This window comes from Mesorhizobium sp. B2-4-2 (assembly GCF_006442845.1).
Lineage (GTDB): Bacteria > Pseudomonadota > Alphaproteobacteria > Rhizobiales > Rhizobiaceae > Mesorhizobium.
Genome location: NZ_VFVM01000009.1, coordinates 1 through 222,523, shown reverse-complemented (window position 1 = coordinate 222,523; position 222,523 = coordinate 1). Strand labels below are relative to the sequence as shown.

At 62.6% G+C, this 222,523-nt stretch carries 232 protein-coding genes, 2 tRNA genes and 3 pseudogenes (1 of these 237 cut by a window edge); 96 read left to right on the top strand and 141 right to left on the bottom strand.

Annotated elements, in window-relative coordinates; genetic code table 11:
* The 3 genes in view from FJ942_RS20995 to FJ942_RS20985 are tightly spaced (at most 52 nt apart) and all read left to right on the top strand, a layout consistent with a single transcriptional unit that may run on beyond the window.
* A protein-coding gene (locus FJ942_RS20995; RefSeq protein WP_140898816.1) for a trehalose-6-phosphate synthase crosses the window boundary here: on the top strand, positions 1–30 show its end. Its footprint begins 1,740 nt before the window's first position; only the last 30 of its 1,770 coding nucleotides appear in the window; its start codon lies beyond the left edge, outside the window; it ends in the stop codon at positions 28–30.
* Positions 30–833, top strand: a complete 804-nt coding sequence (gene otsB / locus FJ942_RS20990) for a trehalose-phosphatase (protein ID WP_140898814.1) — start codon at positions 30–32, stop codon at positions 831–833. Before FJ942_RS20995 ends, otsB begins: the two co-directional genes overlap by 1 nt.
* A 52-nt stretch (positions 834–885) precedes the next feature.
* Complete coding sequence (locus FJ942_RS20985) at positions 886–1,098, top strand: hypothetical protein (protein ID WP_140498769.1); 213 nt, start codon at positions 886–888, stop codon at positions 1,096–1,098.
* A gap of 9 nt (positions 1,099–1,107) precedes the next feature.
* Here FJ942_RS20985 and dprA read toward each other — a convergent pair whose 3' ends face one another.
* From dprA to FJ942_RS20965, 4 genes are read right to left on the bottom strand one after another with little or no spacing between them, the layout of a single operon-like run.
* A complete protein-coding gene (gene dprA, locus FJ942_RS20980; protein WP_140515330.1) occupies positions 1,108–2,244 on the bottom strand; it encodes a DNA-processing protein DprA in 1,137 nt (378 codons plus the stop codon).
* Positions 2,241–2,828, bottom strand: a complete 588-nt coding sequence (gene plsY / locus FJ942_RS20975) for a glycerol-3-phosphate 1-O-acyltransferase PlsY (protein ID WP_140515331.1) — start codon at positions 2,826–2,828, stop codon at positions 2,241–2,243. The genes dprA and plsY overlap by 4 nt, the downstream gene beginning before the upstream one ends.
* 58 nt (positions 2,829–2,886) lie before the next feature.
* Positions 2,887–4,173 (bottom strand): dihydroorotase, encoded by a 1,287-nt coding sequence (locus FJ942_RS20970; protein ID WP_140515332.1) that lies wholly within the window; start codon positions 4,171–4,173, stop codon positions 2,887–2,889.
* Positions 4,170–5,135 (bottom strand): aspartate carbamoyltransferase catalytic subunit, encoded by a 966-nt coding sequence (locus FJ942_RS20965; protein ID WP_140515333.1) that lies wholly within the window; start codon positions 5,133–5,135, stop codon positions 4,170–4,172. The genes FJ942_RS20970 and FJ942_RS20965 overlap by 4 nt, the downstream gene beginning before the upstream one ends.
* A gap of 149 nt (positions 5,136–5,284) precedes the next feature.
* Between FJ942_RS20965 and FJ942_RS20960 the strand changes: the two genes are divergently transcribed.
* The 3 genes from FJ942_RS20960 to FJ942_RS20950 all read left to right on the top strand — a co-directional run bounded on the left by FJ942_RS20960 (position 5,285) and on the right by FJ942_RS20950 (position 7,921).
* A complete protein-coding gene (locus tag FJ942_RS20960; protein WP_140515334.1) occupies positions 5,285–6,913 on the top strand; it encodes a DNA alkylation response protein in 1,629 nt (542 codons plus the stop codon).
* Between the two features lie 118 nt (positions 6,914–7,031).
* Entirely contained in the window at positions 7,032–7,580 is a 549-nt protein-coding gene (locus tag FJ942_RS20955; RefSeq protein ID WP_140625095.1) for a hypothetical protein, read from the top strand.
* Positions 7,580–7,921, top strand: a complete 342-nt coding sequence (locus FJ942_RS20950; RefSeq protein WP_140625096.1) for a DUF6105 family protein — start codon at positions 7,580–7,582, stop codon at positions 7,919–7,921. The genes FJ942_RS20955 and FJ942_RS20950 overlap by 1 nt, the downstream gene beginning before the upstream one ends.
* On the opposite strand, the gene ruvX is transcribed toward FJ942_RS20950, so the two are convergent.
* Entirely contained in the window at positions 7,839–8,345 is a 507-nt protein-coding gene (gene ruvX, locus FJ942_RS20945) for a Holliday junction resolvase RuvX (RefSeq protein WP_140625097.1), read from the bottom strand. The genes FJ942_RS20950 and ruvX overlap by 83 nt on opposite strands.
* A 123-nt stretch (positions 8,346–8,468) precedes the next feature.
* Between ruvX and FJ942_RS20940 the strand changes: the two genes are divergently transcribed.
* From FJ942_RS20940 to FJ942_RS20915, 6 genes are all read left to right on the top strand, one after another.
* Positions 8,469–9,164: a metal-dependent hydrolase gene (locus FJ942_RS20940; RefSeq protein ID WP_140625098.1), complete on the top strand. Its 696-nt coding sequence runs from the start codon at positions 8,469–8,471 to the stop codon at positions 9,162–9,164.
* 20 nt (positions 9,165–9,184) lie between these two features.
* Positions 9,185–9,601 carry a hypothetical protein gene (locus FJ942_RS20935; RefSeq protein ID WP_140498747.1) on the top strand — a complete coding sequence of 139 codons (417 nt, stop codon included), beginning with the start codon at positions 9,185–9,187 and terminating at the stop codon, positions 9,599–9,601.
* An 88-nt stretch (positions 9,602–9,689) separates the two neighbouring features.
* Entirely contained in the window at positions 9,690–9,977 is a 288-nt protein-coding gene (gene gatC / locus FJ942_RS20930) for an Asp-tRNA(Asn)/Glu-tRNA(Gln) amidotransferase subunit GatC (RefSeq protein ID WP_140498745.1), read from the top strand.
* A 7-nt stretch (positions 9,978–9,984) separates the two neighbouring features.
* Complete coding sequence (locus tag FJ942_RS20925; RefSeq protein ID WP_140648908.1) at positions 9,985–10,443, top strand: GNAT family N-acetyltransferase; 459 nt, start codon at positions 9,985–9,987, stop codon at positions 10,441–10,443.
* Complete coding sequence (locus tag FJ942_RS20920; protein ID WP_140625101.1) at positions 10,443–12,008, top strand: amidase family protein; 1,566 nt, start codon at positions 10,443–10,445, stop codon at positions 12,006–12,008. Before FJ942_RS20925 ends, FJ942_RS20920 begins: the two co-directional genes overlap by 1 nt.
* Positions 12,009–12,035: 27 nt before the next feature.
* Complete coding sequence (locus FJ942_RS20915; RefSeq protein ID WP_140669955.1) at positions 12,036–12,833, top strand: YdcF family protein; 798 nt, start codon at positions 12,036–12,038, stop codon at positions 12,831–12,833.
* Here FJ942_RS20915 and FJ942_RS20910 read toward each other — a convergent pair.
* Positions 12,806–13,525, bottom strand: a complete 720-nt coding sequence (locus FJ942_RS20910) for a DUF599 domain-containing protein (RefSeq protein ID WP_140898812.1) — start codon at positions 13,523–13,525, stop codon at positions 12,806–12,808. The genes FJ942_RS20915 and FJ942_RS20910 overlap by 28 nt on opposite strands.
* Before the next feature lie 175 nt (positions 13,526–13,700).
* Between FJ942_RS20910 and FJ942_RS20905 the strand changes: the two genes are divergently transcribed.
* The 3 genes from FJ942_RS20905 (at position 13,701) to FJ942_RS20895 (ending at position 16,686) form a co-directional block, all read left to right on the top strand.
* Positions 13,701–15,104, top strand: coding sequence for an L-serine ammonia-lyase (locus FJ942_RS20905; protein ID WP_140898810.1), 1,404 nt, complete (start codon positions 13,701–13,703; stop codon positions 15,102–15,104).
* 69 nt (positions 15,105–15,173) lie between these two features.
* A complete protein-coding gene (locus FJ942_RS20900) occupies positions 15,174–15,611 on the top strand; it encodes a DUF1489 family protein (protein ID WP_140498734.1) in 438 nt (145 codons plus the stop codon).
* 376 nt (positions 15,612–15,987) lie between these two features.
* Entirely contained in the window at positions 15,988–16,686 is a 699-nt protein-coding gene (locus FJ942_RS20895) for a DnaJ domain-containing protein (protein WP_181169991.1), read from the top strand.
* Positions 16,687–16,733: 47 nt separating this feature from the next.
* Here the strand turns inward: FJ942_RS20895 and FJ942_RS20890 are convergent, their stop codons facing one another.
* Positions 16,734–18,167 carry a D-alanyl-D-alanine carboxypeptidase family protein gene (locus FJ942_RS20890; RefSeq protein ID WP_140898808.1) on the bottom strand — a complete coding sequence of 478 codons (1,434 nt, stop codon included), beginning with the start codon at positions 18,165–18,167 and terminating at the stop codon, positions 16,734–16,736.
* A 283-nt stretch (positions 18,168–18,450) separates the two neighbouring features.
* Here FJ942_RS20890 and FJ942_RS20885 point away from each other — a divergent pair, with 283 nt between their 5' ends.
* The 3 genes from FJ942_RS20885 (at position 18,451) to clpA (ending at position 21,855) form a co-directional block, all read left to right on the top strand.
* On the top strand, positions 18,451–18,780 hold the full coding sequence (locus tag FJ942_RS20885; protein WP_140498728.1) for a phasin family protein: 330 nt from the start codon (positions 18,451–18,453) through the stop codon (positions 18,778–18,780).
* 270 nt (positions 18,781–19,050) lie between these two features.
* Complete coding sequence (clpS, locus tag FJ942_RS20880) at positions 19,051–19,380, top strand: ATP-dependent Clp protease adapter ClpS (RefSeq protein WP_027051901.1); 330 nt, start codon at positions 19,051–19,053, stop codon at positions 19,378–19,380.
* 6 nt (positions 19,381–19,386) lie between these two features.
* The gene (gene clpA, locus FJ942_RS20875) at positions 19,387–21,855 is read left to right on the top strand and encodes an ATP-dependent Clp protease ATP-binding subunit ClpA (RefSeq protein WP_140515345.1); all 2,469 of its coding nucleotides are present in this window, start codon (positions 19,387–19,389) and stop codon (positions 21,853–21,855) included.
* 59 nt (positions 21,856–21,914) lie between these two features.
* Here the strand turns inward: clpA and FJ942_RS28925 are convergent.
* Positions 21,915–22,295: pseudogene (locus FJ942_RS28925) on the bottom strand (DUF3313 domain-containing protein); the annotation flags it as partial.
* An 18-nt stretch (positions 22,296–22,313) separates the two neighbouring features.
* On the opposite strand from FJ942_RS28925, the gene FJ942_RS20865 reads away from it, so the two are divergent.
* Entirely contained in the window at positions 22,314–22,955 is a 642-nt protein-coding gene (locus FJ942_RS20865) for a chloramphenicol phosphotransferase (RefSeq protein ID WP_140564518.1), read from the top strand.
* 187 nt (positions 22,956–23,142) lie between these two features.
* Here the strand turns inward: FJ942_RS20865 and FJ942_RS20855 are convergent, their stop codons facing one another.
* The 4 genes from FJ942_RS20855 to FJ942_RS20840 form a co-directional block, all read right to left on the bottom strand.
* Entirely contained in the window at positions 23,143–23,577 is a 435-nt protein-coding gene (locus FJ942_RS20855; protein WP_140560942.1) for an HIT family protein, read from the bottom strand.
* Positions 23,578–23,735: 158 nt separating this feature from the next.
* The gene (locus tag FJ942_RS20850; RefSeq protein ID WP_140898806.1) at positions 23,736–24,950 is read right to left on the bottom strand and encodes a GNAT family N-acetyltransferase; all 1,215 of its coding nucleotides are present in this window, start codon (positions 24,948–24,950) and stop codon (positions 23,736–23,738) included.
* A gap of 55 nt (positions 24,951–25,005) precedes the next feature.
* Positions 25,006–25,734, bottom strand: coding sequence for a glycerophosphodiester phosphodiesterase (locus tag FJ942_RS20845; protein WP_140515351.1), 729 nt, complete (start codon positions 25,732–25,734; stop codon positions 25,006–25,008).
* An 11-nt stretch (positions 25,735–25,745) separates the two neighbouring features.
* The gene (locus FJ942_RS20840; RefSeq protein ID WP_140898804.1) at positions 25,746–26,210 is read right to left on the bottom strand and encodes a RidA family protein; all 465 of its coding nucleotides are present in this window, start codon (positions 26,208–26,210) and stop codon (positions 25,746–25,748) included.
* Between the two features lie 138 nt (positions 26,211–26,348).
* Between FJ942_RS20840 and FJ942_RS20835 the strand changes: the two genes are divergently transcribed.
* The 4 genes from FJ942_RS20835 to tsf all read left to right on the top strand — a co-directional run bounded on the left by FJ942_RS20835 (position 26,349) and on the right by tsf (position 29,634).
* On the top strand, positions 26,349–27,176 hold the full coding sequence (locus FJ942_RS20835) for a cell envelope integrity EipB family protein (protein ID WP_140898802.1): 828 nt from the start codon (positions 26,349–26,351) through the stop codon (positions 27,174–27,176).
* Between the two features lie 166 nt (positions 27,177–27,342).
* Positions 27,343–27,621 carry a DUF4031 domain-containing protein gene (locus tag FJ942_RS20830; RefSeq protein ID WP_140557707.1) on the top strand — a complete coding sequence of 93 codons (279 nt, stop codon included), beginning with the start codon at positions 27,343–27,345 and terminating at the stop codon, positions 27,619–27,621.
* 202 nt (positions 27,622–27,823) lie between these two features.
* Positions 27,824–28,606, top strand: coding sequence for a 30S ribosomal protein S2 (gene rpsB / locus FJ942_RS20825; protein WP_140498708.1), 783 nt, complete (start codon positions 27,824–27,826; stop codon positions 28,604–28,606).
* A 107-nt stretch (positions 28,607–28,713) separates the two neighbouring features.
* The gene (gene tsf / locus FJ942_RS20820) at positions 28,714–29,634 is read left to right on the top strand and encodes a translation elongation factor Ts (RefSeq protein ID WP_140498706.1); all 921 of its coding nucleotides are present in this window, start codon (positions 28,714–28,716) and stop codon (positions 29,632–29,634) included.
* Positions 29,635–29,661: 27 nt separating this feature from the next.
* Here tsf and FJ942_RS20815 read toward each other — a convergent pair whose 3' ends face one another.
* Positions 29,662–30,588, bottom strand: a complete 927-nt coding sequence (locus FJ942_RS20815; RefSeq protein ID WP_140898800.1) for a LysR family transcriptional regulator — start codon at positions 30,586–30,588, stop codon at positions 29,662–29,664.
* A 111-nt stretch (positions 30,589–30,699) separates the two neighbouring features.
* Here FJ942_RS20815 and FJ942_RS20810 point away from each other — a divergent pair, with 111 nt between their 5' ends.
* The 13 genes from FJ942_RS20810 (at position 30,700) to lpxB (ending at position 43,818) form a co-directional block, all read left to right on the top strand.
* Positions 30,700–31,227 (top strand): nuclear transport factor 2 family protein, encoded by a 528-nt coding sequence (locus FJ942_RS20810; RefSeq protein WP_140898799.1) that lies wholly within the window; start codon positions 30,700–30,702, stop codon positions 31,225–31,227.
* Between the two features lie 37 nt (positions 31,228–31,264).
* Positions 31,265–32,374 (top strand): aldo/keto reductase, encoded by a 1,110-nt coding sequence (locus FJ942_RS20805; RefSeq protein ID WP_140898798.1) that lies wholly within the window; start codon positions 31,265–31,267, stop codon positions 32,372–32,374.
* Positions 32,375–32,521: 147 nt separating this feature from the next.
* Complete coding sequence (gene pyrH, locus FJ942_RS20800; protein ID WP_140498986.1) at positions 32,522–33,244, top strand: UMP kinase; 723 nt, start codon at positions 32,522–32,524, stop codon at positions 33,242–33,244.
* A gap of 110 nt (positions 33,245–33,354) precedes the next feature.
* Entirely contained in the window at positions 33,355–33,909 is a 555-nt protein-coding gene (gene frr, locus FJ942_RS20795; RefSeq protein WP_140498698.1) for a ribosome recycling factor, read from the top strand.
* 33 nt (positions 33,910–33,942) lie between these two features.
* The gene (locus tag FJ942_RS20790; protein ID WP_140515355.1) at positions 33,943–34,677 is read left to right on the top strand and encodes an isoprenyl transferase; all 735 of its coding nucleotides are present in this window, start codon (positions 33,943–33,945) and stop codon (positions 34,675–34,677) included.
* Positions 34,674–35,489, top strand: coding sequence for a phosphatidate cytidylyltransferase (locus FJ942_RS20785; RefSeq protein ID WP_140898796.1), 816 nt, complete (start codon positions 34,674–34,676; stop codon positions 35,487–35,489). Before FJ942_RS20790 ends, FJ942_RS20785 begins: the two co-directional genes overlap by 4 nt.
* A 100-nt stretch (positions 35,490–35,589) precedes the next feature.
* Positions 35,590–36,732: an RIP metalloprotease RseP gene (rseP, locus tag FJ942_RS20780; RefSeq protein WP_140525236.1), complete on the top strand. Its 1,143-nt coding sequence runs from the start codon at positions 35,590–35,592 to the stop codon at positions 36,730–36,732.
* 217 nt (positions 36,733–36,949) lie between these two features.
* Positions 36,950–39,322, top strand: a complete 2,373-nt coding sequence (bamA, locus tag FJ942_RS20775) for an outer membrane protein assembly factor BamA (protein WP_140898794.1) — start codon at positions 36,950–36,952, stop codon at positions 39,320–39,322.
* Between the two features lie 76 nt (positions 39,323–39,398).
* The gene (gene lpxD / locus FJ942_RS20770; protein ID WP_140525234.1) at positions 39,399–40,457 is read left to right on the top strand and encodes a UDP-3-O-(3-hydroxymyristoyl)glucosamine N-acyltransferase; all 1,059 of its coding nucleotides are present in this window, start codon (positions 39,399–39,401) and stop codon (positions 40,455–40,457) included.
* Positions 40,450–40,914: a 3-hydroxyacyl-ACP dehydratase FabZ gene (gene fabZ / locus FJ942_RS20765; protein WP_140498686.1), complete on the top strand. Its 465-nt coding sequence runs from the start codon at positions 40,450–40,452 to the stop codon at positions 40,912–40,914. Before lpxD ends, fabZ begins: the two co-directional genes overlap by 8 nt.
* Before the next feature lie 13 nt (positions 40,915–40,927).
* A complete protein-coding gene (gene lpxA / locus FJ942_RS20760) occupies positions 40,928–41,761 on the top strand; it encodes an acyl-ACP--UDP-N-acetylglucosamine O-acyltransferase (RefSeq protein WP_140498684.1) in 834 nt (277 codons plus the stop codon).
* Entirely contained in the window at positions 41,733–42,647 is a 915-nt protein-coding gene (locus FJ942_RS20755) for an LpxI family protein (RefSeq protein ID WP_140898792.1), read from the top strand. The genes lpxA and FJ942_RS20755 overlap by 29 nt, the downstream gene beginning before the upstream one ends.
* Positions 42,640–43,818: a lipid-A-disaccharide synthase gene (gene lpxB, locus FJ942_RS20750; RefSeq protein WP_140898790.1), complete on the top strand. Its 1,179-nt coding sequence runs from the start codon at positions 42,640–42,642 to the stop codon at positions 43,816–43,818. Before FJ942_RS20755 ends, lpxB begins: the two co-directional genes overlap by 8 nt.
* A 77-nt stretch (positions 43,819–43,895) precedes the next feature.
* Here lpxB and gltA read toward each other — a convergent pair whose 3' ends face one another.
* A complete protein-coding gene (gene gltA, locus FJ942_RS20745) occupies positions 43,896–45,224 on the bottom strand; it encodes a citrate synthase (protein WP_140498678.1) in 1,329 nt (442 codons plus the stop codon).
* Between the two features lie 182 nt (positions 45,225–45,406).
* Positions 45,407–46,831, bottom strand: a complete 1,425-nt coding sequence (gltX, locus tag FJ942_RS20740; RefSeq protein WP_140584440.1) for a glutamate--tRNA ligase — start codon at positions 46,829–46,831, stop codon at positions 45,407–45,409.
* Positions 46,832–46,934: 103 nt separating this feature from the next.
* Here gltX and FJ942_RS20735 point away from each other — a divergent pair, with 103 nt between their 5' ends.
* On the top strand, positions 46,935–49,385 hold the full coding sequence (locus tag FJ942_RS20735; RefSeq protein ID WP_140898788.1) for a ComEC/Rec2 family competence protein: 2,451 nt from the start codon (positions 46,935–46,937) through the stop codon (positions 49,383–49,385).
* Here the strand turns inward: FJ942_RS20735 and lexA are convergent.
* Positions 49,379–50,122 carry a transcriptional repressor LexA gene (lexA, locus tag FJ942_RS20730; RefSeq protein WP_140498674.1) on the bottom strand — a complete coding sequence of 248 codons (744 nt, stop codon included), beginning with the start codon at positions 50,120–50,122 and terminating at the stop codon, positions 49,379–49,381. The two genes, FJ942_RS20735 and lexA, sit on opposite strands and share 7 nt — an antisense overlap.
* A 452-nt stretch (positions 50,123–50,574) precedes the next feature.
* Here lexA and FJ942_RS20725 point away from each other — a divergent pair, with 452 nt between their 5' ends.
* The gene (locus tag FJ942_RS20725; RefSeq protein WP_181167302.1) at positions 50,575–51,252 is read left to right on the top strand and encodes a TetR/AcrR family transcriptional regulator C-terminal domain-containing protein; all 678 of its coding nucleotides are present in this window, start codon (positions 50,575–50,577) and stop codon (positions 51,250–51,252) included.
* Entirely contained in the window at positions 51,249–52,496 is a 1,248-nt protein-coding gene (gene kynU, locus FJ942_RS20720; RefSeq protein ID WP_140564529.1) for a kynureninase, read from the top strand. The genes FJ942_RS20725 and kynU overlap by 4 nt, the downstream gene beginning before the upstream one ends.
* A gap of 63 nt (positions 52,497–52,559) precedes the next feature.
* Here kynU and kynA read toward each other — a convergent pair whose 3' ends face one another.
* Together kynA and FJ942_RS20710 are read right to left on the bottom strand one after the other, a co-directional pair.
* A complete protein-coding gene (gene kynA, locus FJ942_RS20715) occupies positions 52,560–53,396 on the bottom strand; it encodes a tryptophan 2,3-dioxygenase (RefSeq protein WP_140498668.1) in 837 nt (278 codons plus the stop codon).
* Complete coding sequence (locus tag FJ942_RS20710) at positions 53,393–55,018, bottom strand: AMP-binding protein (RefSeq protein WP_140515363.1); 1,626 nt, start codon at positions 55,016–55,018, stop codon at positions 53,393–53,395. Before FJ942_RS20710 ends, kynA begins: the two co-directional genes overlap by 4 nt.
* Positions 55,019–55,186: 168 nt before the next feature.
* Between FJ942_RS20710 and FJ942_RS20705 the strand changes: the two genes are divergently transcribed.
* The gene (locus FJ942_RS20705) at positions 55,187–56,017 is read left to right on the top strand and encodes an alpha/beta hydrolase (protein WP_140632812.1); all 831 of its coding nucleotides are present in this window, start codon (positions 55,187–55,189) and stop codon (positions 56,015–56,017) included.
* Between the two features lie 15 nt (positions 56,018–56,032).
* Here FJ942_RS20705 and glp read toward each other — a convergent pair whose 3' ends face one another.
* The 5 genes from glp to FJ942_RS20680 are packed head-to-tail and all read right to left on the bottom strand — an operon-like array spanning position 56,033 to position 61,457.
* Complete coding sequence (gene glp / locus FJ942_RS20700; protein WP_140498662.1) at positions 56,033–57,238, bottom strand: gephyrin-like molybdotransferase Glp; 1,206 nt, start codon at positions 57,236–57,238, stop codon at positions 56,033–56,035.
* Positions 57,238–57,738: a cyclic pyranopterin monophosphate synthase MoaC gene (gene moaC, locus FJ942_RS20695; protein ID WP_140557169.1), complete on the bottom strand. Its 501-nt coding sequence runs from the start codon at positions 57,736–57,738 to the stop codon at positions 57,238–57,240. Before moaC ends, glp begins: the two co-directional genes overlap by 1 nt.
* Positions 57,739–57,740: 2 nt before the next feature.
* Positions 57,741–58,553, bottom strand: coding sequence for an indole-3-glycerol phosphate synthase TrpC (gene trpC / locus FJ942_RS20690; RefSeq protein WP_140669935.1), 813 nt, complete (start codon positions 58,551–58,553; stop codon positions 57,741–57,743).
* Positions 58,554–58,557: 4 nt separating this feature from the next.
* Complete coding sequence (gene trpD / locus FJ942_RS20685) at positions 58,558–59,568, bottom strand: anthranilate phosphoribosyltransferase (protein WP_140515367.1); 1,011 nt, start codon at positions 59,566–59,568, stop codon at positions 58,558–58,560.
* A complete protein-coding gene (locus FJ942_RS20680) occupies positions 59,565–61,457 on the bottom strand; it encodes a SurA N-terminal domain-containing protein (RefSeq protein ID WP_140658182.1) in 1,893 nt (630 codons plus the stop codon). Before FJ942_RS20680 ends, trpD begins: the two co-directional genes overlap by 4 nt.
* A gap of 143 nt (positions 61,458–61,600) precedes the next feature.
* On the opposite strand from FJ942_RS20680, the gene tpiA reads away from it, so the two are divergent.
* From tpiA to FJ942_RS20655, 5 genes are all read left to right on the top strand, one after another.
* Positions 61,601–62,368 (top strand): triose-phosphate isomerase, encoded by a 768-nt coding sequence (tpiA, locus tag FJ942_RS20675; protein WP_140498652.1) that lies wholly within the window; start codon positions 61,601–61,603, stop codon positions 62,366–62,368.
* Positions 62,369–62,539: 171 nt separating this feature from the next.
* Positions 62,540–63,016: a preprotein translocase subunit SecG gene (secG, locus tag FJ942_RS20670; RefSeq protein WP_140658184.1), complete on the top strand. Its 477-nt coding sequence runs from the start codon at positions 62,540–62,542 to the stop codon at positions 63,014–63,016.
* A gap of 330 nt (positions 63,017–63,346) precedes the next feature.
* Positions 63,347–64,471: a L,D-transpeptidase gene (locus FJ942_RS20665; RefSeq protein WP_140560957.1), complete on the top strand. Its 1,125-nt coding sequence runs from the start codon at positions 63,347–63,349 to the stop codon at positions 64,469–64,471.
* Between the two features lie 212 nt (positions 64,472–64,683).
* Positions 64,684–66,321 carry a CTP synthase gene (locus FJ942_RS20660; protein WP_140898786.1) on the top strand — a complete coding sequence of 546 codons (1,638 nt, stop codon included), beginning with the start codon at positions 64,684–64,686 and terminating at the stop codon, positions 66,319–66,321.
* 26 nt (positions 66,322–66,347) lie between these two features.
* Complete coding sequence (locus FJ942_RS20655; RefSeq protein ID WP_140557176.1) at positions 66,348–66,899, top strand: DUF1697 domain-containing protein; 552 nt, start codon at positions 66,348–66,350, stop codon at positions 66,897–66,899.
* 67 nt (positions 66,900–66,966) lie between these two features.
* Here the strand turns inward: FJ942_RS20655 and FJ942_RS20650 are convergent, their stop codons facing one another.
* Positions 66,967–68,424 carry an NCS1 family nucleobase:cation symporter-1 gene (locus FJ942_RS20650; protein WP_140560958.1) on the bottom strand — a complete coding sequence of 486 codons (1,458 nt, stop codon included), beginning with the start codon at positions 68,422–68,424 and terminating at the stop codon, positions 66,967–66,969.
* Between the two features lie 328 nt (positions 68,425–68,752).
* On the opposite strand from FJ942_RS20650, the gene FJ942_RS20645 reads away from it, so the two are divergent.
* Both FJ942_RS20645 and dusA read left to right on the top strand, forming a co-directional pair.
* The gene (locus FJ942_RS20645; protein WP_140498645.1) at positions 68,753–69,055 is read left to right on the top strand and encodes a DUF982 domain-containing protein; all 303 of its coding nucleotides are present in this window, start codon (positions 68,753–68,755) and stop codon (positions 69,053–69,055) included.
* 455 nt (positions 69,056–69,510) lie between these two features.
* Positions 69,511–70,509, top strand: coding sequence for a tRNA dihydrouridine(20/20a) synthase DusA (gene dusA, locus FJ942_RS20640; protein ID WP_140898784.1), 999 nt, complete (start codon positions 69,511–69,513; stop codon positions 70,507–70,509).
* Positions 70,510–70,526: 17 nt separating this feature from the next.
* On the opposite strand, the gene FJ942_RS20635 is transcribed toward dusA, so the two are convergent.
* Positions 70,527–71,231 carry a TIGR02281 family clan AA aspartic protease gene (locus FJ942_RS20635; protein ID WP_140898782.1) on the bottom strand — a complete coding sequence of 235 codons (705 nt, stop codon included), beginning with the start codon at positions 71,229–71,231 and terminating at the stop codon, positions 70,527–70,529.
* Positions 71,232–71,244: 13 nt separating this feature from the next.
* Positions 71,245–71,478 carry a DUF1289 domain-containing protein gene (locus FJ942_RS20630; protein WP_140898780.1) on the bottom strand — a complete coding sequence of 78 codons (234 nt, stop codon included), beginning with the start codon at positions 71,476–71,478 and terminating at the stop codon, positions 71,245–71,247.
* A gap of 160 nt (positions 71,479–71,638) precedes the next feature.
* Here FJ942_RS20630 and FJ942_RS20625 point away from each other — a divergent pair, with 160 nt between their 5' ends.
* Complete coding sequence (locus tag FJ942_RS20625) at positions 71,639–72,637, top strand: nicotinate-nucleotide--dimethylbenzimidazole phosphoribosyltransferase (RefSeq protein ID WP_140686442.1); 999 nt, start codon at positions 71,639–71,641, stop codon at positions 72,635–72,637.
* 37 nt (positions 72,638–72,674) lie between these two features.
* On the opposite strand, the gene FJ942_RS20620 is transcribed toward FJ942_RS20625, so the two are convergent.
* Positions 72,675–74,195 carry a HAMP domain-containing sensor histidine kinase gene (locus tag FJ942_RS20620; protein WP_140898778.1) on the bottom strand — a complete coding sequence of 507 codons (1,521 nt, stop codon included), beginning with the start codon at positions 74,193–74,195 and terminating at the stop codon, positions 72,675–72,677.
* Positions 74,196–74,268: 73 nt separating this feature from the next.
* Here FJ942_RS20620 and FJ942_RS20615 point away from each other — a divergent pair, with 73 nt between their 5' ends.
* From FJ942_RS20615 to FJ942_RS20600, 4 genes are all read left to right on the top strand, one after another.
* Positions 74,269–74,892 (top strand): thermonuclease family protein, encoded by a 624-nt coding sequence (locus tag FJ942_RS20615; protein ID WP_140584432.1) that lies wholly within the window; start codon positions 74,269–74,271, stop codon positions 74,890–74,892.
* 49 nt (positions 74,893–74,941) lie between these two features.
* Complete coding sequence (locus FJ942_RS20610; protein WP_140498639.1) at positions 74,942–75,553, top strand: glutathione S-transferase; 612 nt, start codon at positions 74,942–74,944, stop codon at positions 75,551–75,553.
* Positions 75,493–76,173: a uracil-DNA glycosylase family protein gene (locus FJ942_RS20605; protein WP_140561231.1), complete on the top strand. Its 681-nt coding sequence runs from the start codon at positions 75,493–75,495 to the stop codon at positions 76,171–76,173. Before FJ942_RS20610 ends, FJ942_RS20605 begins: the two co-directional genes overlap by 61 nt.
* A gap of 108 nt (positions 76,174–76,281) precedes the next feature.
* Positions 76,282–76,773, top strand: coding sequence for an Lrp/AsnC family transcriptional regulator (locus FJ942_RS20600; RefSeq protein ID WP_006205209.1), 492 nt, complete (start codon positions 76,282–76,284; stop codon positions 76,771–76,773).
* 46 nt (positions 76,774–76,819) lie between these two features.
* Here FJ942_RS20600 and FJ942_RS20595 read toward each other — a convergent pair whose 3' ends face one another.
* The 13 genes and pseudogenes from FJ942_RS20595 to moaA form a co-directional block, all read right to left on the bottom strand.
* Positions 76,820–77,389 carry a DUF3299 domain-containing protein gene (locus FJ942_RS20595; protein ID WP_140498637.1) on the bottom strand — a complete coding sequence of 190 codons (570 nt, stop codon included), beginning with the start codon at positions 77,387–77,389 and terminating at the stop codon, positions 76,820–76,822.
* A gap of 47 nt (positions 77,390–77,436) precedes the next feature.
* A complete protein-coding gene (locus FJ942_RS20590; RefSeq protein WP_246679052.1) occupies positions 77,437–77,916 on the bottom strand; it encodes a GNAT family N-acetyltransferase in 480 nt (159 codons plus the stop codon).
* Between the two features lie 58 nt (positions 77,917–77,974).
* Entirely contained in the window at positions 77,975–78,679 is a 705-nt protein-coding gene (locus FJ942_RS20585) for a DNA alkylation repair protein (RefSeq protein ID WP_140584430.1), read from the bottom strand.
* 7 nt (positions 78,680–78,686) lie between these two features.
* Positions 78,687–79,556: an NAD(P)-dependent oxidoreductase gene (locus FJ942_RS20580; protein WP_140584429.1), complete on the bottom strand. Its 870-nt coding sequence runs from the start codon at positions 79,554–79,556 to the stop codon at positions 78,687–78,689.
* Positions 79,557–79,666: 110 nt separating this feature from the next.
* Positions 79,667–80,491 carry an ABC transporter permease gene (locus tag FJ942_RS20575; RefSeq protein ID WP_140584428.1) on the bottom strand — a complete coding sequence of 275 codons (825 nt, stop codon included), beginning with the start codon at positions 80,489–80,491 and terminating at the stop codon, positions 79,667–79,669.
* Entirely contained in the window at positions 80,488–81,204 is a 717-nt protein-coding gene (locus FJ942_RS20570) for an ABC transporter permease (protein ID WP_140525212.1), read from the bottom strand. Before FJ942_RS20570 ends, FJ942_RS20575 begins: the two co-directional genes overlap by 4 nt.
* 74 nt (positions 81,205–81,278) lie before the next feature.
* The gene (locus FJ942_RS20565) at positions 81,279–82,064 is read right to left on the bottom strand and encodes an ABC transporter substrate-binding protein (RefSeq protein WP_140498631.1); all 786 of its coding nucleotides are present in this window, start codon (positions 82,062–82,064) and stop codon (positions 81,279–81,281) included.
* A 159-nt stretch (positions 82,065–82,223) separates the two neighbouring features.
* Positions 82,224–82,733, bottom strand: coding sequence for a molybdopterin-guanine dinucleotide biosynthesis protein B (mobB, locus tag FJ942_RS20560; protein WP_140498630.1), 510 nt, complete (start codon positions 82,731–82,733; stop codon positions 82,224–82,226).
* A gap of 50 nt (positions 82,734–82,783) precedes the next feature.
* A pseudogene (locus tag FJ942_RS29110) lies at positions 82,784–82,873 on the bottom strand (molybdenum cofactor guanylyltransferase MobA); the annotation flags it as partial.
* Between the two features lie 42 nt (positions 82,874–82,915).
* Complete coding sequence (locus FJ942_RS20550; protein WP_140557186.1) at positions 82,916–83,836, bottom strand: DMT family transporter; 921 nt, start codon at positions 83,834–83,836, stop codon at positions 82,916–82,918.
* Positions 83,837–83,955: 119 nt separating this feature from the next.
* On the bottom strand, positions 83,956–84,315 hold the full coding sequence (locus FJ942_RS20545) for a hypothetical protein (protein ID WP_140898776.1): 360 nt from the start codon (positions 84,313–84,315) through the stop codon (positions 83,956–83,958).
* Between the two features lie 118 nt (positions 84,316–84,433).
* Positions 84,434–84,592: a hypothetical protein gene (locus FJ942_RS28915; protein ID WP_246679875.1), complete on the bottom strand. Its 159-nt coding sequence runs from the start codon at positions 84,590–84,592 to the stop codon at positions 84,434–84,436.
* A gap of 368 nt (positions 84,593–84,960) precedes the next feature.
* Entirely contained in the window at positions 84,961–85,956 is a 996-nt protein-coding gene (moaA, locus tag FJ942_RS20535) for a GTP 3',8-cyclase MoaA (RefSeq protein WP_140561224.1), read from the bottom strand.
* 197 nt (positions 85,957–86,153) lie between these two features.
* Here moaA and FJ942_RS20530 point away from each other — a divergent pair, with 197 nt between their 5' ends.
* Both FJ942_RS20530 and FJ942_RS20525 read left to right on the top strand, forming a co-directional pair.
* Positions 86,154–86,507 carry a DUF971 domain-containing protein gene (locus FJ942_RS20530; RefSeq protein ID WP_140561222.1) on the top strand — a complete coding sequence of 118 codons (354 nt, stop codon included), beginning with the start codon at positions 86,154–86,156 and terminating at the stop codon, positions 86,505–86,507.
* Between the two features lie 63 nt (positions 86,508–86,570).
* The gene (locus FJ942_RS20525; RefSeq protein WP_140564542.1) at positions 86,571–87,182 is read left to right on the top strand and encodes a pyridoxamine 5'-phosphate oxidase family protein; all 612 of its coding nucleotides are present in this window, start codon (positions 86,571–86,573) and stop codon (positions 87,180–87,182) included.
* A gap of 21 nt (positions 87,183–87,203) precedes the next feature.
* Here FJ942_RS20525 and FJ942_RS20520 read toward each other — a convergent pair whose 3' ends face one another.
* Positions 87,204–87,656: a MarR family transcriptional regulator gene (locus FJ942_RS20520; RefSeq protein WP_140548466.1), complete on the bottom strand. Its 453-nt coding sequence runs from the start codon at positions 87,654–87,656 to the stop codon at positions 87,204–87,206.
* A 47-nt stretch (positions 87,657–87,703) separates the two neighbouring features.
* Here FJ942_RS20520 and FJ942_RS20515 point away from each other — a divergent pair, with 47 nt between their 5' ends.
* Positions 87,704–88,615, top strand: a complete 912-nt coding sequence (locus FJ942_RS20515; RefSeq protein WP_140525205.1) for an alpha/beta fold hydrolase — start codon at positions 87,704–87,706, stop codon at positions 88,613–88,615.
* 7 nt (positions 88,616–88,622) lie between these two features.
* On the opposite strand, the gene FJ942_RS20510 is transcribed toward FJ942_RS20515, so the two are convergent.
* Both FJ942_RS20510 and FJ942_RS28910 read right to left on the bottom strand, forming a co-directional pair.
* Positions 88,623–89,024, bottom strand: coding sequence for a rhodanese-like domain-containing protein (locus FJ942_RS20510; protein WP_140498621.1), 402 nt, complete (start codon positions 89,022–89,024; stop codon positions 88,623–88,625).
* Positions 89,025–89,096: 72 nt separating this feature from the next.
* A pseudogene (locus tag FJ942_RS28910) lies at positions 89,097–89,276 on the bottom strand (TetR/AcrR family transcriptional regulator); the annotation flags it as partial.
* A 224-nt stretch (positions 89,277–89,500) separates the two neighbouring features.
* Between FJ942_RS28910 and FJ942_RS20500 the strand changes: the two are divergent.
* Positions 89,501–91,396 carry a murein L,D-transpeptidase gene (locus FJ942_RS20500; RefSeq protein WP_140818712.1) on the top strand — a complete coding sequence of 632 codons (1,896 nt, stop codon included), beginning with the start codon at positions 89,501–89,503 and terminating at the stop codon, positions 91,394–91,396.
* A 4-nt stretch (positions 91,397–91,400) separates the two neighbouring features.
* On the opposite strand, the gene FJ942_RS20495 is transcribed toward FJ942_RS20500, so the two are convergent.
* From FJ942_RS20495 to FJ942_RS20475, 5 genes are all read right to left on the bottom strand, one after another.
* On the bottom strand, positions 91,401–91,877 hold the full coding sequence (locus FJ942_RS20495; protein ID WP_140674673.1) for a hypothetical protein: 477 nt from the start codon (positions 91,875–91,877) through the stop codon (positions 91,401–91,403).
* A gap of 166 nt (positions 91,878–92,043) precedes the next feature.
* The gene (locus FJ942_RS20490; RefSeq protein ID WP_140818714.1) at positions 92,044–92,301 is read right to left on the bottom strand and encodes a PepSY domain-containing protein; all 258 of its coding nucleotides are present in this window, start codon (positions 92,299–92,301) and stop codon (positions 92,044–92,046) included.
* A 304-nt stretch (positions 92,302–92,605) separates the two neighbouring features.
* On the bottom strand, positions 92,606–92,779 hold the full coding sequence (locus tag FJ942_RS28580) for a hypothetical protein (protein WP_181165341.1): 174 nt from the start codon (positions 92,777–92,779) through the stop codon (positions 92,606–92,608).
* Positions 92,780–92,975: 196 nt separating this feature from the next.
* Positions 92,976–93,050 (bottom strand) — tRNA-Val (locus FJ942_RS20480).
* Positions 93,051–93,425: 375 nt separating this feature from the next.
* Complete coding sequence (locus FJ942_RS20475) at positions 93,426–94,109, bottom strand: phosphoglycolate phosphatase (RefSeq protein WP_140498617.1); 684 nt, start codon at positions 94,107–94,109, stop codon at positions 93,426–93,428.
* Between the two features lie 387 nt (positions 94,110–94,496).
* Between FJ942_RS20475 and rpiA the strand changes: the two genes are divergently transcribed.
* The 3 genes from rpiA to gor all read left to right on the top strand — a co-directional run bounded on the left by rpiA (position 94,497) and on the right by gor (position 97,321).
* On the top strand, positions 94,497–95,192 hold the full coding sequence (gene rpiA / locus FJ942_RS20470; protein WP_140515391.1) for a ribose-5-phosphate isomerase RpiA: 696 nt from the start codon (positions 94,497–94,499) through the stop codon (positions 95,190–95,192).
* A 22-nt stretch (positions 95,193–95,214) separates the two neighbouring features.
* Positions 95,215–95,811 (top strand): DUF2059 domain-containing protein, encoded by a 597-nt coding sequence (locus FJ942_RS20465; protein WP_140515392.1) that lies wholly within the window; start codon positions 95,215–95,217, stop codon positions 95,809–95,811.
* Positions 95,812–95,929: 118 nt separating this feature from the next.
* Positions 95,930–97,321, top strand: coding sequence for a glutathione-disulfide reductase (gene gor / locus FJ942_RS20460; RefSeq protein ID WP_140825205.1), 1,392 nt, complete (start codon positions 95,930–95,932; stop codon positions 97,319–97,321).
* A gap of 52 nt (positions 97,322–97,373) precedes the next feature.
* On the opposite strand, the gene mgtE is transcribed toward gor, so the two are convergent.
* The 5 genes from mgtE to FJ942_RS20435 form a co-directional block, all read right to left on the bottom strand.
* Positions 97,374–98,738: a magnesium transporter gene (gene mgtE, locus FJ942_RS20455; protein ID WP_140664443.1), complete on the bottom strand. Its 1,365-nt coding sequence runs from the start codon at positions 98,736–98,738 to the stop codon at positions 97,374–97,376.
* A gap of 290 nt (positions 98,739–99,028) precedes the next feature.
* Positions 99,029–100,933: an ABC transporter ATP-binding protein/permease gene (locus tag FJ942_RS20450; protein ID WP_181168624.1), complete on the bottom strand. Its 1,905-nt coding sequence runs from the start codon at positions 100,931–100,933 to the stop codon at positions 99,029–99,031.
* A gap of 372 nt (positions 100,934–101,305) precedes the next feature.
* Entirely contained in the window at positions 101,306–101,485 is a 180-nt protein-coding gene (locus FJ942_RS28695; RefSeq protein WP_140561208.1) for a hypothetical protein, read from the bottom strand.
* Positions 101,486–101,549: 64 nt separating this feature from the next.
* A complete protein-coding gene (locus tag FJ942_RS20440) occupies positions 101,550–102,230 on the bottom strand; it encodes a DsbA family protein (protein ID WP_140498610.1) in 681 nt (226 codons plus the stop codon).
* 61 nt (positions 102,231–102,291) lie between these two features.
* The gene (locus FJ942_RS20435; RefSeq protein ID WP_140515397.1) at positions 102,292–104,112 is read right to left on the bottom strand and encodes an extracellular solute-binding protein; all 1,821 of its coding nucleotides are present in this window, start codon (positions 104,110–104,112) and stop codon (positions 102,292–102,294) included.
* A 225-nt stretch (positions 104,113–104,337) separates the two neighbouring features.
* On the opposite strand from FJ942_RS20435, the gene FJ942_RS20430 reads away from it, so the two are divergent.
* Complete coding sequence (locus FJ942_RS20430; protein WP_140498608.1) at positions 104,338–104,967, top strand: invasion associated locus B family protein; 630 nt, start codon at positions 104,338–104,340, stop codon at positions 104,965–104,967.
* Between the two features lie 91 nt (positions 104,968–105,058).
* Here FJ942_RS20430 and hspQ read toward each other — a convergent pair whose 3' ends face one another.
* Both hspQ and FJ942_RS20420 read right to left on the bottom strand, forming a co-directional pair.
* A complete protein-coding gene (hspQ, locus tag FJ942_RS20425) occupies positions 105,059–105,382 on the bottom strand; it encodes a heat shock protein HspQ (protein ID WP_181165343.1) in 324 nt (107 codons plus the stop codon).
* A 159-nt stretch (positions 105,383–105,541) separates the two neighbouring features.
* Entirely contained in the window at positions 105,542–106,756 is a 1,215-nt protein-coding gene (locus tag FJ942_RS20420) for a UbiH/UbiF family hydroxylase (RefSeq protein ID WP_140564549.1), read from the bottom strand.
* Positions 106,757–106,868: 112 nt separating this feature from the next.
* On the opposite strand from FJ942_RS20420, the gene FJ942_RS20415 reads away from it, so the two are divergent.
* The 8 genes from FJ942_RS20415 (at position 106,869) to FJ942_RS20380 (ending at position 115,173) form a co-directional block, all read left to right on the top strand.
* A complete protein-coding gene (locus tag FJ942_RS20415; RefSeq protein ID WP_181168421.1) occupies positions 106,869–107,765 on the top strand; it encodes a DUF2182 domain-containing protein in 897 nt (298 codons plus the stop codon).
* Between the two features lie 14 nt (positions 107,766–107,779).
* A complete protein-coding gene (locus FJ942_RS20410) occupies positions 107,780–108,394 on the top strand; it encodes a DUF1326 domain-containing protein (protein WP_140515399.1) in 615 nt (204 codons plus the stop codon).
* Positions 108,391–109,209 carry a phosphatidylcholine synthase gene (pcsA, locus tag FJ942_RS20405; protein WP_140498605.1) on the top strand — a complete coding sequence of 273 codons (819 nt, stop codon included), beginning with the start codon at positions 108,391–108,393 and terminating at the stop codon, positions 109,207–109,209. Before FJ942_RS20410 ends, pcsA begins: the two co-directional genes overlap by 4 nt.
* Before the next feature lie 27 nt (positions 109,210–109,236).
* A complete protein-coding gene (locus FJ942_RS20400) occupies positions 109,237–110,214 on the top strand; it encodes a quinone oxidoreductase (protein WP_140557210.1) in 978 nt (325 codons plus the stop codon).
* 215 nt (positions 110,215–110,429) lie between these two features.
* Entirely contained in the window at positions 110,430–112,007 is a 1,578-nt protein-coding gene (locus tag FJ942_RS20395) for an ABC transporter ATP-binding protein (protein WP_181165345.1), read from the top strand.
* Positions 112,004–113,134, top strand: coding sequence for an ABC transporter permease (locus tag FJ942_RS20390; RefSeq protein WP_140498602.1), 1,131 nt, complete (start codon positions 112,004–112,006; stop codon positions 113,132–113,134). The genes FJ942_RS20395 and FJ942_RS20390 overlap by 4 nt, the downstream gene beginning before the upstream one ends.
* A complete protein-coding gene (locus tag FJ942_RS20385; RefSeq protein ID WP_140498601.1) occupies positions 113,134–114,054 on the top strand; it encodes an ABC transporter permease in 921 nt (306 codons plus the stop codon). Before FJ942_RS20390 ends, FJ942_RS20385 begins: the two co-directional genes overlap by 1 nt.
* A gap of 51 nt (positions 114,055–114,105) precedes the next feature.
* A complete protein-coding gene (locus FJ942_RS20380; RefSeq protein WP_140686426.1) occupies positions 114,106–115,173 on the top strand; it encodes a BMP family ABC transporter substrate-binding protein in 1,068 nt (355 codons plus the stop codon).
* 46 nt (positions 115,174–115,219) lie between these two features.
* On the opposite strand, the gene FJ942_RS20375 is transcribed toward FJ942_RS20380, so the two are convergent.
* Both FJ942_RS20375 and rimO read right to left on the bottom strand, forming a co-directional pair.
* Entirely contained in the window at positions 115,220–116,326 is a 1,107-nt protein-coding gene (locus FJ942_RS20375) for an acyltransferase (RefSeq protein ID WP_140818720.1), read from the bottom strand.
* Positions 116,327–116,425: 99 nt separating this feature from the next.
* Positions 116,426–117,739 carry a 30S ribosomal protein S12 methylthiotransferase RimO gene (gene rimO, locus FJ942_RS20370; protein ID WP_140498598.1) on the bottom strand — a complete coding sequence of 438 codons (1,314 nt, stop codon included), beginning with the start codon at positions 117,737–117,739 and terminating at the stop codon, positions 116,426–116,428.
* 311 nt (positions 117,740–118,050) lie between these two features.
* On the opposite strand from rimO, the gene FJ942_RS20365 reads away from it, so the two are divergent.
* Positions 118,051–118,476 (top strand): hypothetical protein, encoded by a 426-nt coding sequence (locus FJ942_RS20365; RefSeq protein ID WP_140498597.1) that lies wholly within the window; start codon positions 118,051–118,053, stop codon positions 118,474–118,476.
* 29 nt (positions 118,477–118,505) lie between these two features.
* Here the strand turns inward: FJ942_RS20365 and FJ942_RS20360 are convergent, their stop codons facing one another.
* From FJ942_RS20360 to FJ942_RS20345, 4 genes are all read right to left on the bottom strand, one after another.
* Positions 118,506–119,192, bottom strand: coding sequence for a TerC family protein (locus FJ942_RS20360; protein WP_140498596.1), 687 nt, complete (start codon positions 119,190–119,192; stop codon positions 118,506–118,508).
* A 185-nt stretch (positions 119,193–119,377) separates the two neighbouring features.
* Positions 119,378–119,785, bottom strand: coding sequence for a DUF930 domain-containing protein (locus FJ942_RS20355; protein ID WP_140498595.1), 408 nt, complete (start codon positions 119,783–119,785; stop codon positions 119,378–119,380).
* A gap of 45 nt (positions 119,786–119,830) precedes the next feature.
* Positions 119,831–120,529: a DUF2161 family putative PD-(D/E)XK-type phosphodiesterase gene (locus tag FJ942_RS20350; RefSeq protein WP_140557216.1), complete on the bottom strand. Its 699-nt coding sequence runs from the start codon at positions 120,527–120,529 to the stop codon at positions 119,831–119,833.
* A gap of 47 nt (positions 120,530–120,576) precedes the next feature.
* A complete protein-coding gene (locus FJ942_RS20345) occupies positions 120,577–122,133 on the bottom strand; it encodes an FAD-dependent monooxygenase (protein WP_140898772.1) in 1,557 nt (518 codons plus the stop codon).
* 794 nt (positions 122,134–122,927) lie between these two features.
* On the opposite strand from FJ942_RS20345, the gene FJ942_RS20340 reads away from it, so the two are divergent.
* The 5 genes from FJ942_RS20340 (at position 122,928) to FJ942_RS20325 (ending at position 128,712) form a co-directional block, all read left to right on the top strand.
* The gene (locus FJ942_RS20340; protein WP_140498592.1) at positions 122,928–124,163 is read left to right on the top strand and encodes a glycosyltransferase family 4 protein; all 1,236 of its coding nucleotides are present in this window, start codon (positions 122,928–122,930) and stop codon (positions 124,161–124,163) included.
* Positions 124,160–125,737, top strand: a complete 1,578-nt coding sequence (locus FJ942_RS20335; protein WP_140498591.1) for a glycosyltransferase — start codon at positions 124,160–124,162, stop codon at positions 125,735–125,737. The genes FJ942_RS20340 and FJ942_RS20335 overlap by 4 nt, the downstream gene beginning before the upstream one ends.
* Positions 125,738–125,825: 88 nt before the next feature.
* Positions 125,826–125,972, top strand: a complete 147-nt coding sequence (locus tag FJ942_RS28690) for a hypothetical protein (RefSeq protein ID WP_181170927.1) — start codon at positions 125,826–125,828, stop codon at positions 125,970–125,972.
* A gap of 169 nt (positions 125,973–126,141) precedes the next feature.
* Entirely contained in the window at positions 126,142–127,290 is a 1,149-nt protein-coding gene (locus tag FJ942_RS20330; RefSeq protein WP_140557220.1) for an acyltransferase, read from the top strand.
* A gap of 303 nt (positions 127,291–127,593) precedes the next feature.
* Positions 127,594–128,712, top strand: a complete 1,119-nt coding sequence (locus FJ942_RS20325) for an acyltransferase (protein WP_181169988.1) — start codon at positions 127,594–127,596, stop codon at positions 128,710–128,712.
* A gap of 332 nt (positions 128,713–129,044) precedes the next feature.
* On the opposite strand, the gene FJ942_RS20320 is transcribed toward FJ942_RS20325, so the two are convergent.
* Positions 129,045–130,829: an FkbM family methyltransferase gene (locus FJ942_RS20320; protein ID WP_140557223.1), complete on the bottom strand. Its 1,785-nt coding sequence runs from the start codon at positions 130,827–130,829 to the stop codon at positions 129,045–129,047.
* A gap of 457 nt (positions 130,830–131,286) precedes the next feature.
* A tRNA-Ser gene (locus FJ942_RS20315) sits at positions 131,287–131,376 on the bottom strand.
* 328 nt (positions 131,377–131,704) lie between these two features.
* On the opposite strand from FJ942_RS20315, the gene FJ942_RS20310 reads away from it, so the two are divergent.
* The 8 genes from FJ942_RS20310 to FJ942_RS20275 all read left to right on the top strand — a co-directional run bounded on the left by FJ942_RS20310 (position 131,705) and on the right by FJ942_RS20275 (position 140,103).
* The gene (locus FJ942_RS20310) at positions 131,705–132,922 is read left to right on the top strand and encodes a septal ring lytic transglycosylase RlpA family protein (RefSeq protein WP_140557224.1); all 1,218 of its coding nucleotides are present in this window, start codon (positions 131,705–131,707) and stop codon (positions 132,920–132,922) included.
* A gap of 83 nt (positions 132,923–133,005) precedes the next feature.
* Positions 133,006–134,172, top strand: coding sequence for a D-alanyl-D-alanine carboxypeptidase family protein (locus FJ942_RS20305; protein WP_140557226.1), 1,167 nt, complete (start codon positions 133,006–133,008; stop codon positions 134,170–134,172).
* A 183-nt stretch (positions 134,173–134,355) separates the two neighbouring features.
* The gene (tmk, locus tag FJ942_RS20300; protein ID WP_140898770.1) at positions 134,356–135,030 is read left to right on the top strand and encodes a dTMP kinase; all 675 of its coding nucleotides are present in this window, start codon (positions 134,356–134,358) and stop codon (positions 135,028–135,030) included.
* A complete protein-coding gene (locus FJ942_RS20295) occupies positions 135,027–136,082 on the top strand; it encodes a DNA polymerase III subunit delta' (protein ID WP_140898768.1) in 1,056 nt (351 codons plus the stop codon). The genes tmk and FJ942_RS20295 overlap by 4 nt, the downstream gene beginning before the upstream one ends.
* Positions 136,083–136,165: 83 nt before the next feature.
* Positions 136,166–137,719 carry a methionine--tRNA ligase gene (gene metG / locus FJ942_RS20290; protein WP_140898766.1) on the top strand — a complete coding sequence of 518 codons (1,554 nt, stop codon included), beginning with the start codon at positions 136,166–136,168 and terminating at the stop codon, positions 137,717–137,719.
* Positions 137,719–138,519, top strand: coding sequence for a TatD family hydrolase (locus FJ942_RS20285; RefSeq protein WP_140632740.1), 801 nt, complete (start codon positions 137,719–137,721; stop codon positions 138,517–138,519). Before metG ends, FJ942_RS20285 begins: the two co-directional genes overlap by 1 nt.
* Positions 138,516–139,337, top strand: a complete 822-nt coding sequence (locus FJ942_RS20280; RefSeq protein WP_140632737.1) for an MBL fold metallo-hydrolase — start codon at positions 138,516–138,518, stop codon at positions 139,335–139,337. The genes FJ942_RS20285 and FJ942_RS20280 overlap by 4 nt, the downstream gene beginning before the upstream one ends.
* 280 nt (positions 139,338–139,617) lie before the next feature.
* Positions 139,618–140,103: a heme-binding protein gene (locus FJ942_RS20275; protein ID WP_140898764.1), complete on the top strand. Its 486-nt coding sequence runs from the start codon at positions 139,618–139,620 to the stop codon at positions 140,101–140,103.
* A 385-nt stretch (positions 140,104–140,488) separates the two neighbouring features.
* On the opposite strand, the gene FJ942_RS20270 is transcribed toward FJ942_RS20275, so the two are convergent.
* Together FJ942_RS20270 and FJ942_RS20265 are read right to left on the bottom strand one after the other, a co-directional pair.
* Positions 140,489–141,256, bottom strand: a complete 768-nt coding sequence (locus FJ942_RS20270; protein ID WP_210239466.1) for a putative nucleotide-diphospho-sugar transferase — start codon at positions 141,254–141,256, stop codon at positions 140,489–140,491.
* A gap of 358 nt (positions 141,257–141,614) precedes the next feature.
* The gene (locus FJ942_RS20265) at positions 141,615–141,875 is read right to left on the bottom strand and encodes a DUF1127 domain-containing protein (protein ID WP_181167320.1); all 261 of its coding nucleotides are present in this window, start codon (positions 141,873–141,875) and stop codon (positions 141,615–141,617) included.
* Between the two features lie 135 nt (positions 141,876–142,010).
* On the opposite strand from FJ942_RS20265, the gene FJ942_RS20260 reads away from it, so the two are divergent.
* The gene (locus FJ942_RS20260; RefSeq protein WP_181169986.1) at positions 142,011–143,528 is read left to right on the top strand and encodes a winged helix-turn-helix domain-containing tetratricopeptide repeat protein; all 1,518 of its coding nucleotides are present in this window, start codon (positions 142,011–142,013) and stop codon (positions 143,526–143,528) included.
* 48 nt (positions 143,529–143,576) lie between these two features.
* On the opposite strand, the gene FJ942_RS20255 is transcribed toward FJ942_RS20260, so the two are convergent.
* The 5 genes from FJ942_RS20255 to FJ942_RS20235 all read right to left on the bottom strand — a co-directional run bounded on the left by FJ942_RS20255 (position 143,577) and on the right by FJ942_RS20235 (position 147,166).
* On the bottom strand, positions 143,577–143,969 hold the full coding sequence (locus FJ942_RS20255; protein WP_140498579.1) for a GFA family protein: 393 nt from the start codon (positions 143,967–143,969) through the stop codon (positions 143,577–143,579).
* 78 nt (positions 143,970–144,047) lie between these two features.
* Positions 144,048–144,932 carry an aldose 1-epimerase family protein gene (locus FJ942_RS20250; protein ID WP_140525180.1) on the bottom strand — a complete coding sequence of 295 codons (885 nt, stop codon included), beginning with the start codon at positions 144,930–144,932 and terminating at the stop codon, positions 144,048–144,050.
* Positions 144,933–145,137: 205 nt separating this feature from the next.
* Positions 145,138–145,854: a Bax inhibitor-1/YccA family protein gene (locus FJ942_RS20245; RefSeq protein WP_140498577.1), complete on the bottom strand. Its 717-nt coding sequence runs from the start codon at positions 145,852–145,854 to the stop codon at positions 145,138–145,140.
* 23 nt (positions 145,855–145,877) lie between these two features.
* Complete coding sequence (locus FJ942_RS20240) at positions 145,878–146,648, bottom strand: anti-sigma factor (RefSeq protein WP_140498576.1); 771 nt, start codon at positions 146,646–146,648, stop codon at positions 145,878–145,880.
* Positions 146,645–147,166, bottom strand: a complete 522-nt coding sequence (locus FJ942_RS20235) for a sigma-70 family RNA polymerase sigma factor (protein ID WP_246671044.1) — start codon at positions 147,164–147,166, stop codon at positions 146,645–146,647. Before FJ942_RS20235 ends, FJ942_RS20240 begins: the two co-directional genes overlap by 4 nt.
* A 205-nt stretch (positions 147,167–147,371) precedes the next feature.
* Between FJ942_RS20235 and FJ942_RS20230 the strand changes: the two genes are divergently transcribed.
* Positions 147,372–148,556 (top strand): amino acid aminotransferase, encoded by a 1,185-nt coding sequence (locus tag FJ942_RS20230; RefSeq protein WP_140898762.1) that lies wholly within the window; start codon positions 147,372–147,374, stop codon positions 148,554–148,556.
* A gap of 89 nt (positions 148,557–148,645) precedes the next feature.
* Entirely contained in the window at positions 148,646–149,470 is an 825-nt protein-coding gene (gene mazG, locus FJ942_RS20225) for a nucleoside triphosphate pyrophosphohydrolase (RefSeq protein ID WP_140898760.1), read from the top strand.
* Positions 149,471–149,476: 6 nt separating this feature from the next.
* Here the strand turns inward: mazG and hflX are convergent, their stop codons facing one another.
* The 8 genes from hflX to dusB all read right to left on the bottom strand — a co-directional run bounded on the left by hflX (position 149,477) and on the right by dusB (position 159,690).
* Positions 149,477–150,865, bottom strand: coding sequence for a GTPase HflX (gene hflX / locus FJ942_RS20220; protein ID WP_140498572.1), 1,389 nt, complete (start codon positions 150,863–150,865; stop codon positions 149,477–149,479).
* Positions 150,866–151,111 (bottom strand): RNA chaperone Hfq, encoded by a 246-nt coding sequence (gene hfq / locus FJ942_RS20215; protein ID WP_006202172.1) that lies wholly within the window; start codon positions 151,109–151,111, stop codon positions 150,866–150,868.
* A gap of 145 nt (positions 151,112–151,256) precedes the next feature.
* A complete protein-coding gene (locus FJ942_RS20210; RefSeq protein ID WP_140498570.1) occupies positions 151,257–152,120 on the bottom strand; it encodes a D-amino-acid transaminase in 864 nt (287 codons plus the stop codon).
* A gap of 184 nt (positions 152,121–152,304) precedes the next feature.
* Complete coding sequence (locus tag FJ942_RS20205) at positions 152,305–153,666, bottom strand: sigma-54 dependent transcriptional regulator (protein WP_140498569.1); 1,362 nt, start codon at positions 153,664–153,666, stop codon at positions 152,305–152,307.
* Positions 153,656–155,941: a PAS domain-containing sensor histidine kinase gene (locus FJ942_RS20200; RefSeq protein WP_181169983.1), complete on the bottom strand. Its 2,286-nt coding sequence runs from the start codon at positions 155,939–155,941 to the stop codon at positions 153,656–153,658. The genes FJ942_RS20205 and FJ942_RS20200 overlap by 11 nt, the downstream gene beginning before the upstream one ends.
* 130 nt (positions 155,942–156,071) lie before the next feature.
* Entirely contained in the window at positions 156,072–157,532 is a 1,461-nt protein-coding gene (gene ntrC, locus FJ942_RS20195; RefSeq protein WP_140498568.1) for a nitrogen regulation protein NR(I), read from the bottom strand.
* The gene (locus FJ942_RS20190) at positions 157,529–158,671 is read right to left on the bottom strand and encodes a nitrogen regulation protein NR(II) (RefSeq protein ID WP_140898758.1); all 1,143 of its coding nucleotides are present in this window, start codon (positions 158,669–158,671) and stop codon (positions 157,529–157,531) included. Before FJ942_RS20190 ends, ntrC begins: the two co-directional genes overlap by 4 nt.
* A complete protein-coding gene (dusB, locus tag FJ942_RS20185) occupies positions 158,668–159,690 on the bottom strand; it encodes a tRNA dihydrouridine synthase DusB (protein WP_140898756.1) in 1,023 nt (340 codons plus the stop codon). Before dusB ends, FJ942_RS20190 begins: the two co-directional genes overlap by 4 nt.
* Positions 159,691–159,929: 239 nt before the next feature.
* Here dusB and FJ942_RS20180 point away from each other — a divergent pair, with 239 nt between their 5' ends.
* Positions 159,930–161,159 (top strand): bifunctional 2-C-methyl-D-erythritol 4-phosphate cytidylyltransferase/2-C-methyl-D-erythritol 2,4-cyclodiphosphate synthase, encoded by a 1,230-nt coding sequence (locus FJ942_RS20180; protein WP_140557250.1) that lies wholly within the window; start codon positions 159,930–159,932, stop codon positions 161,157–161,159.
* Entirely contained in the window at positions 161,156–161,662 is a 507-nt protein-coding gene (locus FJ942_RS20175) for a CinA family protein (protein WP_140525170.1), read from the top strand. Before FJ942_RS20180 ends, FJ942_RS20175 begins: the two co-directional genes overlap by 4 nt.
* Here FJ942_RS20175 and FJ942_RS20170 read toward each other — a convergent pair.
* The 10 genes from FJ942_RS20170 to eno all read right to left on the bottom strand — a co-directional run bounded on the left by FJ942_RS20170 (position 161,641) and on the right by eno (position 171,716).
* Positions 161,641–162,096, bottom strand: coding sequence for a type II toxin-antitoxin system RatA family toxin (locus FJ942_RS20170; RefSeq protein WP_140498563.1), 456 nt, complete (start codon positions 162,094–162,096; stop codon positions 161,641–161,643). The genes FJ942_RS20175 and FJ942_RS20170 overlap by 22 nt on opposite strands.
* 114 nt (positions 162,097–162,210) lie before the next feature.
* Positions 162,211–163,176: a lipoyl synthase gene (gene lipA / locus FJ942_RS20165; protein WP_140584650.1), complete on the bottom strand. Its 966-nt coding sequence runs from the start codon at positions 163,174–163,176 to the stop codon at positions 162,211–162,213.
* A gap of 135 nt (positions 163,177–163,311) precedes the next feature.
* Positions 163,312–163,569 (bottom strand): GlsB/YeaQ/YmgE family stress response membrane protein, encoded by a 258-nt coding sequence (locus tag FJ942_RS20160; protein WP_140498561.1) that lies wholly within the window; start codon positions 163,567–163,569, stop codon positions 163,312–163,314.
* A gap of 99 nt (positions 163,570–163,668) precedes the next feature.
* Entirely contained in the window at positions 163,669–165,114 is a 1,446-nt protein-coding gene (gene lpdA / locus FJ942_RS20155) for a dihydrolipoyl dehydrogenase (protein WP_140525168.1), read from the bottom strand.
* Between the two features lie 15 nt (positions 165,115–165,129).
* A complete protein-coding gene (locus FJ942_RS20150) occupies positions 165,130–165,765 on the bottom strand; it encodes an SGNH/GDSL hydrolase family protein (protein WP_140898754.1) in 636 nt (211 codons plus the stop codon).
* Positions 165,766–165,888: 123 nt separating this feature from the next.
* Positions 165,889–167,283 carry a pyruvate dehydrogenase complex dihydrolipoamide acetyltransferase gene (locus tag FJ942_RS20145; RefSeq protein ID WP_140898752.1) on the bottom strand — a complete coding sequence of 465 codons (1,395 nt, stop codon included), beginning with the start codon at positions 167,281–167,283 and terminating at the stop codon, positions 165,889–165,891.
* 18 nt (positions 167,284–167,301) lie between these two features.
* Positions 167,302–168,693 (bottom strand): pyruvate dehydrogenase complex E1 component subunit beta, encoded by a 1,392-nt coding sequence (locus FJ942_RS20140; RefSeq protein ID WP_140671674.1) that lies wholly within the window; start codon positions 168,691–168,693, stop codon positions 167,302–167,304.
* 15 nt (positions 168,694–168,708) lie between these two features.
* Entirely contained in the window at positions 168,709–169,746 is a 1,038-nt protein-coding gene (pdhA, locus tag FJ942_RS20135) for a pyruvate dehydrogenase (acetyl-transferring) E1 component subunit alpha (RefSeq protein ID WP_140501346.1), read from the bottom strand.
* A 214-nt stretch (positions 169,747–169,960) separates the two neighbouring features.
* Positions 169,961–170,284: a septum formation initiator family protein gene (locus FJ942_RS20130; RefSeq protein WP_140501344.1), complete on the bottom strand. Its 324-nt coding sequence runs from the start codon at positions 170,282–170,284 to the stop codon at positions 169,961–169,963.
* Between the two features lie 157 nt (positions 170,285–170,441).
* Positions 170,442–171,716 (bottom strand): phosphopyruvate hydratase, encoded by a 1,275-nt coding sequence (eno, locus tag FJ942_RS20125; protein ID WP_140501342.1) that lies wholly within the window; start codon positions 171,714–171,716, stop codon positions 170,442–170,444.
* 199 nt (positions 171,717–171,915) lie between these two features.
* On the opposite strand from eno, the gene FJ942_RS29060 reads away from it, so the two are divergent.
* The gene (locus tag FJ942_RS29060; protein WP_263483006.1) at positions 171,916–172,038 is read left to right on the top strand and encodes a hypothetical protein; all 123 of its coding nucleotides are present in this window, start codon (positions 171,916–171,918) and stop codon (positions 172,036–172,038) included.
* A 68-nt stretch (positions 172,039–172,106) separates the two neighbouring features.
* On the opposite strand, the gene FJ942_RS20120 is transcribed toward FJ942_RS29060, so the two are convergent.
* The 7 genes from FJ942_RS20120 to FJ942_RS20095 all read right to left on the bottom strand — a co-directional run bounded on the left by FJ942_RS20120 (position 172,107) and on the right by FJ942_RS20095 (position 178,565).
* Positions 172,107–172,472 (bottom strand): PRC-barrel domain-containing protein, encoded by a 366-nt coding sequence (locus tag FJ942_RS20120; protein WP_140501340.1) that lies wholly within the window; start codon positions 172,470–172,472, stop codon positions 172,107–172,109.
* Positions 172,473–172,645: 173 nt separating this feature from the next.
* A complete protein-coding gene (gene kdsA / locus FJ942_RS20115; protein ID WP_140501337.1) occupies positions 172,646–173,491 on the bottom strand; it encodes a 3-deoxy-8-phosphooctulonate synthase in 846 nt (281 codons plus the stop codon).
* Positions 173,488–174,378 (bottom strand): VOC family protein, encoded by an 891-nt coding sequence (locus FJ942_RS20110; protein ID WP_140501350.1) that lies wholly within the window; start codon positions 174,376–174,378, stop codon positions 173,488–173,490. Before FJ942_RS20110 ends, kdsA begins: the two co-directional genes overlap by 4 nt.
* A 48-nt stretch (positions 174,379–174,426) precedes the next feature.
* The gene (locus FJ942_RS20105; protein WP_140501335.1) at positions 174,427–174,717 is read right to left on the bottom strand and encodes a Dabb family protein; all 291 of its coding nucleotides are present in this window, start codon (positions 174,715–174,717) and stop codon (positions 174,427–174,429) included.
* 117 nt (positions 174,718–174,834) lie between these two features.
* Positions 174,835–174,969, bottom strand: coding sequence for a hypothetical protein (locus tag FJ942_RS29055; protein WP_263483007.1), 135 nt, complete (start codon positions 174,967–174,969; stop codon positions 174,835–174,837).
* 199 nt (positions 174,970–175,168) lie between these two features.
* Complete coding sequence (locus tag FJ942_RS20100; RefSeq protein WP_140557265.1) at positions 175,169–177,148, bottom strand: bifunctional 2',3'-cyclic-nucleotide 2'-phosphodiesterase/3'-nucleotidase; 1,980 nt, start codon at positions 177,146–177,148, stop codon at positions 175,169–175,171.
* Positions 177,149–177,299: 151 nt separating this feature from the next.
* Positions 177,300–178,565, bottom strand: coding sequence for an NAD(P)/FAD-dependent oxidoreductase (locus tag FJ942_RS20095; RefSeq protein ID WP_140525508.1), 1,266 nt, complete (start codon positions 178,563–178,565; stop codon positions 177,300–177,302).
* A 164-nt stretch (positions 178,566–178,729) separates the two neighbouring features.
* Between FJ942_RS20095 and FJ942_RS20090 the strand changes: the two genes are divergently transcribed.
* Positions 178,730–179,389 carry a 5-formyltetrahydrofolate cyclo-ligase gene (locus FJ942_RS20090; RefSeq protein ID WP_140557267.1) on the top strand — a complete coding sequence of 220 codons (660 nt, stop codon included), beginning with the start codon at positions 178,730–178,732 and terminating at the stop codon, positions 179,387–179,389.
* Positions 179,390–179,419: 30 nt separating this feature from the next.
* Here the strand turns inward: FJ942_RS20090 and FJ942_RS20085 are convergent, their stop codons facing one another.
* Positions 179,420–179,893 (bottom strand): Lrp/AsnC family transcriptional regulator, encoded by a 474-nt coding sequence (locus FJ942_RS20085; protein WP_140557269.1) that lies wholly within the window; start codon positions 179,891–179,893, stop codon positions 179,420–179,422.
* A 158-nt stretch (positions 179,894–180,051) separates the two neighbouring features.
* On the opposite strand from FJ942_RS20085, the gene ald reads away from it, so the two are divergent.
* Positions 180,052–181,167, top strand: a complete 1,116-nt coding sequence (ald, locus tag FJ942_RS20080) for an alanine dehydrogenase (RefSeq protein WP_140501325.1) — start codon at positions 180,052–180,054, stop codon at positions 181,165–181,167.
* A 377-nt stretch (positions 181,168–181,544) separates the two neighbouring features.
* On the opposite strand, the gene FJ942_RS20075 is transcribed toward ald, so the two are convergent.
* From FJ942_RS20075 to FJ942_RS20050, 6 genes are all read right to left on the bottom strand, one after another.
* Positions 181,545–182,012, bottom strand: a complete 468-nt coding sequence (locus FJ942_RS20075; protein WP_140557270.1) for a DUF1203 domain-containing protein — start codon at positions 182,010–182,012, stop codon at positions 181,545–181,547.
* 143 nt (positions 182,013–182,155) lie between these two features.
* A complete protein-coding gene (locus FJ942_RS20070) occupies positions 182,156–182,713 on the bottom strand; it encodes an OmpA family protein (protein ID WP_140501321.1) in 558 nt (185 codons plus the stop codon).
* Between the two features lie 96 nt (positions 182,714–182,809).
* On the bottom strand, positions 182,810–183,373 hold the full coding sequence (locus tag FJ942_RS20065) for a GNAT family N-acetyltransferase (protein ID WP_140501320.1): 564 nt from the start codon (positions 183,371–183,373) through the stop codon (positions 182,810–182,812).
* Between the two features lie 2 nt (positions 183,374–183,375).
* On the bottom strand, positions 183,376–184,227 hold the full coding sequence (sseA, locus tag FJ942_RS20060) for a 3-mercaptopyruvate sulfurtransferase (RefSeq protein WP_140898750.1): 852 nt from the start codon (positions 184,225–184,227) through the stop codon (positions 183,376–183,378).
* 81 nt (positions 184,228–184,308) lie between these two features.
* On the bottom strand, positions 184,309–185,052 hold the full coding sequence (locus FJ942_RS20055) for an alanyl-tRNA editing protein (protein ID WP_140898748.1): 744 nt from the start codon (positions 185,050–185,052) through the stop codon (positions 184,309–184,311).
* On the bottom strand, positions 185,052–186,086 hold the full coding sequence (locus tag FJ942_RS20050) for a cysteine synthase A (RefSeq protein ID WP_140515437.1): 1,035 nt from the start codon (positions 186,084–186,086) through the stop codon (positions 185,052–185,054). Before FJ942_RS20050 ends, FJ942_RS20055 begins: the two co-directional genes overlap by 1 nt.
* Positions 186,087–186,316: 230 nt before the next feature.
* Here FJ942_RS20050 and FJ942_RS20045 point away from each other — a divergent pair, with 230 nt between their 5' ends.
* Both FJ942_RS20045 and FJ942_RS20040 read left to right on the top strand, forming a co-directional pair.
* Entirely contained in the window at positions 186,317–187,138 is an 822-nt protein-coding gene (locus tag FJ942_RS20045) for an SDR family oxidoreductase (RefSeq protein WP_140501312.1), read from the top strand.
* 93 nt (positions 187,139–187,231) lie between these two features.
* Entirely contained in the window at positions 187,232–188,206 is a 975-nt protein-coding gene (locus FJ942_RS20040; protein WP_140898746.1) for an alpha/beta fold hydrolase, read from the top strand.
* 106 nt (positions 188,207–188,312) lie between these two features.
* On the opposite strand, the gene FJ942_RS20035 is transcribed toward FJ942_RS20040, so the two are convergent.
* Positions 188,313–189,728, bottom strand: coding sequence for a DEAD/DEAH box helicase (locus FJ942_RS20035; protein WP_140729124.1), 1,416 nt, complete (start codon positions 189,726–189,728; stop codon positions 188,313–188,315).
* Between the two features lie 399 nt (positions 189,729–190,127).
* On the opposite strand from FJ942_RS20035, the gene FJ942_RS20030 reads away from it, so the two are divergent.
* Positions 190,128–191,660 carry an acyl-CoA carboxylase subunit beta gene (locus tag FJ942_RS20030; RefSeq protein WP_140898744.1) on the top strand — a complete coding sequence of 511 codons (1,533 nt, stop codon included), beginning with the start codon at positions 190,128–190,130 and terminating at the stop codon, positions 191,658–191,660.
* Positions 191,661–191,678: 18 nt separating this feature from the next.
* Here FJ942_RS20030 and FJ942_RS20025 read toward each other — a convergent pair whose 3' ends face one another.
* Positions 191,679–193,208, bottom strand: coding sequence for an NAD(P)H-hydrate dehydratase (locus tag FJ942_RS20025; protein ID WP_140898742.1), 1,530 nt, complete (start codon positions 193,206–193,208; stop codon positions 191,679–191,681).
* A gap of 332 nt (positions 193,209–193,540) precedes the next feature.
* Between FJ942_RS20025 and FJ942_RS20020 the strand changes: the two genes are divergently transcribed.
* Positions 193,541–193,879 carry a P-II family nitrogen regulator gene (locus FJ942_RS20020; RefSeq protein WP_006205430.1) on the top strand — a complete coding sequence of 113 codons (339 nt, stop codon included), beginning with the start codon at positions 193,541–193,543 and terminating at the stop codon, positions 193,877–193,879.
* A gap of 59 nt (positions 193,880–193,938) precedes the next feature.
* Positions 193,939–195,348 carry a type I glutamate--ammonia ligase gene (gene glnA / locus FJ942_RS20015; RefSeq protein WP_140527990.1) on the top strand — a complete coding sequence of 470 codons (1,410 nt, stop codon included), beginning with the start codon at positions 193,939–193,941 and terminating at the stop codon, positions 195,346–195,348.
* A gap of 850 nt (positions 195,349–196,198) precedes the next feature.
* Here the strand turns inward: glnA and FJ942_RS20010 are convergent.
* On the bottom strand, positions 196,199–197,239 hold the full coding sequence (locus tag FJ942_RS20010; protein ID WP_140501300.1) for a glutamine synthetase beta-grasp domain-containing protein: 1,041 nt from the start codon (positions 197,237–197,239) through the stop codon (positions 196,199–196,201).
* Positions 197,240–197,550: 311 nt separating this feature from the next.
* On the opposite strand from FJ942_RS20010, the gene FJ942_RS20005 reads away from it, so the two are divergent.
* On the top strand, positions 197,551–197,745 hold the full coding sequence (locus FJ942_RS20005; RefSeq protein ID WP_140501298.1) for a DUF2735 domain-containing protein: 195 nt from the start codon (positions 197,551–197,553) through the stop codon (positions 197,743–197,745).
* 77 nt (positions 197,746–197,822) lie between these two features.
* Here the strand turns inward: FJ942_RS20005 and FJ942_RS20000 are convergent, their stop codons facing one another.
* The 36 genes from FJ942_RS20000 to FJ942_RS19825 all read right to left on the bottom strand — a co-directional run.
* Complete coding sequence (locus FJ942_RS20000) at positions 197,823–199,712, bottom strand: MFS transporter (protein ID WP_140525514.1); 1,890 nt, start codon at positions 199,710–199,712, stop codon at positions 197,823–197,825.
* A 172-nt stretch (positions 199,713–199,884) separates the two neighbouring features.
* Complete coding sequence (locus FJ942_RS19995; protein WP_140561145.1) at positions 199,885–200,676, bottom strand: ATP12 family chaperone protein; 792 nt, start codon at positions 200,674–200,676, stop codon at positions 199,885–199,887.
* Between the two features lies 1 nt (position 200,677).
* Entirely contained in the window at positions 200,678–201,601 is a 924-nt protein-coding gene (locus tag FJ942_RS19990; protein WP_140561143.1) for a DMT family transporter, read from the bottom strand.
* A gap of 2 nt (positions 201,602–201,603) precedes the next feature.
* Entirely contained in the window at positions 201,604–202,584 is a 981-nt protein-coding gene (locus FJ942_RS19985) for an RluA family pseudouridine synthase (protein ID WP_140515445.1), read from the bottom strand.
* Between the two features lie 60 nt (positions 202,585–202,644).
* Positions 202,645–203,019, bottom strand: a complete 375-nt coding sequence (gene crcB, locus FJ942_RS19980) for a fluoride efflux transporter CrcB (protein ID WP_140561136.1) — start codon at positions 203,017–203,019, stop codon at positions 202,645–202,647.
* 67 nt (positions 203,020–203,086) lie between these two features.
* Positions 203,087–203,917, bottom strand: coding sequence for an aspartyl/asparaginyl beta-hydroxylase domain-containing protein (locus tag FJ942_RS19975; RefSeq protein ID WP_140501286.1), 831 nt, complete (start codon positions 203,915–203,917; stop codon positions 203,087–203,089).
* Positions 203,918–204,250: 333 nt separating this feature from the next.
* Positions 204,251–205,558, bottom strand: a complete 1,308-nt coding sequence (locus FJ942_RS19970; RefSeq protein ID WP_140674788.1) for a replication-associated recombination protein A — start codon at positions 205,556–205,558, stop codon at positions 204,251–204,253.
* A 45-nt stretch (positions 205,559–205,603) separates the two neighbouring features.
* The gene (locus FJ942_RS19965; protein ID WP_140525519.1) at positions 205,604–207,094 is read right to left on the bottom strand and encodes a DegQ family serine endoprotease; all 1,491 of its coding nucleotides are present in this window, start codon (positions 207,092–207,094) and stop codon (positions 205,604–205,606) included.
* Positions 207,095–207,255: 161 nt separating this feature from the next.
* A complete protein-coding gene (rplQ, locus tag FJ942_RS19960) occupies positions 207,256–207,687 on the bottom strand; it encodes a 50S ribosomal protein L17 (RefSeq protein ID WP_140501279.1) in 432 nt (143 codons plus the stop codon).
* A gap of 43 nt (positions 207,688–207,730) precedes the next feature.
* Positions 207,731–208,741, bottom strand: a complete 1,011-nt coding sequence (locus tag FJ942_RS19955) for a DNA-directed RNA polymerase subunit alpha (protein ID WP_023682599.1) — start codon at positions 208,739–208,741, stop codon at positions 207,731–207,733.
* Positions 208,742–208,842: 101 nt separating this feature from the next.
* Positions 208,843–209,232 carry a 30S ribosomal protein S11 gene (gene rpsK / locus FJ942_RS19950; RefSeq protein ID WP_006205444.1) on the bottom strand — a complete coding sequence of 130 codons (390 nt, stop codon included), beginning with the start codon at positions 209,230–209,232 and terminating at the stop codon, positions 208,843–208,845.
* Positions 209,233–209,388: 156 nt separating this feature from the next.
* Positions 209,389–209,757 carry a 30S ribosomal protein S13 gene (gene rpsM / locus FJ942_RS19945; protein ID WP_006205445.1) on the bottom strand — a complete coding sequence of 123 codons (369 nt, stop codon included), beginning with the start codon at positions 209,755–209,757 and terminating at the stop codon, positions 209,389–209,391.
* Positions 209,758–209,965: 208 nt separating this feature from the next.
* Positions 209,966–210,574 (bottom strand): adenylate kinase, encoded by a 609-nt coding sequence (locus FJ942_RS19940; RefSeq protein WP_140501277.1) that lies wholly within the window; start codon positions 210,572–210,574, stop codon positions 209,966–209,968.
* Positions 210,571–211,911, bottom strand: a complete 1,341-nt coding sequence (gene secY, locus FJ942_RS19935; RefSeq protein ID WP_140501275.1) for a preprotein translocase subunit SecY — start codon at positions 211,909–211,911, stop codon at positions 210,571–210,573. The genes FJ942_RS19940 and secY overlap by 4 nt, the downstream gene beginning before the upstream one ends.
* A 190-nt stretch (positions 211,912–212,101) precedes the next feature.
* Positions 212,102–212,575, bottom strand: a complete 474-nt coding sequence (gene rplO, locus FJ942_RS19930) for a 50S ribosomal protein L15 (protein ID WP_140501273.1) — start codon at positions 212,573–212,575, stop codon at positions 212,102–212,104.
* A gap of 22 nt (positions 212,576–212,597) precedes the next feature.
* Entirely contained in the window at positions 212,598–212,795 is a 198-nt protein-coding gene (rpmD, locus tag FJ942_RS19925) for a 50S ribosomal protein L30 (protein WP_006205449.1), read from the bottom strand.
* A gap of 24 nt (positions 212,796–212,819) precedes the next feature.
* Positions 212,820–213,383 (bottom strand): 30S ribosomal protein S5, encoded by a 564-nt coding sequence (rpsE, locus tag FJ942_RS19920; RefSeq protein WP_006333394.1) that lies wholly within the window; start codon positions 213,381–213,383, stop codon positions 212,820–212,822.
* A 147-nt stretch (positions 213,384–213,530) separates the two neighbouring features.
* Positions 213,531–213,890, bottom strand: coding sequence for a 50S ribosomal protein L18 (gene rplR / locus FJ942_RS19915; protein ID WP_140501271.1), 360 nt, complete (start codon positions 213,888–213,890; stop codon positions 213,531–213,533).
* A gap of 139 nt (positions 213,891–214,029) precedes the next feature.
* Positions 214,030–214,563 (bottom strand): 50S ribosomal protein L6, encoded by a 534-nt coding sequence (gene rplF, locus FJ942_RS19910; protein ID WP_140501269.1) that lies wholly within the window; start codon positions 214,561–214,563, stop codon positions 214,030–214,032.
* Positions 214,564–214,656: 93 nt separating this feature from the next.
* Positions 214,657–215,055 carry a 30S ribosomal protein S8 gene (gene rpsH, locus FJ942_RS19905; RefSeq protein WP_006205453.1) on the bottom strand — a complete coding sequence of 133 codons (399 nt, stop codon included), beginning with the start codon at positions 215,053–215,055 and terminating at the stop codon, positions 214,657–214,659.
* A 12-nt stretch (positions 215,056–215,067) separates the two neighbouring features.
* Positions 215,068–215,373 carry a 30S ribosomal protein S14 gene (gene rpsN, locus FJ942_RS19900; protein WP_013895695.1) on the bottom strand — a complete coding sequence of 102 codons (306 nt, stop codon included), beginning with the start codon at positions 215,371–215,373 and terminating at the stop codon, positions 215,068–215,070.
* Between the two features lie 27 nt (positions 215,374–215,400).
* Positions 215,401–215,979: a 50S ribosomal protein L5 gene (rplE, locus tag FJ942_RS19895; RefSeq protein WP_023717521.1), complete on the bottom strand. Its 579-nt coding sequence runs from the start codon at positions 215,977–215,979 to the stop codon at positions 215,401–215,403.
* Positions 215,972–216,286, bottom strand: coding sequence for a 50S ribosomal protein L24 (rplX, locus tag FJ942_RS19890; RefSeq protein WP_006205456.1), 315 nt, complete (start codon positions 216,284–216,286; stop codon positions 215,972–215,974). The genes rplE and rplX overlap by 8 nt, the downstream gene beginning before the upstream one ends.
* 12 nt (positions 216,287–216,298) lie before the next feature.
* Positions 216,299–216,667 (bottom strand): 50S ribosomal protein L14, encoded by a 369-nt coding sequence (rplN, locus tag FJ942_RS19885; RefSeq protein ID WP_006205457.1) that lies wholly within the window; start codon positions 216,665–216,667, stop codon positions 216,299–216,301.
* A gap of 85 nt (positions 216,668–216,752) precedes the next feature.
* Positions 216,753–216,992: a 30S ribosomal protein S17 gene (gene rpsQ / locus FJ942_RS19880; RefSeq protein WP_010909280.1), complete on the bottom strand. Its 240-nt coding sequence runs from the start codon at positions 216,990–216,992 to the stop codon at positions 216,753–216,755.
* A gap of 11 nt (positions 216,993–217,003) precedes the next feature.
* A complete protein-coding gene (gene rpmC / locus FJ942_RS19875; protein ID WP_006205459.1) occupies positions 217,004–217,204 on the bottom strand; it encodes a 50S ribosomal protein L29 in 201 nt (66 codons plus the stop codon).
* Positions 217,205–217,217: 13 nt separating this feature from the next.
* Positions 217,218–217,631 (bottom strand): 50S ribosomal protein L16, encoded by a 414-nt coding sequence (gene rplP, locus FJ942_RS19870; protein ID WP_027026963.1) that lies wholly within the window; start codon positions 217,629–217,631, stop codon positions 217,218–217,220.
* Between the two features lie 27 nt (positions 217,632–217,658).
* A complete protein-coding gene (gene rpsC / locus FJ942_RS19865; protein WP_140501263.1) occupies positions 217,659–218,387 on the bottom strand; it encodes a 30S ribosomal protein S3 in 729 nt (242 codons plus the stop codon).
* Positions 218,387–218,776, bottom strand: coding sequence for a 50S ribosomal protein L22 (gene rplV, locus FJ942_RS19860; protein WP_006205462.1), 390 nt, complete (start codon positions 218,774–218,776; stop codon positions 218,387–218,389). Before rplV ends, rpsC begins: the two co-directional genes overlap by 1 nt.
* A gap of 2 nt (positions 218,777–218,778) precedes the next feature.
* Positions 218,779–219,057, bottom strand: coding sequence for a 30S ribosomal protein S19 (rpsS, locus tag FJ942_RS19855; RefSeq protein WP_006205463.1), 279 nt, complete (start codon positions 219,055–219,057; stop codon positions 218,779–218,781).
* A 16-nt stretch (positions 219,058–219,073) separates the two neighbouring features.
* A complete protein-coding gene (rplB, locus tag FJ942_RS19850; RefSeq protein WP_140501261.1) occupies positions 219,074–219,907 on the bottom strand; it encodes a 50S ribosomal protein L2 in 834 nt (277 codons plus the stop codon).
* A 22-nt stretch (positions 219,908–219,929) separates the two neighbouring features.
* A complete protein-coding gene (locus tag FJ942_RS19845) occupies positions 219,930–220,223 on the bottom strand; it encodes a 50S ribosomal protein L23 (RefSeq protein WP_006205465.1) in 294 nt (97 codons plus the stop codon).
* Positions 220,220–220,840: a 50S ribosomal protein L4 gene (gene rplD, locus FJ942_RS19840; RefSeq protein WP_140501259.1), complete on the bottom strand. Its 621-nt coding sequence runs from the start codon at positions 220,838–220,840 to the stop codon at positions 220,220–220,222. Before rplD ends, FJ942_RS19845 begins: the two co-directional genes overlap by 4 nt.
* On the bottom strand, positions 220,840–221,568 hold the full coding sequence (gene rplC, locus FJ942_RS19835; RefSeq protein ID WP_140501257.1) for a 50S ribosomal protein L3: 729 nt from the start codon (positions 221,566–221,568) through the stop codon (positions 220,840–220,842). Before rplC ends, rplD begins: the two co-directional genes overlap by 1 nt.
* Before the next feature lie 61 nt (positions 221,569–221,629).
* Complete coding sequence (gene rpsJ, locus FJ942_RS19830) at positions 221,630–221,938, bottom strand: 30S ribosomal protein S10 (RefSeq protein WP_006205468.1); 309 nt, start codon at positions 221,936–221,938, stop codon at positions 221,630–221,632.
* 66 nt (positions 221,939–222,004) lie between these two features.
* Positions 222,005–222,523, bottom strand: a 519-nt coding sequence (locus FJ942_RS19825) for an EF-Tu/IF-2/RF-3 family GTPase (RefSeq protein WP_246675628.1), incomplete at its 5' end; no start/stop codon positions are given.

Genomic DNA, 222,523 nt, shown 5'->3' with positions numbered 1-222,523 from the left:
ATTGATCGCAAACGGGTCGCGGCGCTGTGATGTCGGGATCGGCAAGTCTGTCCGTGCCGACCGTCCCGCAAGGCCGATGGGCACTCTTCCTGGACATTGACGGTACGCTTCTGGAACATGCCGCGCATCCCGACGCGGTGGTCGTCGGTGATGCGTTGCGAAGCATGCTGACAAGGCTGGACGGGCGTCTGGCTGGCGCTCTGGCTTTCATTACAGGAAGATCCGTTTCCGCCGTCGACCGGCTCTTCCAGCCGTTGCGCCTCCCGGCTGCGGGTCTATACGGCCTGGAGCACCGGCTTGTCCGTGACGGGCCCGTCGAGGCGGCCGACGAGCCCGCCGACATTGCCGCGCTTGCCGAGGAAATCGAGGCGGAACTGGACAATGTGGATGTCTATATCGAGCGCAAGGGCCCGATCCTGGCCATTCATACGCGTGCGGCGCCGCAGTTGCTGCAACGGGCGACGCAACTGGTCGAACAGGCGCTGGAGCGGCTTCCACGAGGATATCGGGTTCTTGCGGGCAATGCCGGGGTGGAACTGATGCCGCTCGAGGCCGCCAAGGGAGCGGCAATCAGGCGTTTCTGCGAGTTGCCGGCTTTCCGGGGGCGGATTCCCGTATTCCTCGGAGACGATACGTCGGATGAGAACGGCTTCGAAGTCGTCAATGAAATGGATGGCATTTCGGTCCGCATCAAACCGCAAGGGAAAACCGTGGCGCGCCATGCGCTGGCCGATGTCGACGAGACCCTGGCCTGGCTTGAATCCCTATGTCACGACCGATCGGGCACGGGCCGGTTTGAGGAGGCGGTCCAGCCCACTGTCCGGCAGAGTTGAGGCCGCAAAACGCATTTTGCGCCTTTGAAGAACGGGTTTCAGGAGTTGATCAATGATCCAATTCACCAGCCTCATCCACGAGATCATGCCTGCGTGGCTCCGGCGGCGTTCGCGCCGGCGCATGCAAGACACCGAGACAACTTTCGATCCATCGCGTCCTGAAGACGCCGATGCCGTCTGGCGAAAGGCCGTCGAGAGGGACCTGTTCGGCGCAAACACGCCCGACTATACCGAGACCGAACAGAAGAAGCGCGATCACCACTGACGGAGGCTGTCAGCCTTCCGCGAAGACCAGCGAGACATTGCCGCCGGCATGCCGTTCGAGCCGGCCGGCGAGGTCGAGCTCCAGGAGCACCATGAACACCTGGGCCGGATGCAGGCCGGTGTGGCGGATGATCTCGTCGATCGCCACCGGCGTCGGGCCGAGCGCTTCGGTCACCCTGGCGCGGTCGTTTTCGCCGGGTGGTGGCGTGGCCGAGAAATCGGGGGGATCTTCAAAGGGCGGCAGTTCGGGGGCCCGCAAACCGGTCAGCGGCGCGATTGCCCTGTGAATGTCGGCGGCTTCGGTGACCAAGGTGGCACCGTCCTTGAGCAGGCCATTGGTGCCGGCGGCGCGTGGATCAAGCGGCGAGCCGGGTACGGCGAAGACCAGCCGGCCCATTTCGCCTGCGAGCCTGGCGCTGATCAGGGACCCGGAACGCTGCGCCGCCTCGACCACCACCAGACCGACTGCCGCGCCCGCGACGAGGCGGTTGCGGCGCGGAAAATCCTGGGCACGCGGCTGCCAGCCGAACGGCATCTCCGAAATGATGGCGCCGCCGCGCTCGACGATCTCGTCGCATAGGCCGGCATTCTCAGGCGGGTAGGGCAGATCGAGGCCTCCGGCCAGCACGCCGATCGTGCCGGTCGAGAGGCTGCCCTGATGTGCTGAAGTGTCGATGCCACGCGCGAGGCCGGAGATGATGGCGTAACCGTCGCGGCCAAGGTCGGTCGCCAGCATGCGCGCCATCTTGATGCCGGCGAGCGAGGCGTTGCGGGCGCCGACGATAGCTACCGCGGGCAGCCGGAACACCGCGCCTTCGCCTTTCACCGCCAGCAGCGGCGGCGGATGGTCCATGTTTTTCAACAGGGCGGGATAGTCCGGCTCGCCGATACCGACAAAACGGGCGCCTGCCCGCCTTGCGGCCTCCAGTTCCGCTTCAGCCTCGGCGATCGAGGGAATGCGGGCGATCCTGCTGGCGCCGCCCGAAATCATCAGCTCCGGCAGCATTTCCAGCGCGACCTCGGCCGAACCGAACCGGTTGATCAGGTCGCGAAAGGAGGCGGGACCTACATTCTGGCTGCGGATCAGCCGAAGCCAGCTCAACCGCTGCCGGTCGCTGAGGCGCGGTCCGGCGAGCGGCTTGCTCACTCCTTCGCCCCGATTTTGCCCTCGGTGCCGGCAAGCAGGCGTGAAATGTTGGCCCGGTGCTTGATGAAGACGATCAGGCTCATCACGACGAACAATGCGGCAATCTGCGGTGTGCTCAGGAAATAGAGGGCGATCGGCACGGCGACCGCGGCCGTCAGCGCTGCAAGCGAGGAGTAGCGGAACAGGAATGCCATGGCCAGCCAGACGATGGCGAAGATCAGCGCCACCTGCCAGGCAAGGCCGATCAGCACGCCGAGATAGGTGGCCACGCCCTTGCCTCCCTTGAATCCGAGCCAGATCGGGAAGAGATGGCCGAGGAAGGCGCCAAGGCCGGCCCAAGCGCCGAGTTCGGGCGCGAAATGGCCCGCGATCAGCACCGCGGCCGTGCCCTTCAGCGCGTCGAGCAGCAGCGTGGCCGCGGCAAGGCCCTTGTTGCCGGTGCGTAGCACATTTGTCGCGCCGATGTTGCCGGAGCCGATCTGGCGCACGTCGCCAAGCCCTGCCGCACGGGTCAGCAGAAGCCCGAACGGAATCGAGCCCAAGAAATAGCCGAGCACCAGCGCCGGGATCAGGTTGTAAGTCATTGTTCCCCCCGCATTTCCCCCTGACGGGCTGAATCCGGCGCGATGCGCCGCCGCCCGCTCAGACCGAGAACACTGTGCGGCCCGCCACCAGCGTTTGCAAGACCTTGCCTTGCAGGCGCGCGCCTTCGAAACAGGTGTTCTTCGAGCGCGAGCGGATGCCGCTTTCGCTGACGATCCAGGGTTCATCCAGATCAACAAGCGCAAGGTCCGCGAGAGCGCCGGGCTTGAGCGTGCCGCCAGGCAGGCCGAACAGCCGTGCCGGCGCCGTGGACAAGGTCTCGATCAGCCGCGGCAGCGACACGTCGCCATTGTGGTAGAGCCGCAAGGCGGCGCCCAGCAACGTTTCCAGCCCGATGGCGCCGGCTGCGGCGTCGGCGAAGGGCAGGCGCTTGGTATCGACGTCCTGCGGATCGTGCGAGGAGACGATGATGTCGATCGTGCCGTCCCTGATCGCTTCGATCATGGCCAGGCGGTCTTCCTCGGCACGCAGCGGCGGCGTCAGGCGGAAGAAGGTCCGGTATTCCCCGACATCGTTTTCGTTGAGTGACAGATTGTGGATCGATACGCCCGATGTGACGGTCGCGCCGTCGGCCTTCGCGCGCCCCACCGATGCCGCCGCCATCGCCGTCGATATCTTTGCCGCGTGGTAGGAACCTCGCGTCAGGCGCGCCAGGGCAAGGTCGCGCTCCAGCGGGATGGTTTCGGCTTCACGCGGAATGCCGGAAAGCCCCAGCCAGCTTGCGTAAAGTCCCTCGTTCATCACACCCGACGATGCGAGATCGGCATCCTGGGTTTCGTGCACGATGGTTGCGCCGAAATCGCGGGCATAAGTCAGGGCGCGGCGCATCACCAGCGCGCTTGATATGGTGTGGCGGCCGTCGGTGAAGGCGGCGGCGCCGGCCTCGCGCAGCAGGCCGAATTCGGTCATCTCGCGGCCGTCGAGGCCCTTGGTGATGGCGGCGGCCGGGAAAATATTCACGATGGCCGTGTCCTTGGCGGTGCGCAGCACGAATTCGACCAGGGCCACATTGTCGATGACCGGATCGGTATCGGGCATCATGACGATCGAGGTGACGCCGCCGGCAGCCGCGGCGACACTTGCCGACGCGATCGTTTCGCGATGTTCGCCGCCCGGTTCGCCGATGAAGACGCGGCCGTCGATCAGGCCGGGAATCACCGCCTTGCCGGCGCAGTCGACGATGGTGGCGCCCTCGGGCGCCCCCTGGTTCAGCGCAGCCTTGCCGGCGGCGGCTATCTTCTTCCCGTCGACGATGACCGTCCCGGTCTCGTCTACGCCGCGCGAGGGGTCGATGATGCGGGCGCGCTCGAACACCGTGATGGTCATGCGCCACGGCCCTCGTGGTTGCGGCGCGGATCGAGCAGCGCTTCCATCACCGCCATGCGCACGGCGACACCCATCTCGACCTGTTCCTGGATGACGCTCTGCGGGCCGTCGGCGATTTCCGAAGCGATCTCGACGCCACGGTTCATCGGGCCCGGATGCATCACCAGCGCATCGTCTTTCGCGGCCTTCAGCTTCTCGGCGTCGAGGCCGAAATAGCGGAAATATTCGCGCACCGAAGGCACGAAGGCCCCTTCCATCCGCTCGCGCTGCAGGCGCAGCATCATCACCACGTCGGCATCTTTCAGGCCCTCGGCCATTGAGCCGGTGACGATCACGCCCATCCTGTCGATTCCCGAGGGAAGCAATGTCGAGGGCGCGACGACGCGGACCTGCGCGCCGAGCGCGTTGAGCAGCATGATATTGGAGCGGGCGACACGCGAATGCAGGATGTCGCCGCAGATCGCCACGATGAGTTTCGACAGCGGACCCTTGGCGCGACGGATGGTCAGCGCGTCGAGCAGCGCCTGTGTGGGATGCTCGTGCGCGCCGTCCCCCGCATTGACCACGGAGCAGCCGACCTTCTGCGCCAGAAGGGCGGCCGCTCCCGCCGACTGGTGGCGGATGATCAATATGTCGGGCCGCATGGCGTTCAGCGTCATGGCCGTGTCGATGAGCGTCTCGCCCTTCTTCACCGAGGAACTCGCCACCGACATGTTCATGACGTCGGCGCCGAGACGCTTTCCGGCCAGTTCGAACGACGACTGCGTCCGCGTCGAGGCTTCGTAGAAAAGGTTGATCTGGGTGCGGCCGCGCAGTGTCGAGGTTTTCTTCTCGGATTGCCGCGAGATCGCGACAGCCCGGTCCGCCCTGTCGAGCAGAAGCTCGATGTCGGCGGGGGAAAGATCGCGGATGCCCAGAAGATGGCGGTGGGGATAGAGTGGCAGGGACGAAGCGTCGGTCATCTCAAGGGGCTGCTATAGGGTGGACGTTCCATGGCTGCAAGCGCCAGCTTTGGATTGCGGCTGTTCTCCCCGGTATTTTCGTCGCGCGCCTTGGGCTATATCTAGCCGATGGCTCCGGATTCGTAGCCGCCTGGCAGTAAGGATGAAGCGTGACCGACGACGTGACGAACCAGCCGCCGCCGCTGACAGGCGGCAACGCCTGGCGGGGCGATCCGTTGCTGATCCAGCTTGCCGAGCGCTTTTCCGATCCGGTGCGCAAGGATCTCGACGGGCTCGGCCGCTTCGTGCTGACGCAGGAGGCCCAGGAACTGGCCCGCCTCGCCAATGTCGAAACGCCGAGGCTCAGGACGTATGATCGCCAGGGCCGGCGCATCGATCTGGTCGAGTTTCACCCCGCCTATCACGCTTTGATGCGCCGTTCCGTCGCCAACGGGCTGCACTCCTCGGTCTGGGAGAACGGCGATGCCGAGATCGGCCGCCGCCATCAGGTGCGCGCGGCCCGGTTCTACCTGACGGCCGAACTCGAGACCGGACATCTGTGTCCCATCACCATGACCAGCGCTTCGCTGGCAGCGCTGATGGCGAGCCCGAAACTGTTCCGCGAGTGGGCGCCGCGCGTGACGACGCGCAAATACGATCAGAGCCAAAAGCCGCCGGTCGAGAAGACCGGGCTTACGCTTGGCATGGGCATGACAGAGAAACAGGGCGGCACGGACGTGCGCGCCAATGTAACGAGGGCCGAGCGCGTCGGCAGCGGCTTCTATCGCCTGACCGGCCATAAATGGTTCATGTCGGCGCCGATGTCGGATGCATTCCTGGTACTGGCGCAGGCGCCGGAGGGATTGTCGTGCTTCCTCGTGCCGCGCGTCCTTGGCGACGGCTCGGGCAACGGCTTCCGTTTCCAGCGCCTGAAGGACAAGCTCGGCAACCGGTCGAATGCGTCTTCCGAGGTGGAGTTCGTCAACGCGATCGGTGAGATGGTCGGCGAGCCGGGCGCCGGCGTGAAGACGATCATGGACATGGTGACCTTGACCCGGCTCGACTGCGCCGTGGCGTCTTCGGCGATCATGCGGGCGGGTCTGGCCGAAGCCGTTCATCACGCCCGCCATCGCCAGGTGTTCGGCACCAACCTGATCGAGCAGCCGCTGATGCAGCGCGTGCTGGCGGACATGGCGCTCGACGTCGCCGCTGCCACGGCGCTGTCGTTCCGTCTGGCGCGTTCCTTCGACGAGGCGGCGAGCGATCGCGGCGAGGCGGCCTTTGCCCGTGCCATGACGCCGGTCGTCAAATATTGGGTCTGCAAAATTGCGCCGCCGCTGCTCTACGAGGCGATGGAATGCCTCGGCGGCAACGGCTATGTCGAGGAGGCGCCGCTCGCTCGCTACTATCGCGAAGCTCCGGTCAACGCTATCTGGGAAGGATCGGGCAATGTCATGGCGCTGGATGTGCTGCGCGTGCTTGGCCGCGCGCCGGGCCTATTCGAGGAGGTGCTTGCCGGCATCGATCGCGACCTGGGCGCGGGCGGACGCGGCACCATCGGTGTGCTGAAGGCGGCGATGCAAGTCGCCGCGACCGACGAAGGCTCGGCCCGCCTGCTGACGGAGCAACTGGCGCTGTCGGCGGCGGCGGCGGAATTGCGCCGGTTGGGGGCAGGGCGGATCGCCGATGCCTTCGTCGAGACGCGGCTGGCGGGCCAGTGGCGCAACACCTACGGCATGCTCGATTCGCGCCATGATGCGCGCATGATCATCGACACGCTCTATCCGCCAACCACCTGAGCAGCAGCCATGGACCACGCCTTGGTCATTCCCCCGCGCCGTTAACCTTAACAAATGGTTTCCGTTGCGAGGGCTGGCGGCAAAGCCCACTGTCATTCCTGTCGAAGCAGGAATCACGATGCGACAGGTATTGACCTCTTTTCTCGCCTTGCACTGGACGATCGTTTTCGCCCTGCTGGCGATCATCTGCATCGATGGAAACCGCGGCGTGGCCGGGGCGCTTGGGGTGCTGGGCGTGACGATCGAGAGCGCCCGCTTCGTCGATCTCGAAAATGTCGTCGTGGTTGCGCCTCTGGCAACGGCCCTGCTTGTCGTGGCGGTGCTGTTCTTCTGGGCTTTTGTCGAGGCGCTGATCAACAATGCCAGCAATCCGGGCGCCGACAGCGTTGCCCGCATCGCCTTCATCAGCGCTTCCGGCGTGCTGTCGCTGATCTTGGTCGGAGGCGCGGCGCAAGGCATCAACGGGCTGTTCCTGGTCGTCGCCGTGCAATTGGCCGCACTTCTGGCCTCCTATGTCGCCATGCTTGCCGAGCGCCGCACCCTGGCCACATTGGATGAGGTCGAAATCCACGCCACGGCGCACAGCATGGCCAGGGCCGCAGCTCACAATTCGCTGCTTTCGCTGATATCGGGCCGACCCCAGCCGATCCGGAAGGGAGGCCGCTGATGCGTTACATCTTCGCATTGTGGGCGGCTCCGATGGCGCTTTTCTGGGGCTGGTTCTACCTGTCGCTCAACGACATGAATTTCGGCTACGTCATGCTGAGCCGGCAGTTGCATGATTTCGTCTTCCAACTCTACGGCCAGATGCTCGGCATCGACCCGGCAATCATTCCCGGCATGGTGGGAAGAGCCTGCATATTCGACGGCCTGCTGCTGCTGGCGATCTGGGCGTTTCGCCGCCGTCGTGAAATTATCGGCTGGATCAGGGGGCGGTCGGCGGTTCCGGTGCAGTTCGAGCGGCTGCACCGAGCGAGCGAAGCCGGTCCAAAACTCCCTGCAGAATAAAGGCGGCGGCGGCCGAATCGATCTTGCCGGCGCGCTTGGCGCGCGAAAAATCCATCTCGATCAGCGTCCGTTCGGCGGCTACCGTCGACAGCCTCTCGTCCCATAGCAGGAAGGGAAGGTCGCTCAAGGCGGCCATGTTGCGTACGAAGGCGCGCGATTTCTGCGCGCGCGGACCTTCCGAGCCGTCCATGTTGACCGGCAGTCCAATCACCACCGCGCCGGCATTCTCCTTTTGCAGCAGATCCAGCAGCACGGCCGCGTCGAGCGAGAATTTTCGTCGCATGATGACCGGGCGCGGATGCGCGAAGGAAAAGCCACGGTCCGAAACGGCGACGCCGATGGTCTTGTCGCCGAGATCGAGCCCGGCAAGCGTCCTGCCGCTGGCCAGCCGCGCCGGCAATTCCTCGATGGTAATGATAGCCAACGGTTTTCCTTTGACCCGACAGCGCCGTCGCGGCGTTTTGAACACGCGAGGACGCCGTAACACTTTGCTCTTGAGCTGACGCCGTTCTATCCTCCGACGGAGCAAAAATCGAGGAACTCGCTGATGAAACTCACTTGGTACGGACAATCCGCCTTCAAGATCGAGGTGGCGGGCGCAAGCATCCTGATGGACCCGTTCCTGAGCGGCAACCCGCTTTGGAGGAAAAGTTGGGAAGGCCCGGCCGAAGGTGTCACCCACGTGCTTTTGACGCATGGTCACGGAGACCATGTCGGCGATGCGCTCGAGATCCTCAAGAAGACCGGGGCGATGCTGGTCGCCAACCCCGAGGTCTGCGGCTATCTCGGCGGCCAGGGCGTCGACCAGAACAATATCAACCAGGGCAACACCGGTGGCACGGTGGACTGCGGCCCGTTCACGACGACTTTTGTCCAGGCATTGCATTCCTCGTCCTATGGGGACGGCATCTATATGGGCAATCCCTGCGGGCTGGTCCTGCATTTCCAGGCCGACAAGACGCTCTATCACATGGGCGATACCGACATCTTCTCGGATATGGCGCTGGTCAACGAGCTGCATGAGCCGAAGATCGGCCTGGTGCCGGTCGGCGACCGCTTTACCATGGGAGGCGCTGTCGCGGCTCTCGCCTGCCGCCGCTATTTCAAGTTCGATGTCGCCGTCCCATGCCACTATGCGACTTTCGGCCTGCTCGACCAGACCCCCGACAAATTCGTCGCCGGAATGGAGGGTTCGGGCGTGAATGTCGTCGTGCCTGGGATCGGCGAGGCGGTCACGCTATAAATTGAAAACGGAATTAGAACATGGGCTTGAGGAACTCTCTTTGCGTTTCGATTCTGTTTGCGGCGTCGCCGGCGTTTGCCGCGGACGATTTCATTGAAGGGGTCTACCTCAAGTCCGAGGAGCTCTGCGCACAGGCCGGGAAAGACACCCTGCAGACGCTGATCGATGCCGGCAACATCGTGCTGTCGGCCCATGGCCTGCAGGGGGTCGAATACAATTGCGAGTTCTTGCAGATCAGTAAGGCGACACGCTCGCCGAGCTGGGCGGTGACGGCCATTTGCCAGGAGCCGGGCTACGTCTTTCCCGACGTGCTCTCGGTGACGCAGATGAGCCCGACTGAGATCGATCTCGTCTCCGTCCGGCCCATCGAAGACGAGAGCGAGGCGAGCGGCAACAGCGGCAGCTACTATCTGTGCGAGGGCATGGCCCCGCCGTGAGGCCATTTGCCCGATTGTGGGCATGCACATGTTGCGCGCCGCGCGCGGCGCCGCTATAGGCCGGGGCTGGTTTTCCCGAGGCACAAACATGTCCGTTGACGTCAAGACAGTGAAGCGCGTCGCGCGTCTCGCCCGCATTGCGGTGAGCGAGGAAGATGCCGAACGCATGACCGGCGAGCTGAATGCCATACTGGGCTTCGTCGAACAGCTGAACGAGGTCGATGTTTCCGGGGTCGAGCCGATGACTTCGGTAACTCCGATGGGGATGAAGAAGCGCCAGGACGTCGTCACCGACGGCAACAAGGCTGCCGACATCGTCGCCAACGCGCCTGCCACGGAAGAGAACTTCTTCCTCGTGCCGAAGGTCGTGGAGTAACAGGCCGATGGCCATCGAAATCGCCATCGAGACGCCGCTGCAGGACGATGTGCGCGGCTTGGTCGCGGAGCTCAACGAGACGCTGCTCGAACTGACGCCGCCGGAACACTGCTATCACCTGACCGTCGAGCAGATGGCCGGCCCGGAGACCACGGTCTTCGTCGCCCGCGACGACGGTCTTGCAATCGGTTGCGGGGCGCTGAAGCGCCATGACGGTGCCATAGGCGAGGTCAAGCGCATGTACACGCGGCCCACGCATCGCGGCCAGAAAATCGGCGCCAGGATCGTGGAGCGTGTCGAAGCGCTGGCGCGCGAGGAAGGATTGAAGCGTCTGGTTCTGGAGACGGGCGATCGCCATCCTGCCGCCTGGGCTGTCTATGAACGTTCCGGCTTCTCGCGTTGCGGTCCGGTGCTGGATTATCCCGATTCCGAGTGGTCGGTGTTTTACGAAAAGAGCCTTGCCTGATGAGCGACCTGACCCGACTGACGATTTCGCAGGCCCGCGCCAAGCTGCGCGCCAAGGAAATCACCGCGACCGAGATCGCCGACGCCTATCTTGCTGCGATCGAGCGCGCCAATCCGGCGCTCAACGCCTACGTCGTGGTGACCGGCGACAAGGCGCGCGACATGGCCAAGGCCTCCGACGCCAGGCTGGTCAAAGGCGAGGGCGGTGCGCTGGAAGGCATTCCGCTCGGCATTAAGGACCTGTTCGGCACCGAGGGCGTGCACACCCAGGCCTGCAGCCATGTGCTCGACGGTTTCAAGCCGCATTACGAATCGACCGTCACCTCCAATCTGTGGGCTGACGGGGCGGTCATGCTGGGCAAGCTCAACATGGACGAGTTCGCCATGGGCTCGTCCAACGAGACGTCCTATTACGGGCCGGTGGTCAACCCGTGGCGGCGTTCGCGCGTCGATACGATGGTGATGCCGACCACGCATCAGGGCGATGGCGGCTTCGTTTCGGCCGGCGGCACCAGGACCGCGCGCACCCTGGACAATGCGCAGCTGGTGCCGGGTGGCTCGTCGGGCGGCTCGGCCTCCGCCGTCTCGGCTTTCCTGTGCGCGGGCGCCACGGCCACCGACACTGGCGGCTCGATCCGCCAGCCGGCCGCGTTCACCGGCACGGTCGGCATCAAGCCGACCTATGGCCGCTGCTCGCGCTGGGGTATCGTCGCCTTCGCCTCGTCGCTCGACCAGGCCGGGCCGATCGCCCGCGACGTGCGCGATGCCGCGATCCTGCTCAAATCGATGGCCTCCGTCGATCCGAAGGACACGACCTCGGTGGACCGGCCTGTGCCGGATTATGAGGCGGCGATCGGCAAGCCGATCAAGGGCATGAAGGTTGGGATTCCCCGGGAATACCGCGTCGACGGCATGCCGGAGGAGATCGAGGCCCTTTGGCAGAAGGGCATTGCCTGGCTCAGGGATGCCGGCGCCGAGATCGTCGACATCTCCTTGCCGCACACCAAATACGCGCTACCGGCCTATTACATCGTGGCGCCCGCCGAAGCCTCGTCCAACCTTGCGCGCTATGACGGCGTCCGCTACGGCCTTCGCGTGCCGGGCAAGGACATCGTCGAGATGTATGAGAAGACCCGCGCCGCCGGCTTTGGCCGCGAGGTCAAGCGCCGGATCATGATCGGCACCTATGTGCTGTCGGCGGGCTATTACGACGCCTACTATCTGCAGGCGCAGAAGGTGCGCAATCTGATCAAGCGGGACTTCGAGAACGTCTTTGCCGCCGGCGTTGATGTCATCCTGACACCGGCGACGCCATCTGCCGCCTTCGGCATTGCAGACGAGGACATGGCTTCCGATCCGGTGAAGATGTACCTGAACGACATCTTCACCGTCACCGTGAACATGGCGGGCCTGCCGGGCATTGCGGTGCCCGCCGGCCTAGACCCTAAGGGCTTGCCGCTCGGCCTGCAACTGATCGGCAGGCCGTTCGAGGAAGAGACGCTGTTCCAGACCGCTGCCGTCATCGAGCAGGCGGCCGGAACGTTCCAGCCGGAGAAGTGGTGGTAGGATCGTTTCTCATCTAAGGGGTGAGGGATGTTCTTTTATCTTTCGAAAATCTTCTGGTTCTTTATCCAGCCGCTCAACCTGACGATCTTCCTGCTGCTGGCGGGGCTGGTCGCGGCATTTTTCGGCCGCCGGCGGCTGGCAGCCACCGGCGGCGTGCTGGCGTTTTTGGTTCTGGCGCTTTCGGCCTGGACCTCACTCGGCGTATTGCTGCTCAACCCGCTGGAGGAACGCTTTCCGCGCCCGCCGCTGCCGCAAAAAGTCGATGGCATCGTCGTGCTCGGCGGCGGCTTCGAGGGCGGCATCAATCTGGTGCGCGGCGGTTATGAGCTGAACAGCGGCGGCGACCGGATGGTCGAGACGGCCGTGCTGGCGCGGCGCTTCCCCAACGCCAAGGTGGTCGTCTCCGGCGGCAATGGCGAATTGTTCCTCGACGGCGAGGGCGATGCCGCCACCGCGCCGCGCCTGCTTGGAGCGCTCGGCGTGGCGCCGGAGCGCCTGATTCTCGAGGGCAAATCGCGCAACACCTATGAAAATGCCGTCTTCACCAAGGCCTTGATAGCGCCGAAGCCGGGCGAAACCTGGCTGCTGGTCACCTCGGCCTACCATATGCCGCGCGCCAAGGCGCTGTTCGACAAGGTCGGCTTCGCGACCGTCCCGTGGCCGGTCGACTATCGAACGTCGGGAGACGAAGGCATCGGCCTGTTCCGCGACAATCCTGCCGATGCGCTGCAGGCGGCCACAATGGCGATCCGCGAATGGATAGGGCTGTTCGCCTATTGGCTGTCCGGCCGTATCGATCAGCCTTTTCCCGCACCTGGCGGCTGACCGATCACGGCGCGGCGCGCCGCCGAGAAGAACTGGCGCCGCACCAGAACGGCCAGGAGCAGAAGCGTCGACAGCACAAACACCACCGGATCGACGAACCAGCCGAGATAGCCGATCGAAAAGAACACGCCGCGCAGGCCGGAATTGAAATGCTTGCCTGCCAGCATGTTCATCTGGGCTGCCCTCCACACCGCCGTTTCGGTGACCGGGTTGCGCGAGGCTTCGCCATGCGGGATCGGCACAGCACCGATCAGGATCGAGCAATAGTTGAACAGACGGTAGGCCCAGCCGAACTTGAAGAACGAAAACGCCAGGATCAGCACCAGTCCCAGCACCTTGATCTGAAAAGCCGGGCGCGACGAGGCGCCGCCCAGAGGCAGGGTGCTCAACACCTCGAGGACGCGGTCGGAGGCACCGAGCAAGGCAAAGCAGCCGCCAAGCGCGATCAGGGAGCTGGAGGCGAAGAAGGCGGTGCCTTGCTGCAGGCCACCCATGATGGCTGTGTCGACGATGCGGATCTCACGCTCGGCCATCCGGTGCATCCAGGCTTGACGCTGCGCATTCATCGCCGTTGTCAGGGACATGCGGCTGACCAGCGCACCGTCCGAGGCGAGCGTATGCAAAACCCACGCAATGAGGAAGAACGCCAACGCCGCGAGATCGGCTGTCGAAAGATCGAGGGAATCGCCCATTGGCGGAACCTATCACATCCAGTGCGATTGCTTCGATCGTCCGCCGGCAGCGACGGTCATGTCGCTGCCGGAGCAAACAAGGTCGGCGGGCGCTGCGCCGCGCCGTTCAAAACAGCGGAAACATCGCGGGAGTTCCTATATGTAGTCCCAGAGCGGCTTCGGGAGATTGTGGCGCGTGTTCCTTTCGGTTTTCGACCTGTTCAAGATCGGCATCGGACCATCGAGTTCGCACACGATGGGACCGATGACGGCCGCCCGCCGTTTCCTCGACGAGATCGCCGGAGACGACTGGCCGCGTCCGGCCGGCGCCAAGGTCGCTCGCATCGGCGCCAGCCTGCACGGCTCGCTCGCCTATACCGGCATCGGCCATGGCAGTGACCGTGCCGTCATTCTCGGCCTTGCCGGGCAGACGCCGCAGACGGTCGACCCTGACCAGGCGGACGGCATTGTCGCTCGCATCACCGCCGACAAGCTGATTTCACCGCCTGGTCATCCTTCCTACCGTTTCGATCCGGCCGGCGACCTGGTGCTCGACCGCAAGACGCCGCTCACCGGCCACGCCAACGGCATGGCGTTTTATGCCCATGATGCCGGCGACCGCCTGCTGCTCAAGCGCATCTATTATTCGATCGGCGGCGGCTTCGTGGTTTCGGAAGAAGAGCTGCAGCGCATGAAAGCCAAGGGTTCGGTGACGACCGAAGGCAAAAAAGTCCCTTATCCCTTCAAGAACGCCCTCGAGATGCTGAAGATGGCTAGCAAGAGCGGCCTTTCCATTGCCGAGATGAAGCGGGTCAACGAGGAAACACAAATGTCGCGCGATGAGCTCGACGCCGGCCTCGACGCCATCTGGGGTGCCATGAAGAGTTGCATCGAGCGCGGCCTGTCGCAGGACGGCATCATGCCGGGCGGGCTGAAGGTGCGCCGCCGGGCCAGGCAATTGCACGACAAGCTGCAGGAGCAGTGGCAGCAGAACCGGCCCAATCCGCTGCTCGCCAATGACTGGCTGTCGATCTATGCCATGGCCGTCAACGAGGAGAATGCGGCCGGCGGGCGCGTCGTCACCGCGCCGACCAACGGCGCGGCCGGGACGCTGCCGGCGGTGCTGCGCTACTGGCTGCATTTCCATCCCGAGGCCGACCAGCCCAGCATTCGCGATTTCCTGCTCACGGCAGCCGCCGTTGGCGGCATCATCAAGTCCAATGCGTCCATCTCCGGCGCCGAGGTCGGCTGCCAGGGCGAGGTGGGCTCGGCTTCGGCCATGGCGGCGGCCGGCCTGTGCGCCGCCATGGGCGGCACGCCCGAACAGGTTGAGAACGCCGCCGAGATCGCGCTGGAGCACCATCTGGGCATGACATGCGATCCGGTCGGCGGGCTGGTGCAGGTGCCCTGCATCGAGCGCAATGCGCTGGGCGCGGTCAAGGCGGTGACGGCCGCCTCGCTTGCCATCAAGGGCGACGGCACCCATTTCGTGCCGCTGGACGCCGCGATCGAGACGATGCGCCAGACCGGCCTCGACATGAACGAGAAGTACAAGGAGACCAGCCTCGGCGGGCTGGCGGTCAATGTGGTGGAGTGTTGAGCCCGCTGGCACTGTGGAGAACTTGCTCAGGCCGTTGACGCATCCGTGCGACGGATTAAATCTTGGGCGATGGCTCTCAACCTCCTAAAGCTCTGCGTCGGCTGCGACAGCGTCGAGGATCTCGAAGAATGGATCGCGTTCCGCCTCGACGAGCGGCGCCGTGCCGGCGAACCGGCCGAGCATTGGCACACCACCCGCATGGTGCCGACGCGCGCCGATGAGGTTACCGACGGCGGCTCGCTCTACTGGGTGATCAAGGGAAGTGTGCAATGCCGGCAGTTGATCACCGAGATCCGGCCATTCACTGATGACGAGGGCATCGGCCGCTGCCATCTGATGCTGGATCCGCAAGTGGTGCGCACCGACTGGCAGCCGCGCCGCGCCTTTCAGGGCTGGCGCTATCTAAAGCCATCGGATGCACCTGCCGATCTCGGCAAGGGCAAGCCGGGGCAGGTCGAAATGCCGCCGAAACTCCGGCGCGAGCTCGCCGATCTCGGCCTGCTCTAAGTCACAATCGGCTTGTTCCGAGCCGCCCATTGGCTTTCTCCGAGCCGCCAGTTGGCTTGCTCCGGGGCAATCTGGCGGCATGGTCGGCCCGTATAGGCGGACTGCGGTTGCTGGCCCTCAATGTTGCTGTCCGTTGGACTTGCAAGCGTCGCGACAACGCCACATCTTGAAAATCATGAGCGATAGGAACCATCCGGTTTCGATATCTGACGCATTCGCGCCGACCACATCGCGCCGCGGCGTGGTGGGATGCGGACCATGTGTCGCGCAAGGTCATGATTTGCGGCTCAGAAATAACACCCGGTGGCGGCATGCTCGTGTTCAGGAATAGTCTGGAAAACCGGCCGATCGCCGGGCACTCACGGGGCAGTGGAATATGATAGGCGCGATCATCGCTGTCGTCGCATTGCTGCTGGTGCTGATGGGCCTGGCAACGGCTTTCGTGCAGGCCGACCCGAGCAGGCTGGCAGGCGACATGAGGAAGGTTGGGCCGGTTTTGCTGGCATTGGTCGGCGGCGCCGTGCTGCTGGTCGGGCGCGGAGGTCTCGGCGGCATCATCCTGCTCGCAGCGATCGCCTGGTACGGCTCGATGCGGCTGAACCGGCGAGCCGTGATGCCGGCGCGGAGACGCTCGACCGTACGCACGGCGGCGCTGGAAATGGACCTCGATCACGATACAGGAGGCCTTGAAGGCCTTGTCCTGGCAGGCCGCCATGAAGGCAAGATGCTTGGTGCGATGGGCAAAGCCGAATTGCTGCAGCTGTTTCGCGAACTCTCCGGTGACCCGGAGAGCCGGCAACTGCTAGAGACGTATCTTGACGGCAGATTTCCCGTCTGGCGCAAAAACGCTGAGGCGCACAGTGGCGAAGGGCTGGGTATTGCGCCAGGTCCGGGCGCCATGACTAAGGAGGAGGCCTACAAGGTCCTTGGTCTTGAAGCGGGGGCCGCCGCGGCGGATGTCCGCAAGGCGCACCGCCGCCTGATGCAACGCCTGCACCCCGATATCGGCGGCACGTCTTTCCTGGCGGCGCGGATCAACGAAGCCAAGGACGTCTTGCTCTCCAATCACAACTAGTCTCCTTCGACGCAGAAATTTTCCGGGAGATATCTTCTACGCCGTCCCTACTGCTGGACGGCGTAGCACTCGATTTTCTTCTTCTTGAGGGCGGTGCAGGCCTTCCAGGCCGCGGTCTTGGAACCGAAGCCGCCGAAGCGGGCGCGGTAGTACGTGACGCCGTCCTTGTCGAAGGCAACGGTGAAGCCGGAGGCATCTGCCAGCACCTTCGGCGCCTGCTTGGTGGCCTTGTCGAGGAAGGCCTGGGCTTCGGACTGTTTCGGCGACGAGGCGACCTGAATGGCCCAACCCGACGGCACCGACGCGGTGTTGACCGGGTCGACGGCCGGCGCGGGCTCGGCATAAGCGGACACCACCTGTGCCGTGGCGACCTTGGGGGCGGAGACGATGACCGTCTTCACCTTCTTTGCCGGAACAACCAGTTTGGGTTCTTCGGCTGCGGTATCGTCGGCGACATCGCTGTCGCCCTGGGCAACCGTCGCGTCGTCGGCAACGGCCTCGTCCGCGTCATCGGCGCTTGCCACCGCCACCGGCTTCTCGTCCGGAGTCGGTGCGTCGTGCTTGGGCAACAGCACCTTGGCCAATGCCGTCACCGGGTTGCCGCTATCGGCCTTGGCGACCAGATCGCCGCCGCCTCGGGTCGATGCCCGCGGCAGATAGGTGTTGATCAAGGCCGCCATCTGATTGTCGCGGCTGCTGCCCGAGGTGCCGCCCATGACCACGCCGACAATGCGACGGTTGCCGTCGGAAACCGACGAAACCAGGTTGAAGCCCGAAGCGCGGGTGTAGCCGGTCTTGATGCCGTCGACGCCCTTGATGCGTCCAAGCAGGCGGTTGTGGCCGTTGATGCGCTGGCGGCCATAGAGGAAGGAGCGCTGCGAGAAATAGCCGTAATATTGCGGGAAATGTTCGCGCAGCGCGATGCCGAGCGTTGCCATGTCGCGCGCAGTGGTGAACTGGCCGGGATCGGGCAAGCCGTTGGCGTTGCGGAACACGGTGCCGTTCATACCGAGCTGCCGCGCCTTGGCAGTCATCATGCGGGCGAAGTTGGTCTCGTTGCCGCCGAGCATTTCGCCGAGCGCGGTGGCCGAATCATTGGCCGATTTGGTCACCATCGACAGGATGGCGGTCTCGACCGCCACCGATCCGCCCGGCTTCACGCCGAGCTTCGTCGGCGGCTCTGCCGCGGCATGAGCCGAGAAGACGACCGGCGAGTTCCGGCTGATCTTGCCCTTGGCCAGAGCCTCGAAAGTCAAATAAAGCGTCATCATCTTGGTGAGCGAGGCGGGATAACGCCGGGCGTTGGCATCCGAGGAGTAGAGCACCTTGCCGGTCTTGGCGTCGACCACGATGGCCGCGGACTTCGCGGCGAGCGACGGGGCCGCACTTGCAACGACGATGGTCATCGCCACGGCGATGATCATGACCGTTTTGAAAGGGGACGCGGATTTGGAAACGATGCCCGACAACGCCTGACGCACTGATAGTTCCTTTGAATTTCTTGTTGCGCTGGAGGCGGCAAAGGGATCCTGCCTCACTTCCGGGCAAGCTATCGGGGCAGCGTTACCAATCCGTTTATGGTAACCGCCGCGTTCACCATTTTCTGGTGGTTTGAGCCTCTGTTTATTCGAATTTTAGCCATTGCCCACACCGGCTAGGACGGAAGCTGGCGATTTCTTGACTTTTGTGCGTCGCACAATATATTCGAGTGCATTGCACAAGGCGCTCGGGGCAGGGCGCATCAACCGTCCAGGGAGAATTGAAATGACGCAGACCTATGAGGACTTCAGCAAATACGGCAAAGAGTTCGCCGACACCGGCTTGAAGAGCTTCGCCTCTTTGTCCAAGGGCGCGCAGGCAATTGCGGCCGAGGCCGGCGAATACACCAAGAAGAGCTTCGAAGCCGGCAGCGCCGCTTTCGAGAAGATTGTTTCGGCCAAGTCGCTCGACAAGGCGATCGAGGTCCAGTCCGACTATGCCAAGCAGTCCTATGAGGCGTTCGTCGCCGAGGCCACCAAGATCGGCGACCTCTATGCCGAACTCGCCAAGGAAGCCTACAAGCCGTTCGAATCGATCGTTGCCAAGGCGAAGTAATTTCGTTCGGCAGTACGAGATCTGGGCCCATTGGGCCAAGACAGAGCCGGGCCGCGCCAGCGTGGCCGGGTTTTTTCATGTCAATTTCCGATCAGGGGCCTGGCTCGCCTTCACGATTGCGAAAATCCGCCAAGTTGGGCACCTAGCCATATTGTCAGCTAACCAGAAGGGCTTAAAATCGTCCATCGAACACCTACATGTCGAACTCGCATGAGGATTCGAAAGAGGCAGGATTACGTGACGATCGGTTTGACTGCCACCAGGGCACGGATGCAGAACGGCAGCGGCGACGGCAATGAGGCCGGCCGCGGCACGGCGGTCATCACGCGCACAAAGACCAAGACCAAGAAACCCAGCCTCTATCGGGTCCTCATCCTGAACGACGACTACACACCGATGGAGTTCGTGGTTCACGTGCTGGAACGTTTTTTCCAGAAGGACCGCGAAGCCGCCACACGCATCATGCTTCATGTTCACAATCATGGAGTGGGCGAGTGCGGGGTCTATACATTCGAGGTGGCCGAGACCAAAGTGTCCCAGGTCATGGATTTCGCCCGACAAAATCAGCATCCGCTGCAATGCGTGATGGAGAAGAAGTGAGGTAACATGCCGGCTTTCTCCCAAGGCCTGGAAAAGGCGCTTCACCAAGCGCTGACGCTCGCCAACGAGCGGCACCATGAATATGCAACCCTTGAACATCTGCTGCTCGCCCTGATCGACGACACCGAGGCGGCCGCCGTCATGCGCGCCTGCAATGTCGATCTCGACGAGTTGAAGCACACTGTTCTCACCTATATCGACACCGAGCTCGACAATCTGGTTACCGGCTATGACGAGGATTCCAAGCCGACCGCCGGCTTCCAGCGCGTCATTCAGCGTGCGGTGATCCATGTGCAGTCGTCCGGCCGCGAAGAGGTCTCCGGCGCCAACGTGCTCGTCGCCATCTTCGCCGAGCGCGAGAGCCATGCCGCCTATTTCCTGCAGGAACAGCAGATGACCCGTTACGACGCGGTCAACTACATCTCGCACGGCATCGCCAAACGTCCGGGCGCGTCGGAGACGCGTTCGCCGCGCGGCGCCGATGACGAGCAGGGTGGCGCGAACGGCGCCGAGCCGCAAGAGGAAGGCGGCAAGAAGAAGCAGCAGCAGGACGCGCTGACCGCTTATTGCGTCAATCTCAACAACAAGGCCAAGGCCGGCAAGATCGATCCGCTGATCGGGCGCGAGTCCGAGATCAACCGCACCATCCAGGTGCTGTGCCGCCGTTCCAAGAACAATCCGCTTTATGTCGGCGATCCCGGCGTCGGCAAGACGGCGATCGCCGAGGGCCTCGCCAAGCGCATCGTCGAGGGTGATGTTCCGGAAGTCTTGCACAACGCCACCATCTTCGCGCTCGACATGGGCACGCTTTTGGCCGGCACGCGCTATCGCGGCGATTTCGAGGAGCGACTGAAGCAGGTCGTCAAGGAGCTCGAGGATTATCCGGGCGCTGTGCTGTTCATCGACGAGATCCACACCGTCATTGGCGCCGGCGCGACGTCGGGCGGCGCCATGGATGCGTCGAACCTGTTGAAGCCGGCACTGTCTTCGGGTGCGATCCGCTGCATCGGTTCGACCACCTACAAGGAGTTCCGCCAGTTCTTCGAGAAGGACCGCGCGCTCGTACGTCGCTTCCAGAAGATCGACGTCAACGAGCCGACCATCGAGGACGCCATCGAGATCATGAAGGGCCTGAAGCCCTATTTCGAGGAGTTCCACAAGGTCCGCTACACGACGGAAGCCATCAAGGCTTCGGTTGAGCTGTCGGCGCGCTACATCAACGACCGCAAGCTGCCGGACAAGGCGATCGACGTGATCGACGAGACCGGCGCCTCGCAGATGCTGGTGCCGGAGGCCAAGCGCAAGAAGACCATCGGCATCAAGGAGATCGAAGCGACGATCGCCACCATGGCGCGGATCCCGCCGAAGACTGTTTCGGCCGATGACGAGAAGGTGCTGCAGGGTCTCGACATCGAGCTGAAGCGCGTCGTCTACGGCCAGGACACCGCGATCACCGCGCTGACCTCGGCGATCAAGCTGGCGCGTGCCGGCCTGCGCGAACCGGAGAAGCCGATCGGCTCCTATCTGTTCTCGGGTCCGACCGGCGTCGGCAAGACCGAAGTCGCCAAGCAATTGGCCGCTTCGCTCGGCGTCGAGCTGATCCGTTTCGACATGTCGGAATATATGGAACGCCACACGGTCTCTCGGTTGATCGGCGCGCCTCCCGGCTATGTCGGTTTCGATCAGGGCGGCCTTTTGACCGACGGCGTCGACCAGCATCCGCATTGCGTGCTGCTGCTGGACGAAGTCGAGAAGGCGCATCCGGACCTGTTCAACATCCTGTTGCAGGTGATGGACCATGGCAAGCTGACCGACCACAACGGCAAGCAGATCGACTTCCGCAATGTGATCCTGATCATGACCACCAATGCGGGCGCGTCGGATGCGCAGCGCGCGGCGATCGGTTTCGGGTCGACCAAGCGCGAAGGCGACGATGTCGAGGCGATCAACCGGCTGTTCACGCCGGAGTTCCGCAACCGTCTCGATGCGATCATCCCGTTCGGCTCGCTGCCGGTGCCGGTTATCCATCAGGTGGTGCAGAAGTTCGTCATGCAGCTGGAGGCCCAGCTCTCCGAGCGTGGCGTCACCTTCGACCTGTCGCCGGATGCGATCGCCTGGCTCGCCGACAAGGGCTATGACGAGCGCATGGGTGCGCGTCCGCTCGGCCGCGTCATCCAGGAGCACATCAAGAAGCCGCTGGCAGACGAAGTGCTGTTCGGCAAGCTCAAGAAGGGCGGCACGGTGCGCGTCAGCGTCGAGAAGAAGGAAACCGGCGAGACCGGCCTGAAGCTCGAATCGCTCGCCGACGAGGCACCGGTGAAGCCCAAGAAGGAAGAACCGGAAGACACCCCCAAGCAGCGCAAGGCAGTGGCCAAGAAGCCGGCGGTCAAGAAGGCCGTCGCGCAGAAGCCCGAGCCCAAGGGCAAGGACGGCGGCAAGCGCAGCCTGGTGCCGCAACTGCCGCGCAAGAGCTGATAGTCACTCCCTCGAAAAAGCCCCGGAGACGGGGCTTTTTCATTGGCACAAAGCGACGATCACTGAAGCGCTGCTGTCGGCCCCTGGACAGCAAGCGGCGTTGGGCGGGTTTTGGCTGATTTGTCCGTCCAGGACGGTGGTGCTCCCACGTTGGCGCCGACCATGCCGAACAGGCCGGGCGCGCGGCCAAAGACCTCGCAGGCCGCGTATTTCGGCTTGCCGCCGAGGAACGATTTTATGCGTTGGCCTGACGGTATCGAGATATGCAATCCCGACGGCGCCTTGCCGGTGACGAGCATGCGCGAAAAGTCGTTTCCGAAAGTAGCGCCCAGACTGTACGCATCTCCGATTTCTGAGACCATGGCCTCGTTGGTGAAGGAGTTCGCTCCACGGGACCAGACCATGGCAGCGCGTTGGATGCCGTTCCGGTCAAGTGCCTCCATGAGATGGGGAATTTTATGTCTGAACCAGGCCAGATCATCATCCTCAACGGCGCACCGCGATCGGGGAAATCGAGCATCGTCCAGGCAGTTCAGGAGAGCTTCGAGGGCCCATGGATGAACCTGGGGGTCGACACCTATGAGCAGGTCACGCCGCTGCGCTGTCGCCCGGGGATAGGTTTGCGGCCCGGCGGCGAGCGCCCGGATATCGAGGGTCTCGTGCCGAGGTTCTACGCCGCGCTCTACGAATCGATCGCCGCCCACAGCCGAGTGGGGTTGAATGTCGTGGCCGATCTCGGTCATCACGACAGCTATTCGCGACCCCTTGATTGCCTTGTCGATTGCGCCCAGCGCCTCGCAGGCCTGCCGGTTCTGTTTGTCGGTGTCCGCTGCCCGATCGAAATCATCATGCAGAGGCGCGCCGACAGTCCGGCGGGGAGGGGATATGTGACGGGATCGCCTGACGACCCTGTACCGTTGGCGGTGCGTCTGTGGCAGGAGGAGGTACACCGGCCTGGCGTGTATGATCTGGAAGTGGACACATCGCTGCTGACGCCGGCACAATGTGCGGATGCGATCCGCGGGCGGCTCAGGCAAAATGTAGAGCCTCCGACGGCGTTTGAGAGGCTTTTGGCGTTCTCCGCAAACAAGCTGTCCTGATCGCGCGCTCAGCGGCGATGAGAATGAATCTCAGCCGCGCGGCCCGCTCCTCATCTACGGCGGGCATAATCTGATTGATGTGCTCGGCGGAATGGCGATCACGCTGATATGCTGGCGGCTCGGGTTCATCGTTTTCGATGCGCAACTTCCCCAGACGGCCGCAATGGGGGCAGCTGAAAGCCAGGCGTCAGGATAGCGGCATGGCCGCCTTTATCCGGCCGGCATTCTCGGCCAGCACCTCGGGTTTCTCCATCTGGCCCGTATGCGGCTTCAGCGCGATGCCTTCGAAGCGCGGAATGACGTGGACGTGAAGGTGATAGACGGTCTGCCCGGAAGCCGGCTCGTTGAACTGCATCACGGTGACGCCATCGGCCTTGAATGCCTCGCGGACGGCGAGCGCCACCTTCTGCACGACTGTGAAAAGCGGGCCGAACGTTGCCGGATCGGCGTCGAGCAGATTGCGCGAAGGCGTCTTCGGCACCACCAGCGTATGGCCTGGCCCCTGTGGCATCACATCCATGAAGGCAACGACCGCTTCGTCCTCGTAGACGCGGTGCGAGGGAATTTCACCGCGCAGGATCTTGGCAAAGATGTTGTCGGTGTCATAGGCGGTTTCGGCCATGGCGAACGCTCCGGATTGTGCCTCGCTGATTGGTGTAGCGAAGCCTCTCGTGAGCGGCAAGACGATCAGGCGAGATCGATGAAGCCGATCTCGACAGGCGTGCACTGCCAACCCAAGGGATGCCGAACCTGACATATGCTCCTGCCCCGCGGGATGGCCTACTCCTCCAGATCCTTGCGGAATGGCGTGTGTTCTTCGAGATATTCGCTCATGCGTTCCACCTCGCGCCGTTCGCGCCTGAGATAGTCGGCGACGGCGTTGCGCAGGCCGGGATGGGCGATGTAATGCGCGGAATGCATGATCACCGGCCGGTAGCCTCGCGCCAGCTTGTGTTCGCCCTGTGCGCCCGCCTCGACCACCTTCAGCTTGCGTTCGATGGCGAAGTCGATGGCCTGGTGATAGCAGACCTCGAAATGCAGGAACGGATGATCCTCGATGCAGCCCCAGTTGCGGCCGTAGAGCGCATCGGAGCCGATGAAGTTGATAGCGCCGGCAATGTAGCGGCCGTTGCGCCTGGCCATCACCAGCAGGATGTCCTCGGCCATGCGCTCGCCGATCAGCGAGAAGAATTCCCGGTTCAGATAGGGCCGGCCCCATTTGCGGCTGCCGGTGTCCATGTAGAAGGCGAAGAAATCGTCCCAGGCCCGTTCTGTAAGGTCCTTGCCGGTAAGCCAGTCGATGGAGATGCCGTCGGCAAGCGCCTCGCGGCGCTCCTTCTTCATGGCCTTGCGCTTGCGGGAGGCCAGCGTGGCGAGGAAATCGTTATAGGTCGAGAAGCCCTCGTTGACGAAGTGGAACTGCTGGTCGGTGCGATGCAGGAAGCCCGCCGCCTCCAGCACGTCCACGTCGCTCTCCTGCGCGAAGGTGACATGCGCGGAAGAGACGCCGAGCTTTTCCGCCACTGCCTTCAATCCCGCGGCGAGCCCGGCCTTGACGGTGCCGGAATGCTGGCCCCTGCTCACCAGCAGGCGAGGGCCGGTGACCGGCGTGAACGGTACCGAGCATTGCAGCTTGGGATAATAACGGCCGCCGGCGCGCTCGAAGGCATCCGACCAGCCGTGATCGAACACATATTCGCCCTGGCTGTGTGACTTGAGATAGCAAGGGACCGCGCCGAGCAGCGTGCCTTGACCATTCTCCAGCCTGAGATGATGACCTTGCCAGCCAGTGCGCCGCACGGCGCAGCCGGAATCCTCGAGTGCGCTCAGGAAAGCATATGAAACGAGGGGGTTATAACCGTTTTCGGCATCACTGCGCGTGGTCCCGGCGAAACCGTCCCACTCTTCGCAGGTGAAGGCGCCGATGCCCGCCGCAATGCGGATCGCATACTCCGCATCAACCGTTTGCCCGTCGCCGTCGTCGCCCTGATCCATGAGGCTTATTTAAGCTCCATCCGGACCGCTACAAGTCACGTTCTAGGCACCCATATCAAGCGACCTTGACCAGATCGGGCTCGAACCCTTCGAACGTCATCTGGTCCGCATATTTGAATGTAAGATCGACCGCCGGCTGGTCATGCACCGTCCAGGTGATGACCGGCATTTTGAGCCGTTCACGGACAAAGCTGACGAATGGATTCGGCAGGTCGCCCGCTGCGTAGGAGGTGAAGGCGATCTGATGCGCCAGCATGGCGAAATGCGCTTCGATCAGCCTGTCGTCCTTGCCATAGGCGGTCAATCCAGCCGGGATGCCCGGCGCATCCCTGGCGAAATCGCGGATCAGCCAGTGGTCGAACGACATGATCGCCACCTTGCCTTTGTAGCGCTTGAGCAGCCTACCGACGCTCGCCACAAGGCCATTGTCGTATCCAGCCACGCCTTTCAGTTCGACCACCAGCGGCACCCGCCCGTCGATCAGATCGAGCGCCTCGCGCAGCGTCGGCACATGATCAGACGTGCCGCCGACCTTGAGCGCTGCCAGTTCGGCCGCCGTGCGCTGCCAGACGAAACCGTCGTGCCCAGTCAGCCGCTGCAAGTCGCCATCATGGATAATGACGGGAACTCCGTCCGACGACAGGTGCACGTCGCATTCGATGGCATAGCCGCGTTCGGCCGCGGCGGCAAAGGCGGAGAGGGTGTTTTCCCAGCGCGTCTTGTTCATGTCGTGAAAGCCGCGATGGGCGACAGGCCGGGCAATCAGCCAGGAAAGGTCGGTCATGTCAGGCTCGCTCACTCGACTTCGAAGATCGCTTCGATTTCCACCGCGGCATTAAGCGGCAGCGAAGCCGTGCCGACGGCGGAACGGGCATGCTTGCCGCGCTCGCCGAGCGCCGCCACCAGGAAATCGGAGGCGCCGTTTGCGACCAGATGCTGCTCGAGGAAATCCGGCGCCGAGGCGACGAAGACGGTGATCTTGACGAGCCGGCGTATCTTCTCGAGATCGCCAAGTGCCGCCTTGGCCTGCGCCAGAATGTTGATCGCGCAGTATTTTGCCGCTTCCTTGCCGGTTGCTGTGTCGACGTCCAGGCCAAGCAGTCCGCTCGCCTGCAGCTTGCCGTCCTTGAGCGGCAATTGTCCGGCGGTGAAAAGCAGGTTTCCGGTCCTGCAATGCGGCACGTAGTTGGCGGCAGGCGCCGCGGCCGCGGGAATGGTGACCCCGAGGTCGTTTAGCCGCTTTTCGATTGTTTCACTCATTGCTTTTCCCTATTGCTGGAAGGCGCCGCGTCAGCCGGGCCGAAATTGCTATTTTTGCCTCGCTTCCGCCACGACTTTTTTTAAGCTGGACCATCTTTCCCTGCGGCCTGCCATCAGCCGCGACGATCGGAGCCTCTCATGCGCGCAACGCGCCTTGTATTCCATGCCGTCCTGTTGTCGGCGGTCTTTTCGATAGGTCCCGCTTTCGCCGTGCCGGCGCTGCAGGCGCATCGCGCCGTTTACGACCTTACGCTCAAGAAGGCGGACGACCGCTCCGGGATCACCGGCATTACCGGCCGCATGGTCTATGAATTCAACGGCTCGGCCTGCGAAGGCTATACGGTGAAATTCCGCTTTGTCACCCAGATTGCCACCAGCGACAACACCAAGCTGACCGACCAGCAGACGACGACGTTCGAAGACGCCGAAGGCAAGACCTTCTCGTTCGTGACCAAATCCTTCGTCGACCAGAACCTCGACAAGGAGGTCAAGGGTGTCGCCACGAAGGAAACGCAAGGGCTGAAGGTCGACATCGACAAGCCCGAGAAGAGCAGCCTGGAACTTGCCGCCACCCAGTTTCCGACCCAGCATCTGGTCGAATTGATAGACAAGGCCGAGAAGGGTGAGAACTTCTATCAAACCAATCTGTTCGACGGTTCCGAGGACGCCAACAAGGTGATGTCCACCACCGTCGTTGTCGGCAAGAGGACCGAAGCCGACAAGGCCGATCCGGAAGCGCCGGCGCTGGCCAAGCTCGCCACCGACAAATACTGGCCGGTCGACATCGCCTATTTCGACGACAGTGCCAAGAACGGAGAAGAGACCCCGGAATACCGGATCAGCTTCAAGCTGCACGAGAACGGCATCACCCGCGATCTCACCATGGACTATGGCGATTTCTCCATGACCGGCAAGCTGGTCAATCTGTCGCTGTTCGACCAGACGAAGGCCTGCCCGACGAAATAAGCTTCGACTTGCCTCGACGCAGCGCCGTCGCGGTCCACGGCTTGAAAGCGCCGCGGCGGCTTCTCATCTTCTCGAGGCCGCCGGCCGCTTCATCTTCTGTGCGAATCCCTTCTATCATCGCTCGTCGCCGGTACCGGTCGGCGGAAGAAGGAATGCGGCGAGCCTCATGGCGGTCTATGTCGACGCGGCGATCTGGAAATGGGTTGGCCATCGCTGGTGCCATCTGATGGCCGACGACACCGATGAACTGCATCGTTTCGCCGCGCAACTCGGCATCAAGCGCTCATCCTACCAGGGGCCGCCGAAGACATCGGCGCCGCATTATGACATAACCGGTTTCGAGCGCGACCGCGCGGTGCGGCTCGGTGCCATCGAGTGCAATCGTGAAGAGATCGTCGCGATCTTCCGGCGGGTGAGGGTGCCAAAGGGTAAGATAAAGCGTTGAGGGCACGCGCGGATCGCCGCAGGCGCGCCGCAATGCGTCGTTGCGCTTGCGTTTGGAGCACTTCCCCTCTATATGCGCGCTCATTCCACACACGGACTTTGGTGTCTGCCCGGGAGAAATCCGGCTGAAACCTCCGGTGGCATCGAGGACTTCGTCCGAAAATGCCTGTGTCCGTGGAGGCTAACCGGAAAGGAAAATGAGAATGGCTCTGCCTGATTTCAGCATGCGCCAGCTTTTGGAAGCTGGCATTCACTTCGGCCACCAGACCCACCGCTGGAACCCGAAGATGGCGCCCTATATCTACGGCGCCCGCAACAACATCCACATCATCGACCTCAGCCAAACGGTGCCGTTGCTGCACCAGGCGCTGAAGCAGGTTTCCGACACCGTCGCCAAGGGCGGCCGCGTGCTGTTCGTCGGCACCAAGCGCCAGGCGTCCGACATCGTCGCCGATGCCGCGCAGCGTTCGGCCCAGTACTATGTCAACTCGCGTTGGCTGGGCGGCATGCTGACCAACTGGAAGACGATCTCGAACTCGATCCAGCGCCTGCGCAAGCTCGACGAGATGCTGGCCGGCGAGGCGCAAGGGTTGACCAAGAAGGAGCGTCTCAATCTCGACCGCGAGCGCGAGAAGCTCGACAAGGCTCTCGGCGGCATCAAGGACATGGGCTCGACGCCCGACCTGATGTTCGTGATCGACACCAACAAGGAAGCGATCGCCATCCTCGAGGCCAAGCGCCTTGGCATTCCGGTCGTCGCCATCATCGACTCGAACTGCGATCCGGACAAGATCGACTTCCCGATCCCCGGCAATGACGACGCCGCGCGCGCCATCCAGCTCTATTGCGACCTCATCGCGAAGGCTGCCATCGACGGCATCGCCCGCCAGCAGGGCGCGCTGGGTGTCGACATCGGCGCTTCGGTGGAAGCTCCGGTCGAGCCGGTGCTCGGCGAAACTCCGGCGGCGGAAACTCCGGAAGCGTGATAGCGAGGGCCGGTCACGGCCTTCATCTTTCTAATATTTTGACGCGTTAAACGGACGCACCGTCGAGATTCGATGGTGCGTCGGCGCATTTGAACAAAGAGGCGACAATGAGCATTTCGGCTGCACAGGTCAAAGAACTCCGCGACTTGACCGGCGCGGGCATGATGGACTGCAAGGCGGCGTTGAACGAGACCAACGGCAACATGGAAGAAGCCGTCGACTGGCTGCGCAAGAAGGGTATCTCCAAGGCCGACAAGAAGGCAGGCCGCACCGCGGCCGAGGGCCTGATCGGCGTCGATTCCGGCGTGCGCGAGGCCGCGGTCGTCGAGGTCAATTCCGAGACCGACTTCGTAGCCCGCAACGCCGCCTTCCAGGAGATCGTCGCCAACGTCGCCAAGGTGGCGCTGGCCTATGGCACGAGCGAGGCCGTGGCTGCCGCGAAGTACCCGGGTTCGGACAAGTCGGTCACCGACACCATCAAGGACGCCGTCGGTACCATCGGCGAGAACATGGGCTTCCGCCGTTCGGCCAAGCTCACCGTTCCGCACGGCGCCGTCGCGACCTATGTTCACAACGCGGTTGCCGACGGCCTTGGCAAGCTGGGCGTCCTGGTCGCTATCGAGACCACGGGCAACGAGCACGCGGCCAATGCATTCGCCCGCCAGGTCGCCATGCATGTCGCCGCCACCAACCCGATGGCGCTGACCACCGAGGAACTCGATCCCGCGGCAGTCGAGCGCGAGAAGGCGATCTTCGCCGACCAGGCGCGCCAGTCCGGCAAGCCGGAGGCGATCATCGAGAAGATGGTCGAGGGTCGGCTGCGCAAGTTCTACGAGGAAGTCGTGCTTCTGAAGCAGGCCTTCGTGCTCAATCCCGACATTACCGTCGAGAAGGCGCTGAAGGATGCCGAGAAGGAGATCGGCGCTCCGGCCAAGATCTCGGCCTATCTGCGTTTCGCGCTCGGCGAAGGCATCGAGAAGGAAGCGACCGATTTCGCGGCGGAAGTCGCGGCGGCGGTCAAGAAATAGCCCGAAGAACAAGTAAGGCTAAACGGCTCAGGCAACTCGGCCGGGTGTCCGCATGGATGCCCGGCCGATTTCTTGTGCGGCGTCGATGAAGGCCCTCAGCTTCGGCGCCATCGACGCCCGGCGCGGAAAGTAAAGGAAAAGGCCGGGCTCCTCGATTGCCGTCTTTGGCAGGACCTGGACGAGGCGTCCTGCGGCAAGATCGGCGCGTACAAGCGGCTCGAACACATAGGCGAGCCCGACCCCTGCAAGCGCAAGATCGATCGCCGCCAGCGAATCGGTCACGACGGCCGTGCCACGCGTCTCGACGACGACCTCCTTGCCATTGTCGTTCAGATCCCAGCGATAGAGCGCGCCGGAGCGGAGAAGCCTGTAGCCTATGCAATTATGGTTCGCGAGGTCGGCCACGTCGCAGGGACGGCCGTGCCTTCCGATATAGTCCGGCGAGGCGACGAGCACGGCCTTGAAGGGCTGCGTCAGCCGTATGGCGGTCATGTCCTGCGCGATCATCTCGCCCAGCCTAATGCCGGCGTCAAAACCTTCCCCGACGATATCGACCAGGGCTTGATCGGCGAAAACCTCGACCGTCACATCCGGATAGCGATCGGCCATGGCTGCGATCACAGGCGTCACCGCCAAAGGGATCGCGATGTTGGAGGCATTGATCCTGAGCAGGCCGGAAGGCCGCCCCCTGACGCCGCGGATGCGATCCATCCGCTCCGCGATGTCCTGGAGGGCAGGGCCCGTTGTCTCCACCAGTGCCTTGCCGGCTTCGGTCAGCGAGACGCTGCGCGTCGTGCGCGCAAACAGCGGCTGGCCGATGCGCTCTTCCACCAGCCGCACAGCATGGCTGACCCCCGACGGGCTCATGCCGAGCTCGGCCGCGGCAAGCGCGAAGCCGCCCCGTCGCGCCACGGCAACGATGACGGGCAGGTGGGTAAGCAGGTCCCGGTCCATTCATGAATGATATCGCATAGTCTTTGCGAACAATGCAATCTTATCGATGGCGGCGCATTGATCCACATTGTCCCCGATACAGCGGGCGGGCTGATTTCCAGGAGACGAGACATGAACGCTTTGAAACATGTGACCTTCGCCGCGGGACTGGCGCTGGCGCCGATCGATGCCGGGGGAGCCGAACCGGCGGAGTGGCAGGCGCTTGCCGACGAGCGCGCGGTCATCCGCATCGCCGATGCCATCGACCGCGCCGTCGACGCGCAGGACTGGAAGCTTGCCCGCAGCTATTTCGCGGATCGGGTTACCGCAGATTTCAGCAGCCTGTCCGGACAGCCGGCGGCCAACATTGCCTCCGACGACCTGATCGGCGCCTGGGCCGGCAACCTCAAGGGCAGCAAGACCAGCCTGCATCTGCGCACCAATCACCAGGTCGTTCTCGAAGCGGACACGGCGACCGTCCTGTCGAACGGCTATGCTTGGAACCGGATGGAAGGCAATGGCGACCCGCTTTGGGAAGTCTGGGGCACATACGAGCACCATTTCATCCGTTCCGACGCCGGTTGGAAGGTGGATGGCTTCACATTCCGCATGACGCATGAGCGCGGCAACCCCTGGGTCAAGACCACTCCCGGCCAGTGAACGGCGGCATCCGGCGGATCAGCATAGGAGCGAAATCATGACCATGAATTACTATACTCTCGGCAACAGCGGCCTGCGCGTCAGCCGGCTGGCGCTGGGTACGATGACATTCGGCACCGAATGGGGTTGGGGAGCGGACAGGGAGACCGCCCGCGCCATATTCGACGCCTATGTCGAGGCTGGCGGCAATTTCTTCGATACCGCCGATCTTTATACCGGCGGCACCGCCGAAACATGGCTGGGCGAGTTCGTCGCCGAGCGCGGCTTACGCGACAGAGCGGTGATCGCCACCAAATTCACGATGAACACCGAGCCCGGCAATCCGAATGCCGGCGGCAATGGGCGCAAGAACATCATGCGCGCCGTGGACGCCTCTCTGAAGCGGCTCGGAACCGACTATATCGACCTCTATCTCATGCATGTGTGGGACAGGCTGACGCCGGCCGAGGAGGTGCTGCGCACGCTGGACGACCTGGTGCGTGCGGGCAAGATACGCCATGTCGGCCTGTCCGACGTGCCCGCATGGTATGCGGGTCGGGCGCAGGCGATCGCCGAATGGCGCGGCTATGAGCCGGTCTCGGTCTTGCAGCTTGAATACTCGCTCGCCGAACGCTCGATCGAGCATGAGTTCGTGCCTTTCGCCACGCATCATGGCGCCGGCGTCATGGTTTGGAGCCCGCTGGCCAGCGGCTTGCTCAGCGGCAAATATCGCCCGACGCAAGCCGGCAATGCCGGCCGGCTCGACGGTTTCCGCAACACCACGCATCCGAGCTTCCGGAAATTCAGCGACCGCAATTGGGCGATCGTGGCCGAGCTCGAAAAGGTGGCCGCCGAACTCGGCCGCAGCATGGCCCAGGTGGCACTCAACTGGGTGGCGACGCAGCCCGGCGTCGCAACCGTCATCCTGGGCGCGACCAAGCTCGCGCAACTGCAGGACAACCTCGCGGCGCTGGATTTTTCGATTGCCCCCGAACTCCGCAAGCAGCTGGATTCGGTGAGCAGCATGCCGGCGCCGTTCCCGCATTCCTATTTCGGGCCCGAGATCCAGGTCAGGGTGGCCGGCGGTGTCGTGACCGGCGACAAGCCCTCCGGCTATTCGCCGCAGGTTCTGGTGGAAGGCGAGGCGGTCAGCATCAGCAGCAACTGATCGAAAAAGCCTGGGATTTTGCGCAAGGGCGCGGCGTGACATCGCCGCGCCCTTCGTGTATCGGGTCGAACCATCATGCCAGCGCCGCCAGGCGAAGCGGGGCAGTTTCGCCTCCTGATTTGCCGCGCCGAGATTTTCGAGGACCAGATGACGGTGAAGCCCCTCTACCGACGTGTCTTGCTGAAAGCGTCTGGTGAAGCGTTGATGGGCGAACAGCATTTCGGCATCGACGTCTCGGTCGTCGACCGCATCGCCGGCGACATCGCCGAAGCCCGCGCGCTCGGCATCGAGGTTGGCGTCGTCATCGGCGGCGGCAATATCTTTCGCGGTGTGGCGGTTGCCTCCAAGGGTGGCGACCGCGTCACCGGCGACCATATGGGTATGCTCGCCACCGTCATCAATTCGCTGGCGCTGCGCACCTCGCTGAACAAGATCGGCGTCGATGCGGTGGTTCTTTCCGCGATCGCCATGCCTGAGCTTTGCGAGAGCTTTTCGCAGCGCCAGGCAACCGCCTACATGAACCAGGGCAAGGTGGTGATCTTTGCCGGCGGCACCGGCAATCCGTTTTTCACCACTGATTCGGCCGCGGCACTTCGCGCCGCTGAAATCGGCGCCGACGCGCTGTTCAAGGGCACACAGGTCGACGGCGTCTATTCTGCCGACCCGAAGAAGGACCCGAACGCGACGCGTTTCGAGCGCATCAGCCATGCCGAAGTGATAAATCGCGGCCTTTCCATCATGGATACGGCAGCGATTGCACTTGCGCGCGAAAACAACATTCCGATAATCGTCTATTCGATCCACGAAAAAGGTGGTTTCGGCGATATTCTAAGGGGCGGCGGCCGCTGCACGGTCGTCGCGGACGATTGATCCGGGGCCTGATCGCGGAAAAGGCGAAAACCGGTTTCGAAATCAGGCTCGAATACGGGGCCTTGCCCCGAAAGCAGTGAACCCGCGTCAGACGGGTCGAGGAGACTAAGATGAGTGGTGAGTACGACGATCTCAAGCGGCGCATGGATGGGGCAATCGCCGCGTTCAAGCATGACCTGGCTTCGCTGCGGACCGGTCGCGCTTCCAGCAACCTGCTCGACGCTATCCAGGTGCAGGCCTATGGCACCAGCATGCCGATCAACCAGGTGGCCAATGTCACGGTGCCTGAGCCGCGCATGATTTCGGTGTCGGTCTGGGACAAGTCGATGGTGGGCGCGGTCGATCGCGCCATCCGCGAATCCAATCTGGGCTTCAATCCTATCGTGGACGGCACCAATCTCAGGATTCCGCTTCCGGAACTCAACGAGCAGCGCCGTAAGGAACTCGTCAAGATCTCGCATGGCTACGCCGAGAACGCCCGTGTCGCAGCGCGCCATGTGCGCCGCGACGGCATGGACTTCCTGAAGAAGGCGGAGAAGGACGGCGTCATCAGCGAGGACGATCAGCGCAAGCGCTCCGACCAGGTCCAGAAGCTTACCGACGAAACGATCAGCACCATCGACCACCTGCTTTCCGACAAGGAAGCTGAAATCATGCAGGTTTAGGGTCTGGCCGGCGGCTGGCCCGAAAGCGAGATCATGGCAACGCCCGCGCATGTCGCGATCATCATGGATGGAAACGGACGCTGGGCCAAGGCGCGCGGCATGCCGCGGCTCGCCGGCCATCGCGCGGGCGTAGAAGCACTGCGCAAGACGGTGCGCGCCGCGCCCGATCTCGGCATTTCCTACCTGACTGTCTATGCCTTCTCTTCGGAAAACTGGTCGCGGCCGAAATCCGAAGTCAGCGACCTGATGGGTCTGTTGAAGCTGTTCATCCGTCGCGATCTCGCCGAACTGCACCGCAGCGGCGTGCGCGTGAGGATCATCGGTGACAGGGCAGGGCTGCAGCCCGATATCAGGCTCCTGCTCGAAGAAGCCGAAGCGCTGACCTCGGCCAACGAGGCGCTGACGCTGATCATCGCCTTCAACTACGGCGGACGCGACGAGATCGTGCGCACGGCGCGCAAGCTTGCCTCGGCCGTTGCGCGCGGCGAGCTCGACAGCGAGGCGATCACCGCCGAATCCTTTGCCGGCTGCCTCGACACGCAAGGCATTCCCGATCCCGAACTGGTCATACGCACCAGCGGTGAGCTTCGCCTTTCCAATTTTCTTCTGTGGCAGGCTGCCTATAGCGAGCTTGTGTTCCTGCCCTGCTATTGGCCCGATTTCAGCCGAGAGCATCTAGCCGAGGCCTTGCGCGAGTTCGCCGGGCGCGAACGCCGTTTTGGCGGGCTGGATCCGCAAGATGTCGCTTCGCGGCCGGCCGCGGGATGAGCAATCTCCAGCTTCGCGTTCTTTCGGCGGTCGTGCTTGCCATCGCGACGCTTGGCCTGACCTGGTTCGGCGGCCTGCCGTTCCGGCTGCTTTCAGCCGCGATTTCGGCGGTGATCTTCTACGAATGGACGCGCATGTCTCGCCCTTCCGGGACGACCGGGCTCGGTTTTTTGCCGGAAGTGCTGCTGCTGGTGTTTCTCGGCGCCCTGATCACCGGCCTGCCTGCCTTGTGGCTGCTGCTTCTGGTGGCTGCACTGGTCGCCGTCACGGCCATCGCCGCCCAACTGCGCGGGGCCGGGCAGTGGGATGCCTCCGGCCTTGCCTATGCAGCCGTCTCGGGTCTTTCCCTTGCGCTTCTGCGTGACGGCGACCATTCCGGCCTCGTCGCCATCCTGTTCCTGTTCGCGGTGGTCTGGGCGACCGACATCTTTGCCTATTTCGTCGGCCGGGCCGTCGGTGGCCCGAGGCTGGCGCCGTCCATCTCTCCCGGCAAGACGCGAAGTGGCGCGCTCGGCGGCGCCGTGGGCGGGGTCGTTGCGGGGCTCATCCTGGCCGTCGCCGCCGGTGCGGGCAACCTGCCAATGCTCGGTCTCGTCGCGCTCGCGCTTTCAATCGTCTCCCAGGCTGGCGACCTCCTGGAATCCTGGGTCAAGCGCCGCCACGGCCGCAAGGATTCGGGCGCGCTCATTCCGGGCCATGGCGGCGTCATGGACCGTGTCGACGGGCTTGTCGCGGCGGCTTTCGCCCTATACGTCATCGGCTGGATTTCGGCGGGCGCCGATCAGCCGGCACAGGGGCTGTTTCCCATTTGAACGGCATCGTTCCACGATCGATGCGGGCGCGCCTTGGATTCGCCTGGATTGATGTCACAGTCGCGGCGCAACGGTGTCGCGGAAGAACTGAGGATTTGAGTTGAACGAGATTCTTCACGCGATCTTCGGCATGGAAGGCTTCCTTCTCGGCACGCTCGTGCCCTTCCTGTTCGTGCTGACCGTGGTCGTGTTCGTCCACGAGATGGGCCACTATCTCGTTGGTCGCTGGTGCGGCATCGGCGTCAGGGCCTTTTCGATCGGTTTCGGCCCGGAACTCTTCGGCTTCAACGACCGGCACGGCACGCGCTGGAAGCTCTGCGCCATACCGCTTGGCGGCTATGTCAAATTCGTCGGCGACATGAACGCCACCTCCAGCCAGCCGTCGACGGAAGAGATCGAAACGCTGACCGACGAGGAACGCAAGGTCGCCTTTCACACCCAGCCGATCTGGAAGCGGGCGGCGACGGTGGTGGCCGGGCCGCTGTTCAATTTCCTGCTGACGATCGTCGTCTTTTCGGTGCTGTTTTCAGCCTATGGCCGCTATGTCGCGGAACCCATGGTGGCCGAGGTGACCGCCGGCAGCCCGGCGGCGAAAGCCGGCATCCTGCCCGGCGACCGATTCGTCAGCGTCGACGGCAGCAAGATCGAAACCTTCGGTGACGTTCAACGCCTGGTTTCGGGCCGGGCCGGCGACAGCATCACCTTCGTCATGCTGCGCGACGGCAAGGAAGTGACCGTGACCGCCACGCCGCAGCTGATGGAGCAGCAGGACGCGCTCGGCAACAAGGTCAAGGTGGCCGTGATCGGCGTCGTCAACAACCAGGAACTCGGCCAGCCCAGGCTGATCACCTACAGCCCCGCCGGCGCGTTGACCGCGGCGGTGGAGGAAACCGGGCACGTCATCCAGCGCACCGGCCAGTTCCTGCAGCGCTTCGTCGTCGGGCGCGAGGACAAGTGCCAGCTCGGCGGCCCGGTGAAGATCGCGGACATGGCCGGCAAGGCGGCGAAGCTCGGCTTCGAATGGCTCGTGCAGCTCGTTGCGCTGCTGTCCGTGGGCATCGGCATCCTCAATCTTTTGCCGATTCCCCCCCTCGACGGCGGCCATCTCCTGTTCTACGGGGTGGAGGCCGTCATCCGCCGGCCGGTGTCGGAACGGATGATGGAAATGGCCTATCGGGCCGGTCTGCTTCTGGTTTTGGGCTTCATGGGTTTCGTATTCTGGAACGATCTGTTTGGATGCTGAAATCATGAAGAAATTTGGCGTCGGCATGGTCGATGTTGAGACGCCGTTTACCATGCACGGGGATATGAGTGACGCGAAAGCCACGCACCAGGGTTAAGTAAATACAAATTAACCAGAAGCCTTGCGTGTAGGGAAAATCCGGTTAATACGGTACGGGAAATTACCGCACGTCCGGTTTTCTCGCCGTGGGGACTACGAGAAAAGGTTATTAAGCCCGATGAAGGCAGCATCCAAGTTTTTGAGCGCCGCTTCCGCGGCAGCCCTGTCCGCGGCTTTGGTCGTGCCAGGTGCGCTCGCAGTGCAGTTCGTTGCCACATCGGCGGCCGAAGCCGCTGTCGTCAGCAGGGTGGAGGTGAGCGGCAACCAACGTGTCGACGCCGATACCATCCGCAATTACATCACCATCAAGCCGGGCAAATCCTTCTCCAGCTCCGACATCGACAGCGCGGTCAAGGCGCTGTTCGGAACCGGGTTGTTCTCGGATGTGCAGATCAATCAGGTCGGTTCGACGTTGGTGGTCAAGGTTTCCGAGTACCAGGTCGTCAACCAGGTGTTGTTCCAGGGCAACAAGAAGCTCAAGGACAACGCGCTTGCGGCTGCCGTGCAGTTGAAGCCGCGCGGCACGTTCTCGCAGGCGGCGCTCGACGCCGATGTAGAGTCGGTCAAGGCCGCCTACAGACGTATCGGCCGTGACGATGCCGCCGTGACCACCGAGGTCATGCAGCTCGGCGACAACCGCGTGAACGTGGTCTTCCATGTCAATGAAGGTGATCGCACGCAGATCGCGGCGATCAATTTCGTCGGCAACAGCGCTTATTCGAGCCGCCGCCTGTCAGATGTGATCACGACCAAGCGCTCGTCCTGGGTTTCGTTCATCCTGCGCGACGACGTCTATGACGACGACAAGCTGCGCGCCGACCAGGAGCTGCTGCGGCGCTTCTACTACAATCACGGCTATGCCGACTTCCAGGTCGTGTCCGCTGTCGGCGAACTCGACAACGCGACCAACAAGTACACGGTCACCATAACCGTCCAGGAAGGCGAGCGTTATACGTTCGGCGACATCAGCGTCGAAAGCACGATTCCGGAAGTCGACTCGAAGGCGCTGGAATCGGTGGTCGAGACCCACAAGGGCGACGTCTACAACGCCAAGAACGTCGAGGACACCATCATTGCCCTGACTGAGAAGGTGGCCGGCTCCGGCTACGCCTTCGCGCAGGTCACGCCGCGTGGCGACCGCAATTTCGAGAATCATACGATTTCGGTGGTCTACACCATCGACCAGGGCACCAAGGCCTATGTCGAGCGCATCGAGATCCGCGGCAATGACCGCACGCGCGACTATGTCATCCGCCGCGAGTTCGACGTCAGCGAAGGCGATGCGTTCAACCAAGTGTTGATCCAGCGCGCGAAGAAGCGGCTGGAAGATCTCAATTACTTTGACAAAGTCGAGGTTTCGACGGTGCCCGGTTCGGCGCCGGACCAGGTCGTGCTGGTGGTCGACGTGGTCGAAAAGTCGACCGGTGAATTCTCTGTCGGCGCCGGCTATTCGACCGGTGGCGACACCGCCGGTCCGTCCGTCGAAGGATCGATCACAGAGCGCAACTTCCTCGGCCGCGGCCAGTTCATCAAGGTGTCGGCGGGTGGCGGCAAGAACTCGCGCGATTACAGCCTTTCGTTCACCGAGCCGTATTTCCTTGGGCGCCGTATCGCCGCCGGCTTCGACATCTACAAGCGGACCAGGGAATACGACGACTACGACAGCGATACTGTGGGCGCGACGGTGCGCTTCGGCCTGCCGATCACAGACAGCATCTCGACCCAGCTGGCCTACAATATCTCCCGGGAGAAGTATGAGGTAGACGACGGTTGCGATGCCACCGATGTAGATCCCAGCGGCACCTGCGACATTTCCAGAGCCGTGTTGGATGGCATCGAGCAAAGCCCTTGGATCAAGTCGTCGGTCAGTCTGGGACTGGTCTACAACACCATCGACGACATGAAGAACCCGCATGAGGGTATCTATGCCACCTCCACCGTGGAAGTGGCCGGCCTCGGTGGCGATGCAAAGTTCGTCAAGGTGACGGGACGCGGCAGCGTCTATCAGACGCTGTCCGAGCAGCTCGACCTGGTTGGCCTTCTTTCGGGCGGCGCCGGCCATGTCGAAGGCTACGGCGGCGACGGCGATCTGCGCATCTTCGATCACTTCCAGAGCACCGATCGCATGATCCGCGGTTTCGCTTATGGCGGCATCGGTCCAGTCGACAGCGACGGTGCGGGTGACCACCTTGGCGGCACCACTTATTTCAACGCGTCGGCAGAGGCTCAATTCCCGCTGCCGGTCGTTCCAGAAAGCTTCGGCCTGCGTGGCGCGGTCTTTGCGGACGCAGCAACTCTCTACGGCAGCAAGGTTGCCAATGATTTGGTTGACCAATCGTCCGTGGGCATGAAATGGCGCGCCTCGGTCGGTGTCGGCCTGATGTGGGCTTCGCCGTTCGGCCCGATCCGTATCGACTATGCGATCCCGGTCAAGAAAGAAGCAAGGGACGACGTGCAGGAATTCAACTTCGGCATATCGACCCGCTTCTGACCGGCGGATGACGATGCTCCCGGATCGTTGAGGTCCGGGAGAAAATGTTCCGATCTAGCTGGATATAGCTTCTGGAATGACCGATCCGGTGTTCTTCGCGCCATCACGCCGGTATACGGCGGGCGAAGTCGCGAATCTGACCGGCTCGGTGCTTGTCGATTCCGGCCAGTCCGGCGTTTTCATCGACGCGCTGGCGCCGGCCAACGAAGGCGGCGAGAATGCACTCGTTTTCGTCGATGGCAAACGCAATTCCTCGCTGATGCCGTCGCTGCGGGCGGCTGCGGTGCTGTGTCCTGCGGAGTTCGCCGGCAAGGCGCCTGCCGCCATCGCCGTCCTTGTGCATCCCCGTCCGCAACAGGCATTCGCGCTGGTCGGACGACTGCTGTTTCCGACAGCGGCGACCCCGGGGCCGATGACCGGTGAAACCGGTATCTCGCCGCATGCCCATATCGATCCGAGCGCACATGTCGAGGAAGGTGCTGTCGTCGAAGCCGGCGCGGTGATCGGTCCTGCGGTGTCCATAGGCGCCGGCACCGTCATCGCGCCTCACGCCGTCGTCGGCCGTTCCTGCCAGATCGGGCGTGACGGCTATATCGGCCCGGGCGCCAGCGTCCAGTATGCCTTGATCGGCAACCGCGTCATCATCCATGGCGGCGCCCGGATCGGCCAGGACGGCTTTGGCTTCGTTGCCGGCGCCAAGGGGCCGGAACGTGTTCCGCAGATCGGCCGCGTCATCATCCAGGACGATGTCGAGATCGGTTCCAATTCCACCGTCGACCGCGGCGCCATGTCCGACACGATCATCGGCCAGGGCACCAAGATCGACAATCTCGTGCAGATCGCGCATAACGTCCGCATCGGTCGCAACTGCATCGTGGCCGGACTTTCGGGTATCTCCGGTTCCGTCGTGGTGGGCGACAATGTCACCATGGGCGGCGGCGTCGGGCTTGCGGATCACCTGACCATCGGGTCGGGCGCGAAGCTTGCCGCGAGAAGCGGATTCATGAGCAATGTGCCCGCGGGCGAGATCTGGGGCGGCTATCCGGCACAGCCGATGGCGGAAGCCATGCGCGAGATAGCCATGCTGCGCAAGCTCGCCAGGACCCGCAAACAGGGCGAGGGGAGCAATGGCTGACATCACCGGGACGACGCTGGAAGCAGTCGACATATTGGGGCTGATGAAGCTCCTGCCGCACCGCTATCCGTTTTTGATGATCGACCGCATCGTCGACATCGATGGCGACGAATCCGCTACCGGCATCAAGAACGTGACCATAAACGAGCCGCATTTTCAGGGTCACTTCCCCGAGCAGCCGGTCATGCCGGGCGTGCTCATCGTCGAGGCGATGGCACAGACTGCCGGGGCCATCTGCATCCGCAGTCTTCGCACTGAAAAGCCGTCGCTGGTCTATTTCCTGACCATCGACAACGCCAAGTTCCGCAAACCGGTCGTTCCCGGCGATCAGTTGAAGATCCATGTCAAGAAAATCAAGAAGCGCGGCAACCTGCTCAAATTCGCCTGTGAAGCCCTGGTCGACGGCAACAAGGCCGCCGAAGCCGAGATTTCAGCCATGATGGTCACCGGCGACTGACAATCGAATGCTTATGAAAATCAAGACATCCATCCATCCTTCCTCCGTCGTGGAGGAAGGCGCACAAATCGGCCAAGGCGTCCGCATAGGACCGCTCTGTTATGTCGGCGCAGATGCCGTGATCGGCGACGGCGTCGAACTGGTCAGCCACGTCTCGGTGATAGGCGCAACGACGATCGGCGCGTCGACCAAGGTCTATCCGATGGCGATACTGGGCGGACCGCCGCAGAACACCAAGCACAAGGGCGGCCGCACCACGCTCGTCATCGGCGAGAACTGCACGATCCGCGAAGGCGTCACCATGCATGTCGGCACCGATACCAGCCGCGGCGAAACGACGGTCGGCGACAATGGCAATTTTCTCGCCTACGCCCACATCGCCCATGACTGCGTCGTCGGCAAGAACGCCACCTTCGCCAACGGCGCGACGCTGGGCGGACACTGCGAAATCGGCGACAACGTCTATATCGGCGGTCTCAGCGCCGTTCATCAATTCGTGCGGGTAGGCGACAACGCTTTTCTTGGCGGGTGCTCGGCTTTTGTGGGTGATGTCATTCCCTATGCCATGGCGGCGGGAAATCGGGCCAGCCTGCGCGGCCTCAACATCATCGGGCTCAAGCGCTCCGGTCTGCCAAGATCCGAGATCTATCTGCTGCGCAGGGTCTATAAGACAATATTCGACCGCTCGCGCACCGTTGGCGAGAACATCGAATTCGCCAAGGCGGAATTCGCCACGTCACCGACCGCCATGAAGATCATCGATTTCATCTCCAGTCGCGGCAAGCGGCACTATGCTGTGCCATCGCTCAAGGGGAGCGATGGCGATGACGGCGATGACGAAGACTGAGGCGGCGGCAGCGGATTTCGTTCTCTCGCCGGGGGCCAGGGTCGGCATCGTCGCCGGCGGTGGCAGTCTGCCGGTGGAAGTCGCGCAAGGCCTGGCCGCGCATGGCTACCCGCCCTTCATCCTCTTGATGGAAGGTGAGGCCGACCGCCGGCAGGAGTTGCTCCGATACGAACACGACAGCCTCGCCCTCGAGCAGATCGGTTCACTGGTGGCGACGCTGAAGCGCCACGGCATCACTCATGTGGTCCTTGCCGGCGAAATCAGACGCAGGCCCCGGCTGACCGACATCCGTCCTAGCCTCGGCTTGCTGGCGATCGTGCCGTCGGTGATCATGGCGCTGGCGCGCGGCGATGACGGACTTTTGAAGGTGGTGACACGCGGCCTGGAGAAGCGGGGCATCAAAGTGGTCGGCGCGCATGAAGTCGTTCCCGAACTGGCCGCCGGCGAAGGCACGCTGACCGCTGCGAAACCAAAGCAATCGGACTGGCGCGACATCGAGGCGGCCAGGCTGGCCGCCAAGGCCATCGGCGCGCTTGATATCGGGCAGGCGGCGATTGCGATCGGAGGCCGGGCCATCGCGCTGGAAGGCATCGAAGGCACGAGCGGCCTGCTCGAAAGAGCGCGCGCGCTGCGCGGCCATGGCAGGCTTGCCGGAAAGACCCGCGGAGTGCTGGTCAAATGCGCCAAACCCGGCCAGGAGCTGCGGGCCGACCTGCCGTCGATCGGGCCGCAGACGGTGGAAGCAGCCCATGCGGCGGGGCTTGCCGGCATTGCCGTCGAAGCGGGGCGCTCTCTCATCCTGGAGGGGCCGGCGACGCTGTCGCGGGCGAATGCGCTCGGTCTGTTCATCGTCGGCCTGCCAGCGGCGGAGCCGGCGCATGGCTGACAAGGCGCTGAAGATCGCAATCGTGGCCGGCGAGGAATCCGGCGACCTGCTTGGCGCCGACATCGTGCGTTCGATCAAGCAGTCGATGGGGCGCGAGGTGCAGCTCGTCGGTCTCGGCGGCCGCCATCTGCAGGCGCTCGGGCTGGTCTCGCCGTTCGACGCCGGCGAGATCGCGCTCATGGGCTTCAGCGCCATCCTGAGTGACCTGCCGCGGCTGATGCGGCGGATCAGTCAGCTGGCCAGGACGGTCGCGGATGCGAAGCCCGACTGCCTCATAACCATCGACAGTCCCGATTTTTCCCTGCGCGTGGCCAGGAAAGTGCGCGCGGCCAACCCCACCATCCCGATCATCCACTATGTCTGTCCCAGCGTCTGGGCATGGCGGCCGGGCAGGGCGGTGGCGATGAAGCCCTATGTCGACCACATCCTCTGCATCCTGCCGTTCGAGGTGAAGGAGCTCGGCAGGCTCGGCGGACCGCCAGGGACCTATGTCGGACATCGCCTCACCCATGACGCGGGCGTGCTCTCGGCAGCCAGGACGCAGGCCCAACCGCGGGATCTTTCGCCGGATCGCCTGAAGACGCTGCTCGTCCTGCCCGGCTCGCGACGCAGCGAAGTGCGGCGGCTGCTCGAGCCGTTTGGGGAGACCGTGTCGATGCTGCGTGCACGCGGGCATCGCCTGCGGCTGATGTTGCCGACCGTGCCGCATGTCGCCGATGTCGTGCGCTCGGCGGTCGCTCGCTGGGACGAGAAGCCCGAGATCATCCTCGACGCTGAGCGAAAGTGGCAGGCCTTCGGCAAGGCTGACGCGGCGCTGATCGCGTCCGGCACGGTTTCGCTTGAACTGGCGCTGTCCGATGTGCCGATGATCTCCTGCTACCGGCTTGACCCTGTTGCGCGCATCGTGGCGCCATATCTCGTTTCGGTCTGGTCGGCGCTGCTACCCAATCTGATATCGGATCGGGCGCTGATCCCGGAATTCTACAACGAGTATGTCAAGCCGAACAATCTGGCCCGCCAACTCGAAGCGCTGTTCGCCGACACAGGCATGCGCAGATGGCAGAAGGACGGGTTCGCCGAGATCGCGCGGCGCATGACAACCGCCAAGCCGTCAGGCGACATCGCCGCGCAGGTGGTGATGGGGTATATCAAGAGAGTGAGTAGTGAGTAGTGAGTAGTGAGTAGTGAGTAGGATTACCGCTCTTTCCCTACTGACTACTGACTACTCACTTATTCACTTCTTCCTTTTTACCGCTTCGCGATCGGCACGTAGTCTCGCTCCGGCGCGCCGGTGTAGAGCTGGCGGGGGCGGCCGATCTTCTGGCGCGGATCCTCGATCATCTCCTTCCACTGCGCGATCCAGCCGACGGTGCGGGCGACGGCGAACAGCACGGTGAACATGGTGGTGGGGAAGCCCAGCGCCTTCAGCGTGATGCCGGAATAGAAGTCGACATTGGGGTAGAGCTTCTTCTCGATGAAATAGGGATCGGTGAGTGCGATCTTCTCCAGTTCCATGGCGATGTCGAGCAGCGGATCGTCCTTGATGCCGAGTTCGCCCAGCACCTCATGCGCGGTCTTTTGCATGATCTTGGCGCGCGGATCGTAGTTCTTGTAGACGCGGTGGCCAAAGCCCATCAGCCGGAACGGATCGTCCTTGTCCTTGGCGCGGGCGATGAATTCCGGAATATGATCGACATGGCCGATCTCGCCGAGCATGTTCAGCGCCGCTTCGTTGGCGCCGCCATGCGCCGGGCCCCACAGGCAGGCGATGCCGGCGGCGATGCAGGCGAACGGATTGGCGCCAGACGAGCCGGCGAGCCGAACGGTAGAGGTCGAAGCGTTCTGCTCGTGGTCGGCGTGCAGGATGAAGATGCGCTCCATGGCGCGCGCCAGGACCGGGTTGATCTTGTATTCCTCGCATGGCACGGCAAAGCACATGTGCAGGAAGTTGGCGGCGAAATTCAGTTCGTTCTTCGGGTAAATGAAGGGCTGGCCGATATGGTATTTGTAGGCCATGGCCGCGATCGTCGGCATCTTGGCGATCAACCGCATCGACGCCACCATGCGCTGGTAAGGATCCGAGATGTCGGTGGAGTCGTGATAGAAGGCCGACAGCGCGCCGACCACGCCGCACATCACCGCCATCGGATGCGCGTCGCGGCGGAAGCCGGTGAAGAAGCGCGACATCTGCTCATGCACCATGGTGTGGCGCGTCACGCGGTAATCGAAATCGTCCTTCTGCGCCTTGGTCGGCAGTTCGCCGTAGAGCAGGAGATAGCAGACTTCCAGGAAGTCGCCATGTTCGGCCAACTGGTCGATCGGATAGCCGCGATGCAGGAGAATGCCGGCGTCGCCATCGATGAACGTGATCTCGGACTCGCAGCTCGCCGTCGAGGTGAAGCCGGGATCGTAGGTGAAGGCGCCGGTGGTGCTGTACAGCGTGGCGATGTCGATGACGTCAGGCCCGACTGAACCACTTCGCACCTTGAATTCGTGCGTCTTGCCGGCGAATTCCAGCTTTGCCGTGGCTTCCTGGGTCTTGCCGCCCAGTTCCCGTCTTGTCGCAGCTTCGGTCATTGCAAACTCCTTCTTGTTTCCTGATGCCGGCAAAGGCAAATTCTGCAAAGCGACACGTCGAAGTCACCGAATGCGCGTATTCGCGACCGCATTTTAGGAAGTGCGTGCCAGATTGGGCCAAGGCTCAATGTTGCACTGCGAAACGCGCCTTTCAATGCCAATCTTCTTGGGCCAGATTGCTCCTAATCGATTTGATCCGCGATGCGCGCCAGGCTCTCCTCGCGACCAAGCACGGCGAGAACGTCGAACACGCCGGGCGAGGTGCTCTTGCCGGTCAAGGCGGCGCGCAAGGGCTGGGCGACGGCGCCGAGCTTGTGGCCGCCGGCCGTCGCATAGTCCCGGATCGCGGCTTCAGTCGAGGCCGCCGTCCAGTCGCCTGAAACCGCCTCGAGGGCGTCGCGAGCGCCACGCAAAATCTTGCGCGCCTCGTCATTGAGCAGCAGGGCTGCCTTTTCGTCGATCGGCAGTGGCCGCGCGGCTAACAGGAAGGCGGCGCCGTCGACAAGTTCGACCAGCGTCTTGGCGCGCTCCTTCAGGCCCGGCAGCGCTGCCAGCAACTGCGCCCTGTTCTTGTCGTCGAGGCGTGCGGCCATCGCCGGGCCGCCCTCGAGATAGGGCAAGGTGGCAATGAAGATATCGAACAGCTCGGCATCGCCCATGCGGCGCATATGGACGCCGTTCAGCGCCTCCAGCTTGGCGAAATCGAAGCGGGCGGCGCCCTTGTTCACATCGCCGATGTCGAACCATGCGATCATGTCCTGGATCGACATGATCTCATCGTCGCCGTGGCTCCAGCCGAGCCGAGCCAGATAGTTCAGCAGCGCTTCGGGCAGGTAGCCCATGGCGCGGTAGGCCTCCACGCCCAGCGCGCCGTGCCGCTTCGACAGCTTGGCGCCGTCGGCGCCGTGGATCAGCGGTATGTGCGACATTGAAGGCACATCCCAGCCCATGGCGTTGTAGATCACGGTCTGGCGGGCGGCATTGGTCAGGTGGTCGTCGCCACGGATGATGTGGGTGACGCCCATGTCGTGGTCGTCAACGACGACGGCATGCATGTAGGTCGGATTGCCGTCCGAGCGCAGGATGATGAAGTCGTCCAGATCCTTGTTGGGAAAGCGCACGTCGCCCTGGACACGGTCATGCACCACCGTCTCGCCTTTGGTCGGCGCCTTGATGCGGATCGCGCCCTTGACGCCAGGAGGCGCCTGCGAAGGGTCGCGGTCACGCCAGCTTCCGTCATAGCGCGGCGGCAGGCCCTTGGCCCGCGCCGCGTCGCGCATTGCCTCAAGCTCGGCAGGGGTCTCGTAGCTGTAGTAAGCCTTGCCCATGCGCACCAGCTCCTCGGCCACCTCGCGATGGCGCGGCGCGCGCTCGAACTGCGAGACGGCGTCGCCGTCCCAGGTGAGGCCGAGCCAAGTCAGTCCTTCGAGAATGGCTGCTGTCGCCGCATCGGTGGAGCGCTCGCGGTCGGTGTCCTCGATGCGCAGCAGCATCGTACCGCCGGTGTGCTTGGCGTAGAGCCAGTTGAAGAGCGCCGTACGCGCGCCGCCGATGTGCAGGTAGCCGGTGGGCGAGGGGGCAAAACGGGTGACAACCTTGTCGGACATACAACTCTCGGGAAACGTCTGGAGCGGGGTGCGGATCACACGCACTTTCGCGCGTCGCGCGTTCATGTAGCATAGGGTGTCGAGGGCGCAAGGGGCAGACCCGATGGCTGGAGCGGGCAGGGGCGCGGAGGAAGGCGAGGACGTCGTTGCCGGCGTCAGCGAACGCTCTTTTTTTGCCACGCCCGCGCCCGCCTCATTGCCGCTGGCGTTGTCGCCCCTACAGCAGCCGGGCAAGTCGCCGCCGGCGGATGTTTCCACGCCGCCCGGCATTCCCGCAGCCGGCGCGGCCGTGCGTCTGCGCCGTGAGTTCGGCCGTGCTTCATGGCCTCGTCTGCGCAACGGCGTGGCCAGAGCGTCCGAGCTCGAACTCGATCGGGGCATAGCCTTCCTGCTCGTGCCGGTGTTCCTGGCATGCGGATCGATCGCCTATTTTTCGCTGGCGGCGGAGCCGGGCTTTGCCAAGCCTGTCGCGGTCGCGATCCTGATGTCGCTGTGCGCGCTCGTTTCACGCTCATGGCCGAAAACGCATCTGTGCTTCATGGCGGCGCTGTTGTGCGCGCTCGGCATGCTCGCCGGCAAAGTCGAGACGTGGCGAGCGGGAACGCGGATGCTGGGCTCGGAAATCTCCACGCAAATCACCGGCCGCGTCGTTTCGGTCGACCAGATGGAGACCGGGCGCATCCGGCTGACCATCGATGTGACATCGACCGCGCGGCCGAAACTACTCTACGCGCCGGAGCGCGTTCGCCTTTCGGCACGCAAGGTGCCGGCTGAAGTGACGGCCGGTTCGCTCGTGACCGGCTATGCCAGGCTGTTGCCGCCGACCGGACCGGTGCGGCCGGACAGCTACGACTTTTCCTTCGACAGCTACTTCGCCGGCATAGGCGCCAGCGGCTTCTTTCTCGGCAACCCCAAAATCGTCTCAGCCGATGACAGGCCGCTGTGGGCCGCCCTTTCAGCCGCCATCGAGAGTGCTCGCGAAAGCATTGCCGACCATATCAGGGGCAGCATCGGCGGTGCCGAGGGCGAGATCGCCGCGGCGCTGATCGTGGGTGTGCGCGCCGGGATTCCCGACGAGATCAATGAAGCGATGCGACGCACCGGCATCTACCACATCATCTCAATTTCCGGGCTGCACATGGCGCTGGTCGCCGGCACGGTCATGGGTCTGCTGCGTGGCGGCTTCGCGCTGTTCCCGAATTTTTCCTCCCGCCGGCCGGTCAAGAAATACGCGGCCGCGGCGGCACTTTTCTCGATCGCCGCCTACCTCGTCATTTCGGGCGTCGTTGTCGCCGCCGAACGCAGCTTCATCATGCTGGCGGTGATGCTGATCGCCGTTCTGTTCGATCGGGCGGCACTCACCATGCGCAATCTGGCTATTTCGGCGATCGCCGTCATCGTGGTGTCGCCGCACGAGGTGGTAGGGCCGAGCTTCCAGATGTCGTTCGCCGCCACCGCGGCCCTGGTCGGCGCCTATGCCGGCTGGTCGGATCGCAAAGCCGACAAAGCGCGGACCCCGCCGCCGCAACGGACCTTGCCTGGCCTGCTGACGCGAAAATTGCTGCTGGCGACAGGTGGGCTGGCGATGACCTCGATTATCGCGGGAAGCGCCACGGCGCTTTTCGCCATCTGGCATTTCCAGCGCGTGTCGCCGCTCAGCCTGTTCGCCAATCTTGCCGTCATGCCGATCGTTTCTGTCGTGATGTTCCTTGCGGTTGCCAGCGCGCTGCTGATGCCGTTCGGGTTCGATGGACCATCCCTTTATCTGATGGGCAAGGGACTGACCGCGATGATCGCCATATCAGGATGGATCTCGCAACGCTCGCCGGTCGACGCGGTCGGGTTGATTTCGCAGCAATCCGTCCTTCTGGTGGCGATCGCCCTGGTCATCGCGACGATGGCCACGACATGGCTGCGGCTGGCGGCACTTCCCTTCGCGCTCGCCGGCCTGTTGACCGTCTCGGACACGCGCACGCCGGACGTGCTGATTTCGGAGGATGCCCGCCTGGTGGCGTTGCCGATCGGCGGCGGCGAGCTCGCGATCAACCGGGCGCGCCCGAACGAATTCACCGTCGATAATTGGAAACGCGCGCTGAAGTCCGAAACCATCGTTGCGCCGGAACTGTTCGACAGCGGAGACCGACAGTTCGACATCTTCGATCCCGCGCAACTTCCGGCGGGAGCGCCTTTCTATTGCTTCACGGGCCTGTGCATGGCCCGGCATACCTCGGGGGCGATCATCGCGCAGGTGGAGGATCGCAAGGACGCCTGGAGGGCCTGCTCCTATGCGGATCTGATCGTCATCAACGACCCCGCGGGCTACGATCCCTGCCACAATCCGCTGGTTCTCGTCATCACCAAGCGGCAGCTCGCTCGTAAGGGAAGTGCCGCCGTCTTCTTCGACCAGCAATCGGCGACGGCACCGGCACGGGTCAGCTTTGCCGTCGACAGGCCATATCGGCCTTGGCACGAACAGCGGAAATTCTCACGCGAGGCAAGGGGACTGCCGCCTTACCGTAAACCCGAAAAGCCCACCGCCGACCCCGCTCAGTAGCGCCTGATCAGGCCGACCAGCTTGCCTTGCACCTTGACCCTGTCCGGTCCGAAAATACGTGTTTCATAGGCCGGATTGGCAGCCTCGAGCGCAATCGAAGCACCCTTTCGGCGGAAGCGCTTCAGCGTTGCTTCCTCCTCGTCCACCAGGGCCACGATGATCTCGCCGGGACTTGCGGTGTCGGCATTGCGGATGATGACCGTGTCGCCGTCGAAAATGCCGGCCTCGATCATCGAATCGCCCTTGACCTCCAGCGCATAGTGTTCGCCGCCCATGATCATGTCAGGCGGCACTGAAATGGAATGCGTCTGATGCTGGATGGCGTCGATCGGCACACCCGCTGCGATGCGACCCATGACCGGGATCGACACCGCTGAAACCGCGTCGTCGTCATTGCCGGCAGCGGGCAGACGCGAAGACGTCGCCGGCTTGATCTGCCGGCTAGGGCTGCTGCCCTGTCCGAGGCTGCCCTGGATGACGCTCGGGGAGAACTTCTTTGCCGCGTTAAGACCCGGCGCGATCGAGTCCGGCAGGCGCAGCACCTCCAGCGCGCGCGCCCGGTTGGGCAGGCGGCGAATGAAGCCGCGCTCCTCCAACGCCGTGATCAGCCGATGAATTCCCGACTTGGAGGCGAGGTCCAGCGCTTCCTTCATCTCGTCGAAGGACGGCGGAATGCCGCTTTCCTTCAGCCGTTCATGGATGAACATCAAGAGTTCATGTTGCTTGCGCGTGAGCATGGCGGCCCCCAAAGGCATTGCACGAAGGGTCTGGAACCAGAATCAGAAAACAAACCCAGAACAAACACTATCTGTTCCAGTTGTGTTCCGCAACCATTTAAAGTTTAATGAATTTGTTAAGGCGACGGAAACGAAATGCCCTCCCGCAGCCAGCATCCTGCCAGCGCGGTCCGTCGTCAATGCGCTCCCAGGCCCTTTGAAACTATTTTGGTTAATGGCCTGTGGCCCGACCGGTCTCCACTCTTGGCACAAGCCTGCAAGCTGGGTGACCGGCAGGTGCGGGGTGCGTTTGGGCGGATTAGAAACCCCTGCGGCTCGTGAACGAAACGAAACCAAAATGCCAACTTCCGCCGGAAAACGGCCAGACACCACCACTGGTCGCGACGGGCTGCGTTCGTTCGTTCGCTTGACGAAACCGTATAATAATGTACGGTTTTCGAAGAGGAACACCAATGACCACGCCGAAGCAGGCCGCGCGACGCGAACGGATAGAGGAGGCCGCCTATGCGGTGCTCCGGGAAGCCGGCTACAAGAGCGCCTCCCTGCTTGCTATCGCCAAGCGGGCATCGGCCTCGAACGAAACCCTCTACAACTGGTACGGCAACAAGCAGACCCTGTTTCGATCCTTGATCGAAGCCAATGCGGGAGAGGCAAGGAAGCTGCTGGAGGACGCCCTTCACCAGGCGCGCGATCCGCTCGAAACCCTGAACTTGCTCGGGCCAGTCCTGCTGACCCTCGTGACGGGCGACAAGGCGGTGGCGCTCAATCGCGCCGCGGCCGGCGACGTCAACGATACAGGCACGCTTGGCCAATCGATCGCGCAATTCGGCCGCAATACCATAATGCCGCTTGTTGGCGACCTGCTTCGAACCGCAAGTCGGGCCGGCCCGATCGCCTGTGACGATCCTGCCGAAGCCGCCGACATCTACATCAGTCTTTTGATCGGCGATCTCCAGGTTCGCCGGATCGTTGGGGTGCTCGAGGAACTGCCTCGGGCGGAAATCGAGCAAAGATCGAACCGGGCGTTCACCCTGTTCTTGCGCCTCTATGCGGCCAGCCCTTGCCCGGGCGGCAAAACAGCCGGCCCGTTTCCAGGGCGCTCTTCTCACCGAGGAACATCGCGACCATGAGCAAAATTCCCGATCTCGCAGCGATCGAGGCAATGGACACCGCGGATCCGCTGCGTGCCATGCGTGACCGCTTCACCTTGCCCCAGGGGGTGATCTATCTCGACGGCAATTCGCTGGGCGCCGCTTCGCCAGCCGTGTTCGGCGAGCTGCAGAAGGCCGCCACGCAGGAGTGGGCGCAGGATCTCATCCGCGCCTGGAACACCGCCGGCTGGTTCGACATGCCGGTCGAACTCGGCGACCAACTCGGGCGCCTGATCGGGGCCGCCGCCGGCCAGACGGTGGTCTGCGATACCACCTCGATCAACATCTACAAGGTGCTGCATGCGGCACTCGGGATGCGGCCGGACAGGTCAGTCATCATCGCCGAGGGGGACAGCTTTCCGACCGATCTCTATATGGCCGAAGGCGTTGCCTCGACGCGGCCGGGCACGGTGCTGCGGCTCGAGGGTGTCGATGCGCCGACCATAGAAGAACTGATCGACGAGCGGGTCGCGGTCATCCTGGTCAACCACGTCAACTACAAATCCGGGCAGTTACGCGACATGGCCGCGCTGACGCGGACGGCACATGATGCCGGCGCGCTGATTGTCTGGGATCTCTGCCATACCGCCGGCGCCTTGCCCGTCGAGCTCGACCGTTCGAATGCCGATTTCGCCGTTGGCTGCACCTACAAATATCTCAATGGCGGCCCGGGTGCCCCGGCCTTCATCTACGCGGCCGAGCGCCACCATGGCGATGTCCGCCAGCCGCTCAGCGGCTGGTGGGGCCATGCGCGGCCATTCGCCTTCGAACAGGGTTTTGCTGCCGGCACAGGCATCCGCCGGTTTCTCTGCGGCACGCAGCCTGTGCTGTCGATGCGCGCGCTCAAAGGGGCGCTCGATGTCTGGAACGACGTCGACATGGCAGAGGTGCGCAGGAAGAGCATGGCGTTGACCGATCTGTTCATCCAACTGGTCGAGGCAAAATGCGGCGCCTACGGCCTCGAACTCGAAAGCCCGCGCGATGGCAATGAGCGCGGCAGCCAGGTTTCGTTCCTCCACCCGCATGGCTATCAGGTGATGCGGGCCTTGATCGAGCGCGGCGTGATCGGCGATTTCCGCGCGCCATCCACGATTCGCTTCGGCTTTACGCCGCTTTATGTCGGCTATGTCGATGTCTGGCAGGCTGTCGAGGTGCTGGAAGACATTTTGCGCACGGACGCGTGGCAGGAGGCGCGTTTCGCCGTCAAGGCGGCGGTGACTTAAGAGCCTGTCGCTCAGAAAAGCGCAGTGGGTTCGGGATAACGATATGCAGTCGGCAAAGCTACGTCAGAGCCGGGTGCGGACCTTCCACAGCTCCGGGAACAACTCCACCTCCAGCATCTTCTTCAGGTAGGACGCGCCCGATGTGCCGCCGGTGCCGCGCTTCATACCGATGATGCGCTCGACCGTGGTGACGTGGTTGAAGCGCCAACGGCGGAAATAATCCTCGAAATCGACCAGCTTCTCGGCGAGTTCGTAGAACATCCAGTAGCGCTGCGGGTCGCGGTAGATGATCTGCCAGGCGACAAGGACCTCTTCGTTCTCGGTCCGCGTTTCGCGCCAGTCCGTACGCCTTGCGTCGGCACCGATGTCGAAGCCGTTACGGGCGAGCAGCAGCAGCGCCTCGTCGTAGAGCGACGGTTGCGCCAGGATCGCCTCCAGTTTCTCGCTGAGGTCCGGCCGGTGCTTGTGCGGTCCGAGCATTGCGAGATTGCGGTTGCCGGCCATGAACTCGATGGCACGGTACTGCCACGACTGGAAGCCCGAGGACTGGCCAAGCGCGTCGCGGAACTCGGTGTATTCGCTGGGCGTCATCGTGCGCAGCACGTCCCAGGCATTGTTGAGCTGCTCGAAGATGCGGGCGACGCGCGAAAGCATCTTGAAGCTCGGTTCGAGACGGTCGGCGCGGATGGAGCGGATTGCGGCGCCGATTTCGTGCAGCGCGAGCTTCATCCAGAGTTCCGATGTCTGGTGCTGGATGATGAACAGCATCTCGTCATGGGCTGACGAAAGCGGCTCCTGCGCCTCGAGCACCTTTTCCAGATGCAGATAGTCGCTGTAGGACATGCGCTCCTTGAACGACATTTCCGCGCCCTCGGCGGACGGGTCGTAGGGCTTGCTCAATTGATCTTCTCCGCGCGCAGCCGGAAGCGCTGGATCTTGCCGGTCTGCGTCTTGGGCAAAGCGGCGATGAATTTTACCGAGCGCGGATATTTGTAGGGCGCGATCGTGGCCTTGACGTGATCCTGCAGACGCTTGACGGTCATTGCGTCTGGCGCCACGCCTTGCACGAGCACCACATGAGCCTCGACGATCTGGCCGCGCTCGGCATCCTCGGCGCCCACCACCGCGCATTCGGCGACATCGGCATGCGCCAGCAGCGCCGCTTCGACCTCTGGGCCGGCGATGTTGTAGCCGGCACTGACGATCATGTCGTCGGAGCGCGCTGCGAAGTGGAAAAAACCGTCCTCGTCCTGCCAGAACGTGTCGCCGGTGAGGTTCCACCCGTCGCGGACATAGTCGCTCTGCCTGGCATCGGCCATGTAGCGGCAGCCGGTCGGTCCCCGCACCGCGAGCCTGCCCGCGGTGCCGCGCGGCACTTCGCGCATTTCGTCGTCGACGACGCGCGCCTGATAGCCGCCAACGGCCTTGCCGGTGGAGGCAGGCTTCATGTCATCGAAGCGGTTGGAGATGAAAATATGCAGCATTTCCGTGGCGCCGATGCCGTCAAGGATCGGCTTTCCGGTTTTCTCAGTCCATTCCTCGAACACCGGCGCCGGCAAGGTTTCGCCGGCCGAAACGGCGACGCGCAGCGACGATAAATCGGCCCCTTCGTCCATGGCCTTGAGCATTGCGCGATAGGCGGTGGGCGCGGTGAAGGAGATCGTCGCTTTGTAGGTTTCGATGATGTGGACCATGTTGGGCGGCGTTGCCTGTTCCAGCAGCGTCGCCGCGGCGCCGAAACGCAGCGGGAAGATGGCGAGCCCGCCAAGGCCAAAGGTGAAGGCCAGGGGCGGCGAGCCGACGAAGATGTCGTCAGGCGTCACCTGCAGGATCTCGCGGGCGTAGGCGTCGGCGATGATCAGGAGGTCGCGGTGAAAATGCATCGTCGCCTTCGGCACGCCTGTCGTGCCTGAGGTGAAGCCGAGCAGGGCGACGTCGTCACGCCCGGTCTGCACCGCGGTAAACGTCACGGGCTTGTCGAGGGCGGCGCGATCGAGTTCGGCGTCGTGGTTGGCGGTGCCGTCGAAGCCGATGACCTGCTTGAGGAACGCGCTGTCCTTGGCGCAGGCGGTCATCTCGTCCATCAGCCTGGTGTCGCACAGCGCTGTGGTGATTTCGGCCTTGTCGACGATCTTGGCGAGTTCGCCGGCGCGCAGCATCGGCATCGTGTTGACCACGACGGCGCCGACCTTGGTGGCGGCCAGCCAGCAGGCCACCATTGCGGGGTTGTTGGCCGAGCGGATCAGCACCCGGTTGCCTGGCTTGACGCCGTAATTCTCGACCAGCGCATGCGCCAGCCTGTTCGTCCAGTCGGATAATTCCTTGTAGGTGCGGCGGCGGCCGTTGCCGATCAGCGCGGTGTGGTCGCCCAACCCTTTCTCGACCAGCCTGTCGGTCAGTTCGACGCCGGCATTGAGCCGTTCGGGATAGTCGAAGCCGTCGAGCAGGAAGTCCGGCCATTGATCCGGCGGCGGCAGGTTATCGCGCGTGAACGTGTCGATATGCGCTGATGGCCCAAGCATTTTCGGCTGCCCCTGTCTGCCTCACGCCCATCGCTGAACAAGGCACAGGATCGCACCAGTCGAAATTTGTTTCAAGCCTAAAATGTTTTGCCCCCCGGAGCATTGACGTTGCCGCTGTCGATCGCCATTGCTATCGGCTGAAACGATGCCGTCCGGGGGAGGGTGCCGATGCTCGAACATCGCATTGCCGATTGGGACAATGCCTACGCCAACGGCGCCAACATCGCCGGCAGCGATCGCTGGCCAGCTGCATGGGTCGAACCGGCGCAGGCATTTCGCGATGCGCTTGCGGCAAAGGGCAGGGCTCAGCTCGACATCGCCTATGGCGACAGGCCGCGCAACCGGCTCGATCTCTTCCTTCCCGCCGGGGCACCCAAGGGGCTCGTCGTGTTCATCCATGGCGGCTACTGGCTGGAGTCCGACAAGGATAGCTGGTCGCATCTCGCCAAGGGCTCGGTTGACAGCGGCTTTGCCGTGGCGATGCCGTCCTATACGCTCTGCCCCGCCATACGCATCGCCGGCATCTCCCACGAGATCGGCGCGGCGATCGGCAAGGCGGCGGCGATGGTCGGGGGACCGCTTATGCTGACCGGGCATTCGGCCGGCGGCCATCTCGCCAGCCGCATGGCGACGACATCAACGCCCCTGGCGGCCGGCGTGGCAAGGCGCGTACGCCACGTCGTTTCGATTTCGGGCCTGCATGACCTGCGTCCGCTTATGCGCACCGGCATGAACGCGGCGCTGAAAATCGATGAAGCCGAGGCGCTGACGGAAAGCCCGGCGCTGCTGCGGCCCATGGATGGCGCTCGCGTCACGTGCTGGGCCGGAGGCGGCGAGCGGTCCGAGTTCTTGCGCCAGAACGCCTTGCTGGCCAATATCTGGACAGGGCTTGGTGCCGTCACGAGCGCGGTGGTCGAGCCGGACCGACATCATTACGACATTGTCGAAGGCCTGGCTGATCCGGTCCATCCGCTGACACGAACTTTGCTTGCGGAGTAGAAAAACGGCGAAACTTCACCTCAGCATTATAACGCTGCAGGCATTTCCTACAGCCGCGGCGGACGCAGACGGTTCGCGCACGATCAGTCCGTTGGCGTCGGCCAGTATCCTCAGCATCGAGGAATCCTGGATGCTGAAAGGGGTTGCCACCAGCATGCCGGCCTCTTGCCTGACCACCGCCCGCACATAGTCCTGGCGCAGATCATTGGCCTGCATGGCGGCGCCCAGCCTTGCCTGACGAATATCTTGCCGGAAATCGCGGCCGCCGAGGCGTGCCAGGAGCGGTTTCAGGAACAGTTGCGAGCAGACGAGGCTCGCCACCGGATTGCCGGGCAGGCCGATGCACCTGATGTCGCCGAGGCGGCCGAACATCAGCGGCTTGCCGGGACGCATGGCGATCTTCCAGAAACCGAGCGTCATGCCTTCGCCGGTCAGCACGTCATGGATCAGATCGTGGTCGCCGACCGAGGCGCCGCCAAGCGTGACGACGACATCAGCGCCGGCCGCGACCGCTTTCCTGACCAGCGCCGCGATGGCTTCCTCGCGATCAGCGGCAATGCCGAGATCAAGCGCATGCGCGCCGACCGATTGCGCGGCGGCGGCGACGCCATAGGCGTTTGACGAAATGATCTGGTCGGGGCCGAGTTCGCTGCCGGGCGGCAGCAGCTCGTCGCCGGTGGCGATGATGGCAACCAGCGGCCGCTTTACGACGCCCACCCGGGGATGGTTGGCCGAGGCGACAAGCGACAGTGCTGCCGGATCGAGCACGCGGCCTTTTTCCAGCAGGATGTCGCCCTCGGAGAAATCGAGCCCGAAGCGGCGGATGTTGCGCCCCTCGGCCGTCGGTTCGACCACCTCGATGCTGCCGCCGCCGAGGTCACGAACGTTTTCCTGGATGACGATGGTGTCTGCGCCTTGCGGCAGCGGAGCACCGGTGAAGATGCGCACGGCCTGCGCCTTGCCGACGGCGCCGTCAAAGCCGCGCCCGGCCGCCGCCACGCCCATCACCGAAAGCCGGGACGGCACGGACGCGACATCGACAGCGCGGACCGCGTATCCGTCCATGGCAGAGGCGTTGAAGGGCGGTTGGGTGCGCAACGCCACCACCGGTTCCGCGAGAACGCGATCCACGGCCTCGAGGAGCGAAACGCTTTCGCTCGCAAGCGGCGCAGCACCCTCCAGCAGGCGTTCGAGCGCTGCTGCGACCGGAAGCAGCGCCATCAGGCGACCGCCCCATCCTCGCCAGCGGCTTTGTAGTCGCCCGACTTGCCGCCGGTCTTTTCGACCAACCGGATGCCGGTGATGACCATGGCACGGTCGACCGCCTTGGCCATGTCGTAAATGGTCAGGCAGGCAACCGAAGCCGCGGTGAGCGCTTCCATCTCGACGCCGGTCTTGCCGGTGACGCGCGCCAGCGCAATGATCTTCAGTCCGGGCAGGGCAGGATCGGGCTCAATGTCGACGGAGACCTTGGTCAAGAGCAGCGGATGGCAGAGCGGGATCAGCTCATGCGTCTTCTTCGCTGCCATGATGCCGGCTATGCGCGCGGTGCCCAGCACATCGCCTTTCTTGGCATTGCCGGCCAGGATCATCTTCAGCGTCTCGGGCCGCATCGAGACGAAACCCTCGGCGACAGCGGTGCGCGTCGTTTCGTCCTTGCCGCCAACATCGACCATGTTGGCCTGGCCCTGCGGGCCGAGATGGGTGAGGGCGGCCGTCATCGTCAGACGGCCTCGGCCGCTGCCTTGCCGGTGAGCAGCGCGCGCGTTGCCGCGGTCACATCCTGCTGGCGCATCAAACTTTCGCCGACCAGGAAGGTGCCGATGTCGCTCTTCTGCAATCTGAGGCAGTCGTCATGAGAGAAGATGCCGCTTTCGCTGACCAGCAAGTAACCGCCCGGAATCATCGCCCGCAGTCGTTCCGAGGTTTCGAGACGGGTCTCGAATGTCCGCAGATTACGGTTGTTGATGCCGATTAATTGCGACGACAGCTTCAGTGCGCGCTCCGTCTCGGCCTCGTCGTGGACCTCGATCAGCGCATCCATGCCGAGTTCGAATGCCGTCGCTTCAAGCTCGCTCGCCAAATCATCATCTACGCTGGCCATGATGATCAGGATGGCGTCCGCCCCCCAGGCGCGAGCTTCATGGACCTGATAAGGATCGAACAGAAAATCCTTGCGCAGCGCGGGCAGGGTGACGGCGGCTCTTGCCCTGGTGAGAAATTCCGGCGCGCCCTGGAAAGACGGTGCGTCGGTCAGCACCGAAAGACAGGCGGCGCCGCCCTTTGCATAGGCCCGCGCGAGCGCTGGCGGATCGAAGTCGGCGCGGATCAAGCCCTTGGACGGGCTTGCCTTCTTGATCTCGGCAATCAGAGCGAAGCCGCCGGATCTGCGCTTCGCCTCAAGCGCCGTGAGAAAGCCGCGCGGCGCGTCAGTGTCTTTCGCCCGCGCCTTGATCTCGGCCAGCGGCACGCGCGCCTTGGCCGTCGCGATCTCGTCGCGCTTGTAGGCCTCGATCTTGCGCAGGATGTCCGACATCTGTCTAACCGTTCGAAATCTCGACCAGCCGGTCGAGCACCTGCAGCGCCCGGCCGCTGTCGATGGCTTGCACCGCCGTCGCCATGCCGTCGGCGAGCGTCGTCGCCTTGCCCGCCACCACCAAGCCGCCGCCGGCGTTCATCAGCACGGTGTCGCGAAAAGCGCCCACGGCGCCACCCAGCATAGCGCGCAACGCCTCGGCGTTGTAGGCAGCGTCGCCGCCGCGCAGTTCTTCCTTGGTGTGACGGGTCAGGCCAACCGCTTCGGGCGTCAAGGTGAAGGTGCGGATCTCGCCGCCGATCAGTTCGGCGACATGCGTTTCACCCGTGGTGGTGATCTCGTCGTAGCCGTCACCATGAACGACCCAGGCATGCTCGGTGCCCAGCGCCTTCAGCGTCTGGGCCACCGGTATGATCCATTCCGGCATGAATACGCCGACCATCTGCCGGCGCACGTCGGCCGGGTTGGAGAGCGGACCGAGCAAGTTGAAGATGGTCCTGGTGCCGAGCTCCACGCGGGTCGGGCCGACATGCTTCATCGCCGGGTGATGTGCCGGCGCGAACATGAAGCCGACACCAGCCTCGTGGATGCAGCGGCCGATGGCCTGCGGCGTGAGGTCGATCTTGACGCCGAGCGCGGTCAGGACGTCGGCCGCACCGGTCAGCGAAGACAACCCGCGATTGCCATGCTTGGCGACCGGAACCCCGCTGGCGGCGATGACGAAAGCGGATGCCGTCGAGATGTTGACGGAGTGCGAATTGTCGCCGCCGGTGCCAACGATGTCGATGGCGCCGACAGGTGCGTCGACGCGAAGCATCTTGGCGCGCATGGTGGCGACGGCGCCCGAAATCTCGTCCACCGTCTCGCCGCGCACACGCAACGCCATCAGGAAGCCGCCGATCTGGCCGGGCGTAGCATCGCCCGACATGATGATGTCGAAGGCCTCGCGCGCCTCGTCGAAGGACAGGGCGGTGCCGGTCGCGACCTTGGCGATATGGGTTTTCAGCGCGCTCATCTTGTCGAGGCTTGGGCAACGGCAGCCTGGTCGACGCGGACGCCGTACTGCGTCTGCAACTGCGCCACCAACTGGTCGAGCAGATCGTCCGACATGCCGGAGGTGAAGGACTTGCGCGCGTCCTCGGGCACCGAACTGGCATCGGCCCCGGCGGGTTCGAACACCTCGGCGACCTTGAACAGGATTTGCGCGTCGCTGGTGGGAGAGGGGATCAAGCCGGTGCCGCCTTCGCCGACGCCGAACATCACCGCTGCACCTTCCTTGCCGAAATCGGCGTCGTCGGCTTCGCGCTTCAGGCCACGCTTGGTCTGCTTTTCCAGCTTGAGCTCGCCGGCAATGACGTCGAGCGTTGCGCCGGCCTTGAGCCGCTTTTCCAGCTCCTGCGCCTTGGCGGTCAGCCGCTTGGCCGTCTCGGCCGCGGTCCAGTCGGCAACGACCTTCTGGCGAACTTCGTCCAGCGTGCGGTCGCGGGCCGGCGTGATCGAAGCCACTTCATAGAAAATGAAGCCGTTATCGGCCGTGGTCAGCGCCTCGTTTTCAGTATTCGGTTCGGCATCGAAGGCAGCCTTGATCAGGGCCGGCGATTCCGGCAGATCCTTGACGATGGAGCCATCGGGCCGCAGGCCACTGCGATCGATCGCGTCGACAGTGACGACCTTCAGCTTCAGCTTGGCGGCGGCGTCGGCCAGCGAACTGCCGGCGGCGCGACTGTCCTCGTAATTATCATGCACGTCCAGAAGGATGCGGTTTGCCTCGCCCAGCGCCAGGTCCTTGCGGATCTGGTCCGACACTTCGGCCAGCGGCTTCACGACTTCGGGCTTGATCTCGGTGACGCGCAGCAGCACGGGACCAAAGGCACCCTGCACGACAGGGCTGACCTCATTGACGTTGAGCGCAAAAGCAGCGTCGGCGACCGCCTTGTCGGCGATCTTGTCCTTGGCGAGCGTTCCGAGCAGCGTGTCGGCCGGGGTCTTGCCTTCCGCAGTGACGAGCTTGTCGAAGGTTGCGCCGGACTTCAACGAATCGAGCGCGGCCTTGGCCTCGTCCGGCGTCTTGAACACAAGCTGCTCTATGGTGCGCATCTCGGGAGTGGTGTAGCGCGCCTTGTTCTTGTTGTAGTCGTCGCTGACCTGGGCGTCGGTCACCGAGCTCGTGTCCATGATGTCCTGCGGCTCGAGCCTGACATAGGAAAACTTGCGGTATTCGGGCGCGGCATAGGTCTTCTTGTTGGCCTCGAAATAGGCCTGCAGCGCGCTGTCGCTCGGCGCCTCGATGGGTTCGACCAGCGTCTTCGGCAAGGTCAGATAGTCGACCGTACGATCCTCGCCACGGTACAGGGCCACCGCCTTGAAGAAGGTGTCAGGCGCCTTGAGGCCGTCCGAAACCGCCTCGACGATCTGCTGGCGCACCGCGACCTGGGCACGATTCTTCAAATAATCCTCCGGGCGCATGCCGACCTCACGCAGCCTGTATTCGAAGGCTCTCCGGTCGAACTGTCCGCCGGGGCCCTTGAACGCCGGATCCTCGCGGGTGAGTTCCGCCAGCCGGTCCTTGGACAGGCCAAGGCCGAGCTTGCGAGCCTGTTCGTCGAGGACCGCGCCCGAAACAAGCTGCGCCAACACCTGGTTGTCGACGCCGAGCGCCTTTGCCTGTTCGTGGGTGAGGCGCTGACCGAACTGCTGCGACATGACGGCGAGCTGGCGGTCATAGGCGAGGCGGTATTCGTTGATCGACACCTTGGTGCCGCCGGCCGTGATGACGGAATCGTGGCCGGCAAGGCCACCCATCAGCCGTCCCGATACGCCCCAGACCGCAAAACTGACCACCAGCAGCGAAAGCAGTAACTTCGCGACCCAGGTGCCCGCCGCGCTTCTCAATATACCAAGCATCGTTACTTCCGATTTATGCGCATTTTCGGATGCGCCGAGTCTGAAACAAGCGCAATAGCGCCCTTCCGGTCCACTGTCGATTGCTTTGTGGCTTGATTTTGGTAGTGAGAACGCCAGCCGAATGTCACCCGGAGAAGCAAACGATGACGCCAGGAATTCGCCCGCTCGTCGCAGGCAACTGGAAAATGAACGGTACCAGCGCCTCGCTCAACGAACTCAGGATGATCGGCAACGGTTTCATGAGCGGGCTCGACGCAGACACCGAGGCGCTGGTCTGCGTTCCCGCGACCTTGCTCGCCCATGCCGCCGAGATTCTGTCGCGTACGCCGGTTCATGCCGGCGGTGAGGATTGCCACGCCAAGGAGAGCGGCGCCTATACCGGGTGCATCTCCGCGGAGATGCTGAAGGATGCGGGCGCGACCCACGTCATCGTCGGCCATTCCGAATGCCGCGAACAGCGCGGCGAGGATGATGCGACAGTTCAGGCCAAGGCCTCCGCAGCCTGGCGCGCCGGGCTTGTGGCCATTGTCTGCATCGGCGAGACGCGGCAGGAGCGCGAAGCGGGCGCGACGCTGGACGTGCTGTCACGCCAGGTTGCCGGTTCGGTGCCGGCAAGCGCTACCGCGTCCAACACGATCGTTGCCTATGAGCCGGTGTGGGCGATCGGCACCGGCCTGACCCCGACCGTCGCCGATGTAGCCGAAGCGCATGCGCATATTCGCGAAAAACTGTCGGAGAAGCTCGGCGCCGCCGCGGGCAAGATGCGCATTCTCTATGGCGGTTCGGTCAAGCCGTCCAATGCAGTGGAACTGCTTGGGGTCAGGAATGTCGACGGCGCGCTGGTTGGCGGGGCCAGCCTGAAAGCGGCCGACTTCCTGGGCATCGCGGAAGCCTATCGCAGCATCTCCTGATGACTTCGCGCGGCGCCGAAGCGGGCGCGGCGCACGGGAAATCGTTGTAAAGGACGCCTTGCTTCCCATATTCCGGCCACGGGCTTGGAAATGCCGTGAAAGCATTGTATTGAGCCGCCTCCAATTCCCCGGTCGTGTCCGCGGCCGGGCAGGGCATTGCCAGGATAAACTATGCAAACCGTACTGATCGTCATCCATCTCATGGTCGTTCTGGCCCTTGTCGGCGTTGTGCTGCTGCAGCGCTCCGAAGGCGGCGGCCTTGGCATTGGTGGCGGATCCGGCTTCATGACGGCGCGCGGCGCCGCCAATGCGCTGACCCGGGCGACGGCGATTCTGGCGGCCGCTTTCTTCGTGACGTCGCTGACCTTGTCGATCATTGCCCGCTACGGCGAGAAGCCGATCGACATTCTCGACCGCGTTCCCGCAACATCGGACGGCGCCGGCAAGGGCGTACTCAACCAATTGCCTGGCACGACCACCCCGACGCCGCCTTCAGGCAACGCGGCGCCGACGCCGCCTTCCGGCAACGGAGCCGCGACAACGCCGCCAGCCAATGCTCCGGCCGCGCCGCCCGCCGCCGGCTCGACGTCGCCGGCGACCAACGGCGTCAGCACCGCGCCCGCGGCCCCGCAGGTGCCGAACCAGTAATCCGGGTTCGTTCAAGGGCTATCTGACAGGGAGCGCCGGCGTGCGAACGCCGGCATTCTGCGTCGTTACAACCGAACTGCGCTCGGTTCCGGCTCTCGCTGCCGGGCCCTCGGCCCGCTCTGATCTCTTACACTCAGCCGATCTGTTGTCGTTTGACCACAGTCGCGGCAAATGCGGCGGCATCACGAAGATTCGACGGGAAGTGCAGCGGCCTCGCGCTTGAGGCGCCCGCGCTTATTCGACTATAGATTGCGCGCGGCATTTTCGGTGTCCTTGGGGGACGCCGGGCGACGCCGTGGGCAACAAATATTGAACGATCGGATCTTCGCCATGCAGCTTCGCAGCTTCATCTTCCTGGGACTTTGCGCCGCACTCGGCATGAGCTCCCCGGCTTTCGCCGGCGTGCCAGCCAATTTGGCCGCCAATCAGTCGGTCGGCAAGACCGACGCCATCAACGTCGCAGCCAAGAGCGATGCGGCGCAGTTGAGGCTTCTCAAGAAGAAGAAAAATCCGACACCGGACGATCTCGCCCAGATCAAAAAGATCGAGGCCAAGATCGTTGCCGACAAGGAAGCCGCCAAGGCCAAGGCGCTGGAAGCCAGGAAGATGGCGATGCGCGAAGCGGCGAAAGCGAAGGCCGAGGCGGAACGGCAGGCGTTCCTGGCCAAGAGAGGCAAGACTGCCCCGGCGACCGAAGTGGCCGCGGCCAAGCCGGCCAAGAATGTCACGAAGATCATCGAGCCGTTGACGCCGATCGAGCCGATTCCTTCGGCCGAACCGGAATCGGCCGAGGTGATGAACGTTGCGCTGACCGGCAATAATGGCGAATTGCGCAGCGAGCTGCCTGGCCAGAAGCAGCGCACCGGCGGCGGCCTGTTCGCCGGACTGTTTGGCGGCCAGATGGCATCGTCCTCGATCAACTATCTGCCTGAGACCCGTGCGCTGGATTCGGCGCTCGCCAGGAAAAACGCCAAGAAGCCGTTCAAGGTAAAGCCGGAGTTCGTGCCACAGGACGTGGAATTCACCGGTTACGAGGCCGGCACGATCGTCATCGATACCAGTGCCCGCCGGCTCTATCTGGTGGAATCATCGTCCACCGCCCGCCGCTACGCCATCGCGGTCGGCCGCGAAGGATTGCAGTTCAAGGGCACCGTGGCGGTCGGCGACAAGCAGGAGTGGCCACGCTGGATCCCGACGCTGGACATGCAGAAGCGCGAGCCCAAGCATTATGCCCAGTACAAGGACGGCATGCCCGGCGGCGGCCAGAATCCGCTCGGCGCCCGCGCCATCTACCTCTATGACGGCAAGAAGGACACGCATTTGCGCATCCACGGCACCATCGCGCCGCAGTCGATCGGAACCAGCGCTTCCAATGGCTGTTTCCGCATGATGAACGAGCACGTCATGGACCTCTACAGCCGCGTCAAGGTCGGCACCAAGGTCGTCATCATCTGACGTTTGCAGCAGCTTGCCAAAAGGGCCGGTTCAGCCGGCCCTTTTGTTTTGCCTCGCTCTTGGTCGCGTTCCAGTGGAACGGGCCAGCCCGTTCGACATGGGCCTATCCGAAAACCGGATCCCATTTTCGGATCACGGTTCGAGCGCCTTCTTGGGAAAAAGCCTTAGCGGCGGTTTTTTCTCTGGCGGAATCAATCCGGCCGCGTTAAGCGATGACTCCCATGGCGCGATATGTATTCATCACAGGCGGCGTGGTTTCCTCACTTGGAAAAGGCATTGCCGCAGCGGCCCTAGGGGCTCTCTTGCAGGCGCGGGGCTATCGCGCACGCATCAAAAAACTCGATCCCTACCTCAATGTCGATCCGGGCACGATGTCGCCGTATCAGCATGGCGAGGTGTTCGTCACCGATGACGGCGCCGAGACCGATCTCGATCTTGGCCATTACGAGCGGTTCACTGGCCGTTCCGCCAACCAGCAGGACAACATCACCACCGGCCGCATCTACAAGAACATCATCGAGCGCGAGCGGCGCGGCGACTACCTCGGCGCCACCGTGCAGGTCATCCCGCACGTCACCGACGAGATCAAGAATTTCGTCCTCGACGGCAATGACGACTATGATTTCGTGCTGTGCGAAATCGGCGGCACCGTGGGCGACATCGAGGCGATGCCTTTCCTGGAGGCGATCCGCCAGCTCGGCAACGACCTGCCGCGCAACAACGCCGTCTATGTGCATCTGACGCTGATGCCCTATATCCCGACCGCGGGCGAATTGAAGACCAAGCCGACCCAGCATTCGGTCAAGGAGCTGCGCGGTATCGGCATCGCGCCCGACATCCTGCTCGTCCGCGCCGACCGGGCCATTCCCAAGGAAGAGCGTAGAAAACTGTCGCTGTTCTGCAATGTCAGGGAGAGCGCGGTCATCCAGGCGCTCGACGTGCCGCACATCTACGACGTGCCGATGGCTTACCACAAGGAAGGGCTCGATTCGGAAGTGCTGGCCGCGTTCGGCATCGACCCCGCGCCGAAGCCGCGCATGGAGCCGTGGCAGGCCGTGTCCAACCGCATCCACAATCCGGAAGGCGCGGTGACCATCGCCATCGTCGGCAAATATACCGGCCTCAAGGACGCCTACAAATCGCTGATCGAGGCGCTGTCGCATGGCGGTCTGGCCAACCACGTCAAGGTCAAGCTCGACTGGATCGAATCGGAAATCTTTGAGAAGGAGGATCCGACGCCCTGGCTGGAAAAGGTGCATGGCATCCTTGTGCCCGGCGGTTTCGGCGAGCGCGGCTCGGAAGGCAAGATCCTGGCGGCGAAGTTCGCGCGTGAGCGCAAGGTGCCGTATTTCGGCATCTGCTTCGGCATGCAGATGGCCTGTATCGAGGCGGCGCGGTCCCTGGCCGGAGTCGATGAGGCCTCCTCGACCGAGTTCGGCCCGACCCAGGAGCCGGTCGTCGGCCTGATGACGGAGTGGCTGAAGGGCAACATGCTGGAGAAGCGCCGGGCAACCGGCGATCTCGGCGGCACGATGCGGCTCGGCGCCTATCAGGCCGAGCTCGCCAAGGGTTCCAAGATCGCCGACATCTATGGTGACACGCAGATCTCCGAGCGTCACCGCCACCGCTACGAGGTCAATATCGACTATAAGCAGCGGCTGGAGGATTGCGGCCTGGTGTTTGCCGGCATGTCGCCCGACGGCGTGCTGCCCGAAACGGTCGAATACCCCGACCATCCCTGGTTCATCGGCGTGCAATACCACCCCGAGCTGAAGAGCCGGCCGCTCGACCCGCATCCGCTGTTCGCCAGCTTCATCGAGGCGGCGGTCGAACAATCGCGCCTGGTATAGGCGCGCCAGGCGGGGTTCGGCAACCGATGCAGACCTATGTCGCCCTTCTCTACAGCATCGTCCTGGGAGAAGGGCGCCGGGTCGTGATGTCCGACCTGAGGGCGATGGCGGAAGGCCTCGGGCTGAAGAATGTCCGTACGCTCGTGGCGACGGGCAATCTTGTCTTCGAGGCGCCGGCGACGGACGTCGCCGGTCTCGAGCAGCGTCTGGAAGCCGCCTTCAAAAAAGCTTTCGGCCGCCATGTCGATATCATCGTGCGCGCTGCCGAAGATTGGCTGAGGCTCGCGGCCGGCAATCCGTTTCCGGCTGAATCCGCCGAGACCGGTGACCAGGTGGCGGTCCGGATAATGCGCAAGCCCGTGCCCGATGATGCGGCGGCGGCGCTCGAGACCTATGCCGCCGCCGATGAGAAGGTGATGTCACGCGGCGGCGACATCTGGGTCGTCTTTTCGCGGGCACGACCGAGTTCACGGCTGCTCGCGGCCGCCAATCACAAACGCCTGGGCGTCGGTACGTCGCGCAACTGGAACACGGTGCGCCGATTGGCCGAGATGGTAGGAGTAGGCAGTAGGCAGTAGGCAGTAGGCAGTAGGCAGTAGGGGGAAGCCGTCTGCTTTCCCTACCTTTCCTGCCTACTGCCCCATTTCAGGCCTTCGCCGTCTTGGCGCCGGCACCCACGGCCGCGGTGCGCAGCACGTAGTAGATGATGCCGGCAATCCCGACGCCGAAGAACCAGCCATAGACGCCCCACCAGGATGGCAGCCAGTTGGTGAAGTTCGGCAGGATCGAGGAGAAGACGGCGCCAATGCCGGCAGCGATGAAGGCATTGACATGCCAGCCGCCCTGGAAGCGGAACTCGCCGTCCTCGCGATAAAGCGCTTCGACGTCGACCTCGCCCTTCCGGATCAGGTAGTAGTCGACCATCATGACGCCGAAGATCGGCCCCATCGTCGCACCGATGATGTTGACGAAGGACGCAGCGCTGCCTTCCCAAGGCGCGAAGGGATAGAGCACGAGCGCGATCAGTGCCGCGATGTAGCCGCCCTTCTTGAAGTCGATCTGGCGCGGGAAGACGTTAGAGAAGTCGAAGGCCGGCGAGACGAAGTTGGCCACGACATTGATGCCGAGCGTCGCCACCGCGAAGGTCAAGGCGGCGAGCGCGGCCAGGAACCAGCTGCCGAATTTCGCCGATATCTGGTCGGGGTGCAGCAGCACCTCGTGATAGACGTCGTAAGCGGCAATGGTGGTGACGCCAGCGACCAGCGAGAACAGGATGAGATTGATCGGCAGGCCCCAGATATTGCCCTTGCGCAGCGATGCCTTGTCCGGTGCATAGCGGGCGAAATCGCAGAAGTTGAGATAGAGGGCCGAAAAATAGGTCACCCAGATCGCGGCGACGGCGAACAGCGACGTCCACGATCCCGGCGCACCTGGCACGCCCGCATCCTTGGTCTTTTCGAGCAGCACCTCCATCGGAATGTCACTGGTGAAGGCGAAGGTCCCGGCTTTGACACAGAGATAGACGGCCAGGATCAGCATCATCACCCACACGGCTGGCCCGGCCCAATCCTGGAAGCGGCGCACCGTCTCCATGCCGTTCTGGATAATCAGCAGCTGCAGCGCCCAGATGACCACGAAGCAGATCACTTCCAGCCCGGAGTGGCCGAGGAAATGGGTGTTGGCGTTGAAATCGGCGAACCATTGCGAGCGGATCAGCAGCGCGACAATGGCGCCGGAAGCGGCCGCCGTCTGTGCGCCGTACCAGAAGCAGGCGACGATGGCGCGCACCAGCGCCGGTATGTTGGCGCCCCATATGCCGAACGAGGCGCGGGCGAGCACTGGGTAAGGCACGCCGGTCTTCACGCCGGCATAGCCGACCATGTTCATCAGCGCGTAGATGACGAGCGAGCCGATGCCGATGGCGATGATGAAGTTGACGAAACCGCCGCAGAACAGGAAAAGGCTGGCGGCGAGATAATAACCCCAGAGGCTGTGCACGTCCGACGTCCAGACGTTGAAGATCGAGAATGGTCCCCAGTTTCGTATCTTGGCCGGTGCGAGATCTTCGTTATATAGATCCGGCGATGCGCCTTGTATCGTCATTGCAATTGTCCCCTTCTTGCAGCACGCGCCCTCACGCGTTGACCGTCAAGGTTACGCCTGACGCGAGGGAAGGGGCAATCGGCTGATTTGCCGGCTTTGGCCTTAAAGATATTCAATGGGGATCGCCATTGTCGCGCGGCATGATGCTTGCCCTCTGATCGGCGAGTCGGGTTCGTGGCGCTTTCAAGCGCCGGCGCGACGACATCGGAGCCGCGGCGGGCAAACCTGCCCTTTTTTTGCCAAGCGTACGTTTTTTATGGAACCAAGTGGATGATGGCGCGTTTGATGGGGTTCGGTCGAACACGTCGCGACCGAGCGGGAGGATATGATGGACTATTTGCATTTTTTTTCGCCCGTGCGGATTTCACGCGGGCAGGGACACCCTATCGAGGAAATCGACAGTGTTGCCGAGGCCATGATGTTTTTGCGTAAATGGCCGACCGGGCGACGTGGCCCTGTCTATCAATGCGCGCTGAACTGCTGCGCGGCCGCCCTGTCGGGGCAGATGTCGGCTGAAGAAGCCAGGAAGGCGTTCACCGGCTTCGCCCGGATCACGCGGCTTCTGGATGACGACATGGCCTTGTCGGTGGGCAGCGAGCCAGCTGGGCGCGTGTACGCGCTGCGGCGGTAACGTTCTGAACCGGCTGTAGTCGAAAATCGGCGCCGACCCCCGGCGCCGATCGGCTGTTTGTCCGTTTGCCATGGCGTCGGCGAACGCCTAATGCGGCGCGGCCCAGGATGGCCACCATCTGCTTGTGGTCGGCAACTTCGGAAAGCAGCCAATCCTGGAAAGGCGGTCCCCCGTCTTGTTCGCCGCAGTTGAAAGACTATCGACCAGGTCGCAAAACGGCGTGCCGCTCTCCTGCGGTGTAGCAAGGGGGTGCAAGCTTCCGATTTCTTGGAGCGATTTCGCCCAGCACTCGAAAAAACGAGAAGACAGCACTTCAGGCCATAGGATTTGGCAGGCGCAGAAGGACCGCCTTCAGACTTACTGCTCGAGCGAGGGGCTTGCCTACTTCGCATATGTCGCCGATATGAGGATTGGTGGCCATACCGCCCGCATCAACCAACCAATTGACGCAAAAAATGTCGAGATACCAAGAGCATAAGGTGGCAATCGCCCCGATGATGGATTGGACGGACCGCCATTGCCGGTTCTTCCATCGCCAGCTGACTCGCCGTGCGTTGCTCTACACCGAGATGGTGGTGGCGGACGCGGTCATCCAGGGCGCGCGCGAGCGCCTGCTTGGTTTTGATGAGGCGGAACATCCGGTCGCGCTGCAGCTCGGCGGCTCCGATCCGGGGAAGCTGGCCGAGGCGGCGCGCATCGGCCAGGCTTTCGGCTATGAGGAAATCAACCTCAATGTCGGCTGCCCGTCGGACCGCGTCCAGTCCGGTACGTTCGGCGCCTGCCTGATGAAGGTGCCTGACCTCGTCGCCGACTGTGTCGCGGCGATGAAGGCGGCCGTGACCATTCCCGTAACCGTCAAATGCCGCATCGGCGTCGACGAGCAGGATCCCGAGCCGGCGCTGGATGCGCTTGCAGACGGCGTTTTCGCGGCCGGCGCCGACGCCCTTTGGGTGCATGCACGCAAGGCATGGCTGGAGGGGCTGAGCCCCAAGGAAAACCGCGACATCCCGCCGCTCGACTACGGTCGCGTCTATCGGCTGAAGACGAGAAAATCGAGCGAATTCATCGGCATCAATGGCGGTATTCAATCGCTTGAAGAGGCGCGGACGCATCTCCAGCACCTCGACGGCGCCATGCTCGGCCGCGCCGCCTACCATACTCCAGGCATTCTGACCGGCGTCGATTCCATGTTTTATGGAGAGCGGACCGTTCCCTTCGATTTCGCCGCGCTGATCGACGTCATGGCCGGCTACGCCGCACGCCATGTCGAACAGGGCGGGCGGCTCGGTCATGTCACCCGCCACATGGTCGGGCTATTCCATGGATTGCCTGGTGCCCGCCGCTACCGCCAGATACTCTCCACGGATGCAACGCGCCCCGGCGCTGGGCCGCAGGTGCTGAAGACGGCGTTCGCTGCGGTCGACCTCAGCGGGGCGGTCGACAAGGCCGCCTGAACCGCTTTTGCCGAACGTCAATCCCGGAGGGTCATCCGGTCGCCGCGCACGTCGAAGCCGGACAGCGAACTGATGAAGTTCATGCCGAGCAGGCTCTGGCCAAGCATACCGGGTGCCGCGACCATCACCGGCATATTCTTTCGCACGATGCCGCCGATGGCCAGTTCGTTGGTTTTCACAGCCGCAGCGCGCGCCGTGCCGTTGGCGGTCGAGACCGGTATGGTGAAATCGAGAGCGGCGGGATTGATCCCGGCTGCCTGGGCGTCCTGCGACGTCAACACGGTGCTGGTCGCTCCTGTGTCGACCACCGTGCGCACTGGCGCGCCGTTGATCAGGATGCGCGCCTCGAAATGGCCATTGTCGGCCTTGTCGAGCGTCACGGTGGCATGGCCGTCCTCGATGCCCAGCGCCAGCGGGCTGCCGGGAACGAGCCCAGCGGTTACCCGGCTGGCGAAGTCCTGCAATTCGTAGCGATATTGATAGCCGGCGATCAGCGCGAGCGTGATCGCCGCCCACGCGCCGAGATTGCGCGCCATGGCCCCGAGCGGGCGGCCCGACCTTAGCAGGCCGGCGCCGATGAGCGCGCCGAAAGCGCCCAGCCAGATCAACCGGCCGAAATCATCGTTCTCGACGCCGAGCGTATTGCCGGCGGAATCGTTGAACATCAGCAGCACCGCGCCGACGCCGATGACGAGCATCAGGATCCAGAACAGGCGGTTCATGTCGGCAATCCGTTCACGAGAGCGCGTCGCGTTCCCGTGCCAGACGGGTGCGGCGGGTTTCGCGGCGCGGCCGGCGCTCGACCGTCTCCAGCCTTGCAGGCAGTTGGGCCATGACGTCACGGCGCGCCTGCGCCGTCATGTCGATCCAAGCGCCGATCTCGTCCCGGGTGCGGCCGCACCCGAAACAGAAACCGGTCTTCATATCGATCGAACAGACCAGAATGCATGGGGATTCGATGGCCGTCATGAATGTTTCCTTGGCTGACTTCCACATGGTGCAACGGCATGGCCTTTGCAAGCCCTCGGGAATGCGTCGCCCACGGCCGCTTTTACATCAGGCGCGGGAGGTTGTGCCGGCGCACGAGGGCGGCTATGCCGCTGCCATCTGCAAGGACGATTTCCACGACATGACCAGAGCACAGCCCTTCGACGATTTCCGTAACCTGCTGGCCAACCTGCCGGCGGCCGACACGACAGCCGAGGCCCGTGTGCGAACGCTGTTCGCCAAGGCGGACAAGCCAAGGAACTCGCTTGGTCGCATCGAGGATATCGCTGCCTGGCTGGCAGCATGGAGTGGCCGTGCGCCGCCGGCAGTGACGCGGCCTCTGGTCGCGGTCTTTGCCGGCAACCATGGTGTTGTCAGGCACGGCGTCTCGCCGAGAGCCGTGGCGGCGACCGCAAACGCCGTCGAACTGTGTGCGGCCGGCGGTGCAGCGATCAACCAGGTCTGCGTCGCCAACGACCTCGGGCTGAAGGTTTTCGATCTCGCCTTGCATATTCCGACAGCCGACATCACGCAGGATGCCGCACTCGACGAGCGGGGTTGCGCCGCGACCATGGCCTTTGGCATGGAGGCGATCGCCGGCGGCGCCGACCTGCTTTGCCTCGGCGATCTGGGCGTCGGCAATTCCACCGTCGCCGCGGCCCTGTTCGCGGCCGTGTTGGGCGGCAAGGGCACCGATTGGGTCGGCCCGGGCTCTGGCGCCGATGCGGCGATGCAGGCGCGCAAGGCGGAGGTGGTCGATGCGGCGCTGGCTTTCCACGCCGGCCATCTCGATGAACCGTTGGAGGTGCTGCGCCGGCTCGGTGGCCGTGAGTTCGCGGCGATAGCCGGCGCCATCCTTGCGGCACGGATGCAAAAGATCCCCGTGCTGCTCGACGGAGTTGCGGCAACGGCAGCCGCAGCGGTCCTGCATGCCGCCAATCCTGCCGCGCTGGATCATTGCCTTCTCGCCGGCCTGTCGCCGGAGCCCGCGCATGCGCAGGCCGCCGAGCGCCTTGGCCTTCGCCCCTTGCTTGACCTCGGCGTCGGCCACGGCGAGGGAGTAGGCGCGGCACTTGCCGCCGGCCTAATCAAGGCAGCGGCACTGACCAGTTCGGGCATGGCCGCGGCCGTTCGCGGCTAGGCCGAGCATTCGTCGCTCATTCCACGCATGAGGCGCGTCAACGCCGACGCGCCGCGACCGCCGCGGTCGGCAGGGCCGGGAGTTCCTCCATCACCCGGCTCAGCGGGAAGATGGCAATCGCTTCTGTGCCTTCGCGCAGCTTGGAATGAAGTTGGAATTCGCCGCCATGCATGGCGAGCAGGCCCTGCACGATCGGCAGACCAAGTCCGGTGCCCTGTTCGGCGCTCTTGATGGCGATCGAACCCTGGCCGAAGGCCGAAAGCACTACCGGGATCTCGTCTTGCGGTATGCCGGGGCCGTTGTCCCTGACCGAGATGTATTGTCCGCCGCCGGCCGTCCAGCCGACGCGCACGCGGATTTCGCCGCCGGTAGCGGTGAACTTGATCGCGTTGGACAAGAGGTTGAGGGTGATCTGGCGCACCGCGCGCTCGTCGGCGAACAGGCGCGGCAAGGCATGTTCGAAATCCTGAATGACGCGGATATCCTTGTTGCGCGCCTTCAACTCCATCATGTGGCAGCAATCCTCGACAATACCGAGCAGCATCACCGGCTCTTCATTGAGCTGGTACCGGCCGGCCTCGATGCGCGACAGGTCGAGGATCTCGTTGATGAGGTCGAGAAGATGCTGGCCGGATTCGTGCACGTCATGGGCATAGTCGCGATAAGTGGGATTGCTCATCGGCCCCAGCACTTCGTTCGACATCACTTCGGAAAAACCGAGAATTGCGTTGAGCGGCGTGCGCAATTCATGGCTCATCGAGGCAAGAAAGCGCGATTTGGCCAGATTGGCATCTTCCGCGCGCCGCCGCGCCTCGTCCGACATCGATTTCGCGGTCTCGACTTCGGCGATCAGTGCGTCCTTTTCGGAGCGGAACGACAAAAGCATCAGGGAGGAGCGGTTGAGGTTCCGCGCGATATAGGCAAAGAAAGGCAGCGAAAGAACGAGCAGTACGGCCATGATCGCCCCGACCGGCATCCACAGCCTTATTTCGGCGTAGGCGTAAAGCGTCACCGGAACAGCGAAAGTCGCCAGCAGCGCCCCGCGCAGGGATGAGGCCATGATAGCGGTTCCGGCCATGGCAAGCAGCAGCACCACGGCCTTGACCACCTGAAACTGGTCGACCGCGCAGGCACCGCAGCCGAGCCAGACGAACCAGCCCCAGCCGAGGCCGCACAGGAAATGTGCGAACAGGAATTCTCTCTGGGTTTGCAACGGGTTAAGCTCGGACGCTTCCACGCGTTCGACGCGGCGCGCCATGAAAGCCAACATCGTGTAGCAGGTCAGGGTGAACAGCGCCCAGAGAATGATCTCATTGCCGATGCCGGCCAGCCGGCCAAGCGCGGCGATCGCCAGGACAAGCAGCGGAATGGCAATGGCCCCGCTGGTCATCGCGCGCGCATGGAGTTTCAATAGTTCGCGATCGAAATCCGGATTGCCGGCCTGTTGCGAAAGACGGTCGCGCGTCTTGCGCACCGCGCGCGCGACATCGCTGTTGCGATGGCGTTTCCTGCGGTCCACAATGAATTTGTCCGCTGTGTTCGAGCGTTGCAAAGGCATGAAGACTTCAATTATGCGGGCGGCATTTCAAGGTGTTAAGCTACGTTCGAATGATTAACCAACCGTTTGCCATATGAGCCGTTCCTGGTCGCAAGGACCGCGCCGGCGGTACGCTGCGCCGCGTCCGCGAAGCCCATGGCGCAAATTGCTGGACTACGGGCTGACCGTCATTATTCTGGGGTTGCTGATCGTGCTTGCGGCGCGCCTCGATCGCGTGGAGACGCGAAAGACACAGGGCGTCGCCATCATCAATGATGGCGACTCGATCACGCTCGGCGCCGAACGCATTCGCATGCGCGGCATCGACGCGCCGGAATACACTCAGACCTGCCGCAAGAAAGGCGCCGACTATTCCTGTGGCACGCTTGCGCGCCAATCTCTGGTGCGCCTGATCGCCGGCAGGCCCGTCATCTGCAGCGGCTGGCAGCGCGATCGTTACGGCCGGCTGCTCGGCGATTGCAAGGCGGGCGATACCGATCTCAACCGCGCACAGGTCGAGGCAGGCTGGGCGGTCGCTTTCGGCGATTACGAGAGCGAGGAAGCCATCGCGCGCGCGGCAAGGGCCGGCATCTGGGCAGGTACATTCGACCAGCCGCAAGATTGGCGCGACAGCCACCATGGCGAGTCCGTCGAGAGAAAACATGGCACGCTCGCCTCCATCGCCGATGCCGTGCGAGAGATTTTCCGCTTCTGGTAAGCCGGCGGAAGCTGAACCCTGCCGTCACCGGCAAGAACTGGAGGATCGAATGAAGCTCTTCGACGGCGGCCGGGCGCCCAACCCAAGGCGGGTTCGCGTTTTTCTGGCCGAGAAGGGAATCGCGGTTCCGCTGGTGTCCGTCGACATGGGCGCGCTGGAACACAGGCAACAGGCGGTCAGCTCGCGCAATCCACTGCGGCGACTGCCGGTGCTGGAGCTTGACGACGGCACCGTCATCACCGAGTCCGTCGCCATCTGCCGCTATTTCGAGGAACTCAATCCCGAGCCCGCACTGTTCGGTCGCGGGGCGCTCGGCAAGGCGCAGGTCGAGATGTGGCAAAGGCGGATGGAATTCAACCTGCTGACCTGCGTCGCGCAAGCTTTCCGCCACACCCATCCGGCCATGAAGGAATGGGAGATCCCGCAGATTCCCGAGTGGGGCGAGGCCAACAAGCCGAAGGCAATCGAATTCCTGCGACTTCTCGACGGCGAGCTGGGAACCCGCGAATTCGCCGCCGGCGACGCCTATTCGATCGCCGATATCACCGGGATGATCGCCATCGATTTCATGAAACCGGCGCGCATCAAGGTGCCGGACGAGTGCAGCAATGTGTTGCGCTGGTATCGGATGGTTTCGAGCCGGCCGAGTGCCGCGGCCTGAGGATGACTGCGGAACTCGAAAGCTTCGCCGCGACGGTTCGCTCCTGCCGCATCTGCGTCGACAATCCGATCGGCCGGCCACTGCCGCACGAACCGCGCCCGGTGCTGCGACCCTCGTCGAATGCCCGCATCCTGATTGCCAGCCAGGCACCGGGAACCAAGGTGCATCTGTCGGGCATGCCGTTCACCGATGCTTCGGGCGACCGGCTCAGAGACTGGCTCGGCGTCACCAGTGAGGAGTTCTACGACACCGAGAAGTTTGCCATCGTGCCGATGGGCTTCTGTTTCCCCGGCCAGGACGCCAAGGGCAGCGACTTGCCGCCAAGGCGGGAATGCGCGCCGGCCTGGCGCGCGCCGTTGATGGGGCTCATGCCGCAGATCGACCTGGTGCTGACGATCGGCATCTACGCGCAGTCCTGGCACATGGGTGCCGCGCGGCGCCCGTCCCTGACGGAAACGGTGAGGGACTGGCGCTCCATCTGGGAGAAATCCGCTGGCCAGAAGGTGCTGCCGCTGCCGCATCCGTCCTGGCGCAACACCGGCTGGCTGAAGCGGAATCCCTGGTTTGAAATGGATTTGCTGCCTTTCCTCAGGTCGGAAATCCGCTATCGCCTCGGTTAGACATTCAGCAAGAAACCACCGGCTTTTCCGCCAATCAGCAGAATTTTTTTCTTGTGAAAGGCTATAATAACGCCGATTATGGCCAATCCATTCCTTCAGGAGCTTTCAATGGACCGCCTTGACCGAAAAATTCTCCGCCTCCTGCAGGAGGACGCGACGCTCGCGGTCGCAGATGTCGCCAAGAAAGTGGGACTGTCGACGACCCCTTGCTGGCGGCGCATCCAGAAGCTCGAGGAAGAGGGCGTCATCAAGCGGCGTGTCGCCATTCTCGATCATGAAAAGGTCAATGTGCGGGTCACCGTCTTCGTCTCGATCCGCACCAATTCGCACAGCCATGAATGGCTGCGGCGTTTTTCCGAAGTCATCCAGGAATTCCCCGAGGTGGTCGAGTTCTACCGCATGAGCGGCGATGTCGACTACCTCCTGCGTGTCGTGGTGCCCGACATTGCAGCCTATGATGCCTTCTATAAGCGGCTGATCGCCAAGATCGAGATTCGCGACGTCTCGTCCTCCTTCGCCATGGAGCAGATCAAGTACACGACCGAAATCCCGCTCGATTACATGGTGCTGGACAAGGAATCGGGCGCGAACGCGGCCTGAGCGCGCGTGGCCTTGGTGCATGCAAGGTCACGCAAGCTCGCCTTGCTTAGTTCTTCTTTTTGTTGAGGAAAGTCCAAGGCGAGTTGACCGGTAGGGTTATTGTGTCCGGCACGGTGTCGACGCCGGTCACGTCTGCCTTGCGCACGGTATAGCCCGACTGGATGACCGAGACGCCGTCCAGGATGAAAAGCTGGCTCTTCTCCATGCCTGGTTTCAGCGCGCCGGTTACGGAAACCGGCTGGTAGGCCCGCGATATTTTGTAGGGCTGAGCCGGGGTGACCAGGACGATCTGGTTGGGTGGTGGTGTCGGCATGTGGCTGCAGGCGCCGGTCCACGGCACCAGTAGGAATTGATAGACAAGATCGCCTTCGCGATCGACCGGCAACGCATAGCCGGCTATTTGTATGGTCTTGTCCTGCAGGCCGAGGGATAACGTCTCGCCGCGATCGGGCAATTTTGCCGCGATCATCGGCAGGCCAGCTTCTTCGGCAACCGCCTGGGTCGCCGGGCGCAAATCCTTCCAGAATATGTGTGTGGTCTCGGCCGAAGCGAGGGCGGCTGTAAAAGCCGACATCGCGCCCGCGAACGCTGCCATGGCTATCAGACGTTTGGTCATCGGACGTTTTCCTTTGCGTTCGAGTAAAGACACCGCCACCGGCGACGTCAACGCTCGAGCCGCATTACATGCCGGCGAGAACCGGTCATGCCGGCGTCGTGAAAGCCGCGCGCCGCAAACATGTCGCGAAACCCCATGAAACGGTAGCTCGGCGATGCCTCGCCCACCGGATAGGCCTCAATGATATGCGCCCCCTTGGCGAACGCGTGGTCAATGGCCGCATCGAGCAATGCGGAAGCAAAACCGCGGCCGCGCAAAGCCCTTGGCACATAAAAGCAGACGATTGACCATACCCCCGTCTCGCTGTCGTCCTGCTGCTTTGAAAGCCTTCGGTAGGTTTCGCGCGGCGCGACCGAACACCAGGCAACGGTCTTGCCGTCGATCTGGGCGAGGATGCCGACCGGCCTGCCGGCATCGATAAGTGCCATCATCTGGCGCTTTTTCTCATCATTCGGGATGTGCTCGCGGACGGACTGCCGCCACGCCATGCACCAGCAATATTTTGGCGCACCCGGCTGCTCGAACAATATCTCGAAGTCGCCGCGTGTTGCCGGCGTCACCTCCGTGAACCGGATATCGGCAAGATCAGCTTTTTCTGGAGGTGAGCCGTTCCAGCCTTTTGACATCCGTTAACTCCTTCACGGCGTCCCGGCCGATCCAGCGCGCCGTCTTGTCGGATGATCCGGCCAACTTTTGCGCGAGCGCAAGGGCAGGGGCATGCAGCGCCGCCGAGCGTTTGCCAATCTGCCGCAGCGCCCAGCTGACCGCCTTCCTGACGAAATTGCGCGGATCGCCGGCATGCGCCTCGATCAACGGCAGATAGGCGAGAAACGTCGCGTCCGGCTCCTGCTTCAGATGCACTGCGCTCCACGCCACCATGGCAAAGCCGGCGCGGCGCACGAACTCGCGTTCGTCGGCAGCAAACTCCTCGATCAACTCACGCCGGAACGACGTTTCAGCAAAGAGATCCGAAACGCTGTCTACGATCTCCCAGGAGTCGAAATCGCCGGCCCAGCGGCGGCACTGCTCGGCCGTGATCCTTTTCGGCTCCCCGGTGAACGCCGCCACCAGCCGCGCCTCGCGAACACCGCTGTCCCACAGGGCAAGCGCCCGCTCGTGATTGCGCTTCAGCTTGCGCGCCAGCGGCCGCAAATCCGAATTGCCTACACCAAGCGCCGTCGCGGTGTTGATGCCGAACCGGGCCATGCCGGCGCGGTTTTCCTGCGTGCCGATCGAGCGCAGGTGAGCGACGATCTCGTCCGCGCTCCAGCTCGGGCCGGGCAGGGACATCTGCGTTCTACTTTTCCAGCCTCGCCAGCAGTGAGGATGTGTCCCAGCGCCTGCCGCCCATCGCCTGGACGTCCTTATAGAACTGGTCGACGAGCGCCGTCACGGGCAGTCTGGCCCCGTTGCGGTCGGCTTCATCAAGACAGATGCCGAGATCCTTGCGCATCCAGTCGACCGCGAAGCCGAAGTCGTATTTGCCTGCATTCATCGTCTTGTGCCGGTTCTCCATCTGCCACGAGCCCGCTGCGCCCTTGGAGATCACATCGATGACCTTCTCGATGTCGAGCCCGGCCTTCCTGCCGAAATGGATGCCTTCGGACAGTCCCTGCACCAGCCCGGCGATGCAGATTTGGTTGATCATCTTGGTGAGCTGGCCGGCGCCTGCCGGTCCCATAAGCCCGACCATCCGGGCATAGGCGTCGATGACGGGCCTGGCTTTGTCGAAGGCTGCCTGGTCGCCGCCGACCATGACGGTCAGAATGCCGTTTTCGGCGCCGGCCTGGCCGCCGGAGACCGGCGCGTCGAGGAACGAGAAGCCGCGCTCCTGTGCGGTCTCGGCCAATTCGCGCGCGACCTCGGCCGATGCCGTGGTGTTGTCGATGTAGACGGCGCCCTTTTTCATGGCCTGAAAGGCACCGTCCTTTGCCGTCGTCACCGAACGCAGATCGTCGTCATTGCCCACGCACGAGAAAACAAAGTCCTTGCCTTCGGCAGCCTGCGCCGGCGTCAGGGCGAGAGCGCCGCCATGCTGGGCGACCCATTGCTCGGCCTTTGCCCTGGTGCGGTTGTAGACGGTGACGTCGTGGCCGCCCTTGTTCTTCAGATGCGCGGCCATGGGATAGCCCATGACGCCAAGACCGAGAAATGCCACCGATGCCATGGCTTGTTCCTTCCGACGGGAGCAAAGATTGCAGTTGCGGAAGGTCTAGGCCATGCGGCGGATTCGTCAAGGCGCGCGCCGAGCCATCGACTGGCACAGATCAGGTAAGCTTACCGTTTCAGGTGAATGGTAATCCGGCGCTCGATCCATTCGACGCCGTGGCGCAGGATCTCGACCATCACCAGATAGACGATCGCCACCCAGACATAGGCCTGGAAGTCGAAGGACTTGGCGTAGGCGAGTTTCGCATTGCCCATCAGGTCGTAGACGGTGATGATGGCGACGATCGCGGAGGCCTTGATCATCAGAACGAGTTCATTGCCGTAGGGTCGCAAGGCCACGATGATCGCCTGGGGCAGAATGACCTTGCGCAGCGTCTGCAGCTTGTGCAGGCCGAGCGAAGCGGCGCCTTCCCACTGGCCCCTTGGAACGCTCTCAATGGCACCGCGCAAGATTTCGGCCTGATAGGCGGCCGTGTTGAGCGCAAAGGCGAACACGCCGCAGTTGAAGGCGTCGCGGAAGAACCACCATAGCCCAACCGATTCGAGCTGCACGCGGAAAGAACCGACCCCGTAATAGACCAGATAGACCTGAACCAGCAGCGGCGTGCCGCGGAAGAAATAGACGTAGCAATAGGCGGGCCACGACAGCAACCGGTTGTTCGACATGCGGCCATAGGTGACGGGCAGAGACAGGATGGCGCCGGCCACCATCGACACCGCCACCAGCGACAGGGTGGTTCCAAGTCCCTGCAGATAGGCCGGCGCATATCGTGCGAAGAACTCGCCGTTCCACGCGGAGACCAGATAGGCCAGTATACCGAAGCCGAAGAGGATCCAGAGGCCGACGAGTGCGTATCCCACGATACGGGCACGCGGCCAGCCGCGCGCCGGCGGCGGCGGCCGTTCGACGGCAATGGTGTCGGTGACGCTCATCGCGCTTCCCTCTGTCCGAGCGACCGCAAGATGAAGCCGGTGGCGATCGAAGACAGGATTGCCAGGATGAGAAAGACCAGCGCCGCGACGCTGTAGAACAGGAACGAATGTTTGGTGACGCGCGCCGCGACGCCCGCATTGCGCAAGGTCTCGGCGAGGTTGACGACCGAGACCAGGGCTGTGTCCTTGAGCAGGCTGAGCCAGCAATTCTCGAGACCAGGGAAGGCGATGCGCAGCAATTGAGGCAGGATCACCTTGCGCATGGTCAGCCACTTCGACAGACCGATCGCATAGCCGCCCTCATACTGGCCCTTCGGAATGGCGCGAAAGGCCGAAAGGAATACCTCGCTGGCATAGGAAGAGAAGATCAGCGAGAGCACGATCATGCCGGCGATGAAGCTGTCGACATCGATCGTCGCCTCGGGCCTGAAGAAGCGGATTATGTATTGCAGCAGGATGGGCATGCCGAAGAAGAACAGGAAGAGCGTCACCAGCTCCGGAAGGCCCCGAAACATGGTGGTGTAAATGTTCGCGGCCAGCCGCAGCGAAGGCTCTTCGGATTGCTTTGCCCAGGCAATGAAAAAGCCGATCGTCAGGCCGATCGGAAGCGTGGCGAGCGCCAGCGCGATGGTGACCACCGCGCCATAGGCGATATCGTCAAGCCAGCCATTGGGTCCCCAACTGAGAAGTGTCCATATGCTTTGGGCTGGCATCGAGTGGTGTTATCTCCAGAGCTCCCAGATCGGGTAAAGCGGCAGGGAGACCCTGCCGCCCTTGGAGGTGATTATCAGGACTCGGCGCCGTAGACGTCGAACTTGAAGTACTTGTCGTTGATTTCCTTGTATTTTCCGTTGGCCCTGATGGCGTCGATGGCGGAATTCAGCTTGTTGACCAGATCGGTCTCGCCCTTGCGCACGGCAATGCCGGCGCCAGGTCCGAAAATCTCGACCGGCTGCGGCGAGGGCTGGCCGAGGATCTTGCAGCAGGCACCGTCAGGCGAATCCAGCCACTGCTGCAGCACCACGATATCATCCTCGATGGCGTCGAGGCGGCCGTTGGCCAGATCCGCCTGTTCCTCGGGGCTGCTCGGATAACCCTTGATCGTGCTGTCGGTGTAGGTCTTCGAGGCATAGTTGAAATGGGTCGTCGTGGTGGCCACGCCGATACTCTTGCCGGCGAGGTCCTCCTTGGTCACGCCCTTCAGCGTCGAATCCTTCGGGACGGCGAGCGCCGAGGGCGTGTTGTAGTATTTGTGAGTGAAGTCTACCTTCTCGGCACGCTCCGGCGTGATCGACATTGATGCCACGATGGCGTCGAACTTGCCCGCCTGCAGCGCCGGGATGATGCCGTCCCAATCCTGGGCGACGAAGGTGCACTTGACCTTCATCTCATCGCAGAGCGCCTGGGCGATGTCGATGTCGAAACCGACGAGCTTGCCATCGGAAGTCAGGTTGTTGAAGGGCGGGTAGGCGCCCTCGGTGCCGATCCTCAGGGTCTTTTCCTGGGCCTGGGCTACGCCGAGCGTCAGCAGCGCGGCCGAAGCGGCGAGCGCGATACGCAGTGCAATACGCATAATGATCCTCTCTTTATGGTCCCGGCCGTCGTTCCGAAACGGCTCTGTGGGGGCGGTGCTTTTGACCGCCCGCTGGCCCGATACTCCCACTCTTTCCAAGAAAAAAGCAACTGCAAAACCACGAAAATCGGCAATGTCCTTCTGCCGTTACGTTACTTCTCAAGCAACGAGGCCGGTCGCGCGCTCGACGAAGTCGGCTATCGATTTCACGTCGTCGAGGTCGAACACCGGCAGGCTTTTGTCCTCGATGACGAAGTCGGCCGCAATGGCAACGATCCCGGGGTCACCCGCCGAAAGCGGCGTCCGGTCCTTCGCCTCCAGGCGCCGGGTTTCGATCTTGCGGTGGGCTTCGCGCTTGTAGCCTTCGACCAACACGATGTCGGACGGCGCAAGCCGCGACAGGATCGCTTCCAGCGCCGGCTCATCCTCGCCGCGCAATTCGTGCATCAGCGCCCAGCGATTGGCGGAGACGATGGCGACTTCCATGGCTCCTGCCTGCCGGTGGCGAAAGCTGTCCGCGCCCGGCTTGTCGATGTCGAAATCATGATGGGCGTGCTTTACGGTCGAAACCGTCCAGCCGCGCCCAACGAGTTCCGCGACCAGTTTCTCAGTCAGGGTCGTCTTGCCGGAGTTCTTCCAGCCGGTGATGCCGAAGAGGCGCTTGTTCATCTCAGATGCTCTGCAGCAACCGCGCCGCCTTGGCAAGATCGTCGGGGGGCGCTTTCGAGCCGCAGCAAGGTCTTGTCGCCGCCGCCCCTGCGTCTGGATTGAACGCCGGCCAGCATCAATCCCGCAATATCTCTCACCATCATCGAGCCCGTGCGCCGTCGCGAAAATTCCCCGCGAGCCACTTATATGCCGTCCGGGGCCATGGCAGGACCAGTGCTTTCCGCGACGATCCTGCGCCGGCCGACGACGCGCTCACGATAAAGCGCGTAAAGGCCGGAGCCGACGATTGTGCTGGCGCCGATGATCATCGTCATGTCGGGGACATCGCCGAAGACCAGCAGGCCGAGCACAATGGACCAGAGCAGCGCCGTATAGCGGAACGGTGCTATGAAGGAAATCTCGCCCGAGCGCATCGCCATGATGATGAATTGGTAGCCGATGAGCACCAGCACTGCTGCGAGCGCCAGCAGCGCAGTGGCTTTTCCCGTCATCGGTGTCCAGCCGCCCATCGGCGACAGCAGCAGCGCGCCGACCACCGTCATGGCCAATGCCGTTGCGGTGGAGACCAGCAGCGTGGGGATAGCCTGCGGAATCCGCTTGGTGGCGAGGTCGCGCACTGCGCAGCAGGCGACGCTGGCCAGCGCCACGAGCGAAAACATGCTGAACCCCTCGAAGCCCGGGCGCACCACGACCAGCACGCCGGCAAATCCAACGGCGATCGCCAGCCAGCGGCGCCAGCCGACCGCCTCGCCGAAGACAAGGGCCGCGCCCATTGTCACGGCCAGCGGCAGTGCCTGCAGGACGGCCGAGACGCTGGCGATCGGCAAATGGGCAAGCGCGACCAGGAAGGTCACCGTCGCGCCGGCCTCGGCAAGGACGCGCAGCGCCACCAGTGGCTGCAGCATCGAGCGCGGACGGACCAGCGCGCCGCGCTGCCAGGCAAGCAGGCCGACGAAGAGCGAGGCAAATGCGCCTCTGATCAGCATGACCTGCGCCATGTTCATCGACTGCGACGAATATTTGGTGATGGCGTCATTGAGGGTGAAGCCGGCCATCGCCACCACCATGAACAACGCACCGCGAAGATTGGGAGAAAGGGGCAAGATCTCTACCGGTTCTGCTTTGAAAAAAGCCTGTAGCAGCCGGGACCGAAACAGCAACGACAAAGGGCTGGGCCACGGCCTTGATCGCGGCCCAGAATTTCAACCGCGGATGGCCGGCCTTACTTCTTCGGCGTCAGCACCTCGGTGCCGTTGCCGTCTTTGCCGGCGATCGTCCACAGGCCGTGCAGCGAGCCGTCTTCCTGCATCTTGTAGACGACAAGGCCGATCTCCTTGCCCAGGACATAGCCGGCCGAGAAAGCGTCGTCGTTGCGCATGCAGATGCCGTCCGAGGACGAGCCGCCGGTTTCCCAATGGATCGTGCAGGTCGTGCCGCTTGTCAGCGTGATGGTTGCTTCGCCGCCATAGGCCGAACCATCGAAATTGGTGCCGGCGACATCGTAAGTGCCGCCGATGGATTGCGCCGCCGCCGGCATGGCGGCGAGGCCGAGCAAGGCAACAGAAAAGATGAATTTGCGCATAATGTTTTCCCCCACGGAGCGAAAGCCGCTACCGGATGGAAGGCTAGGCGCGAAAACGGCTGGGGTAAATCAGGCAGGCATCCGCCGGCGGAGATTTATTGCGGCATGGCCGCAATAGTCACGGTCCCTCGAGGCTGGCGGCGATGGCGCTGACCAGCGGGTCGTATTTCGACTTCACGGCCGGCGGATATTCGATCCAGACGGTGCGGATGACGCCGTCCTTGCCGAACAGGCGGCGCTCATAAAAGATGTTCCCGGCCTTCAGCCCCGAAAGCACGGCCCAGTTCTTTCCCGTCCTGCTGTAGGTGACCTTGTAACCCGCCTGGGTGCTTGTCTTCTCGGCCGCAACGAAGCTCTTCGGCGTGTCGTTGTCGATATTGAGGATGCCGGAACAGATCAGGCTGGCGCCGTCGGGCGCGAGCCATTGCTGGCCGTCGCCATTGTCCGGTTCTGGCTGGCGGTCGGTGAAAACATCATCGGGAAAGGTGCAGACCGTGCCGAATCGCTCGTTGGTGTAGGTGAAAGGAGCGGCAGCCGACGGGATTGCCGCGATCGCCGCAACGAATGCCAGTACCGAGCGCGCGCATTCATTCCATTCCTCCAGCAGTCAGCCGGAAGCGATCCTGCACCAGATCCGTGGGAAAATCAGCCGCCGGTGACGCTCATATGCCGCGACACGGAGGGGCGGCTGGTGCGGCGGTCGATGATGAAATCATGCCCCTTCGGCTTGCGCCCGATCGCCTCGTCGATCGCCGCGCCGACCAGCTCGTTGCCTTCGGACGCGCGCAACGGCTCCCTGAGATCGGCGGCATCCTCCTGGCCCAGGCACATAAAGAGCGTGCCGGTGCAGGTCAGCCGGACGCGGTTGCAGCTCTCGCAGAAATTATGGGTCATCGGCGTGATGAAGCCGAGCCGGCCACCGGTTTCCGCGACATGGACATAGCGGGCCGGACCGCCGGTTTTGAACGGGACGTCTGTCAACGTGAACTGGCGCTCCAGCGAGGCGCGCAGCAGCGACAGCGGCAGGTACTGGTCGGTGCGGTCGGCATCGATCTCGCCCATCGGCATGGTTTCGATGACGGTCAGGTCCATGCCGCGGCCATGCGCCCAGCGCATCATCTCAGGCAATTCGGCGTCGTTGAAATCCTTCAGCGCCACGGCGTTGAGCTTTATCTTCAATCCCGCCGCCTGGGCCGCATCGATGCCGGCCATGACCTTGCCGAGATGGCCCCAGCGGGTGATTGCGTGGAACTTGTCGGCATCGAGCGTGTCGAGCGAAACATTGATGCGCTTGACGCCGCAATCGGCGAGCTCGGCAGCAAAACGCGAAAGCTGCGAGCCGTTGGTGGTCAGCGTCAGTTCTTCCAGCGCGCCGCTTTCGAGATGACGCGACAGCTGGCGGACCAGGTGCATGATGTTCTTGCGCACCAGCGGCTCGCCGCCGGTGAGACGCAATTTGCGCACGCCTTTTGCGATGAAGACGCTGCACAGCCGGTCGAGTTCCTCGAGCGACAGCAGGTCCTTCTTGGGCAGGAAAGCCATGTCCTCGGCCATGCAATAGGTGCAGCGGAAATCGCAGCGGTCGGTGACCGACACGCGCAGGTAGCTGATCGTGCGGCCGAAAGGATCGATCATGTCCATGCGTGAAGCGTTTCCCGTGGCTGTGAACGACGGCGTTATATATCGCTATGTGATACGATCCGGCCTGTCGTTCAAGATAGCCGCTCTCGATCTTTGGTAACATTCCCCGACCGACACCGGATGTCGGCTGCCTGGTACGGGCTTTTCCAATCCGGCGAAGCGGCGTAGGGAAGGGCGGTTCGAAACGGAAAAACACCATGACGGCGCCGAAGGAACTGCGGGTCTCCAAAGACCGCAAACTGCTCTCCGTGACCTTTCCCGGCCACCAGCCATTCGAGCTGCCGGCCGAGCTGCTGCGCGTCGCCTCGCCGTCGGCCGAGGTGCAGGGCCATTCGCCGGACCAGCGGGTGACCGTTCCGGGCAAGCGCGATGTCACCATCCTCAAAATTGAACCGGTCGGCAACTACGCGGTCCGCATAACCTTCGATGATTTCCATGACACCGGCATCTTCACCTGGAATTACCTGCACACGCTGGGCCACGAGAAGGATGCGCGCTGGAATGCCTATCTTGCCGAGCTGGCACAAAAGGGTCTCAGCCGCGACCGTTAGCCGGCGGGCGTCGTCAAGATGTCATGGAGCGGGAGTAGGGGCGGCGGATCGGGAGACAAGACAATGTCCATCATAACCACCGTCGAACAGCTTGAAGCGTTCTATGGCCTGCCCGGCGAAGCCTCGGTGGTCAAGGAACTCGACCACGTCATTCCCGAATACGCCGCCTTCATCGACGCCTCGCCCTTCGTCGCGCTGGCGACGAGCGGGCCGGAAGGGCTGGATTGCTCGCCGCGCGGCGATCTCGCCGGCTTCGTGCGCATCGTCGATCCGAAAACCCTGATGATGCCGGACCGGCGCGGCAACAACCGCGCCGATTCGCTGAAGAACATCATTCGCGATCCCCGCGTCGGGCTGCTGTTCCTGGTGCCGGGCTCCGGCACGACGCTGCGTATCAACGGCCGCGCGCACATCACCACGGATGCCGCGCTTTGCGCGTCGTTCACGGTCGACGGCAGGCCGGCACGCTCGGTGAGCGTCATCGATGTCGATACGGTCTATTTCCAATGCGCCCGCGCCATCGTGCGGTCGGAACTGTGGAACCCGGAAAGGCATGTCGATCCGAAGTCCCTGCCGACGCCAGGAAAGATCCTGGAGATCACCAGCCGCAGGAACATCGACGGCGAAACCTATGACAAGGAATGGCCGGAGCGGGCAAAAAAGACGATGTGGTGATCCGCTGGACCGCAATGGCGGTCAGGCGTCCTTCAACACCTCGTAGATCTTGCGCATCTGCTCGCCGATCATGTCGCACTGCTCCGGCGTCGACTGGCTCATCGCTTTCTCGATCAGCGCCATGTGCACCTTCAGCGCCTGCATCAGCAGCGCCTCGCCGGCTTCGGTGAGGGCCAGCCGCAGGATGCGCTTGTCCTTCTCGTCGCCTTCGCGGCGCAGCAGGCCGCGAGCCTCGAGCTGCGGCAACAGCATGGTGATGTTGGAGCGGCCGACGAGCAGCTTGCGGGCGAGATCGTGCTGCGACATGCCGGGATGGCGGTAGAGATTCATCAAAACATCGAGCTGCGCGGGTTTCAGATCGAGCGGAGCGAGCTTCACGGCAAGCGTGCGCTCCAGCACATGGCAGGCGCGCGCAACCGCGACCCAGTTGCGAAACCGCGGGTTGTCCCAGGGCAGCTCTTGTTTATTGTTCATCTTTGAACTATTATGTTCATGCTTGAACGTATGGATGGATTCCCACTATGGCATCATTCGGACTGAAGGTCATCCGGGGTGTATTCGGGGCCGCCGAACATGTCGCCCCCCGCCTCACCGGGCGCGCCGCATTCGAGCTGTTCTGCCGTACGCCGAACGCCAGGGTGCTGAGCGAGGGCGAACGCCGTGCCGTCGACCGCGCGGCAGATTTCATGGCCGAAGCGCGGCATCACCGGCTGAAAGCCGGGTCCGGCTGCGTCATGGTGCATGAATTCCGTCCGGAGCCAGGCAGGGCGTCCGCCGGAACGGTTCTCGTCGTTCATGGGTGGCGCTCGCGCACCGAATATATGCGCATGCTGATCGAGGGCTACCGCGCCGCCGGCTACAGGGTCGTCTCGCTCGACCTTCCCGGCCACGGCCAATCGCATGGCCGGCGGTTGAACATGGTCAATGCCGTGGATGCGGTGCGAATCGCGGGCGAATGGTTCGGCCCGTTCGCGGCGGTGGTCGGTCATTCCTTCGGCGGCGCCGTCGCCGCCAATGCAATCGCCGGATCGATCAGGAACATTGCGCCGCTGGCGGCCGGGCGCCTGGTGCTGATCGCCGCGCCCAGTTCATTGCCGGCCATCTTCGCCGACTTCAGCCGCATGCTCAATGTCGGTCCGCGCTCGCAGGCCGCCATGGCGGACCGTGTCGAATATCTTTCCGGCCGGCCGCTGCACGAATTCACCGGCGATCGGCAGCTTGCCCAGGCGCCGGTGCCGACGTTGGTCATCCACGCACCCGACGATCGCGAAGTCTCGGCCGATCATGCCTGGCGTTATGCCGGCGCCGGTGACCATGTGTTGCTCCACTGGGCCGAAGGGCTCGGCCATCGCCGCATCCTGGCGGACAAGGGCGTGGTGGAACGCGCCGTCAGCTTCGTGGCCGCGCAACGGGAGCCGTCGCTGCTCCATTGAACCGCAATCAGGGCTGTTTCTTCTTCTCGCCGGGTTCCACCGGCAGTCCGGCCGCCTTCCAGGCGGTGTAGCCGCCAAGGATATGCTTGACCCGCGACAGCCCCATGTCCTGCGCGGTCTTGGTGGCGAGCGCCGAACGCCAGCCGCCGGCGCAGAAGAACACGAAGCTCTTTCCCGAAGCGAAGAACGGCTTGTGATAAGGGCTCTCGGGATCGATCCAGAATTCCAGCATGCCACGGGTGACATGTTTCGCGCCGGGAATCCTGCCGTCGCGTTCAATCTCGCGAGGATCTCGCAGGTCGACAAAGATGGTGCCTTCGTCCTCGATCAGGGCTGCCGCTTCCTCGGGCGAAAGCACTTCGATCTCGGCATTCGCCTCGTCCAGCAGTTCGCGATAACCCTTTTTCACCGTTCGATCCTCCCGGCCCGTTTAGACTGGCGCTCCGTCCGTTCGGATTTCGAGCACAACGCCCGGCGTTTGTCATCCCGCGTCGGGACCGGCTATCGTCTTCCAGGCCGCCAATGCCCCCTCCGCGGTCGCCAGCAGGGCCGCATGCGAAGCACCGTCGCGCGCCTGGATCGACATGCCGTGTTGAGCCGTCGCGAAAGAGGTCGCAGCGGCTTCGCAGTCGAAACTCCTCGGCAATTCGCCCACGGCCATGCGCCGAGGTCTGACGACGCCCCTGGGCTTCGACGGCCGGAGCGGATTGTGTCCGCTCCGGCCGTCACGATGTTGTGAAACCGTTCTGCCACAGCCGCCCCAAAATTTATGAAAGCTTAACGAAATCGGTATGAATCGGTATAGTCGCGTCTTACATCCGCCATGCGGTGGGCAAGACGCACGAGCGTGCGGAACGGAGCCGGTTGCGGCTGGAGCGGGTGACCATGAAATTGCCGGGAAACAAAGCTACCGCGTTGCCGCTTGCAGCGCTCGTGGCGACGCTGGCCCTGGGAACGCCGCAAGCAGGCGCGCAGGGGCTTTTCGACATGCTTTTCGGCGGCGGCGTAAGGCACGAGCCGCGAGGTGAGTTTCCTCCTCCGCCACCAAGGCGCAAGCCGAACCCCAACGTATCCGCCGGCGGTGGTGGCGGCGGCAGCGTGAAGATCAGCAGCCCTTCCTACTACACCTACAAAGCCGACAAGCTCGTGCGCGTCGACTTCTCGGCGCTTACGGCAGCGCCGCAGCCGGCGACGCCGCAGGACGCCGCCTTCGTGCCCTCAGCCACCGGCAACGCCTTTCGCGAGGCAATCGCCGGACTGAGCGACTACGAGCTCTATGCGGAGCCGGATATCGCCAAGGCGCTGATCGCCTATTATTCGGCCAATCCGGATTTCATCTGGGTGACCGGAGCCAACGCCAACAGCCGCGCGCAGGACGCGGTGCGGGTGCTTGGCGAGGCGGCGAGCTACGGCCTGGCACCGTCCGACTACACGGTCGACGTGCCGACCGCCGCTGCGCCGACTGGTGACGCCGCTGCACGTTTGAAGGAGTTCGTGCGCTTCGAAATGGCGCTGTCGGCCCGCGTGCTTCGCTATGTCCATGATGCCCAAAGCGGCCGCGTCGAACCCAACCGCATGACCGGCTACTATGATTTCCCCGCCAAGCCGCTCGACATGGAAGGCGTTTTGAAGACGCTGGCGCACACCCAGGAAGTGCGCACCTATCTCGAATCGCGGCATCCGCAGAACCCGGAGTACCAGGCGCTGCGCGTCGAGCTGGAGTCGCTGCAAGCGAGCGCCGAAAACGAGATCGTCGTCGATCCCAACCTGTTGCTGAAGCCGGGCGAAACCAGTCCCGAGCTTCCCAAGCTGCTGAGCCTGATCGCGCGCGATCTCGACGACGAGATGGGCGGCGCCTACGGCGAAGTGCTGTCGCGGCTCGCCACCAGCGACGTCTACCTCCCTGAGCTGGTCCCGGTCATCAAGGCGGTGCAGCAAAAAGCAGGCATGAAGGGCGACGGCGTCATCGGACCGCGCACCGTCGCGTCGCTGGCCGGAACGTCCAAGGCCGACCGGTTGCTCAAGGTACAGGTGGCGCTGGAAGAACTGCGCTGGCTGCCATCCGACCTCGGCAGCCCGCGTGTGTTCATCAACCAGCCAGCCTTCACGGCGAGCTACATCGACAATGGCGAGGAAAAGCTGAAAACCCGTGCGGTCATCGGCAGGACCACCAACCAGACCGCCTTCTTCTACGACCAGATCAAGCAGGTCGACTTCCATCCCTATTGGGGGGTGCCGCAGTCGATCATCGTCAACGAAATGCTGCCGAGATTGCGCGGCGATCCGGGTTATCTCGACCGCGCCGGCTATGAGGTGACCGATTCGCGCGGCAAGCGCATTCCGTCCTCGGCGGTCAACTGGGGCGGCTATGGCGCGAACATCCCCTACAGCGTGCGCCAACTCCCGAGCGAGGCCAATGCGCTGGGCGAATTGAAGATCCTGTTCCCCAACAAGCACGCCATCTACATGCACGACACGCCGCAGAAGTCGTTCTTCCAGCGCGATATGCGTGCGCTCAGCCACGGCTGCGTGCGGTTGCAGGACCCGCGCGGCATGGCGGCTGCGGTGCTGGGCACGTCGGTCGACTACATCGCCGAGAAGCTGAAGCACGGGCACGCGACCGAGAATGTGACGCGCACAATCCCGGTCTATGTGGCCTATTTCACCGCATGGCCAGACATGTCCGGCAAGGTCGAATACTTCAACGACGTCTACGACCGGGACACGCGGTTGAAGCAGGCCCTGGACGCCACCGAAGCGGCACGCTCCCCGTCGAGCTGAGAATTCAGCGGGCCGAGAGCGGTCGCCGGAAACCGGCGTCGCGCCCTGCGATCAGCCAGTAGACAAGCCCGGCGACCAGGCCTGCAGCGGCGATGATGCCGATGTCGGCCCAGCGCTCCGAGGCCATGTCCTCGAGCGCGCTCGGCCAGATCAGGGCAAAGCCGCCGACCGCCGCCGCACCGCCGAAGAGCATGTGGAGCCGCAAGCCGCGCAACGAGAAGAATTCGGCGATCAATGCGAAGATCAGGGTCTGCGCCCCGGTCAGCACGATCGTCAGGAAATAGATGAACATGCCGAGCGGCGGCACCACCAGCGCCGCGATCGGCGAGACGCCCATGAGGTCGAAATACCGGGGCGCATTGGGCAGGGAGCTCAGCGCAGCGTAAATCGCGACGATGGCAATCAGTCCGACCAGCACGGCGACGAGATAGCCGGCAAGCACCATCAAGATACGTTTCAACACATGCCTGGCCGTCGCCATGCATACCCCCCGTGAAGCTCCGCTGTAATCAGCCATCAAAGGTGCATTGGCGCAAGGGCGGGCACATCTCACGCCGCAGGCTCGGCATTTTCAGATGGAACCGGTGATCATTGCCGGGAGGGATCGTAGAACGGGTTGCCCGTCCCGCAGGTTTCCCCTGACGAAGCTATCTGGGTTCGGCTGTCACCGGATCATAGGTGATTTCGACCTTCGCCTTGTCGGCGGTGTAGTAGGTGACGGTATAGGCGCCATCATCCCAGTCGACCTCCTTGACATAGCGGAAGCCATCGCGCTGCTCGACCTTGTCGATGATGTCCGACAATTTCTTGGCATTGGGCGGCGGCAGCGGTTTTTCGTCGGCCGCCAGAACCGGGCCGGAGCCGAGAAGAACGGCGACGCTTGTCGCCACGAGAAATCTGGTCATGGTTTTCCCTCAAGTTTCGACAGGGGGAAACTCAGTGATGGGGAGGTTTGTTCCCCAGGCGGGATGGATGGCCAGGCTATGCATCGGCTTTGTGACTGCCCTCGAGCAATTCCCGATTTTCTTGCAATCAACCCCGCCGGCTTTGTCCCGGCGCTACAAGACGGCGAATGATCATGGTCGAATCGATCGCGATTCTCGAATACCTGCTCGCCCGCACGGGCCGAGCCCGCTCGCCGTCGCCCCACATGATCCGGCTTTCGTCGCCTACCTGCAATTTTTCGGAGGGCTTCTCAACCCCCACGCGTCAGGCTGACCGCTTAAGCTCTGCCACCTGCACACCCAGCCGGAACGCCTGACCGTCGGCGTATGAGCGCGCATAGCTTTCGGCCGAGAATGGGACGGTGGTGGTGACGCCATTGACGGTCACGCGAACCGACCACGACTTTTCCCTGACGATTTCAACGGCGTGTTCTGCCATGTTCTCCCCCGAGAATCTGACGTTGAGGAAGCTACCATAGCGTCGCCCAACTGATTTGCATACAAACAAACCGACAGATGGTGACGGAAACCCAAAATCAATAAGGGCGAGGCGCCAAGCTGTTTGGCCTACGCGCCAGTAGCTTTTTTGGACAAAGTGGAGGGGCCTAGTCATCCAACAAATCAGTTTAGTTGGATGGTGGGCGATGCAGGGATTGAACCTGCGACCCCACCCGTGTGAAGGGTGTGCTCTCCCGCTGAGCTAATCGCCCGCTCGTTGCCCGAAGGCCAAGCGAGCCGCGATATAAGGGAGGGCGGTGCGGGAAGTCAAGGCGGTGTCCGGCGTTCTCACAGGGGGCAATCGCTTCAGGTTTCGTCATACTCTTTCAAGCGCCGGCGCCGCCCCTCACCTGCCTGCCGGCATCCTCTCCCCGTCTAGACGGGGAGAGGGGGCTGTGTCGCCGTTTTCGCCAATTTTTAACGTTGCAATGGAGGCGCCAGCGTTCCGGCCAGACCCTTCTCCTCGTCTCTGTGCGGGGAGAAATGCCCGGCAGGGCGATGAGGGGCGGCGCCGACTTCGATCATTAGAGGCATCCGCCGCAAACAGGAAACTGTCATTGAACCTGTCCCGGCCGCCCGCTATCCGTTCAATGTTGCGCCGCCGCGATAAGCCGCTCGGCCAGGTCCAGCGTCAGCGCGTCGAAATGCGAGATCACCGCCGAGGGCTCGAATTCGCGCACGTGGCGGTCGGTGTAGCCGAAATCGACCGCCACGACGGGGATGCCGGCGGCTTTCGCGGTGTCGATGTCGGTCTGCGAATCGCCGACCATCAAAGCGCGGTGCGGGTCGCCGCCGGCGCGCTTGATGGTTTCGGTGAGGTGGCGCGGATCGGGTTTGCGGAAGGCGAAGGTATCCTGTCCGGCAATCGCCGCGAAGTGTTTGGTCAGGCCGAGCGCCTCGATCAGCGCCAGCGAGTTGGCCTCGTATTTGTTGGTGCAGACGGCCAGGAGGTAGCCGGCCTTCTCGAAGCGGGCGATCGCCTCGAGGACGCCGGGGTAGGGGCGGGACTTGCCGGGAATGTTGAGGGTGTAATGATCGAGGAACAGTTTCAGCAGCCGGTCGTGTTCCGCGACATCGAGGGACCGCTGCTGCGCGGCGTGTGCCCGTTCGATCATCACGCGGCCGCCATGGCCGACGAAGCGCCTGAAGCCGGCTTCGTCGACGGCCGCGAGCGCGCTGGCGGCAAGGCTGTGGTTAAGGCTGTCGAGCAGGTCCGGCGCTGTGTCGATCAGCGTACCGTCGAGGTCGAACACGATGATCGGGCGGGTCATGATCCATCCTGGGCAGTTTATGCAATGGGCAGGCGATAAAGGCTGCGGCGCGTCAAGGCAAGCGCCGGGCAGGCTCGTTCAGGCAAGCAAGCTCCCCGGACCGGGCATTCGCGACGAACCGCCAGCCATGAAAAAACCCGCCAGTGCGGCGGGTCCCGGCGCAAATCTGCACCATAGGCAAATATGTAGCATAACTGCCTTCACCCAGTCAATGGCATATAAGAAAAAATTCCTATGAACGTTACCCGCTCATCGCTCGCTGGCCGCGCGGGCACACCATTGACGGGAGGCCGAACGTCATCAACCTACGCCGCTGCAAGGGCTTTGACCGGGACGGCAAAAATGGTAGGAGCCGCAAACACCAGGTTCCGGGGCGGTAAAAGCGGCATGGATGCAAGACAGTTGAAGGTCGAAGCCGCGCGGGCGGCCCTTGCCCATGTCACCGACGGCATGCGGCTCGGCATCGGCACCGGCACCACCGCCGACGAGTTCGTGCGGCTGCTTGCCGACAAGGTGGCCACCGGCCTGACCATCATCGGCGTGCCGACGTCCGAGCGCACCGCCTCGCTGTGCCGCGAGCTTGGGGTGCCGCTGTCGACACTGGAGGACACGCCGGAACTCGATCTCACCGTGGACGGCGCCGACGAAGTCGACCCCGCACTAACGCTGATCAAGGGCGGCGGCGGCGCATTGCTGCGCGAGAAGATCGTCGCGGCGGCTTCCGCTCGCATGATCGTCATCGCCGATCGCTCCAAGATGGTCGAGACGCTCGGCCGTTTTCCATTGCCCATCGAGGTCAACCCGTTCGGCCTGCGCGCAACCGAAATCGCGATCGGGAAGGCGGCTGCAAGGCTCGGCCTTTCCGGTCCGGTTACATTGAGGATGACGGGCGGCCAGGCTTTTGTTACAGACGGCGGCCACTTTATCCTCGATGCATCTTTTGGCCGCATTCCGGATACAAGAGCGCTATCGAATGCTCTCCACGCCATTCCCGGCGTGGTCGAGCACGGTCTTTTCATCGGGCTGGCGTCAGCGGCCATCATCGCCGGGGGCGATGGCATCCAAACCGTCCATGCCGCCTGAAAAACAGGGAGTTCTATCGACCATGATGTTGCATAACCGGGTTCGCCGCTTGTCCGTCCTTCTGGCGGCATCGGCCGTCTTCGCCTTCTCTTCGCCGGCGTTCTCGCAGGACGTCACGGAAGCACACCTGAAGGCGGCGCGCGCCGCGGTCACCGCGATCCATGCGACCGACCCGTTCGACAACATCCTGCCGCAGGCCGCCGCCGCCCTCGAATCGCAGCTCATCCAAAAGAACCCCGACATGCAGGAGCTGATCGCCAAGACGATCAGCGAGAAGGCGCTGGCGCTTGCCTCGCGCCGGGCCGACCTGGAGAAGGAAGCGGCCCTTGCCTATGCGAAGGTGTTTTCCGAACAGGAACTCAACGACATCGCGACCTTCTACAATTCGGACTCCGGCAAGAAGCTCCTCGAGAGCGGCCCGGCCGTGACGCGCGACCTGGTGAAGGCCGCCGATATCTGGCAGAACGGGCTTGCTCGTGACCTCGCCCAGCAGGTCGGTGAAACGCTGGCCGCGGCGGCCAAGGCGAAAGCGCCGGCAGCGCCTGCTAATGCGGCCGCGCCCGCCGATGGCGCCGCGCCTGCCGATGGATCGGCCCCTGCCGACGACACGCAGAACTGATCCTGCCATTCCAAACGGCCCTGCGGCCATCTGTGAAGCCCGGCTCGTCCGGGCTTTTCTTTTGATGGTTTGCGGCCTACCTGTCACTCACATTTTCCGAAGCTCAAGGAGCCGCGCAATGGCCGGTTACGACTACGATCTTTTCGTTATCGGCGGCGGTTCGGGCGGGGTGAGGGCGGCGCGCGTCGCCGCAGCGCTCGGCAAGCGCGTCGGCATCGCCGAGGAATATCGCTTCGGCGGCACCTGCGTCATCAGAGGCTGCGTACCGAAGAAGCTCTATGTCTATGCTTCGCAATTTCCCGAGCATTTCGCCGATGCCGCCGGCTATGGCTGGACGGTGCCGGAAGCCAGTTTCGACTGGCCCACGCTGGTCGCCAACAAGGACCGCGAGATCAGCCGTCTGGAGGCGATCTACAAGAGGAACGTCGAGGGCGCCGGCGGCGAGGCCTTTCACACGCGCGCCATGATCGTCGACCCGCATGTGGTGCATCTTCTGGACCAGGACCGTACCGTCACCGCCGACCAGATCCTGATCGCCACCGGCGGCCGTCCGGCGCCGCACCCGGCATTGCCCGGCCACGAACACTGCATCTTCTCCAACGAGGCCTTCGACCTCAAGCAGTTGCCCAAGTCGATCATGATCGAAGGCGGCGGCTATATCGCGGTCGAATTCGCCAACATCTTCCATGGCCTGGGCGTCGACACCACGCTGGTCTATCGCGGCAAGGAGATCCTCAGCCGCTTCGATATGGACCTGCGGCGCATGCTGCACGAAACGATGGAGAAGAAGGGGATCAAGATCCTTTGCCATGCCGTCTCGGAATGGATCCGCAAACGGCCGGACGGCCGGCTCGACGCGTTGCTCACCGGCGGCCAGACGCTGACGGTCGACCAGGTGATGCTCGCCATCGGCCGCATCCCCAACACCGAGAATATGGGACTGGAAGGCATCGGCATCGAGATGACCGCGACCGGCGCGATCCAGGTCGACGCGTACTCCCGCACCAACGTCGAAAACATCTGGGCGATCGGCGACGTCACCAATCGCGTGCAACTGACGCCGGTGGCGATCCACGAGGCGATGTGCTTCGTCGAGACCGCCTTCAAGGGCAACCCGACCGCGCCCGACCACGACACGATCGCCACCGCCGTGTTCTCGCAGCCGGAGATCGGCACGGTCGGCCTGTCGGAAGACGAGGCGGTCAAGCGCTTCCCCGACATCGAGATCTATCGCGCGGCATTCCGTCCGATGCGGCACACCTTGTCCGGCCGCGACGAAAAGATGCTGATGAAGCTGGTGGTCGATGGCGCGTCTAAGAAGGTACTCGGCGCGCACATATTGGGGCCGGATGCCGGCGAGATGGCGCAGCTTCTCGCCATTCCGCTGAAGGCCGGGCTGGTCAAGGATGATTTCGACCGCACCATGGCCGTGCATCCGACGGCCGCGGAAGAGCTTGTGACCATGTACAAGCCGACTTACCGAGTGAAGGATGGCGAGCGCGTAGACTGACGGACAAACGCGCCGCGGCAAGGTACTTGCCGCGACGCAGCTAGGAGAGCTGCTACAGCAACGTGCCGCGCAGGATCACCTGCGCCACCGAGAAATAGATGACAAGCCCGGTGACATCGACCAGCGTGGCGACAAACGGCGCCGACGCGCTGGCCGGGTCGAAGCCGACGCGTTTCAAGGCGAACGGCAACATCGAACCCGACAGCGAGCCGAAGGTGACGATGCCGACCAATGCCGCTCCGACCGTCGCGGCGATCAACGGCCAGTGCGGGCCGTAGTCGTAGAAGTCGAAATACTGCCAGAGCGCGATGCGGCAGATGCCGACGACGCCGAGTATCGCCCCGAGCAGGAGGCCGGTGGGCAATTCGCGCAACGCCACCCGCCACCAGTCGCGCAGGCCGATCTCGCGCAATGCCAGCGCGCGTATGACCAGCGAGGTCGCCTGCGAGCCGGAATTGCCGCCGGAACTCATGATCAGCGGAATGAAGAGCGTCAGCACGATCGCTTTTTCCAGCTCGCTCTCGTAGCTTTGCATCGCGTTGGCCGTCAGCATCTCGCTGATGAACAGCGCGCACAGCCAGCCGGCACGCTTCTGGATCATGGCGAGGAAGCTCATCTTCATGTAGGGCTCGTCCAGAGCCTCCATGCCGCCGAAGCGATGCACGTCCTCCGTCGTCTCCTCGATCATCGTGTCGATGATGTCGTCGATGGTGACGATGCCGAGGATCTTGCCGTGATCGACGACGGGAACGGCGAGCAAATCGTATTTGGAGATCGTCTGCGCCAGGGTTTCGCGATCGGTCAAAGGCGTGACGGTCACCGGCACGCGGTCCGGCGCCACCGACAGGATCGAATCGTCAGGCTCGCCGGTGATGAGCCGGCGCAGACCGGTCGAGCGCATGAGCAGATGCGTCTCGGGATCGACGATGTAGATGGCGTAGACGGTTTCGCGCGTCCGCTCGACCTTTCGGATGTAGTCGAGCGTGCGGCCGACGGTCCAGTCCGAGGGCACGCTGACGAACTCCGTCGTCATGATCGAAGCGGCACTGCCTTCGGGGTAACCGAGAATCGAGAGCAGGGTTGCGCGCAGCGGGGGCGCCAGCACGCCGAGCAGCTCGGAACGGGCGGGTTCGTCAAGATCGCGCAGGATGTCGGCAGCGCGATCGACCGACATGGCGGTAAGCAGCTTGCCCGCCTTGGCGCGAGGCAAGGCCTCCGCCAGCTCGGGCGCGCCCTCGAGCTCCGGCTGGTCGAAGATCTCGACCAGCCGTTCGAACGGCACTTCGCAAAGCAGCTCGGTCGCCGTTTCGCGCGACTCGCGGTTGAGCGCTTCGACCACGTCTGCGACATGGTCGTTTGCAAGGATGCGGGCGATGGCGACGGCCTCGTCGTCCGCTACGGGGGAAAAATCGTTCATGGTTCACTCCTTGCCGTCCGGCAAGACGTGAACCGTCGAGGTCACGTCAGGGCGGACGGCGGTTGCGTTCGACTGTGACTGTCGCCAGGCATGGCGCGGTGACCTTTCCGCTCGCGGGTTCGAGTTTGATGTCTGCGAGCGGGTGCAACATAGGAGCTCGCCTTGCCCTGTCAATCGAGGTGATCGAGGAAAATGCGGGCAACATGCCCCAGTCGCGAGACTGTGATCGCTGAAGCGTATCGCGCCGAAACAGTAAAATGGCTGGACGGCCTATGCCGCGGCGAGTCCGGCTACTTCTGCTTCAGCCGGCGCGGAAAACGCAGCCATTTGTCGTCGACCGGCCTTGGCACCGGCCCCGGCTGTGCGAGAATGGTGGTGAGCTCGGGAGGCAGGCTCGGCACCAGCGGCTTCTTGGTGGCGACGCCGTCCGCGATCGCGACGATCGAGTGGTAGAACTCGGCGCCGGTGACCGATCGCGGCGCCACCGCTTCATGCATGACGCTGATCACCGTTACATCGGGGCAGTTGTCCTTGATCGCCTGGTGGAAGGCAACCTTGCCCTCCGGATCGAGTGCGCCGGTCGCCTCGTCCAGGAATAGTAGCCCGGGTTGATGGAGCACGATGCGGGCCACCACCAGCTTCTGTTTCTGACCGCCGGACAGGACCTGATCCCAGCTTTTGCCTTCGCGGCTTTCGTCGCCCATATTCTCGATGAAGTCGCCCAGACCCGCCTTGTGCAGCGCGGACGCGACCTGCGCGTCGCCATGGTCGTGCTCGGAGCCCGGCAGGCAGACCAGCTGCTTCAGGGTCACCTGCTGCAGCTTGACCTCCTGGGCTGCATAGAAACTCTTCACCCCTTCGGGGAAGACGATGGTGCCGCGGCCGTAGGGCCACAGGCCGTTGATGGCCTTGATCAGCGAGGTCTTGCCGCAGCCGGATTCGCCTTTCAGGAAGGTCCATTCGCCGCGCCGGAAGCGCAGGTTCGCCGCTACGAGGAAAGGCGTTGCGTCCTCACCCTGATGCGCCAGTTCGAGCTTCTGGATGGTCAAGCCAAAAACCGGGTTCTGGCTGGCGTAGCGGAAGTCGGAACGGCCGCTCTGGCTGTAGAATTCCTGGGGGTGCTGAACGTTCTCGATCGCATTGGCCAACTCGGTGACACGCTGGCTGTTGGCGCGCAGGGTGGCGATGGCGGGCATGACATGGATGAACCACGAACATTGGCCGATCAGCGAATTGACCAGTTCGGAGCCGGTTATGTAGCCCTTCAGGTCGAAGCCGTTGTGGATGAACGGCACAAGGCCCGGTCCATAGGCGACAATGCGGGCGCCGATGAAATTGTAGATCAGCTCGAACGACATGTAGACGGTGTTGACGATGTTGAGCCGCGTCCATGTGCCGTCAATATCGCCATAGAGGCGGCCATGCATGGTCCTCTGCACGCCTTCGCCGCGCGAGGCCGCGACATGGAAGCTGCGGCGCAGGAATGTCGTCAGCTCGCCACGGTAACTGCCTTCGGCCTGCTGCATCCTGACATTGAGACGCTCGAGCATGCCACCGAGCTTTACCGCGATCCAAGTGTTGAGCGGCACATAGATGGCGACGGCAAGGAGGGCGAGGATGGCGCTGCCATAGCTGCCGAGGAATTCGAGCCCCTTTACCTCGACGGAGGTCTCGAGCAGCTTCTGGCCGACGAAATAGAGCGAGGTGGCGACACCCAGCACACCCATGGCCAGCCCGATGGCGCCGCCCGTCATGTCCTTGATCGATTCCTGGACGCGCTGATCGATGTTGTCGGGGGCCGGCGCGCCATTGCCGGTCGAGGCATGCTGGGCGTGGAAATGGGTGTGGTTGCCGTCCAGCAGCGCCTCGTTGAAACGGCTGTCGAGCCAACCGCGCCATTTGCGGTGCAAGGTTGCCGAGACAAGATTGCGGATGCCCGTGAAGCCGGCGTCCTTGAGCACGACCAGCAGCACCAAAATACCGGCATTGGCCAAAAGCGTCTGGAGAGGGGTGGTGTTGGCGGCGTCGTGGAAGAAGGCGATCGAGTTGACCAGTTCTCCGGACGCTTCTGCGAACCAGACGCCGGCCTTGCTGGACAGAGCGGTGAGCAGCGCGATCACCAGCGTCAGCGTCCAGGCCTCCTTCCACCGGTCCGAGACCCAGTAGGCGCGCATCAGGCCCCAGAAGCTGCGCATCGAGGAAACCGGGGTCAGAAGCGACCGCCTTGCGGCATCGCTGTGTAGTCCATCTGTTCCTGACAGTTGCGGTGGTCTGTCGACCCGAATCACAATCCCGCCCAAACCTTTTTTGTATTGTTACGGATGGTAACACCAATTGATCATTTTCCATTATTTTTTATAGGGGGGCAGCGGGATTGAGGTGGATGCCGTGGCTGCAGGGCAACAGGTTCGGCTTCCCGAGCGTCGCGCCAAAGCCGACGAAAAGCCGGTTTAAGCTAGTGATGTCAGGTAATTACGCGGCATCAGAGCGCGACGTTTCTACCTTCCCCTAGGGAAGGCGTTCGCACGAATTTGTGACCCGCTTGGGCTGCCCGGCAAGCCGGCTTTTCATTGCAGGCTAATCAAAATTCCGGAAAACACGTCGCCCTGGACGCCTGATTCCTCGCCGGCATGTCCCCGCCGGAAGTCCGGAAATGACCTGAGACGCTGTGCAAGCCAGCGATCGACCGGACCGGCGGCATCAAGGCAGGCCGCGACGTCGGCAAAGCCAATGATCGCGGAACCCACGGGGGCCAGGCGTTGCCTCACGCCCGGGGAGGGCTGCTTGAAAATCCTGCGTTTAAGATCGGGTTCAGTCGACTTTTTCCAGTTCGCCACGCGCCTTGGCGGCGGCTACCTGGCGGATGGCGTCGGCGAGCGTGTCGACGTCCTGCGCGCCCATCACCGCATATTTGCCCTCCAGCAGGAAGCATGGCACGCCTGATATGCCCATGCGCGACGCGGTGGCGATCTCGGTGCGAACCGCCTCGACATCGGCATCGGTCGGCAAGAGCGTCTCGACAACGGATGCGTCCATTCCGGTCTCGCGCGCCGCCTCGACCAGCACGGCGTGATCGCCGATGTTGGCGCCTTCTTCGAAGTTCAGCTGGAACAGGCGGCGCACCAGCCGGTTCTGCACGTCTTCGCCAGCCGCACCGGCCCAGCGAATGACGCGATGGGCGTCAAGCGTGTTGGGCGCGACCTTGATGGCGCCGAAAGCGAAGGAAATGCCTTCGGCTTCACCGAGCGGCTCGATACGGGCGTGGATCTGGCGAATGTGTTCGTCGCTGCCGAACTTGGCCAGCATATACTCGCGGCGATCCTTGCCTTCCGGCGGAATGGTCGGATCGAGCTGGAACGGCCGCCAGCGTATATGCACATCCACCTCGCCGGCGGCGGCGACCGCCTTATCCAGCCGCTTCTGGCCGATGAAGCACCATGGGCACACGACGTCGGACACCACGTCTATGGTGATCGTATTCGCTTGGCTCATCTCGATCTCCTGAACGTTCGGGCGCCGTGCACTTACCGGGCTTCCACTCCTGGGCCTATGCTCAGTTCGGCTTTCGCCACCAGGTCGGCAACTGGTAACCGAATATGGGCGTCTTTTGCGGATGGTCCAGATAATTCCAGTAAGCAATCCATTGCTGCGTGTTGTGCTGCATCGGCACCATGTAGTTGCCGGAGATCAGCAACCGGTCGAGAACGCGCACGGCGGCGACGTAATCCTCCTTGGTGCGGGCGCGCAACATGGCCTCGATCGCAGCGTCCACCGCGGGATCGGCGACGCCGGCGAGGTTGAACGAACCTTCAGCCTTGGCGGCGGAGGATGACCAACGCCCGATCTGCTCGATGCCGGGCGAGAGCGAATTGTTGAAGCCGCTCGAGCCGATCAGCACCTCGAAATCGAAACGCTGCTTGCGCGACTGTATCTGGTCGCCGTCGAGGCTGCGGATGGAGACATCGATGCCGATCTTTTCCAGCGTGCGCTGGTAGATGCCGGCGAGACGCTCCTCGTCCTGCGAGGCGGTCAGGATCTCGAAGCCGAAGGGCTTGCCCTCGGGGTCGAGCATCGTGCCGCCCTGCAGGTGGTAGCCGATGCTTTTCAGGAGATCGAAAGCCGCTTTCAGCACCTTTCGGTCCTGGCCCGAGCCATCGGTCACCGGCGGCCGCCAGGTTCCGTCCATGACGTCGGCCGGCACGCGGCCGGGGTAGGGCGCCAGCAACGCTTTTTCCCTGTCGTCGGCCGGATGGCCGAGCGCCGAAAGCTCGGAATTCTGCCAGTAGCTCATCGTTCGCGCGTATTTGCCGCCAAACAGGTTCTTGTTGGCCCATTCGAAGTCGTAGAGCATGCCGAGCGCCTGACGCACCACGGGGTTCGAGAATTTCGGCAGCCTCGTGTTGAACAGGAAACCGGTCACGACGGGTGGAATACCGGTGTCGAAAGTTTCGGCAACCACCTCTCCCCTATGGAAAGCGGGAAAATCCAGATCGCGTTCGCGCTTCACCGGATCGCTGTCGTCGTCGATGGCGCAAAGGCCTTTCTTGAACGCCTCGAGCTTGGCATTGGCGTTGAGGAAATATTCGATGGTGATCTGGTCGTAATTGTCGAAGCCGCGCTTGGCCGGAATATCCTTGCCCCAATAGTCCGGGTTGCGCTTGAAAACGATGCGCTGGCCGGGCGTCACCTGTGCGATCCTGTAGGGGCCGCTGCCGATCAACGGCTTCAGCGTCGTCCTGTCGAAAGTCTCGATGTCGAAGGCGTGCTTGGGGATGATCGGCGTCAGCGCGATGATCAGCGGAAATTCGCGATCGGCCTTGTCGTTGAAGGTGAACCGCACGCTGTGGTCGCCGGTCTTCTCAAGCTTGGCAATCCTGGCCATGCGGTCGCTGTAGGGCGGACGGCCTTTCTGCGTATAGGCATCGTAGGTGAACAGCACGTCCTCCGGCGTCACCGGCTGGCCGTCCGACCATTTGGCATTCGGGTTGAGATGGAATTCGATGCTCTTGCGCTCGGAATCCATGTCGGCCGACTCGGCAAGCAAGCCATAGAGCGTGAAGGCCTCGTCGGCATTGCGCTGCATCAGCGGCTCGAAGACCAGATTGCCGAAGATCGTGTCCATCATGCCGCGCGCCGTGGTGCGCAGGCTCTTCAGGATGAAGGGGTTGAGATTGTCGAAACTGCCGACGACGCAATAGGTAATGCTGCCGCCCTTCGGCGCGTCGGGATTGACGTAGTCGAAATGCGCATAGTCGGGCGGCAGGGCCGGCTCACCCTGCATGGCAATTGCATATCTGGGTTCCGACGCCGCCGGCAGGGGCGAAAGGGCGAAAAATGATGTCGCGGTGATCAGCCAAACGAGAACGCGGCCCATGACCGTCTCCTTACCGGGTCGGCTTGATGATTCGGTGCGCACACTAGCATGGGGCACCGCCAATGTTCGTTGCCAAGAATCGCAGATTGCGGGCTGGATTCGGCACCGCTTGCAGTGTAACACGCCGTCCGAAGTCATTCTGTTGCCTCATTTCGGCAACAGGTAGCTGGACCACACGGCGCGAAGAAGCGGGTCCCCGGGATCATTTGAGAGGAAGTGCACGACATGACGAGCCTGAACAGCAATGCGTACCGCCTGTCGGTCATGGCCGCTGGCGTGATCGGCTTTCTGGGCGCGGCAATTCCCGTTGCTTCCGCACAGCAGCAACAACAGATCCCGCAGGGCTGGTTCAAGGCTTGCACAAAGCAGGAAGACGTCGACATCTGCAACGTGCAGAACATCACCACCGCCGGCAACGGCCAGTTGGTCACCGGCGTGAGCCTGATCGAGCTGAAAGGCAAGGTGAACCGCAAGGTCTTCCAGGTGACGGTTCCGACCGGTCGTCTGGTTGGTGCCGGCATTGGCCTCCAGATCGATACCGGCAAAACGCAGAAGCTTGAATATGTGGTCTGCTTCCCCGACCGCTGCGTGGCGGAAGTGCCGCTGACCGACCAGCTCGTCGCCTCCTTCAAGAAGGGCCAGGCGCTCACCTTGACCTCGATCAATTTCCAGAACCAGCCCAATCCGATCAAGGTCGCGCTGCAGGGCTTCAGCGGCGCCTATGACGGCCCGCCGCTGCAGCAGTCGGACATCGAGGACCGGCAGAAGAAGCTCCAGGATTTCGTCGCCAAGAACAACCAGGACTTCGCCAAGAAGCTCAAGGAAGAGCAGGACAAGGCGAAGACCGCGAACTGATCGGTTCGGGCATTCTCAAAGCCACAAAAAAGCGGGGTCATGCCCCGCTTTTTGCTTCTGCACCTGACTCACTGATCAGTGCCTGAGGTGATCAATGCCTGGACTGCCGTTTCGGTTCGTAGCGTCCGTCCGGCTTTTTGTCGAACATTTCCTTGATCTGCGGGTGGCGGACCGGTTCTCCCGATTGGTCCTCGAGCAGATTCTGCTCGGACACATAGGCGATGTACTCGGTTTCCGAATTCTCGGCGAGCAGATGGTAGAACGGCTGGTCCTTGCGCGGGCGCACGTCGACGGGGATCGCCTCGTACCATTCCTCCGTATTGGCGAATTGCGGATCGACATCGAAAATGATGCCCCGGAACGGAAACAGCCGATGGCGAACCACCTGTCCGATCGCGAATTTGGCTGTTCTCATCGTACTCACCACTGAATTCCTTAGCTTTATTTGGCGCAGACTCCGAATCAATTCAATCCCGAAGCTTTGAGCGTCCTCAAGCTGCGTGTGATACGGAGCAAAGATTGTGGGCGAGTTGCCGGCCATCGATGCCTGCCGGCAGCAAATGTGTTCGCAAGCTCACTGCTGGCGCGCTTGCTTTCCCAAGCCACCGCCAAGCGCCGCAAACCCGCTGCCGGGACGGAGCCCTTCGCGCATGAAGAAAGCGCGAAGCGGTGCAAAACCACCAAGCACGCCGAGCCCGGCACCGCGCGCCATCTGCGCCGGCAGCAGGTCGGAAAGCAGCGACATGTTCAGTAGATTGACCGCGCTGCTGCGCGCCAGAATATCGGGCCGGCGCTTGAAGTCATAGATGGCGAGGGCTTTCGCGGCCCCTGGGTCTTCATAATTTTCATTCGCGATTCCAATAAGATCGTCGATATCCCTGATGCCAAGATTGAGCCCTTGCGCGCCGATCGGCGGAAATACGTGGGCGGCTTCGCCGACAAGCGCCACCCGGTCGCGCGCAAAACGCAGCGGCGTCGCCGTTGCAAGCGGATAGACCTGCCGGCCTGGCTCGACCGTCACCCGGCCCAGCATGGACTGCATCCGCTGTTCGACCCGCAGCGACAACGTCGCATCGTCCAGCGCGGCAAGTTCCGTGGCGGTTTCCGGCTTGACCACCCAGACCAGGCTCGAGCGGTTGCCGGGCAGCGGAACCTGCGTGAACGGACCGGTTTCGGTATGGAACTCGGTCGAGGTGAAGGCATGATCGCGGCTGTGGGAGAAGTTGAGCACCAGCGCTGCCTGAGGATAAGTCCGCGCGGCGGTCGAGATTCCCGCCGCCTGGCGCGCCGGCGACAGGCGTCCGTCGGCGGCAACCGCCAGGGATGCTTCGATCACGCTGCCGTCGGCAAGGGCCGCGCGAGCCTTATCGGCGCCGAGATGCCAGGCATCGACCATGGATGTCAGCCACGCGATCCCGGAATGCGCGGCAACCCTGCCGGCGAGCGCGGGAATGAGGACGCTATTGGGCAGGTTGAGCCCGAACTGATCCTCGTCGATCTCGCTGGCGCGGAAGGTGACGACCGGACTGCGGATCAATCGGTTGGTCGCGTCGACGATGCGCATCACCTTGAGGGGCGCGGCCTGCGGCTTGATGTCGGCGAGGACGCCCAGCCGCTCAAGCACCTTCAAGGCAGGGTTCATCAGTGCCGTCGTGCGGCCATCGGGAGCGGATGCCTCCGGCCCGACGAGCGTCACCGGAAAGCCGGCATCGGCGAAACCGAGCGCGGCGATCAGCCCTGCCGGCCCCGTGCCGGCGATGAGTATCCGTGTTGTTTTCTGATGCTCCAAGATCGGCTTCCGGCTTGCGATGCGGGGCAGCGCACGCGCCCCGCCACTCGATGAGCATATAGGTCAGGTCATACGGCTTGATCAACGGGGCGATTCGGCCCATTCGAAGGTCATGACCGGCCGCCAGGACGACTTCAGCCATCTCGACAGCGCAGGCCGTGCGACGGCCGATATCGCACGCAACCCGCGTTTGACGGTGAACCTCGTTGTCGGCGCCGGCATCCTGCTTGCCTGGCTGTCCCTGGCCGCAATGGCGGTCCGCGCCGCGGAGGGACGCGCCGCGGGTATCGGCGCGCCCGGCGACGCCTTGTTGAAAACCCTGCCGCAGCTGCCGTTGCCCGATTCGCTGGCCCGGTTCTTCGCCCTCTGCCTCTCGGCCGCGCCCCTGGACGGAGATATCGGCCCGCGCGCCGGTGCGCTGACGGCAATGTGGTTCCTGATGGCGACCGCGACGATGCTGCCCTCGGCGGCGCCGATGATCCGAACCTATTGCGAGATCGCCGATACGGCCAGGATCAGGCATGAGCCGGTCGTCCATCCGCTGGTGCTGGTCGCCGGCTATCTCTCGACATGGCTGGCCGCGTCGGCTGGGTTTGCGGCGCTGACGCTCGCCATCGATGCGTTCGCCTCGTCAGGCCAGATGTTCGATCCGGTTCTGGGCATTGCCGGCGCTGTCGCCTTGCTGGTCGCCGGCCTCTACCAGTTCAGTGGCCTGAAGGAGGCCTGCCTGAAGAAATGCAGGAACCCCTTCGCGATCCTGTTTGCCAACTGGAGCGCGCGGCCTGCAGCCATTTTCCGGCTCGGCGTCGCGCAAGGCATCTGGTGCCTTGGCTGTTGCTGGGCACTGATGCTGGTGATGTTCGCCGTGGGCGTGATGAACGTCTTCTGGATGGCGCTGATCGGCCTGTTCACCCTGATCGAAAAACAAGCCGCGGGCAGGCTTCCAACCCGGCTGGCCGGTGCGATACTGCTTGTCTGGGCAGCCGCGCTGCTAGTAGTCTCGCTATGAGTGGGGGAAACTCGATGACGGATCCGAGCTGGGCAATGAAGGGGGAGCTCGTACTCTCCTGCAATTGCACGGTTTTTTGCCCTTGCGTGCTGTCGCTGGGCAGCCATCCTCCGACCGAAGGCTATTGCCAGACCTGGGCGGGTTTCCGTATCGATGCCGGTCATTTCGGAGAGGTCGACCTGTCAGGGCTTAATCTCGGGCTGATCATGGAAATCCCCGGCTATATGAGCCGCGGCAACTGGACCGCCGGCCTGTTCATCGACGTCAGAGCCTCGATCTATGCGGTCAAGGCGTTGACGAAGATTTTCACCGGCAAGGCGGGCGGGACGACGTCGCTGCTTTCGATCCTCGTCGGCAAATTCCTCGGTGTCGAACAAGTGCCGATTACCTATGAGACACGCGACAAGACGCGTATCTTCCAGATACCGAAGATCATCGATGGGGCGGTCACGCCAATTGCCGGCAAGGACCGCGACAAGGACACGGTGATCAGCAATTCCGAATATTGGATCGCGCCGGAGATCATCGTGGCCAAGTCCGACAAGAGCAAGATGCGAGCCTTTGGTCGCAACTGGAATTTCGGCGGCCGTTCAGCCGAAATCTGCAAGCTGGACTGGCAGGGCCCGTGAGCAAGAACACAACGGCCAGGAAAGCCGCCAAGAAAATCGCCGACCGGATTCCGCGGCCGAAGAAGAAAGTCACCTGGCCGCAGGCGCGCGCCTTTTCGGTGCATCTCCTGACCGCCTCGGGTTCGTTCCTGGCCTTCCTGTCGCTGGTGGCGGCGAGCGAGGAGCGCTGGACGGCCATGTTCTGGTGGCTGGGGCTGGCGCTGTTCGTCGACGGCATAGACGGGCCGATCGCGCGCAAGCTCGAGGTCAAGGAAATCCTGCCAACATGGTCGGGAGAGCTCCTCGACAACATCATCGACTATGTCACCTATGTGCTGATCCCGGCCTTCGCGCTCTATCAGCGCGGCTTCATGGGCGAGGGCCTGTCGTTCCTGTCGGCGGCCATCATCGTGGTGTCCAGCGCGATCTACTATGCAGACACCGGCATGAAGACGAAGGAGAATTTCTTCAAGGGATTCCCCGTTGTCTGGAACATGGTGGTGTTCACGCTCTTCGTCATCGAGCCGGGACAATGGGTCTCGTTCGCGGTGGTCGTGGTGGCGGGCATCCTGACATTCGTTCCGATCAACTTCATCCATCCGGTTAGGGTGGTGCGGCTGCGGCGCATCAATCTCGCAATGACTCTTTTGTGGTGCGCTTTCGGCGCGCTTGCGCTTGCGCAAGCGGCACTCGCCGCCTTCTATGACCAGATCGGCGTGCTGGGCGCGCAGGTCAGCACCTTCATAAAGATTGGCATTACCGTTACCGGGCTCTATCTCGCCTGTATCGGCGGCATCATGCAGTTCTTTCCAAATCTCGGTGCCAAAAAAGCCTGATCGGCAAATTTCTCAAGGAAGCCCACCATGCCCAAAGCAGTCCGCATCCACGCCCATGGCGGTCCGGAAGTCCTGACCTATGAGGACACCGATCCCGGCCAACCGGGATCAGGGCAGATCCTGGTCAGGCACACGGCAATCGGCCTCAATTTCATCGACGTCTATCATCGCTCCGGTCTCTATCCGCCGCCCGGCGGGTTTCCGCTTATTCCCGGCAGCGAGGCCGCCGGTTTGGTCCTGACTGTGGGCGAGGGCGTTGACTGGCTGAAGCCCGGCGACCGGATCGCCTATGCCGTCACCACAGGCGCCTATGCGCAGGAGCGCGTCATCGATGCCAGCAAGGTCGTCAAGGTGCCGGACGGCATCAGCGACGAGCAGGCGGCAGCAATGATGCTGAAAGGCATGACCGCCGAATATCTCTTGCGCCGGACCTTCAAGGTCAAGGCAGGCGACACCATCCTGTTCCATGCGGCAGCCGGCGGCGTCGGGCTCATTCTCGGCCAATGGGCGAAGCATCTGGGCGCGACCGTCATCGGCACGGCAAGTTCGAGCGACAAGATCGAACTCGCAAAGGCACACGGCTTCGACCATGTCATCAACTACAAGGAGCAGGATTTCGTTGCCGGCGTCGCGGCCATCACCGGCGGCAAAAAATGCGACGTCGTCTACGACTCCGTCGGCAACGACACATTCCCGGCCTCGCTCGACTGCCTGAAGCCGCTCGGCATGTTCGTCAGCTTCGGCCAGTCGTCGGGACCGATCCCGCCATTCTCGATGTCGCTGCTGGCGCAGAAAGGCTCCTTGTTCGCTACAAGGCCGACGTTGTTCGTCTACAATGCAAAACGCGAGGATCTGGACGCCTCGGCCGCGGCCTTGTTCGAAGTCGTGCTTAGCGGCGCCGTCGAGATCAAGATCAACCAGCGTTATGCACTCAAGGACGCGGGCAAAGCCCATGCGGATCTTGAAGGCCGCCGGACCACGGGCACGACCATACTGGTTCCCTGACGGGAACTGCCCTGGTTTTGAGCTCTCTGCCGCAGGTGCGGGCACGGTTTGCGCGAAAAGGCGGCCCGCCGCGTGGTTGCGCGAAGAAGACTGATCTTTGCCCTTGAGTTTCCGCTGAAATTCTTGAAGCTCTTTCAAGTCGAGTGCTGCTTTCGCATGAGAGCTGGCCGCGCATACGATGCTTGCGGGAACACAGAATATATCCGGGAACCCGGATGGGAGGCACTGTGAGTGCAAATCATAACGGAGCGAATCTGCTTGAGGTTCGCGGCCTGACCAAGATTTTCGGCACGCTGACGGCGTGCGATCATGTCGACCTCGACATAGCCAAGGGTGAGATCCACGCGCTGCTCGGCGAGAACGGCGCCGGCAAATCGACGCTGGTCAAGATGCTGTTCGGCTCGCTGGAGCCCAATTCCGGCGAAATATTCTGGAATGGCCAGGCCGTCAGAATTACCAGCCCGGGCGTCGCGAAAAAGCTCGGCATCGGCATGGTGTTCCAGCACTTCTCGCTGTTCGAGGCGCTGACGGCGGCCGAGAACATCGCGCTTTCCCTGGATGACGGCTCCCCGATCAGCAGCATCGCGGCCAAGGCGAGGGCGCTTTCCTACAGCTACGGCCTGCCGCTCGATCCTGAATCGCTGGTAGGGGACCTGTCGGTGGGCGAGCGCCAGCGCATCGAGATCATCCGCTGCCTGCTGCAGACGCCGCAACTCATCATCCTGGACGAGCCGACCTCGGTGCTGACGCCGCAGGAGGCCGACAAGCTGTTCGAGACGCTCGAACGTCTGCGCTCGGAAGGCAAATCGATCCTGTACATCTCGCACCGGCTGGAGGAGGTCAAACGCATCTGCGACCGCGCCACCGTGCTGCGGCACGGCAAGGTGGTCGGCCACTGCAATCCGCGCGAGGAGACCGCCGCGTCCTTGGCCCGCATGATGGTCGGCAACGAAGTGCAGGCCGTGGTGCGCGCGCCGGTCGCGGGCATCGAAACGGCACAGTCCCTGCTCGAAATCCGCGGCCTCAGCCGCAAGCCGGCGACGCCGTTTTCGATCCCGCTCAAGAATATCAATCTCACCGTCCGCGCCGGCGAGGTGATCGGCATCGCCGGTGTCGCGGGCAACGGCCAGGGCGAGTTCTTCGAATCCGTTTCCGGTGAAGTCCTGCAGCCGGATGCCGCCTCGGTGCGCATTCGCGGCAAGGATGCGGGCAGCCTCAGCATCACCGGGCGCCGGCTGCTGGGTGCAGCCTTCGTGCCGGAGGAGCGCCTCGGCCATGGTGCCGCCCCGCGCATGCGGCTTTCGGAAAACCTGCTCCTGTCGCGCCATGCCACCGACGGCAAGACCTTCGTCGGGACGGGCGGAATGGTCAAGAGCGGCACCGTCTATGCCGCCGCCCAGCGCATCATCGAGGCGATGGACGTGCGCAAGAGCGCGCCCGATCCGGAGGCGGCAGCGCTGTCCGGCGGCAATCTGCAGAAATTCATCGTCGGCCGCGAACTCGACCGCAGGCCTGACGTCATGGTGGTCAACCAGCCGACCTGGGGTGTCGATGCAGGCGCAGCCGCCCATATCCGCCAGGCACTCATCGAACTGTCCCGCAGCGGATCGGCGGTGTTGGTCATCAGCCAGGATCTCGACGAGCTGTTCGAGATATCGGATGCGATCGCGGTGATGCACAATGGCGAACTGTCCAGGCCGCTGGCGATCGCCGAGGCGACCTTCGAAAAAATCGGCCTGCTGATGGGCGGCGCCGAACCAGGCCACGCCGAACACACGCTGGAGACGGCATGATGCGCCTCGAACTCGTCAAACGGCCGCAGCGCTCGGCGCTGTTTTCCATGCTGTCGCCATTCATCGCCTTCGCGCTGACGATCATCGCGGGCGGCATCATGTTCGCGCTGCTCGGGGTCAATCCGTTCAGCGCGTTCAACATCTATTTCATCGAGCCGGTCAGCCAGGTCTGGCAGTTGCACGAGCTGGCGATCAAGGCGGCGCCGCTGATCCTGATCGCGGTCGGCCTGTCGGTCTGCTACAAGGCCAACATCTGGAACATCGGCGCCGAAGGCCAGTTCATCTTCGGCGCCATCTTCGGCTCGGCCGTTCCGGTGCTGTTTCCTGGGTTCGAGGGCCCATTGGTGCTGCCGCTGATGCTTCTGCTGGGCATGGTCGGCGGTGCCGCCTACGCGGCTATCCCCGCATTTCTGAAAACCCGCTTCAGCACCAACGAGATCCTGACCAGCCTGATGCTGGTTTACGTCGCACAGCTCTTCCTCGACTGGCTGGTGCGCGGACCCTGGCGCGACCCGCAGGGCCATGGCTTCCCGCAGACCATCCAATTCGGCGATTCCGCCATCCTGCCGGAACTGATGCCGGATGCCGGCCGCGCCAATTGGGGCTTCGTGTTCGCGCTGGTCGCGGCGGTGCTGGTGTGGCTGATGATGAGCCGCATGCTCAAGGGTTTCGAGGTTCGCGTGCTCGGCTCCAGCCCGAGGGCAGGGCGCTTCGCCGGCTTCGGCCTCAACCGCATGGTCTTCTTCGCCTTCCTGTTGTCGGGCGCCCTGGCCGGGCTTGCCGGGATATCGGAAGTTTCCGGCGCCATCGGGCAACTTCAGCCCGTCATTTCGCCCGGCTACGGCTTCACCGCCATCATCGTGGCGTTCCTTGGCCGGCTCAATCCCCTCGGCATCGTCGCGGCGGGCCTGGTGCTGGCCCTGACCTATCTCGGCGGCGAGGCGGTGCAAAGCGCGCTCGGCATCTCCGACAAGGTGGCGCGCGTGTTCCAGGGCATGCTGCTGTTCTTCGTGCTCGGCTGCGACACGCTCATCCATTACCGCATCCGGTTGATCGGTCTGGCGCTGACCAAATCGGAGAGTGCCGCGAAGCTCGAGGCCGCGCCAAAGTTGAAGGAAGCCCGCTGATGGACATCACCGTCAACATCCTCCTGACCATCGCCACGGCGGCGACGCCGCTGCTCATTGCGGCGATCGGGGAACTGGTGGTCGAACGCTCCGGCGTGCTCAACCTTGGCGTCGAAGGGATGATGATCATGGGCGCCGTCGGCGGTTTCGGCGCAGGCTATCTGACCGGCTCGCCCTGGATCGGGCTCTTGGCGGCCATCGCCATGGGCGCGCTGTTCTCGCTGCTGTTTGCCGTCATGACGCTGTCGCTGGCCACCAACCAGGTGGCGACCGGCCTGTCGCTGACACTGCTCGGCCTCGGCCTCTCCGGCATGATGGGAACCAGTTTCGTCGGCCAGCCCGGCGTCAGGTTGCCCAATCTCGATATTCCCGGGCTCAGCTCCATCCCGGTGGTGGGCAGACTGCTGTTCGGCCAGGATCCGCTGTTCTACATCTCGATAGCGCTGACGGCGGCGGTGATGTGGTTCCTGTTCCGGACGCGCACCGGGCTGACGCTGCGCTCGATCGGCGACAGCCACGCCTCGGCGCATGCGCTCGGCATCAGGGTCATCCGCTACCGCTATCTCTCGGTGATCTTCGGCGGCGCCTGCGCCGGTCTTGCCGGCGGCCATCTCTCGCTGGTCTACACCCCGCAATGGGTCGAGAACATGAGCGCGGGCCGCGGCTGGATCGCGCTTGCGTTGGTGGTGTTCGCGTCCTGGCGGCCGTGGCGGGTGCTGGCGGGCGCCTATATCTTCGGCGCGGTGTGGATCGGCCAGCTTCATGCACAGGCTTTTGGCATTCCAGTGCCTTCGCAACTGCTTTCTTCGTTGCCCTATCTGGCGACCGTCGTGGTTCTCGTTCTAATCTCGCGCAACAAGCGTCTGACGATGATGAACACACCGGCTTCCTTGGGGCAGCCATTCGTTCCGGATCGTTGACAACAATAACAAGACGGGAAGCTCCAAGGCTTAACTCAGAGAGGTAACACGATGAAAAAACTGCTTATTGCCCTGATGACGACGACAGCGGCATTTTCGCTGGTCGCGTCCGCGGAGGCCGCCGACAAGCTGAAGGCATGCTGGGTCTATACCGGCCCTATCGGCGACTTCGGCTATTCCTACCAGCACGACCAGGGCCGCCTCGAAGTCGAAAAGGCGCTCGGCGACAAGGTCGAGACCGCCTATCTTGAAAACGTCTCCGAAGGCCCCGATGCCGACCGTGCTTTCGAGCGGCTGGCGCGCGAAGGCTGCAAGATCATTTTCGGCACGTCCTTCGGCTTCATGGACGCCGAAGTGAAGGTCGCCAAGAAGTTCCCCAAGGTGATGTTCGAGCACGCCACCGGCTACAAGACGGCGGACAATCTCGGCATCTACAATGCGCGCTTCTATGAAGGCCGCTATGTGCTCGGTCAGATCGCGGCCAAGGAATCGAAGTCCGGCGTCGCCGGCTACATCGTCTCCTTCCCGATCCCGGAAGTGGTGATGGGCATCAACTCCTTCATGCTCGGCGCGCAGTCGATCAATCCGAATTTCAAGGCCAAGATCGTCTGGGTGAATTCCTGGTTCGATCCGGGCAAGGAAGCCGATGCGGCCAAGGCCCTGTTCGACCAGGGAGCCGATATCATCGTCCAGCACACGGATTCGACCGCGGCCCTGCAGGTGGCCGAGGAGCGCAAGCTGCACGGCTTCGGCCAGTCCTCCGACATGATCAAGTTCGCGCCGAACGCGCAGTTGACCTCGCTGACCGACGAATGGGGACCTTATTACACCAGCCGGGTTCAGGCAGCGATCGACGGCACCTGGAAGCCCGACAATGTCTGGCTCGGCATCAAGGACGGCGCGGTGAAGCTCGCGCCTTACACCAATATGCCCGACGACGTGAAGGCAATGGCCGAGGCGACCGAAAAGAAAATTGCCGGCGGCTGGAATCCCTTCACCGGACCGATCGCCAAGCAGGACGGCTCGCCATGGCTGAAGGACGGCGAGGTCGCCGATGACGGCACGCTGCTCGGCATGAATTTCTACGTCAAGGGCGTCGACGACAAGCTGCCGCAATAAGCTCTACGTACGTTCGTCAGGGAAGGGCGCCGCGCGGCGCCCTTTCTCATTCGGCGGCTTGCGCGGCCACCGAGACATGGCGAAACCGCACCAGGCCGGCGTCCACCACGAGACTGAGCCGAATCCTGAGCCAACGCTGCACCGGCCGCTCGAAATAGCGCCAGATCGCCCACGACACCAAAACCATGAGCGCCACGCAGGTCCACGCTGCAACCCATTTGCCGGCCAGCGGCGTCAAGGCGTTGATGAAGAGATAGCCGGCATTCTGGTGAAGAAGGTAAAGCGGGTAAGTCAGCCCGCCGAGAGCCAGCGTGAGCGGCGACGGTCTGATCCGGTCGCGCAGCAGGACAGCGCCGATCAGCGCCGCGTGCATCGCTAGGTTGGCGGCCACGAGATGGGCGGACGAGACCGCAATGCCATAATGCCCGATCATCCACTGTTGCGTCACCGATAGCGTATAGCTGGAGAGCACGAAGGCCGCCGCCAGCAACAGCAAGGCCGGCACTGAGCGACCATGCGCGTGGAGATGATGGACCAGCATGCCGGCGGCGAAGAACGGCCCGAACTCGGTGAGAAACAGAAGCCGCGCCGCGCCGCTGCCGAGCAAGAGTTCATTGACCGCCGAGATCGCCAGCCAGCCGAGGATCAGCCCCAATTTCCATCGCTGGAAAACGCCGGCAATCAGGGCCAGCGTCACCCAGCCGTAGAAAACCACTTCAAGCACGACCGACCAGTAGACGCCGTCCATGAAAGGTTGGCCGACGGCCGGCGCGAACATTGTGAGATTGGCGAGATACTGGCTGAAGGAGGCTGGGAGCAGCGGCGTGCCGGAAAAGGCGATAACCGCGAAGCTTATCGTCATGCAGAGCAGAAAGCCCGGATATAGACGCGCGAAACGCGCGACGGCGAATTCTTCCCAGCCGCCGCCTTCCGCCGACCATGCGATGACGAAACCGCTGATCAGAAAGAAAAGATTGACGCCGAGATAGCCGTACAGAGCGAGTGGAGCGGCATGAGGATAGCCCGTCGTGAGAAAGCCGTCGGCAGCCGCGCCGCGGAAGAAATAGTGAAACAGCACAACGGCCAGCGCCGCCGCCAGCCTCAACAGGTCCAGCGTCGCGATATAATCCTGGCGGACAGGTCTGGGGTCCATCCTGAGTTCCTGCGTTTACGGTCCGGAAACCATAAGGCAGGCGGCGGCCAAACAGGGTAAATGGCCGGAACTATCGCGAAATGTGGTAAATCGTGGTCCTCAGACGGCCGAACCGTAGAGATCATAGGCGTCGGCGCGATCGACCTTGACGGTGACAATGTCGCCGGCGCGCAGCGGGCGGCGCGACTGGATATGGACGGAGCCATCGATCTCAGGCGCATCGTATTTGGTGCGGCCCTTGGCCGATGTGCCATGCGCTTCGTCGATCAGCACCGGCAGGCGCTTGCCGACCTTCTTGGCCAATTGCGTCGCCGAGATCTTCTGCTGGCGCTGCATGAAGCGGTGCCAGCGCGCCTCCTTGATTTCCTGCGGCACCTGCTCAAGGCCGAGTTCGTTGGAGCGCGCGCCCCGTACAGGTTCATATTTGAAGCAGCCGGCGCGATCGATCTTCGCTTCGTCCAGCCAGTCGAGCAGCATCTCGAAATCCTCGTCGGTCTCGCCGGGAAAGCCGACGATGAAGGTCGAGCGGATGGCGAGGTCGGGACACACATCGCGCCAGCCGCGAATGCGCTCGAGCGTCTTTTCGCCATGTGCCGGTCGGCGCATGTTCTTCAACACCTGCGGCGACGCATGCTGGAAGGGGATGTCGAGGTAGGGAAGGATTTTTCCCTCGGCCATCAGCGGGATGACGTCGGCCACGTGCGGGTAGGGGTAGACATAGTGCATGCGCACCCAGATGCCGAGCTTGCCCAGTTCCTCGGATAGATCGAGGAATTTCGCCCGCACTTCACGATCACCGAACATGCTGGCCTGGTATTTGATGTCGATGCCGTAGGCGCTGGTGTCCTGCGAGATGACGAGGAGTTCCTTGACGCCGGCCTTGGCCAGTTTCTCGGCTTCACGCAGCACATCGGCCGCCGGCCGCGAGACAAGGTCGCCGCGCAGCGCCGGGATGATGCAGAAGGTGCAGCGATTGTTGCAGCCTTCCGAAATCTTGAGATAGGCATAGTGGCGCGGCGTGAGCTTGACGCCTTGAGGCGGCAGCAGATCGATATAGGGATCATGGCTCGGCGGCGCAGCCTCGTGCACGGCCGCCATGACGCTCTCATAGGCCTGCGGACCGGTGATGGCGAGAACGTTGGGATGCTTCTCGCGAATGACATCGGGCTCGGCGCCCAGGCAGCCGGTGACGATGACCCTGCCGTTCTCCGAAAGCGCCGAACCAATGGCGTTGAGCGATTCATCACGGGCGGAATCGAGGAAGCCGCAAGTGTTGACCACGACGAGATCGGCACCGTCATGCTTGCGCGCGATCTCATAGCCCTCGGCGCGCAGGCGCGTGATGATGCGTTCGGAATCCACCAGGGCTTTGGGGCATCCGAGACTGACGAAGCTGACGCGTGGGGCGGACATGGGCAAGGTTCCAATGGACATGAACCGGAAACGCTGATCCGGCTCGAAGTCTCGACATATAACGGTTTGCACGGCTCTGGCGGGAGCTCAATTCGGGCGGCGCAATAGCACGGCTCGCCCGAACAGGCAAACAGGCAAGCTCTGCGACATCGGCGATCTCGTTGTGCAGATCGAAGCGAAGAAGCCGAAAGCCGTTGGTTCGCGGCTCTTAAAGCGAATTGCCGGGTAATGGCAGCCAGTCAACGCGACTTTCAGCGCTATGATTAGGACTCACTAATATGCTATAGGCAGAATGGTGAGGGGCTAGTCCCATGAAACAGTTGCTAGGACATATTGCATTGGCGTGGCTTGTGCTGCCCGGCGATGCGGACGCACACGGTTGGTATACGGGCAAGACCGATCCCGTTCTTCACTATGACTGCTGCGGAAACAAGGATTGCCGCCCCATCGATTCCAACGATGTCAGGATGACCAAAGACGGCTATTTTGTCAGGCTGCACCCTACCTACTTGAATGAGCCACAAGAAGCAGAGTGGTTTATCCCGAGAGAACGTGTCCAGGCTGCGCCCGATGATCGATACCACATCTGCGAGCGTCTAATGACGTTTTATCGAACGATCATTCCCCATATGAAGTTTGATCCTTACCAGCGATATAGGTGGACGTGCTTCTTCGCGCCGATGGGCACCGGTTCAATTCCAATTAGAATGAACCACTATGCTGCAATTTCAAACTGACCAACATCGGCGGGCGCAAGGGCTCCAGCTCAGTGGCCGCTCGACCCGAACCACGGCGCCAGGAAAGCGAATTGGTCGGGAAACTGCTGCACGGCGCCGTCGAGAAGCATCTTCACGGCGACGTAAAGGATGATCAGCAGGCCGATATAGGCGATCCAGCGGTATTTGTGCAGCAGGCGCGCGACGAAGGACGCGGCGAAGCCCATCAGCGCAATCGACAGAGCGAGGCCGATGATCAGCACCGTCGGATGGTTCATGGCCGCACCCGCGACGGCCAGGACATTGTCGAGCGACATCGAGACGTCGGCAATGACGATCTGCCACGCGGCCTGCGAGAAGGTCTTGCGCGGCGACTTGCCGGCGATGGTCCCATCCTTGTCGAAATCGCCATTCGACAGCGCTTCGGTCGCGTCGCGCTCCTGCTCGTGGCTGACACCCAGCTCCCGCCACATCTTCCAGCATACCCAAAGCAGCAGCAGGCCGCCGGCGATGAGGAGCATGGGGCCAATTGTCAGCAGCCATTGCGTGATCAGGGCGAAGAAAATGCGAAGGACGGTGGCCGCGATGATGCCGACCAGAATGGCCCGTTTGCGCTGACTGGCCGGCAAGCCGGCCGCCGCAAGGCCGATGACGATGGCGTTGTCCCCAGCCAGCGCAAGATCGATCGCGATTACCTGAAAAAGGGCCGATAAGCCTGCGGCAGTAAATATTTCCATCGACCTGGAAGCCCTTGCCTGTTCGCCGAGTGTTCGTTGTCGATCGCCCAGCCCGCCCTAAAGGCATGGTTCCTTGCCGTCAAGACATCGCTTCGGGCAACGCCGCAAAACCGCTTTCGTTGCAGCGGCGCCATTGAGGGGATTCGACAATCGCGGCCGAGCGAGTCGAAACGGCAGTGAAAAACCTAATCGTAGAGATTGTATTTTGCCCAGTCGGTCTCTGGAATCTCGTCGCCGATGCGGTAGCGGAGCTGTAAGACCTCCATATGGTCCGGCGCCGTCTCGCACTTGAATTTCAGCCGGTACCATTGCCCCTTGCTGCGGAAGGCGGCTCCTGGGCTCTTAATGGCGTCGTCGCTCATGACCGGCGTGGCAAAGGCGTAAGCGACCACCCGATCCGCCTTGTACTTGCGGTCGTCATGGGTGATCCGGTCGAGGACTTCAGCATCACAGCGCTGTTCGAGGCGGGTTTGCGGGTCGAGTTTCAGGAGGCCTGCGCGCAAGGCGCTGTCCATGGCGTTGGCCGGAAAAGCCAGGGTCAAGAACGCCATGACCGTCGTGCAGAGTGTCTTCATGGGCGGGACAAGCAGCATATTTTGTCTGAAAAATCAACCAAAGGGCCGGGCGTTGTCCCGCGCTCAGCCACTCGGCGCGTTCAAAATCCCGTGTCGGGATTCATCGTGCGACGGCTGCGGCCAACGCATCAGCGAGGCACGGCCGGCGTCGGTCAGATCGTAGACGCCGCGGTCGACGCGCGCGAACCAGCCATAGACATTGTGCAGCAGGATTTTCGGCGCAAGCGGCGTCAGCGCCTTGAGATCGCGCGGGCGCTTGGGCCCGTCGGCCAATGCCGCGGCGCAGGCGAGGGCGCTTTGGCGGTATGCTGTCATGATGGGATTGCGCGATCCCCCGCCCGCGACCGGATCGCCGCGGCGCCGGCGATGTTCGTCGACCAGCCGCGAGCGGCGCCGTGGGTTCTTGCGCGGCGTGACGGTGACCGGGCTCAGAAGCACCTCGACCCGGTCGCTCGCTGTTACGCCGAGCAGGCCGAAGCCAAGCCGGCGGCAAAGATTGCGGAACCGGGCGTCGCTCTCGCGTCCCTTGCCCCTGGCCGACATGCGCGCGGCCAGCCACACCTCGTCGCAGGCGGTCGCGCGGTCGACGCCTTGCAGCACCAGTTCGAGATTGAACGCCAGCTTCAACTCGCAAATGACGACGACGGGCGGCTCCCCCTCACGCAGCGCGACAATGTCGCAGCCGCCGATCTCGCCCTTAACGGCAAAATCCAGGCTTTCGAGAAACCGCTTCACCGGCGCGTAGAGTGAGGTTTCGTTCATAGGCCCAAGGCTTAGCCGATTCGGCACGAAAAGCCTCGGGAGCAGGCCTACATGCCTTTCCGGGGTTCGCCGAACCATCGTGATGCGGCTTGAGCGGCTTCCTCCGGGTTGGGGTCATCCCCAGCGGCCCAGGCCACGAAGCCATCGGGGCGCACGAGCACGGCGCTCAGGCCCAGTTGATCCCTGGCCTTACCGGCGACGTAGGTGATCCGGTCGCCCCAGCGGCCTGCAAGCGCTTCAAGCGATGGGCGAGCGTCAAAGTCAAGGAACAGGCCCTTGCCCGGGCTGAGGAGCCCGCCGATTTTTCTTCCTTGGATCAGCTCGAAATCGGGAACACTGCGCCCGACCAGCCGGTGGCCGCTGCCAGGATCGTAGCGAAGAGAAATACCCCATACCCGTTCGGCGAAGTATGTCGCGCCGTCGCGCGTGTCGATCAGGTCACGGATGATGGTTTCGAGCGCGCGCGTTGCCGGGCTTGGCCGCATGAGCGCGACCTGGGCGCGCGACCAGTCGAGGATTTGCGCCCCGACCGGATGGCGTTCGCTGACATAGCTGTCGAGCAGACCGTCCGGCGCGTCGCCGCGGATGGTGGCGGCCAGCTTCCAGCCAAGGTTCATCGCGTCGCCGAGCCCGAGGTTGAGACCCTGGCCGCCCAAGGGAGAATGGATATGCGCGGCGTCGCCGGCAAGCAGCACTCGTCCCTTGCGGTAGGTCGTTGCCTGGTGGGCGCGATCCGTCCAGGTGGCGGCGAGTTTGAGGGCCGTCAGCGTGAGGTCCGCGCCGGATACTCGGCGCAAAACCGCCTGCACGTGGTCGCAGGTGATTGGCTGGGTTCGGTGGAAAGCCCCACCATCGAACTCGACCATCGCGACAGTACCGGGTCTTTGATAAGTGTACATGCCGGTCGGCGTGTAGTGGCGGCCGGGCGTGAGCCTGTCCGGGTCGGCCATTTCGATCTGAACGGAATAGCCTGTGAATTCCGGATCGGTACCGACGAACGCGAAGTCGCCGGCCTTGCGCACCGTGCTGCGCCCGCCGTCACAGCCGACGAGCCAAAATCCCCGAAAAATCTCACCGCCGGCGCGAACGGTCACGCCTTCATGCGTCTGATCGAAATCCTCGACACCGAAGCCGCGCCTGATCTCGACTCCCATTGCGATTGCGCGCGCGGCCAAGACTGATTCGAGATGCGCCATCTCGACTGCGATTGCGGCGGTGGCCGAACCTGGGAGCCGGTAGGGCCATTTCGCGGCGTCGATGGCATCGTGGAAGAACTGGATACCTGCGAAATGGCCACCCGGACGGCGCGGTTGATTCAGCCAGTGCGCACCAGTCGCAGCGCCACCGTTGCCCGTCCCATCCCTCGCACTTTGTGGAGCGGCGATGTCGTCCCGCAGACCGCGACGGTAGAGGGCTTCGATGGTGGGCACCGAGAGGCCGCGCAGCCCGAACGGAAGCTGCTTCAACGGGGAGTGCGGGTCTTCGGCTTGCTCCAGCACCAGCACCGAGAGGCCGGCGACGCGCAACTCACAAGCGAGGAACAGGCCGACAGGGCCTGCACCAGCGATTATTACGTCATGGGAATCGAGATGGCGGTTGTGCATGAACTGCTCCTTTGTCGATGTTCGACCGGAGCATTCCTCGGATTTGAGAACACGGACGAACGATTGGACGCGAGAGAAGCGTCCGATGTTCGTCGTGGGGATCTCCTGCAGGAGGCCAAAGACCAGAACTTTCGTTACCGAAAGGACTTGGGCTTACCAAACCAAGTCTGCCTTTTCCGACACCGGCTCTATAGCGTTGCGGTGAGCAATCCGCAACAGACGGGGTTGCGGCCGACGCCGAACGGAATCATGGCCGCTCAGGCTTGAACCGATGAAGCGCCGCCCGATGCCTTATTCGATTCGCTCGTCTCGTGGCAATTTCGCTGTCGGTCGGCTTGAATGGAATGGTATTCCAGGGCGCCATTCCCGTGGTACAACCCTAAGGGCTTCCTGACGGCGGATGCGTTCATAAAGCGTTATGTTTGGCACGTCGGCTCGCAGGGCTCCAGGTCGCCGCACGTCACAGGCGATGCGGCCCAACGATCTATGGTGCGCCGACTTCAAGGGCGAGTTCAGGCTTGGCCAATCAGCTCTCATCCTCGGAGGCACACCGGATACGGCAAGCCCCACACAGATACCGGGCGGCGTGGCTGTCGGTGCGCCTACTGATGGCACGCCATCAGCCGGACTGATAAACGTGTCAGCCGGCTGAGAAGCAACACTGCCTATACAAATCCGTAAGAGCGATTGCCGTCATGTGGCGCGTTGCGTCATTGCAAACAGCAATACAGGTTGTCTGTGCAATCTTCCCCGCGCTATAGAGCCACATCTTTTCAGGGGCGAGACGGCAGACATTGCTCAAGCACATCACCATCATCTTACCTTTCCCGTATCGGGGGGGCTCGCTACGGGTCACCAAAACCATAGCGCGTATGATCCGAGCGGGCAGCCAGCGTGCCGGTGAGCCGTGCAAAGTGAGGATTGGTGTTCTCGCCGGGGTGTACGACCTGGCGGCCAATTTCACCGATGCCCTAGAGGACGGCGTCGATATTGTGGAGTTCGAGTGGTCCGATGTCTCACCAGAGGCAATCCACATCGCTAATGCTAACCAGGGCCGAACGGTGGATTTGCCGTTTGACATCTACCAGATGCCCATCGACGGCATTAAGAACTTCGCGGATTCCGATCTCTGGCTCGTTGTTTCTGATCGCACCAATAAACCACTTGCCCCGATTCGTCCCTATGTCGTCTTTGCCACGGACTACATCCAGCGCTATGTGCCTGAGATTTTCGAAGGCAATGCGAGCGGAAGCTACGACCTACCGTTCTTGCAGACAGTTAGGCAGGCAAGCGCGGTAATTACTACGACGCCGCAAACAGCTGAAGATGTGATTTCTTATGTCGGGGTTCCGCGGACCAGGGTCCATCTCGCGCCGATGGATTTCGATCCCACGCCCCTTTCCGGAAAAGCTCCATCAAAGAAAAAGGGAGAGGGCTACTTCGTGTGGCCCACCAACACTACCAAGCACAAGAATCATTTACGGGCGTTCGATGCGCTCATGGAATATTACGACCTGCTTGGGGGCAAACTGCGCTTGAAGGTCATGGGGCCATTCTCCGATTATATGAACCCGGACAATGAGGACGCTCCGGACTGGTTCCGGAATATCCCCTATATTCAGGAAATTCAGAAAAAGATCCGCTCGTCTTCATCGATCAGACGGAATGTCGAATTCGTTGGGGAGCTTTCCGACGCCGCATACGCCGCGACTGTGACCGGCGCGGCGTTTCTTTGGCATCCGACCATATACGACAACGGGACTTTCGCAGTCGCAGAAGCCGCATGGCTGGGGACACCCTCTCTCTCAAGCGGCTATCCACAAATGCGATACATCGGTGAGCGGTTCGCAATTCCGATAGAGTTTTTCAATGCCCGCTCAGCGCCGAAAATGGCCGCGTCTCTAAAGGCGATGGAACGCGCGGCCGGGCCTCTGCGTGCCAAGCTACCCAGTCGAGAGGCGCTGTCGAAGCACACCTGGCAGCACTACGCGTCGGACTATTGGCGTATGCTCAAGGGGATCTCGGCATGAAGAAAATGGGGATCTTTCTCGGATACACACCGAGGCAACTCGTGCCGCATGAGGGCATTACCAGGCTGCTCGGGTTCATCATCCGGGGCGCTGTGAATTCAGGGGAAATAGCAGTCACCGTTGCGGGGCCGGGATGGCTGAAGACAGACATCATCAACCTTCTCGATGACGCAGGAGTGCCGCCCGGGTCTGTCGATATAGTTACGACAAAAGGCGAGCCGTATCTGATAAAATTGTGGAGGATCAAAACCTGGTTTTCCCCAGGGGCGATCAAGCGGCCGGCCAAATTAAAACGAAAGCGGGTGTTCAATCTTTTGGTTGATGGGGTCAGCCTCGTGGTGCGCTGGCTGTCGAATTCTTCCATATTCGTATTTCTGCTCGGCGTCGTTTTGCTGGCTTTTCTCATTGTGATCATGGCGTTGCCAGTGCTGCTTTCCGCAGTCATCGTGGCTGGCCTCTACGCGGCAAAACGATTGCTGCGGAGGGTAAGGAGCGGTCGGTTTTACAGGGCCAAGAACTGGTTGCTGATCAGGTGGGGTTACCTGCTCAATGCTGTCGGCCCGCTCGACACCGTTCGGGCAGCGGAACTAAACAGGCTGGTCAGGCTGCTCAACCGCCGCCGCGACATCGACGTCTGGTATGTGCCTTCGATGTTCTGGCCGGAGACGTCAAAGCTTCAGGGCAAGGTCGTCATGGCCGCACCGGACATCGTTTTCTATGAGCACCCGGCACAGTTCATCAGCCCCTCCGATCTGAGAGCGCACCATCGAATCTCGCAGAGTATCGCTGGCGCGGATCGCCTTATCACCTATAGCGATCACGTAAAGGCGACTCATATCGTCAATCGGCATGGTGTTGATCCCGATCATGTATCGGTCATTCGCCACGGTTTCGTAGATATGGCTTCGATCGAGCGCGGAGACAAAACAAGGCGAGGCGCCTTGGACATCCTGCACCAATATATGAAGAAGAAAGAAGACAGCCTACCCAGCTATTTGAATGGCTTCAAATTCGATGATGTGAAATTTCTTTTCTATTCGTCTCAAGTCCGGCCGCACAAGAACATTGAAGGCTTGATCTCAGTCTTTGAAAGGGTTCTCCGGGAGCACTATAGGCCGGTGAAGCTCGTGCTCACGGGCAGAGTTGGCCAGGTCCAGAGGATCCGCGACATGATCGATAATCGCGGCTTGCAACGGGATGTCATTTCCTTGCCCGCCGTCCCCAACCATGTGCTGGCCGCGCTGTACAGATTGTCGGCCCTTTCCGTAACACCAACCCAATTCGAGGGTGGCTTTCCGTTTACTTTCTCCGAGGCTTATTCGGTGGGAACACCATCCGTGATGAGCCGTATCCCAGTTGTGACGGAGCTTTTGAAGGACCGGAAGCTGCTCGATATCATGACTTTCGACCCGCAGGACCGGGAGGACATGCTGCGCAAAGTCCTTTGGGGTCTAGACAACAGGGAAACGCTTTTCCAGGCGCAGCGCCCGTTATTTGAAGTCCTGTCAGCCCGAACCTGGTCGAAGGTGGCCGACGAGTATTTGGACCTGATGCGGTCTGTCGAGGCAAAATGAAGAGCGACGGCAAGGGTCCGAAAGCGACAAGGTCGGGGCTGCGCTCAACGCGTACCATGAGCAGATGGTCAGTATGCAAGCGGAATTAATGGCTATTCAGCTGGTAATGGCCGGCCAGTTGAGGAAGCTGAAAACGGGAGAAGATGGGAAACAGGCACTTTCCGCTGCATTCAACTTTGCCGCCGATGTCGCCGTTGCCCCAAAAACCCGTCACCCAAAAATGTACTTGCTTTAAAGATGCTGGATCACTGGCGAAAGATGTTCCAAGTTTAGGCCATTCTCTGTGATTTCACAAAAAACGTCCTTTTCCCATGGCCTGTGAACATTTTGACAGGATGCGGTCGCAACTTTGCATTCGGTCCCGTTTGGCATGTGGAAGCAGTGTCGGGGGCAACGAGGCTATTATGGACAGGAGCACATCGCGGGTCGACTTCGCAAACACGTTGCGAGGCATTGCGGCCCTCTGTGTCCTGATCGCGCATTATACCTACAATTTCTGGACGTTGCGCGATGCTGTCGCAAGCCTGGCCCACGCGCCCGTGCTGCCGGAGCACTTTGCATTTCCGACGTACCTGCGCTGGCTTCATACGACAGTGCCTCAGTTCAATTGGGGTGCGTTCGGCGTCGCGCTCTTCTTTCTGGTGAGTGGCTTCGTCATCCCTTTTTCGCTTCGCAATATGACCTGGCAGGGATTTCTCGTCGGGCGCCTTTTTCGAATCATCCCGCTGTACATGACCGGGTTTTCGATCACCATTCTGTCGATCTGGCTGGTCGGGCGATATTTCGGTGTTCAATGGCCGTTCAGCATCAGCGAAGTCTCCATTCTTTATCTGCCGGGGCTTCGTGAGTTCTTCGGGATGCCGAGCATCGACGGGGTCGTCTGGACGCTAGAGATCGAGATTAAGTTCTATCTGGTCTGTGCTCTTGGCATTGCGCTGTTTCGGCGCGGCTCGATCTGGGTTTTCGCGATCCCCGCGGCGCTAGCCTTGGGTGAGTTTTACATGATCAGGAACGGTTACGGCCAGATCGCGGTCCTGCCGATTCCATTCCTGATCTTCATGTTCATCGGAGTTGTTTTTCACTATCTGCACGTTGGCGCGCTCACCGCCGAACGGTCATTGTTTCTCAGTGCAAGCTTGTTTTTCGGGTTTTCGATTCTGCTCGGACAGGCGATGCCCGGCCTTGCTTCGATGGCGTGGACCTATGGTTTCGCTGTGCTGGTTTTCGCCTTTGCCGCCAGCTTCCCGCAACTTTTCCAACGGACCCGTGTCGGCGACTTCTTCGCCGACATCAGCTATCCGCTCTATGTGATTCATGGCGTCGCCGGTTATGCCGGCCTGCGCGTCTTGATCGATCTTGGCGTAAAGGCGTGGCTGAGCCTGATCATCATCACAGCCGGCGCAACCGGACTGGCGTGGGTGCTCCATGTAGTCGTTGAGACGCCCGGCCATAATCTCGGCAAGCGCCTGGCGGCCCGTTTGCGCCTGCCGATCGTTTCCCGGTTGCCAGACATCGAGCCGGTTCCCGCCAACTCTCTCCCTGCCGCTGCTTAGCTCGGCTGCGGAAGGCATTCAAGCTCCAGCGCCTCAGTACCCTATCAGGTGGCGCAGCTCGACGATCGGTAGGTAAAACCGTCCAGACCAAGCAGACCAAGATTGCGGCGACGGTACACATGGATGGTGCCTACTCCTGTCATGTTTTCAGAGCCGACCGCTCCAGGCTTTCAGTTAGGTTTCCATCGCCTTATCCTTGTATACGTGCCGTCGAAATAGGACGTCAGCTGCGCTAAATTAGTAAGTTGACATCAATAGTAGCAAATGTAAAAGTATTCCAGTTTTCCCGGAGGCATGATTTTCATGAGCGAGCGCAGTTCCGCGCTGGATGGCCTTCGTGGCGTGGCTGCGGTTGCTGTGGTTTTCTACCACGCCATTCTCGATCAAAGCGCCTCGACGATTGCCGTCCTTGACCCTCCCGCTCAAAGTCTGGGCTCTTTCAGAGACATAGCAACCAAGGTCGCGCTCACCGTCTCAAACGGGCAAAGCGCCGTGCTCCTGTTCTTCGTGCTGAGCGGCTTTGTCCTCAAGCTCTCACTTGCCCGGACGGCCGGGCCGGCGTGGTCGATCTGCTGCAAGTTCATCGTTCGACGGCTGTGCCGCCTGTATCCCGCGGTGATCTTCTGCATGGCGTTTTGCTTTGTATTGGGGGTGTCGCTGACCAATGTTCCGTGGTTTGCGGGCAGTCCTCACTTGGCAGCGGCGGCAGACCTCAGTTCCGTGTTGGTCAACGCCACCTTGGGACGTATCACGGTACAGGGAGCCACATGGACCTTGCAGGCGGAAGTGCTGGCAATTCCTTTTGTGTTGCTGGCGTTCTTTATTGGCGCAAGGTGGGGCATTATAGGTACAGCCGTTTGTTTGGCTATTTCGATCACAGCGATCGAAGCTCCATTTTTAACGCTGAGCCTACCCAATATGTCGGCGGTGCTGTTCGCGTTCATGGCGGGTGTGCTGTTGGCCGACACCAAGGCGTCGGCGCTCAACGAGCAAGCAATCTGGATCGCTGTGGCCTTCTTTCTGCTCGCCCGGTTGGTCGTTCCCCTGCATTCGACAACGGCCACCATAAGCCAAGTGATGCTAGCCTGCTGCTTGGTTTATTCGGCCTACCATGCGAAAGCCGGGCTGTTTTACGACGTCCTCAACACCCGAACCTCGCGGTTCCTTGGTCGCGTAAGCTTCAGCCTTTATCTCCTGAATGTCCCGGTGATGTGGGTTGTTGGCGCGCTCATCAAGGACATTGGTCTCAGTGAAACCCATCCCCTGGAGATGGGAATCATTCTTGGTCTTGCAACAACCTTGCTCACGCTGCCGCTCGCAAGCTTTTCGGAAACATGGTTCGAACAGGGCGGCATCAAGCTGGGGCGGTTGCTGACCGCATCGCGCGCGTCAGTGGCGCCGGCAGCAGTACCGGCAGCATAACAACCGATCCCGCCGTACAATCCGCTCCGCAAGGCCAGATCTCTTCCTGATGCTTGGACGGCGAGCGCTGCGCTACAGCCTAGAGCAGCCCCGGGCCCGGCCATAAACGAGAGAAGCGACCATGATCATCAATGACCACGCCAGCCGATCGCGACCTTCTGACCCGGCGACAGGTGCCCGCGAGAAATCGCACGGCCGCTGGCCCTGGAACTACCCTGTCCACGTTCGATGGCGACATCAGTGCCAGATAGATAAAGGGGGTTCTTGCCAGGATGCCGAGGTGCCTCGCTTTGGGAACATAGCGGACCTGTCCTTGTCCTGTCCCGTTCATTTCAAATCTTTTCGAATACAACATTGTTGTACTCACCATCCTTGACTCTGTCTGTGATGCGAAAACCTGTTCTCTCAGCTAATATGTCTGGTGATCGGCCGAGGAGAAATATCGTATGAAAACGTGTTATGGGATAAAGATATTCGTAGCAGGGAGACGAGTGTGCCATTTTGCCGCCTGGTGCGAGTACGCGCTGAAACTCGCGGAACTGAACGATTGGCTCCTTAAAATGTTCAATCACGTTATTAGAAAAAATACCTGCAAGATCGCTCCCTAAATCTGATCGATCAATTTTCACAAAAGGCGCTTCAGATGGCGCGTTGGGTTCAAAACTCCAAACGTCATACCCGTCGGCACGCAATACTTGAGTTGTGTCGTTCCAGACTCCTGCACCCCAATTTACGTAGGTAGCTCCCCGGACGGGTCGAAGCGACTGGAAAGTTCTCTTTTCGTTTTCTCCAGTGTTCCCTTCACGATAACGAGAATAGAGCAATCGATAGTCGAGATCGGTCATGGCCTCGTCGAGATCGAGAAACTTTTGACCGCCAAAGACACAATCGCAGTTTGGGCAGCGGTATCGCTCAAGCCGCCCCCCGTTGAAAATGCATTCTGATCTGAGAATCTCGAAGCCGTCTCTAAAGTCGTCATGGTCGCAGACTAAACACTTTAACTGGCGCGACGGTAGTGCCAGGTCGTCAATCTTGTCGAGCGTGTGCCAGAATCCACGTATATGATGAGTTTCGACAAGTTCTACCTGTTCCTCAAGCTTCCGAACTCTTTCCTGCAAACCTTTGGCCACCGATTCGGGCGCGGTGTTAATTCCGTGGCTTGGAGTTGCCGGATCTGTCCGGACTCGTTCCGAGGAGCTGTCATTGGTTGCGTGCAAAGACGTCCCAATCACATCTGGTTTGCGGTTGGTTCGCTTTAGATGCCGAAGGTTTCGCAACACCTCCAAGGCCCTCCAGCCCCTGGAATTCGTCATCGTCTCTACAAGTTCTACGAGTTCTTTCTCGCGCTCCTTAAGCCACTTCGCTTCATTGTTGAGTCGATCAATCTCGATCTGTTTGTCGGCGATTTCAGCACTTAGCTGTTCGACCTGATGTTGAGTTCCGCTATTTCCCGCCAATCGACGAAACGCCATGAGCGGTATCATGTCCGTTCGCACGAAATATGCGTTAGCAAAAGAGTGAATGTCATATTGGTAACCGAGTTCGCCCATGACTATTCGAAGCTGATCAAACCCCACGTGACCAAACTCGATGCACATGACGTGGGGCAACACAGGGCTATTTCTCATTCCGGACAACACTGATAATTCATGACCCTCGACGTCGAGAACCATCAGGTCGACGTCCGTAATTTTTTGGGTCGAAATAAGTTCCTGCCAGCTTATGGCTCTGATCTTGATCTCCTCAAACGTACAACCGCCGGCTATCAGCGCTTCCTTGAAGACCGGGTCATGATCGACGGATCCAATCGTTGTATCTCGCCCGTAGACTGGATGAATGACGCTTTGGAAATTCAACACGCCTGTCTTGTCGGACATGCCGACGTTGATGTTTTTACTGTTGGGACGATTAACGACCAATTTATCGTATATCCACGGAACCGGTTCAAGGTTGTATCCCTGCCATCCCATCGTTTCTTCAAAGAAACGACAGGAACATTCGGTCTGCCCGTCAAAAGCCCCGCATTCAATAAATACGCCCTTAATGTCGGGGTCGGGGAAATAGCGCTCGAAAATGAAACGATCGACAGGAACCTCGAATTGTCCGTAGAATTTCATTCTTAGTCTCACTTCCGAAGAATCTGAAGGATATTGCGGGCAGTTGATTCCTAATTGCACGCGGGCTCATTAGGCGACGCGATTAATGCCGAATTCACCACGATTGGCATCACCCTGAACAACGCTTCGTAACGGGTCCGGAGATCCCCTTGCAAGTGCGATTACTCCGGTCAAGTGCGTCGCGGCTCGGCATCCATTGCAGGGGCATTATGACGAGCGGCACACGGCCTCACATTTAATGACCGGCGCCAAACAGGAGGCGGGTTGGGGCGGGTACCTGATGAGCGCCGGCCGTGCAGCCTTGGGTTGCCTTCCATCCGTTTCGCTGTTCACATCAACCATCCGAAGCAATGCTAACAAGTTGGGTATTTTCGGTGGTAGCCGCCCTCATTATTCGCAGGAGTTAGGCGCCAAGAGGAAAACAAAAACGACGCTATTTCGATTCGATAGCAAAAAATGGCGGAGGGAGTGGGATTCGAACCCACGGTGAACTTGCGCCCACGCCGGTTTTCAAGACCGGTGCCTTAAACCGCTCGGCCATCCCTCCAGCGACATCTCTTCGCCCAGCGTCACTCGATCAGATATTCGAGCCTGGCGGCGAATGAAGAGAGCCATCTTGCTGATGCTCTAGTGTGCCCGGCAAAGATCTGTCAACCGGCATGCGCGGACCGCATGTTTCCCGGCAGCCGACGCCGGGCAGGGTGGCGTCACAATCTTGCCCGGTTCCGGCCACAATCGATTAATAGCGTGATAAACAATTCCTGCGCACAAAGGACAGGGGTTCGAGGCGTCGTTGGTCTTAGTCAGGTAAGCTTTGGCTCCTGCGACGTTCAAGCCGCGGCGTTTTTGGTCGAGACTGTAGGGGACATCAGGAAATGCAAACTACGGCGCGCCCGCGTCTACGCCGTGCTTGCGCTTTCGCGCTATTCACCATGTCGGCAGCCTTGCTTGCCGCCTGCGCGTCGCAGCCTGAACCAAAAGGGATGGTCCACAAGAAGACCCGTTCCAAGGAATATTTCGCCGAAACCGAATATGGCGTGAAGGCCAGCCCTCGCGTCGCCTTCATGCGGCGTGGCGGCGGCCGCGACCAGCTCGGAAAACCCTACCAGGTTCGCGGCAAGTGGTACTATCCGAAGGAAGACAAGCACTATGCCAAGGTCGGCCTGGCGTCGTGGTACGGCGATGCCTTTCATGGACGGCTGACCGCCAACGGCGAAGTCTACGACATGAGCCATCTGACGGCGGCGCACCCGACCATGCCTCTGCCGAGCTACGCCCGCGTCACCAATCTCAAGACCGGCAGTTCGGTCATCGTGCGCGTCAACGATCGCGGTCCCTACCACCAGGGCCGCATCATCGATGTCTCGGAACGCGCCGCCCAGATGCTCGACTATGCCAATGTCGGCACGGCCGAGGTGAAGGTGGAATATGTTGGCCGCGCGCCGCTCGACGGCAATGACGACCAGTATCTGATGGCCTCCTACCATCCAGGCAACAGGATACCGGATCCGTCGGACGGCCTGCCGACCGGCGTCATGGTGGCCATGAACGGACCGTCGCCCAGCCTGCCGGTGGGCGCTGCCGCCGTGCCGTTTCCGGGTCAGCTGACGAATTCCGATATGATTCCGCAAGGGCAGGTGCCGGCACAATCGCCGGCCTTGGGTGACCTGGCGCTGCCCGACTTCGGTCCGATCGTGCCGGAGCGTCCGGATATCGGCCTGCCGCCGCAATCGCCGTTTTCGGTGGCCTCGCTCTCCTATGCCGACGAGCGCGTGCGGAGCGCCGATGTCTTTGCCGCACTTGACGACGACGGCATGTCGCCCGCCGACATCCTGCGCTCATGGAAGAGCGCCAATCCCCAGGCGCCGTCGCCGGCCTATGTCGCGGCCGGCACCTTCGATGACGCCACCGAGGCAAAACGCGTGGCCGCCGCGCTCGAGCCCTTCGGCAGGATCGAGATCCAGCGTTCCGAATTCGATGGCAAGGACTGGTATGCGGTGAACCTCTATCCGGACGGCCATGGCGGCGTCGACGATCTGCTGCAGGCGGCCTGGTCGCATGGTGCGCCGGACGCTCTGGCCGTGCGCAACTGATCTATTTTTCCCGCACGGTTGATCCTGCGGAAAAAACCCTGATAGCTTGGCTGCGCCAGAACCGGCAAACGGGTCGAGATTTCATGCAGTTGCGCGTCTTTCCGCCTTTGGCCGGATTTCTGGGATTGGCCCTGCTGCTGTTTTGCATCGCGCCCGCCAGCGCGCAGCTTTTCGAGACCAAGGCAGCCCAGGCCTTCATGATAGACGCCGACACAGGGACGGTGTTGTTTTCCAAGGACGCCGACAAGCCGATACAGCCGGCCTCGATGGCCAAGCTGATGACGATGGAAGTGGTGTTCAACGCCATCAAGTCCGGGCGCCTGACCCTCGACGACACGTTCGTGGTGAGTGAAAACGCCTGGCGCAAGGGCGGCGCCCCTTCGGGAACGTCGACGATGTTTGCCAAGCTCAAATCGGCGGTCCGGGTCGAGGACCTGATCCAGGGCGTGACGGTGCAGGCGGCCAATGACGGCTGTATCGTGCTGGCCGAAGGCTTGGCCGGGTCCGAGGACAATTTCGCCGCGCAGATGACCGAACGCGCCCGCCAGATCGGCCTGACCAAATCGACTTTCGTCAATTCGACCGGGCTGCCGGCGGAGGGCCAGCAGACGAGCGTGCGCGAGCTGGCAATGCTGGCTTTGCATCTGTGGCGCGAGTATCCGGACCTTTATCGCTACTACGGCCTGAAGGATTTTACCTGGAACAAGATTTCGCAGAGGAATCGCAACCCGCTGCTGGCGATGGACATCGGCGCCGACGGCCTGGCGGTCGGCAGCAGTGAGGTGTCCGGCTTTGGCATAGTCGGCTCGGTCGGCCACAATGGCGCGCGGGTGATCGCGGCGATGAGCGGGCTCGCCAGCGACAAGGAACGCGCCGAGGAGGCGCGCAAGCTGCTCGAATGGGGTGCCCGTTCCTTCGAGAAGACGCAAATCTTCGCCAAGGACGAGGTGGTGGGCCAAGCTCAGGTTTTCGGCGGCATTAAAGCCGGCGTGACGCTGAAGGCGAAAGGGCCGATCGCCATCTTCCTGCCGGTAGCCAACCGCGACAAACTGACGGCGAGCATCGTCTATGACGGACCGGTTGCCGCACCTGTGGAGGAGGGGCAGCCGGTAGGCGTGCTGCGGGTCTGGATCGGCGATACGCTGAGCCAGGAGACGCCGCTGTTCGCCGCCGAATCGATCGGCATCGGCACGCTGCCGCAACGCGCCCTCGACGCCGTCAAGGAACTGGCCGTCGGCTGGCTCCGCTAAAGCGCGTCGCGCTGAACCGGATTCACGCGATGCGCTTTAGCGTCTTTGTTTATGCATGTCGTTCTCTCAAAGCCGAGCTCACTTTTGAGCGACTGCGATAACGCCGGCGGCATGGACGTTTCCCCGAACGCGGACTATCTAGAGCGCTAGAATCCATTCAAATAAGGGACAAAGGCCTTTCGATTGGCACGCGGATTTTTCATCACCTTCGAAGGCGGCGAAGGAGCAGGCAAGTCGACGCAGATCGAGCGGCTGGCGGGAAAGATGCGCGCCAAGAAGTACGACGTCCTCGTCACCCGGGAACCGGGCGGCTCGCCGGGCGCGGAAGCGGTCCGGCATGTGCTGCTCTCGGGCGCCGCCGAGCCGTTTGGGCCGAAGATGGAAGCGCTGCTTTTCGCCGCGGCCCGCTCCGACCATGTCGAGCAGGTCATCCGCCCGGCGGTCGAGCGCGGCTCCGTTGTTCTGTGCGACCGCTTCCTGGATTCCTCGCGCGTCTACCAGGGCGTCACCGGCGGCCTCGACCCGGTGTTCATGGAGACGCTGGAGCAGGTGGCCATCAATGGCATGATGCCCGACATGACGCTGATCTTCGACATCGATCCCACCGAAGGCCTGAGACGCGCAACAGTACGTCGCGGCGCCGGCGCCGGCCCCGACCGCTTCGAAAAGGAAACGCTTGCCATTCACCAGGCGCGCCGCGAGGCATTCCTGGCGATCGCGGCGGCCGAGCCGGAGCGCTGCGTCGTGATCGACGCATCCGCCGCTCCCGATGCGGTAGAAAATGCCGTCACCGCCACCGTGTTCGCGGCACTGGAGGCGAGGGCGCCCATGCGCAACAGACAGACCGCACCCGCATGATCTTCGAACGCATCGCGCCGGAACAGCATGACACGCTGGACGGCGTCCCCGAACCGTCCGAAACGCCACGCCTGGTCGGGCACGGGCAGGCCGCGGCCATGCTCGCCGCCGCCTATCGCGCTGGAAAGCTGCCGCACGCGCTGATCTTCGCCGGACCGCTCGGCATCGGCAAGGCGACACTCGCCTTCCATCTGGCGCATCATCTCCTGAAGCATCCGGCCTTCGAGCAGGCGCCGGAGACGCTCGCCGTTCCCGATCCGGCGTCCTCGCTGTTTCGCCAGATCGCCACCGGCGCGCATCCCGGCGTGCTGCATCTGACCCGTCCGCTGAACGACAAGACCAAGAACTTCAAGACGGTCGTCACCGTCGACGAGATCCGCAAGGTCAATCGCTTCCTGTCGCTGACTTCGCATGACGGCAGCTACCGGGTGGTGATCGTCGATCCGGCCGATGACATGAACACCAATGCAGCCAATGCCTTGCTGAAGAATCTCGAGGAGCCGCCGGCGCGAACGCTGTTCATCCTCATCGTCCATGCACCGGGCAGCCTGTTGCCGACGATCCGCTCGCGCTGCCAATTGGTGCGGCTGTCGCCGCTCGATATCGACGAACTGATGGCGGTGCTGGAAACCGCCGAGCCGCCGCCGCCGGGCGATCCGGCCGCGCGGGCAGCGCTGGCCACGCGGGCAGGCGGCAGCGCCCGCAATGCGATCCTTCTGACGCAGTATGGCGGACTGGAGATCGCCGAGACGCTGGATGCCCTAGTGAGCGCCGGCAAGAGCGACATCGCCGGCGCCTATCGCCTTGCCGAAGTCGTGGCCGGGCGCGACCAGGCGATCCAGTTCGATATCTTCAACCGCCGCGCGCTCGATCTGTTGTCCGATGCGGCGAGCCGGGCGGCGCTGGCCGGCGATCTCGCACGAGCCAAAACGCTGTCGGACACTTGGCATGAGGCGCTGGACGCTATATCTGAGACTGATACCTACAATCTCGACAAGAAGCAGCACGCCTTGACCATGATCGACCGCCTGAAGTCTGCAATGCGAATGTGATGGTTCCCTCGGGATGGCAATCGCCACCCCGATGCGATATCCACCGCCACGCCTTCCATTCAGACATTCATGACGGTTCATTCATGTCACGCGATACATTCTACATCACGACCGCGATCTCTTACCCCAATGGCAAGCCGCATATCGGCCATGCCTACGAATTGATCGCCACCGATGCGCTGGCCCGCTTTCAGCGGCTCGACGGCAAGCAGGTCTTCTTTCTCACCGGCACCGACGAACACGGCATCAAGATGCTGCAGACGGCGAAGAAGGAAGACATTTCTGCGCGCGAACTGGCCGACCGCAATTCGGCTGAGTTCAAGCGCATGGCGACCGCGCTCAACGCCTCCAACGACGATTTCATCCGCACCACCGAAGAGCGGCACTACGCGGCCTCTCAGGCGATCTGGAAGGCGATGGCTGCCAATGGAGACATCTACAAGGGCGGCTATGCCGGCTGGTACTCGGTGCGTGACGAAGCTTATTACGGCGAGGAGGAAACCGAGGTTCGTCCCGACAATATCCGCTATGGCCCGCAAGGAACGCCGGTCGAATGGGTCGAGGAGGAAAGCTATTTCTTCCGGCTTTCGGCCTATCAGGACAAACTGCTGGCGCTCTACGAGGGCCAGCCGGATTTCATCGGCCCGGCCGAGCGGCGCAACGAAGTGATGAGCTTCGTCAGATCGGGACTGAAAGACCTGTCGATCTCGCGCACGACGTTCGACTGGGGCGTGCCGGTGCCCGGCGACGAAAAGCACGTGATGTATGTCTGGGTCGACGCGCTGACAAACTACATTACCGGCGTCGGCTATCCCGATGAAAACGCATACAATTGGAAATTCTGGCCGGCCGATGCGCACATCATCGGCAAGGACATCGTGCGTTTCCACGCCGTCTACTGGCCGGCCTTCCTGATGTCGGCAGGCATTCCGCTGCCGAAGCGCGTCTTTGGCCACGGCTTCCTGTTCAACCGCGGCGAGAAGATGTCGAAATCGGTCGGCAACGTTATCGACCCCTTCACCATGATAGAGCATTACGGGCTCGACCAGGTGCGCTATTTCTTCCTGCGCGAGGTGCCGTTCGGCCAGGACGGCAGCTACAGCCACGAGGCGATCGTCAACCGCACCAATGCCGACCTCGCCAACGGCATCGGCAATCTGGCGCAGCGCTCGCTGTCGATGATCGCCAAGAACTGCGGCGGCGTGGTGCCGACGCGCGGCGAGCTGACGGATGCGGACAAGGCAATCCTCGATCAGGCGGCGGCCGCTCTTGCCGCCGCGCGCAAGGCAATGGCCGAGCAAGGCATCCATCTGGCGCTGGCATCGATCTTCGGCGTGGTGGCCGAAGCCGACCGGTATTTCGCCGGACAGGAACCCTGGGCGCTGAAGAAGACCAACCCCGAGCGCATGCAAACGGTATTGTGGACTACGGCCGAAGTGGTCCGGCGCGTGGCGATTCTGTGCCAGCCCTTCACTCCAGGATCGGCCGCGAAGCTGCTTGACCTGCTGGCGGTGCCGGCAGACGAGCGCGATTTCGTGCATCTCCACGCCGACCATGCGCTTGTGCCGGGCAGAGCGTTGCCTGTGCCAGAAGGCGTATTTCCGCGTTATGTCGATCAGCCGGAAGCGAACGGCTGATGCTCGTCGACAGCCACTGCCATCTGGATTTTCCGGACTTCTCAGAGGAGCGGGCGTCCATCGTCGCTCGCGCCCTGGCCGCCGGGATCGGCCGCATGGTGACGATTTCGACGCGCGTGAAGCGATTTCAGCAAATACTTGAAATCGCAGACGCTTTCGACGAAGTATACTGCTCCGTCGGAACCCATCCGCACAATGCGGCCGAAGAGCTTGACGTGACGACGGCGGATCTCGTGCGCCTGTCCGCCCATCCCAAGGTGGTGGCGATCGGCGAAGCCGGGCTCGACTATTTCTATGACAAAGCGCCCCGCGATGCGCAGGCGCAGGGTTTGCGCAACCACATCGCCGCTGCTCGCGAGACGGGCCTGCCGCTGGTCATCCATTCGCGCGACGCCGACGACGACATGGCTCATATCCTTGAGGAAGAAACGGGGAAGGGCGCCTTCCCGTTCGTCCTGCACTGTTTTTCGTCGGGACGCAGGCTGGCCGAGGTCGGCGTCTCGCTGGGCGGCTATGTTTCGTTTTCCGGCATCCTGACCTTCAAGAATTCGGCCGAAATACGCGCCATAGCCGCCGACCTGCCGCACGACCGGCTGCTGGTGGAGACCGATGCGCCATATCTCGCGCCGATCCCATTTCGCGGCAAGCGCAACGAACCCGCTTATGTCGCGCACACGGCCAGGGTTCTGGCCGAGACGATCGGCGTCAGCGAAGGTGAAATCGCAGCTTTGACGACCGATAATTTCTTCCGGCTGTTCGGCAAGATGCCGCCCCCGCAGAGCAAAGCGCCTGAACGATGACAGACCGGCTGCGCCTCACCATTCTCGGCTGCGGCTCGTCACCGGGCACGCCGCGCATCACCGGCGACTGGGGCAATTGCGATCCGCAAAATCCGAAAAATCGGCGCATGCGCACGGCAGCCCTTGTCGAGCGGATTGCCGAGAGCGGCGCCCGCACCACCGTCGTCATCGACACAGGACCGGATTTCCGCCAGCAGATGCTGATGGCCTCGGTCAAACGCATCGATGCCGTCGTCTACACCCATCCACATGCCGACCACATCCACGGCATCGACGACCTGCGCGGCTTCGTGCTCGACCAGCGGCAGCGGATCGATATCCATGCCGATCAGCCAACGATGCTGCGGCTGCGCCAGGCCTTCGGCTACTGTTTCGAGACGCCGCCAGGCAGTTCCTATCCGCCGATCGTCGACGCCCATATCATCGATCACGCAAAGCCCGTCGTGATCGAAGGCGAGGGCGGTGCCCTCACCCTCGAGCCGCTGCCGCAGGTCCATGGCGACATCATATCGCTCGGCTTCCGTATCGGCGGACTAGCCTATTGCCCCGACATCAGCGATTTTCCGGCTGCCACTGCCGAACGGCTGCGTAATCTCGATGTCCTGATCATCGACGCGCTGCAGTACAGGACGCACCCGAGCCATCTGTCGCTTGGCGAGGCGCTTGAGTGGATCGAGCGGCTGGCCCCGAAACAGGCTGTGCTGACCCATATGCATGGGCCGCTGGACTACGCTACCGTGATGGCTGAGACTCCGGCAAATGTCGAGCCGGCATTTGATGGCATGGCGCTTGAAATTCCTTATAGATCAGACGGATAGAATATTCTCTTCATAGCTGATGGCACTGATCGCCTGGCAGCGAGCCGCCGATACAGGTCCGATGTCGAGATCTTGCACCTGGGATCGCCACACGGCCGTCGCCAGTTCGCTGTCGCTTCAAGATTGCAAAATGCCAAAAGAGGATTGCATTGTCAGGCCGGTGGATGCTCGTCGATCTGCATTGCAGGCCTGACAGGCAGTCTATGTGATGGCTTCCTAAAATATACATTGAGAGCAAGAGGCGCTAACCTTTGCCCGTTAGTTGGAAAGGAGAGGCCCGATGATTCGCGAACTCGTACTTACAGTGACGCTTCTTGCTCCTATCGCTGCCACAGCGCAGGAATTGCCAACCGTCCCTTACTTGCCGCTTGATCGGGCAACCAAGGCAGCACAAGCCGCGCTGGAGGCCTGCGCTGCCGAAGGCAGCAATGTCAGCGTCGCCATCGTGGCGCGGAGCGGCGCGACGCAAGTGCTGCTCAAGGCCGATAATTCCGGCGCACACACCGCATCCAGCGCCGAAGGCAAGGCCTTCACCGCGGCAGCCTTGGGTCGCGACACTGCGGGGCTCGCCGAATTCATAGCCTCCAAGCCGGCAAATGACGGCATGCGTGACATGGATCGTCGCATGGTGATCCAGGCTGGCGGCTTGCCGGTCAAGTTCGGCGATGCCTTGGTGGCCGGCATTGGCGTCGGCGGTGCTCCTTCGGGCGATATCGACGCCAAATGCGCCGCCGCCGGGCTCAAGGCGATCGGCGCCGCCGAGTAGACCTGCCTAGACCTGCCTAAGATGCCAACGCAGCCCGTCCAAGGCGGGCTGCTCTGTTGAACGGGGTTCAGTCTGTGAACCCTGTCTCCACACCGGAACCGGCGGACGTAAGATCGCATTCGACCGGCAACCGACGGCCGATCCTGAGACCCGAGCTGGAAGCTTAGTTCCATAATCTATCTTATGCGACTTTCGGCAAGGTAGGAATGTCGCTCCTGCTTGTGCGCAGCCAATCTCCCCACCTCAACTCTCCTGACACGGTTTTTGGTGCCCGTTCTGCTAAACTGGTGAATTGGAATGAACGCTTTGCAGATCACGGGCCACATGGCAGCCGCTTCGTCGCCGCCCGCGAGGGCATCGAAGCTGCAGCAATGGCTGTCGTCGGCTACCTGCGTAGCCGCTCTCTGTGTTCGTCAAGAATGCGCTCAATGGTCCGGACTCGGTCCTGCCGACGGTTGAGACCTCTGCGTGCTTTGCCGCGAGCGTGCCGCTCATAGATTTCCCGGCTCGCCTGGAGCTGCTCGATATACACCTTATCGGGCTTCCCATTCTCAAGGCGGTCGAACACCCAGCAGAACGGCGCCGGGAGCTGGCCTTCGCGATAGCGCGGGCTTGCCGAGGCCTGATCTTCGTCGAGGATTTCCTGCAGCACGACCTGATCCCAGACTTCCGGGTTTTCATCGCTGCGCTTCTTCCACAAGGCGAGGATCTCGCGAGCAGCCGGCGTATCGTTGATGAGGATGGTTCCAGCCATCAGCCGGCCACTTTCGCGATAGACCGCGATGTCGCAATCAAAACCGGCGAGCTCCGGCCAGGGATCATGATGGAAGACCGTGTCGACGTCCACATACAGCAGCGGTCCCTGAAGCCTCCTACGCATATTGACAAGGAATGTCGGCTTCAGGCTCGCGTTGCGCACCCAGGATCCAGCGTCGGCGAATGGCCGGGCTTGGACAGAAAGGCCAAGACGCCACGCTGACGCGGTCATGCGAGCGGCTTCTGTCTCATAGAAGGAGTTGATCGTAAAGAACGCCACGATTTCACCGGCCTTGTCCGGGTTGCCGGACGGCTGTGGGTTTATCGGGAAGGGAGCGAGCATTTCCCGGTGCCTGTGTTTGGTGGCCCGGAACAAATCAAGAATGTGGGTGAGCAACGCGAAGCCTTATTAGGATATGAATATTTAGACGCCAAGCATATAGCAATAAGTCCGAATAGCCTCGCAATGCGATAAAGTCATCGGTAGCGGCGCAGAAAACATTGGGCCACAACCATTTTGTTGACGAGGGGCGCCAGCTGGGCCGAGGCCGCGGTCTGGAACTCCTGTCCTTGCGCTCAACCAGATCATTTCGCCGGCCATGATGCAGCCGTAAGGATCCACCTGGTCGATGACCTCGGCGAGTTCGTGCTTTGGATCTGGCGACGCGCTGCTGGTTTGCCCCCGGCTTCTCGAGGCAACCTCCCTACCCCAGAACTTTCAATGAGCTCCGCTCGCTCTGGTTGCAGCATTCGGCCTACCGTTGCCAGAAGGGCTTTGCCAGCTCTGCCTCGACCTGTCGTCTCGTCAATCCGATGTCGTCGATCAGATGGGGATTGTCCTTCGACATTCGCTCAAGCTCCCAGCGAAAGCGTATCCGCTCGCGCCAGGTCCGATCGTGCCAGGCCGCGACAATGCTTCGCAGGGTCGCCAAGTACCGACGCGACGCTTCCGCCAGCACTACAGGCATTCTCGGCCGCACGGTCGGACACCGCGTCCATGCAAGAGTATCGTTCATGGCAACCTCCTATGGTTTGAGGGTGGGTCCTCGACTTGGGACCTCGACCTGAAAGAGGTTGAATTGTGCCGGATGCGAACAGTGCCGTAATTAAGCTCTCCCAAATAGTTCTCAAAATTTCCAAACGGGCTATAGATGCGCCTTATGCAGGGATCGCGCTTTGCCTTCGGTCCGTTCGTGCTTGATCCGGATGCGGGAACGCTGCTTCGGAACGATGATCCTGTTGCCGTCGGCTACCGCGGGCTGAAGCTGTTGGCGGCGCTCGTCGGGCGGCCTGGCGAAATCCTCGACAAGGCCAAGCTGATGGATGCGGCGTGGCCGGGTACGGCCGTCGAGGAAGGCAATCTCACCGTCCAGATCGCGCAGCTGCGCAAGCTGCTTGGTCCGTCCGCCGACGGCGGTGAATGGATCACCACTGTTCCGCGCGTCGGCTACCGCTTCACGGGGATCGTCGAACCCCTCGATGGCGCGAACCGAAAAGCTTTGCCGCTGCCCGACAAACCGTCGATAGCCGTGCTCCCCTTCGTCAATCTCAGCAACGACCCCGAACAGGAGCCCTTCGCCGACGGATTGACCGAAGACCTGATCACCGACCTGTCCAGGGCCTCGGGTCTGTTCGTCATCGCGCGCAATTCGACCTTCGCCTACAAGGGAAAGGCGGCGGACGTGCGCGAGATCGCCCGGGAGCTTGGCGTGCGCTACCTCCTGGAGGGCAGCGCAAGACGTGCCGCGGGGCGCGTGCGCATCAACGCCCAGCTGGTCGACGCGGCGAGCGGCGATCACCTGTGGGCGGAACGCTTCGATCGCGGCCTGGACGATATCTTTGCCGTTCAGGACGAGGTGACGGCCAAGATCGTGGAGGCGCTGCTTGGCCGGCTGCGCGCGCCGCCGCCGCGCAATCGGCCCAAGACTCTCGAGGCCTACGATCTGTGCGTGCGGGCGCGCAAGCTGATCGACGATTCGCCGCAGACCGCGCGGGAGGCGCATCTGATGCTGACGCGCGCGGTCGCGCTCGATCCGGACTATGCCGAGGCCTATCGCTGGCTTGCCATGAACCACTGGATGGGATGGGTGCATTGGGGCGAACCGGTGGAACCGAACCGCCGTATTGCCCTGGAGCTGGCGCGCAAGGCGGTGGCAATCGATCCCAACGACGCCGGCTGCCGCTGGGTGCTCGGCAACCTGCTTGCCTATGAGCGCGACTTCGCCGAAGCGGATGCCGAGTTCGCCAGGGCGTTCGAGCTCGACCCCAACGAGGCCGATGCCTGGGCGACACTGTCTGACATCTCCGTGCTGGCCGGGCGGGTCGAGGAAGGACTCGAACAGATCCGCAAGGCGTTCCGGCTCAACCCGTTTCCGGCAAGCTGGTACTATCTGACGCTCGGCGCGGCGCAATATGCGGCGCGCGACTACAAAGCCGCCGTCAAGACACTGCGCCGGGACGAGACTTACCGCACCAGCTCACGCCGCTTCCTGGCGGCCAGCCTCGCGCAGCTCGGCCGGCTCGACGAGGCGCGCGCGGAAGTCGAACTGTTCCTCGTCGGCAATCCGCATTTCACCACCAGCCATTGGGTCTGGACGGAGCCCTTCCACGATCCGGCGATGCTCGACCATTTCGTCGATGGCTTCCGCAAGGCCGGCCTTCCGGATTGAAGCGCCGCCGGTCCCTTGGTCATGGCGCCTTCCCGCCGTTCGTGCCGCCTACTCTTCGAACCGACCCGTGGCGTCACGATCGCGCTCATATCGTCTCGTGAGCGGAAACGGCGGCAACCAGGTTTCGCGACGGACGATCCAGCTTTCGTACGTTGGCGTCAGTTGGTCCGGGGCATCCAGGGATCCCAGGTTCACTTCGATTTCGTCGGCGGTGCGACCAAAAATGGTCGAGCCGCAACGGGGACAGAAGAACCGCCCGGCGTAGTCACGGGTTTCGCCATCGATCGTCACCGCATCCTGAGGGAAAATCGCGGAAGCATGAAAAAGCGCCCCGTGATGCTTGCGGCAGTCGAGACAGTGACAAAGGCCCACCCGGTATGGGCGTCCAGTCGCCACAATTCGGACGTTGCCGCACAGGCAACCGCCGGTGAATCGGTCCATGCTGCATTCCTCCAAATCAAGCGAGCTGGATGTTTACGAACAACTCCACCATCCATGAACGCGACGCCAGCCTTTCAGCTAATGCGTCTGCGGTTGAAGTTCGATCCGATAGCCGAGCACGCGCCTTCCGGCCGGCTCGATCAGCATCACTGCTGGCTTGTCGGCGAATTCGCCATCGAAATCCACCGGGCTGGCGAGGCCGTGCCAGGGTTCGATGCAGAGGAATGGCGCGCCGCCCGGCTTTGACCAGACGCCCAATTCCCGGAATCCGTTCCAATGCATCTCGATCGCCGGACCACGATCGGCACCGTAACGCACAGCGGTGCTGGAAGGCTGGTCCAGGATCAAGGCATCCTCGTCAAACAGCCGATCCGACAAAGCGAGAATGTTGCCCTCGATGGGCGTCGGCTGCCTTGCCGCCAGCAGTAACCCGTCCTTGAGACGGCGGATCGGCGCATGCTCGGGCTTTGCAAAGGTCAGGCGGTAGGCCTCCTTGGGCAGGTCCGGCAGCAGCGGCCAGTTGAATGCCGGGTGCGCCCCGATCGACGCCGGTAGCGGCTCGTCGCCGGTGTTGGTGATCTCGAACGTGACGCCAAGCTGCCGGCCGTCGAGAGTGTAGGTTACCGCCAGACGGAAGGCGAAGGGGTAGTGCGTTCGGGTCTCCGCGTCGTCGGTGAGCACCAGCATGCAGGACCGAGAACCCCTCTCCGCCCAGGCAAACGACTTATCGCGGGCGAAGCCGTGCTGCGTCATCGGATAGGTCTGGCCGCGATGGCGCAGTTGGTCGCCCTTCAGCCGGCCGACGATCGGAAACAACACCGGGGAATGACGGCGCCAGGCCGGTCCGGCCTGCCACACAAGCTCCAGCCCATCCGCATCCCGCAGCGAGACCAGTTCGGCCCCCTGCCCGACTATAACGGCCGAGATGTCGTCGCCATGAAGTGTCTGGCTGTCCTGTGCCATATGTTCTCGCGGTTTGTCTTTGCTTGGCCGGCAGGCTAGCAAATGGCCAGGCGTGAACTCAAGGCGGCGGTTTGCATTGCGTTTCACACAGTCACGATGAACGTGCGATGGCACAAGCGGGCAAGGCGCCGTCTCAAATGAAGAGTGGCCGGAGATTTCCCTCCGGCCACGGCAAGATGCAGGGTGTTGCCTGCTACAGTTCGGACTATTCCCGCTCGCCGGTGAAGTTCAGCAACAGCTGGAAGATGTTGACGAAGTTGAGGTAGAGCGAGAAGGCGCCGAAAACGGCCAGCTTCTGCCGCGACTCCGCGTCGAAGTTCTCCGCATACTGTTCCTTGATCGACTGCGTGTCCCAGGCGGTCAGGCCGATGAACACGGCGATGCCGATCACCGAGATGGCGAACTGCAAAGCGGTCGAGCCGAGAAAGATGTTGACGATGCTGGCAATCACCACGCCGATCAGGCCCATGATCAGAAAGGACGAGAACTGGGTCAGGTCACGCCGGGTCGTGTAGCCGTAGAGGCTGGTGGCGCCGAACATGGTGGCGGCGATGAAGAAGGTGCGCGCGATGCTGGTTCCGGTGAAAACCAGGAAGACGGAGGCCAACGACAGACCCATGACCGCACAGAAGGCCCAGAACATCGCCTGCGCGCTTGCCGCCGACATCGTCTGCATCTTGAACGAGAACAGCAGGACGAAGGCGAGCGGCGCCAGCATCACCACCCATTTCAGCGGGCTGGAAAAGATTGGCACGTAGAGCGCGGGCGTCGACGACACCATGAACGCGACGAGGCCGGTGACCACGAGGCCGAGGCCCATATAGTTGTAGACGCGCAGCATGTGCTGGCGCAGGCCCTCGTCGTAGAGGGCGCCGCTTTGGGCGCCGGCGCCGACGCGGTATCCCAGATTGGGCGTGTTCATTTGCATTCTCCTTTGTGAACGGATCAGTAAAGCGTTCTGGCAAGCGTCTCGGCGGCGCGGTCGAGGTCCCGCACCTCGCCCTGCGCGACCACCGCATAAGCGACCTCGCCGATCTGGAAATAGGCCGAGGAAATGTCGCCCGAGGGCGCGACGGTCGGCTTGACCACGTCGAAGGTTCCCGGCCGTATCGCGAACAGCGACACCAGGCCCATCTCCTTGGTCTCGACCGCCATCTCGACGCTGGGGCCGAAGCGCGATGGATAGACCTGCACGTCGCGGACCTTCCAGTCCTTGGGCAAGGACGGCATGACGATGGCCGTCGCCGCGCGGATTTCGCCGGCATTGTAGTTTGGCGCCTCGGCCTGCGAAGACATGCTTTCGCGCACAAGGGTCGTCCTGTGCGCGCGCACCGCCTCGTCGACATAGGCGGGCGGCTGCGGCGAGGCGACGACCCTGGTCACCGACATCGGCCCGACGATGCCGTTAGCCAGCCAGCCGGCAGCGACGAAAGCGGCCACCGCCGCGGCACGTTGCAAGACGCCGAAGATGCGGCCCCGGGCAAGTCCCCTCTCCAGGCGCCGCGCGGCATCGGTCGTCACCGGCCTCGCCATGCCTGATCCGGCCAGCGCCACGCGCAGTTCGTCCCGCATCCTGAGATCAGACATCACACGCGCGGCCTCTTCCGGCCGGGCGGAGAGGAAGGCCTCGACTTCGATACGGCGCGAGACGTCGAGCTGATCGTCGACATAGGCGTCGAGATCAGCGTCCGTCACGGGGTCGATAGTTCCTGTCATGACGGGCCTCCAACGATCCTGAGGTGATTTTTCGCCTTCGTCGGAGCCCCCTCCTCCATCTTCCGAAGCGCGGCGCGCGCCCTACCGATGCGCGACATCAGTGTTCCGAGTGGCACGCCGCTGGCATCGGCCGCCTGGCTGTAGGAAAGGCCCTCAATGGCGACGAGATGCAGGGCCGAGCGCTGTTCTTCGGGCAGGCTGAAAAAAGCATCGCGCACCTGGCCCAGGCGCACCGAATGCTCCTGCGGCGCCGGCGCGCTGCCATCCGCAAGGTATCCAGCCTGTTCGATGCGCGCTGCTTCAGAGCGTCGCGAGCGCATGCGGTCGACGAACGTGTTGTGGACGATGGACAGCAGCCAGGCGCGCAAATTTCCGCCCGAGCGGAAGGTGCCGCGCCGCTCATAGGCGCGCACAAGAGCGTCATGCACGAGATCCTCGGCATCGGCACCGTCGCGCGTCAGCGAGCGCGCGTAACGCCTGAGCGAACCGAGTTGTCCGACGATATCGAAGCGTGGCATCGACCGTTTCATGCCCTGTTTACGGAACATGTGGGGTTTTTAATCCCGGCCCTGCAGATTTTTTCGCGAAACGCCGCAGATATGCAGCCGCGGAGGTAGCTCGCAGCGATGCCAGGCCATGCGATTCAGGCTGGCGCGAGTTAAAACCGCTGGTGCAAGGGGTTCGATTTGCGTATCACTCCGCCGCGCCAACGGAACCATGCAGATGTTTGAAAACCTTCAGCCGGCTGCCGCCGACAAGATCCTTGCCCTAATCGGCCTCTATCGTGCCGATCCTCGACCCGACAAGGTCGACCTCGGTGTCGGCGTCTACAAGGATCGCGACGGCAAGACGCCGGTCATGCGGGCCGTGCGCGAGGCGGAGAAGCGGCTGCTGCAGGGTCAGGACACCAAGACTTATCTCGGCCTCGCCGGCGACACCGGGTTCAATACCGTGATGGCCAGGCTCGCCTTCGGTGCGGACGCAGACATGACGCGGATCCGTGCTGCGCAGGCGCCGGGCGGCTCCGGCGCGCTGCGGCTGGTAGCCGAGCTTTTGAAGCGAACCCGCGCCGATGCGACGGTCTGGTTATCCGATCCCACCTGGCCGAACCACATGCCAGTGATGCGCGCCGCCGGACTGCAAATCCGTGAATATCCCTATTTCGACGCGACATCGGGCGCCGTTCGCTTCGACGACATGCTGGCAGCACTGCGCACTGCGAAGGCCGGCGACGTGGTGCTGCTGCATGGCTGCTGCCACAACCCGACCGGCGCCAATCTGGACGTCGCGCAGTGGGCCGCTGTCACCGATCTCGTCGTCGAGCGCGGCCTGCTGCCGTTTCTCGACATTGCCTATCAGGGCTTTGGCGATGGCCTCGAGGCCGATGCCGCCGGACTGCGGCTGCTGGCCGAAAAAGTTCCGGAAATGGTCGTCGCGTCCAGCTGCTCGAAGAACTTCGCCGTCTACCGCGACCGTGTCGGCGCGGCGATGATCCTGGCCAGGGACAGCGCGCAGGCCGACGTGGCGCTGGGCCAGATGCTGTCGGCGGCTCGTGCCATGTATTCGATGCCGCCGGACCACGGCGCGGCGGCAGTGCGCATCGTGCTCGAGGACGCGGTCTTGCGCGCGGACTGGGAAGCCGAGCTCGAGGAGATGCGCCTGCGCATGCTCAGGCTTCGGGTGCAATTCGCCGAGGCGCTGCGCCGGCAGTCCAATTCCGACCGCTTCGATTTCGTCGCCAGCCATCGCGGCATGTTTTCCCGGCTTGGGCTCACGGAAGCGCAGGTCGAACGGCTGCGTGCGGAATATGGCGTCTACATGGTCGGCGACAGCCGCATCAATGTCGCCGGCCTGCCGGAAGACGGCATGGACAAGCTCGCCAAGGCGATCGTTTCCGTGCTCGACTGACTGGACTTGTCCGGCGCAGCTGTGGACAAGCCCGCTTCGCCCGCCGACAGCATTGGCCGCGCGGCGGACCGCGCGATAGCATCCGCCGCATGAAGCCATCGAAAGACATTTCGCGCCTGATCGAGATCATGGCGGCGCTGCGTGCGCCAAAGACCGGCTGTCCCTGGGATATCGAACAGGATTTCTCGACCATCGCGCCTTACACGATCGAGGAGGCCTATGAGGTGGCCGACGCCATCGCGCGCGGCGATCTCGACGATCTGCGCGACGAACTCGGCGATCTCCTTTTGCAGGTCGTATACCACGCGCAGATGGCTGAGGAAGCCGGCGAGTTCGCTTTCGGAGACGTGGTCCAGGCCATCACCACGAAGATGATCCGCCGCCATCCACACGTCTTCGGCGACGAACAGGCCCGCAGTGCCGGCATGGCCAAAGGCATGTGGGAGAAGATCAAGGCACAAGAGAAGGCCGAGAAGCGTAGCGCCCGTCTCGCGCGCGGTCTCGATCCGGAAGACAATGGCAAGGGGTTTCTGGACAGCGTGCCGGTCGCCCTGCCCGCACTGACGCGGGCATTGAAGCTTCAGGAGAAGGCCGCCCGCGTCGGTTTCGACTGGAGCGAGGCAGCGCCCATCCTCGACAAGATCGAGGAAGAGATCGGCGAATTGCGCGAGGCGCTGGCCAAAGGCCAAACCGCGGAGATCAAGGATGAATTCGGCGATATGCTGTTTGCCGTCGTGAATCTCGGCCGTCACCTGAAGCTCGATTCGGAAGCAGCGCTCAGCGGCACCAACGAGAAATTCCGTTCGCGCTTCCACTATGTCGAGCAGGCCCTGGAGAATTCCGGCAGCTCGCTAGAAAAGGCTGATCTGGACGAAATGGAAGCGCTCTGGCAGGAAGCGAAGAGCGCGAAATAACTGGCGTTAGCCGTTATTCTTGCGACGCAATCTGCTTTCGATCTCTTCGCGGGCACTTTGCGTGGCCTTGAGGGAGATGGTGGCGCTGCCGTCGTCATTGTCGGTTCGCGAAACGACATCGCCATTGCGGTAAAGCCAGTCGACAAGGCCGAACTGCGCCGGCCCGATCGTCACCGTCAGATCTTCAAGCTCGCCGGACATGCGTGTCTCGATGATCGCGTTCAGCGCGTCGATGCCTTCGCCCGTGACAGCCGATATGGCGACGGGAGGCGCCTTGGCATCCGTACTCTCGGCAAGCAGCCGTGCGCGATTGCCTTCATCGAGCAGGTCGACCTTGTTCCAGACCTCGATGACCCGCTTGGTATCGCCGGCGTCGACGCCGAGATCGGCCAGGATGCGCTCGACGTCCTCGGCCTGGGCGGATGTGTCAGGATCGGAGATGTCGCGCAAATGGATGATGAGATCCGCCTCGACCACCTCTTCAAGCGTGGCGCGGAAAGCCGCGATGAGATGCGTCGGCAGGTCCGAGATGAAGCCGACCGTGTCCGAGAGGATGATCGGCGTGCCGTGCGGCAGCCGCACGCGGCGCAGCGTCGGATCGAGCGTGGCGAACAGCATGTCCTGCGCCAGCACCCCTGCCCCGGTCAGCTTGTTGAACAGCGTCGATTTTCCGGCATTGGTGTAGCCGACGATGGCCACCACCGGAAACGGCACCTTCTTGCGCTTGGCACGATGCAGGTCGCGGGTGCGGCGCACCGTCTCCAACTCGTGCTTCAGCTTGACGATCTTGTCCTGCAGGACGCGCCGGTCCGATTCGATCTGGGTTTCGCCGGGGCCGCCGAGGAAGCCGGCGCCGCCGCGCTGGCGCTCGAGGTGGGTCCAGCTGCGCACCAGCCGGCCCTTCTGGTAGTTGAGATGGGCAAGCTCGACCTGCAGCGTGCCTTCCTTGGTGCGGGCGCGCTCGCCGAAGATCTCGAGGATCAGCCCGGTGCGGTCCAGCACCTTGGCGTTGAATTCCTTCTCGAGGTTGCGCTGCTGCACCGGCGTCAGCGGATGATCGACGATGACCACCTCCGCATGCCCTTCCTTGACGATCTCCGCCAACTCCTCGACCTTGCCGCTGCCGAGCAAGGTCGCCGGACGTGGATCGTTGACGGTAACCACGGCCGTGTGGATCAGATCGAGATCGATGGCGCGGGCAAGACCGACCGCCTCGTCGTGACGGGCCTCGGCTGAGCGCGTCAGCCGCGGACGGTTGGTGTCGTCCTCGCCGCGCGGCTGGCGGGTAAGCACCGGCACGATGACAACTGCCCGGGTCGGACCCTCGGCCTCCGTCCCCGGCTGATGTGCTGATTTTCCGCGAACGCTGCGGTCCGGGTCCTTCTCACGTGCCAATCAGGCGCCCTGGCTTTCCTCGCCATCGAACATCTGAACCGGCTGGCTCGGCATGATCGTGGAAATGGCGTGCTTGTAGACGAGCTGGGAGTGGCCGTCGCGGCGCAGCAGGACGCAGAAATTGTCGAATGAAGTGACGACGCCGGTCAGCTTCACGCCGTTGATGAGAAAGATGGTGAGCGGGTTCTTGCTCTTGCGAACAGAGTTCAGGAACAGGTCCTGAAGGTTTTGCGATCGTTCCGCCATTGTTCTTGTCTTTCGCCGATCCCCTTCGGTTTGCAGGCCAATGCGCCAAATTAACCAGCACATGTCAAGCGCGCAAACACCGTCTTGTCGTCAGTAACGACAAGCAGAACGAGATATATTGATGTTCATTCCACCTGTGCGGTTATCAGGCTGGACTTTTTTCCGCAATGTCAAAAAAGGCTTGCCGCAACGAAAGTGTTATCGAGCCGGGGTGGCCGTTGGCGATCGGGTCGCCGTCTATGGCCACGACCGGCATGGCGATCGTGGTCGCGGAACTGATGAAAGCCTCCCTCGCCGCCTTGGCCTCGGCGACGGAAAAACCGCGTTCCTCGATCTTGAGTCCGAGCTTGGCCGCCACTTCAAACATGGTGGTGCGGGTTATGCCGCGCAGAATACCGTGCTCGGCGGGCCTGGTGACCAGAACGCCGTCCCTGGTGACGATCCAGGCATTCGACGACCCGCCTTCCTTGACGTTGCCGTCCGTATCCACGAACCAGGCTTCCTGCGCGCCAGCTTCCTTGGCCTTCTGCTTGGCTAACACATTGGCTAGCAGGCCGGTGCTCTTGATGTCGACGCGATCCCAGCGATTCTCGGGCACGGTGATGACGGCGATACCGGTCTCGGCCCGCTTGGCTCCAGCAGCGGGATCCAGCTTCCTGGCGGTGATCACCAGCGACGGCCTGGTATCAGCCGAGGGGAAGGCGAAGTCGCGGCTGGCGACGCCGCGTGTGACCTGGACGTAAACCAGGCCGTTGACGACATGGTTGCGATTGACCACTTCGCGCATGATGAGCGGCAGGACGCCTGGGGTGACCGGCCAGCCGATCGACAGCTCGCTCAGCGAACGGTTCAGCCGGGCGAGGTGACGCGGCATGTCCACGATGAAGCCGCGCGCCACTTCGCAGACCTCGTAAACGCCGTCGGCGAACTGGTAGCCACGGTCTTCGATATGCACAGCGGCATCGGCATGAGCGGTGTAGCGCCCGTTCACATAGGCAATACGCGGCATTTGTCACCTCGGGGGATCTGCTTCGGCTTGTTTAGGCGATTCCGCCTCAACAGTGATGGATAATCGCGTGGGCCACTGAAGCAACTCCAGAAAGCGTGTAACGATTTTCCGGCCGGAACTGCTTGAGCAAGGTATCGAACCGGGCCGGCAATGCATCAAACGTCGAACCGCTCAAGATATCAGGTCAGACGCCGAGCGACTTCAGCTTGCGGTGCAGCGCGGAACGCTCCATGCCGATGAACTCGGCCGTTTTCGAGATGTTGCCGCCGAACCGGTTGATCTGGGCGATCAGATAGTCCTTCTCGAATTGTTCGCGCGCCTCGCGCAGCGGCAGCGCCATGATGTGCTGGTCCGACTGGTTCGGCGTGCGGGGCATGACATCGCCGATTTCGGACGGCAACAGGTCGGCGGTGATCGGCGCATCGACATTGTCGCCGCGCGCCAGGATCATCAGCCGTTCGACATTGTTGCGCAATTGGCGAACATTGCCTGGCCAATTGTGCGCCTGCAGCACCGCCATGGCGTCATCGCCGATACGGCGCGGCTTGATGCCGGCCTGACGGGCGATCTGCTTCATGAAATTGTCAACGAGATAAGGAATGTCCTCGCGCCGCTCGGCAAGTCCCGGCACCGTGACCGGTACCACCGCAAGGCGATGGTAAAGATCCTCGCGGAAACGGCCATCGGCGATCATCGCCTCCAGATTCTGCGACGTCGAGGAGATGATGCGGACATCGACCTTGACCCGTTTGGTGCCGCCGACGCGCTCGAACTGCTGTTCGACCAGCACACGCAGGATCTTGTTCTGCGTCTCGCGCGGCATGTCGGCCACCTCATCGATGTAGAGGATGCCGCGATGGGCTTCCTCCAGGGCGCCGACCTTGCGCTCGACGCCGTTCGATTCGGTGCCGAACAGTTCGATCTCCATGCGTTCGGGCGTGATGTTGGCGGCGCTCAGCGTCACGAAAGGCGCGCTCTTGCGTGCCGACAGCGTGTGGATGGCGCGCGCGGCCAGCTCCTTGCCAGATCCGGAGGGCCCAATGATCATGACGCGGCTGTTGGTCGGCGCGACGCGCTCGATGGTCTGGCGCAACTGGCTCATCGCCGACGACATGCCGATCAGGTCGAAGGTCTCGCCGCTGCGCAGCTTGAGATCGGAAACCTCGCGCCTCAGCTTGGAGGTTTCCAGCGCACGCTCGGCAATCAGAATCAGCCTGTCCGCCTTGAAGGGCTTCTCGATGAAGTCATAGGCGCCGCGTCTGATGGCGGAGACCGCGGTCTCGATGTTGCCATGGCCCGAAATCATCACCACCGGCAGGTTGGGGTGCATGGTCTTGATCTCGTCCAGCAAAGCCAGGCCGTCCAGGCGCGAACCCTGCAACCAGATGTCGAGGAAAATCAGCCGCGGCGCTCGGTCGGCGATGGCCGCCAGCGCGGTGTCGGCATCGGATGCCGTGCGGGTTTCGTGACCTTCGTCGCTCAGTATGCCTGCGACGAGTTCACGGATGTCTTCCTCGTCATCGACGATCAGAATATCAGACGCCATTACCGACCTTTTCAGTTTCTCTTTCGTGTTCCGTCCTGCTTTCGCCGCGCGCTGGCGCCACGGCCGCAGGTGGCAGGATGATGCTGATCATCGCGCCGCGCCCGCCATGGAAATCCGCAGGCGCATCGTGGAGCTCCAGCCTGCCGCCATGGTCCTCCACGATCTTCTTGACGATGGCGAGACCAAGGCCCGTGCCCTTCTCACGCGTGGTCATGTAGGGCTCCAGCAGCCGCTGACGATTCTCCCGCGGCAGGCCTTTGCCATTGTCGATGACGTCGATGCGAATCGCGCCATTCTGACGTCCGGCTTGAATCCGGATTATGCCGTGCGAACCGTCCTTCTGTTCCAGCCCGTCGATCGCTTCGGCAGCGTTCTTGATCACGTTGCCGAAAGCCTGCGCCAACAGGCGGCTGTCGAAAGTACCCTTGAGCGGTTCGTTGCCGAATATGCGCTCGAACGTGATATCGGAACGGCTCACCTCGACCAGGAAGGAGGCCTCGCGCAGGGATTCACGCAGGTCTATGGACTTCATCTCGGGCTTCGGCATGCGCGCGAAAGCGGAGAATTCGTCGACCATGCGACCGATATCCTCGACCTGCCGGATGATCGTGTCGGTGCACTGGTCGAACACCTCGCGGTCCTCGGTGATGACCTTGCCGTAGCGGCGCTTGATGCGCTCGGCTGAAAGCTGGATCGGCGTCAGCGGGTTCTTGATCTCATGGGCGATGCGGCGCGCCACGTCGGCCCAGGCAGAGGAGCGCTGCGCCTGGACCAGATCGGTGATGTCGTCAACCGTCACGACGTAGGATTTCTCCTCAGTGCCGTTATCGCCGGCCTCGATGGTGATCTGCACGTTGAAAGTCCGCTCCGTGCCGGCGCGGAAAAACGTCACCTGCTCGCGATAGACGGGCTTGCCCGACTGGCGGCCGATCTCGAAGACGCGGCCGACATGCGGCAGAATGGCGGAAAGGTTCTGCCCGAGTGCCGCACTGGCCGAAATGGCCAGCATGGACTCGGCCGAGCGGTTCACGATAGTAACGATGCCATAGGGATCGACGCCGATGACGCCGGCGGTGACACCGGCCAGCACCGCTTCCGAAAATCGCCGCCGCTCGTCGATCAGATCCTTGGCGGACAGGATCTCGTTGCGCTGCGATTTCAATTCCTGCAGCATCTTGTTGAAAGTGTTGCCGAGCGAGGCAACGTCGCCGTCGGACGGGCGCACCGGCACGGCGACGTCGAGATTGCCGGTCGCGACCTCGTCGGCAGCGCCGATGAGCTGACGAATCGGCCGCACCAGCCGGTCGGCCACGGCAATGCCGGTCCAGATTGCCGACAGGATGATAATCAAAGTCAACGACAGATAAGGCAACGCGAAAGCCACTTGCGAAGTGCGCCTGTTGTCTTCGAGATTGCGATATTCGTCGGTGTTCGATCTGACGATCTGGCGCGCCTTTATCACCTCGGGATCGACCAGCCGGATCGTGTAGAGGTAGAGCCCCTCGATCTCACGCAGCTTGACGATGGCGCCCATGATGTTGCGCGTGCGCGGCTCGATCAGAACCGGCTTGCCGTCGGTGGCGCTGGCGACCGCTCCCTCCGGCGGTTCCGGCATGGCGAAGTCGGCATCGGTCTTGGCGCTCATCACGAAGGAGCCGTCGGGCTTGATCAGCGCGGCATGCGCCAGCGAGCGGCCCACCGCCTCCTTGCTCATCAGATCGAGGAAGCCAGTTCGGTCGAGGCCGTAAAGCGTGCGCGACGCGTCGAGGTCATAGGCCATCGACAGCGTCGTGCCCTGCAGGTTGCGCGCGTTTTCCTGCACATAGGCATCGGCGATGGAAAGCGACGAATTGACGATCGTCTTGGTGCGAATCTCAAACCAGCGGTCGAGACCGATATCGAGCGTGATCGACGCAATGATCGCCACCATGATGGCGGGGATGGCGGCGACGAGCGCGAACATGGCCACGATGCGCACATGCAGCCGCGAGGCTGCCTTGCCATGCCGGCGCGCCATGACGATGCGATGCACCTCCCGGCCGATCAGTGCGATCAGCAACAGGACGAAGATGGCGTTGAGCGCGATCAACGCCCAGGTTGTCCTGGCGTCGGGCGCAATCGGCGTCGCGCCGACCAGGATCGCGAACGAAATGGCCGCCATGACCAGCGCACCGACGACCGCCACCACGCCGGGCAGCGCCAGCAGCCGGCGCCCGTCACGCGTGCCGGGGTCGTTGAAAAGCGGTTCGTTCGGTGTCGGAGCCTGCGAAGCCATGTCGCCGTCTAGAGCCAGTGATTGCGTCGGATCTATGCAACGCATTGTGGCGATTATGCAACAAGTGTGGCCTGGACGGAAATCTTTCGCGGACAGTCCCCCGGAAAAAGCGCTTCGGCTCTATCCCGGCTCAGGCCTGGCGTGACGATTTGTAGACGTTGACGCCGAGTTCGCGAATCTTCTTGCGCAGCGTGTTGCGGTTGAGCCCCAGCAGTTCCGCGGCTTTGATCTGGTTGCCGCGCGTCGCGGTCATCGAGGCCAGCACCAGCGGATATTCGACCTCCGAGAGAATGCGCTGGTAGAGGCCGGCAGGCGGCAATTCGCCGGCAAACGAGGTGAAATAGCGCTGCAGGAAATGCTCGACCGCCTGGCCGATGGACAGGTCGTCGGGAATGAGGTTGCCGCCGCCCGGCACCACGGGACGCTCGCCGGTCTTGAGTTCCGCCTCGATGATCTCGGAGGAAATCTCGTCCTGTGAATAGAGCGCGGCGAGCCTGCGGACCAGGTTTTCCAGTTCGCGCACATTGCCCGGCCAGGGATAGCGCTTCATCAATTCGATGCCGCCCGACGAGATACGCTTGGTCTGGAGACCCTCCATCTCGCCGAGCTTGAAGAAGTGCCGGACGAGGTCCGGCACGTCCTCGGAGCGCTCGCGCAGTGCCGGGAGCCTGAGGGGCACGACATTGAGGCGATAGAAAAGATCCTCGCGGAAGAGCCCCTGGTTGATCAGCGTGCGCAAATCCTTGTTGGTGGCGGCGACGATGCGCACGTCGGTCTTGATCGGCGTGCGGCCGCCGACGGTCGTGTATTCGCCCTGCTGAAGCACGCGCAGCAGGCGCGTCTGCGCTTCCATCGGCATGTCGCCGATCTCGTCAAGGAACAGCGTGCCACCTTCGGCCTGTTCGAAGCGGCCGGTTGAGCGGTTCTGCGCACCGGTGAAGGCGCCCTTCTCATGGCCGAACAGTTCCGATTCGATCAGGTCGCGCGGGATGGCCGCCATGTTGATGGCAACGAAAGGGCCGCCACGGCGGCGGCCATATTCGTGCAGCGCACGCGCCACCAGCTCCTTGCCGGTGCCCGATTCGCCCGAAATCATCACCGTCAGGTCGGTCTGCATCATGCGCGCCAGCATGCGATAGATGTCCTGCATGGCGGCCGAGCGGCCGACCAGCGGCATCGTCTCGGGCTGCTCTTCTGGCCGCGCGTCGATCTTGGGGCGCCGCGGCTCCGACAGCGCCCGGTTGACGATGTTGAGGAGCTCGGTGAGATCGAACGGCTTCGGCAGATATTCGTAGGCGCCGGTCTCGGAGGCACGGATCGCCGTCATGAACGTATTCTGGGCGCTCATGACGATGACGGGCAGCTCCGGCCGAGCTTTCTTGATGCGCGGCAGCATGTCGAATGCGTTCTCGTCCGGCATCACCACGTCGGTGATGACGAGATCGCCCTCGCCCGCCGCCACCCAGCGCCACAGCGTCGAGGCATTGGAGGTCACGCGCACCTCATGGCCGACACGCGAAAGGGCCTGGTTGAGGACCGTACGGATCGCCGCATCGTCGTCGGCGACGAGAATATTGCCGCGAACGGTCATTTGCGGTCTCCTTCAGCGTCTTCATCGGTGCCGAGCGCCGTTTCCTTCCAGGCCGGCATCAGGATGCGGAACATTGTCGCGCGCGGCGTCGATTCGCATTCGATGATGCCGCCATGCTCGCCGACGATCTTGGCCACCAGCGCGAGGCCCAGTCCCGAGCCGTTCGGCTTGGTGGTGATGAAGGGATCGAACAGGATCGGCAGGATATCCTCCGAGACGCCGGAACCGTTGTCTCGCACGCAGAACTCGAGCGGCAGCGACACGCGATCCTGAGTGCCTGGAACCGAAACGCGAATGCCCGGCCGGAAGGCCGTCGACAGGACGATTTCACCTTGGGGGTCGCCGCCGATCGCCTCGGCGGCGTTCTTGACCAGGTTTAGGAACACCTGGATGAGTTGGTCGCGGTTGGCGAAGACCGGAGGCAATGAAGGATCATAATCCTCCAATATCTTGATTTTTTTCGCAAAACCGTTCTTGGCGATCGCCTTCACATGGTCGAGCACGACATGGATGTTGACGGGATAGCGGTCGATCGGCCGCTCGTCGGAAAACACCTCCATGCGATCGACCAGCGACACGATGCGATCGGTCTCGTCGGTGATCAGCCGCGTCAGCGCGCGATCTTCGTCTGAAGCGGACAGTTCAAGCAGCTGGGCAGCGCCCCTGATGCCGGAGAGCGGGTTCTTGATCTCGTGAGCCAGCATCGCCGCCAGGCCGGTCACCGAGCGCGCCGCGCCGCGATGCGTCATCTGCCGGTCGATCTTGTCGGCCATCGACCGTTCCTGGAACATCACCACGACGGAGCCTGGAAACTCCGGCACCGGGGCAACATAGAGATCGACCACCTTCTCGATGCCGAGACGCGGAGACGACACGTCGACCCGGTACTCGTTGACGGGGGCCCGGCGCTCGCGCACCTGGTCGACCAGCGTCAGCAGCGGGCTGCCGAAGGGGATGAGCTTTGACAGCGTGTTGCGGGCGAGCATCGTCGCGCTTGAGCGGAAGAAGTCCTCCGCATCGGCGTTGGCGAAGGTGATGAACCCCTCCGAACTGATCATGATGACCGGACGGCGGATGGTGTTGAGCACGATCTGGGCAGCATCCGCCATTTCCGGGCTCTGGCTGACGGAGGCGTTCATGCGGCGCTCCGCAAGGGTGCTTGCTCGGCGGCCGAAAACACCTCGCGAAGCAAGGTAATCGTCCGCGCGGGATCGAAAGACGTGAGAATGGCCTTGCGCTTTTCGTCGGCAACGGCGCCGGCATGGCGGTCCAGATACCAGCCGAGGTGCTTGCGCGCCTGGCGCAGGCCGCTCTCGACGCCGTAGAGCGCAAGCATGTCCTCGTAATGGGCAATGATGTAGTCGGTCAGTTCCGCAGCGCTTTCCGGTAGCCGGGCAAGCTCGCCTGCCGCCGCGGCCGCGATGGTTCCGGCGACCCAGGGCGCGCCGTAGTGGGCGCGGCCCACCATCACGGCATCGGCGCCGGATTGCTCCAGAACAGCGGCTGCTTGCGCAGGCGAAGACACATCGCCATTGGCGACAACCGGGATCGACACGGCAGCCTTGACGCGGGCTATTGCGCGCCAATCAGCATTGCCTTGATAGAACTGGCAGCGCGTGCGGCCGTGCACCGTCACCATCTTGACGCCCGCCTGCTCGGCACGGCGCGCCAGGTCCGGCGCGTTGAGCGCCGTTTCGTCCCAGCCGAGCCGCATCTTCAGCGTCACCGGCACACCGACCGCGCCGACCACGGCGTCGACCAGCGACAGTGCATGATCGAGATCTTGCATCAGTGCCGAGCCGGCATAGCCGCCGGTCACCTTCTTGGCGGGGCAACCCATATTGATGTCGATGACGTCGGCGCCCTCGCCGACGGCGATGCGTGCGCCTTCCGCCATGTGTGCCGCCTCGCGGCCGGCAAGCTGCACCATATGGACGGGCAGGCCCGAATGACGTATGCGCAGGTCGCATCCGGCCCTGCCTTTGGCGAGCTCGCCGCTTGCCACCATTTCGGATACGACCAGGCCGGCGCCATGCGCATGGGCGCGTCGCCGGAACGGCTCGTCGGTAATTCCCGACATCGGCGCGAGGAACACGCGATTGCGGATACTCACGCCGCCGACGTCGAGAGGTGCGGCCAATTTGGTCAGGTCAAGCATGCACAAAAACCAAGCATGTTCATTTGCTGCACATTCTCTAGCCATATCGGCCGCAATGTGCAACGCGGAATGACGCCACATTACGGCGCAATTGGGAAATGCCGAGCTCGGCTGCAGTCCCGAGCAAAGCGCCGCGCCTTGCACGAACACGCAATGGACCTTTTAGGGCTTCCTGTTCGGCCTACAATCTCTCCGAAAACCGATTACACTTTTGGGGATCGTGCGCTAAGCCAATCGGCATGACTGACGCGAGCGAAAATCAGGCTTTGGAGGCGAACGGCAAGGTCGCGGTGGTTATTGTTGCGGCCGGCCGCGGCGCGCGTGCCGGACAGGCCGATGGCCCGAAGCAATATCAGCAGATCGGCGGTCGCGCCGTAATCGCCCACGTCATCGATATTTTCCTGGCGCATCCGCGTATCGGCCCGCTCGTCGTGGCAATACACGCCGAGGATCACGAACTTTTTCGACATGCCGTCGGCGCACACTCCAATCGCGTCACGGCAATTGCGGGTGGCCCCACCAGGCAAGACTCGGTTCGACTCGGACTGCAGGCGTTGAGAAGCCACGCACCGGACAAGGTTCTCATCCACGACGCGGCGCGCCCCTTCGTCGACGCGGACCTGATCGACCGCACGATCGCAGCCATCGGCGAGCGCGAGGGTGCGCTCCCGGCGCTGCCCGTCGCCGATACGCTGAAACGCGAATCCGCCGCCGGGATGGTCGCCGAAACGGTTTCCCGGAGCGGGCTTCACGCGGCGCAAACGCCGCAGGGTTTCCCATTCCTGGCGATTATGGCCATGCATGAGGAAGCCTATAACAGCGGCAAAACCGACTTTACCGACGACGCCGCGATCGCCGAGTGGATGCAGATGCCGGTCAAACTCGTTCCCGGCTCACCGGACAACGTCAAACTCACCTGGGCACGGGACATCGCCATGGCGGACCAACGACTTTCCAGCGAGCGCATGCGCTTTCCCGATATTAGAACCGGCAATGGCTACGACGTCCACGCGTTCGAGCCTGGCGACCACGTCACGCTATGCGGCATCGCCATTCCGCATGACAAGAAACTGTCCGGCCATTCCGATGCCGATGTCGGGCTCCATGCCCTTACCGATGCGCTGCTGGCGACCTGCGGCGCCGGCGATATCGGCACGCATTTCCCACCCTCCGACCCGCAGTGGAAGGGTACTGCCTCCCGGATTTTCGTGGAACATGCGGCAAAGCTGGTGCGCGCGCGCGGCGGCCGCATCGCCAATGCCGACATCACGCTGATCTGCGAGGCGCCACGCGTCGGCCCACATCGCGAGGCGATGACGGCTGCCCTGTCGCAGATGCTGGCCATCTCTGCCGACCGCATCTCCATCAAGGCGACAACCAACGAGAAGCTCGGTTTCGTCGGCCGCGAGGAAGGCATTGCGGCGATCGCCACGGCGAGCGTGGTGTTTCCCGGCGAGGTGCCGGAATGAGCAACAGCGAACTGGCAAATGCATTGCTGCAAGCCTGCCAGAAGCGCGGCATTATGCTTGCGACGGCGGAAAGCTGCACCGGCGGCATGATCATCGCCGCGCTGACCGACATCGCCGGCTCTTCCGCCGTGGTCGATCGCGGCTTCATCACCTATTCCAATGAAGCCAAGATGGACATGCTCGGGGTTTCCGCCGCCACGCTGGAGGCTCATGGCGCGGTTTCACGCGAGACAGCGATCGAAATGGCAACCGGCGCGCTGGCGCGCTCCCGTGCCGGGCTCAGCCTCGCCGTTACCGGCATTGCCGGACCGGGCGGTGGCTCGCCGGAAAAACCGGTCGGCCTGGTCTGGTTCGGGATTGGCCTAAGCGGCCAGCCGGTTACGGCCGATCGCGTGCTGTTCGCCGATGAAGGCCGTGCTTTCATTCGCCAGGAGACCGCCAGCCATGCACTCAAGCTGGGATTGCAGGCGCTTGGGCATGCTCACGCCGGTTTTGCACCGTAGATGACATCAGCACGCTTTTCGAAGGCTTCGGAGAACATGCGGAAGGCACGGTCGAACATCGTGCCCATCAGGGCGCCGAGGATGCGGCTTTTGAACTCGTAGTCGATGAAGAAGCAGACGGCACAGCCGCCGTCGGCAGGGTCGAATCGCCAGACATTGGTCAGATATTTGAACGGACCGTCGATGTATTTGACGTCGATCGCACGCTCGTCGGGCTTCAGCAGCACCTGCGTCGTGAAGGTCTCGCGGATCGCCTTGTAGCCGATGCTCATATCGGCGACGAGGATAGTGCGCCCGTCACGCTCCTTGCGCGAGCGCACCGTCAGTGCCTCGCAAAGCGGCAGGAATTGCGGATAAGCTTCGATGTCGGCGACCAGGGCGAACATCTGTTCCGGCGTGTGGGAAACGCGGCGGGTGGCTTCGAATTTCGGCATGAACCCGGCTCTAAAGCGCGTCGCGTCGACACAGACTCATGCGACGCACCTTAGAGTCTTTGTTTTCGTGCATGCCGTTCTCCCAAAACCCGAAGTCACTTTGGGCGACATGCATCAGAGCGATTTCTCGAGCTGCGCTTGGCGCGCGGCGCGCAGCTTGGCGAAATCGTCGCCGGCGTGGTGCGAGGAGCGGGTCAGCGGGCTCGACGCCACCAGCAGGAAGCCCTTGGTCCGGCCGATCGTCTCGAAGGACTTGAACTCCTCCGGGGTGACGAAGCGGATCACCGGGTGGTGCTTTTTCGATGGCTGCAGATACTGGCCTATGGTCATGAAGTCGACATTGGCCGAACGCAGATCGTCCATAAGCTGCAGGATTTCGTTCCGCTCCTCGCCCAGTCCAACCATGATGCCGGACTTGGTAAAGATCGAAGGGTCGAGCTCCTTGACCCGCTGCAAAAGCCTGATCGAATGGAAATAGCGGGCGCCTGGCCGGACCGTCAGGTAGTTCGACGGCACCGTTTCGAGATTGTGGTTGAAGACATCGGGCTTTGCCGCAACCACGACCTCCAGTGCGCCGTCCTTGCGCAGGAAGTCGGGCGTCAGGATCTCGATCGTGGTTGAAGGCGTCGCCGCCCGGATCGCACGGATGACCTCGGCGAAATGCTGCGCGCCGCCATCGGCGAGATCGTCGCGATCGACAGAGGTGATGACGACGTGGCTGAGGCCCATCTGCTTGACCGCGTGGGCGACCCGTGCCGGCTCCTCCGGGTCGAGCGCGGTCGGGATGCCGGTGGCGACGTTGCAGAAGGCGCAGGCACGTGTGCAGATCTCGCCCATGATCATGAAGGTGGCGTGCTTCTTGTCCCAGCACTCGCCGATGTTCGGGCAGCCGGCCTCCTCGCAGACCGTCACCAGCTTGTGCGATTTCACGATCTCGCGGGTTTCGGCATAGCCTTTCGACACAGGCGCCTTGACGCGGATCCAGTCAGGCTTGCGCAGCACGTCCTGGTCGGGCTTGTGCGCCTTCTCCGGATGCCGCAGCCGCGGCGCATTGGCGATCGTGTCGAGGACGGTGACCATCGGAACCCTGGTTTTCTTTGCGATCGCCGCCGGCGATCGTCACTTACACGTCATCTAGGACTTTTCAGCACAAAGAAAAAGGCTGCGGCGGTACATGCCGCCACAACCGTTTTCGCATGGCGGAAACGATACCGACTAACGGCGCACCAGACGCCCGGCCCAGATCAGCAGGCAGGCGCCGATGAAACCGGTGATCAGGTAGGCGGTCCAGCCGACGCCAAACACGCCGATGTTCAAGGCACGCAAGATCGCGTTCAGCACCACTGCGCCGGCAATGCCCAAGATGATGTTCATCAAGACGCCGGTGTTGCTCTTCATGACCATTTCGGCAAACCAGCCCGCCAGGCCGCCGATGATGATGGCTGCGATCCAGCCCACGCCATTCACGTCCATATGCCTTCTCCTTGCTTGAGAAAAAACGCATCCGGAACCGAACTAACTTGCCGTCGAGCTCCTGCGGCTTTCGCATCTGAGTCTCGTGCGGCCAATCTATCATGCGTTCAACGCACGGCCATAGGCGTCGAGTACGCTTTCCTTCATCATCTCCGACAGCGTCGGGTGCGGGAAGATCGTGTGCATCAGTTCTTCCTCGGTCGTCTCGAGGTTCATCGCAACGACAAAACCCTGGATCAGTTCGGTCACTTCGGCGCCCACCATGTGGGCGCCAAGCAGTTGGCCGGTGTTCTTGTCGAAGATGGTCTTGATGAAGCCCTGGTCCTCGCCGAGCGCGATGGCCTTGCCATTGGCGGCGAACTGGAAGCGGCCGACCCTGACATCCTTGCCCTCGGCCTTGGCTTTCGCTTCTGTCAGGCCGACCGAAGCGACCTGCGGATTGCAATAGGTGCAGCCAGGGATCTTCAGCTTGTCGGTGGCGTGCACGCCGGGGAAATTGGCGATCTTCTCGACGCAGACGACGCCTTCATGCTCGGCCTTGTGGGCGAGCATCGGCGGACCGGCGACATCGCCGATGGCGTAGATGCCGGACACATTGGTCTTACCGTAGTCGTCAACGACGACGCAGCCGCGCTCCGTCTTCACGCCAAGCGTCTCCAGGCCGAGGCCCTCGATATTGCCTTGCACGCCGACGGCCGAGATCATGCGATCGGCCGTGATCTTCTCCACCTTGCCGTCCTTCATCTCGACATGCGCGGTGATCGAATTGGCGCCTTTCTCGACCTTGGTTACCTTGGCTTCGAGAATGATTTTCATGCCCTGCTTCTCGAACTGCTTCTGGGCGAATTTCGACACCTCGGCGTCCTCGACCGGCATCACGGCCGGCAGCAGTTCGACGACGGTCACGTCGGCGCCCATGGTGCGGTAGAACGAGGCGAATTCGATGCCGATGGCGCCCGAACCCATCACCAGCAGCGACTTCGGCATTTCCTTGGGCACCATGGCCTCGAAATAGGTCCAGATCAGCTTGCCGTCCGGCTCGATGCCCGGCAGCGCCCGCGGCCGGGCGCCGGTCGCCAGTATGATGTGCTTGGCGGTGTAGGTGCCCTCGCCCTTGACGCCTTTCGGCACCGGCGGCTGCGGCTCCATCGGCTTCTTGGCCGTCTTGGAGACGACGATCTCGCCCGGTTTTGTCAGCTTGGCCTCGCCCCAGATGACGTCGACCTTGTTCTTCTTCATCAGGAAGGCGACGCCGCCATTGAGCCGCAGCGAAACCTTGCGCGAGCGGTCGACGACGGCCGATGTGTCGACGCTGACCTTGCCGTCGAGCTTCAGTCCATAGTCCTTCAGATGATCCGAATAATGCATGATCTCGGCCGAACGCAGCAACGCCTTGGTCGGAATGCAGCCCCAGTTCAGGCAAATGCCGCCGAGATGCTCGCGCTCGACGATCGCCGTCTTGAAACCGAGCTGCGCGGAACGCACTGCCGTGACATAGCCGCCGGGACCGGAGCCGATGATGATGACGTCGTAGTTCTCAGCCACGGTTTTCTCCTTCAATCACAATTCCAGCATGACGCGCACGAGCGGCGTCAACGCCTCGCCGATGTTTCGCGTATTTTCGGCATCGAGATGGACGCCGTCGAGCGGCGTGGTCTTGGCCACAGTGCCGGCATCGAAGAAGCCGCAGCCAGCCTTATCGGCAAGCGCGGAATATTGCGGCGCAAGCTCTTTGGACGCATCGTCGCCGCCGGCAAACATCGCCTTGAACTCGGCATCTTCGGTGCGACTGACGAGAGGCGGCGAGACGATGAGGATCTGCGGCGGCGGCCAGTCGAACGGATAGTCGTGGCCGCGCACGATGTCGATCAGGCGCTGGATGCCTTGTTTGGCCGCAACGGGATTGCCGTGGATCCAGGGCTTCATGTCGTTGGCGCCGAGCATGATGACGATGACGTCGATCGGCGCATGCGTGGTCAGCACCGTCGGCAGCGTTCTTGCGCCATTGCGGTCGGCGCCTGCGAGGTGATCGTCGAACGCCGTTGTGCGGCCATTCAGCCCCTCGGCAATGACATGCACGCCGTCACCGAGCCCAGCCTGCAGCACGCTTGGCCAGCGATCCTCGAGCGCATGACGGCCACCCTCGGCATTGTAGCCCCAGGTCAGCGAGTCGCCGTAGCAAAGAACCGTCTTCATCTTGCTCAACCCGCCCTTGCGAGGGAGTATTCTTCCTCGGCATTGGTGACGACGGCGAATTCCTGCGCCTCCAAGCCGCCGGCGAAGAGGCCGGTGAAGAATTTCCGCACCGCCTTGTTCTTCCTACACCAGCATGCCCATCGGGTTCTCGATCAGCTTCTTGAAGGCGACCAGCAGTTCGGCGCCAAGTGCTCCGTCGACGGCGCGATGGTCGGTCGACAGCGTCACCGACATCACCGTGGCGATTTTGATCTCGCCGTTCTTGACCACCGCCCGCTCCTCGCCGGCACCCACTGCCAGGATCGTCGCATGCGGCGGGTTGATGACGGCGGCGAAATCCTTGATGCCGAACATGCCAAGGTTCGACACCGCCGTGGTGCCGCCTTGATACTCTTCCGGCTTCAGCTTGCGGTTGCGCGCGCGGCTGGCCAGGTCCTTCATCTCGTTGGAGATCACCGACAGCGTCTTTTCGTCCGCCTTGCGAATGATCGGCGTGATCAGGCCGCCGGGGATCGAGACGGCGACGCCGACATCGGCATGCCTGTGCTTGACCATGGCGCTTTCGGTCCACGAGGCATTGGCATCCGGCACCGCTTTCAGGGCCATGGCCATCGCCTTGATCACCATGTCGTTGACCGACAGCTTGTAGGCGGGCGCCTCGCCCTTGTCGGTCTTCTTTACCGGTGCGGCCGCATTGAGCTGCGTGCGCAGCGAAAGCAGCGCATCGAGCTCGCAGTCGAGCGTCAGGTAGAAATGCGGGATGGTGGTCTTGGCCTCGACCAGCCGGCGCGCGATGGTCTTGCGCATGTTGTCGTGCGGGACGAGTTCATAGGAGCCTTCCTCGAACAGGCGCAGCACCTGATCGTCCGACATCGCCTTTACCGGCGCGGGAGCAGCGGCCGGCGCGCCAGCCGGAGCTTTGGCAGCGGGTGCCGCCTTGGCGCCGCCGCCGGCTATGGCGGCATCGACATCGGCCCGCACCACCCGGCCATGCGGGCCGGTGCCGGTCACGGCAGACACATCGACGCCCGCCTCTTTGGCAATACGGCGCGCGAGCGGCGAAGCAAAGGTGCGCCCTTCACCCTCCCCCTTGTGGGGAGGGTCGGCAGGCCTTCCGGCCGGGGTGGGGGTCGCGGCGGTGGGTTCACCCGCGGCGCGACCTCCCCCATCGGACGGAGAGGTGGGAGTCTCAGTCTTCGATGTCTCAGCCTTGGGACGCTCCGCTTTCGCCGGTGCGGCATCGCCACCGCTTTTCGCGGCGGCACTTGCGTCCTCACCCTCGGCGGCAAGCACGGCGATCAGCGCATTGACCTTGACACCTTCGGTGCCGGCGGGAACGACCAGTTTCGCCACCGTGCCCTCATCGACGGCTTCGACTTCCATCGTCGCCTTGTCGGTCTCGATCTCGGCAATGACATCGCCGGGCGAAACCTTGTCGCCCTCCTTCACGAGCCACTTCGACAGATTGCCCTCTTCCATGGTGGGCGAGAGGGCCGGCATGGTGATGTTGATTGGCATTGTGTCCTCCCGCCCGGTTCAGCGATATGAGACGGCTTTGACGGCCTCGATGACCTCGCCGACATTCGGCAAAGCCAGCTTTTCGAGATTGGCCGCATAGGGCATCGGCACGTCCTTGCCGGCAATGGTGATGACCGGCGCGTCGAGGAAATCGAAGGCTCGCTGCGACACCTGGTTGGCGACATGGTCGCCGACCGAGTTCTGCGGGAAGCCTTCTTCCACCACGACCAGCCGGTTGGTCTTCTTCACCGAGGCGATGATGGTGTCGAAGTCGAGCGGACGGATGGTCCTGAGATCGATAATCTCCGCGTCGATGCCCATGCCGCGCAGTTCCGCTTCGGCCTTGACCGCATAGGTCATGCCAATGCCGAAGGAGACGATGGTGACGTCCTTGCCTGATTTGTGGATGCGCGCCTTGCCGATCGGCAGCACGAAGTCGTCCAGCTTCGGCACGTCGAAGGACTGGCCGTAGAGGATTTCGTTTTCGAGGAAGATGACCGGGTTCGGATCGCGGATCGCCGCCTTGAGCAGTCCCTTGGCGTCGGCGGCGGTATAAGGCATCACCACCTTCAGGCCCGGTATGTGGCTGTACCAGGCGGCATAGCATTGCGAATGCTGGGCGGCGACGCGAGCCGCAGCACCATTCGGCCCGCGGAAGACGATCGGCGCGCCCATCTGTCCGCCGGACATGTAGAGCGTCTTGGCGGCCGAGTTGACGATCTGGTCGATCGCCTGCATGGCGAAGTTGAAGGTCATGAATTCGACGATCGGCTTCAGGCCAGCCATCGCCGCACCGACCCCGACGCCGGCAAAGCCGTGCTCGGTGATCGGCGTGTCGACGACGCGACGCGGTCCGAACTCCTGCAGCAGGCCTTGGGTGATCTTGTAGGCGCCCTGGTACTCGGCAACTTCCTCGCCCATGACGAAGACATCGCCGTCGCGGCGCATTTCCTCCGCCATGGCATCGCGCAGCGCTTCGCGCACCGTGGTCGAGACCATCTCGGTCCCGGCGGGTATGTCAGGATCGGCGGCGACTTCCGTCTTCGGCGCGGCCGCCACAGGCGCCGCTGCCTCGCTCTTGGCCGCAGCGGGTGCCGGTGTCGGCGCCTTTGCCTCAGCCTTGGCGGGCTCTTCACCGATGCCTTCGCCGGCCTTGTCGACGTCTTCGCCATCGACAGCCAGCACGGCGATCACCGCGTTGACCTTGACGCCTTCGGTGCCTGCGGGAACCACGATCTTGGCAAGCGTGCCCTCATCGACAGCTTCGACTTCCATCGTCGCCTTGTCGGTTTCGATCTCGGCGATGACGTCGCCGGCGACGACCTTGTCGCCCTCGTTCTTCAACCACTTGGAAAGATTGCCCTCTTCCATGGTCGGCGAAAGGGCGGGCATGAGAATTTCGATCGGCATGTCCTTGCCCTCCCGTTACAATACGATGTCGGTCCAGAGCTCGGACGGATCCGGCTCGGCGTCGTGCTGGGCAAACTCGGCGGCATCGGCGACGACGTCGCGAACCTCCTTGTCGATGGTCTTCAATTCGTCCTCGCTTGCCCACTTCTTCTGGATCAGCCGCGCTTTGACCTGCTCGATCGGGTCATGCTCGGAGCGCATCTTCTGCACTTCTTCCTTGGAGCGGTATTTCGCCGGGTCGGACATCGAATGGCCCCGATAGCGGTAGGTCTGCATTTCGAGGATCAGCGGCCCATTGCCGGCACGGCACCATTCGGTGGCGAGATCGCCGGCGGCCTTGACAGCACGCACGTCCATGCCGTCGACCTGGATGCCGGGAATCTTGAACGAGGCGCCGCGATTCGAGAAGTCGGTCTCCGCCGAGGAGCGCGATACCGAGGTGCCCATGGCATAGCGGTTGTTCTCGATGATGTAGATCACCGGCAGCTTCCACAGCGAAGCCATGTTGAAGCTTTCGTAGACCTGGCCCTGGTTGGCGGCCCCGTCGCCGAAATAGGTCAGCGTGACATTGTTGTTGCTGCGATAGCGGTTGGCAAAGGCCAGGCCCGTGCCGAGCGACACCTGGGCGCCGACGATGCCGTGGCCACCGTAGAAATGCTTCTCCTTGGAGAACATGTGCATGGAGCCGCCCTTGCCCTTCGACAGGCCGCCTCGGCGGCCGGTCAGTTCGGCCATGACGCCACGCGGCGACAGTTCCATCGCCAACATATGACCGTGGTCGCGGTAGGCCGTGATCATCTGGTCACCGTCGATCAGCGCCATCTTCATACCGGTGACGACCGCTTCCTGGCCGATGTAGAGATGGCAGAAGCCGCCGATGAAGCCCATCCCGTAAAGCTGGCCGGCCTTTTCCTCGAAACGGCGAATAAGCAGCATGTGCCGGTAGGCGGCAAGCTCCTCGTCCTTGGTGAATTCCACTGGTTTGGGCGCGGAAAGGCCCGATTTGCCGTCGGATTTCGATTTGGCAGGCGCTTTCCTGGCTGCGGTTGCCATGCATCACTCCCTGTTGGCGTCTCTTCGCGGACATTTCGAGCAAGATGAAATCTGCTCGAGCAAGATGAAATCTGCTCAGGGGAGATCAGCTCTCCCCACTGATTTTGGGGAGGCTAACACGTGAGAACGTGTTCCGCCATGTCGAAATTGCATAGCTGGCATGCGACTAAGCAATTAGAATCATTGAAAATATTGGTGATTAACCTGATATTGGTTACTTTGCCGAGACCGGCAACATGATGGTGATTTCGTCGGCCTGGGACAAATTCAGCGCCTTACGCGCCTGCTCGTCGAGCATGTCCTTCTCCAGCGTGCCGTCGTGCATCAGCTTGACGCGCCGTTCCAGCTCCATCCTGCGCGCCTTGATCGCATCGAGCTGGGCCTGCAGGGCAACAGTCTCGGCCTCCAGCTGGTATTTCGAATTGATGCCGAACTCGCCGTGATAGGCATGAAAGCCGAAATAGGCCAGGAACACCGCGCAGAGCGAGGGGATAATCAGCCGGCCGGTGTTTCTCTGTTTGTGCTGACGCGTCCACATCGTCCGTTCCCTCGCAGTCGCGAACTCGGGCGACCACGGTCTTTTTCGCTCCATTGTGCTTAACGGACGGTTACGGATGACGCGTCCACAGGCGCTCCAACGAAAAAGGGCGGGAATTCCCGCCCCTCACCGCCATCCCTGTGTCAGATGCTCCGGCTCAGCCCTTCAACATCGACTTGCCGGCGTAGCGCGCCTGCTTGCCGAGTTCTTCCTCGATGCGGATGAGCTGGTTGTATTTGGCCATGCGGTCGGAACGCGACAGCGATCCGGTCTTGATCTGCCCGCAATTGGTGGCGACGGCGAGGTCGGCGATGGTCGAATCCTCGGTCTCGCCCGAGCGATGCGACATGACGGCGGTGTAGCCGGCCTTGTGCGCGGTCTCGACGGCATCGAGCGTCTCGGTCAGCGATCCGATCTGGTTGACCTTGACCAGGATCGAATTGGCGACCCCCATGCGGATGCCATCGCGCAGGCGCGCCGTATTGGTGACGAAGAGATCATCGCCGACGAGCTGCGTCTTCTTGCCGATCAGGTCGGTCAGATATTTCCAGCCTTCCCAGTCATCCTCGGCAAGGCCGTCCTCGATCGAAATGATCGGATAATCGGCGGCGAGCTTGGCCAGGTATTTCGCCTGCGCCTTCGGATCGCGTGTCTTCTTCTCGCCTTCATAGACGTAGTTGCCGTCCTTGAAGAATTCCGTCGCAGCGCAATCGAGGCCGAGCGCAATCTCCTCGCCCGGCTTGAAGCCGGCCTGCTCGATCGACTCCATGATGAAATCGAGCGCCACCGGCGCGCTCTTCAGGTTCGGGGCAAAGCCGCCTTCGTCGCCGACATTGGTGTTGTGGCCGGCGTCCTTCAGCTTCTTCCTCAGCGTGTGGAAGACCTCAGAACCCCAGCGCACGCCTTCGCGCAGCGTTGGCGCACCGACCGGCAGGATCATGAATTCCTGGAAATCGATCGGGTTGTCGGCATGGGCGCCGCCATTGATGATGTTCATCATCGGTACCGGCAGCAGATGCGCCTTGGTGCCGCCGACGTAACGATAGAGCGGCAGGCCGGCGGCTTCGGCCGCGGCCTTGGCCACCGCCAGCGACACGCCGAGAATAGCGTTGGCGCCGAGCCGGCTCTTGTTGGGCGTGCCGTCGAGTTCGATCATGGTCTGGTCGATGTGGATCTGGTTTTCGGCTTCCATGCCGCCGATTGCCTCGAACAGTTCGCCGTTGACCGCCTCGACGGCCCGCAGCACGCCCTTGCCGAGATAGCGGGCGCCGCCGTCGCGCAGTTCGACGGCTTCATGCGCGCCGGTGGAAGCTCCAGACGGCACGGCCGCGCGGCCCATCGAACCGTCTTCGAGCACGACATCGACCTCGACGGTCGGATTTCCACGGCTGTCCAGGATTTCACGCCCGACAATGTCGATGATGGCGGTCATTGCGATGTCCCCGATTGATCTGACGAAACGTCGCGCCCGTCTTAGCCAAAGCGGCGCAAAAGGCAATCGGGCCACCGCCAATTATTGCCGCCGGCGCGATTCACGAAGCGCAAATTCCTGTCATCATAAGTCATGCGCCATAGGATGGCCGCCGGTCTATGATGGCGGCTGCGCGGGGCGAAACAGGAGGAGTTTCGCCATGTCCGAGTTAAGCGGTATCGTGAGTTTGTTCCTGATCGCGGCGGCGTTCCTGACGTCCTGCGACAACCAGCAGCCTCCACAGGGCGCGGTGCAACTGTCGACCCTCCGCAGCGCGGAGTAAGCACGGCAGGCGATCATGTAAAAGGCCCCCGCTGGTTTGCGGGGGCCTTTTCACGTCAGGCTGGCCGGTCAATGCCAGTAAGGCTCGACCTTGTAGTAATTGTAGGAGGCGTCACGTGCGGCCTCGCCATCGGCGCCCGTCAGCTCGTTGATCGAATAGGCGGGAGCGGCTTTCAGCTGGTCCTTCGAGAATGGCACGACATAGCCGCCCCTATCCTCATCGTAATCCAAACTCGCCCACGGGATGGCGTGATATTTTTCACCCATGCCGAGAAAGCCGCCAAAACCGATCACAGCGAACATGATGCCGTTGGACAGCTTGTCGAGCATGACGTCCTCGATGCTGCCGATCTTCGTGCCTTCGGTGTTATAGACGGATGTGCCGATGACCCGCGAAGCAGCGATAGCCTCTGTGTGTCCTGCCTGGGTTGTCATGATGTGCTCCTCATTGTCGTTGCTCTGGACTTTCACAATGAGGGGCGAGATCGAAGGTTCCCGACTTTTCCGCCGGTCTGTTCGACTTTTTCCACCTGTATAAAGGTGACTTCTTACTGACGTGGCAGGCCGATATATGCCCTCCGCGGCGACGACCTTCAGCTGCGCCGGGGTCAGCGGGCCTTCGCTACCCGATCGAACGCCATCAACCTTTCCAGAAGTGCCGGCATGTCCTTCAGCGGCACCATGTTCGGTCCGTCGGACGAGGTCGAATTATCCGGATCCTGGTGGGTCTCGATGAAGACGCCGGCAACGCCGACGGCGACAGCCGCGCGGGCCAAGGTCTCGACAAAGCGGCGTTCGCCGCCGGACGAACCGCCCTGCCCGCCCGGCTGCTGGACCGAATGGGTGGCGTCGAAAATCACAGGCGCGCCGATGTCGGCCATAATGGGCAGGGCCCGCATGTCGGAGACGAGCGTGTTGTAGCCGAACGAGGCGCCGCGCTCGGTGGTCAAGACATTGGCGTTGCCGGAGCCAGTGACCTTGGCCACCACGTTCTTCATGTCCCAGGGCGCGAGGAACTGTCCCTTCTTGACGTTGATCACCTTGCCCGTCCTTGCGGCGGCAACCAGCATGTCGGTCTGGCGCGACAGGAAGGCCGGGATCTGCAGCACGTCGACATGCGGCGCAACGATGGCGCACTGTTCCTCGGTGTGGACGTCGGTCAGTACCGGCAAGGAGAATTCCTTGCGCAACTCGTCGAAGACCGGGAGCGCCGCTTCCATGCCGGCACCGCGTGTAGCCGACAGGGAGGTGCGGTTGGCCTTGTCGTAGCTGGTCTTGTAGACGAGGCCGATGCCCAACCTGCCTGTCAATTCCTTCAGCGCGCCGGCCATGTCGAAGGCATGCTGGCGTGATTCGAACTGGCAGGGGCCGGCAATCAGCGACAGCGGTGCTGCGTTGTCGAAGACGACATTGCCGACGGTTACCGATGAATTGGGCGCCAAGGCGTTGCTCATTGTATCTCCCGAAAGATGAAGGCCGCGCCCTGCCCGGATGTCGGCTGCACGACGATATCACTGCCCGACATATCGTATCTGATGGAATTGGCTGCAAGCAGACCTGCCGCCACAGCGGCACGCCGAACCGAAAAGACGACTGCCGCGAAGCGGAGTTGCGTCGGCTTACCGGCGGGCACGCCAAAGCGTGCCGTGAAAGAGGCCGGGTCGAGTACAGCCAAGATAGCGTTAGGTAGACGAAAAATGGAGGCGCGCGCGTCAGCCGTCGGATCGTTTACTGCCACGGAAATCAGCCGGCGCTGCTCGGCGGGCTCGTCGCTGATCGCCACGATCTCGACAATTCCCGTGGCACCGTTGGCATGAGCCTGCAGCGCTGTGCGGTCCACTTCCGGCGCGTTGACGCGCTGGCAGGCGAACAGGAACGCATCGGTTGAACCCCCGGTCGACGCGAAGGCCAGTTTGAATGACGCCATGTCGCTTTTGCCGGCAGCGTCGGTGAACGCCCGCGAAAAGCCCAGCATGTCCCCGCCCGACAGGCTCGCATCGACAAAGCGTGCATGGTCCGCATCGGCGTCGTCCGTGGTCAGGACCACGGCGGAAAAACCTTCATTGCCATTGCGGTCACGATAGAGCCGGTCGCGCGCGACGAAGACATTGCCCTGGCCGGCGGCCTTCATCGCGGCCTGATCATCGCCTACAGCCAGCGGTTCCAGATAGGTGCCGTCCGCGAGGAAGACGCAGCAATTTTCCGTGCCGAATGGATGGATGCCTGTCGGCGCGACGATGAAGCCGAGGGCCGTTAGCCGCGCCCGCGCCACATCCAAGCTCGAGGTCGGCAGCACGAGGTGATCGAGCGGATGAGTGCCTGTGGGTGGTGTTTGGATCATGCCAGCGCGGTGTGCATCATTGCGCAAAAGGGTTCAAGGGCGCTCGAATCAGCTTCCGGCCACCACATCGGCGGAATAACGCAGTTCGCGCAATGGCTTGACCCTGCTGGTGGTCTGCGCATAGAGCGGATGCGCCTTGTAGGCGGCCAATGCGGCGGCATCCGTGAATTCGGCATAGACGACCACGTCGATCTCATCCGACAGCGGATCGACCTTGGTGTTCAGCGTCACCTCGAACAGGCTGGAATGGGGAATGCCGCCGAGCGCCAGCAGCCCAGAGCGCACTGCCTCCACATCCTCGCCACGCCGCGCGCTGAAGAAAACGATATGCCGGATCAACCCCGCCTCCTCGATCAAAAATCCGGGGTCTTTTGTGACGACGAAACCGTCAGGTCAACCGTTCAGGGTGCCGCGCGTCCTTGCGACGCGCCCGGGATGCATGAGACCTGAACGGGACTAGACCTTGCCGGTGACGTAACGCACCACGTGAGAGACATTCCTCACCGTCATATCGAGGTACCGGCCCTGGTTGTAGAGACCGTCCCAGATCAGGAAAAACGCAACGGCGGCGATGACGATGACATAACGCATGGCTAATCTATCGCATAAGCCCGGCTGTGCTCATAGACGTTCCGCCAGGCAAAGATGGGATCCGTGTCGACCCTCGTACGGTATGTGAGCTCTCGGCACCTGGAACTGCCAAATCAATGCCGGCGCGCCTTCGATCTCGTCGCCGGCGACTGGCCGGACATGATCCAGAAATGGCCCGCGTCCCAATTGCGAATGGCGGTCAGAGAAGGATGCGGTATTTCGCAAATCCTGCCTCGCCGGCGCCCGCCGGCTCGATTTTCAATGACTTCACTTCGGCGATGAGGTCCTTCGCCTTGGGCCCTGTCTCGAACACGACGCTGGTTCCGGGCAGCGGCGCGAACGACCAGTTGCCGTCCGCCGACGGGTTGATGGTGCCCTGCTTGACGATGTAGCGAACGATGACGTCGCGGTTGGTGTCTGGCGCTTCGTAGATAATTTTGGAAGCGTCGATGTCAGGAAAATTGCCGCCGCCTCCGGCCCGGTAGTTGTTCGTTGCAACGACAAATTTTTGATTGGGATCAATCGGTTTGCCGTCGAACATCAGGCCGACGATGCGATTGGCACTAGCATTGGCCAGCCCACCCTTGGGATCGTATTTCGGCGGCTGCGACAGATCTATTCTGTAGGTGACGCCGTCGATAACGTCGAAATTGTAGGACGGAAAGTCGGTGTTGATGAGCGCCTGGTCGGCCTTGCCAGGTTCGATCCGGTTGAAGATGCCGGCCGACATTTCCAGCCATTCCTTGACCTGCGCTCCGGTGATCTCAACGGCCCGCACGGTGTTGGGATAAAGGTAGAGGTCGGCGACGTTCTTGATGGCGATGTCGCCTGCCGGCACATCGGTGTAGTAGTCGGCGCCGTTGCGCCCGCCGGCCTTGAAGGGGGCTGCCGCCGACAGCAGCGGCACGTCCTTCCATTGTGTGTTTTTCAGGATGTCCTGGAGGTACCAGGTCTGCGCCTGGCTGACGACCTGAACCGACGGATCGTCGGCGACCAGCGCGAAATAGGAATAGAGCGGCGCTGCGGTCTTGCCGACGGGACGACGCACATAGGCGAGCGTTGCCTGGTGGTCCTGCTCAAGCGCGGCGATGATGCGGTTGTCGTCCGCGACAGTCGGCTTGTTCTTGTTGTCGACACGTTCGAAGATCGGCCGCGCTTCCGAGGTGGCGGACACGATCTTCCATTTCGAGCCGTCGCGCTCCAGCATCAGGTCGATCAGGCCCATATGCGAGCCCCAGAAGCCGCCCATGACGGCCGGCTTGCCCTGCAGCGTACCCTTTTGCGCATCGACGCCTTCGAGCGCCTGAAAATCCTTCTTGCCAGGGAACACCAGATGCTGGTGACCCGTGAACACCGCGTCGATGCCTTCGACGCCGGCGACAAAGAACGATGCGTTCTCCATCATATCGCCCTGCTTGACGTCGATGCCAGAATGCGAGAGCGCGATGATAATGTCGGCGCCCTCTTCCTTCATCTGCGGCACCCAGGCCTTGGCGGCCTCGACAATGTCGCGCGTTCTGACATTACCTTCGAGGTTCTTGAGATCCCAGACCATGATCTGCGGCGGCACGAAGCCGATGATGCCAATCCTGATCGGTTGCTCGGTGCCTGAACCGTCGCTGATCTTCTTGTGGAGGATGACGTAGGGCTTGAGGTAGAGCTTGTCGTCGCGCGGGTTCGCGGCAAGCTCGGTGCCGCGGATCAGGTTGGCGCAGACGAAGGGGAAATTGGCGCCGGCCAGAACCTTGTCCATGAAGGACAGGCCGTAGTTGAATTCGTGGTTGCCCAACGTCGAGCACTCGTAGCCGAGCAGGTTCATGCCTTTCATGATCGGATGCAGGTCACCGTCCTTCATGCCCTTTTCATAGGCGATGTAGTCGCCCATCGGATTGCCCTGCAGCAGGTCGCCATTGTCGATCAGCATCGAATTAACGGCTTGCTTGCGCACCGCGTCGATCAGGGAGGCCGTGCGCGACAGTCCCATCGTGTCATTCGCTTTGTCGGCGTAATAGTCATAGGGCAGCACATTCACATGGATGTCGGTGGTCTCCATGATCCGGAGATGCGCCTGGTTGGTCTGGGCGCGGGCGGAGAAAGGGTGAAGCGCAATTAGCGCGCCCGTGGCGGCGGCGCCCGCGAGGAGACCGCGGCGGGAGACGGAATGGAGCGGCTGCGACATGTTTTCTCCTTTTCGACGACACGAAAGACCCTGCCCGAAGCGAACTTCGCGCTGAAACCTATTCGAGTCCATTCAAGAAGTTGCGCGCGTCGGAGCTGTCAGTCGATCAGCAACAGATGACGCGCGGATGAACGGTCGCAAGCGCGGAAGATCAGCCCTTGTCGTCGTCGCCCTGCGTGATCAGGCGGGCGCTGCGTTGGCCCGTGACGTAGATCCATAGCCAGCTCAGCGACACCGCGAGCCGGTTGCGGAAGCCGATCAGGAAATAGATGTGCGCCAGTCCCCACAGCCACCAGGCCGGCCAGCCGGTCAGCCTGATCCAGCCGAAATCGATCGCCGCGGCGCGCTTGCCGATCGTGGCCAGGTCCCCGGCATGCTTGTAGTGGAACGGCCGTACGCTCGTATCGCCGGCAAGCCTGGCCTTGATGGTCGCGGCAACATGGCGGCCCTCCTGCTTGGCGGAAGGCGCCACGCCGGGAACGGGCCGTCCATCGGGCCGCAGCACGAGAGCGGCGTCGCCGATGACGAAAATCTCGGGGCTGCCCGGCACGGTGAGATCGGGTTCAACCAGCACCCTTCCCGCCCGGTCGGCGGCGGCGCCCAGCCATTCGGCTGCCGGCGAAGCGGCAACGCCCGCCGCCCACAATATGGTCCTCGCCGGCAGATGCGTGTCGCCGAAGACGACGCCCTCGGCGTCGCAGCGCGTGACCGCCCGGCCGAGTTCGATCGTCACGCCGAGCCGCTTCAACGCCTTTCCGGCATAATCGGACAGTTTCGGCGCAAAATTGGCCAGTATGCGGTCGCCAGCCTCGATCAGCACCACACGCGTCTCGCGCGTGTCGATGTTGCGGAATTCGCCGCGCAGTGTGTCGTGCGCCAGTTCGGCAATGGTGCCGGCAAGTTCGACACCGGTCGGACCACCGCCGACGATCGCAATCGTCAGCAGCGCCTGGCGCCTGGCAGGATCGGTTTCCCGCTCGGCCTGCTCGAAGGCGAGCAGAATGCGCCGTCGAATGGTGGTGGCGTCCTCCAGCGTCTTCAGCCCTGGCGCGAACGGCTCCCATTCGTCGTGGCCGAAATAGGCGTGTCGGGCGCCGGTGGCGAGCACCAGCGTGTCGTAGGCGACGGTGCTGCCATCATCGAGCAGCACGCGTTTTCCGGCTCGGTCGATGCCGGTGACATTGGCGAGCAGCGTCGTCACGTCCTTGCGCTTGCGCAGCAGGTGGCGGATCGGCCAGGCGACCTCCGAGGTCGCCAGCGCTGTCGTTGCGACCTGGTAGAGCAGCGGCTGGAAAAGATGGTGATTGCGTTTGTCGATCATGGTGATGCGCACGGGCGCACCGGCGAGAGCGCGGGTGAATTCGAGGCCGCCGAACCCCGCCCCTACGACGACGACATGGTGATTGGCTTGATCCATCGCATTCACCCTGACCAGCAATATCGCATGCCTTTGATGTAGGAGCTTTTGTGCAATGCAACAACACGAAGGCCGTGCCCGAGACTCGTCGTTCCATGTCGTGAATGCACATGTCGCATCCCCCCGCCGGGTATAGCGTTATGGAAAACAGCGATGAGGTGAGCATGGCCAACGATCACGACGACCAGGGTCCGGCGCAATATTCCTCGCCGCCATGCTTCATGCACGAACTCGATCCCGCGTTTCACGCGCCGATATCCGATTGGACCGACGTCAGACGATGGCGCAAGGCCGAACGGGAACGCCTGATCGCGGCGCGTCTCGCGGTTTCCGCCGATGCGCGAACGGCGATGTCGCAGAGCATCGCCGGAGCCCTCGACGCGGCGATCGGCGATATCGCCGGCCGCATGGTCAGCCTCTATTGGCCGTTTCGCGGCGAGCCGGACCTGCGGCCATGGATGGCCGCCATCAATGAACGAGGCGGGCGCACCGCGCTGCCCGTCGTCATCGAAAAGGCACAGCCGCTGATCTTCCGGGCCTATGTTCCGGGCGACCGGCTGGAGAAGGGCGTGTGGAACATTCCGATTCCGGCCGAGGGCGAACCGGTCTTGCCCGACATCGTCATCTCACCGATCGTCGGCATCGATTCCGGCAATTATCGCCTGGGCTATGGCGGCGGGTTCTACGACCGAACGCTGGCGGCGATGCCGTTCAAGCCGCTGGTCATCGGCGTCGGCTACGAATTGCAGCGAATCGCCACCATCTACCCGCAGCCGCACGATATCCCGATGGACCGGATCGTGACGGATGCTGCCAAGGCGTAGACGGCTGAAGGCGTGGAAGGCTGAGAATGCTCAGGCCATTTCGGGCTTCAGGCCCATCGCCGTCCGGTCGATGATTTCGCGCAGGGCAAAAGACGAATTGATCTTCGTCACATGCGGCATCGCCGACAGCCACTCCTTGTGGATGCGTTCGTAGTCGGCAAGGTCCTTGGCCGCGATCCTGAGGATGTAGTCGTACTCGCCCGACATCAGGTGGCAGGACAGCACGTTCGGGCAGCGCTTGATCGCAGCCTCGAAATCCGACAGCGTCTTCTCGAACTGGCCCGACAGCGATATGTGCACGATCGCCGTCATCTGGTGACCAAGTGCTGCATTGGAAAGCCGGGCATGATAGCCGCGGATGGTTCCGGATTTCTCCAGATTGTCGAGCCGGCGCGAACAGGCCGACTGGGACAGGCCGACCCTTTCGGCAAGGGCGGCGTTCGGCATCCGGCCATCCTTCTGCAATGTCTCCAGAATGGCGATATCAATCCTGTCGAGCGGCATTCTTCGTGATTCCTGCGAATTTCTATGCATTTTACGCAACAATTATCGAATAGCGAGCCCTCCTGCAAGTGCATTCGCAAACACTTACGCAACGATTCGTGGTTGACTACGTCAATACAGGGAACGAGCCCCGAAGGGCCGTGTCAGGAGAAAAGAAAATGCGCGTCGGCTGCCCCCGGGAAATCAAGAACCATGAATATCGCGTCGGACTTACGCCCGGCTCGGTCCGCGAATATGTCGCCCACGGACATGAGGTGCTGGTCGAGACCGGCGCCGGGGCTGGCATTGGCGCCGACGACAACGCCTATCGCGCCGCCGGCGCCACCATCGCCAAGACGGCGGCCGACGTGTTCGCCAAGTCGGATATGATCGTCAAGGTCAAGGAGCCGCAGCCTAACGAATGGGCCCAACTGCGCGATGGCCAGATCCTCTACACCTATCTTCATCTCGCTCCGGATCCGGAACAGACCAAGGGCCTGCTCGCTTCGGGCGTTACCGCCATCGCCTATGAAACGGTGACCGATGACCGGGGCGGCCTGCCGTTGCTGGCGCCGATGTCGGAAGTCGCCGGCCGCCTGTCGATCCAGGCCGGCGCCACGGCGCTGCAGAAGGCCAATGGCGGCCGCGGCGTGCTGCTCGGCGGCGTGCCCGGCGTGCTGCCCGGCAAGGTCACCGTGCTCGGCGGCGGCGTCGTCGGCCTGCACGCAGCCAGGATGGCGGCTGGCCTGGGCGCCGACGTCACCATCATCGACCGCTCGATCCCGCGCCTGCGCCAGCTCGATGACCTCTTTGCCGGCCGCGTCCATACCCGCTACTCGACCGTGGAGGCTCTGGAAGAAGAGTGCTTTTCCGCCGACATCGTTGTCGGCGCCGTGCTGATCCCGGGTGCTGCGGCGCCGAAGCTGGTCTCGCGCGAAATGCTTTCGGGCATGAAGAAGGGGTCGGTGCTGGTCGACGTTGCCATCGACCAGGGCGGCTGCTTCGAGACCTCGCACGCGACCACGCATGCCGAGCCGACCTACGAGGTCGACGGCGTCATCCACTACTGCGTCGCCAACATGCCGGGCGCCGTGCCGGTCACCTCAGCACATGCACTCAACAACGCGACGCTGCACTATGGCCTTCAGCTCGCCGATAAGGGGCTAAAGGCGCTGGTCGACGACCATCATCTGCGCAATGGACTCAACGTCCACAGAGGCAAGATCACCAACCGTGCGGTCGCCGAAGCGCTCGGCTACGAACTGGTCGAGCCGAAGGCGGTTCTCGCGGCCTGATTCTCCTGAGAGGATACCTGCCTCCCGTCAGCCCGCCGGTCATTCCCGGCGGGTTTTTTCTTTCCGGATTGGCGGCTGTCAGGCCTGCACCCGGCTCGGACTTAAAACATGGTGCCGCAACCTGCGTCTCGGCGCCAATTGCAAGTTTAACTGAGCCCTCCAGGCAAATAGTCGAAGCCCATATGCTTCTTTGCGCAGAAAATTTCTGTGGAAGGTTCAGGCAAACAAAAAAGCGGAGCCAAGGCCCCGCTTCCTCGATGTCGAGATTTGCCGCCGGTTCATCCGCGGTCGACAAATCGATCGACGGCTACCCGTGTACCGCAATGGTATGACAGGAGTACGACAGCGCTCCGCTATCGCACCGCCACATGCGCCCGTCAGACACGTTCGATCCGGCACTGGAAGCAATTGTTGCGCGCCGAGCGGACATGCACGTAGGCAATCTCGTCGCGTTCCAAGAGAGCCTCGGCGCGCGCGGCGATCGCATCGGTCGCAATGACGCCACCGCTGCCATAGACGATGCGGTCATCCCTGCCGTAGCCGCGCACGATATAGTCCGGGCTTTCGAGAATTTCGGGAAGTGCCTGAGATTCCGCGGCGCGCTCGCATTCCTGCGCGTGAAGGAAGATCGGTCCGGTCTCGGCATAGGGCTGAAGTTTGGGGAATGGCCGGTAGGCCAGGATGAGATAGTCGTCTCCGTCGGCGATGTTCTTGAGGCAATGCCGGCATGGCATGCCGTCGCCGTCGGAGACCTTACGCTCGGGCGTGTTTCCATAGGCATCGGGCCCGCCGCGCTGAAGCGCTCGTACATCTTGTGTCGGCAAGGCTTTGAACTGGATGGTCATGGCGAAAATCTCCGCTGTCATTGATCGGAAATTATGCGCATCAGCCCCCGCGTCCCACCCGATTCCTGACAATCATTGGCCCTTGGTCGGCTTGTTCCAGCCGACCAAGGCAAGGCGAACTTCACCGGATTGTCGGAACTCCCTCAGCGAATGAAGTCGTCAAAGCGACGGAGGGTGACCCGCCGGTTCCGCCAGTTTTCGTTCTGCGTCTGCACCAGCAGGAATTCCTCGCCATAACCGACCGTCTCCAAAGCATAGGCCGGCACGCCGAACTCGCGCACCAGCGTGCGCTTCAGCGAGGCGGCGCGCTGTTCCGACAGGATCCGGTTCGATTGGAAGGAGCCGACGGCGTCGGTATGGCCCTCGATGAGGACGCGCGCCCCGGGGTTGCGGCGCAGGATACGCTGCAACGCATCGGCGATAGTGTCGATCTTGTCGTATTGCGAGCTGGAGATCGCGGCCGAGCCGAAAGCGAAATTGATCGACTGGATATCGATCGACCGGGCCATGCGGCGCAGGTCCGGCCGGCGCTTGAACTCACGGATGGTGACGCGCTCGTTCGGGCGCAGCTTCACGCGGGGTGCCGCCTCGAGCTTTCGTTCGATGGTTGCGGCCGAAGGCGTTGTCGCCTGCGCGGCGGCGAGACCGGGCATTGCGATTGCCGCGATCAGCGCGGCGGCAAGGGTACGGCGGGTCAGCATGTCTTTTCTCCTTCGGCCCGTATTATGTGCGGGCAAGATGGCAGAGACAGGCTGAAGCGCGGATGAACGAGAGGTTCAGCTTTTGTGAGGGCGTCGCTATGGCCGCATGACGCTGGCCGAGCGCTCGGCGAAGGGCAGAGGGTGAACGGTCTCCTTCTTCTGCGCCACCGGCGCGAAGCCGAGCTTCTGGTAGAGCGGCAAGGCAGCAGGATGGTCGAGCGTGCAGGTCTGCACCGTCACCCGCTTCGGTCCATACGACCAAGCCGCGGCGATCGCCGATCCCAGGAACCAGCGGCCGATGCCTTGCCCGGTGGCGTGTTCCATCATGCCGAAATAGGCAAGCTCGACTTCTTCCGGCAGATGCGGCTTGAGGTCGAAAAAACCGGCGGGCGCGCCATCGAGATAGAGCACCCTGATGTCGCGATCCTCGCGGTGGATGCCGGCCGAAAGCTCGTCGTCATCCAGCCTCAGCACATTGACCCAGTGCCATTTACGCCCCACCCGATCCATCAGGTACCGGTAGAAATGCAGCGGAATGTCCTTGGTTTTCAGGAGTGCGACCTGGCGGTTGTAGGGCATGGGCGGCGACACGGCCGGTGGCGCATGCATCTCGAGGAACGTCACCGTGACTTCGATGTCCTTCAGCTCGCCGTTTTCCATCGTCATTCCTTGCCTGTCACGACTGGTGTGTCGGAGAGACCGCCCCATTCAGTCCATGAGCCGTCGTAGAGCCTGTTGTCGGTATGGCCAAGCGTTTCCAACGCAAGCGTGATCACCGCCGCCGTAACGCCGGAGCCGCAGGAAGTGACGATAGGCTTCGACAGATCGAGGCCGGCGTCCTCGACCACCTTGCGCAACCGCTCCTTCGGCAGAAGCACGCCGTTTTCCGACAGCGCCGAATAAGGCAAGTTGCGCGCGCCCGGCATATGGCCGGAACGGACGCCCGCACGCGGCTCCGGCTCCGCGCCGGTGAAGCGTCCTGCCCCGCGTGCATCGGCAATCTGGCTTTCCCGGGTTTCGACGATGCGGCGCATCTCGGCAAGGCTGGCGACCCGGCCGGCGTCGAAATCGGCGTGGAACACGCTTGGCGCGATTTTGGTCGGTTCGGCCGTCACCGGCCGAGCTGCCGCTTTCCAGCCATCGAAACCGCCGTCAAGGATATAGGTCTGGAAGACGCCCATCACCCGGAACATCCACCAAGCCCGAGGTGCCGAGAAAAAGCCCGGGCCGTCATAGACGATGATCGTGTCATCTGCCGAAACGCCCATCGCGCCGACATACTGCGCGAAATGCTGCGGCGACGGCAGCGTATGCGGCAGCGCGGCGTCCGGATCGGAGACCGCGTCCTGATCCAGGAAGCGGGCGCCCGGAATGTGCCCAGCGTCATACTCGGCGCGCGCGTCGCGGTTTTGCGCCGGAAGATACCAGGATGCATCGACAATCGTCAGGCCAGGCTGGCCCAAACGCTCCTGCAACCAGTCCGCGTCGACGGTGAAAGGACTGTCTTCAGCCATTGTGGTTCTCCTGCCGCCATTGACCAGACGTTGTCTTGCCTTGCCGCATGATCTTGTCCGAAAACATCGTAGCTTTCGAGATCATGTTTGGGGCATCGGTCCAAACCGGATGCGGAAGCGCCGGTTTTCACGCCCCTTCTTCTCGATCTTGCCGATATGGATTTCGCCGATCTCGCCGGTGCTTTTGACATGGGTGCCACCACAGGGCTGACTGTCCACCGAAGCATTCTCGCCGATGCAGACCAGCCGGATTTTGCCGGTACCTAGCGGCGGACGGACATTCTTGGACTTCACCAGACCCGGATTGGCGGCCAGTTCCTCGTCGCTGATCAGCCTGGTAAAGATCGGATGATCGGCCCGCACCAGGCCCATCAGGCCAGCCGTCACGTCTTCCTTGCTGAAGCTGGCGTCGGGAATGTCGAAATCGACACGGCTGTCATCTTCCGAAACCGCCGCGCCGGTGATCGGAAACGGGCAGACGACGGTGAGCAAATGGCAAGCGGCATGCATGCGCATCAAGAGATGACGTCGCTCCCAGTCGATTGCGAGCTTCAGGCGCTCGCCGACCGCAGGCGCGGCTTGTTCCGGCGCCGGCGCGTGGATGATCTCGTCCTTTGTTTCCCCGGTGATGGTAGCGGCCAGGACGATGCGGCTGCCATCGGCGCGCTGGAGATAGCCGCTATCGCCCGGCTGCCCGCCCGAGGTGGCATAGAAGATGGTGCGGTCCAGAACGATGCCGCCGCGCTCGTTGACGGCGACCACCACGGCATCGGCCGTCCTGAGATAGGCGTCGTCGCGAAACAGCGCTTCGGTCTTGTGCGCCATCACACGACCTTTTCAAACGGCACGGAAATATCTGATTTCTCTTCCATCCAGCCGGGCACCGGCAGCTTCTTTTCGCGCAGGAATTCGGGATTGAACAGTTTCGATTGGTAGCGTGTGCCGTAGTCGCAAAGAATGGTCACGATGGTATGGCCGGGGCCGAGTTCACGCGCCAGCCGGATCGCGCCCGCTATGTTGATGCCGGTCGAACCGCCGACGCAAAGGCCTTCCTCCTGGACCAGGTCGAAGACGATCGGCAACGCATCCTCATCACGAATCTGGAACGAAAAGTCGGGCGTGAACCCATCGAGGTTGGCGGTGATGCGCCCCTGCCCGATGCCTTCGGTGATCGAGCTGCCTTCCGACTTCAGCTCACCGCTGGTGTAGAAACTGTAGAGAGCGGCGCCCAGCGGATCTGCGAGAGCAATCTTGACGTCCCTGTTTTTCGCCTTCAGTCCGAAAGCGACGCCGGCCAGCGTTCCGCCGGAGCCAACCGCCGAGACGAAGCCGTCTACCTTGCCGCCGGTCTGGCTCCAGATCTCCTGCGCCGTGGTGCGGATGTGCCCGTCGCGGTTGGCGACATTGTCGAACTGGTTGGCCCAGATAGCGCCGTTCGGCTCCGACCGCGCCATTTGTTCAGCCAGCCGCCCCGATAATTTCACGTAGTTGTTGGGGTTCTTGTACGGCACGGCCGGAACCTCGATCAACTCGGCGCCGAGCAGCTTGATCGTGTCCTTCTTCTCCTGGCTTTGTGTCTCGGGAATGACGATGACGGTGCGGTAGCCGAGCGCCTTGGCGACCAGCGTCAGCCCGATGCCCGTATTGCCGGCCGTGCCCTCGACAATGACGCCGCCCGGCCTGAGCAGCCCACGCTCTTCGGCATCGCGGATGATGAACAGGCCGGCGCGGTCCTTGACCGACTGTCCTGGATTCATGAATTCGGCCTTGCCCAGGATCTCGCAGCCGGTTTCTTCCGAAGCCCTGTTGAGGCGGATCAATGGCGTGTTGCCGATAGCGTCGATCACGGAGCGGGGCATTCGGGAGTCCTTGTGTAGCTGCGGCGAAACCCTAGAAACCCGAAGCTTCGGTTTCAAGGCAAGAATTTGCCTGGTCCAGTCGCATTTTCTGCACTGCATTTGCGCCGGCCTCTCCCTGGTGCCGGGCGTATCCGCGCGGTTCATTTGGGACCGGCATCGAAAACCGCTCTTTTCATTCGATTTCTTCGCGGTTAGAGCAAAAGCCAAGAACAATTCGACGGGGGCGCAGCATGACACTTTATCGGGCCGACCCGAAGCATGGCGTCGCCTGGGTCACGGGAGGCAGCAGCGGCATCGGCCGTTCGCTGGCCAGGGATCTTGCGTCCCAGGGCTATGCGGTGGCCGTAACCGCACCCGATGGCGATCCGATCGACACGCTCATTGTCGAGACCGCGCAGATGCCAGGCAAGGTGAAGGCTTTTCCCTGCGATGTGACCGACGAGCCGCGCATGGCGAGAACCGTCGCTGCGATCGAAAACGAGCTTGGCCCCATCGTGCTCGCCGTCTTAAACGCGGGCAATTACATTTCCACGCCTGGCGAGGCTCTCGTCGTCAGCGATTTTCGCCGGTCTTTCGAGGTCAACTATTTCGGCATCATCAACGGGCTGGTGCCGGTCGTCGAACGCATGCGGGTGCGGGCGCGCGGCCATATCGTGCTGGTCGGCTCGGTCACCGCTTATTTCGGCTGGCCGACGACGGCCGCTTATGGCGGCACCAAAGCGGCGATCAACATCCTGGCCGAATCGCTGAAATACGATTTCGACAAGATGAACGTGCGCGTCCAGGTCATGAATCCGGGCTTCATAGACACACCGCTGACCGAGAAGAACATGCTGCCCATGCCGGGGCTGATGCCGGTCAGCCGAGCGACGCGGCGCATGGTGCGGGGTATCAAATCCGGCGGCTTCGAGGTCACATTCCCGCGCCGGACGAGCTGGCCCCTGAAGCTGCTCAGCCTGTTGCCGAGACCGGTGTACCGAGGCGTGATCAGCCTCATGACGAGCTGGAAGGCACGGCCGCTGAATTACGACCGCAAGCCGCCGAGCGAATAGACGCCAGCGGATCGGCGGCTTCATCGCTGGGCCGGTCGTTGCCTGTTCCCCGCCACCGCCGTAGGTTTGTTGTTGTTGCGTTTGGAGTCTGCGATGGGGCGACGAATCGTGCTTGCTGTGCTGGGGTTAGTCGCCATCCTCGCACTGGCCTTCGTGCTCGGCCCGCGGGTTCCCGTCGACACCAGGATCCGCTTCGATCCGTCCGCAATCGGCGACGATCCGCAGGCCTACGTGGCAAGGACGGAAGCGGCGATATCCGGCATCCGTGACGGGCTGGAGAAAGAGATCATCTGGGCCAATCCGATGGTGCATGCCAGGACACGGCTGTCCATCGTCTATATCCACGGCTTTTCGGCGTCGAAGGGCGAGCTCCGCCCGCTGCCCGACGAGGTTGCCGACCAACTCGACGCCAATCTGTTCTTCACCCGCCTCACCGGCCACGGGCAGGATGGCGCGGCCATGGCGCAAGGCAGCCTCAATGCCTGGATCAACGACTATGAGGAGGCGCTCGCGATCGGCCGGGCCATCGGCGACAAGGTGATCGTCATCTCCACCTCGACCGGCGGCTCGCTGGCGGCCTGGGCGGCAACACAACCGGGTGCTTCGGACGGCGTGGCGGCGATCGCGTTCATCTCGCCGAATTTCGGCGTCAAGGCGTCCGGCGCCGGGATCCTGACCATGCGATGGGGCAAACAAATCGCCGAACTCGTCGCCGGCAAGGAGCGCAGCTTCATGCCGCGCAACGCACTGCACGAGAAATTCTGGACCACCAGCTATCCCCTTGCCGCGACGCTGCCAATGCAGGCGCTGACGGAACTTGCCTATGGCGCGCCGGTGGAGAAAGCGAAGGTCCCTGCCCTCTTCATCCTTTCGGATTCGGACAGCGTGGTGCGGCCTGACCGCACGCGTGAAATCGCCGGGCGTTGGGGCGCGCCGCACGAGCTGGTTCCGGTCGACGACACCGGCGACCCCGACAACCACGTCATCGCCGGCGACGCCCTGTCGCCGTCGACCACGACCTTCCTCGCACAAAGAATTGCCGTCTGGATCGAGGCGGTGGTGAAATAGCCAGATTTTCCAGACAGAAAGGGCGACCGCAGGATCGTCGCGGTCGCCCTTTCTTGTGGCTGGTTGGTCCAGCCGGGCACTGCCCGGCCAGTGCGAAGCGGCCTGCCTACGCAGCCCGCGCCGCAGGACGCTTGCCGCCGAAGCGGCGTTTATTGTTGCCCTTGAAGGGCTTGGCGCCTTCCGGTTTGCGGTCGCCGGCGAAGGCCGGCTTGTCACCGAAGCGCTTCTTGCCGGAGCCGTTGTTCTGGCCGCCCGGCCGCCTGCCGTCGCGACGGCCATTGCGCTCGTTGCGGTCATTGGCAGGCTCGTAGCGCTCGTTCTTCTCAGCCGGGTTGCGTTGCGGATCGGGACTGCCGAGATGGTCGGCGGCAATGGGCAGCTTGGCGCGGATGATGCGCTCGACCTGGCGCAGCTTGCTGTTCTCGGACGGATCGCAGAGCGTAATCGCAATGCCGTCCCGGCCGTTGCGGCCGGTGCGGCCGATGCGATGGACGTAGCTCTCCGCCTCATCGGGCAGGTCGAAATTCACGACATGGCTGATGCCGGGCACGTCGATGCCGCGCGCGGCGATGTCGGTGGCGACCAGAATGCGCACCGAACCCTCGCGGAAATCGTTCAGTGCCTTCTGCCGCGCATTCTGCGACTTGTTGCCGTGGATGACAGCGGCCTTGAAGCCGTCGCGATCGAGATCCTTGGTCACCCTGTCGGCACCGTGCTTGGTGCGCGAAAAGATGATGACGGATTTCATCGCCTCGTCGGCGAGCATCGTCGACAGCACTTGGCGCTTCTGCTTGGTGCGGGCAAGGACGACGCTCTGCACGATCTCGGCCGCCGCCGTGCTTTGCGGCGCGACTTCGACACGGATCGGGTTCTTCAGCAGGCCTTTCGCCAGTTCGGCGATTTCATTGGGCATAGTCGCGGAGAACAGCACCGTCTGACGGTCCGGCGCGGTCGCCTTGGCGATGCGCTTGACGTCATTGATGAAGCCCATGTCGAGCATGCGGTCGCCCTCGTCGAGCACCAGCCATTTGGTGTCGGCAAGCATGAGGTCGCCTTCGCGCACCAGATCGGTCAACCGGCCGGGCGTGGCGATCAGGATGTCGACACCGGGCGCAACCTTCTTCACCTGGCTGAAGCGCGAGACGCCGCCCAGCACGAGCGCCGTCGAGACATGCGCGCCCTTGGCGAGGATCTTGATGGTGTCCTCGATCTGCACGGCGAGTTCGCGAGTCGGCGCCAGGATCAGCGCGCGTGCCGTCTTCGGCCGGCGCTTGGTGCCGAGCGCAATGATCTTCGACAGGATCGGCAGCGCGAAGGCCGCAGTTTTGCCGGAGCCGGTCTGGGCGATGCCGAAGATGTCACGGCCTTCCATCTGCGGCGGGATCGCCTGAGCCTGGATCGGCTTCGGATCGGTGAAGCCGGCGGCATGGGTGGCCTTGAGCAGCGCACCCGTGATTCCCAGTGCTGCGAAACCGGAGAGTTCTCCGGTGTCGTTGCCGGGCAAAGTGTTTTCGTTGGTCAAAATATTCTTCTTTCACGCGGCCTCTGGCCGCAAACATCAATGGCGGCAGGGCGCAACCTGCCGTCGAATCAATTGTCATGGAACGACAAGGCGGCGGACGTGTTCGTCCGCGCGGCTGCGCTGTCGTGCCCGCAGGCATCATGCCACGGGGCTTTTTCGCCACCTTGCTAACCAATCGGGGCCGATCAGCAGGAAAGAGGGAAAACAGACGCAACCAGTCTCATTCGAGGAGAAGGCCGGATCGGTCCGGCCCAAGCGCCTATGCCGTGCATATGGCTGAGTTCGCTCTGAAATGCAAGGGCATCATGTTGCAGCGCAACAAAACGTTGCGAAAAAGCGGCGCTTGCACTCGCCTGAAGGCATCATTACCACAAAGCAGCCCGTGCAGGAGATCGAGCAATGAAGGACGTGCTGAAGGAACTCGAGCGTCGTCGCGAGATCGCCCGGATGGGCGGCGGTCAGGCCCGTATCGATGCCCAGCACAAGAAGGGCAAGCTCACCGCGCGGGAGCGCATCGAGGTGTTTCTCGACGAGAGTTCGTTCGAGGAGTTCGACATGTATGTCGAGCACCGTTCGACCGACTTCGGCATGGAAAAGACCAAGATCGCCGGCGACGGTGTCGTCACCGGCTGGGGAACCGTCAACGGGCGCCCGGTCTATCTCTTTGCCAAGGATTTCACCGTGTTCGGCGGCTCGCTATCGGAAGCCCATGCGGAAAAGGTCATCAAGGTGCAGGAGATGGCGCTGCGCAACCGCGCGCCGATCATAGGCCTCTACGATGCCGGCGGTGCCCGCATCCAGGAAGGCGTGGCTGCACTCGGCGGCTATGCCGAGATCTTTCAGCGCAATGTGCTGGCGTCGGGCGTCATTCCGCAGATTTCCGTGATCATGGGGCCTTGCGCGGGCGGCGACGTCTATTCGCCGGCCATGACCGACTTCATCTTCATGGTGCGCGACACCTCCTACATGTTCGTCACTGGACCGGACGTGGTGAAGACCGTCACCAACGAGACGGTGACCGCCGAGAGCCTCGGCGGCGCTTCCGTTCACACGACGAGATCCTCGATCGCCGACGGCGCCTATGACAACGACGTCGAGGCACTGCTGCAGATGCGCCGGCTGGTCGATTTGCTGCCGGCCTCGAACACATCGGAGATTCCCGAGATTGAATGCTACCAGTCGGTCACCGATCACGATCTGTCGCTCGACCGGCTGATCCCCGACAACGCCAACAAGCCTTACGATATCAAGGAGCTGATCCTGAAAGTCGCCGACGAGGGTGATTTCTTCGAGATCCAGCAAAGTTTCGCCAAGAACATCGTCACCGGCTTCGGACGTATTGAAGGCCGCACGGTCGGCTTCGTCGCCAACCAGCCCATGGTGCTGGCCGGCGTGCTCGATTCTGACGCCAGCCGCAAGGCGGCGCGCTTCGTGCGCTTCTGCGACTGTTTTTCGATTCCGATCGTCACCTTCGTCGACGTTCCGGGCTTCCTGCCGGGCACGGCGCAGGAATATGGCGGGCTGATCAAGCACGGCGCCAAACTGCTCTTCGCCTATGCCGAGGCGACCGTGCCGAAGATCACCGTCATCACCAGGAAGGCCTATGGCGGCGCCTATGACGTGATGGCTTCGAAACACCTGCGTGGCGATATGAACTATGCCTGGCCCACTGCGCAGATCGCCGTGATGGGCGCCAGGGGCGCGGTCGAGATCATCTATCGCAAGGACATCGGAGACGCCGAAAAGATCGCAGCTCATACAAAGGCTTACGAAGACCGCTTCCTGTCGCCCTTCGTCGCCGCCGAGCGCGGCTATGTCGACGAGGTGATCATGCCGCATTCGACCCGCCGCCGCATTGCCCGCGCACTGCGGATGCTGCGCAACAAGGACATGCAGAACCCCTGGAAAAAGCACGACAACATTCCGCTGTAAGCTGAATGTCGCGGCCGGTCAGCGCGCGCCGCGAGCCGCCACCAGTTCACGCAGCACAGGCACCAGCGCCAGCGGCAAGTCCTCGGCGATCAGCCCCGGCCCGAACCGGCTGCCGGCCTCGGCATGGATCCACACCGCCGCGCACGCCGCCTCGAAGGCCGGCATGCCTTGCGCCAGGAAGCCGGCCACGAGGCCCGATAACACATCGCCCGAGCCGGCGGTTGCCAACCACGGCGCACCATTGGAGTTTATCGCAGCCCTGCCATCGGGAGCAGCGATTACGGTGTCGGCGCCCTTATAGACGATCACGGCATTGGCACGGGTGGCGGCCATACGAGCCCTGCCCAACTTGGACGAAACGGCGCCACCCGCGATGTCAGCAAACAGCCTGGCGAACTCGCCTTCATGCGGCGTCATCACCAGCGACGGCGCGCTCGGCTGGCGCGAGGCTTCGAACAGGACATCCGGCTTCTCGCGAAACGAGGTGATCGCGTCGGCGTCGAACACCAGACCATCGACCGAGGCGGAAACGTTCCGCTGCTGGCCAGCGGCAAGCAGCGTGAGAGCAAAATTCCGCGTTCTTTCACCGACACCGAAGCCAGGGCCCAGCACAAAAGCGGAGGGCCGGCGTTCGCCGATGAAGGCGTCGATGTCGGCGCTGTCATTTGCTTTGCGCAGCATGATCGAGGTCAGATGCGCGGCATTGACCTGCATGGCTTTCGCCGGGGACAGGACGGTGACCGCCCCTGCCCCGCTTCGCGCCGCGGCAAGCGCCGCAAGCCGCGCCGCGCCAGTGGCGCTCGGGCCGCCGGAAAAGACGCCGACATGGCCGCGCTTGTACTTGTGCGTATCGACGCCCGGAATCGGAAAGGCGCTGAGCCAAAGCGCCGGCGAGTTCTCGAACGCCTGGGGCCGAATCCGCGCAATGAGACCATCGGTGATGCCGATATCGGCGAGCACGATCTCCCCGCACATTTCGCGCCCGGGCAGCAGGAGATGGCCAGGTTTTTTGCGTGCGAAGGTGACGGTGACCCCAGCCCGAAAAGCATGGCCGAGCACTTGGCCGCTGTCCCCGGAAACGCCTGATGGCAGATCGACCGCGACGACAGGCAAGGCCAGGTTTGCCACAATGCCAACCGTTCTCGCCGCTTCACCGGACAGCGGTTTGGACAGTCCTGCGGCGTAAAGGGCGTCGACGACGACAGCGCCGGCCTCGGCCGCGAAATTCGCCAGCGATCGAGGCTTCACTGGGCATTCACCGGCGGCAAGCGCGGCATCGCTGCCCGGCTTCGGCGTGCCCGTCGCCCAGACCACCGTGTCGACACCAGCGGTTGCCAGGCAGCGGGCCGCGACATAGCCATCGCCGCCATTGTTGCCGGGACCGCAAAGCACATGGACCCGCTTCGCCGCCGGATCGCGCCTGAAAATTTCGGCCGCGACGGCTTCGCCTGCACGGCGCATCAGGCCGATGCCGTCGATTGCGCCGGCGGCAATCGTCAACCGATCCGCCTCGCTCATCTCCTCGGGAGAAAGAAGTTCGTTGCTCATGGATTGCCGATCCGCATTCGATAAAGCATTGTCCAGTTTTCGGCTCGACGCAAACGCAGAGGAGTTGGCGCGGTCCCAGCCAAGCTGAGCAATGCCCACCAAATAAGCAATACGCCTAAATATCGGGCAGACATAAACACCGACGCCGCGTAGGCTGCAGCCATCCGTCGCGCGCTGGATGCAGTGAACGATGCGAATTTGCATCTTCGTGCGGCATGTTCTGGAATCGAATGACACCGCTTGAAATCCCGCCAATTGGCACAATTCGTGCTTGATGGAGGCGCAAGCGGGGCTCACAACCCGTTTTTTTGGCAGTGGAGGCCACTTTTTACATGAAAAAGATCGAAGCGATCATCAAGCCATTCAAGCTGGACGAAGTGAAGGAAGCGCTTCAGGAGGCCGGACTGCAAGGCATCACCGTGACCGAGGCCAAGGGTTTTGGACGCCAGAAGGGCCACACCGAGCTTTATCGCGGCGCCGAATATGTCGTCGACTTCCTGCCCAAGGTGAAGATCGAGGTCGTGCTCGGCGACGATGCGGTCGAAGGCGCCATCGAAGCCATCCGCAAGGCGGCCCAGACTGGGCGCATCGGCGACGGCAAGATCTTCGTCTCCAACATCGAGGAAGTTGTGCGCATCCGCACCGGCGAAACCGGCATGGATGCCGTCTGACACCTCGCCCATCTTCCGAAACGTCATCATTAAAAAACGTCACCACAGGGATACATGACATGACGACAGCCAAAGACATCATGAAGCAGATCAAGGACAACGATGTGAAGTTCGTTGACCTGCGCTTCACCGACCCGAAGGGCAAGCTGCAGCACGTGACGATGGATGTCATCGAGGTCGAGGAAGACATGTTCGCCGATGGCGTGATGTTCGATGGTTCTTCGATCGCCGGCTGGAAGGCGATCAACGAGTCCGACATGGTGCTGATGCCCGATCCTGAAACGGTCCACATGGATCCGTTTTTCGCGCAGTCGACCATGGTCATCCTATGCGACATCCTCGATCCGGTTTCGGGCGAATCCTACAACCGCGACCCGCGCGGCACGGCCAAGAAGGCGGAGGCCTACATGAAGTCGGAAGGGATCGGCGACACCATCTATGTCGGCCCGGAAGCCGAGTTCTTCGTCTTCGATGACGTCAAGTACAAAGCCGATCCCTACAACACCGGCTTCAGGCTCGATTCCACCGAACTGCCGTCCAATGACGACACCGACTACGAAACCGGCAATCTCGGCCACCGTCCGCGCGTCAAGGGTGGTTATTTCCCGGTGCCGCCGATCGATTCGGCGCAAGACATGCGCTCCGAGATGCTGACCGTGCTCGCCGAGATGGGCGTGCGGGTCGAGAAGCATCACCACGAGGTGGCCGCGGCCCAGCACGAACTCGGCATCAAGTTCGACACGCTGGTCCGCAACGCCGACAAGATGCTGATCTACAAATATGTCGTGCATCAGGTCGCCAATGCCTACGGCAAGACCGCCACCTTCATGCCGAAGCCGATCTTCGGCGACAACGGCTCGGGTATGCATGTCCACCAGTCGATCTGGAAAGGCGGCAAGCCGACCTTCGCCGGCAACGAGTATGCCGGCCTCTCGGAAAGCTGCCTGTTCTATATCGGCGGCATCATCAAGCACGCCAAGGCCATCAACGCCTTCACCAACCCCCTGACCAACTCCTACAAGCGCCTGGTGCCGGGCTACGAGGCGCCGGTGCTGCTCGCCTATTCGGCGCGCAACCGCTCGGCGTCCTGCCGTATCCCGTTCGGCTCGTCGCCAAAGTCGAAGCGCGTCGAGGTCCGCTTCCCCGATCCGGGCGCGAACCCCTATCTCGCCTTTGCCGCCATGCTGATGGCCGGCCTCGACGGGATCAAGAACAAGATTCATCCCGGCCAGCCGATGGACAAGGATCTCTACGATTTGCCGCCGAAGGAGCTGAAGAAGATCCCGACCGTCTGCGGCTCGCTGCGTGAAGCGCTCCAGAGCCTCGACAAGGACCGCGGATTCCTGAAGGCCGGCGGCGTCTTCGACGACGACCAGATCGACAGCTACATCGAGTTGAAGATGGCCGAGGTGATGCGCTTCGAAATGACACCGCATCCCGTCGAATACGACATGTACTATTCGGTCTGATTTTTGATCTCCCTGGACCCGGCGTGACCCGGATCCAGCGGCTTCAATTCAGCCTGCAAATGCGGGGCCGGAAGATGAACCTCTTCCGGCCCCTTTGTTTGCAGACATCGAGGCTTCCATTCAGCCAAATCCGCGGACACCGACGCGTTCGATCGGATGCTGCCCGATCCAGCGACTGGAAAGGCGCACCGGCTGCTGAGGTTCCGTCGGCTGGTCACGTCACACGTGCCGATTGCGCTGAGGCACAGGCCGGCTTGAGCCAGCCAAGCTGGGCTGCCAGGCGATCCGGCATGCGCTTTTTGCAAGTAAAGGGATAAGCCAGGAGCGAGCGGCACACTGCCTCAGGCTGCAATGCCCGCTCGTCCGGCGCCCCCGCCAATGCTGTCGTTCAAGAAACCCCGCCCCGTTCGAACAGCACCGCTTGGCGTATCCCCCAATGCCTGCGAATACGCATGTTGCGCCGCAGCCTGTCAATGTCGCCTGCCGGGCGTCGAGACGGTCGATTTTGGTGTATGAACAGGGGCTTATGAAAGGGTCGGTCGACAGGCATTCTTGCCGGAATGGCCGGATTTCCGGGCTTTTTCGAGGATTTCGAAGCCTGCGGCCCGGCGCCAAGGTATGCTTTCGTCAGCCCAAAGCCGCCTTGTCGGGATTGGTTTGAGCCGCCCTTTTTAACCTGACTTTTTTTGGGGGAATTTGCTTTGCCAGGCCAGGAGCCAGGAAGACGAGGAGCGGAGAACGGAAACAGCGGCATGCGATAGTGCCCGCCATCGTCACACGAAAAAGCCCCGGCAACTCCCGCCGGGGCTCGCGTCATGGTTGTCGGGATCTTGAGGCCCGACGTGAAATATCAAGCAGCGGCCGAAACCGATGCGCCGGTCGAAACCTGCGAGATCGTCTTCAGGACCTGGGAAGCGATCTGGTAGGGGTCGCCCTGCGAGTTCGGGCGGCGGTCTTCCAGATAACCCTTGTAGTCATTCTTGACGAACGAATGCGGCACGCGGATCGAGGCGCCGCGGTCGGCGATACCATAGCTGAACTTGTTCCAGGGCGCCGTCTCGTGCTTGCCGGTCAGACGCTTGTCGTTGTCCGGGCCGTACACGGCGATATGGTCCATCAGGTTCTTTTCGAACTGCGCCATCAGGGCCTCGAAATAACCCTTGCCGCCGACTTCGCGCATATATTTGGTCGAGAAGTTGCAATGCATGCCCGAGCCGTTCCAATCGGTGTCGCCGAGCGGCTTGCAGTGGAACTCGATATCTATGCCGTACTTTTCGGTGAGGCGCTGGAGCAGGTAGCGGGCCATCCACATCTGATCGGCGGCCTTCTTGGAGCCCTTGCCGAAAATCTGGAATTCCCACTGGCCTTTGGCCACTTCGGCGTTGATGCCTTCATGGTTGATACCCGCGGCAAGGCAGAGGTCGAGATGCTCTTCGACGATCTGGCGCGCGATGCTGCCGACGTTCGAATAGCCGACGCCGGTGTAGTACGGGCCCTGCGGGGCGGGATAACCGCTCTCGGGGAAACCGAGCGGACGGCCATCCTTGTAGAAGAAGTACTCCTGCTCGAAACCGAACCAGGCATCCTCGTCGTCGAGAATGGTCGCGCGGCTGTTGGACACGTGCGGCGTGACGCCATCGGGCATCATGACTTCGCACATGACGAGAACGCCGTTGGTGCGGGCCGGATCGGGATAAAGCGCGACCGGCTTCAACACGCAATCGGAGCTTCGGCCCTCGGCCTGCATGGTGGACGAGCCGTCGAAGCCCCACAGCGGCAGCTGGTCGAGCTTCGGGAACTCGGCATAATCCTTGATCTGGGTCTTGCCGCGAAGATTGGGGGCCGGGGTGTATCCGTCGAGCCAGATATACTCGAGCTTGTATTTGGTCATTCTAGAGCCTCTCGTTGTGCTTGACCACCGCACGCGGTGTCGACGCATGGCCGGAGCAAGCCGACCTGCCGAGTGGTAAAAAGCAATTCATATGCCACTCTGGCATCGACCGGTGCGACAAAATGGTCGTAAGATTCCCGTGAATTCACTGCACCGCCCCAGCAATGCGCCGGGATCGATCAGACGCATAGATTGCGCAAATAATAGGCAATAACTGATCTTTTCATAAGCATATTGCCTAAATGAATCGCAGAACCTATTTTGAGGAAAAGCTGAATCAACTGACCCTCGGAGAAGAAAGGAGACCGCCAATGGAAGTCACCCTCGCCCGTCCGTCGGCAAAGATCCTGATGTTCCCGCTTGCAGGCCGCGTATCTGCCTCAAATTTAGGCGCGAAGGCCAAGTTCGCGGCAGAGCTTGCCTCGCTGCGTAACACGCATGCCGATTTCGATGGCTGGTATCACGAGGCCGCTGTCGAGGAAGAAAACCAGCAGCCGAAGAGCTGAACGCATCTTCAGCCTCGATATGAAAACCCGGCGCGATCGCTCGCGCCGGGTTTTCTCATGCATGTGGATCCGACCCGTTACTGCTTGGTCTCCAGGTTCGTGCCCAGCGTATCCTTGACGAAGATCATGCCGATGACGAGCGACATCGCCGCGATTATCACGGGATACCAGAGGCCATAATAGATGTCGCCCCTGTAGGCACTGAGCGCGAACACCGTCGCCGGCAGCAACCCGCCGAACCAGCCATTGCCGATATGGTAGGGCAGCGACATGCCGGTGTAGCGGATGCGGGTCGGGAACATCTCGACCAGGATGGCCGCGATCGGACCGTAGACCATGGTCACGAACAGGACGAGGACGAACAGGATGGCGATCGTCATAGGCCAGTTCACGGCCGCAGGGTCGGCGAACATGGCGAAGGCACCGCCGCCGGGTATGTTGTAGACGGTGACCTCAGGCGCACCGGCAGCCTCGTCGGCGGTCAAAAGCTTGTCCTTGATAGCCTGATCGGTAGGAACCGTCGCCTTCTCGCCGGCGCGGATGGCGGCGGCGTCGAGCTTCAGTTCGGGATTGGCAGCGACAAACGCGTCGAGCTTCTGGTCCGGTATCTTGATCGCAGCACGCTTCAGCGGATATCCGCCGTCCTGCAGCGACATGTTGACGGCCTTGACGAAGGCGGCCTCCTTGGCCTTGGCCTGGTCGCCCGCGGCGACAGCATCGTAGGATGCCACCGTTTCATTGCCGATCTTGACCGAAGCAGCCGTACCGGGTGCCGCCGTGGAAACGACGTCATAGGGCACCGAGTTCTTGGTCAGGAACGAGGTCGCGATGTCGCAAGACGTCGTGAACTTGGCGGTGCCCACCGGATTGAACTGGAACCTGCAGTCGCCGGGTGCCGCGGTCACCGTCGCGCGGGTGCTCTGCTGTGCCTCGGCAAGGGCCGGATTGGCGGCCCAGGTCAATGCCTTGAACAGCGGGAAGGTGCAGACGATCGCCAGTGCGAGCCCGGCCATGATGATCGGTTTGCGGCCGATCTTGTCGGAGAGCCAGCCGAACACGACGAAGAAGATGGAGCCCAGCGCAAGCGCGATGGCGATCATGATGTTGACCGACTGTGCGTCCAGCTTCAACACGTTCTGGAGGAAGAACAGGGCGTAGAACTGGCCGTTATACCAGACCACGGCCTGGCCAGCCGTAAGGCCGAGCAGTGCCAGCAGCGCGATCTTGGCGTTCTTCCACTGGCCGAAGGCTTCCGAGAGCGGTGCCTTGGAACCCTTGCCCTCTTCCTTCATGCGCTGGAAGGTGGGGGATTCGGAAAGCGACAGCCGGATCCAGATGGAAATGCCGAGCAACAGGAACGACACGATGAAAGGAACGCGCCAGCCCCAGGCGGCATAGGTTTCCTTGCTCATGGAGCCCTGGACGATCAGGATGACGATCAGCGACAGGAACAGGCCGAGTGTGGCGGTCGTCTGGATCCACGACGTATAGTAGCCGCGCCGGTCGTCCGGCGCATGCTCGGCGACATAGGTGGCCGCGCCGCCATATTCGCCGCCCAGTGCCAAGCCCTGGAGCATGCGCAGGATGATCAGGATCACCGGAGCCGCGATGCCGAGGCTCGCATAACCAGGCAGCAAGCCCACCAGGAAGGTCGACAGGCCCATGATCGTCATGGTGACGAGGAAGGTATATTTGCGGCCGACAAGGTCGCCGATGCGGCCGAACAGCAAAGCGCCGAACGGACGGACGAGGAAGCCGGCGGCGAAAGCCAGCAGCGCGAAAATATTGCGCGTCGCTTCCGGAATGGTCGGGCTGAAAAAGGTCGAACCAATAAAAGCCGCCAGCGACCCGTAGAGATAAAAATCGTACCACTCGAAAACGGTGCCGAGCGAAGAAGCGAAGATGACCTTCTTCTCCTCTCGCGTCATGCCGCGGCTCTTTCCGCTGGCGGTCGATGCGATAGCCATTGAGATGCTCCTCCCGTGAGACCCTTGTGCTCGATGCAGCGCCCTTGCGTTCGCATTCTCTTCCGAACGCAGACTCGCGGCAGCAATCACGGGAAAAATGACAGAAAGCGCCTGCCAACGGCAGATGACTTTGGGATTATGACTTTGGTATTAGGTGCGGTGCGGTGGCCGGTCAGCCTTCGAGCGCCTCGATCAGACCGACGGCAGCCATCATGTCGCGCTTGCGGGCGGAGCGGCGCGCGACAGCTTCCGCATCCTGTCCCCAATGCTCGATCTGCCAATCCTCGTCGACATGGCCGGCAGTCCAGGCCGCCTCACCGCCGAGTTCGCCGAACTCCACGGCCAACGCCAGCAGCGCCGAACCGGTCAGCGAGGTCATGACGTGGATCGCTGCCAGGCGCAGCGGCTCGGCGCGCTGGGCAAGATGCGCACCCAGCACAGCAATGGTTTCGCGCGGTTGCTCGACGTGGATGATGCCCTCGGCAAGGTTGAAGCGAGCGCCGAGTGCTGCCTGCGCCCAATCGAGGACAGGATCCCACAGCTCGTTCTGCCGCTCGACCAAGCCTTGTGGTGCGTCGGCGCGATAACAGAGCAGATCCGACGAGGCAAAGCGCAGTATGTCCTCCAGCACCGCCTGCGGATCGCTGGCGACGCCGTCGAGCGCGGTGTTGACGAGACGCATCACCGGCATCGACACCGGATCGATGGTCTCGCCCTGGGCGGCGAATTCATCGGCAACCAGCGATGCCGCCTTCTCGGTCGGCAGCGTCAGCAGCGTCTTGCCCGGCGTGCGCACCGGCTTTCCGTCGAGATGGACGGCAAAGCCACCATCGGCGGGCGCGACCGAAACGGTCTTGTAAAAACGTTTCGGCAGCGGCTTCTTCATCTGGATTTGGGCGCGGCGCACCGGATCGGGGTCGGAGAGCAGTTTCCCCGCCTCGAGATCGCTGAGGATATCGCGCATGTCAGCCTCCTTCGGCCGTCTGCTGGCGCGGCGGCCTGTTGACGATGACCAGACCGGCGGCAATGAGACCAAGTGCCAGAAAAATGCGTATGGTCAGCGGCTCGTTCAAGAACAGGGCGCCGCACAGCACGCCGAAGACCGGCGACAGGAACGTGAAACTCGACAGGCTGGAGGCGGGATAGCGCCGCAGCAGCCAGAACCACAACACATAGGTGAAGGCGACGATATAGAGCGCCTGGAAAAGCAGGGCCAAAGTTGGCAACAGCGTGGGATCGCGCACGGAGGGGCCGGCCAGAGGCAACACCAGGACGCCGACGATCGCAGCGCCGGAGAGTTGATAGAGCAGCAGCTTTTCGGCGCTCGTCTCGACCAGCTTCGAGCGCTTGATGAGAATATTGGTCAAGGCCCAGACGAATCCGGAGCCAAGGCTCAGCAGATCGCCGAACAGCATGTCCCCGCTGCCGCCGAGCTTGTCGGAAAAGACCGCGGCGAGGCCGGCAAAGGCAAGCAGAAGGCCAAGGGATTTGCGCAGGCTGATCGGCTCGCCGAGCAGGAAATGCCCTCCCAGCAGCATCCAGAACGGCATGGTGTTGACCAGCAGCGTGTTGCGGGCGACCGTGGTGTGCTCCAGCCCGACATAAAGGCAGAGGAACTCGATGCCGAAGAGCACGCCGACTGCAATGCCCGCGAGCAATGTCCCGTCCCTCTTGAAAAGCGAAATGCCGCGCCAGCGGCACCAGAGGAAGACGCAGAGCCCGCCGATAACCGAGCGCGCGATCGACAGGAAAACCGGATCATAGCCGGCATAGGAGATCTTGGCGGCGACATAATTCAGGCCCCAGGAGAACGTCAGGCCGACCATTATGGCGGCGGCCGCCATGTCGACCGCATCGCGACGGTCGAGCGCATCGGCAGCGCCGCTCATGGTCAATCCTCCGCACTGGCGTCGTCGAAGCCGATCAGGTTCCAGCTCTGGCGCATATGCGGCGGCATAGGCGCGGTGACGTCGATGAAACCTTGGTCCGGATGCGGGATGACGATGCGGCGCGCGTGCAGATGCAGGCGATTCTGCATCCCGCCCGGAAAATCCCAGTTGGTGTCGGCCTCGAAATATTTGGGATCGCCGATGATGGGACAACCGATATGGGCGGCATGAACGCGCAACTGATGGGTGCGGCCGGTATAGGGCTCCATCTCCAGCCAGGTCAGCGCCTGCGCCGCCTGCTCGATGATGCGATAGTAGGATACGGCATGGTCGGCGCCCTTTTCGCCGTGCTTGGCAATGCGCACCCGATCGCCATCCGGCGTGGCTTCCTTGATCAGCCAGGTCGATATCTTATCCTCGCGCTTGGGCGGCACGCCCTTGACCAGGGCCCAGTAGGTCTTCTTGGTCTCGCGGGCGCGAAACGCCTCGGAGAGCTTCATCGCCGCCAGCCTGGTGCGGGCGACGACCAGCACGCCAGACGTGTCGCGATCGAGCCGGTGCACCAGCCGCGGCTTCTCGCCCTTCTGGTTGCGCCAGGCTTCCAACATGTCGTCGACGTTACGGGTGACGCCCGAGCCGCCCTGCACCGCAAGGCCAGCCGGCTTGTTGAAGACGAAGACCTTCGGATCCTCATGGATCAGCATCTTTGCCAGGACTTCGGCATCGCCCTGGTTGCGGATCGAATGGCCGGTCAGCGGGCTGTCGCCCTTCTTGTCCACTTCCAGCGGTGGAATGCGCACCGTCTGGCCAGGCTCGACACGGGTGTCGGCCTTGACGCGGCCGCCGTCGACGCGGATCTGCCCGGACCGAAGCAGCTTCTGCAGATGACCAAAGCCAAGGCCCGGGAAATGGGTCTTGAACCAGCGGTCGAGCCGCATGCCCGCCTCGCCGGCCTCCACCGTGATCTGTTCAACGCCTGCCATATTGTTTTCGCTTACCCGTTTCCTGGCAGGCCCAGGCCTGCTCTCGGCGCGGCAATAGCATTAAGGCAGGCTTCTTGCGAGCCAAAGACCCAAAAACAGGGCAATGATGGCGCCAATCACGCTGGCCAGCGCATATCCAAACGCCGGCAAGGTGGCTCCCCGCTCCCACAAGGTCGCGAAGTCGAGCGAAAAGGCGGAAAACGTCGTGAAGCCGCCTAAGATGCCGGTGGCAACAAACAGCCTGACTTCGTTAGACCCGCCGCGGCGCGCCAGGGCGGCGATGAACAGGCCCATCGCGAACGAACCGACGATGTTGATCGCCATCGTGCCCCAGGGATAGTTGGGGCCGACAAGGCGCAGCGAGCCCATATTGGTCAGATGGCGAACGCCGGCGCCAATGCCGCCGCCGGCGGCCACGAGAAGCAGATTGAACATCGCCGTATACTGTCCCCGACTATTCATACCTATCCGGCGCGCCGGCTACGTTCGAAAACTTGCCAGCTCAGGTGGTTTCGGCCTTCTTCGGCTTGGTCGAGCCGATCATCTTCCAGTTCTTGTAGAACATCGAATTGATCCTCTCGACGCTCACCGAGACGATGGCGAGAAGGCCGGCGATGAGCCTGGGGACCGGGGACGGCCTGATAATGTCCATGAATACGCAGTAGCGACGACCGTCATACTCGTTGACCGAGCGATGCAGCAGCGTGTCGTCGAAAATGAACAGCGGATTGTCGTACCAGTAGTTCTTGACGTTGCCGCACTCGACGAAGATCTCTGACTTCATCGGAATGAGGTTGTAGAGGATGCGGAGGCTGAGCCGCAACGGTCCGAAGTGCCAGGAGGTCGATTCGCGCTTGCTGAAGACCGAGACGGCAATCGTCTTGATGTATTTGAAATCCTTGTTGAACTCGGCGACGTTGTCTATCCTGTGCTTGCCATACCATTGGTAGACATACATGCCGCGCCGGCCGGCGCCGAAATTGGCGTCGATGTCGGCGATGATTTCGGCCTTGCGCGCCTTGAAGACATCCAAGACCTCGTTGACTTCGCGCTGATAATCCTGAGGGAACTGCTCCAGCTTCCACACGCCCGGATTTCTGTAGCACAGGAGGTCGACCAGCAGGTTGAATGGCGAAAGCAGCCAGGTGAAGAGGCCATTGCCCAGGAAATAGCCGCTGAACAGGGACAGATTCTTGCGGTCGTTGCGCAGCACGTCGATCAGGCCGCAAACGACGAAAATCGTCGTTAGGATCGGAATGAAATAGAAGCCAAGGGCAAGGAGCGGGATGGCAATGGCGAATTTGCGAAGGGTCTTGCGAAGGGTTTTTGTCATTTTTCCACGCGCCGAGCGCGATCCTGTTGCGAATGAATAGTGCCAAAATCACGACAACGACCACCGCCCGGCCGTGCGCCTTGATAAGGTCTTTTGGGTTGCCGCACAACGGCCACGGCATCGTGGCCGGCTGACTGCCTTGCCGAGACCTCGAACTGTCGCGGGGTCAGGATGTCGACCGTTACCTGCTCTTCCTCCGGCCGGCTCGGAAGCTGCGGCATTGGCATCGATATAATCGTGGCCGCGAGCAGCGCGTGCAGAAGAACCGACGTGGAAATACCCCAGGTGAAACCTCGTTTCGGACCGCAACCGCCACCGGCCGTCGCAAGCCTGCTATTCCCGCTCTTTGCGCAGCTTTGCCCAGTAGTCGAGCCGTTTCCTGATATCGCGCTCGAAACCGCGTTCGGGTGGGTCGTAGAAGGTCTGGCGGCCCATCTTTTCCGGAAAATAGTCCTGGCCGGAAAACGCGTCCGGTTCGTCATGATCGTAGCGATAGCCGGCCCCGTAATCTTCGTCCTTCATCAACTTTGTCGGCGCGTTGAGGATGTGCTTGGGCGGTAGCAGCGAACCGTGCTCCTTGGCGGCGCGCGTGGCGGCTTTGAATGCGGTGTAGACCGCGTTGGATTTGGGCGCCGTGGCGAGATAGACGGTGGCCTCGGCGAAGGCGAGTTCGCCTTCGGGCGAACCCAGATAATCGTAGGCGTCCTTGGCCGCGTTGGCGATGACCAATGCCTGCGGATCGGCCAGCCCGATGTCCTCCATCGCCATGCGCACCAGCCGGCGGCCGAGATAGAGCGGATCCTCGCCGGCGTCGAACATGCGCGCGAGGTAGTAGAGCGCGGCATCGGGATCGGAGCCGCGCACGGATTTGTGCAGCGCCGAGATCAAATTGTAATGACCGTCCTGGCCCTTGTCGTAGATCGGCGCCCGACGCTGGATGATGCGCTGCAAGCCTTCGGGACCGAACACTTCGCCTGGTTTGGCGGCGCGCCAAACTTCTTCCGCCAGCGTCAGCGAGGCCCGGCCATCGCCGTCGCTCATGCGGATGAGCATCGCTCGCGCCTCATCATCGAGCGGCAGCGCCCTGCCCTCCGTCTCTTCGGCCCTGGCCAGAAGCTTTGCGATGCTTTCCTCGCCAAGCGAATGGAAAACCAGCACGCGCGCACGCGACAGCAGAGCTGCATTGAGCTCGAAGGACGGATTTTCGGTGGTAGCGCCGACGAGCACGACGGTGCCGTCTTCCATGACTGGAAGGAAGCCGTCCTGCTGGGCGCGGTTGAAGCGGTGGATCTCGTCGACGAACAGCAGGGTCTGGCGGCCATTGGCGCGGCGCAGCTTGGCCGCCTCGAACACTTTCTTCAGCTCGGCTACGCCGGAGAAAACCGCCGAAATCTGCTCGAAGGCAAGGCTGGTTTCACCGGCAAGCAGGCGCGCCACCGTGGTCTTGCCGGTGCCGGGCGGCCCCCAGAAAATCATGGAGCCGAGCGAACCGGAATTAATCAGCCGGGTCAGTGCGCCATCGGGGCCGGTCAGATGCTCCTGGCCGACGACCTCGCCAAGGTTTTTCGGGCGCAGCCTGTCTGCCAGCGGCCGGCCTGGCGGCGCCTTTTCCGGTTCATCGACACTGAACAGATCGGCCATGCACTTCTTTTTGGGTTTGGAGCGCGATCTCTTCAGCGATCGAGCTCAGTAACGCAACACCTGGCGCAGTATCTGCCCGCCGCGCTCGACGGTAAAGCGCCACCAGCGCGTATCCTGCTGGGAAGCCTGCGCCAGCGTCGCCGCCGTATCGATTGTCGTGCCGTTGACCTCGCGCACGATGTCGCCCGGCTGGAAGCCGAAATCGGCGGCCGGCGAATCGCGATTGATGTCGACCACGGTGACGCCCTTGATGTCGGTGCGCAGGCCGAGCTTCTGAGCCAGCCGCGGCGATAATTCCGCAACCTTGGCGCCCGAGAAGGGGCTGCGGCCATGCAGCGTCACCTCCGAGGGTTTTGCACCCTCGGGCGCGCGTTCCAGGGCGATGTCCATCGCCGCCTGCTGGCCTTTGGTCAGCACCGCGAAATTGGCCTTTGTACCGATCGACAGCGTCGCCATGCGATAGTCCAGTGCCTCGATGCTCTCGACCGGCTTGCCGTTGATCTGCAGGACGACATCGCCAGGCTTCAATCCGGCCTTGCCGGCCGGTCCGGACGCGTCAACGGACGAGACCAGCGCGCCGGCAGGCTTTTCCATGCCGAGCGATTCAGCGATCTGCGGCGTCACCGCTTCGAACTCGGCCCCGATGTAAGGCCGCTCGAAGAAATCGAGACCGGCCTTGGCGGCATCGGCGAAAGCGCGCACCATATTGGCAGGAATGGCAAAGCCGATGCCGATCGAGCCGCCGCTGCGGCTGAAGATGGCGGTGTTGATGCCGACCAGCTGGCCGCCCATGTTGATCAGCGCGCCGCCGGAATTGCCGGGATTGATGGCAGCGTCCGTCTGGATGAAATAACCCGAATCCGAAACGCCTATATGGCTGCGGGCAAGTGCGGAAACGATGCCGCTCGTGGTGGTCTGCCCGACACCGAAAGGATTGCCGATGGCCAGCACCAGGTCACCGACTTCGAGCGCATCGGAATCGCCGATGGCGATGACCGGGAATGGCTTGTCGGATTCGATCTTGAGCACGGCAAGATCGAGCGTCTCGTCCTTGAGCATCACCTTGCTGGTGAATTCGCGCCCGTCGGCGGTCGCGACCTTCACCTCGTCGGCATTCTTGATGACGTGGAAATTGGTGACGATGACGCCGCTCGGATCGACAAGCACGCCCGAGCCCAGGGAGGACTGCGCGCGCGGCTGCGCGCGACCGAAGAATTCTTCGAAGAACGGATCGCCTTCGAAGGGCGAAACGACCTTGGCCGTTTGCGAGGCATAGACATTGACCACGGCCGGCGCCGTCTGCTTGACCAATGGCGCGAACGACAACTGCACCTCCTCACGGCCGAACGGCACGCGCTTGTCGGGGCCCGAGGTGGCGTTTTCGCCCTCGACGCCGTGCAGCAGGTCGGTGAGCACGTCGGAGAGGCCCGGATCGGCTTTGGGGGCATCCTCGGCCAATGCCTGCCGGACTGTCGGCGTGGTTGCGAACGCCATAAAGGCGCAGAGCAGAACCAGGGACAGTCTTTTAGCGCGCATTGCGAATCCTCCGTGCGAGTTGGGGCGCATTGTCCCGACGAATGTGCAAAATGAAAGGCTAAGGCGATTAAATCGAATTATTTTGACGCAGGAGCAGCCGAGGCGGCCAGAATATGAAAAAGGGGCCCGCAGGCCCCTTAAATCATTTGAAAAGCGAAGCCTTAAGCGGCTGCGGCTTCCGCATCGGTGCCTTCGGCTTCGAGGCGGGCGCGGTCGCCGGCGCCCTTGGCCTCCGTGTCGCGGTCTACGAATTCGATGACCGCCATCGCGGCATTGTCACCGTGGCGGAAGCCCGCCTTCATGATGCGCAGATAGCCGCCGTTGCGGGTGGCGTAGCGCGGCGCGATGGTGTCGAACAGGCGCTTGACGACGCCTTCATTGCCGATCTGCGCGATCACCTGGCGGCGGGCGTGCAGGTCGCCGCGCTTGCCGAGCGTCACCAGCTTCTCGACGATCGGACGCAGGTCCTTCGCCTTGGGCAAGGTGGTGACGATCTGCTCGTGTTCGAGCAGCGACACGGCAAGGTTGGCAAACATCGACTTGCGATGGCTTATGCTGCGGGCGAACCGGCGGCCTTTAAATCCATGGCGCATGGCTCTTCTCCTTCATTCCGGGTTCGAGAAGCTCCTCGGAGCCTCAATATTGATCTTCGTAACGCTTGGCGAGGTCTTCGATGTTTTCCGGCGGCCAGTCCGGCACTTCCATACCGAGGTGCAGGCCCATCGCCGCGAGGACTTCCTTGATCTCGTTCAGCGACTTGCGGCCGAAGTTCGGGGTACGCAGCATCTCGGCTTCGGTCTTCTGGATGAGATCGCCGATATAGACGATGTTGTCGTTCTTCAGGCAGTTGGCCGAACGCACCGAAAGCTCGAGTTCGTCGACCTTCTTGAGCAGCGCCGGGTTGAAGGCAAGCTCGGTGACGGCTTCGGTGGCGACTTCCTTCTGCGGCTCGTCGAAATTGACGAACAGGCCAAGCTGGTCCTGCAGGATGCGGGCGGCGAAAGCCACCGCGTCCTCGCCCGAGATCGAACCGTCGGTCTCGATGGTCATGGTCAGCTTGTCGTAGTCGAGAACCTGGCCCTCACGGGTGTTCTCGACCTTGTAGGAGACCTTCTTGACCGGCGAATAGAGGCTGTCGACCGGGATCAGGCCGATCGGCGCATCCTCGGCGCGGTTGCGGTCGGCCGGCACGTAACCCTTGCCGGTATCGACAGTGAATTCCATACGGATTTCAGCGCCCTCGTCCAGCGTGCAGATGACGTGATCCGGATTGAGGATCTCGACGTCGCCCACCGTCTGGATGTCGCCGGCGAGAACCGCACCCGGGCCCTGCTTGCGCACAACCATGCGCTTGGGGCCGTCGCCTTCCATGCGGATGGCGATTTCCTTGATGTTGAGGACGATGTCGGTCACGTCCTCGCGCACGCCGGCGATGGACGAGAATTCATGCAGGACGCCGTCGATCTGTACGGCGGTGACTGCCGCGCCGCGCAGCGAGGACAGAAGCACGCGACGCAACGCGTTGCCGAGCGTGAGGCCGAAGCCGCGTTCGAGCGGCTCGGCCACCAGCGTGGTCAGCGTCTTCTTCTTCGACGAGAACTCGATCTTGTTCGGCTTGATCAGTTCCTGCCAATTTTTCTGGATCATGATGCTTTCCTTCCGTTGACCCGCCACCATCCAATCGTGGCGGGCGACCTGGAAAACCGCGGAGGAACGCTTCTGGCGTTCACGCGGCGTTCGGTAATTCCTTAGACGCGACGCTTCTTGCGCGGACGGCAGCCATTGTGCGGGATCGGGGTCACATCACGGATCGAGGTGATGGTGAAGCCAGCCGCCTGCAGGGCGCGCAGCGCCGATTCACGACCGGAGCCGGGTCCGCAGACCTCGACCTCGAGCATGCGCATGCCGTGTTCCTGGGCCTTCTTGGCAACATCCTCGGCAGCCATCTGGGCGGCGAAGGGGGTCGACTTGCGCGAACCCTTGAAGCCCTGGGCTCCGGCCGACGACCAGGCGATCGAATTGCCCTGCGCGTCGGTAATGGTGATCATGGTGTTGTTGAAGGTCGAATTGACGTGGGCAACGCCCGACGAGATGTTCTTGCGTTCGCGACGGCGAACACGAGCGGCTTCCTTGGCCATGGTATTCCTTTCAGTTGATCTCTACACCGCCGTAATGCCAGCGGCTCCACCTTGGTAAGGGAGTGGGGAATAGGGCAGTAAGGGAGTAGGGAAAGTGCGACCCGATTGCCGGGCATTCCCTACTGCCTTACTCCCCTACTCCCTTACTGCCCTAAATTACTTCTTCTTGCCGGCGATCGACTTGGCCGGGCCCTTGCGGGTGCGTGCATTGGTGTGCGTGCGCTGGCCGCGAACCGGCAGCGAGCGACGGTGACGCAGGCCGCGGTAGCAGCCGAGGTCCATGAGCCGCTTGATGTTCATCGACACTTCGCGGCGCAGGTCGCCCTCGACCTGATAGTCGCGGTCGATCGTCTCGCGGATCTGCAGCACTTCCGCGTCGGTCAGCTGGTTGACGCGGCGCTCGGCCGGGATGCCGACCTTGTCGACAATTTCCTGGGCGAACTTCTTGCCGATGCCGTGAATGTACTGAAGCGCGATGACAACGCGCTTGTTGGTCGGAATGTTGACGCCGGCTATACGAGCCATGTTCTTCTCATCTCCATATGGGCCGGCCACCTTCAAAACAAGGTAGGCCCGGCGCTGTCTGCGTTGCCCCGCGTCCGGTGGAGGCCGGCCCTTGCGGGAGTTTCCTGGTCAAAAACGGCTGCCCTGCCCTTGCGGGCAAGCAAACTCCATGCCTGACAGGAAGACGGGCCGCCATACCCCAGCGGACCGCTTCAGTCAAGCACAATCGCTATTTGGCCGAGGCGGCCTCTTTCACCGTCGCCGCGAGCACGGCTTCGATCTCCGACGTCACGGCATCAATACCAGCCATGCCGTCCACGCTCTTCAGCCGGCGCTTGGCATAATAATAGCCGATCAGCGGAGCGGTCTTCTTGTAATATTCCCGCAGCCGCTCCTCGAACACCGCCGGATTGTCGTCCTTGCGCACCGGCTGACCGGCTGCCTTGGCCTCATCGGCTCGCTTGACGATGCGGCCGACCAGCGCCTTGTCGTCGACGACAAGCTCGATGACGGTGTCGAGCGCAATGCCACGTTCGTCAAGCATCGATTCAACCGCATCAGCCTGCACCAGCGTACGCGGGTAGCCGTCGAGGATGAAACCATTGGCGCAATCGGGCTGGTCAATGCGCTCGGCCACGATGGCGTTGACGATGGCATCCGAGACCAGCTCGCCGGCATCCATGACCGCCTTGGCGCGCTTGCCGACTTCGGTACCGGCCTGCACCGCGGCGCGCAGCATGTCGCCCGTGGAAAGCTGGGGGATGCCGTGTCTCTCTACCAGTCTTTGTGCTTGTGTCCCCTTGCCCGCTCCTGGCGGCCCAAGCAAAATCAACCTCATCTGGCTTTCTTCCCCCCGCGCAGCTTCGACTTCTTGATCAGGCCTTCATATTGGTGCGCGATCAGGTGGCCCTGAATCTGCGCAACCGTGTCGAGCGTGACACTGACCACGATCAGAAGCGATGTGCCACCAAGGTAGAATGGTACGCCAGTCGCCGAGATCAGGAACTCCGGCAGCAGACAGACCAGCACCAGATAGATGGCACCGACGACAGTGATGCGGGTAAGAACGTAGTCGATATAGTCGGCGGTGCGCTCGCCCGGACGGTAGCCGGGGATGAAGCCGGAGTGCTTCTTGAGCTGGTCGGCGGTGTCCTTCGGGTTAAAGACGATCGCGGTGTAGAAGAAGGCGAAGAACACGATCATCGCCGCGTAGAACAACATATAGAGCGGCTGGCCATGGCCGAGCGAGGCCAGGATGGTGCTGGCCCAGGCCGGCATGTTCGTGGTCTGCGAGAAGCCGGCGACGGTGGCCGGCAGCAAGAGCAGCGACGAAGCGAAGATCGGCGGGATGACGCCCGACGTGTTGAGCTTGAGCGGCAGGTGGGAAGTGTCGCCCTGGAACATGCGATTGCCGACCTGACGCTTCGGATACTGGATCAGCAGACGCCGCTGGGCGCGCTCGAAGAAGACGATGAGCGCGATGACGACGATGGCCAGCACGATGATCGCCAGGATCAGGCCGGTCGACAGCGCTCCGGTGCGGCCGAGCTCCAGCGTGCCGGAGATGGCATGCGGCAGGCCGGCGACGATGCCTGAAAAGATGATCAGCGAAATGCCGTTGCCGATGCCGCGCGCGGTGATCTGCTCGCCGAGCCACATCAGGAACATGGTGCCGCCGACCAGCGTGACGACGGTCGAGATGCGGAAGAACATGCCGGGATCGCTGACGATGCCGTTGCCGCCTTCAAGCCCGACCGAAATACCATAGGCCTGCACCAGCGCCAGGAGCACCGTGCCGTAGCGCGTGTACTGGTTGATGACCTTGCGGCCCTGCTCGCCTTCCTTCTTCAGCGCTTCCAGCGACGGGATGACCGAGGTCATCAGCTGCATGATGATGGAAGCGGAAATGTAAGGCATGATGCCGAGCGCGAAGATCGCCATGCGTTGCACGGCGCCGCCGGCGAACATGTTGAACATGCCCAGCACGCCCTTGCTCTGCGAAGAGAAGGCCTGCGCGAAGGCATCGGGATTGATGCCGGGAAGCGGGATGTAGGTGCCGAGGCGGTAGACGAGCAGCGCGCCGACGGTGAACCAGATTCGTTTCTTCAGGTCCTCCGCTTTGGCGAAGGCTGAGAAATTCAGATTCGAGGCTAGTTGTTCAGCAGCCGAAGCCATGCCCGATTCTCCGCTTGGTCACGCTTGATGGCCCTAAGGTCAGGCGGCGCGTGTCACCGAAGCTCACGAGATAAGCTCCGGACTGTAAACATGCAAGCGGCCGCGTTGACGCGGCCGCCATATTGAACAGGTCGAAGCGTGATCGAAAGCAAAACCGGATCGGCCTTGCCGAGCGCGCTTCAAATTGCTGTTACTCGGCGGCCGCCTCTTGCGGCAGCTTGACCGAACCGCCGGCCTTTTCGATCTTCTCGATCGCGGCCTTGGAGGCCCCGGCGACGTCAAAGGCGAGCTTCGCCTTGAGATCGCCGTCCGACAGCACGCGCACGCCGTCCTTCACGCGACGGATGACGCCGGCGGCTACCAGCGCCTCGGCCGTCACGGTCGCCTTCGCATCGAGCTTCTTGGCGTCTACAGCAGCCTGGATACGGGCCAGCGAGACGACGGTGAAGCTCTTGGCGAAGATGTTGTTGAAGCCACGCTTCGGCAGGCGCCGATAGAGCGGCATCTGGCCACCCTCGAAGCCGTTGACGGCGACGCCGGAGCGCGCCTTCTGGCCCTTGACGCCGCGACCGGCAGTCTTGCCGGAACCGGAGCCGATGCCGCGGCCGAGACGCTTCTTCGAATGCGTCGCGCCGTCCTTGTCACGCAGATCGTTGAGTTTCATCTTGCTTCTCCTGCGCCTGTGCTCAGCCCTCGTCCACGACGCGGACGAGATGCTGGACGGCAGCGATCATGCCGCGCACGGAAGGCGTATCTTCCAGCGTGCGCTGCTTGTGCATCTTGTTGAGGCCGAGGCCGACCAGCGTCGCGCGCTGTTCCTTCGGGCGGCGGATCGGCGAACCGATCTGCTCAACGGTGATGGTCTTGGTTGCTTTCTTGGCCATGGTCAAAATCCCTGGTCAGATCGACTATTCTTCAGCCGCGACGGCGGTGCCGCGGCGGGCCTGAAGGGTCGAATACTTGATGCCGCGCGCGGCAGCCACATCCTTGGGATGCATCTGGCTCTTCAGCGCGTCGAAAGTGGCGCGAACCATGTTGTAAGGGTTCGACGAACCCATCGACTTGGCGACCACGTCATGCATGCCGAGCGTCTCGAAGACGGCACGCATCGGGCCGCCGGCGATGATGCCGGTACCTTGCTTGGCGGCGCGCAGGAGAACACGGCCGGCGCCCCAGCGTCCCTCGACATCGTGGTGCAGCGTGCGGCCCGAGCGCAGCGGCACGAAGATCATGTCGCGCTTGGCCGATTCGGTTGCCTTGCGGATGGCTTCCGGCACTTCGCGCGCCTTGCCGTGACCGAAGCCGACGCGGCCCTTCTGGTCGCCGACGACGACGAGTGCTGCAAAACCGAAGCGGCGGCCGCCCTTGACGACCTTGGCGACACGGTTGATGTGGACGAGCTTGTCGACCATGCCGTCATCGCGTTCTTCACGATCGCGGCCGCGGCCGCCATCCCTACGTTCCTGTGCCATATCCTGTTCCTTGTTCTTTTCCGGAAGCACGGGTTGCTGAATGCCGACGCCTCATTGCGGGTCGCCGACGGTGAAAATCATCACTCCCTTGCATGATCCGTTTCGAAAAGTCTGCAACTTTCTGCCGACTTTCGGTCCGGATCAGGCTTAGAAGCTCAAGCCGCCTTCACGAGCCGCCTCGGCCAGCGCCTTGACGCGGCCGTGATAGATGTACGGGCCGCGGTCGAAGACGACTTCCTTGACTCCCGCCTTGGCGGCACGCTCGGCGATCAGCTTGCCAATCGCGGCAGCGGCAGCGGTATCTGCACCGGTCTTGAGCGAACCCTTGAGGTCCTTCTCGAGGGTCGAGGCGGCAGCGATGGTGTGGCCCTTGGCGTCGTCGATGACCTGGACGTAGATGTTCTTCGACGTGCGGTGAACCGACAGGCGCGGACGCTCGCCGGCGACCTTCTTGATCTGGCGGCGGACGCGCTGCGCGCGGCGCTGAGTGGCTTCCTTGGTACCCATGATGGTCTTCCTTGCCTTCAGAAAACGGGGGCCGCCCTGTGCGGTAGGCGAAAGCGCCTCCCGCGACCGCTCCCCGCGGCGTTACACTTCCTGGCTTGGCCCCTTCCGAAAAGTCTGCACCTTCCCGGGGCCAAACCCACTACTTCTTCTTGCCTTCCTTGCGGACGATCTTCTCGCCTGCGTAGCGGACGCCCTTGCCCTTGTAGGGCTCGGGACCACGGTATTCGCGGATTTCCGCAGCCACCTGGCCGACCTGCTGCTTGTCGATGCCGGCCACGGTGATTTCGGTCGGCTTCGGCACGGTGATGGTGATGCCTTGCGGCGTCTCGTAGACGACGTCGTGGCTGAAGCCGAGCGCCAGCTGCAGGTTCTTGCCCTGCAAGGCGGCGCGATAGCCGACGCCGGTGATCTCGAGCTTCTTCTCGAAGCCGTCCTTGACGCCCTGCAGGATGTTGACGATCTGCGTGCGCGACATGCCCCACTTGGAGCGGGCGGTCTTGGACTGGTCGCGCGGCTCGACAGCGATCTCGCTGCCTTCCATCTTGACCAGCACTTCGTCGTTGACCACGAACTTCAGCTCGCCCTTGGGGCCCTTCGCCGTCACGGTCTGGCCGTTGACGGTCGCGGTCACGCCCTGCGGCAGCGAAACGGGTTTCTTTCCAATACGAGACATTTTGTTGTCCTCGTCACTTCTCTTGTTTCAGGTCTCTGTCTTCGGGACGATCCGAAGACCGGATTCCATTTTTTTCGGGATCACGCTGCCGGATCAGAAGATCTGGCAGAGGATCTCGCCACCGACGTTCTGTTCGCGCGCTTCGTGGTCGGCCATCACGCCCTTCGGCGTCGAAAGGATGGCGATACCGAGGCCGTTGGCGACATGCGGGATCGACTTGGCCGAAACGTAAACGCGGCGGCCCGGCTTCGAGACGCGGGCGATTTCGCGCACCACCGGCGCTCCGTCGAAATACTTCAGCTCAATCTCGATTTCGGACTTGCCGTTGTCGAAATCGGTCTGGCTGTAGTCGCGGATATAGCCTTCAGCCTTCAGCACGTCGAGGACGCGGGTGCGCAGACGCGAAGCCGGCGTCGACACGCTCGACTTCTTGCGGCCATAGGCGTTGCGGATGCGGGTCAGCATATCGCCGAGAGGATCGCTCAATGACATGTTATGTCCTCCTTACCAGCTCGACTTGACCAGGCCCGGGATCTGGCCGTTATTGCCGAGATCACGAAGCGCGATGCGCGATACTTTGAGCTTGCGATAGTAGGCACGCGGACGGCCGGTGACTTCGCAGCGGTTGCGGATGCGGATCTTGGCCGAGTTGCGCGGCATGGCGGCAAGCTTGAGCTGAGCGCGGAAGCGCTCCTCCATCGGCTTGGACTGGTCCATGATGATCGCCTTCAGGGCAGCGCGCTTGGGACCGTACTGGTCGGCAAGCTTGCGGCGCCTGTTGTTCTTCTCGACTGAGCTGGTCTTTGCCATTTCAGATTTTTCCTTTTCTCGCTGCCGTTACTGGCGGAAGGGGAAGTTGAAGGCCTTGAGCAGTGCCCTGGCTTCGTCGTCCGTCTTCGCAGTCGTACAAACGATGACGTCCATGCCCCAGATCTGATCAACCTTGTCGTAGTTGATCTCCGGGAACACGATGTGTTCCTTGATGCCCATGGCGTAGTTGCCACGGCCATCGAAGCTCTTCGGATTCAGTCCGCGGAAGTCGCGGACGCGCGGCAGCGCGATGTTCACGAGGCGGTCAAGGAACTCGTACATGCGTTCCTTGCGCAGCGTGACCTTGGCGCCGATCGGCATCTTCTCGCGGACCTTGAAGCCCGCGATCGAATTGCGGGCGCGGGTGACGACGGCCTTCTGGCCGGCGATCATCGCCAGATCCTCGGCCGCGATCGAAGGCTTCTTCGAATCGCCGGTCGCTTCGCCAACGCCCATGTTCAGCACGATCTTGTCGATGCGCGGAACCTGCATCTCGTTGTCGTAGCCGAACTGCTCCTGCAAGGCCTTGCGGATGGTCTCGTTGTAGACCTGCTTGAGGCGCGGCGTGTTCTGGGCAGTCGCCTGCTTGGTTTGAGCCTTAGCCATTGATGACTTCTCCCGAGCGCTTGGCGACGCGCACCTTCTTGCCGTCCTTCTGGAAGATGAAGCCGACGCGGGTCGGCTTGCCATCCTTGGGGTCGGCCAGCGCGATGTTCGACAGCTGGATCGGCGCTTCCTTGGTGATGATCCCGCCCTCTTGGGACTGGGACTGCTTCTGGTGACGACGGATCATGTTGACGCCGCGCACCAGCGCGGTGTCGTCCTTCGGCTGAACCGACAGGACTTCGCCCGAACGGCCCTTGTCCTTGCCAGCCAGCACGACGACCTTGTCGCCTTTTCTAATCTTCTGCATTGGTCCGGCTCCTTACAGCACTTCAGGCGCGAGCGAGATGATCTTCATGTGGTTCTTGGCGCGGAGTTCGCGCGGAACCGGTCCGAAGATACGCGTGCCGATCGGCTCTTTCTTGTTGTCGACAAGAACGGCCGCGTTCTTGTCGAAACGGATCACGCTGCCGTCCGGGCGGCGGATGTCCTTGGCCGTGCGAACCACGACCGCCTTCATCACATCGCCCTTCTTCACGCGGCCGCGCGGGATGGCTTCCTTGATCGACACCACGATGATGTCGCCTACGGAAGCGTATTTCCGCTTCGAGCCGCCCAGCACCTTGATGCACATGACACGACGGGCGCCGGAATTATCCGCGACGTCGAGGTTTGTTTGCATCTGAATCATGACTGGCCGCCTTCTTCTTTTCTAACGGGACGGGTTCTTCACCCCTCCCCGGTCTGTCCAAAATTCGTTTGTTTACGCCCAGAGATCAGGCTTGGTCCGAAGACACGACGATCCAGCGCTTGTCCTTGGAAATCGGCTTCGATTCCTGGATGAACACCTGATCGCCAACCTTGTGGGCGTTGTTCTCGTCGTGCGCCTTGTACTTCTTGGTCATGCGCACGGTCTTCTTCATCACGGGATGCGTGAAGCGCCGTTCGACCTTGACGACAACCGTCTTCTCGTTCTTGTCGCTGACGACGGTGCCCTGCAGAATGCGCTTTGGCATGGTTTTCGTCCTTAAGCCTTCTTAGCCGCGGACTTTTCCGCAGCGATGGTCTTGATACGCGCAATGTCCTTGCGGACCTGCCTCACGCGCGCGGTCTTTTCGAGCTGGCCGGTCGCCTTCTGGAAGCGCAGGTTGAACTGCTCCTTCTTCAGGCTGGCCAGGTCGTCGGTCAGCTGGTCCTGGGTCTTGGTCCGGATGTCTTCGGCTTTCATGATCAGCCCGTCCTTATTCTGCGATGCGCTGTACGAAGCGCGTCCTGACCGAGAGCTTGGCCGCGCCGAGACGCAGTGCCTCACGGGCGGTTTCTTCATTGACGCCGTCGATCTCGAACATGATCCGGCCCGGCTTGACGCGCGCCGCCCAGTAGTCGACCGCGCCCTTGCCCTTGCCCATGCGGACTTCGGTCGGCTTCGAGGTGACCGGCAGATCCGGGAAAATACGGATCCAGACACGGCCGGCGCGCTTCATCTCGCGGGTGATCGCGCGGCGGGCCGCTTCGATCTCGCGCGCGGTGACGCGGTTCGGCTCAAGCGCCTTCAGCCCGAAACCACCGAAATCCAGGTTGGTGCCGCCCTTGGCGGTACCGTGGATGCGGCCCTTGAACTGCTTGCGGAACTTTGTGCGCTTTGGCTGCAGCATCGTTCTAACTCCAAATTCCTAAATGTCTCAGGCGTTTTCGCGACGACGACCGCGTTCGCGATCACCACCACCACCGCCATGCGCATGATCGCCCTCGGTCGCGCGGCGCTCCGAAGCCATCGGGTCGTGCTCGAGGATCTCGCCCTTGAACACCCACACCTTGACGCCGCAGATGCCGTACGCCGTATTCGCCTCGGCCGTGCCGTAGTCGACATCGGCGCGCAGCGTGTGCAGCGGCACGCGGCCTTCGCGGTACCATTCCATGCGCGCGATTTCGGCGCCGCCGAGACGGCCCGAGCAGTTGATGCGGATGCCTTCGGCACCGAGGCGCATCGCCGACTGCACGGCACGCTTCATGGCGCGGCGGAACGCGATGCGGCGCTCGAGCTGCTGGGCGATCGACTGCGCGACCAGGGTCGCGTCGATCTCCGGCTTGCGCACTTCGACGATGTTGAGGTGCGTCTCGGACTTGGTCATCTCCATCAGCTTCTTGCGAAGCTTCTCGATGTCGGCGCCCTTCTTGCCGATGATCAGACCCGGGCGCGCGGCATGGATGGTGACGCGGCACTTCTTGTGCGGACGCTCGATCACAACCTTCGAAATGGCAGCCTGCTTGAGCTCCTTCTCGAGGTACTTGCGGATCTTGATGTCCTCATGCAGCAGCTTGCCGTACTCGCCGGTGTTCGCGAACCAGCGCGAATCCCAGGTGCGGTTGATGCCGAGGCGAAGACCGATCGGATTGACTTTCTGGCCCATTATGCGGCCTCCCCTTTTTCTTCGACTTCACGAACGACGATCGTGAGGTGCGAGAACGGCTTCTCGATACGGCTGGCGCGACCACGGCCCCGGGCATGAAACCGCTTCATGACGATCGACTTGCCGACATAGGCTTCCGCCACGATCAGCGCATCGACGTCGAGGTCGTGGTTGTTTTCCGCGTTGGCGATTGCCGATTCCAGCGTCTTCTTGACCGTGCCGGAAATCCGCTTGGCCGAGAATTCCAGGTCGGAAAGCGCTGTCGCGACCTTCTTGCCGCGGATCAGCGCGGCAACCAGGTTCAGCTTCTGCGGGCTGATACGGATCGTGCGCAGTACGGCGCGCGCTTCGTTGTCAGCAAGCCTGCGCGGAGCTTTGGCCTTGCCCATGATTATTTCCTCTTCGCCTTCTTATCCGCGCCGTGACCGTAATAGGTCCGCGTCGGAGCGAATTCACCGAACTTGTGACCGACCATGTCCTCGTTCACCGAGACGGGAACATGCTTCTGGCCGTTGTAGACACCGAAGGTGAAGCCGACGAACTGCGGCAGGATGGTGGAGCGACGGCTCCACATCTTGATCACCTCATTGCGACCACCTTCACGAACCTTGTCCACCTTCTTGAGAAGGTAGCCGTCGATGAAGGGGCCTTTCCAAATAGAACGAGTCACTTGGCGTTACCTCTTCTTAGCTCTTGCGCTGATGGCGCGAGCGCAGGATGAACTTGTCGGTCGCCTTGTTGGACCGCGTCTTCTTGCCCTTGGTCGGCTTGCCCCACGGCGAGACCGGATGGCGGCCACCGGAGGTGCGGCCTTCACCACCGCCATGCGGGTGGTCGACCGGGTTCATGGTCACGCCGCGATTGTGCGGGCGCTTGCCACGCCAAACCGTGCGGCCGGCCTTGCCGTCGTTGATGTTGCCGTGGTCCGGGTTGGACACGGCACCGACGGTAGCCATGCAGGAGCCGTGAACGACACGCTGCTCGCCCGAGTTGAGGCGCAGGATCGCCATGCCCTGGTCGCGGCCGACGAGCTGGGCGTAACCGCCAGCCGAACGGGCGACCTGGGCGCCCTTGCCCGGCTTCAGCTCGATGTTGTGGACGATCGTGCCGACCGGCATCGAGGCCAGCGGCATCGCATTGCCCGGCTTCACGTCGACCGCTTCGCCAGCCACGATCTTGTCGCCGGCGGCAAGGCGCTGCGGAGCGATGATGTAGGACAGCTCGCCATCGTCATACTTGATCAGCGCGATGAAGGCGGTGCGGTTCGGATCGTATTCAATGCGCTCGACCGTGCCGACGACGTCGAACTTGCGGCGCTTGAAATCGATGATGCGGTACGAACGCTTGTGACCGCCGCCGATGAAGCGTGCAGTGATGCGGCCGTAATTGTTACGGCCGCCCGACTTGGTCAGGCCCTCGGTCAGACCCTTGACGGGCTTGCCCTTGTAGAGGCCCGAGCGGTCGACGATGACCAGCTGACGGGTGCTCGGCGTTATCGGGTTGAATTTTTTAAGTGCCATTGTCCTGTCCTCGCGGCCTTGCTCAGAGACCCGTCGCGACGTCGATCGACTGGCCGTCGGCCAGCGTCACTACCGCCTTCTTGACGTCGCTCTGGCGGCCGATCGTGCCGCGGAAGCGCTTGATCTTGCCCTTGCGGACAAGCGTGTTCACGGCCATCACCTTGACGCCGAACAGCGCTTCGACGGCGGCCTTGATTTCCGGCTTCGACGCCTTCTTGGCGACGTTGAAGACGACCTGGTTCTGCTCGGAAGCCATGGTCGACTTTTCGGTGATCGCCGGGCTGACGATTACGTCGTAGTGACGAAGGTCGGTCATTTAAAGCGCTCCTCGAGAGCCTCGACGGCGGCCTTCGAAAGGACCAGCGTGCCGCGGCGCAGAATGTCGTAGACGTTGATGCCCTGGATGGGCAGCACGTCGATGTTCGGGATGTTGGTCGCGGCCAGCTTGAAGTTCCGGTCGAGCTCGGCGCCACCAATCACCAGGGCGTTCGTCAGGCCCAGCGTCGCGAAATTCGCGATCAGCGCCTTGGTCTTTGCCTCGGTCAGCTTCAGCTCGTCGATGACGATGATCGACGCGCTCTTGGCCTTGGCCGAGAGAGCATGCTTGAGGCCGAGCGCGCGGACCTTCTTCGGCAGCTCGTGCTCGTGGCTGCGAACGACCGGGCCGTGAGCCTTGCCGCCGCCGCGGAACTGCGGAGCGCGTGCCGAATGGTGACGGGCGCGGCCCGTACCCTTCTGTTTGTACATCTTGGCGCCGGTGCGCGCGATCTCGGCGCGGCCCTTGGCCTTGTGCGTGCCCTGCTGCTTCTTGGCGAGCTGCCAGCGCACGACGCGCTGCAAAATGTCCTCGCGCGGATCAAGGCCGAAAATCTCCTCGGAGAGTTTCACCTTGCCGGCGTCCTTACCGCCCAGCGTTGTGATCTTGAGATCCATTATTCCGCTCCCTCTGTGGCCGGAGCCTCATTCTTCGTGCCCATACCGGCAGCAACTGGGCGGATCGCGGCGGGCTTCGGCGCATTGGCCGGAAGCGCCACCTTGGCGGCGTCGCGAACCAGGATCCACGCACCCTTCGACCCAGGAACCGCGCCGCGGATCAGGATCAGGCCGCGGTCGGCATCGGTCGAGACGATCTCGACGTTCTGCGTGGTGACGCGCGTGTCGCCCATGTGGCCGGCCATCTTCTTGCCCTTGAACACCTTGCCGGGGTCCTGGCGCTGGCCGGTCGAGCCGTGCGTGCGGTGCGAGACCGAGTTACCGTGGGTCGCGCGGCCACCACCCATGTGGTGGCGCTTGATGACGCCCTGGAAACCCTTGCCGATCGTCGTGCCGGTGACGTCGACCTTCTGGCCGGCGACGAAATGCTCGACCGTGATCTCGGCGCCGACATCGATCATGTTGTCGGCGGAGACGCGGAACTCGGCAAGCTTGGCCTTCGGCTCGACGGAAGCGGTCGCGAAATGGCCGCGCATCGCCTTCGACGTGTTCTTCACCTTGGCAAGGCCAACGCCGAGCTGAACGGCGGTATAGCCATTCTTCTCCTGCGTGCGCTGCGCCACGACCTGGCAGTTCTCCATCTGGAGAACGGTGACGGGAACATGTTCCCCGGCATCGTTGTAGATGCGGGTCATTCCCACCTTCTTTGCAATCACACCTGAACGCATCGGTTCAATTCCTTTAGAGTTCCGGGCCAGGGGCACCGCCCCTTACCGCGCTCTCATTCCCTTAGAGCTTGATCTCGACGTCGACACCGGCGGCCAGATCGAGCTTCATCAAAGCATCGACGGTCTGCGGGGTCGGATCGACGATATCGAGCAGACGCTTGTGCGTGCGCATCTCGAACTGCTCGCGGCTCTTCTTGTCGACGTGAGGCGACCGGTTGACCGTGAACTTTTCGATCCGCGTCGGCAGCGGAATGGGGCCGCGGACGTTGGCACCGGTGCGCTTGGCCGTCGACACGATTTCGCGCGTCGAGGCGTCGAGCACCCGGTGATCAAACGCCTTCAGGCGGATGCGGATATTCTGTCCGTTCATGCGTCACTTCCTTGTTCTGGCGCGGCGCGGGCACCCGCGCCCGCGACAGATCGGTTTAAGTCCAAATTACTCTTTGATGGTGACGACGATGCCGGCACCGACGGTGCGGCCGCCTTCACGGATGGCGAAGCGCAGCTTCTCTTCCATGGCGATCGGCACGATCAGCTCGACGTCGACCGTGATGTTGTCGCCAGGCATCACCATCTCGGTGCCGGCCGGCAGCGACACGATGCCGGTCACGTCGGTGGTGCGGAAGTAGAACTGCGGACGGTAGTTGGTGAAGAACGGCGTGTGACGGCCGCCCTCGTCCTTGGTCAGGATGTAGGCTTCGGCCACGAACTTCTTGTGCGGCTTCACCGAACCGGGCTTGGCCAGAACCTGGCCGCGCTCGACACCTTCACGGTCGACGCCGCGCAGCAGCGCGCCGATGTTGTCGCCCGCCTGGCCCTGGTCGAGCAGCTTGCGGAACATCTCGACGCCCGTGCAGGTCGTCTTGGTGGTCGGACGGATGCCGATGATCTCCAGCTCCTCGCCGACCTTGACCACGCCGCGCTCGACGCGACCGGTCACGACCGTGCCGCGGCC

What these genes read in the sequence shown, in the direction of transcription:
- otsB (WP_140898814.1), top strand. Translation starts at nt 30, where the DNA reads ATGTCGGGATCGGCAAGTCTGTCCGTGCCGACCGTCCCGCAAGGCCGA.
- FJ942_RS20985 (WP_140498769.1), top strand. Translation starts at nt 886, where the DNA reads ATGATCCAATTCACCAGCCTCATCCACGAGATCATGCCTGCGTGGCTC.
- plsY (WP_140515331.1), bottom strand. Translation starts at nt 2,828, where the DNA reads ATGACTTACAACCTGATCCCGGCGCTGGTGCTCGGCTATTTCTTGGGC.
- FJ942_RS20970 (WP_140515332.1), bottom strand. Translation starts at nt 4,173, where the DNA reads ATGACCATCACGGTGTTCGAGCGCGCCCGCATCATCGACCCCTCGCGC.
- FJ942_RS20965 (WP_140515333.1), bottom strand. Translation starts at nt 5,135, where the DNA reads ATGACCGACGCTTCGTCCCTGCCACTCTATCCCCACCGCCATCTTCTG.
- FJ942_RS20955 (WP_140625095.1), top strand. Translation starts at nt 7,032, where the DNA reads ATGCGACAGGTATTGACCTCTTTTCTCGCCTTGCACTGGACGATCGTT.
- FJ942_RS20950 (WP_140625096.1), top strand. Translation starts at nt 7,580, where the DNA reads ATGCGTTACATCTTCGCATTGTGGGCGGCTCCGATGGCGCTTTTCTGG.
- FJ942_RS20940 (WP_140625098.1), top strand. Translation starts at nt 8,469, where the DNA reads ATGAAACTCACTTGGTACGGACAATCCGCCTTCAAGATCGAGGTGGCG.
- FJ942_RS20935 (WP_140498747.1), top strand. Translation starts at nt 9,185, where the DNA reads ATGGGCTTGAGGAACTCTCTTTGCGTTTCGATTCTGTTTGCGGCGTCG.
- gatC (WP_140498745.1), top strand. Translation starts at nt 9,690, where the DNA reads ATGTCCGTTGACGTCAAGACAGTGAAGCGCGTCGCGCGTCTCGCCCGC.
- FJ942_RS20925 (WP_140648908.1), top strand. Translation starts at nt 9,985, where the DNA reads ATGGCCATCGAAATCGCCATCGAGACGCCGCTGCAGGACGATGTGCGC.
- FJ942_RS20920 (WP_140625101.1), top strand. Translation starts at nt 10,443, where the DNA reads ATGAGCGACCTGACCCGACTGACGATTTCGCAGGCCCGCGCCAAGCTG.
- FJ942_RS20915 (WP_140669955.1), top strand. Translation starts at nt 12,036, where the DNA reads ATGTTCTTTTATCTTTCGAAAATCTTCTGGTTCTTTATCCAGCCGCTC.
- FJ942_RS20910 (WP_140898812.1), bottom strand. Translation starts at nt 13,525, where the DNA reads ATGGGCGATTCCCTCGATCTTTCGACAGCCGATCTCGCGGCGTTGGCG.
- FJ942_RS20900 (WP_140498734.1), top strand. Translation starts at nt 15,174, where the DNA reads ATGGCTCTCAACCTCCTAAAGCTCTGCGTCGGCTGCGACAGCGTCGAG.
- FJ942_RS20895 (WP_181169991.1), top strand. Translation starts at nt 15,988, where the DNA reads ATGATAGGCGCGATCATCGCTGTCGTCGCATTGCTGCTGGTGCTGATG.
- FJ942_RS20885 (WP_140498728.1), top strand. Translation starts at nt 18,451, where the DNA reads ATGACGCAGACCTATGAGGACTTCAGCAAATACGGCAAAGAGTTCGCC.
- clpS (WP_027051901.1), top strand. Translation starts at nt 19,051, where the DNA reads ATGCAGAACGGCAGCGGCGACGGCAATGAGGCCGGCCGCGGCACGGCG.
- clpA (WP_140515345.1), top strand. Translation starts at nt 19,387, where the DNA reads ATGCCGGCTTTCTCCCAAGGCCTGGAAAAGGCGCTTCACCAAGCGCTG.
- FJ942_RS20865 (WP_140564518.1), top strand. Translation starts at nt 22,314, where the DNA reads ATGTCTGAACCAGGCCAGATCATCATCCTCAACGGCGCACCGCGATCG.
- FJ942_RS20855 (WP_140560942.1), bottom strand. Translation starts at nt 23,577, where the DNA reads ATGGCCGAAACCGCCTATGACACCGACAACATCTTTGCCAAGATCCTG.
- FJ942_RS20850 (WP_140898806.1), bottom strand. Translation starts at nt 24,950, where the DNA reads ATGGATCAGGGCGACGACGGCGACGGGCAAACGGTTGATGCGGAGTAT.
- FJ942_RS20845 (WP_140515351.1), bottom strand. Translation starts at nt 25,734, where the DNA reads ATGACCGACCTTTCCTGGCTGATTGCCCGGCCTGTCGCCCATCGCGGC.
- FJ942_RS20840 (WP_140898804.1), bottom strand. Translation starts at nt 26,210, where the DNA reads ATGAGTGAAACAATCGAAAAGCGGCTAAACGACCTCGGGGTCACCATT.
- FJ942_RS20835 (WP_140898802.1), top strand. Translation starts at nt 26,349, where the DNA reads ATGCGCGCAACGCGCCTTGTATTCCATGCCGTCCTGTTGTCGGCGGTC.
- FJ942_RS20830 (WP_140557707.1), top strand. Translation starts at nt 27,343, where the DNA reads ATGGCGGTCTATGTCGACGCGGCGATCTGGAAATGGGTTGGCCATCGC.
- rpsB (WP_140498708.1), top strand. Translation starts at nt 27,824, where the DNA reads ATGGCTCTGCCTGATTTCAGCATGCGCCAGCTTTTGGAAGCTGGCATT.
- tsf (WP_140498706.1), top strand. Translation starts at nt 28,714, where the DNA reads ATGAGCATTTCGGCTGCACAGGTCAAAGAACTCCGCGACTTGACCGGC.
- FJ942_RS20815 (WP_140898800.1), bottom strand. Translation starts at nt 30,588, where the DNA reads ATGGACCGGGACCTGCTTACCCACCTGCCCGTCATCGTTGCCGTGGCG.
- FJ942_RS20810 (WP_140898799.1), top strand. Translation starts at nt 30,700, where the DNA reads ATGAACGCTTTGAAACATGTGACCTTCGCCGCGGGACTGGCGCTGGCG.
- FJ942_RS20805 (WP_140898798.1), top strand. Translation starts at nt 31,265, where the DNA reads ATGACCATGAATTACTATACTCTCGGCAACAGCGGCCTGCGCGTCAGC.
- pyrH (WP_140498986.1), top strand. Translation starts at nt 32,522, where the DNA reads ATGACGGTGAAGCCCCTCTACCGACGTGTCTTGCTGAAAGCGTCTGGT.
- frr (WP_140498698.1), top strand. Translation starts at nt 33,355, where the DNA reads ATGAGTGGTGAGTACGACGATCTCAAGCGGCGCATGGATGGGGCAATC.
- FJ942_RS20790 (WP_140515355.1), top strand. Translation starts at nt 33,943, where the DNA reads ATGGCAACGCCCGCGCATGTCGCGATCATCATGGATGGAAACGGACGC.
- FJ942_RS20785 (WP_140898796.1), top strand. Translation starts at nt 34,674, where the DNA reads ATGAGCAATCTCCAGCTTCGCGTTCTTTCGGCGGTCGTGCTTGCCATC.
- bamA (WP_140898794.1), top strand. Translation starts at nt 36,950, where the DNA reads ATGAAGGCAGCATCCAAGTTTTTGAGCGCCGCTTCCGCGGCAGCCCTG.
- lpxD (WP_140525234.1), top strand. Translation starts at nt 39,399, where the DNA reads ATGACCGATCCGGTGTTCTTCGCGCCATCACGCCGGTATACGGCGGGC.
- fabZ (WP_140498686.1), top strand. Translation starts at nt 40,450, where the DNA reads ATGGCTGACATCACCGGGACGACGCTGGAAGCAGTCGACATATTGGGG.
- lpxA (WP_140498684.1), top strand. Translation starts at nt 40,928, where the DNA reads ATGAAAATCAAGACATCCATCCATCCTTCCTCCGTCGTGGAGGAAGGC.
- FJ942_RS20755 (WP_140898792.1), top strand. Translation starts at nt 41,733, where the DNA reads ATGGCGATGACGGCGATGACGAAGACTGAGGCGGCGGCAGCGGATTTC.
- lpxB (WP_140898790.1), top strand. Translation starts at nt 42,640, where the DNA reads ATGGCTGACAAGGCGCTGAAGATCGCAATCGTGGCCGGCGAGGAATCC.
- gltA (WP_140498678.1), bottom strand. Translation starts at nt 45,224, where the DNA reads ATGACCGAAGCTGCGACAAGACGGGAACTGGGCGGCAAGACCCAGGAA.
- gltX (WP_140584440.1), bottom strand. Translation starts at nt 46,831, where the DNA reads ATGTCCGACAAGGTTGTCACCCGTTTTGCCCCCTCGCCCACCGGCTAC.
- FJ942_RS20735 (WP_140898788.1), top strand. Translation starts at nt 46,935, where the DNA reads ATGGCTGGAGCGGGCAGGGGCGCGGAGGAAGGCGAGGACGTCGTTGCC.
- lexA (WP_140498674.1), bottom strand. Translation starts at nt 50,122, where the DNA reads ATGCTCACGCGCAAGCAACATGAACTCTTGATGTTCATCCATGAACGG.
- FJ942_RS20725 (WP_181167302.1), top strand. Translation starts at nt 50,575, where the DNA reads ATGACCACGCCGAAGCAGGCCGCGCGACGCGAACGGATAGAGGAGGCC.
- kynU (WP_140564529.1), top strand. Translation starts at nt 51,249, where the DNA reads ATGAGCAAAATTCCCGATCTCGCAGCGATCGAGGCAATGGACACCGCG.
- FJ942_RS20710 (WP_140515363.1), bottom strand. Translation starts at nt 55,018, where the DNA reads ATGCTTGGGCCATCAGCGCATATCGACACGTTCACGCGCGATAACCTG.
- FJ942_RS20705 (WP_140632812.1), top strand. Translation starts at nt 55,187, where the DNA reads ATGCTCGAACATCGCATTGCCGATTGGGACAATGCCTACGCCAACGGC.
- glp (WP_140498662.1), bottom strand. Translation starts at nt 57,238, where the DNA reads ATGGCGCTGCTTCCGGTCGCAGCAGCGCTCGAACGCCTGCTGGAGGGT.
- moaC (WP_140557169.1), bottom strand. Translation starts at nt 57,738, where the DNA reads ATGACGGCCGCCCTCACCCATCTCGGCCCGCAGGGCCAGGCCAACATG.
- trpC (WP_140669935.1), bottom strand. Translation starts at nt 58,553, where the DNA reads ATGTCGGACATCCTGCGCAAGATCGAGGCCTACAAGCGCGACGAGATC.
- trpD (WP_140515367.1), bottom strand. Translation starts at nt 59,568, where the DNA reads ATGAGCGCGCTGAAAACCCATATCGCCAAGGTCGCGACCGGCACCGCC.
- FJ942_RS20680 (WP_140658182.1), bottom strand. Translation starts at nt 61,457, where the DNA reads ATGCTTGGTATATTGAGAAGCGCGGCGGGCACCTGGGTCGCGAAGTTA.
- tpiA (WP_140498652.1), top strand. Translation starts at nt 61,601, where the DNA reads ATGACGCCAGGAATTCGCCCGCTCGTCGCAGGCAACTGGAAAATGAAC.
- secG (WP_140658184.1), top strand. Translation starts at nt 62,540, where the DNA reads ATGCAAACCGTACTGATCGTCATCCATCTCATGGTCGTTCTGGCCCTT.
- FJ942_RS20665 (WP_140560957.1), top strand. Translation starts at nt 63,347, where the DNA reads ATGCAGCTTCGCAGCTTCATCTTCCTGGGACTTTGCGCCGCACTCGGC.
- FJ942_RS20660 (WP_140898786.1), top strand. Translation starts at nt 64,684, where the DNA reads ATGACTCCCATGGCGCGATATGTATTCATCACAGGCGGCGTGGTTTCC.
- FJ942_RS20655 (WP_140557176.1), top strand. Translation starts at nt 66,348, where the DNA reads ATGCAGACCTATGTCGCCCTTCTCTACAGCATCGTCCTGGGAGAAGGG.
- FJ942_RS20650 (WP_140560958.1), bottom strand. Translation starts at nt 68,424, where the DNA reads ATGACGATACAAGGCGCATCGCCGGATCTATATAACGAAGATCTCGCA.
- FJ942_RS20645 (WP_140498645.1), top strand. Translation starts at nt 68,753, where the DNA reads ATGGACTATTTGCATTTTTTTTCGCCCGTGCGGATTTCACGCGGGCAG.
- dusA (WP_140898784.1), top strand. Translation starts at nt 69,511, where the DNA reads ATGTCGAGATACCAAGAGCATAAGGTGGCAATCGCCCCGATGATGGAT.
- FJ942_RS20635 (WP_140898782.1), bottom strand. Translation starts at nt 71,231, where the DNA reads ATGAACCGCCTGTTCTGGATCCTGATGCTCGTCATCGGCGTCGGCGCG.
- FJ942_RS20630 (WP_140898780.1), bottom strand. Translation starts at nt 71,478, where the DNA reads ATGACGGCCATCGAATCCCCATGCATTCTGGTCTGTTCGATCGATATG.
- FJ942_RS20625 (WP_140686442.1), top strand. Translation starts at nt 71,639, where the DNA reads ATGACCAGAGCACAGCCCTTCGACGATTTCCGTAACCTGCTGGCCAAC.
- FJ942_RS20620 (WP_140898778.1), bottom strand. Translation starts at nt 74,195, where the DNA reads ATGCCTTTGCAACGCTCGAACACAGCGGACAAATTCATTGTGGACCGC.
- FJ942_RS20615 (WP_140584432.1), top strand. Translation starts at nt 74,269, where the DNA reads ATGAGCCGTTCCTGGTCGCAAGGACCGCGCCGGCGGTACGCTGCGCCG.
- FJ942_RS20610 (WP_140498639.1), top strand. Translation starts at nt 74,942, where the DNA reads ATGAAGCTCTTCGACGGCGGCCGGGCGCCCAACCCAAGGCGGGTTCGC.
- FJ942_RS20600 (WP_006205209.1), top strand. Translation starts at nt 76,282, where the DNA reads ATGGACCGCCTTGACCGAAAAATTCTCCGCCTCCTGCAGGAGGACGCG.
- FJ942_RS20595 (WP_140498637.1), bottom strand. Translation starts at nt 77,389, where the DNA reads ATGACCAAACGTCTGATAGCCATGGCAGCGTTCGCGGGCGCGATGTCG.
- FJ942_RS20585 (WP_140584430.1), bottom strand. Translation starts at nt 78,679, where the DNA reads ATGTCCCTGCCCGGCCCGAGCTGGAGCGCGGACGAGATCGTCGCTCAC.
- FJ942_RS20580 (WP_140584429.1), bottom strand. Translation starts at nt 79,556, where the DNA reads ATGGCATCGGTGGCATTTCTCGGTCTTGGCGTCATGGGCTATCCCATG.
- FJ942_RS20575 (WP_140584428.1), bottom strand. Translation starts at nt 80,491, where the DNA reads ATGAGCGTCACCGACACCATTGCCGTCGAACGGCCGCCGCCGCCGGCG.
- FJ942_RS20570 (WP_140525212.1), bottom strand. Translation starts at nt 81,204, where the DNA reads ATGCCAGCCCAAAGCATATGGACACTTCTCAGTTGGGGACCCAATGGC.
- FJ942_RS20565 (WP_140498631.1), bottom strand. Translation starts at nt 82,064, where the DNA reads ATGCGTATTGCACTGCGTATCGCGCTCGCCGCTTCGGCCGCGCTGCTG.
- mobB (WP_140498630.1), bottom strand. Translation starts at nt 82,733, where the DNA reads ATGAACAAGCGCCTCTTCGGCATCACCGGCTGGAAGAACTCCGGCAAG.
- FJ942_RS20545 (WP_140898776.1), bottom strand. Translation starts at nt 84,315, where the DNA reads ATGCGCAAATTCATCTTTTCTGTTGCCTTGCTCGGCCTCGCCGCCATG.
- moaA (WP_140561224.1), bottom strand. Translation starts at nt 85,956, where the DNA reads ATGGACATGATCGATCCTTTCGGCCGCACGATCAGCTACCTGCGCGTG.
- FJ942_RS20530 (WP_140561222.1), top strand. Translation starts at nt 86,154, where the DNA reads ATGACGGCGCCGAAGGAACTGCGGGTCTCCAAAGACCGCAAACTGCTC.
- FJ942_RS20525 (WP_140564542.1), top strand. Translation starts at nt 86,571, where the DNA reads ATGTCCATCATAACCACCGTCGAACAGCTTGAAGCGTTCTATGGCCTG.
- FJ942_RS20520 (WP_140548466.1), bottom strand. Translation starts at nt 87,656, where the DNA reads ATGAACAATAAACAAGAGCTGCCCTGGGACAACCCGCGGTTTCGCAAC.
- FJ942_RS20515 (WP_140525205.1), top strand. Translation starts at nt 87,704, where the DNA reads ATGGCATCATTCGGACTGAAGGTCATCCGGGGTGTATTCGGGGCCGCC.
- FJ942_RS20500 (WP_140818712.1), top strand. Translation starts at nt 89,501, where the DNA reads ATGAAATTGCCGGGAAACAAAGCTACCGCGTTGCCGCTTGCAGCGCTC.
- FJ942_RS20495 (WP_140674673.1), bottom strand. Translation starts at nt 91,877, where the DNA reads ATGGCGACGGCCAGGCATGTGTTGAAACGTATCTTGATGGTGCTTGCC.
- FJ942_RS20490 (WP_140818714.1), bottom strand. Translation starts at nt 92,301, where the DNA reads ATGACCAGATTTCTCGTGGCGACAAGCGTCGCCGTTCTTCTCGGCTCC.
- FJ942_RS28580 (WP_181165341.1), bottom strand. Translation starts at nt 92,779, where the DNA reads ATGGCAGAACACGCCGTTGAAATCGTCAGGGAAAAGTCGTGGTCGGTT.
- FJ942_RS20475 (WP_140498617.1), bottom strand. Translation starts at nt 94,109, where the DNA reads ATGACCCGCCCGATCATCGTGTTCGACCTCGACGGTACGCTGATCGAC.
- rpiA (WP_140515391.1), top strand. Translation starts at nt 94,497, where the DNA reads ATGGATGCAAGACAGTTGAAGGTCGAAGCCGCGCGGGCGGCCCTTGCC.
- FJ942_RS20465 (WP_140515392.1), top strand. Translation starts at nt 95,215, where the DNA reads ATGATGTTGCATAACCGGGTTCGCCGCTTGTCCGTCCTTCTGGCGGCA.
- gor (WP_140825205.1), top strand. Translation starts at nt 95,930, where the DNA reads ATGGCCGGTTACGACTACGATCTTTTCGTTATCGGCGGCGGTTCGGGC.
- mgtE (WP_140664443.1), bottom strand. Translation starts at nt 98,738, where the DNA reads ATGAACGATTTTTCCCCCGTAGCGGACGACGAGGCCGTCGCCATCGCC.
- FJ942_RS20450 (WP_181168624.1), bottom strand. Translation starts at nt 100,933, where the DNA reads ATGCGCAGCTTCTGGGGCCTGATGCGCGCCTACTGGGTCTCGGACCGG.
- FJ942_RS20440 (WP_140498610.1), bottom strand. Translation starts at nt 102,230, where the DNA reads ATGAGCCAAGCGAATACGATCACCATAGACGTGGTGTCCGACGTCGTG.
- FJ942_RS20435 (WP_140515397.1), bottom strand. Translation starts at nt 104,112, where the DNA reads ATGGGCCGCGTTCTCGTTTGGCTGATCACCGCGACATCATTTTTCGCC.
- FJ942_RS20430 (WP_140498608.1), top strand. Translation starts at nt 104,338, where the DNA reads ATGACGAGCCTGAACAGCAATGCGTACCGCCTGTCGGTCATGGCCGCT.
- hspQ (WP_181165343.1), bottom strand. Translation starts at nt 105,382, where the DNA reads ATGAGAACAGCCAAATTCGCGATCGGACAGGTGGTTCGCCATCGGCTG.
- FJ942_RS20415 (WP_181168421.1), top strand. Translation starts at nt 106,869, where the DNA reads ATGACCGGCCGCCAGGACGACTTCAGCCATCTCGACAGCGCAGGCCGT.
- FJ942_RS20410 (WP_140515399.1), top strand. Translation starts at nt 107,780, where the DNA reads ATGACGGATCCGAGCTGGGCAATGAAGGGGGAGCTCGTACTCTCCTGC.
- FJ942_RS20400 (WP_140557210.1), top strand. Translation starts at nt 109,237, where the DNA reads ATGCCCAAAGCAGTCCGCATCCACGCCCATGGCGGTCCGGAAGTCCTG.
- FJ942_RS20395 (WP_181165345.1), top strand. Translation starts at nt 110,430, where the DNA reads ATGGGAGGCACTGTGAGTGCAAATCATAACGGAGCGAATCTGCTTGAG.
- FJ942_RS20390 (WP_140498602.1), top strand. Translation starts at nt 112,004, where the DNA reads ATGATGCGCCTCGAACTCGTCAAACGGCCGCAGCGCTCGGCGCTGTTT.
- FJ942_RS20385 (WP_140498601.1), top strand. Translation starts at nt 113,134, where the DNA reads ATGGACATCACCGTCAACATCCTCCTGACCATCGCCACGGCGGCGACG.
- FJ942_RS20380 (WP_140686426.1), top strand. Translation starts at nt 114,106, where the DNA reads ATGAAAAAACTGCTTATTGCCCTGATGACGACGACAGCGGCATTTTCG.
- FJ942_RS20375 (WP_140818720.1), bottom strand. Translation starts at nt 116,326, where the DNA reads ATGGACCCCAGACCTGTCCGCCAGGATTATATCGCGACGCTGGACCTG.
- rimO (WP_140498598.1), bottom strand. Translation starts at nt 117,739, where the DNA reads ATGTCCGCCCCACGCGTCAGCTTCGTCAGTCTCGGATGCCCCAAAGCC.
- FJ942_RS20365 (WP_140498597.1), top strand. Translation starts at nt 118,051, where the DNA reads ATGAAACAGTTGCTAGGACATATTGCATTGGCGTGGCTTGTGCTGCCC.
- FJ942_RS20360 (WP_140498596.1), bottom strand. Translation starts at nt 119,192, where the DNA reads ATGGAAATATTTACTGCCGCAGGCTTATCGGCCCTTTTTCAGGTAATC.
- FJ942_RS20355 (WP_140498595.1), bottom strand. Translation starts at nt 119,785, where the DNA reads ATGCTGCTTGTCCCGCCCATGAAGACACTCTGCACGACGGTCATGGCG.
- FJ942_RS20350 (WP_140557216.1), bottom strand. Translation starts at nt 120,529, where the DNA reads ATGAACGAAACCTCACTCTACGCGCCGGTGAAGCGGTTTCTCGAAAGC.
- FJ942_RS20345 (WP_140898772.1), bottom strand. Translation starts at nt 122,133, where the DNA reads ATGCACAACCGCCATCTCGATTCCCATGACGTAATAATCGCTGGTGCA.
- FJ942_RS20335 (WP_140498591.1), top strand. Translation starts at nt 124,160, where the DNA reads ATGAAGAAAATGGGGATCTTTCTCGGATACACACCGAGGCAACTCGTG.
- FJ942_RS28690 (WP_181170927.1), top strand. Translation starts at nt 125,826, where the DNA reads ATGGCTATTCAGCTGGTAATGGCCGGCCAGTTGAGGAAGCTGAAAACG.
- FJ942_RS20330 (WP_140557220.1), top strand. Translation starts at nt 126,142, where the DNA reads ATGGACAGGAGCACATCGCGGGTCGACTTCGCAAACACGTTGCGAGGC.
- FJ942_RS20325 (WP_181169988.1), top strand. Translation starts at nt 127,594, where the DNA reads ATGAGCGAGCGCAGTTCCGCGCTGGATGGCCTTCGTGGCGTGGCTGCG.
- FJ942_RS20320 (WP_140557223.1), bottom strand. Translation starts at nt 130,829, where the DNA reads ATGAAATTCTACGGACAATTCGAGGTTCCTGTCGATCGTTTCATTTTC.
- FJ942_RS20310 (WP_140557224.1), top strand. Translation starts at nt 131,705, where the DNA reads ATGCAAACTACGGCGCGCCCGCGTCTACGCCGTGCTTGCGCTTTCGCG.
- FJ942_RS20305 (WP_140557226.1), top strand. Translation starts at nt 133,006, where the DNA reads ATGCAGTTGCGCGTCTTTCCGCCTTTGGCCGGATTTCTGGGATTGGCC.
- FJ942_RS20295 (WP_140898768.1), top strand. Translation starts at nt 135,027, where the DNA reads ATGATCTTCGAACGCATCGCGCCGGAACAGCATGACACGCTGGACGGC.
- metG (WP_140898766.1), top strand. Translation starts at nt 136,166, where the DNA reads ATGTCACGCGATACATTCTACATCACGACCGCGATCTCTTACCCCAAT.
- FJ942_RS20285 (WP_140632740.1), top strand. Translation starts at nt 137,719, where the DNA reads ATGCTCGTCGACAGCCACTGCCATCTGGATTTTCCGGACTTCTCAGAG.
- FJ942_RS20280 (WP_140632737.1), top strand. Translation starts at nt 138,516, where the DNA reads ATGACAGACCGGCTGCGCCTCACCATTCTCGGCTGCGGCTCGTCACCG.
- FJ942_RS20275 (WP_140898764.1), top strand. Translation starts at nt 139,618, where the DNA reads ATGATTCGCGAACTCGTACTTACAGTGACGCTTCTTGCTCCTATCGCT.
- FJ942_RS20265 (WP_181167320.1), bottom strand. Translation starts at nt 141,875, where the DNA reads ATGAACGATACTCTTGCATGGACGCGGTGTCCGACCGTGCGGCCGAGA.
- FJ942_RS20260 (WP_181169986.1), top strand. Translation starts at nt 142,011, where the DNA reads ATGCGCCTTATGCAGGGATCGCGCTTTGCCTTCGGTCCGTTCGTGCTT.
- FJ942_RS20255 (WP_140498579.1), bottom strand. Translation starts at nt 143,969, where the DNA reads ATGGACCGATTCACCGGCGGTTGCCTGTGCGGCAACGTCCGAATTGTG.
- FJ942_RS20250 (WP_140525180.1), bottom strand. Translation starts at nt 144,932, where the DNA reads ATGGCACAGGACAGCCAGACACTTCATGGCGACGACATCTCGGCCGTT.
- FJ942_RS20245 (WP_140498577.1), bottom strand. Translation starts at nt 145,854, where the DNA reads ATGAACACGCCCAATCTGGGATACCGCGTCGGCGCCGGCGCCCAAAGC.
- FJ942_RS20240 (WP_140498576.1), bottom strand. Translation starts at nt 146,648, where the DNA reads ATGACAGGAACTATCGACCCCGTGACGGACGCTGATCTCGACGCCTAT.
- FJ942_RS20235 (WP_246671044.1), bottom strand. Translation starts at nt 147,166, where the DNA reads ATGCCACGCTTCGATATCGTCGGACAACTCGGTTCGCTCAGGCGTTAC.
- FJ942_RS20230 (WP_140898762.1), top strand. Translation starts at nt 147,372, where the DNA reads ATGTTTGAAAACCTTCAGCCGGCTGCCGCCGACAAGATCCTTGCCCTA.
- mazG (WP_140898760.1), top strand. Translation starts at nt 148,646, where the DNA reads ATGAAGCCATCGAAAGACATTTCGCGCCTGATCGAGATCATGGCGGCG.
- hfq (WP_006202172.1), bottom strand. Translation starts at nt 151,111, where the DNA reads ATGGCGGAACGATCGCAAAACCTTCAGGACCTGTTCCTGAACTCTGTT.
- FJ942_RS20210 (WP_140498570.1), bottom strand. Translation starts at nt 152,120, where the DNA reads ATGCCGCGTATTGCCTATGTGAACGGGCGCTACACCGCTCATGCCGAT.
- FJ942_RS20205 (WP_140498569.1), bottom strand. Translation starts at nt 153,666, where the DNA reads ATGGCGTCTGATATTCTGATCGTCGATGACGAGGAAGACATCCGTGAA.
- FJ942_RS20200 (WP_181169983.1), bottom strand. Translation starts at nt 155,941, where the DNA reads ATGGCTTCGCAGGCTCCGACACCGAACGAACCGCTTTTCAACGACCCC.
- ntrC (WP_140498568.1), bottom strand. Translation starts at nt 157,532, where the DNA reads ATGACCGTTCGCGGCAATATTCTCGTCGCCGACGACGATGCGGCGATC.
- FJ942_RS20190 (WP_140898758.1), bottom strand. Translation starts at nt 158,671, where the DNA reads ATGAACGCCTCCGTCAGCCAGAGCCCGGAAATGGCGGATGCTGCCCAG.
- dusB (WP_140898756.1), bottom strand. Translation starts at nt 159,690, where the DNA reads ATGCTTGACCTGACCAAATTGGCCGCACCTCTCGACGTCGGCGGCGTG.
- FJ942_RS20180 (WP_140557250.1), top strand. Translation starts at nt 159,930, where the DNA reads ATGACTGACGCGAGCGAAAATCAGGCTTTGGAGGCGAACGGCAAGGTC.
- FJ942_RS20175 (WP_140525170.1), top strand. Translation starts at nt 161,156, where the DNA reads ATGAGCAACAGCGAACTGGCAAATGCATTGCTGCAAGCCTGCCAGAAG.
- FJ942_RS20170 (WP_140498563.1), bottom strand. Translation starts at nt 162,096, where the DNA reads ATGCCGAAATTCGAAGCCACCCGCCGCGTTTCCCACACGCCGGAACAG.
- lipA (WP_140584650.1), bottom strand. Translation starts at nt 163,176, where the DNA reads ATGGTCACCGTCCTCGACACGATCGCCAATGCGCCGCGGCTGCGGCAT.
- FJ942_RS20160 (WP_140498561.1), bottom strand. Translation starts at nt 163,569, where the DNA reads ATGGACGTGAATGGCGTGGGCTGGATCGCAGCCATCATCATCGGCGGC.
- FJ942_RS20150 (WP_140898754.1), bottom strand. Translation starts at nt 165,765, where the DNA reads ATGAAGACGGTTCTTTGCTACGGCGACTCGCTGACCTGGGGCTACAAT.
- FJ942_RS20145 (WP_140898752.1), bottom strand. Translation starts at nt 167,283, where the DNA reads ATGCCAATCAACATCACCATGCCGGCCCTCTCGCCCACCATGGAAGAG.
- FJ942_RS20140 (WP_140671674.1), bottom strand. Translation starts at nt 168,693, where the DNA reads ATGCCGATCGAAATTCTCATGCCCGCCCTTTCGCCGACCATGGAAGAG.
- pdhA (WP_140501346.1), bottom strand. Translation starts at nt 169,746, where the DNA reads ATGGCAACCGCAGCCAGGAAAGCGCCTGCCAAATCGAAATCCGACGGC.
- FJ942_RS20130 (WP_140501344.1), bottom strand. Translation starts at nt 170,284, where the DNA reads ATGTGGACGCGTCAGCACAAACAGAGAAACACCGGCCGGCTGATTATC.
- eno (WP_140501342.1), bottom strand. Translation starts at nt 171,716, where the DNA reads ATGACCGCCATCATCGACATTGTCGGGCGTGAAATCCTGGACAGCCGT.
- FJ942_RS29060 (WP_263483006.1), top strand. Translation starts at nt 171,916, where the DNA reads ATGTCCGAGTTAAGCGGTATCGTGAGTTTGTTCCTGATCGCGGCGGCG.
- FJ942_RS20120 (WP_140501340.1), bottom strand. Translation starts at nt 172,472, where the DNA reads ATGACAACCCAGGCAGGACACACAGAGGCTATCGCTGCTTCGCGGGTC.
- kdsA (WP_140501337.1), bottom strand. Translation starts at nt 173,491, where the DNA reads ATGAGCAACGCCTTGGCGCCCAATTCATCGGTAACCGTCGGCAATGTC.
- FJ942_RS20110 (WP_140501350.1), bottom strand. Translation starts at nt 174,378, where the DNA reads ATGATCCAAACACCACCCACAGGCACTCATCCGCTCGATCACCTCGTG.
- FJ942_RS29055 (WP_263483007.1), bottom strand. Translation starts at nt 174,969, where the DNA reads ATGCGTTATGTCATCGTCATCGCCGCCGTTGCGTTTTTCCTGATCTGG.
- FJ942_RS20100 (WP_140557265.1), bottom strand. Translation starts at nt 177,148, where the DNA reads ATGTCGCAGCCGCTCCATTCCGTCTCCCGCCGCGGTCTCCTCGCGGGC.
- FJ942_RS20095 (WP_140525508.1), bottom strand. Translation starts at nt 178,565, where the DNA reads ATGGATCAAGCCAATCACCATGTCGTCGTCGTAGGGGCGGGGTTCGGC.
- FJ942_RS20090 (WP_140557267.1), top strand. Translation starts at nt 178,730, where the DNA reads ATGGCCAACGATCACGACGACCAGGGTCCGGCGCAATATTCCTCGCCG.
- FJ942_RS20085 (WP_140557269.1), bottom strand. Translation starts at nt 179,893, where the DNA reads ATGCCGCTCGACAGGATTGATATCGCCATTCTGGAGACATTGCAGAAG.
- ald (WP_140501325.1), top strand. Translation starts at nt 180,052, where the DNA reads ATGCGCGTCGGCTGCCCCCGGGAAATCAAGAACCATGAATATCGCGTC.
- FJ942_RS20075 (WP_140557270.1), bottom strand. Translation starts at nt 182,012, where the DNA reads ATGACCATCCAGTTCAAAGCCTTGCCGACACAAGATGTACGAGCGCTT.
- FJ942_RS20070 (WP_140501321.1), bottom strand. Translation starts at nt 182,713, where the DNA reads ATGCTGACCCGCCGTACCCTTGCCGCCGCGCTGATCGCGGCAATCGCA.
- FJ942_RS20065 (WP_140501320.1), bottom strand. Translation starts at nt 183,373, where the DNA reads ATGGAAAACGGCGAGCTGAAGGACATCGAAGTCACGGTGACGTTCCTC.
- sseA (WP_140898750.1), bottom strand. Translation starts at nt 184,227, where the DNA reads ATGGCTGAAGACAGTCCTTTCACCGTCGACGCGGACTGGTTGCAGGAG.
- FJ942_RS20055 (WP_140898748.1), bottom strand. Translation starts at nt 185,052, where the DNA reads ATGGCGCACAAGACCGAAGCGCTGTTTCGCGACGACGCCTATCTCAGG.
- FJ942_RS20050 (WP_140515437.1), bottom strand. Translation starts at nt 186,086, where the DNA reads ATGCCCCGCTCCGTGATCGACGCTATCGGCAACACGCCATTGATCCGC.
- FJ942_RS20045 (WP_140501312.1), top strand. Translation starts at nt 186,317, where the DNA reads ATGACACTTTATCGGGCCGACCCGAAGCATGGCGTCGCCTGGGTCACG.
- FJ942_RS20040 (WP_140898746.1), top strand. Translation starts at nt 187,232, where the DNA reads ATGGGGCGACGAATCGTGCTTGCTGTGCTGGGGTTAGTCGCCATCCTC.
- FJ942_RS20030 (WP_140898744.1), top strand. Translation starts at nt 190,128, where the DNA reads ATGAAGGACGTGCTGAAGGAACTCGAGCGTCGTCGCGAGATCGCCCGG.
- FJ942_RS20025 (WP_140898742.1), bottom strand. Translation starts at nt 193,208, where the DNA reads ATGAGCAACGAACTTCTTTCTCCCGAGGAGATGAGCGAGGCGGATCGG.
- FJ942_RS20020 (WP_006205430.1), top strand. Translation starts at nt 193,541, where the DNA reads ATGAAAAAGATCGAAGCGATCATCAAGCCATTCAAGCTGGACGAAGTG.
- glnA (WP_140527990.1), top strand. Translation starts at nt 193,939, where the DNA reads ATGACGACAGCCAAAGACATCATGAAGCAGATCAAGGACAACGATGTG.
- FJ942_RS20010 (WP_140501300.1), bottom strand. Translation starts at nt 197,239, where the DNA reads ATGACCAAATACAAGCTCGAGTATATCTGGCTCGACGGATACACCCCG.
- FJ942_RS20005 (WP_140501298.1), top strand. Translation starts at nt 197,551, where the DNA reads ATGGAAGTCACCCTCGCCCGTCCGTCGGCAAAGATCCTGATGTTCCCG.
- FJ942_RS20000 (WP_140525514.1), bottom strand. Translation starts at nt 199,712, where the DNA reads ATGGCTATCGCATCGACCGCCAGCGGAAAGAGCCGCGGCATGACGCGA.
- FJ942_RS19995 (WP_140561145.1), bottom strand. Translation starts at nt 200,676, where the DNA reads ATGCGCGATATCCTCAGCGATCTCGAGGCGGGGAAACTGCTCTCCGAC.
- FJ942_RS19990 (WP_140561143.1), bottom strand. Translation starts at nt 201,601, where the DNA reads ATGAGCGGCGCTGCCGATGCGCTCGACCGTCGCGATGCGGTCGACATG.
- FJ942_RS19985 (WP_140515445.1), bottom strand. Translation starts at nt 202,584, where the DNA reads ATGGCAGGCGTTGAACAGATCACGGTGGAGGCCGGCGAGGCGGGCATG.
- crcB (WP_140561136.1), bottom strand. Translation starts at nt 203,019, where the DNA reads ATGTTCAATCTGCTTCTCGTGGCCGCCGGCGGCGGCATTGGCGCCGGC.
- FJ942_RS19975 (WP_140501286.1), bottom strand. Translation starts at nt 203,917, where the DNA reads ATGACAAAAACCCTTCGCAAGACCCTTCGCAAATTCGCCATTGCCATC.
- FJ942_RS19970 (WP_140674788.1), bottom strand. Translation starts at nt 205,558, where the DNA reads ATGGCCGATCTGTTCAGTGTCGATGAACCGGAAAAGGCGCCGCCAGGC.
- FJ942_RS19965 (WP_140525519.1), bottom strand. Translation starts at nt 207,094, where the DNA reads ATGCGCGCTAAAAGACTGTCCCTGGTTCTGCTCTGCGCCTTTATGGCG.
- rplQ (WP_140501279.1), bottom strand. Translation starts at nt 207,687, where the DNA reads ATGCGCCATGGATTTAAAGGCCGCCGGTTCGCCCGCAGCATAAGCCAT.
- FJ942_RS19955 (WP_023682599.1), bottom strand. Translation starts at nt 208,741, where the DNA reads ATGATCCAGAAAAATTGGCAGGAACTGATCAAGCCGAACAAGATCGAG.
- rpsK (WP_006205444.1), bottom strand. Translation starts at nt 209,232, where the DNA reads ATGGCCAAGGAAGCCGCTCGTGTTCGCCGTCGCGAACGCAAGAACATC.
- rpsM (WP_006205445.1), bottom strand. Translation starts at nt 209,757, where the DNA reads ATGGCTCGTATAGCCGGCGTCAACATTCCGACCAACAAGCGCGTTGTC.
- FJ942_RS19940 (WP_140501277.1), bottom strand. Translation starts at nt 210,574, where the DNA reads ATGAGGTTGATTTTGCTTGGGCCGCCAGGAGCGGGCAAGGGGACACAA.
- secY (WP_140501275.1), bottom strand. Translation starts at nt 211,911, where the DNA reads ATGGCTTCGGCTGCTGAACAACTAGCCTCGAATCTGAATTTCTCAGCC.
- rplO (WP_140501273.1), bottom strand. Translation starts at nt 212,575, where the DNA reads ATGAAACTCAACGATCTGCGTGACAAGGACGGCGCGACGCATTCGAAG.
- rpmD (WP_006205449.1), bottom strand. Translation starts at nt 212,795, where the DNA reads ATGGCCAAGAAAGCAACCAAGACCATCACCGTTGAGCAGATCGGTTCG.
- rpsE (WP_006333394.1), bottom strand. Translation starts at nt 213,383, where the DNA reads ATGGCACAGGAACGTAGGGATGGCGGCCGCGGCCGCGATCGTGAAGAA.
- rplR (WP_140501271.1), bottom strand. Translation starts at nt 213,890, where the DNA reads ATGGGTACCAAGGAAGCCACTCAGCGCCGCGCGCAGCGCGTCCGCCGC.
- rplF (WP_140501269.1), bottom strand. Translation starts at nt 214,563, where the DNA reads ATGTCTCGTATTGGAAAGAAACCCGTTTCGCTGCCGCAGGGCGTGACC.
- rpsH (WP_006205453.1), bottom strand. Translation starts at nt 215,055, where the DNA reads ATGTCATTGAGCGATCCTCTCGGCGATATGCTGACCCGCATCCGCAAC.
- rpsN (WP_013895695.1), bottom strand. Translation starts at nt 215,373, where the DNA reads ATGGCAAAGACCAGCTCAGTCGAGAAGAACAACAGGCGCCGCAAGCTT.
- rplE (WP_023717521.1), bottom strand. Translation starts at nt 215,979, where the DNA reads ATGGCTAAGGCTCAAACCAAGCAGGCGACTGCCCAGAACACGCCGCGC.
- rplX (WP_006205456.1), bottom strand. Translation starts at nt 216,286, where the DNA reads ATGCAGAAGATTAGAAAAGGCGACAAGGTCGTCGTGCTGGCTGGCAAG.
- rplN (WP_006205457.1), bottom strand. Translation starts at nt 216,667, where the DNA reads ATGATTCAGATGCAAACAAACCTCGACGTCGCGGATAATTCCGGCGCC.
- rpsQ (WP_010909280.1), bottom strand. Translation starts at nt 216,992, where the DNA reads ATGCCAAAGCGCATTCTGCAGGGCACCGTCGTCAGCGACAAGAACGAG.
- rpmC (WP_006205459.1), bottom strand. Translation starts at nt 217,204, where the DNA reads ATGAAAGCCGAAGACATCCGGACCAAGACCCAGGACCAGCTGACCGAC.
- rplP (WP_027026963.1), bottom strand. Translation starts at nt 217,631, where the DNA reads ATGCTGCAGCCAAAGCGCACAAAGTTCCGCAAGCAGTTCAAGGGCCGC.
- rpsC (WP_140501263.1), bottom strand. Translation starts at nt 218,387, where the DNA reads ATGGGCCAGAAAGTCAATCCGATCGGTCTTCGCCTCGGCATCAACCGC.
- rplV (WP_006205462.1), bottom strand. Translation starts at nt 218,776, where the DNA reads ATGGGCAAGGCCAAAGCTCCGCGCAGGCTTGCTGACAACGAAGCGCGC.
- rplB (WP_140501261.1), bottom strand. Translation starts at nt 219,907, where the DNA reads ATGGCACTTAAAAAATTCAACCCGATAACGCCGAGCACCCGTCAGCTG.
- FJ942_RS19845 (WP_006205465.1), bottom strand. Translation starts at nt 220,223, where the DNA reads ATGACCGACCTTCGTCACTACGACGTAATCGTCAGCCCGGCGATCACC.
- rplD (WP_140501259.1), bottom strand. Translation starts at nt 220,840, where the DNA reads ATGGATCTCAAGATCACAACGCTGGGCGGTAAGGACGCCGGCAAGGTG.
- rplC (WP_140501257.1), bottom strand. Translation starts at nt 221,568, where the DNA reads ATGCGTTCAGGTGTGATTGCAAAGAAGGTGGGAATGACCCGCATCTAC.
- rpsJ (WP_006205468.1), bottom strand. Translation starts at nt 221,938, where the DNA reads ATGAACGGACAGAATATCCGCATCCGCCTGAAGGCGTTTGATCACCGG.